This is a genomic window from Priestia sp. VA7, assembly GCF_055710015.1.
The window spans coordinates 115,343-346,028 of record NZ_JBVQPN010000004.1; the positions used below are offsets into that span (position 1 = coordinate 115,343).

Annotated in this window: 222 protein-coding genes, 4 pseudogenes and 1 riboswitch (1 of these 227 only partly in view); of the genes and pseudogenes, 162 read left to right on the plus strand and 64 right to left on the minus strand. The window is 36.9% G+C overall.

Features of this window, described 5'->3' with window-relative positions; all coding sequences use genetic code 11:
- Positions 1-163 precede the first annotated feature (163 nt).
- The 5 genes from AC0C45_RS18465 to AC0C45_RS18485 all read left to right on the plus strand — a co-directional run bounded on the left by AC0C45_RS18465 (position 164) and on the right by AC0C45_RS18485 (position 4,537).
- Positions 164-757 (plus strand): GNAT family N-acetyltransferase, encoded by a 594-nt coding sequence (locus AC0C45_RS18465; RefSeq protein WP_257064380.1) that lies wholly within the window; start codon positions 164-166, stop codon positions 755-757.
- A gap of 555 nt (positions 758-1,312) precedes the next feature.
- On the plus strand, positions 1,313-1,471 hold the full coding sequence (locus AC0C45_RS18470) for a hypothetical protein (RefSeq protein WP_237893865.1): 159 nt from the start codon (positions 1,313-1,315) through the stop codon (positions 1,469-1,471).
- A 164-nt stretch (positions 1,472-1,635) separates the two neighbouring features.
- Positions 1,636-2,196, plus strand: a complete 561-nt coding sequence (locus AC0C45_RS18475) for a DedA family protein (RefSeq protein ID WP_047933087.1) — start codon at positions 1,636-1,638, stop codon at positions 2,194-2,196.
- A gap of 624 nt (positions 2,197-2,820) precedes the next feature.
- Positions 2,821-3,855, plus strand: a complete 1,035-nt coding sequence (locus AC0C45_RS18480) for a DUF3231 family protein (RefSeq protein WP_047933088.1) — start codon at positions 2,821-2,823, stop codon at positions 3,853-3,855.
- A 208-nt stretch (positions 3,856-4,063) separates the two neighbouring features.
- Complete coding sequence (locus AC0C45_RS18485; RefSeq protein ID WP_237893866.1) at positions 4,064-4,537, plus strand: GNAT family N-acetyltransferase; 474 nt, start codon at positions 4,064-4,066, stop codon at positions 4,535-4,537.
- An 81-nt stretch (positions 4,538-4,618) separates the two neighbouring features.
- On the opposite strand, the gene AC0C45_RS18490 is transcribed toward AC0C45_RS18485, so the two are convergent.
- Entirely contained in the window at positions 4,619-5,530 is a 912-nt protein-coding gene (locus AC0C45_RS18490; protein ID WP_237893867.1) for a DMT family transporter, read from the minus strand.
- 560 nt (positions 5,531-6,090) lie between these two features.
- The gene (locus AC0C45_RS18495) at positions 6,091-7,065 is read right to left on the minus strand and encodes a LacI family DNA-binding transcriptional regulator (protein ID WP_257064377.1); all 975 of its coding nucleotides are present in this window, start codon (positions 7,063-7,065) and stop codon (positions 6,091-6,093) included.
- 556 nt (positions 7,066-7,621) lie between these two features.
- On the opposite strand from AC0C45_RS18495, the gene AC0C45_RS18500 reads away from it, so the two are divergent.
- The 7 genes from AC0C45_RS18500 to AC0C45_RS18530 all read left to right on the plus strand — a co-directional run bounded on the left by AC0C45_RS18500 (position 7,622) and on the right by AC0C45_RS18530 (position 15,319).
- A complete protein-coding gene (locus AC0C45_RS18500; RefSeq protein WP_257064375.1) occupies positions 7,622-8,923 on the plus strand; it encodes an ABC transporter substrate-binding protein in 1,302 nt (433 codons plus the stop codon).
- A gap of 21 nt (positions 8,924-8,944) precedes the next feature.
- Positions 8,945-9,889, plus strand: a complete 945-nt coding sequence (locus tag AC0C45_RS18505) for a carbohydrate ABC transporter permease (RefSeq protein ID WP_237893870.1) — start codon at positions 8,945-8,947, stop codon at positions 9,887-9,889.
- Positions 9,889-10,737, plus strand: coding sequence for a carbohydrate ABC transporter permease (locus AC0C45_RS18510; RefSeq protein WP_221782535.1), 849 nt, complete (start codon positions 9,889-9,891; stop codon positions 10,735-10,737). The genes AC0C45_RS18505 and AC0C45_RS18510 overlap by 1 nt, the downstream gene beginning before the upstream one ends.
- 178 nt (positions 10,738-10,915) lie before the next feature.
- Positions 10,916-12,157, plus strand: a complete 1,242-nt coding sequence (locus AC0C45_RS18515) for an MFS transporter (protein WP_237893871.1) — start codon at positions 10,916-10,918, stop codon at positions 12,155-12,157.
- A 21-nt stretch (positions 12,158-12,178) separates the two neighbouring features.
- The gene (locus AC0C45_RS18520) at positions 12,179-13,639 is read left to right on the plus strand and encodes a glycoside hydrolase family 32 protein (RefSeq protein WP_257064439.1); all 1,461 of its coding nucleotides are present in this window, start codon (positions 12,179-12,181) and stop codon (positions 13,637-13,639) included.
- 53 nt (positions 13,640-13,692) lie between these two features.
- Positions 13,693-14,682 (plus strand): carbohydrate kinase family protein, encoded by a 990-nt coding sequence (locus AC0C45_RS18525; protein ID WP_237894136.1) that lies wholly within the window; start codon positions 13,693-13,695, stop codon positions 14,680-14,682.
- A 76-nt stretch (positions 14,683-14,758) separates the two neighbouring features.
- Positions 14,759-15,319, plus strand: a complete 561-nt coding sequence (locus tag AC0C45_RS18530) for a maltose acetyltransferase domain-containing protein (RefSeq protein ID WP_237893872.1) — start codon at positions 14,759-14,761, stop codon at positions 15,317-15,319.
- 733 nt (positions 15,320-16,052) lie between these two features.
- Here AC0C45_RS18530 and AC0C45_RS18535 read toward each other — a convergent pair.
- The 3 genes from AC0C45_RS18535 to AC0C45_RS18545 all read right to left on the minus strand — a co-directional run bounded on the left by AC0C45_RS18535 (position 16,053) and on the right by AC0C45_RS18545 (position 17,772).
- Complete coding sequence (locus AC0C45_RS18535; RefSeq protein ID WP_047933094.1) at positions 16,053-16,565, minus strand: DUF3231 family protein; 513 nt, start codon at positions 16,563-16,565, stop codon at positions 16,053-16,055.
- 335 nt (positions 16,566-16,900) lie between these two features.
- Positions 16,901-17,110, minus strand: coding sequence for an alpha/beta-type small acid-soluble spore protein (locus tag AC0C45_RS18540; protein ID WP_047933096.1), 210 nt, complete (start codon positions 17,108-17,110; stop codon positions 16,901-16,903).
- A 434-nt stretch (positions 17,111-17,544) separates the two neighbouring features.
- Positions 17,545-17,772, minus strand: a complete 228-nt coding sequence (locus AC0C45_RS18545; protein WP_016766171.1) for an alpha/beta-type small acid-soluble spore protein — start codon at positions 17,770-17,772, stop codon at positions 17,545-17,547.
- 536 nt (positions 17,773-18,308) lie between these two features.
- Here AC0C45_RS18545 and AC0C45_RS18550 point away from each other — a divergent pair.
- A protein-coding gene (locus AC0C45_RS18550) for an IS3 family transposase (protein ID WP_472928485.1) occupies positions 18,309-19,465 on the plus strand; the annotation gives its coding sequence in 2 pieces (ribosomal slippage) (positions 18,309-18,579 and positions 18,579-19,465; 1,158 coding nt in all).
- Positions 19,466-20,076: 611 nt separating this feature from the next.
- On the opposite strand, the gene ltrA (AC0C45_RS18555) is transcribed toward AC0C45_RS18550, so the two are convergent.
- The 3 genes from ltrA (AC0C45_RS18555) to AC0C45_RS18565 form a co-directional block, all read right to left on the minus strand.
- Positions 20,077-21,726, minus strand: coding sequence for a group II intron reverse transcriptase/maturase (gene ltrA / locus AC0C45_RS18555; RefSeq protein WP_472928487.1), 1,650 nt, complete (start codon positions 21,724-21,726; stop codon positions 20,077-20,079).
- A gap of 635 nt (positions 21,727-22,361) precedes the next feature.
- Positions 22,362-22,631, minus strand: a complete 270-nt coding sequence (locus tag AC0C45_RS18560; RefSeq protein WP_095380514.1) for a CPCC family cysteine-rich protein — start codon at positions 22,629-22,631, stop codon at positions 22,362-22,364.
- A gap of 108 nt (positions 22,632-22,739) precedes the next feature.
- Complete coding sequence (locus AC0C45_RS18565) at positions 22,740-22,925, minus strand: hypothetical protein (protein ID WP_047933102.1); 186 nt, start codon at positions 22,923-22,925, stop codon at positions 22,740-22,742.
- Between the two features lie 312 nt (positions 22,926-23,237).
- On the opposite strand from AC0C45_RS18565, the gene AC0C45_RS18570 reads away from it, so the two are divergent.
- Complete coding sequence (locus AC0C45_RS18570; protein WP_237893875.1) at positions 23,238-24,242, plus strand: DUF3231 family protein; 1,005 nt, start codon at positions 23,238-23,240, stop codon at positions 24,240-24,242.
- Between the two features lie 906 nt (positions 24,243-25,148).
- On the opposite strand, the gene AC0C45_RS18575 is transcribed toward AC0C45_RS18570, so the two are convergent.
- Positions 25,149-26,111 (minus strand): cupin domain-containing protein, encoded by a 963-nt coding sequence (locus tag AC0C45_RS18575; protein WP_257063825.1) that lies wholly within the window; start codon positions 26,109-26,111, stop codon positions 25,149-25,151.
- A 119-nt stretch (positions 26,112-26,230) separates the two neighbouring features.
- Here AC0C45_RS18575 and AC0C45_RS18580 point away from each other — a divergent pair, with 119 nt between their 5' ends.
- From AC0C45_RS18580 to AC0C45_RS18590, 3 genes and pseudogenes are all read left to right on the plus strand, one after another.
- Entirely contained in the window at positions 26,231-27,100 is an 870-nt protein-coding gene (locus tag AC0C45_RS18580; RefSeq protein WP_034655221.1) for a LysR family transcriptional regulator, read from the plus strand.
- Positions 27,101-27,615: 515 nt separating this feature from the next.
- The gene (locus tag AC0C45_RS18585; RefSeq protein ID WP_016766194.1) at positions 27,616-27,789 is read left to right on the plus strand and encodes a hypothetical protein; all 174 of its coding nucleotides are present in this window, start codon (positions 27,616-27,618) and stop codon (positions 27,787-27,789) included.
- 334 nt (positions 27,790-28,123) lie between these two features.
- Positions 28,124-28,744 (plus strand): annotated as a pseudogene (locus tag AC0C45_RS18590) (PTS transporter subunit EIIC); the annotation flags it as partial.
- A gap of 459 nt (positions 28,745-29,203) precedes the next feature.
- On the opposite strand, the gene AC0C45_RS18595 reads toward AC0C45_RS18590, so the two are convergent.
- From AC0C45_RS18595 to AC0C45_RS18605, 3 genes are all read right to left on the minus strand, one after another.
- On the minus strand, positions 29,204-29,683 hold the full coding sequence (locus AC0C45_RS18595; protein WP_034652893.1) for a site-2 protease family protein: 480 nt from the start codon (positions 29,681-29,683) through the stop codon (positions 29,204-29,206).
- A gap of 378 nt (positions 29,684-30,061) precedes the next feature.
- Positions 30,062-30,187, minus strand: coding sequence for a hypothetical protein (locus AC0C45_RS18600; RefSeq protein WP_255323595.1), 126 nt, complete (start codon positions 30,185-30,187; stop codon positions 30,062-30,064).
- Between the two features lie 31 nt (positions 30,188-30,218).
- Positions 30,219-30,494, minus strand: a complete 276-nt coding sequence (locus tag AC0C45_RS18605; protein ID WP_034652892.1) for a GlsB/YeaQ/YmgE family stress response membrane protein — start codon at positions 30,492-30,494, stop codon at positions 30,219-30,221.
- Positions 30,495-30,770: 276 nt separating this feature from the next.
- Here AC0C45_RS18605 and AC0C45_RS18610 point away from each other — a divergent pair, with 276 nt between their 5' ends.
- Positions 30,771-31,211: a cell wall hydrolase gene (locus AC0C45_RS18610; RefSeq protein ID WP_013084397.1), complete on the plus strand. Its 441-nt coding sequence runs from the start codon at positions 30,771-30,773 to the stop codon at positions 31,209-31,211.
- 400 nt (positions 31,212-31,611) lie between these two features.
- Here AC0C45_RS18610 and AC0C45_RS18615 read toward each other — a convergent pair whose 3' ends face one another.
- The gene (locus AC0C45_RS18615) at positions 31,612-31,794 is read right to left on the minus strand and encodes a YolD-like family protein (RefSeq protein WP_029324141.1); all 183 of its coding nucleotides are present in this window, start codon (positions 31,792-31,794) and stop codon (positions 31,612-31,614) included.
- A 506-nt stretch (positions 31,795-32,300) separates the two neighbouring features.
- Here AC0C45_RS18615 and AC0C45_RS18620 point away from each other — a divergent pair.
- Positions 32,301-33,530 (plus strand): NAD(P)/FAD-dependent oxidoreductase, encoded by a 1,230-nt coding sequence (locus AC0C45_RS18620; RefSeq protein ID WP_237893877.1) that lies wholly within the window; start codon positions 32,301-32,303, stop codon positions 33,528-33,530.
- A 399-nt stretch (positions 33,531-33,929) separates the two neighbouring features.
- Here AC0C45_RS18620 and AC0C45_RS18625 read toward each other — a convergent pair whose 3' ends face one another.
- Positions 33,930-35,009, minus strand: coding sequence for a lysozyme inhibitor LprI family protein (locus tag AC0C45_RS18625; RefSeq protein WP_053215342.1), 1,080 nt, complete (start codon positions 35,007-35,009; stop codon positions 33,930-33,932).
- Positions 35,010-35,233: 224 nt separating this feature from the next.
- Positions 35,234-35,395 (minus strand): hypothetical protein, encoded by a 162-nt coding sequence (locus tag AC0C45_RS18630; RefSeq protein ID WP_016765086.1) that lies wholly within the window; start codon positions 35,393-35,395, stop codon positions 35,234-35,236.
- Positions 35,396-35,957: 562 nt separating this feature from the next.
- Between AC0C45_RS18630 and AC0C45_RS18635 the strand changes: the two are divergent.
- Positions 35,958-36,835 (plus strand): annotated as a pseudogene (locus AC0C45_RS18635) (Rpn family recombination-promoting nuclease/putative transposase).
- A 174-nt stretch (positions 36,836-37,009) separates the two neighbouring features.
- On the opposite strand, the gene AC0C45_RS18640 reads toward AC0C45_RS18635, so the two are convergent.
- On the minus strand, positions 37,010-37,834 hold the full coding sequence (locus AC0C45_RS18640; protein ID WP_171777379.1) for a MerR family transcriptional regulator: 825 nt from the start codon (positions 37,832-37,834) through the stop codon (positions 37,010-37,012).
- Positions 37,835-37,972: 138 nt separating this feature from the next.
- Here AC0C45_RS18640 and norA point away from each other — a divergent pair, with 138 nt between their 5' ends.
- Positions 37,973-39,172 carry a multidrug efflux MFS transporter NorA gene (gene norA, locus AC0C45_RS18645; protein ID WP_472928494.1) on the plus strand — a complete coding sequence of 400 codons (1,200 nt, stop codon included), beginning with the start codon at positions 37,973-37,975 and terminating at the stop codon, positions 39,170-39,172.
- Positions 39,173-39,925: 753 nt separating this feature from the next.
- Here the strand turns inward: norA and AC0C45_RS18650 are convergent.
- Positions 39,926-41,338 carry an ABC transporter permease gene (locus AC0C45_RS18650; protein WP_257063819.1) on the minus strand — a complete coding sequence of 471 codons (1,413 nt, stop codon included), beginning with the start codon at positions 41,336-41,338 and terminating at the stop codon, positions 39,926-39,928.
- 274 nt (positions 41,339-41,612) lie between these two features.
- On the opposite strand from AC0C45_RS18650, the gene AC0C45_RS18655 reads away from it, so the two are divergent.
- Complete coding sequence (locus tag AC0C45_RS18655) at positions 41,613-41,960, plus strand: DinB/UmuC family translesion DNA polymerase (protein ID WP_269138155.1); 348 nt, start codon at positions 41,613-41,615, stop codon at positions 41,958-41,960.
- Positions 41,961-42,304: 344 nt separating this feature from the next.
- Here the strand turns inward: AC0C45_RS18655 and AC0C45_RS18660 are convergent, their stop codons facing one another.
- Positions 42,305-42,745, minus strand: coding sequence for a DMT family transporter (locus AC0C45_RS18660; RefSeq protein ID WP_016766641.1), 441 nt, complete (start codon positions 42,743-42,745; stop codon positions 42,305-42,307).
- Positions 42,746-43,846: 1,101 nt separating this feature from the next.
- Here AC0C45_RS18660 and AC0C45_RS18665 point away from each other — a divergent pair.
- Positions 43,847-44,023: an aspartyl-phosphate phosphatase Spo0E family protein gene (locus AC0C45_RS18665; protein ID WP_016766643.1), complete on the plus strand. Its 177-nt coding sequence runs from the start codon at positions 43,847-43,849 to the stop codon at positions 44,021-44,023.
- Between the two features lie 508 nt (positions 44,024-44,531).
- On the opposite strand, the gene AC0C45_RS18670 is transcribed toward AC0C45_RS18665, so the two are convergent.
- Complete coding sequence (locus AC0C45_RS18670; protein ID WP_016766645.1) at positions 44,532-45,002, minus strand: DinB family protein; 471 nt, start codon at positions 45,000-45,002, stop codon at positions 44,532-44,534.
- Between the two features lie 460 nt (positions 45,003-45,462).
- On the opposite strand from AC0C45_RS18670, the gene AC0C45_RS18675 reads away from it, so the two are divergent.
- Positions 45,463-46,020: a hypothetical protein gene (locus AC0C45_RS18675; RefSeq protein WP_034655218.1), complete on the plus strand. Its 558-nt coding sequence runs from the start codon at positions 45,463-45,465 to the stop codon at positions 46,018-46,020.
- A gap of 129 nt (positions 46,021-46,149) precedes the next feature.
- Here the strand turns inward: AC0C45_RS18675 and brnQ are convergent, their stop codons facing one another.
- Together brnQ and AC0C45_RS18685 are read right to left on the minus strand one after the other, a co-directional pair.
- Positions 46,150-47,502: a branched-chain amino acid transport system II carrier protein gene (brnQ, locus tag AC0C45_RS18680; protein WP_047933817.1), complete on the minus strand. Its 1,353-nt coding sequence runs from the start codon at positions 47,500-47,502 to the stop codon at positions 46,150-46,152.
- A 484-nt stretch (positions 47,503-47,986) separates the two neighbouring features.
- Positions 47,987-48,289, minus strand: coding sequence for a hypothetical protein (locus AC0C45_RS18685; protein ID WP_257063813.1), 303 nt, complete (start codon positions 48,287-48,289; stop codon positions 47,987-47,989).
- A gap of 984 nt (positions 48,290-49,273) precedes the next feature.
- Between AC0C45_RS18685 and ltrA (AC0C45_RS18690) the strand changes: the two genes are divergently transcribed.
- The 10 genes from ltrA (AC0C45_RS18690) (at position 49,274) to AC0C45_RS18735 (ending at position 61,661) form a co-directional block, all read left to right on the plus strand.
- Positions 49,274-51,235, plus strand: coding sequence for a group II intron reverse transcriptase/maturase (ltrA, locus tag AC0C45_RS18690; protein ID WP_421536095.1), 1,962 nt, complete (start codon positions 49,274-49,276; stop codon positions 51,233-51,235).
- A 118-nt stretch (positions 51,236-51,353) separates the two neighbouring features.
- The gene (locus AC0C45_RS18695; protein WP_472928498.1) at positions 51,354-52,604 is read left to right on the plus strand and encodes a Y-family DNA polymerase; all 1,251 of its coding nucleotides are present in this window, start codon (positions 51,354-51,356) and stop codon (positions 52,602-52,604) included.
- 14 nt (positions 52,605-52,618) lie between these two features.
- Entirely contained in the window at positions 52,619-52,951 is a 333-nt protein-coding gene (locus AC0C45_RS18700; protein WP_016766650.1) for a YolD-like family protein, read from the plus strand.
- Positions 52,952-53,353: 402 nt separating this feature from the next.
- The gene (locus AC0C45_RS18705; RefSeq protein WP_237893882.1) at positions 53,354-53,515 is read left to right on the plus strand and encodes a hypothetical protein; all 162 of its coding nucleotides are present in this window, start codon (positions 53,354-53,356) and stop codon (positions 53,513-53,515) included.
- A gap of 220 nt (positions 53,516-53,735) precedes the next feature.
- Positions 53,736-54,119, plus strand: coding sequence for a hypothetical protein (locus AC0C45_RS18710; RefSeq protein WP_237893883.1), 384 nt, complete (start codon positions 53,736-53,738; stop codon positions 54,117-54,119).
- Between the two features lie 346 nt (positions 54,120-54,465).
- Positions 54,466-57,072, plus strand: a complete 2,607-nt coding sequence (gene ppsA, locus AC0C45_RS18715; RefSeq protein WP_257063809.1) for a phosphoenolpyruvate synthase — start codon at positions 54,466-54,468, stop codon at positions 57,070-57,072.
- A gap of 200 nt (positions 57,073-57,272) precedes the next feature.
- Positions 57,273-57,755 (plus strand): Cys-tRNA(Pro) deacylase, encoded by a 483-nt coding sequence (ybaK, locus tag AC0C45_RS18720; protein ID WP_047931968.1) that lies wholly within the window; start codon positions 57,273-57,275, stop codon positions 57,753-57,755.
- A gap of 178 nt (positions 57,756-57,933) precedes the next feature.
- The gene (locus tag AC0C45_RS18725) at positions 57,934-58,218 is read left to right on the plus strand and encodes a DUF5316 family protein (protein ID WP_034655212.1); all 285 of its coding nucleotides are present in this window, start codon (positions 57,934-57,936) and stop codon (positions 58,216-58,218) included.
- Positions 58,219-58,874: 656 nt separating this feature from the next.
- Positions 58,875-60,221 carry an MFS transporter gene (locus AC0C45_RS18730; RefSeq protein WP_237893884.1) on the plus strand — a complete coding sequence of 449 codons (1,347 nt, stop codon included), beginning with the start codon at positions 58,875-58,877 and terminating at the stop codon, positions 60,219-60,221.
- Between the two features lie 471 nt (positions 60,222-60,692).
- A complete protein-coding gene (locus AC0C45_RS18735; RefSeq protein WP_047931958.1) occupies positions 60,693-61,661 on the plus strand; it encodes an extracellular catalytic domain type 1 short-chain-length polyhydroxyalkanoate depolymerase in 969 nt (322 codons plus the stop codon).
- Between the two features lie 133 nt (positions 61,662-61,794).
- Here AC0C45_RS18735 and AC0C45_RS18740 read toward each other — a convergent pair whose 3' ends face one another.
- Positions 61,795-61,950 (minus strand): aspartyl-phosphate phosphatase Spo0E family protein, encoded by a 156-nt coding sequence (locus AC0C45_RS18740; protein ID WP_016763750.1) that lies wholly within the window; start codon positions 61,948-61,950, stop codon positions 61,795-61,797.
- A 326-nt stretch (positions 61,951-62,276) separates the two neighbouring features.
- Between AC0C45_RS18740 and AC0C45_RS18745 the strand changes: the two genes are divergently transcribed.
- Entirely contained in the window at positions 62,277-62,723 is a 447-nt protein-coding gene (locus AC0C45_RS18745; protein WP_047931957.1) for a hypothetical protein, read from the plus strand.
- 71 nt (positions 62,724-62,794) lie between these two features.
- On the opposite strand, the gene AC0C45_RS18750 is transcribed toward AC0C45_RS18745, so the two are convergent.
- Entirely contained in the window at positions 62,795-62,935 is a 141-nt protein-coding gene (locus tag AC0C45_RS18750) for a hypothetical protein (protein WP_162837680.1), read from the minus strand.
- A 512-nt stretch (positions 62,936-63,447) separates the two neighbouring features.
- Between AC0C45_RS18750 and AC0C45_RS18755 the strand changes: the two genes are divergently transcribed.
- Positions 63,448-64,899, plus strand: coding sequence for an NADP-dependent glyceraldehyde-3-phosphate dehydrogenase (locus tag AC0C45_RS18755; protein WP_472928502.1), 1,452 nt, complete (start codon positions 63,448-63,450; stop codon positions 64,897-64,899).
- Positions 64,900-65,005: 106 nt separating this feature from the next.
- On the opposite strand, the gene AC0C45_RS18760 is transcribed toward AC0C45_RS18755, so the two are convergent.
- Positions 65,006-65,302, minus strand: coding sequence for a hypothetical protein (locus tag AC0C45_RS18760; protein WP_013082749.1), 297 nt, complete (start codon positions 65,300-65,302; stop codon positions 65,006-65,008).
- Positions 65,303-65,793: 491 nt separating this feature from the next.
- Here AC0C45_RS18760 and AC0C45_RS18765 point away from each other — a divergent pair, with 491 nt between their 5' ends.
- Both AC0C45_RS18765 and fsa read left to right on the plus strand, forming a co-directional pair.
- Positions 65,794-66,303, plus strand: a complete 510-nt coding sequence (locus tag AC0C45_RS18765; protein ID WP_034652865.1) for a hypothetical protein — start codon at positions 65,794-65,796, stop codon at positions 66,301-66,303.
- A gap of 60 nt (positions 66,304-66,363) precedes the next feature.
- Positions 66,364-67,050: a fructose-6-phosphate aldolase gene (gene fsa / locus AC0C45_RS18770; protein ID WP_472928505.1), complete on the plus strand. Its 687-nt coding sequence runs from the start codon at positions 66,364-66,366 to the stop codon at positions 67,048-67,050.
- A 44-nt stretch (positions 67,051-67,094) separates the two neighbouring features.
- On the opposite strand, the gene AC0C45_RS18775 is transcribed toward fsa, so the two are convergent.
- Entirely contained in the window at positions 67,095-67,988 is an 894-nt protein-coding gene (locus tag AC0C45_RS18775; protein WP_472928507.1) for a sigma-70 family RNA polymerase sigma factor, read from the minus strand.
- A 314-nt stretch (positions 67,989-68,302) separates the two neighbouring features.
- On the opposite strand from AC0C45_RS18775, the gene AC0C45_RS18780 reads away from it, so the two are divergent.
- Entirely contained in the window at positions 68,303-68,827 is a 525-nt protein-coding gene (locus tag AC0C45_RS18780; protein WP_047931954.1) for a DinB family protein, read from the plus strand.
- A 189-nt stretch (positions 68,828-69,016) separates the two neighbouring features.
- Positions 69,017-70,072, plus strand: a complete 1,056-nt coding sequence (locus AC0C45_RS18785) for an aldose epimerase family protein (protein ID WP_472928509.1) — start codon at positions 69,017-69,019, stop codon at positions 70,070-70,072.
- A 62-nt stretch (positions 70,073-70,134) separates the two neighbouring features.
- Here AC0C45_RS18785 and AC0C45_RS18790 read toward each other — a convergent pair whose 3' ends face one another.
- Together AC0C45_RS18790 and AC0C45_RS18795 are read right to left on the minus strand one after the other, a co-directional pair.
- The gene (locus AC0C45_RS18790; RefSeq protein ID WP_013056562.1) at positions 70,135-70,260 is read right to left on the minus strand and encodes a hypothetical protein; all 126 of its coding nucleotides are present in this window, start codon (positions 70,258-70,260) and stop codon (positions 70,135-70,137) included.
- Positions 70,261-70,325: 65 nt separating this feature from the next.
- Positions 70,326-70,748: a CBS domain-containing protein gene (locus tag AC0C45_RS18795; protein WP_016763757.1), complete on the minus strand. Its 423-nt coding sequence runs from the start codon at positions 70,746-70,748 to the stop codon at positions 70,326-70,328.
- Positions 70,749-70,964: 216 nt separating this feature from the next.
- Here AC0C45_RS18795 and AC0C45_RS18800 point away from each other — a divergent pair, with 216 nt between their 5' ends.
- The gene (locus tag AC0C45_RS18800; protein ID WP_472928511.1) at positions 70,965-71,429 is read left to right on the plus strand and encodes a hypothetical protein; all 465 of its coding nucleotides are present in this window, start codon (positions 70,965-70,967) and stop codon (positions 71,427-71,429) included.
- Between the two features lie 178 nt (positions 71,430-71,607).
- Here the strand turns inward: AC0C45_RS18800 and AC0C45_RS18805 are convergent, their stop codons facing one another.
- Positions 71,608-72,840: a cytochrome P450 gene (locus AC0C45_RS18805; RefSeq protein WP_472928513.1), complete on the minus strand. Its 1,233-nt coding sequence runs from the start codon at positions 72,838-72,840 to the stop codon at positions 71,608-71,610.
- 267 nt (positions 72,841-73,107) lie between these two features.
- Here AC0C45_RS18805 and AC0C45_RS18810 point away from each other — a divergent pair, with 267 nt between their 5' ends.
- Positions 73,108-74,004 (plus strand): TetR/AcrR family transcriptional regulator, encoded by an 897-nt coding sequence (locus AC0C45_RS18810; RefSeq protein ID WP_171777366.1) that lies wholly within the window; start codon positions 73,108-73,110, stop codon positions 74,002-74,004.
- A 255-nt stretch (positions 74,005-74,259) separates the two neighbouring features.
- Here the strand turns inward: AC0C45_RS18810 and xylR are convergent, their stop codons facing one another.
- A complete protein-coding gene (gene xylR / locus AC0C45_RS18815) occupies positions 74,260-75,417 on the minus strand; it encodes a transcriptional repressor XylR (RefSeq protein ID WP_233335168.1) in 1,158 nt (385 codons plus the stop codon).
- Between the two features lie 234 nt (positions 75,418-75,651).
- On the opposite strand from xylR, the gene xylA reads away from it, so the two are divergent.
- The 14 genes and pseudogenes from xylA (at position 75,652) to AC0C45_RS18885 (ending at position 92,507) form a co-directional block, all read left to right on the plus strand.
- Positions 75,652-76,989: a xylose isomerase gene (gene xylA / locus AC0C45_RS18820; protein WP_047931949.1), complete on the plus strand. Its 1,338-nt coding sequence runs from the start codon at positions 75,652-75,654 to the stop codon at positions 76,987-76,989.
- A gap of 58 nt (positions 76,990-77,047) precedes the next feature.
- Positions 77,048-78,550, plus strand: a complete 1,503-nt coding sequence (gene xylB, locus AC0C45_RS18825) for a xylulokinase (protein WP_257063788.1) — start codon at positions 77,048-77,050, stop codon at positions 78,548-78,550.
- A 297-nt stretch (positions 78,551-78,847) separates the two neighbouring features.
- Positions 78,848-80,269: a D-xylose transporter XylE gene (gene xylE / locus AC0C45_RS18830; RefSeq protein WP_047931947.1), complete on the plus strand. Its 1,422-nt coding sequence runs from the start codon at positions 78,848-78,850 to the stop codon at positions 80,267-80,269.
- Positions 80,270-80,643: 374 nt separating this feature from the next.
- Positions 80,644-82,053, plus strand: coding sequence for a sigma-54 interaction domain-containing protein (locus AC0C45_RS18835; protein ID WP_237893890.1), 1,410 nt, complete (start codon positions 80,644-80,646; stop codon positions 82,051-82,053).
- Positions 82,054-82,419: 366 nt separating this feature from the next.
- Positions 82,420-83,663: pseudogene (locus AC0C45_RS18840) on the plus strand (CitMHS family transporter).
- A 10-nt stretch (positions 83,664-83,673) separates the two neighbouring features.
- Complete coding sequence (locus AC0C45_RS18845) at positions 83,674-85,008, plus strand: acyclic terpene utilization AtuA family protein (protein ID WP_216651838.1); 1,335 nt, start codon at positions 83,674-83,676, stop codon at positions 85,006-85,008.
- Positions 84,989-85,300 carry an AtuA-related protein gene (locus AC0C45_RS18850; protein ID WP_045289525.1) on the plus strand — a complete coding sequence of 104 codons (312 nt, stop codon included), beginning with the start codon at positions 84,989-84,991 and terminating at the stop codon, positions 85,298-85,300. The genes AC0C45_RS18845 and AC0C45_RS18850 overlap by 20 nt, the downstream gene beginning before the upstream one ends.
- Positions 85,301-85,328: 28 nt before the next feature.
- The gene (locus tag AC0C45_RS18855) at positions 85,329-86,435 is read left to right on the plus strand and encodes a chitobiase/beta-hexosaminidase C-terminal domain-containing protein (RefSeq protein WP_047931943.1); all 1,107 of its coding nucleotides are present in this window, start codon (positions 85,329-85,331) and stop codon (positions 86,433-86,435) included.
- 387 nt (positions 86,436-86,822) lie between these two features.
- Positions 86,823-87,761, plus strand: a complete 939-nt coding sequence (locus AC0C45_RS18860) for a cytochrome c oxidase subunit II (RefSeq protein WP_034668643.1) — start codon at positions 86,823-86,825, stop codon at positions 87,759-87,761.
- A gap of 1 nt (position 87,762) precedes the next feature.
- The gene (qoxB, locus tag AC0C45_RS18865) at positions 87,763-89,730 is read left to right on the plus strand and encodes a cytochrome aa3 quinol oxidase subunit I (protein ID WP_013082765.1); all 1,968 of its coding nucleotides are present in this window, start codon (positions 87,763-87,765) and stop codon (positions 89,728-89,730) included.
- Between the two features lies 1 nt (position 89,731).
- A complete protein-coding gene (gene cyoC, locus AC0C45_RS18870) occupies positions 89,732-90,331 on the plus strand; it encodes a cytochrome o ubiquinol oxidase subunit III (protein ID WP_047931941.1) in 600 nt (199 codons plus the stop codon).
- Entirely contained in the window at positions 90,332-90,628 is a 297-nt protein-coding gene (cyoD, locus tag AC0C45_RS18875) for a cytochrome o ubiquinol oxidase subunit IV (protein WP_013056574.1), read from the plus strand.
- A gap of 150 nt (positions 90,629-90,778) precedes the next feature.
- A complete protein-coding gene (locus tag AC0C45_RS18880) occupies positions 90,779-91,273 on the plus strand; it encodes a universal stress protein (RefSeq protein WP_026106550.1) in 495 nt (164 codons plus the stop codon).
- Between the two features lie 349 nt (positions 91,274-91,622).
- Positions 91,623-92,507, plus strand: coding sequence for an SDR family oxidoreductase (locus AC0C45_RS18885; protein ID WP_016763765.1), 885 nt, complete (start codon positions 91,623-91,625; stop codon positions 92,505-92,507).
- Between the two features lie 56 nt (positions 92,508-92,563).
- Here AC0C45_RS18885 and AC0C45_RS18890 read toward each other — a convergent pair whose 3' ends face one another.
- Positions 92,564-93,466: a COX15/CtaA family protein gene (locus AC0C45_RS18890; RefSeq protein ID WP_047931940.1), complete on the minus strand. Its 903-nt coding sequence runs from the start codon at positions 93,464-93,466 to the stop codon at positions 92,564-92,566.
- 390 nt (positions 93,467-93,856) lie between these two features.
- Here AC0C45_RS18890 and AC0C45_RS18895 point away from each other — a divergent pair, with 390 nt between their 5' ends.
- From AC0C45_RS18895 to AC0C45_RS18905, 3 genes are all read left to right on the plus strand, one after another.
- Entirely contained in the window at positions 93,857-95,293 is a 1,437-nt protein-coding gene (locus AC0C45_RS18895) for an NAD(P)-binding domain-containing protein (protein WP_047931939.1), read from the plus strand.
- 36 nt (positions 95,294-95,329) lie between these two features.
- The gene (locus AC0C45_RS18900) at positions 95,330-95,656 is read left to right on the plus strand and encodes a Na-translocating system protein MpsC family protein (RefSeq protein WP_047931938.1); all 327 of its coding nucleotides are present in this window, start codon (positions 95,330-95,332) and stop codon (positions 95,654-95,656) included.
- A gap of 255 nt (positions 95,657-95,911) precedes the next feature.
- Complete coding sequence (locus tag AC0C45_RS18905; RefSeq protein WP_472928520.1) at positions 95,912-97,288, plus strand: NCS2 family permease; 1,377 nt, start codon at positions 95,912-95,914, stop codon at positions 97,286-97,288.
- 79 nt (positions 97,289-97,367) lie between these two features.
- Here AC0C45_RS18905 and AC0C45_RS18910 read toward each other — a convergent pair whose 3' ends face one another.
- On the minus strand, positions 97,368-98,702 hold the full coding sequence (locus AC0C45_RS18910) for an ArsB/NhaD family transporter (RefSeq protein ID WP_013082773.1): 1,335 nt from the start codon (positions 98,700-98,702) through the stop codon (positions 97,368-97,370).
- Positions 98,703-99,175: 473 nt separating this feature from the next.
- On the opposite strand from AC0C45_RS18910, the gene AC0C45_RS18915 reads away from it, so the two are divergent.
- The 9 genes and pseudogenes from AC0C45_RS18915 to AC0C45_RS18955 all read left to right on the plus strand — a co-directional run bounded on the left by AC0C45_RS18915 (position 99,176) and on the right by AC0C45_RS18955 (position 109,593).
- Complete coding sequence (locus AC0C45_RS18915) at positions 99,176-100,168, plus strand: thiamine pyrophosphate-dependent dehydrogenase E1 component subunit alpha (RefSeq protein ID WP_372588399.1); 993 nt, start codon at positions 99,176-99,178, stop codon at positions 100,166-100,168.
- Positions 100,169-100,186: 18 nt separating this feature from the next.
- Entirely contained in the window at positions 100,187-101,221 is a 1,035-nt protein-coding gene (locus AC0C45_RS18920; protein ID WP_047931935.1) for an alpha-ketoacid dehydrogenase subunit beta, read from the plus strand.
- 25 nt (positions 101,222-101,246) lie between these two features.
- A complete protein-coding gene (locus AC0C45_RS18925; protein ID WP_047931934.1) occupies positions 101,247-102,473 on the plus strand; it encodes a dihydrolipoamide acetyltransferase family protein in 1,227 nt (408 codons plus the stop codon).
- A 16-nt stretch (positions 102,474-102,489) separates the two neighbouring features.
- The gene (gene lpdA / locus AC0C45_RS18930) at positions 102,490-103,869 is read left to right on the plus strand and encodes a dihydrolipoyl dehydrogenase (RefSeq protein WP_171777356.1); all 1,380 of its coding nucleotides are present in this window, start codon (positions 102,490-102,492) and stop codon (positions 103,867-103,869) included.
- A gap of 264 nt (positions 103,870-104,133) precedes the next feature.
- On the plus strand, positions 104,134-106,011 hold the full coding sequence (locus AC0C45_RS18935) for a sigma-54-dependent Fis family transcriptional regulator (protein ID WP_221786728.1): 1,878 nt from the start codon (positions 104,134-104,136) through the stop codon (positions 106,009-106,011).
- 54 nt (positions 106,012-106,065) lie between these two features.
- Positions 106,066-107,115 (plus strand): 2,3-butanediol dehydrogenase, encoded by a 1,050-nt coding sequence (locus AC0C45_RS18940; protein ID WP_016763773.1) that lies wholly within the window; start codon positions 106,066-106,068, stop codon positions 107,113-107,115.
- A gap of 127 nt (positions 107,116-107,242) precedes the next feature.
- Positions 107,243-107,439, plus strand: a pseudogene (locus tag AC0C45_RS18945) (hypothetical protein).
- Positions 107,440-107,567: 128 nt separating this feature from the next.
- Positions 107,568-108,782, plus strand: a complete 1,215-nt coding sequence (locus tag AC0C45_RS18950) for a cystathionine gamma-synthase family protein (RefSeq protein WP_128820468.1) — start codon at positions 107,568-107,570, stop codon at positions 108,780-108,782.
- Between the two features lie 232 nt (positions 108,783-109,014).
- Complete coding sequence (locus AC0C45_RS18955; RefSeq protein WP_047931930.1) at positions 109,015-109,593, plus strand: HTH-type transcriptional regulator Hpr; 579 nt, start codon at positions 109,015-109,017, stop codon at positions 109,591-109,593.
- Positions 109,594-110,321: 728 nt separating this feature from the next.
- On the opposite strand, the gene AC0C45_RS18960 is transcribed toward AC0C45_RS18955, so the two are convergent.
- Positions 110,322-111,461: a hypothetical protein gene (locus tag AC0C45_RS18960; RefSeq protein ID WP_034652815.1), complete on the minus strand. Its 1,140-nt coding sequence runs from the start codon at positions 111,459-111,461 to the stop codon at positions 110,322-110,324.
- 899 nt (positions 111,462-112,360) lie between these two features.
- Entirely contained in the window at positions 112,361-113,791 is a 1,431-nt protein-coding gene (locus AC0C45_RS18965; RefSeq protein WP_013082784.1) for a hypothetical protein, read from the minus strand.
- Between the two features lie 376 nt (positions 113,792-114,167).
- On the opposite strand from AC0C45_RS18965, the gene AC0C45_RS18970 reads away from it, so the two are divergent.
- A complete protein-coding gene (locus AC0C45_RS18970) occupies positions 114,168-114,518 on the plus strand; it encodes a VOC family protein (protein ID WP_047931929.1) in 351 nt (116 codons plus the stop codon).
- Between the two features lie 295 nt (positions 114,519-114,813).
- Here AC0C45_RS18970 and AC0C45_RS18975 read toward each other — a convergent pair whose 3' ends face one another.
- Entirely contained in the window at positions 114,814-115,905 is a 1,092-nt protein-coding gene (locus AC0C45_RS18975; protein WP_016763781.1) for an AI-2E family transporter, read from the minus strand.
- Between the two features lie 109 nt (positions 115,906-116,014).
- Positions 116,015-116,209, minus strand: coding sequence for a twin-arginine translocase TatA/TatE family subunit (locus AC0C45_RS18980; RefSeq protein WP_047931928.1), 195 nt, complete (start codon positions 116,207-116,209; stop codon positions 116,015-116,017).
- 1,048 nt (positions 116,210-117,257) lie between these two features.
- On the opposite strand from AC0C45_RS18980, the gene AC0C45_RS18985 reads away from it, so the two are divergent.
- The 11 genes from AC0C45_RS18985 (at position 117,258) to AC0C45_RS19035 (ending at position 129,524) form a co-directional block, all read left to right on the plus strand.
- Positions 117,258-119,213: a beta-galactosidase gene (locus tag AC0C45_RS18985; RefSeq protein ID WP_047931927.1), complete on the plus strand. Its 1,956-nt coding sequence runs from the start codon at positions 117,258-117,260 to the stop codon at positions 119,211-119,213.
- A gap of 84 nt (positions 119,214-119,297) precedes the next feature.
- A complete protein-coding gene (locus AC0C45_RS18990; RefSeq protein ID WP_237893898.1) occupies positions 119,298-120,662 on the plus strand; it encodes a glycoside-pentoside-hexuronide (GPH):cation symporter in 1,365 nt (454 codons plus the stop codon).
- Between the two features lie 117 nt (positions 120,663-120,779).
- Positions 120,780-121,025: a DUF2164 domain-containing protein gene (locus AC0C45_RS18995; protein ID WP_016763783.1), complete on the plus strand. Its 246-nt coding sequence runs from the start codon at positions 120,780-120,782 to the stop codon at positions 121,023-121,025.
- Positions 121,026-121,267: 242 nt separating this feature from the next.
- Entirely contained in the window at positions 121,268-122,764 is a 1,497-nt protein-coding gene (locus AC0C45_RS19000; protein ID WP_472928528.1) for a CoA transferase, read from the plus strand.
- Between the two features lie 311 nt (positions 122,765-123,075).
- Positions 123,076-123,273: an IDEAL domain-containing protein gene (locus tag AC0C45_RS19005; RefSeq protein WP_047931925.1), complete on the plus strand. Its 198-nt coding sequence runs from the start codon at positions 123,076-123,078 to the stop codon at positions 123,271-123,273.
- Between the two features lie 226 nt (positions 123,274-123,499).
- Positions 123,500-123,919 carry a universal stress protein gene (locus AC0C45_RS19010; RefSeq protein WP_047931924.1) on the plus strand — a complete coding sequence of 140 codons (420 nt, stop codon included), beginning with the start codon at positions 123,500-123,502 and terminating at the stop codon, positions 123,917-123,919.
- Between the two features lie 376 nt (positions 123,920-124,295).
- Positions 124,296-125,672, plus strand: a complete 1,377-nt coding sequence (locus AC0C45_RS19015; protein WP_047931923.1) for a sensor histidine kinase — start codon at positions 124,296-124,298, stop codon at positions 125,670-125,672.
- Position 125,673: 1 nt separating this feature from the next.
- The gene (locus AC0C45_RS19020) at positions 125,674-126,354 is read left to right on the plus strand and encodes a response regulator transcription factor (protein WP_237893900.1); all 681 of its coding nucleotides are present in this window, start codon (positions 125,674-125,676) and stop codon (positions 126,352-126,354) included.
- 113 nt (positions 126,355-126,467) lie between these two features.
- Complete coding sequence (locus AC0C45_RS19025) at positions 126,468-126,800, plus strand: metal-sensitive transcriptional regulator (protein WP_013056612.1); 333 nt, start codon at positions 126,468-126,470, stop codon at positions 126,798-126,800.
- A gap of 14 nt (positions 126,801-126,814) precedes the next feature.
- Positions 126,815-127,021, plus strand: a complete 207-nt coding sequence (gene copZ, locus AC0C45_RS19030) for a copper chaperone CopZ (RefSeq protein ID WP_013082796.1) — start codon at positions 126,815-126,817, stop codon at positions 127,019-127,021.
- A gap of 85 nt (positions 127,022-127,106) precedes the next feature.
- Entirely contained in the window at positions 127,107-129,524 is a 2,418-nt protein-coding gene (locus AC0C45_RS19035; protein WP_047931922.1) for a heavy metal translocating P-type ATPase, read from the plus strand.
- Between the two features lie 138 nt (positions 129,525-129,662).
- On the opposite strand, the gene AC0C45_RS19040 is transcribed toward AC0C45_RS19035, so the two are convergent.
- Positions 129,663-130,091 (minus strand): hypothetical protein, encoded by a 429-nt coding sequence (locus tag AC0C45_RS19040; RefSeq protein WP_047931921.1) that lies wholly within the window; start codon positions 130,089-130,091, stop codon positions 129,663-129,665.
- A gap of 228 nt (positions 130,092-130,319) precedes the next feature.
- Here AC0C45_RS19040 and AC0C45_RS19045 point away from each other — a divergent pair, with 228 nt between their 5' ends.
- From AC0C45_RS19045 to AC0C45_RS19060, 4 genes are all read left to right on the plus strand, one after another.
- Positions 130,320-130,877, plus strand: coding sequence for a YdhK family protein (locus AC0C45_RS19045; RefSeq protein WP_472928534.1), 558 nt, complete (start codon positions 130,320-130,322; stop codon positions 130,875-130,877).
- 329 nt (positions 130,878-131,206) lie between these two features.
- On the plus strand, positions 131,207-132,514 hold the full coding sequence (locus tag AC0C45_RS19050; protein ID WP_034652800.1) for an MFS transporter: 1,308 nt from the start codon (positions 131,207-131,209) through the stop codon (positions 132,512-132,514).
- A gap of 294 nt (positions 132,515-132,808) precedes the next feature.
- Complete coding sequence (locus AC0C45_RS19055) at positions 132,809-132,988, plus strand: hypothetical protein (protein WP_013082801.1); 180 nt, start codon at positions 132,809-132,811, stop codon at positions 132,986-132,988.
- A 74-nt stretch (positions 132,989-133,062) separates the two neighbouring features.
- A complete protein-coding gene (locus tag AC0C45_RS19060) occupies positions 133,063-133,383 on the plus strand; it encodes a 2Fe-2S iron-sulfur cluster-binding protein (protein WP_013082802.1) in 321 nt (106 codons plus the stop codon).
- A gap of 223 nt (positions 133,384-133,606) precedes the next feature.
- Here AC0C45_RS19060 and AC0C45_RS19065 read toward each other — a convergent pair whose 3' ends face one another.
- Entirely contained in the window at positions 133,607-134,173 is a 567-nt protein-coding gene (locus AC0C45_RS19065; RefSeq protein WP_171777351.1) for a peptidoglycan-binding domain-containing protein, read from the minus strand.
- Positions 134,174-134,723: 550 nt separating this feature from the next.
- Between AC0C45_RS19065 and AC0C45_RS19070 the strand changes: the two genes are divergently transcribed.
- From AC0C45_RS19070 to AC0C45_RS19095, 6 genes are all read left to right on the plus strand, one after another.
- On the plus strand, positions 134,724-135,716 hold the full coding sequence (locus AC0C45_RS19070; RefSeq protein ID WP_034652795.1) for a YibE/F family protein: 993 nt from the start codon (positions 134,724-134,726) through the stop codon (positions 135,714-135,716).
- Positions 135,713-136,489, plus strand: coding sequence for a YibE/F family protein (locus AC0C45_RS19075; RefSeq protein ID WP_034652793.1), 777 nt, complete (start codon positions 135,713-135,715; stop codon positions 136,487-136,489). Before AC0C45_RS19070 ends, AC0C45_RS19075 begins: the two co-directional genes overlap by 4 nt.
- Before the next feature lie 286 nt (positions 136,490-136,775).
- Positions 136,776-137,126, plus strand: a complete 351-nt coding sequence (locus AC0C45_RS19080) for an ArsR/SmtB family transcription factor (protein ID WP_013056623.1) — start codon at positions 136,776-136,778, stop codon at positions 137,124-137,126.
- A 15-nt stretch (positions 137,127-137,141) separates the two neighbouring features.
- Complete coding sequence (locus AC0C45_RS19085) at positions 137,142-138,440, plus strand: arsenical efflux pump membrane protein ArsB (RefSeq protein ID WP_047931916.1); 1,299 nt, start codon at positions 137,142-137,144, stop codon at positions 138,438-138,440.
- Positions 138,441-138,705: 265 nt separating this feature from the next.
- The gene (locus tag AC0C45_RS19090) at positions 138,706-140,859 is read left to right on the plus strand and encodes a DNA topoisomerase III (RefSeq protein WP_472928538.1); all 2,154 of its coding nucleotides are present in this window, start codon (positions 138,706-138,708) and stop codon (positions 140,857-140,859) included.
- Positions 140,860-140,972: 113 nt separating this feature from the next.
- Positions 140,973-141,371: a PaaI family thioesterase gene (locus AC0C45_RS19095; protein ID WP_016763798.1), complete on the plus strand. Its 399-nt coding sequence runs from the start codon at positions 140,973-140,975 to the stop codon at positions 141,369-141,371.
- Positions 141,372-141,375: 4 nt separating this feature from the next.
- Here AC0C45_RS19095 and AC0C45_RS19100 read toward each other — a convergent pair whose 3' ends face one another.
- Entirely contained in the window at positions 141,376-142,005 is a 630-nt protein-coding gene (locus AC0C45_RS19100; RefSeq protein ID WP_257063833.1) for an NUDIX hydrolase, read from the minus strand.
- A gap of 81 nt (positions 142,006-142,086) precedes the next feature.
- Here AC0C45_RS19100 and AC0C45_RS19105 point away from each other — a divergent pair, with 81 nt between their 5' ends.
- Positions 142,087-142,830, plus strand: coding sequence for a DUF421 domain-containing protein (locus AC0C45_RS19105; protein ID WP_053215308.1), 744 nt, complete (start codon positions 142,087-142,089; stop codon positions 142,828-142,830).
- Between the two features lie 213 nt (positions 142,831-143,043).
- Here AC0C45_RS19105 and AC0C45_RS19110 read toward each other — a convergent pair whose 3' ends face one another.
- The gene (locus AC0C45_RS19110; protein ID WP_047931914.1) at positions 143,044-144,561 is read right to left on the minus strand and encodes a tannase/feruloyl esterase family alpha/beta hydrolase; all 1,518 of its coding nucleotides are present in this window, start codon (positions 144,559-144,561) and stop codon (positions 143,044-143,046) included.
- Between the two features lie 292 nt (positions 144,562-144,853).
- On the opposite strand from AC0C45_RS19110, the gene AC0C45_RS19115 reads away from it, so the two are divergent.
- Positions 144,854-145,765, plus strand: a complete 912-nt coding sequence (locus AC0C45_RS19115) for an AEC family transporter (protein WP_016763802.1) — start codon at positions 144,854-144,856, stop codon at positions 145,763-145,765.
- 125 nt (positions 145,766-145,890) lie between these two features.
- Positions 145,891-147,390: a glucose-6-phosphate dehydrogenase gene (gene zwf, locus AC0C45_RS19120; RefSeq protein ID WP_472928542.1), complete on the plus strand. Its 1,500-nt coding sequence runs from the start codon at positions 145,891-145,893 to the stop codon at positions 147,388-147,390.
- 150 nt (positions 147,391-147,540) lie between these two features.
- Here zwf and AC0C45_RS19125 read toward each other — a convergent pair whose 3' ends face one another.
- Positions 147,541-148,209, minus strand: a complete 669-nt coding sequence (locus tag AC0C45_RS19125; protein WP_016763804.1) for a GntR family transcriptional regulator — start codon at positions 148,207-148,209, stop codon at positions 147,541-147,543.
- 209 nt (positions 148,210-148,418) lie between these two features.
- On the opposite strand from AC0C45_RS19125, the gene AC0C45_RS19130 reads away from it, so the two are divergent.
- Together AC0C45_RS19130 and AC0C45_RS19135 are read left to right on the plus strand one after the other, a co-directional pair.
- A complete protein-coding gene (locus AC0C45_RS19130) occupies positions 148,419-149,474 on the plus strand; it encodes a tartrate dehydrogenase (protein ID WP_016763805.1) in 1,056 nt (351 codons plus the stop codon).
- Positions 149,475-149,809: 335 nt separating this feature from the next.
- Positions 149,810-151,018, plus strand: a complete 1,209-nt coding sequence (locus tag AC0C45_RS19135; protein WP_257063748.1) for an MFS transporter — start codon at positions 149,810-149,812, stop codon at positions 151,016-151,018.
- Positions 151,019-151,146: 128 nt separating this feature from the next.
- Here AC0C45_RS19135 and AC0C45_RS19140 read toward each other — a convergent pair whose 3' ends face one another.
- Positions 151,147-151,470 carry a winged helix-turn-helix transcriptional regulator gene (locus AC0C45_RS19140; protein WP_014460492.1) on the minus strand — a complete coding sequence of 108 codons (324 nt, stop codon included), beginning with the start codon at positions 151,468-151,470 and terminating at the stop codon, positions 151,147-151,149.
- A gap of 355 nt (positions 151,471-151,825) precedes the next feature.
- On the opposite strand from AC0C45_RS19140, the gene AC0C45_RS19145 reads away from it, so the two are divergent.
- The 3 genes from AC0C45_RS19145 to AC0C45_RS19155 all read left to right on the plus strand — a co-directional run bounded on the left by AC0C45_RS19145 (position 151,826) and on the right by AC0C45_RS19155 (position 154,934).
- Entirely contained in the window at positions 151,826-152,575 is a 750-nt protein-coding gene (locus AC0C45_RS19145; RefSeq protein WP_170943785.1) for a GTP cyclohydrolase II, read from the plus strand.
- Positions 152,572-153,663 (plus strand): bifunctional diaminohydroxyphosphoribosylaminopyrimidine deaminase/5-amino-6-(5-phosphoribosylamino)uracil reductase RibD, encoded by a 1,092-nt coding sequence (gene ribD / locus AC0C45_RS19150; RefSeq protein ID WP_237893906.1) that lies wholly within the window; start codon positions 152,572-152,574, stop codon positions 153,661-153,663. Before AC0C45_RS19145 ends, ribD begins: the two co-directional genes overlap by 4 nt.
- Positions 153,664-154,058: 395 nt before the next feature.
- Positions 154,059-154,934, plus strand: coding sequence for a helix-turn-helix domain-containing protein (locus tag AC0C45_RS19155; RefSeq protein WP_014460489.1), 876 nt, complete (start codon positions 154,059-154,061; stop codon positions 154,932-154,934).
- Between the two features lie 305 nt (positions 154,935-155,239).
- Here AC0C45_RS19155 and AC0C45_RS19160 read toward each other — a convergent pair whose 3' ends face one another.
- Positions 155,240-155,386, minus strand: a complete 147-nt coding sequence (locus AC0C45_RS19160; protein WP_013056671.1) for a hypothetical protein — start codon at positions 155,384-155,386, stop codon at positions 155,240-155,242.
- Between the two features lie 12 nt (positions 155,387-155,398).
- Positions 155,399-155,623: a DUF3892 domain-containing protein gene (locus tag AC0C45_RS19165; RefSeq protein WP_016763809.1), complete on the minus strand. Its 225-nt coding sequence runs from the start codon at positions 155,621-155,623 to the stop codon at positions 155,399-155,401.
- A gap of 104 nt (positions 155,624-155,727) precedes the next feature.
- Here AC0C45_RS19165 and AC0C45_RS19170 point away from each other — a divergent pair, with 104 nt between their 5' ends.
- From AC0C45_RS19170 to AC0C45_RS19185, 4 genes are all read left to right on the plus strand, one after another.
- Complete coding sequence (locus AC0C45_RS19170) at positions 155,728-156,408, plus strand: class I SAM-dependent methyltransferase (RefSeq protein WP_257063745.1); 681 nt, start codon at positions 155,728-155,730, stop codon at positions 156,406-156,408.
- A 65-nt stretch (positions 156,409-156,473) separates the two neighbouring features.
- The gene (locus AC0C45_RS19175) at positions 156,474-156,602 is read left to right on the plus strand and encodes a YuzL family protein (RefSeq protein ID WP_013056674.1); all 129 of its coding nucleotides are present in this window, start codon (positions 156,474-156,476) and stop codon (positions 156,600-156,602) included.
- Positions 156,603-156,977: 375 nt separating this feature from the next.
- The gene (locus tag AC0C45_RS19180; protein ID WP_013082822.1) at positions 156,978-157,247 is read left to right on the plus strand and encodes a CD3324 family protein; all 270 of its coding nucleotides are present in this window, start codon (positions 156,978-156,980) and stop codon (positions 157,245-157,247) included.
- A 135-nt stretch (positions 157,248-157,382) separates the two neighbouring features.
- Complete coding sequence (locus tag AC0C45_RS19185; RefSeq protein ID WP_034652765.1) at positions 157,383-158,027, plus strand: FusB/FusC family EF-G-binding protein; 645 nt, start codon at positions 157,383-157,385, stop codon at positions 158,025-158,027.
- A gap of 76 nt (positions 158,028-158,103) precedes the next feature.
- Here the strand turns inward: AC0C45_RS19185 and AC0C45_RS19190 are convergent, their stop codons facing one another.
- On the minus strand, positions 158,104-158,946 hold the full coding sequence (locus AC0C45_RS19190) for a sulfurtransferase (RefSeq protein WP_026106555.1): 843 nt from the start codon (positions 158,944-158,946) through the stop codon (positions 158,104-158,106).
- Between the two features lie 245 nt (positions 158,947-159,191).
- On the opposite strand from AC0C45_RS19190, the gene AC0C45_RS19195 reads away from it, so the two are divergent.
- Positions 159,192-159,941: a Cof-type HAD-IIB family hydrolase gene (locus AC0C45_RS19195; protein ID WP_034652759.1), complete on the plus strand. Its 750-nt coding sequence runs from the start codon at positions 159,192-159,194 to the stop codon at positions 159,939-159,941.
- A 122-nt stretch (positions 159,942-160,063) separates the two neighbouring features.
- Positions 160,064-160,759 carry a peptidoglycan-binding protein gene (locus AC0C45_RS19200; protein ID WP_472928549.1) on the plus strand — a complete coding sequence of 232 codons (696 nt, stop codon included), beginning with the start codon at positions 160,064-160,066 and terminating at the stop codon, positions 160,757-160,759.
- A 122-nt stretch (positions 160,760-160,881) separates the two neighbouring features.
- Here the strand turns inward: AC0C45_RS19200 and AC0C45_RS19205 are convergent, their stop codons facing one another.
- On the minus strand, positions 160,882-161,049 hold the full coding sequence (locus tag AC0C45_RS19205; protein ID WP_162837687.1) for a hypothetical protein: 168 nt from the start codon (positions 161,047-161,049) through the stop codon (positions 160,882-160,884).
- A gap of 470 nt (positions 161,050-161,519) precedes the next feature.
- The gene (locus AC0C45_RS19210) at positions 161,520-162,251 is read right to left on the minus strand and encodes a polysaccharide deacetylase family protein (protein WP_034652756.1); all 732 of its coding nucleotides are present in this window, start codon (positions 162,249-162,251) and stop codon (positions 161,520-161,522) included.
- 160 nt (positions 162,252-162,411) lie between these two features.
- On the opposite strand from AC0C45_RS19210, the gene AC0C45_RS19215 reads away from it, so the two are divergent.
- From AC0C45_RS19215 to AC0C45_RS19235, 5 genes are all read left to right on the plus strand, one after another.
- Positions 162,412-162,822 carry a hypothetical protein gene (locus tag AC0C45_RS19215; protein ID WP_016763817.1) on the plus strand — a complete coding sequence of 137 codons (411 nt, stop codon included), beginning with the start codon at positions 162,412-162,414 and terminating at the stop codon, positions 162,820-162,822.
- 84 nt (positions 162,823-162,906) lie between these two features.
- Positions 162,907-163,095: a hypothetical protein gene (locus AC0C45_RS19220; RefSeq protein ID WP_014460480.1), complete on the plus strand. Its 189-nt coding sequence runs from the start codon at positions 162,907-162,909 to the stop codon at positions 163,093-163,095.
- 600 nt (positions 163,096-163,695) lie between these two features.
- Complete coding sequence (locus tag AC0C45_RS19225) at positions 163,696-163,938, plus strand: hypothetical protein (protein WP_016763819.1); 243 nt, start codon at positions 163,696-163,698, stop codon at positions 163,936-163,938.
- A 21-nt stretch (positions 163,939-163,959) separates the two neighbouring features.
- Positions 163,960-164,211 carry a hypothetical protein gene (locus tag AC0C45_RS19230; protein ID WP_034275938.1) on the plus strand — a complete coding sequence of 84 codons (252 nt, stop codon included), beginning with the start codon at positions 163,960-163,962 and terminating at the stop codon, positions 164,209-164,211.
- Between the two features lie 345 nt (positions 164,212-164,556).
- Positions 164,557-164,754 carry a hypothetical protein gene (locus tag AC0C45_RS19235; protein ID WP_034652753.1) on the plus strand — a complete coding sequence of 66 codons (198 nt, stop codon included), beginning with the start codon at positions 164,557-164,559 and terminating at the stop codon, positions 164,752-164,754.
- Between the two features lie 10 nt (positions 164,755-164,764).
- Here the strand turns inward: AC0C45_RS19235 and AC0C45_RS19240 are convergent, their stop codons facing one another.
- Positions 164,765-165,010 carry a hypothetical protein gene (locus tag AC0C45_RS19240; protein ID WP_034652750.1) on the minus strand — a complete coding sequence of 82 codons (246 nt, stop codon included), beginning with the start codon at positions 165,008-165,010 and terminating at the stop codon, positions 164,765-164,767.
- A gap of 173 nt (positions 165,011-165,183) precedes the next feature.
- Between AC0C45_RS19240 and AC0C45_RS19245 the strand changes: the two genes are divergently transcribed.
- Positions 165,184-165,831: a hypothetical protein gene (locus AC0C45_RS19245; RefSeq protein ID WP_472928554.1), complete on the plus strand. Its 648-nt coding sequence runs from the start codon at positions 165,184-165,186 to the stop codon at positions 165,829-165,831.
- Positions 165,832-166,045: 214 nt separating this feature from the next.
- Here the strand turns inward: AC0C45_RS19245 and metA are convergent, their stop codons facing one another.
- Positions 166,046-166,957, minus strand: coding sequence for a homoserine O-acetyltransferase MetA (gene metA, locus AC0C45_RS19250; protein ID WP_016763824.1), 912 nt, complete (start codon positions 166,955-166,957; stop codon positions 166,046-166,048).
- A 351-nt stretch (positions 166,958-167,308) separates the two neighbouring features.
- Here metA and AC0C45_RS19255 point away from each other — a divergent pair, with 351 nt between their 5' ends.
- From AC0C45_RS19255 to AC0C45_RS19280, 6 genes are all read left to right on the plus strand, one after another.
- Entirely contained in the window at positions 167,309-168,997 is a 1,689-nt protein-coding gene (locus tag AC0C45_RS19255; protein ID WP_034652745.1) for a formate--tetrahydrofolate ligase, read from the plus strand.
- A 273-nt stretch (positions 168,998-169,270) separates the two neighbouring features.
- On the plus strand, positions 169,271-169,789 hold the full coding sequence (locus AC0C45_RS19260; protein WP_047932801.1) for a hypothetical protein: 519 nt from the start codon (positions 169,271-169,273) through the stop codon (positions 169,787-169,789).
- A gap of 61 nt (positions 169,790-169,850) precedes the next feature.
- Positions 169,851-170,327 (plus strand): glutathione peroxidase, encoded by a 477-nt coding sequence (locus tag AC0C45_RS19265; protein WP_013082834.1) that lies wholly within the window; start codon positions 169,851-169,853, stop codon positions 170,325-170,327.
- 124 nt (positions 170,328-170,451) lie between these two features.
- A complete protein-coding gene (locus AC0C45_RS19270) occupies positions 170,452-171,105 on the plus strand; it encodes an HD domain-containing protein (protein WP_047932800.1) in 654 nt (217 codons plus the stop codon).
- On the plus strand, positions 171,086-172,984 hold the full coding sequence (locus AC0C45_RS19275) for an ABC-F family ATP-binding cassette domain-containing protein (RefSeq protein WP_016763828.1): 1,899 nt from the start codon (positions 171,086-171,088) through the stop codon (positions 172,982-172,984). The genes AC0C45_RS19270 and AC0C45_RS19275 overlap by 20 nt, the downstream gene beginning before the upstream one ends.
- Before the next feature lie 63 nt (positions 172,985-173,047).
- On the plus strand, positions 173,048-174,172 hold the full coding sequence (locus AC0C45_RS19280) for a conserved virulence factor C family protein (RefSeq protein WP_034652739.1): 1,125 nt from the start codon (positions 173,048-173,050) through the stop codon (positions 174,170-174,172).
- A 29-nt stretch (positions 174,173-174,201) separates the two neighbouring features.
- Here the strand turns inward: AC0C45_RS19280 and AC0C45_RS19285 are convergent, their stop codons facing one another.
- Complete coding sequence (locus AC0C45_RS19285) at positions 174,202-175,086, minus strand: polysaccharide deacetylase family protein (protein ID WP_047932799.1); 885 nt, start codon at positions 175,084-175,086, stop codon at positions 174,202-174,204.
- Positions 175,087-175,327: 241 nt separating this feature from the next.
- Between AC0C45_RS19285 and AC0C45_RS19290 the strand changes: the two genes are divergently transcribed.
- From AC0C45_RS19290 to rarD, 14 genes are all read left to right on the plus strand, one after another.
- Positions 175,328-175,765, plus strand: coding sequence for a BrxA/BrxB family bacilliredoxin (locus AC0C45_RS19290; RefSeq protein WP_014460467.1), 438 nt, complete (start codon positions 175,328-175,330; stop codon positions 175,763-175,765).
- A gap of 128 nt (positions 175,766-175,893) precedes the next feature.
- Positions 175,894-176,679 (plus strand): class I SAM-dependent methyltransferase, encoded by a 786-nt coding sequence (locus AC0C45_RS19295; RefSeq protein ID WP_472928558.1) that lies wholly within the window; start codon positions 175,894-175,896, stop codon positions 176,677-176,679.
- Positions 176,680-177,060: 381 nt separating this feature from the next.
- Positions 177,061-177,663, plus strand: a complete 603-nt coding sequence (locus AC0C45_RS19300; protein WP_025752035.1) for a YpjP family protein — start codon at positions 177,061-177,063, stop codon at positions 177,661-177,663.
- 188 nt (positions 177,664-177,851) lie between these two features.
- Complete coding sequence (locus AC0C45_RS19305; RefSeq protein WP_013056696.1) at positions 177,852-178,166, plus strand: thioredoxin family protein; 315 nt, start codon at positions 177,852-177,854, stop codon at positions 178,164-178,166.
- Between the two features lie 90 nt (positions 178,167-178,256).
- Positions 178,257-178,389, plus strand: a riboswitch (cobalamin riboswitch).
- Positions 178,390-178,647: 258 nt separating this feature from the next.
- Positions 178,648-179,607, plus strand: coding sequence for an ABC transporter substrate-binding protein (locus tag AC0C45_RS19310; RefSeq protein WP_257063704.1), 960 nt, complete (start codon positions 178,648-178,650; stop codon positions 179,605-179,607).
- Positions 179,608-179,695: 88 nt separating this feature from the next.
- The gene (locus AC0C45_RS19315; RefSeq protein WP_016763832.1) at positions 179,696-180,304 is read left to right on the plus strand and encodes an adenosylcobinamide amidohydrolase; all 609 of its coding nucleotides are present in this window, start codon (positions 179,696-179,698) and stop codon (positions 180,302-180,304) included.
- A gap of 4 nt (positions 180,305-180,308) precedes the next feature.
- Positions 180,309-181,295 (plus strand): adenosylcobinamide-phosphate synthase CbiB, encoded by a 987-nt coding sequence (gene cbiB, locus AC0C45_RS19320; protein WP_016763833.1) that lies wholly within the window; start codon positions 180,309-180,311, stop codon positions 181,293-181,295.
- The gene (gene cobD, locus AC0C45_RS19325) at positions 181,270-182,349 is read left to right on the plus strand and encodes a threonine-phosphate decarboxylase CobD (protein WP_237893910.1); all 1,080 of its coding nucleotides are present in this window, start codon (positions 181,270-181,272) and stop codon (positions 182,347-182,349) included. Before cbiB ends, cobD begins: the two co-directional genes overlap by 26 nt.
- Entirely contained in the window at positions 182,346-182,906 is a 561-nt protein-coding gene (locus tag AC0C45_RS19330; protein ID WP_047932795.1) for a bifunctional adenosylcobinamide kinase/adenosylcobinamide-phosphate guanylyltransferase, read from the plus strand. Before cobD ends, AC0C45_RS19330 begins: the two co-directional genes overlap by 4 nt.
- On the plus strand, positions 182,903-183,676 hold the full coding sequence (cobS, locus tag AC0C45_RS19335; RefSeq protein WP_016763836.1) for an adenosylcobinamide-GDP ribazoletransferase: 774 nt from the start codon (positions 182,903-182,905) through the stop codon (positions 183,674-183,676). The genes AC0C45_RS19330 and cobS overlap by 4 nt, the downstream gene beginning before the upstream one ends.
- The gene (locus AC0C45_RS19340) at positions 183,634-184,248 is read left to right on the plus strand and encodes a histidine phosphatase family protein (protein WP_047932793.1); all 615 of its coding nucleotides are present in this window, start codon (positions 183,634-183,636) and stop codon (positions 184,246-184,248) included. The genes cobS and AC0C45_RS19340 overlap by 43 nt, the downstream gene beginning before the upstream one ends.
- Positions 184,200-184,625: a bifunctional adenosylcobinamide kinase/adenosylcobinamide-phosphate guanylyltransferase gene (locus AC0C45_RS19345; RefSeq protein WP_034652720.1), complete on the plus strand. Its 426-nt coding sequence runs from the start codon at positions 184,200-184,202 to the stop codon at positions 184,623-184,625. Before AC0C45_RS19340 ends, AC0C45_RS19345 begins: the two co-directional genes overlap by 49 nt.
- Positions 184,622-185,191, plus strand: a complete 570-nt coding sequence (locus AC0C45_RS19350; protein WP_013056705.1) for a cob(I)yrinic acid a,c-diamide adenosyltransferase — start codon at positions 184,622-184,624, stop codon at positions 185,189-185,191. Before AC0C45_RS19345 ends, AC0C45_RS19350 begins: the two co-directional genes overlap by 4 nt.
- 134 nt (positions 185,192-185,325) lie before the next feature.
- Positions 185,326-186,252 (plus strand): EamA family transporter RarD, encoded by a 927-nt coding sequence (rarD, locus tag AC0C45_RS19355; protein ID WP_013056706.1) that lies wholly within the window; start codon positions 185,326-185,328, stop codon positions 186,250-186,252.
- A gap of 91 nt (positions 186,253-186,343) precedes the next feature.
- On the opposite strand, the gene AC0C45_RS19360 is transcribed toward rarD, so the two are convergent.
- Positions 186,344-186,670, minus strand: a complete 327-nt coding sequence (locus tag AC0C45_RS19360; protein ID WP_013082852.1) for a MerR family transcriptional regulator — start codon at positions 186,668-186,670, stop codon at positions 186,344-186,346.
- Positions 186,671-186,970: 300 nt separating this feature from the next.
- Here AC0C45_RS19360 and AC0C45_RS19365 point away from each other — a divergent pair, with 300 nt between their 5' ends.
- Entirely contained in the window at positions 186,971-187,129 is a 159-nt protein-coding gene (locus tag AC0C45_RS19365; protein WP_013056708.1) for a hypothetical protein, read from the plus strand.
- A gap of 32 nt (positions 187,130-187,161) precedes the next feature.
- On the opposite strand, the gene AC0C45_RS19370 is transcribed toward AC0C45_RS19365, so the two are convergent.
- Entirely contained in the window at positions 187,162-188,082 is a 921-nt protein-coding gene (locus AC0C45_RS19370; protein WP_016763839.1) for a CobW family GTP-binding protein, read from the minus strand.
- Between the two features lie 253 nt (positions 188,083-188,335).
- On the opposite strand from AC0C45_RS19370, the gene panE reads away from it, so the two are divergent.
- Both panE and AC0C45_RS19380 read left to right on the plus strand, forming a co-directional pair.
- The gene (panE, locus tag AC0C45_RS19375) at positions 188,336-189,265 is read left to right on the plus strand and encodes a 2-dehydropantoate 2-reductase (RefSeq protein ID WP_034652712.1); all 930 of its coding nucleotides are present in this window, start codon (positions 188,336-188,338) and stop codon (positions 189,263-189,265) included.
- A complete protein-coding gene (locus tag AC0C45_RS19380; RefSeq protein ID WP_016763841.1) occupies positions 189,265-190,065 on the plus strand; it encodes a GIY-YIG nuclease family protein in 801 nt (266 codons plus the stop codon). Before panE ends, AC0C45_RS19380 begins: the two co-directional genes overlap by 1 nt.
- Positions 190,066-190,115: 50 nt before the next feature.
- On the opposite strand, the gene AC0C45_RS19385 is transcribed toward AC0C45_RS19380, so the two are convergent.
- Positions 190,116-190,427 carry a hypothetical protein gene (locus AC0C45_RS19385; protein WP_016763842.1) on the minus strand — a complete coding sequence of 104 codons (312 nt, stop codon included), beginning with the start codon at positions 190,425-190,427 and terminating at the stop codon, positions 190,116-190,118.
- Positions 190,428-190,670: 243 nt separating this feature from the next.
- Here AC0C45_RS19385 and AC0C45_RS19390 point away from each other — a divergent pair, with 243 nt between their 5' ends.
- Genes AC0C45_RS19390 through proC form a run of 4 tightly spaced genes read left to right on the plus strand, consistent with a single transcriptional unit; the run spans position 190,671 to position 193,445 of the window.
- Positions 190,671-191,558, plus strand: a complete 888-nt coding sequence (locus AC0C45_RS19390; RefSeq protein WP_016763843.1) for a 5'-3' exonuclease — start codon at positions 190,671-190,673, stop codon at positions 191,556-191,558.
- Positions 191,559-191,604: 46 nt separating this feature from the next.
- Complete coding sequence (locus AC0C45_RS19395; protein ID WP_013056714.1) at positions 191,605-191,952, plus strand: YojF family protein; 348 nt, start codon at positions 191,605-191,607, stop codon at positions 191,950-191,952.
- 23 nt (positions 191,953-191,975) lie between these two features.
- The gene (bshB2, locus tag AC0C45_RS19400; RefSeq protein WP_013056715.1) at positions 191,976-192,638 is read left to right on the plus strand and encodes a bacillithiol biosynthesis deacetylase BshB2; all 663 of its coding nucleotides are present in this window, start codon (positions 191,976-191,978) and stop codon (positions 192,636-192,638) included.
- Positions 192,639-192,641: 3 nt separating this feature from the next.
- Positions 192,642-193,445, plus strand: coding sequence for a pyrroline-5-carboxylate reductase (gene proC, locus AC0C45_RS19405; protein WP_472928568.1), 804 nt, complete (start codon positions 192,642-192,644; stop codon positions 193,443-193,445).
- Between the two features lie 160 nt (positions 193,446-193,605).
- Here the strand turns inward: proC and AC0C45_RS19410 are convergent, their stop codons facing one another.
- Entirely contained in the window at positions 193,606-194,004 is a 399-nt protein-coding gene (locus tag AC0C45_RS19410) for a thiol-disulfide oxidoreductase DCC family protein (RefSeq protein WP_013056717.1), read from the minus strand.
- A 149-nt stretch (positions 194,005-194,153) separates the two neighbouring features.
- Between AC0C45_RS19410 and AC0C45_RS19415 the strand changes: the two genes are divergently transcribed.
- Together AC0C45_RS19415 and AC0C45_RS19420 are read left to right on the plus strand one after the other, a co-directional pair.
- Entirely contained in the window at positions 194,154-194,720 is a 567-nt protein-coding gene (locus tag AC0C45_RS19415) for an RNA polymerase sigma factor (RefSeq protein WP_016763845.1), read from the plus strand.
- Complete coding sequence (locus AC0C45_RS19420; RefSeq protein WP_016763846.1) at positions 194,717-195,478, plus strand: anti-sigma factor; 762 nt, start codon at positions 194,717-194,719, stop codon at positions 195,476-195,478. Before AC0C45_RS19415 ends, AC0C45_RS19420 begins: the two co-directional genes overlap by 4 nt.
- Positions 195,479-195,520: 42 nt before the next feature.
- Here the strand turns inward: AC0C45_RS19420 and AC0C45_RS19425 are convergent, their stop codons facing one another.
- Entirely contained in the window at positions 195,521-195,955 is a 435-nt protein-coding gene (locus AC0C45_RS19425) for an Hsp20/alpha crystallin family protein (RefSeq protein WP_013082862.1), read from the minus strand.
- A 229-nt stretch (positions 195,956-196,184) separates the two neighbouring features.
- Here AC0C45_RS19425 and AC0C45_RS19430 point away from each other — a divergent pair, with 229 nt between their 5' ends.
- Together AC0C45_RS19430 and AC0C45_RS19435 are read left to right on the plus strand one after the other, a co-directional pair.
- The gene (locus AC0C45_RS19430) at positions 196,185-196,565 is read left to right on the plus strand and encodes a helix-turn-helix transcriptional regulator (protein ID WP_013056721.1); all 381 of its coding nucleotides are present in this window, start codon (positions 196,185-196,187) and stop codon (positions 196,563-196,565) included.
- A gap of 374 nt (positions 196,566-196,939) precedes the next feature.
- Positions 196,940-197,218, plus strand: a complete 279-nt coding sequence (locus tag AC0C45_RS19435; RefSeq protein ID WP_025752053.1) for an AbrB/MazE/SpoVT family DNA-binding domain-containing protein — start codon at positions 196,940-196,942, stop codon at positions 197,216-197,218.
- Between the two features lie 86 nt (positions 197,219-197,304).
- Here AC0C45_RS19435 and AC0C45_RS19440 read toward each other — a convergent pair whose 3' ends face one another.
- Positions 197,305-198,678 carry an MATE family efflux transporter gene (locus tag AC0C45_RS19440; protein ID WP_034652701.1) on the minus strand — a complete coding sequence of 458 codons (1,374 nt, stop codon included), beginning with the start codon at positions 198,676-198,678 and terminating at the stop codon, positions 197,305-197,307.
- A 220-nt stretch (positions 198,679-198,898) separates the two neighbouring features.
- On the opposite strand from AC0C45_RS19440, the gene AC0C45_RS19445 reads away from it, so the two are divergent.
- A complete protein-coding gene (locus AC0C45_RS19445; RefSeq protein WP_047932786.1) occupies positions 198,899-199,651 on the plus strand; it encodes an SDR family NAD(P)-dependent oxidoreductase in 753 nt (250 codons plus the stop codon).
- 30 nt (positions 199,652-199,681) lie between these two features.
- Here AC0C45_RS19445 and AC0C45_RS19450 read toward each other — a convergent pair whose 3' ends face one another.
- On the minus strand, positions 199,682-201,193 hold the full coding sequence (locus tag AC0C45_RS19450; protein ID WP_047932784.1) for a phytoene desaturase family protein: 1,512 nt from the start codon (positions 201,191-201,193) through the stop codon (positions 199,682-199,684).
- Between the two features lie 136 nt (positions 201,194-201,329).
- On the opposite strand from AC0C45_RS19450, the gene AC0C45_RS19455 reads away from it, so the two are divergent.
- Together AC0C45_RS19455 and AC0C45_RS19460 are read left to right on the plus strand one after the other, a co-directional pair.
- Positions 201,330-202,433: a glycosyltransferase family 2 protein gene (locus AC0C45_RS19455; protein ID WP_472928573.1), complete on the plus strand. Its 1,104-nt coding sequence runs from the start codon at positions 201,330-201,332 to the stop codon at positions 202,431-202,433.
- Positions 202,376-202,888, plus strand: a complete 513-nt coding sequence (locus AC0C45_RS19460; RefSeq protein ID WP_233335142.1) for a glycosyl-4,4'-diaponeurosporenoate acyltransferase CrtO family protein — start codon at positions 202,376-202,378, stop codon at positions 202,886-202,888. The genes AC0C45_RS19455 and AC0C45_RS19460 overlap by 58 nt, the downstream gene beginning before the upstream one ends.
- A gap of 2 nt (positions 202,889-202,890) precedes the next feature.
- Here AC0C45_RS19460 and AC0C45_RS19465 read toward each other — a convergent pair whose 3' ends face one another.
- Complete coding sequence (locus tag AC0C45_RS19465) at positions 202,891-203,343, minus strand: hypothetical protein (RefSeq protein WP_013082868.1); 453 nt, start codon at positions 203,341-203,343, stop codon at positions 202,891-202,893.
- 670 nt (positions 203,344-204,013) lie between these two features.
- Here AC0C45_RS19465 and ltaS point away from each other — a divergent pair.
- From ltaS to AC0C45_RS19480, 3 genes are all read left to right on the plus strand, one after another.
- Positions 204,014-205,951, plus strand: coding sequence for a lipoteichoic acid synthase (ltaS, locus tag AC0C45_RS19470; RefSeq protein WP_047933186.1), 1,938 nt, complete (start codon positions 204,014-204,016; stop codon positions 205,949-205,951).
- Positions 205,952-206,117: 166 nt separating this feature from the next.
- Entirely contained in the window at positions 206,118-206,762 is a 645-nt protein-coding gene (locus AC0C45_RS19475) for a 5-bromo-4-chloroindolyl phosphate hydrolysis family protein (protein ID WP_013082869.1), read from the plus strand.
- 24 nt (positions 206,763-206,786) lie between these two features.
- Positions 206,787-207,932: a toxic anion resistance protein gene (locus tag AC0C45_RS19480; RefSeq protein ID WP_047933188.1), complete on the plus strand. Its 1,146-nt coding sequence runs from the start codon at positions 206,787-206,789 to the stop codon at positions 207,930-207,932.
- A gap of 46 nt (positions 207,933-207,978) precedes the next feature.
- Here the strand turns inward: AC0C45_RS19480 and AC0C45_RS19485 are convergent, their stop codons facing one another.
- Complete coding sequence (locus tag AC0C45_RS19485; protein WP_013082871.1) at positions 207,979-208,554, minus strand: hypothetical protein; 576 nt, start codon at positions 208,552-208,554, stop codon at positions 207,979-207,981.
- A 21-nt stretch (positions 208,555-208,575) separates the two neighbouring features.
- Positions 208,576-209,085, minus strand: coding sequence for a hypothetical protein (locus tag AC0C45_RS19490; protein WP_034652689.1), 510 nt, complete (start codon positions 209,083-209,085; stop codon positions 208,576-208,578).
- A gap of 139 nt (positions 209,086-209,224) precedes the next feature.
- Here AC0C45_RS19490 and AC0C45_RS19495 point away from each other — a divergent pair, with 139 nt between their 5' ends.
- Together AC0C45_RS19495 and AC0C45_RS19500 are read left to right on the plus strand one after the other, a co-directional pair.
- Positions 209,225-209,368, plus strand: coding sequence for a hypothetical protein (locus AC0C45_RS19495; RefSeq protein WP_013056734.1), 144 nt, complete (start codon positions 209,225-209,227; stop codon positions 209,366-209,368).
- Entirely contained in the window at positions 209,369-210,136 is a 768-nt protein-coding gene (locus AC0C45_RS19500; protein WP_013056735.1) for a polysaccharide deacetylase family protein, read from the plus strand.
- 39 nt (positions 210,137-210,175) lie between these two features.
- Here AC0C45_RS19500 and AC0C45_RS19505 read toward each other — a convergent pair whose 3' ends face one another.
- Positions 210,176-211,654 carry a potassium/proton antiporter gene (locus AC0C45_RS19505; protein WP_016763855.1) on the minus strand — a complete coding sequence of 493 codons (1,479 nt, stop codon included), beginning with the start codon at positions 211,652-211,654 and terminating at the stop codon, positions 210,176-210,178.
- Positions 211,655-211,818: 164 nt separating this feature from the next.
- The gene (locus AC0C45_RS19510) at positions 211,819-213,195 is read right to left on the minus strand and encodes a M28 family peptidase (protein WP_237893913.1); all 1,377 of its coding nucleotides are present in this window, start codon (positions 213,193-213,195) and stop codon (positions 211,819-211,821) included.
- Positions 213,196-213,520: 325 nt separating this feature from the next.
- On the opposite strand from AC0C45_RS19510, the gene AC0C45_RS19515 reads away from it, so the two are divergent.
- The 7 genes from AC0C45_RS19515 (at position 213,521) to AC0C45_RS19545 (ending at position 223,781) form a co-directional block, all read left to right on the plus strand.
- The gene (locus AC0C45_RS19515; protein ID WP_026106558.1) at positions 213,521-214,804 is read left to right on the plus strand and encodes an ATP-binding protein; all 1,284 of its coding nucleotides are present in this window, start codon (positions 213,521-213,523) and stop codon (positions 214,802-214,804) included.
- A gap of 104 nt (positions 214,805-214,908) precedes the next feature.
- A complete protein-coding gene (locus tag AC0C45_RS19520) occupies positions 214,909-215,277 on the plus strand; it encodes a hypothetical protein (RefSeq protein WP_013082877.1) in 369 nt (122 codons plus the stop codon).
- 253 nt (positions 215,278-215,530) lie between these two features.
- A complete protein-coding gene (locus AC0C45_RS19525) occupies positions 215,531-216,925 on the plus strand; it encodes an L-cystine transporter (protein ID WP_016763857.1) in 1,395 nt (464 codons plus the stop codon).
- A gap of 79 nt (positions 216,926-217,004) precedes the next feature.
- Positions 217,005-219,986, plus strand: coding sequence for a type I pullulanase (gene pulA, locus AC0C45_RS19530; RefSeq protein WP_472928579.1), 2,982 nt, complete (start codon positions 217,005-217,007; stop codon positions 219,984-219,986).
- Between the two features lie 128 nt (positions 219,987-220,114).
- On the plus strand, positions 220,115-221,608 hold the full coding sequence (locus tag AC0C45_RS19535; protein ID WP_013082880.1) for an aldehyde dehydrogenase family protein: 1,494 nt from the start codon (positions 220,115-220,117) through the stop codon (positions 221,606-221,608).
- 107 nt (positions 221,609-221,715) lie between these two features.
- The gene (locus AC0C45_RS19540) at positions 221,716-223,002 is read left to right on the plus strand and encodes a cytochrome P450 (RefSeq protein WP_080743223.1); all 1,287 of its coding nucleotides are present in this window, start codon (positions 221,716-221,718) and stop codon (positions 223,000-223,002) included.
- Positions 223,003-223,121: 119 nt separating this feature from the next.
- Positions 223,122-223,781 (plus strand): serine/threonine protein kinase, encoded by a 660-nt coding sequence (locus tag AC0C45_RS19545; protein WP_016763860.1) that lies wholly within the window; start codon positions 223,122-223,124, stop codon positions 223,779-223,781.
- A gap of 13 nt (positions 223,782-223,794) precedes the next feature.
- Here the strand turns inward: AC0C45_RS19545 and AC0C45_RS19550 are convergent, their stop codons facing one another.
- Entirely contained in the window at positions 223,795-224,073 is a 279-nt protein-coding gene (locus AC0C45_RS19550; protein ID WP_047933193.1) for a hypothetical protein, read from the minus strand.
- A gap of 140 nt (positions 224,074-224,213) precedes the next feature.
- Here AC0C45_RS19550 and AC0C45_RS19555 point away from each other — a divergent pair, with 140 nt between their 5' ends.
- The 3 genes from AC0C45_RS19555 (at position 224,214) to motB (ending at position 226,107) form a co-directional block, all read left to right on the plus strand.
- Complete coding sequence (locus AC0C45_RS19555; RefSeq protein ID WP_014460421.1) at positions 224,214-224,357, plus strand: hypothetical protein; 144 nt, start codon at positions 224,214-224,216, stop codon at positions 224,355-224,357.
- Between the two features lie 129 nt (positions 224,358-224,486).
- A complete protein-coding gene (motA, locus tag AC0C45_RS19560) occupies positions 224,487-225,281 on the plus strand; it encodes a flagellar motor stator protein MotA (RefSeq protein ID WP_013056745.1) in 795 nt (264 codons plus the stop codon).
- A complete protein-coding gene (gene motB, locus AC0C45_RS19565) occupies positions 225,274-226,107 on the plus strand; it encodes a flagellar motor protein MotB (RefSeq protein ID WP_047933194.1) in 834 nt (277 codons plus the stop codon). Before motA ends, motB begins: the two co-directional genes overlap by 8 nt.
- A 35-nt stretch (positions 226,108-226,142) precedes the next feature.
- Here motB and AC0C45_RS19570 read toward each other — a convergent pair whose 3' ends face one another.
- Positions 226,143-226,475, minus strand: coding sequence for a hypothetical protein (locus AC0C45_RS19570; RefSeq protein WP_013056747.1), 333 nt, complete (start codon positions 226,473-226,475; stop codon positions 226,143-226,145).
- Positions 226,476-226,674: 199 nt separating this feature from the next.
- Between AC0C45_RS19570 and AC0C45_RS19575 the strand changes: the two genes are divergently transcribed.
- Positions 226,675-227,628 (plus strand): NAD(P)/FAD-dependent oxidoreductase, encoded by a 954-nt coding sequence (locus AC0C45_RS19575; protein ID WP_034652674.1) that lies wholly within the window; start codon positions 226,675-226,677, stop codon positions 227,626-227,628.
- 19 nt (positions 227,629-227,647) lie between these two features.
- A complete protein-coding gene (locus AC0C45_RS19580) occupies positions 227,648-228,337 on the plus strand; it encodes a YqjF family protein (protein ID WP_047933196.1) in 690 nt (229 codons plus the stop codon).
- A gap of 3 nt (positions 228,338-228,340) precedes the next feature.
- On the opposite strand, the gene msrA is transcribed toward AC0C45_RS19580, so the two are convergent.
- The gene (msrA, locus tag AC0C45_RS19585; protein ID WP_016763866.1) at positions 228,341-229,258 is read right to left on the minus strand and encodes a peptide-methionine (S)-S-oxide reductase MsrA; all 918 of its coding nucleotides are present in this window, start codon (positions 229,256-229,258) and stop codon (positions 228,341-228,343) included.
- A 323-nt stretch (positions 229,259-229,581) separates the two neighbouring features.
- On the opposite strand from msrA, the gene nhaC reads away from it, so the two are divergent.
- Positions 229,582-230,686, plus strand: the 5' portion of a protein-coding gene (gene nhaC, locus AC0C45_RS19590) for a Na+/H+ antiporter NhaC (RefSeq protein WP_016763867.1). 302 nt of this gene lie beyond the right edge of the window; 1,105 of the gene's 1,407 nt are visible here — the first part of the coding sequence; the start codon lies at positions 229,582-229,584; its stop codon lies beyond the right edge, outside the window.

Here is a 230,686-nt window from a genome sequence, read left to right on the forward strand (position 1 = left end):
ATATACTTGGTGTAGTTAGGAATTCGGATGATACTCGATAAATCCAATCCATCCTTTCAAGCTGTGACCGATACACTTAATATACGAAAGATATAATAGAAAAAAGACCGATGGAGGAGCAAAACAAGCTCTATGAAAGGTGTAAAGAATAGAGAGGATAATCATGGAAATATACGAGAATCAGGTTTTTACAAAAACAAATCGTCTAGTTTTAAGAAGATTTAGGGTGAGTGATACAAAATACTTTCACTCATACCGTTCTAATCCAAAAGTTGCTATGTTTCAATCATGGGAGAATTATCAATATTCCGAAGCACAATCGTTTGTTAACGACCAAATAAGAAATATACCCAATCAACCAGGAACTTGGTTTCAATTTGCGATTGCTCTAGCTGAGAATAACCAGCTTATTGGAGACTGTGCGCTTCACACACCTTTACATGAACCTCGCATCGTAGAAATTGGATTTACTCTTTCTCCAGAATATCAGGGGAATGGATATGCAAGCGAAGCAGCCTCAGGTTTATTACATTATATATTTCATTCATTAGGAAAACACAAAGTAACTGCTTTCTCCGACGTTCGAAATCAAAAGTCTATTGCTGTCCTAGAGCGTGTAAACATGAGACAGGAAGGACATTTATTACAAAATTATATGTCAAAAGGACAATGGGTTGATGAGTATCAATATTCAATACTGGAGTCTGAATGGAAGTCCCAACAAATTGATCGAATAGATAAGAAAAGCAGAGGTTGATTTGCTCTTCTTCGTGAGAATTCTTACTAAGGTACAGTATTATAAGGATTTGTGCTCCATTATGTCGCCTAGATCTGTAGCAAACGAACTAGGCTTCTTTTTCACATCCAACATAAGTATACGTAATAGAATATTCTTAAACAGCTTAAAAAGTAAAAACCCAACCTCTGAATCCTAAAGGTTGGGTTTTCTGTTGCAAAAATTTCATGTGGAAAGCTAATGAGCTTCTTGAGTAGTATGCTCCTATTATTGTTTTTTATCTTCATTTTTTCCCATTAGTTTAATTCCATTTTAGGAAGTTCTTCCATTACATCTATACGAAGGGGTGAAATGAATTCTAGGATATTTCCATCAGGATTTTCAAAGTATATTGCAGTACGAGCCTGATGATTATTCGGTAAGATTAAGGGTTGACGATCTGGAGCAAATCCTCAAGCTTTTATATACCTCCTTCTACGACCTAAGACGTAGCTAAAATTGCTTCTTCAGCGGCTATTTGAATATTTAAAGTTTCTCTATACTTAAATACATATAAAAATGGTTGGAGTGAAAAGCATGACGGAAACAATATTGAGCCTTGTAGAAGAATATACCCCTATTTTTAAAAATCATGGGCTCTCTGTAAAAGTAAATATTCCTGATGATGCTGTCTTTATGTCCATAGATATTGAAAAAATGATTCGCGGTTTTGATAATTTACTTTCGAATGAATAAAAAACGGTCTAGCAAAGTGGCAGGGTCGGGAATTGGCCTTTCCATTGCCAAATGAATTGTCGAACTTCATCAAGGCGAAATATGGGCGGAAAGAGAGCAAAACAAGATAATGATGTATGTTGCGTTGCCTTTGCACCAAGATATAAAGGAGAAAGAGAGCATTTATGAAAATTTATGAACTAATTAGACTAGCATTAGAAATTATGTTTACGCCTATTTCTGATGATGTCCTAATGTTGACTCAAGTCGGTATCTGGGCTTCTAAGGATATCAACCCTTATATAGTGTGGATATCGTCTTGGATTACACTCTTTATAGCTTTTCTATGGTTCTTTCTAGTAGGAAGATTCTTTAGGCAGGTGCCTCTAATTGAAAATTGGATGGCGAAAAAATGGTTACAAAAAGCTGAGAAGCTACTTGACCATTTTGGGGCTTGGGCGATTATGCTAGCTTTTTTTGTACCTGGAGTTCGACATCCTATTCATTATATATCCGGAATGCTGAAGTTTCCGTTAAAAAAATACTTGCTAGCTAACTTTTTAGCATCTTCCCTATACTCAGGCGGTTGGACTTTTATGGTTTATAAGTTTAACCAAAAAATTAAGATTAAATTAGTGTTGACTTGGCTACATCAACACTTGTCTATTGTTGTACTACTGCTAGTCGCTATTCTTTTTTTATGCTTCATTTTCTACAAGGTGAAAAGAAATAAAAATGAGTCGTGACATTGTTTCTGCTTCATATTGCTCATGAAAAGACTTGTTTTATAAAAGGGCTAAGTGATACGGGAATTATTTAATTAAAGGAGCCATGTGATGTGAAATTGATACAACAAATTTTCTTTTCAATTTCTTTATTTTTATTAATATTCAGCATGGTATTAGCGATTTGGGAATTTATAAATTTATTATTACATATTAAAAGCAACTTACACTAACCATTAATTGGGCTTAAGTAGCTACTTGATCGTAAAAGGCCGCATACGACAAAAAGAGATTTTAATCAGAACTCTAATTTTGGAAGGGTTCTTTTTTACGCTAGAATTCACATTATGTTGACTAGATATGTATGTGGTATTCATGTTATTAAATAAGCTTATAAGGATTACAATGTTTGGGATACAAACGAACAGATCAGTTTGGATTTAAATAATATCGATACAATATTGAACTTACCCACTCTATAAAAATAAAATAGGAGCAGTTTAACATTACCAACCTAAACTGTTCCTGACAATCCATATATATATCTTCAAAAAGATCTGAAGGGACTTGTAATGTTTACAGAGTATGAAGAATAAAAACAATATAAAAGGCAAGCCTAAGAAAAATAAACTTAGGAGACTATAAATGGGAACAATTAAACCAATTAAGATAGGCTTAAAAAAATCAAATCCTGATAGAAAATTGACGGCTCCAGAAATGGGAAAACTCTGGGCAACCTATATGGGTAATAGCATGTGTAATTGTATTTTAAATTATTTTCTACAACATGTTGAAGATCAAGGCATAAAAAAGCTAGTAGAACATGCGAAAAGATTAACCGAAGAATTTCAAAGTAGCGTCAAAGAGATATTTATCAAAGAAAATATACCTATTCCACATGGCTTTACAGAGGAAGACGTTAATCTAGGTGCTCCAAGATTATTTGCAGATGAATTTTATGTATATTATTTAAAGTATGCAGCAAAAGCAGGACTTAGCATTTATAGTATCGCTATACCTTTAGTGTATAGAGAAGATGTACGCAATTTCTTAACTTACTGTATGAACTCGACCATGGAATTAATGGAAGAAATTAAAACCATTTTAATGGATAAAAGCCTTATTATTGCCCCACCCATTATTCCAGCTCCAGAACAAGTAAAAATTGCCAGTACTGATTATTTGAGTGGTTTTGTTGGAGATGTTCGTCCTCTACATGCGTTAGAAATTGCTCATTTATACGATAATATTGAAAATAACGTAACAAGCAAAGCTTTAATCATGGCTTTTAGTCAAGTTGCCAAAAGCCAAAAAGTTAGGGGCATATTTGTAAAAGGAAAAGACCTTACGCATAAAGCAGTTGAACATTACATAGAAAAACTTCATCGTGAGAACTTACCTGCTCCAGAATTTATTGACCATCTAGTCACAACTTCAACTTTCGCACCTTTTTCGGATAAACTAATGCTGTTTCATAAGGTCGATATGTTTTCCATGAAAATAAGAGCATTTGGGAATTCACTAGCTGTAAATGGAAGGCATGATTTAGCGTTACTTTATGGGAGATCTTTAATGAATATAGCAAATTTTGTTAAGGATGCATCAAATATTATGATGGAAAATGGATGGATGGAAATTCCACCAGAGGCTGTAGATAGAGAAAATTTAGCTTCAAAATAATATTAGTGAAAATAACAAAAACCCCTTATGGAAGGTTGTTTTGCATGTAATTTCCGATAAGCCGTTTTATGTTAACCACGATTGTCTATTCTTTGCACTTTTGTACTAGTGATTAATCTATTGGAGCGATAATTATCAACATAACACTTTTTTTCCTGTGATAGCATTAACTTGAGTAAATTTATAAATGAAATAGGGAGAGGTTAGAATGAAAATTCGTTCAGTAGAGGGAGCAGATTATTACGTAATATCTCCATTAATTAATGAGTGGTGGAAGGGTAGACAAATGTCTGATATGTTGCCAAAACTATTTTTTGATCATTTTCAAAATACAAGTTTTATTGCTGAAGAAGAAGGTAAAATTAGAGGGTTTCTAATTGGTTTCTTATCTCAATCCCATATGAATGAAGCATATATTCATTTTGTCGGAGTTCATCCAGAATATAGAGGAAAGAAGATTGGAAAACAGTTATATAGTCATTTTTTTGATATTATTAAACAAAATAGACGAAATACTATTCGATGTGTAACGTCTCCTGTTAATAAAACCTCAATTGCTTATCATACAAATATGGGATTTAAGATTGAACAAGGCGATAAGAATTTAGACAATGTATCTTTACATACTAACTATGATGGAGTTAATCAGGATCGGGTTCTATTTGTAAAACATTTAGTTTAATTTAAGGTTAATTAATAACTAAAATAACTACGAAGAATCTATATAAGATTCTTCGTAGTTATTAGTATGATTTTATATTTCTTATTTACTTACAGATTTATTTGTTTTTAGAGCTATTTTGGATAGATATGAACCTAAACCGAGAGCAATTCCAGCTCCCAGACAACTACAGATACATCCAATTAAAAGATAGACAGATGGATTAGATTCGCCAATAGCAACAGAAGCAACTCCTGCTATAGCTGGAAAAAGAGCGACCATATATCCACTTTTGGCCCCACCAATTCTTTCGACAAGCTTTAGATAAAATAGCCATGCACCAAAAGAGGCGATAATTGTTAAGTAAAGTAAACCTGACCAATAGGAAGTCGATGTTGGGAAACTAATTTCCTGACCTTGAAAGATTACAACTCCACCTAATAATAAGCCACCTACTGTAAAGCCTATCGCATTTGCATATAGTGGGTTTACTTTTTTCGTTGCGTTCCTTGCTGAGGCAGCATCCCCAAGGGCTGTAATAACAGTCCCTAAAAAGGCAATCATCATTCCTTTTAAATCAGCTAACCCATGAATGTCTCCCATACTTGGATAGAGCAAAATACAGACACCTGCAACGCCTAATAGTCCACCAAGTAAGATACGTGGATGAAAGCTTTCTTTTAGAAAGATACGTAGGGCAATAGGAGTTAGAATAACTTTTAAAGAAAAGATTAATGTAACCATGGCTGCTGAACTTAGAATGGTTGCATAGTAGAGGCATAGGTAACTTAACATAAAGTTACAAATACTAAATATGAGAATGAAGGGAACATCCTTCTTTTGAGGTATACCTTTAGGGCGTAAGAAAGCACCTAGAATAATAAATAGGACAGCTGTAATAAGAAGACGATAAGTTAAAGATAATTCCAGACTTACAGGGGTGCCTTGAATTTTTACAGCAATAAAATTCAACCCCCATGCAAACAGGCAAAATATGTACATGAAATTTGTCATGCTACAAGCTCCCTCTCAGTTGATTTTACTAACAAAATGAATCATCTAAATATTACCATATCAAACTTGGTGATTTTCATTTAGAGAGAAATTGATACACAAAATTCATATATTATAAATATTTAGAGTGCCCATAATATGATATTAGTTAAGTAAATAGTAAAGTATTTCGTTAGAATGATTAGTTTTACCATTTACTCTAATTGACGACAAATAAAGTATTTGCCCCCCACTAAACGTAAAAGGTAAAACTTTAATTTATAAAAAAGAAGATTGAGGAATTCCTTCTATAAATGAAGAGAGTTCAAAAAAGCATACGCCTTTAGTTGCCATAATGTCTCTTAAAGGAATCAGACAAAAGAATCTACACCGGAGGCCTCTAACAAGGATCCTTTTGCTTGTGTATGAAATTTTTCGCATCCTAATTTCTTAAACTTTCTGAGACAACCAAGCTCGAGATCTTTGGGAAAAGATAGCTATTTTAATCACTCTAAATTAAGAATAAATTGCTTCAGGTCTTTAAGAGAAAACTTTTTCCTTTGTAAATGTTATAAATTTATTTAAGTAGTTCCATCTTCTAAGAGCTTAACAGGAAGATAGGTTTCAAGTTCTATATTGGTAAATTCGCCTTCAATCTCTTTAGATAAAATGTCTATTGCTACTTTTGCAATAGACTGAATAGGCTGTTGTATGGTCGTTAGTTCTGGTAGTATAGCCTTTACTGTTTCTGTTCCGTCGTAACCAATCACTTTTAATTGAGTCGGTATATCTTTCCCTCTTTTTCTAGCTTCTGTTATGACAGCAGCCGCAATTAGATCATCACTTGCAAAAATACCGTCTACTTCTGGATGGTCATCAAAAAGCTTAGCAATTACCTCCTCACGACTCTTTTGAGGAGAGACTTCATATGTAATTGGTGATTTCCCGTATCCCTTCATAACATCCTCATACGCTTTTCTTCTTAAGTTTGCCGGCGTTTCCAGATCGAGTGGGCCATTAATATGAATGATATTTTCACACTGTTTCTTTATTAACAACTCTGTAGCTTTTTTTCCTCCATCATAATTATCGGATCCTACAACAGGAATCTTTTCAGATAAATAATGATCAATCGCTACGATGGGTAAATTTTGTTTATGATAATCTAGGACTCCTCGGTTGTATGTTACAACAATGACCCCATCTACCTGGTTTCGTATAAGCATTTCTAAGTATTTTTCCTCTTTATCCATACGGTTTAAACTGTTACAAAGCAATAATTTATAACCTAGCGATGTACAAACACTTTCAATATGAAAGGCAAGTTCACCGAAAAATGGGTTACTTGAATTGGGTATAATCAATCCTATTAAATTTGTTTTTTTATGAAATAAGGAACGCGCTAAATCGTTTGGAAAATAATTAATTTCCTCCATTGCTTTATAAACCTTATCTTTTGTTTTTTCACTTATGTACCCTCGATTATTTAAGACACGTGAAACGGTTGTGGATGAAACTCCTGCAACTTTTGCTACGTCATGGATATTAGGTTTCATTTTATTTCCTCCTACCCCACTAAATACCACTTTTTAATATTATATTAGGATTTTTTTCTTTGTTATTTAAATAAGCTTTTATATTTTTAATTACATAATAAATTTTTTATTTAGGTTAAGGAAATAGCTTATTAAACATTAGATAAATACTTTATAACGATTAACATTAATTCCTCCTTTGACAGCTTTATAATTTCCAGATTAATAAAACTCCTGTGTTTTGAAATAGTTTATTGTGAGGAATGTTTTTATTAATTAAAGTTTACTTGGTACGGACTTATTGTAGAAAATATCTCTAACATGTGCAAGAATTAGAGGTTAATTACTATTGGCTTATATCGAACGAACATTAACATTTATTATGAACGAGATATTGATAATGCATATATTCTAATATATTATACCTTCGTTTTAAGGATAGAAACGAAAAGTTTGATATTTCAAAAAAAAAAAATGTCAACCGATTGACATATGTAAACGGTTGACATAAAATACTCCTTGAAAGCGCTTTTATATATTTGTTGTGAATAAGGAGAAATAAGGGGGACTGGAACGTATGAAGAAATGGTTTTTAGTAGGTATATCTTTATTACTAATTCTTGCTATAGCAGGTTGTAGTAAGGGGAAAAGCGTAAACAGTGACGGCAAACAAATGATTACAATGTGGGTACACGTATCAGATGATAGTGAAGAAGGTAAGGTGTATAAAAAACGAGTTGATGCTTTTAACAAGAAGTATGCATCTAAAAATGTTAAAGCTAAAATCGAATTTATTCCACGTAGTGGGAACGGTGGAGGGTATGAAGATAAAGTAAACGCAGCGTTGACAACGGATACATTACCAGATGTTATTACATTGGATGGGCCAAATACGGCTGCTTACGCAAAATCTGGAATCATTGCTCCACTAGATGATTACGTGAAAGAACAAGATGATTTACTACCGAGTATCAAGCAACAAGGAACATACAAAGACAAATTGTATGCGATTGGTGCGAGTGAATCATCCGTGGGAATTTACTACAATAAAAAAATGCTACAAGACGCAGGCGTTGATTTAAATACGTTACCGACAGTTGATAATCCTTGGACATGGGATCAATTCATGGCTCTTTGTAAAACGTTGAAAGAAAAATATAATAAACCGGCTATCGATATGCAATTACAATCAAAAGATGAAATGTTAACGTATGCACTAACGCCATTTGTATGGTCTGCAGGCGGAGAAATTCTCTCAAAAGATGGTACCAAAGCAGAAGGTGTGTTTAATAAAAAGCCTAGTGTTGAAGCCATGACTTTTATTCAAACGATGCTAAAAGAAGGTTATACAACGCGTACTCCAGTCAAACAAGCTTTTGAAACAGAAAAGTATCCAATGAAGTTTAGTGGTGTATGGACAGTAACGGATATGGAAACAAACTTTCAAAAAGTTGACTATGGTGTGATGCCTTATCCTGTATCACCAAAAACAAAAAAACTAGTTTCACCTTCAGGAAGTTGGCAGTTTGCAATGACACAGAAATCTGAAAATAAAGAATGGTCTGCTAAACTAGTAGATTGGATGACAAATAAAGATTCGAATTTAGAATTAAGTCGTACAATTGCAGCACTACCAGTTCGTTACTCTTCTGAAAAAGTACTTACAAAAGAATTTTCGGATCAAATGAATGTGTTTATGAAGCAATTAAAGGAATCAGGACACGCTCGACCAGTAACACCAGCATATCCACAAGTAACACGTGCTTTCCAACAAACAATTGATGATATCAGTTTCTATGATCAAAACAAAAACATTAAAAAAGTCTTAGATACACGTGCTACAGAAATGCAAGCAGCTATCGATAAATCTAATCGATAAAAGCAGCTAGAAGGAGGTATTATGATTAAAAGTGGATTAAAAGGAAATAAGACTCTTTACACATTTCCAAGAACAGAAAAAAACATCAAAAATAAAATTAAATGGAAAGAAAATGTAGTAGCTTATACATTTTTAGGACCAGCATTATTGCTTTTATTGCTGTTTCTTATTATCCCAGCTGTTATGTCTGTCTACTATGCATTTACGGATTATTATCTTTTAACACCTGATATGCGCAAATTTGTAGGAATAGACAACTTTATCAATTTATTTCAAGATTCTATTTTTTTAAAAAGCTTGGCAAATACACTGGAATTTGTCGTTTGGGTAATTCCTTTACAAATAGGGGCAGCTCTTGGGCTGGCCCTCCTATTAAACAAACAACGGAAAGCTAACACATTTTTTAAAGTAGCTTACTTTAGTCCTGTGGTAATGTCGCTCGTTGTTATCTCAGTTCTTTGGCTGTATCTGTTAAATCCAAATGAAGGAATTATAAACAATGTACTCACTTATTTTGGTATATCAGCTCAACCGTTCTTAACGAGCCCTAAACAGGCTATGTTTACAATTGTTTTTGTGTCAGCATGGCAGGGGGCTGGCTTTCAAATGTTAATTTTCCTAGCAGGTTTGCAAAATATACCCGGAGACGTCTATGAAGCTGCACAGCTAGATGGAATGAATAAATGGCAACGCTTTATTTATATTACGTTACCATTATTAAAGCCAACTTCTATTTTTATATTTATTACGACATTAATTGGTGCGTTTAAATTATTAGTCCAACCAATGGTTATGACACAAGGTGGGCCAGTAAACTCCACGATGACAGTTGTGTATTACATTTATCAAACTGGCTTTACGGATCGAATGGTCGGATATGCTAGTTCAATTGCTCTTCTATTTGGAACAATTATTGGATTAGTTACGCTAGCGCAACGGAAATTAGTGAAGGAGGAAGATGAATAATGCGACGAAAATTCGGGCCTTTAACAATTCTAGAATACATTTGTTTAGTTTTGCTGGCAGTATTATTTATATTCCCATTGTTTTGGATGATTGCGTCCTCAATGAAACCTGAAGCAGAAGTTTATAATAATATGAACAGTATTAAGGCTTTCCTACCTTCCTTTCATCCGTCAGATTGGTTTATATCTTATAAGCAAGTTCTGTCACGTTTTCATTTACTTGGTTATATAATAAACAGCTTGTTTTATGGTTTATGTGTAGCTGCAGGTTCTGTCATTATCAATGGGATGGCAGGTTATGCGTTCGCTAAATTGAATTTTAATGGAAAAAGAGTGCTGTTTGGTCTTTTATTGGCGCTTTTAATCGTACCACTTGAAACAATCTTAATCTCACAATTTACTATAGTTCACAAGCTGGGATTAGTAGACACTCGTCTCGCCGTAATCCTTCCTGCCTTAGCAGGGGCATTCAATATCTATCTATTCCGGAACTTTTTTATGGCTATTCCAGCAGAGATTATTGAATCAGCCAAATTGGATGGGGCAAATACGTGGCAAATATTCTTGAGAATTATGCTCCCGATGTCTAAACCGGCTGTTGCTACAGTTGGAACTTTAGCCTTTATCGGAAGTTGGAATGATTATATTTGGCCTTTAATGGTTTTAACAGACAAGTCAAAATTTCCGATTCAAGTAGCAATAACAGCCATCAATAGTACGGAGCCAGTTTACACGAATCAAGTTATGGCTGTTTTAACAATATCCACCATTCCATTAATTCTTATTTATATAGTGGCTCAGCGTTATATTTTAGAAGGGATTGGTGGTTCAGGAACAGGTATTAAATAAGGAAAATTAGATTATTGCTTCGAAAACAATACCTATCTATGGGTAATTTTTAAAATAAATGTCAACCGGTTGACATAAAAGCATTGACTTATGAAACCGGTTGACCTAAAATCAATGTGAAAGTGCTTTCAGTTTTTGTTTCAAAGATTCTATATATCTAGTTAAAGGAGCAACAAACATGAAAAGTTCAAAAGTTCTCTATTGGAAGTTAAGTGCTTATTTTTTCTTCTTCTTTTTTACTTGGTCTTCTAGCGCCTCTTTATTTCCTATTTGGTTAAAACAAGAATTAAATTTAAGTGGATCAGCCACAGGTTTGATTTTCTCTGTAAACGCTATATTCGCATTGTGTATACAGCCTGTATATGGTTATATCTCTGACAAAATAGGCCTAAAGAAAAATATATTATCTTTTATTAGTTTACTGCTTGTATTTGTAGGACCATTTTATATTTATATATATGGACCACTATTAAAATATAATGTGATTTTAGGTGCAGCTGTGGGAGCTATTTATTTAGGCATTGGTATTTCTGCAGGTATTGGCGCTATTGAAACCTATGTTGAAAAAGTTAGCCGCAAATACGATTTTGAATACGGAAAGTCTAGAATGTGGGGTTCTTTAGGTTGGGCGTCAGCAACCTTCTTTGCAGGTCAGCTATTTAACATTAACCCAAATATCAACTTTTGGGTGGCATCTGTTTCAGCAATTATCTTAGTTGGAATTATTTTATCAGTGAAAATAGAAGTTACAAACTATGAATTAGAAAAAGCTGAATCCGTTAAATTAAAGGATGTTGGACAACTTTTTCTTTTAAAGAAATTTTGGTTTTTGATGATGTATGTGATTGGAGTAACGTGTGTATATAGTGTGTACGATCAACAATTTCCAATTTACTACACATCTTTATTCGCTACTGAAGCCACAGGGAACCAGGTGTTTGGATATTTAAGTTCTTTTCAAGTATTTTTAGAGGCTGGAATGATGTTTATTGCACCTTTCATTGTAAATAAAATTGGAGCCAAAAATGGACTATTATTAGCCGGTCTTCTAATGGCACTTCGTATTATTGGTTCGGGGCTTGTAGTAGGGCCAATTGGTATTTCTTCAATGAAATTAATACATGCATTAGAATTACCTATTATGTTGATTGCTATTTTTAAATATTTTGCAGCTAACTTCGATACAAGACTATCTTCTGTTTTATATTTAGTTGGATTTCAGGCTGCCTCTCAAATAGGTGCATCCCTGTTATCACCTTTTGCAGGTAAATTATACGACATGATAGGTTTCCGTCATACTTACCTTATTCTAGGCACAATGGTCCTATGTTTTACGATTATTTCAATGTTTACTTTATTAAGTTCTAATAAAAGCAAAGGTTTAGAAGGAGATATAAAGGACATAAAACAAGTTATATAAGGAGATGTTAGAATGTTCACAATAAACAAACTTCAGCAAGCGCAAGAAGCATTGGATACTGCAAGAGAAGGAGTAAATAACCGTTATCGGTTAGGTTATCATATTATGGCACCTGCCAACTGGATCAATGATCCAAATGGCTTGGTACAGTATAAAGGAGAATATCATGTATTTTATCAACATCATCCTTACGATGAAAACTGGGGTCCAATGCACTGGGGACATGTAAAGAGTAAAGATCTTGTACATTGGGAACACTTGCCTATCGCTTTAGCTCCTGGTGATGCTTGTGATACTAACGGGTGTTTCTCGGGAAGCGCTGTAGATAATGATGGTGAATTAACGTTGATCTATACAGGTCATCACTATGTGGACAAAGAAAAAGATTTATTTTATCAAAATCAAAATCTTGCTGTTAGTACCGATGGTTTAACATTTCATAAGATAGCAGAAAATCCAGTAATCCCTAAACCGCCTACGGATAGTAGTCATCATTTCCGAGATCCTAAAGTATGGAAGCACAAAGATAGTTGGTATATGGTAGTAGGAAATTCGACGAAGGAGAATGTGGGCAGAGTAATTTTATATCGTTCTCCAGATTTACGTAAGTGGTCATACATTGGTGTATTGGCACAAGGAAACGAAAAGCTCGGATTTATGTGGGAATGTCCAGATTTCTTCGAATTAGATGGAAAATATGTTCTCATGATTTCTCCACAAGGGATTAAAAAAGATGGGGACTTATACAACAATCTATTCCAAACGGGATATTTAATTGGAGATTACAATTACGAAACAAACGAGTTTATGCACGGATCATTTAATGAGTTAGACAATGGACATGATTTTTATGCAGTTCAAACGTTATTAGATGAAAAAGGACGTCGAATTGCTATTGGTTGGATGGATATGTGGGAATCAGATATGCCGACAAAAGAAGATGGATGGTGTGGGGCCCTTACATTGCCACGTGAAGTTACATTAGGAGAGAATGATAAAGTTCTAATGAATCCTGTGGAAGAATTAAACTTATTACGTGAGGTTGAACATAACACACTTACCAATGTGATTTCTAATAGCCATTTAATAGAAACAAACGATGATTTACTTGAAATAAAAGCTGTGTTTGACTTAACTAATTGTAACGCTCAGTCTGTTGGAATAAGAATTCGTGGAGTTAACCAGGAAGAGACTGTATTAACGTATCACTTGGACAAACAAACACTAAAACTCGATTGTTCTAAGTCTGGTAAAGCTGAAGATGGTGTGAGAAATACCATTCTTAGAGCAAATCAAGAGCTTTCCTTACGCATATTCATTGATCGATCTTCTATTGAAGTATTTGCAAATGAAGGACAAGCAACTATGACAAGTCGTATTTATCCATCTGAAGATAGATTAGGCATTGAAGTGTTTGCAGATGGCGAGGATGTAAGAGTTAAGGAGTTAACATATTGGAAGTTAAAGGATATCTGGAAATAAATTATGAATGAACAAGTGTTTGTACACTTGTTCATTGTTTTGGGGTGAGGATGTTGAAAAAAGTTTTTTGTATTGGTGAAACATTAATTGATTTTATTCCTGTTCAAAAAGAAAAGTCTTTAAAAGAAGTTACTAGTTTTGAACGCGTAGCTGGGGGAGCTCCTATGAACGTTGCAATTGCGATTGCAAAATACGGGGGGAATTCTGTAATGCTAACGAAAATAGCTAATGATAGCTTTGGTGATTATTTAGTAGATGTGCTTGAAGGAAATGGAGTAGATACTTCCTACATTATTCGATGTAATGAAGGAGAGACCGGTTTGGCATTCGTATCTGTAGATAAATTGGGTGATAGAGACTTCAGTTTTTATAGAAAGAATTCAGCTGACTTATTACTTTTACCAAACGAAGTGAAAGTAGAGTGGTTTGATAAGGGAGACCTTCTTCATTTTTGTTCTGTAGATTTAGTCGAAAGTCCAATGAAACAAACTCATGTAAAAGTAATAGATAGTTTTCAAAAAATAGGGGGAATTGTCAGTTTTGATCCCAATGTTCGTCTTCCCTTATGGCCTGATAAAGAAAGCTGTCGCCAAACAATTCTAGACTTTTTACCTTTAGCAGATATCGTGAAAGTATCGGATGAAGAACTATTTTTTATAACTAACATTAGAGAAGAAAGAGAAGCTATTAACTCCCTTTTTGTTGGCAATGTAAAAGTAGTAGTTTATACAAAAGGAAAAGATGGAGCCATTATTTATTTGAAAAATGGAGAACAATTTGAGGATAAAGGATTTAAAATAACTGTCTCAGATACAACCGGAGCAGGTGATGCATTTATAGGTGGTTTTTTATCTGAATTGCTTTCAATTGATATATCTAGTGACAATCTATGTCAAAAAGTGAGTGAACACCATCAACAATTGCTTACCTTTGCTAATGCAAGTGGGGCACTTACTGCCTCAGTAAAAGGAGCGATTCACGCAGCACCTGGAAAACAACATATAATGAATTTTATTGCTACTCAAAGAGGCAGATTAGTTTAAGAAAATATGTATCTATAATTGGGAATTAGTTTGGAATTCACAATATAAGTAGGGGTTAAAAGAAAGGGTTTAAATAATGAGGACTGAAAAAGAAAAGATGTTAGGTGGAGAAATGTATAATCCTGCAGACCCACAATTAAGAAAGGATCGAGAACATGCTAGAAGGCAGGTTAGAATATATAATGAAACTTTAGAGAGTGAAGGTAATAAGCGTATTAAATTATTAAAAGATTTATTCGGTTCTACTGGGGAAAACGTATACGTTGAACCAAATATTAGAGTTGACTATGGCTATAACATATTTGTTGGCGAAAACTTTTTTGCAAACTTTGATTGTGTCATCCTAGACATTTGTGAAGTGAGATTTGGAGATAATTGTTTACTTGGCCCGGGTGTACATATCTATACAGCAACTCATCCAATTGATCCAAATGAACGGAATTCAGGAAAGGAATACGCAAAACCAATTATTTTTGGAGACAATGTATGGGTTGGTGGAAGTTCAGTGATAAATCCAGGAGTGACGATAGGAAACAATGTTGTTATTGCATCTGGATCAGTAGTGACTAAAGATGTACCTAACAATGTAGTGGTGGGAGGAAATCCAGCGAAAATCATTAAAAGAATTGAGAATTAAGTTTATAAGGCTATTTCACTAAATTTTAGTAACAGTACGTTAAATGAGATCTGAATTTCTAACTTATTAGTTAATTGGTGATTAAATTGAATATATGGATGGGGAAAAAACCCTTCTATAAAAGTAAAAGGGTTTAAACATGCAGATATTGTTTTTTTAACTAGATTTTCTTAATTACTTTACATGAATTTCCTACAGCAGGCATTAGAGGGATGTCTTTTGTAACTACGCTTCCCAACTAAGCAATATTCTATATTTTATTACAGAATGCTGCTTATTTTGTGACTAATGTTTCATTAAGACTACACCATATGTCATTTTATATACATGAGTGTATCAAAGGTTATGAGCCATCATTCTCATGGTATACTATCGATTAACGACAAAACATTGTATATGCAGCATGTTTTGTTTATTTTCTGCTTTGGAGGGACAATTTCATTGCGTATTGTTCCTCCTTTTTATTTTATACAAAAAACATTGTGGAATACAATTAATAACATAGGTTTAATAACCAAATATATGAGCAAACTATTCAAGAAGCTTATTAGCTTTCTACCCAAAAGTTTCATAAAGGAAAAACCTACCTTTGTTGCGACAGGTAGGTTTTTCTATTTTTAAGCTGTATATCGTATACATATATAGTTACCATACTGGGATTTGTGGAAAATAAAAAAGATGTTTCTATTTGCTAAGAAACATCTTTTTATTGATGGAAATCTAGATCTAATAGTTAACAATCCGTTTGTTTAGACTTATGAAGTGGTGGAGGAACTAACCAGCCCTTTTCTTTGTTAAGTCGTAAAAACTTTCCACCAAGAGCTACTTTTTGCATGTGAATTTGTGCAAACATGGCAGCAATATCTTCACGAATGGATTGGCCGATCAATTGGCTACAAGCAACTAGACCAGCAGCTATATCCGTTGAGATAGCTGCAGCGACTTCTGGATCTTGAACACGTGCACCTACTGGAATATCATCTAAGCAGGCTTCTGGACGTTCAGGTGGAGTTGGAGGTAAAGCCACACCATTCTCTTTTAATAGAGTCTCTACACCTTTCATTTCTTGCTGGCATTGTTCAATTGTGTCCTGAACTAACTTATGTAGCTCCTTGTCTCCTACATGATTTAGAAATGTTTGATAACCAGCTACTAACCCTTTGGAAGCAGAGAGAAACGACCATGCTCCAAACACCTCACCATAATGCATGGGTTCATCTGTAGGATTTCCACTTAAAATACCCATTGTTATCCTCCTTAACGTATTCATAATAATGTGCAACCTTTCTCACTATGCACATGCTTAACTTCTCCATACCTTGTTTTATTATTCTTATATATACAAAAGGTAGTTTTATGAAGGAATACTATTCACTATTTTAGGTAAACTAATCAAGATGCATAGACGGGTATCGACCACAATACCCTTGTTATAAAGAGAGCTGCCTTCTTGGGCAGTTTTTTTATTTTGGTTTATATATGCTTTTTTATTCGGCCTTTTGCCTATGATAATAGAAAGTCTCCATAATAAAAGGAAGAAGGGATACCCATTCTTCCTTCAGCCATCATTATAAAGTTGTCTTAGAAACGTCCTCCGCCAAGTTGTTGCTCAGCCATTTGTACAAGACGCTTAGTGATCTCGCCACCTACTGATCCGTTTGCACGTGAAGTCGTATCAGCACCAAGGTTTACACCAAATTCGCTAGCGATTTCGTATTTTAATTGGTCAATTGCTTGTTGAGCACCGTTTACTAATAATTCGTTACGGCTACCACTGTTGTTGTTTGCCATGTTGTGTCACCTCCTTGTTTTTCTTAAGTTCCCTATTATACAAGGAGTACATACATGGTAATTAATGGATGAATAAATCCTCATCCATTGACTATACTAAAGGGTAGAAACAAATTACGCTGTAAAAAGTGGAATTACATGTTTCATTTCCTTGTTATAAAATCTATACACTTGCCATGTGTAGGAAAAAGAATGACACCTCGTTTGTCATTCTTTTTCCATGCTCTTATATATAATTAATTTCTTTTTTAACGTTAATCGGGGTGAGACCTACTTAACATTTTTTAAAATTGAGATAACGATAGCAAAAGAAGCTACTTCTGCGTAGGAGCTTCTTTTTTTGTAAAAAAATAAAATACATAAAAAAGCTACCTGCCTATGAAGCAGGTAGCTAAAGCCATAAAGGGTATTAAATTTAAATGTAAGCCTCAAAATTAGCGAGAAGTACCTGATTGTCCTGAAAATCCACCAGCTAATTGTTGTTGAGCTGTAGCTACAAGACGTTTTGTGATTTCGCCACCTACTGAACCATTTGCACGTGCAGTTGCTTCAGCACCAAGGTTTACACCAAATTCGTTAGCGATCTCATATTTCATTTGATCGATTGCTTGTTCAGATCCGCGTACTAATAATTGATTACGGCTTCCACTATTGTTTGACATATTATTTCACCTCCTCCATGTGTATACTTCTAGCATACGTTTTTGTCTCAATCGCATACAAGGGAAGTATTGGCTGAATAAAAGACACCTATTTCGTGATAATAAAGAACGTGATGGATTAAGTTCTCAATGCAAACTGGGAAGAATATTTCCTTTACTTCCTTGTGAAAATACTATTTGCCATGTGGAAGAAGGATTGCAATTGCTAGTGCAATCCTTTTTTGAAAAAGATATTTTATCAATGAAGAAATAAAAAGAAGAAGGACCCTTTCCTATTCAGAAAAGAGCCCTAGCTTCAAAGATAACATGTATGTGCCAGTTAATTACACTATAATATTCAGTAGGAATTTAAAGTATATTATATAATTTATAGAACAAACTATTCTAGAAGTGAAGTTCATTCACTAACTACCTTCTTAAGCAGAAAACCCTACTGATGAGGGGGACTGACCCCATAAAGTGAGACAAATAAAAAAACACCTTTAAGTAAAAAACGGGTATGTAGTACCTAACAATAACTTGGAGGTGTTTTTTCTATGGGAAAAAGAGTTAGCTATCCAGTAGAAGTGAAATTAAAAGCAATTGAAATGAGATTGGCAGGAATACCAATCAAAGAAGTTATGGAAACTTTACAGATCCGCAACTATACACAGCTCAAAACATGGATGAGGTGGCATAGAAATGGAGAATCCTATCGCCTGGCACAGCCCGTTGGGCAAACATACACTCCTCGAAAAGGAGCTCATTCTCAAGATACTCCATCAAAGTTAGAAGCTGAAAATCGATATTTAAAGCAACAGATTGAAGTCTTAAAAAAGTACAAAGAGTTGGAAAGGGAGTGGTACCAGAAGTTGTATTGAACTTAGTAGAAGAATTAAAAGAGAAACTGCCTATCTCTCAAATCTGTCAGTGTCTGGATATTCCTCGATCCACTTATTATCGTTGGCAGAAAAATGAGCAAGGAGAAGAAACAAAGGGAAAGAAATGGATAGAACGAAAAGTTGGTGAGCAGTGCCGTAAACATAAATTTCGATATGGCTATCGAAAAATTACAGCGTTACTCAATCAAACCATGCATATCAACCATAAAGTAGTGCAGCGTGTTATGCAGAAATACGGTTGGCAATGCCGAGTGAAAAGGAAAAAACGGAAACAAACAGGACAACCTTATCAGGTTGCAGAAAACATGTTAAACCGTAATTTCCGAGCAGAGCGCCCTCTTCAAAAGCTGGTTACCGATATTACTTACTTGCCTTTTGGACCTAAACAGTTGTATCTTTCAAGTATTCAAGATTTATTTAATGGTGAAATCATTGCGTATTCAGTGAGTGATTGTCAAAACGTAGAGTTTGTTTTAGATACATTACGTCAACTCCCTCCTTTACCTGAGGGATGTACGTTGCATAGCGACCAAGGTTCGGTTTACACATCATATGCGTATCAACGAAAAGTCAAAGAAAGAGGCATCATCATGAGTATGTCCCGCAAAGGGACACCTGCAGATAATGCCTCCATTGAATCGTTTCATTCCAGCCTAAAGTCTGAAACGTTTTACCTCGACGAGTTAACATGTACTACGACTGCCATCGTAGAGCAAACTGTCGAAAGCTACATTACTTATTATAACCATATCCGTATTCAAACGAAACTAAACAACCAGTCACCGGTACAATACCGACAACTGGCTGTTTAAAAGGTGTTTTGATCCCTGTCTCGAAATCAGGGGTCAGTCCCGAGGTCCAGTAGGGTTTTCGACGGCTAAATTTACAAGATAATCAAAATAAACTCATCTTTGAATGTTGAGGCTTTAGGGAGGAAGCTTTTTTTCAAAATTTAATTAAAAATGTATGAACATCTTATTTTTAAAGAAACTACTTTAATATACAGCTTCTTTTTCAAACAAAAAGCTCATCTTTTGTCATATAAGGTGAGCTTTTTGCTGTTTCTTTGTATAACCCTTTATTTCGTGAGCTTCCTAATCTACAGGTCAATATATGATTTCGAGAAAACTAATGATTAGGCAACAGTAGTTTTTCTATTTTCTATACATAAATTCTTACTAAATTGAACAAAGTAAACAAGACGCCGTGAGGCATCTACGAAAATCCTTTAGCAATAGAACAGAAAAAACCTATCTCTTTTAACTGGAAACAGATAGGTTTTTTCTGTTTTTTAGGATGACTATGATATACAACCTTAGTTAAGTCGGGTAGGCAGGCACTCTCACGAGCGCCCGCCCCCCTAAGAACCGTACGTGACAGATTTCCCGTCATACGGCTCAAGCCTTCTTTTTATCCGAACAACTTATTTAATACATGGTACATGTACTAATTTAGCAAATTGACCTGTAGAAACCTCTAGGTTTCGCACTGTAACTTTTTCTCCATTTTGTAGAGTCTGCTTACACAATGCACAACGATATCCTTGTTTTCTTGCAAGTTTCATCCTATCGAATGTATTTTCATTGTTAAAGACCTTACGGTCTCGTTTTTCCCAATACTCTTTTAGACTCGGATCATCTGGGCTGTTTTTGTAGGCTACCATGACATGTCGTTCTATCTTAATCCAGGACATCTTTAACAATTGAATGCTAGTAAGTGGACATGTGAGAATCCATTTATTATTTCCACCGTGGTGGGGCTTCTTAAAATAACGCTTGCTAATCCATTTTCTCGACTTCTTTGGATGCAGTTGTTTAAGATGTTTTCTCACTTTTAGGAAAATATAATTGTCCATATAGCTGTAAGTCTTTTTACATACGACATGTTTCCAATACTGGCCGTAGCCACGAATAATCGGGTTTAAAACACGTATTAGTTCTTTTACTGGTCTTCCTCTCATCACAGAGAACGTATCTTTTATCTTGTTTCTAGCCTTTTTAATGCTGTCTCTGCTAGGTTTGATAAATAACTTCTTTCCTTGTCCCGTATTGTATTGACGCAGCGAGAAGCCAAGAAAATCAAACCCGCCCTCAATATGTGTAACTCTAGTTTTATCCATGCTAAGTGTAATTCCTCGTTTTCGTAGGTAAGGGGTGAGTTTCCCATACATACTTTCAGCTTGTTCCTTCGTTTCCGTTACGATGACGAAATCATCTGCGTAGAGAACACGCCCTATCTTACATTTTGGATCAATTGCGTATCCTCCGTTTGGTTTGTAAGTCTTTTTATAAACAATACCAATCTCTTCTTCCATACCACATAAGGCGATATTAGCTAGAAGGGGAGACACAATTCCCCCTTGAGGGGTTCCTTCTGTTGTCATACGAAGCATATCCTGCTCTATGTATCCCATATTAAGCCACCTTTTAATGAGAGTGCTCCCCGGAAACATAGATGTTTGTTCCATTATCCAATTATGGTTAAGATGATCGAAACATCCTAAGAAATCTCCCTCAAACACCCACTTTTTCTTACTATTGGTGTTAAGCTTATTAAAAAGATTACTTATAGCATCGTGTGTACTTCGTTTAGGACGAAAACCATAGGAAGTGGGCTCAAACTTAAACTCCCATTGGGGTTCGAGTGCGTTTTTTACTACGTTTTGATAGACTCGATCTCGTATCGTAGGAATGCCCAAAGGTCGTAGCTTTCCGTTTTTCTTCGGAATAAATGTTCTTTTTGCTGGTTTTGGACGATGTCGAAAGACATTGCGTTGAACTAGTTGTTTGTACAGATTGATACGTTCATTTGGTTTTGAGGCCGTGTAGCCATCTACACCGGGTGTTCGCTTACCGTTATTTTGTTGTGTTACTCTGCGAATAGAAAGCAGTAAATTTGCTTTACTCCGAAGGAGTAAACGTTGAAGTTTCCTTACTTTTCTTTGTTGATTTTGTTGTTCGGCACGATAAATTCTTTGTCGTAACTTCGCTACATATTTTTGTATAATACTCCAATCAATAGAGTACCAATCTTTATGCGAGACGTGCGCCGACGCTCGTAGAGAGGTATTCATAACAGCACGCTCCTTTTCGTTAGAAGATAGCCACAAATTTATTTTCGTGTTGAAGACCAATGAGAAGTGGGCGCTCTTTCGAGCCTGTCCTTGTCTGTAAAGCCGACAGTATCCGTCCAGTTATACAATGATTCTGCTTTCCTGTTCCTTTTCAGGGTAACGGCCTTAGCTTTTTCTCATATCCCATACCCTCTGTCACATTGTTTGACTTTGCAGTCATCCTACTGCTTATGCAGATGACGTAGGGCTTACCAAGTTCCACTTCCTCCAGATTCGACGGGGGTAGGCAGGTTCTTTACTCCGGGCAAGATGCGGGACGCATTAGAGTAGCTTTATGATTCTACTTTTCCTCTTACCAAAACCTAAGCGAAACTTATGCATTATCTTAAGCTAACGCTGACGAAGCTTATAAACCTTCACTTTCGTTTACCATACCTATCTTCTCCTAGCAGTATTCCGGACCATGCATTTGTCCTCTGTTTCCACATTTCCTCATGCAACCGACAGACTCGTTACCAAGAATGCCGTTTCGGATGGAGATCATCTCTGCGTCTAGATGAGTAGCGTTAGCTACACTGTAAGAAAGCGACTTCTTGTCGCACCATAAAACACGTTCTAGGAATAAGTAAGTGAAATTATAAAGGTTTCCATTGCGAATCTTTTATATCAAATTTATTTGGGCTTCTTACAAATTTTAAACTTTCCTTATCACAGGCTCCGTACTTTACAAAGTTTTGTTGTGCTTGTCTTAATGATATAACATTTGCTCCACCCTCAAAGTCAGGATCTTGAAACTGCACACCATCATCTTCCCAAAAGCATATTTCACAAATATCAAAGGTATCTGGTGGTTCTTCATCTAGTGTTTTGTATCCGCAGCAAGGGCAAGTATAATTACCATTCATAAACTAACTAACCTCATTTCATAATCGTATAGACGTAAGTTACCATAAGGTCCATTATCGGTACAAAAAGTGCTTGGATAACAATTATCCAAGCACTTCTAAATTTAATTATGTATTACTTTTCTTTTTTATATTTTTACCTGTATAAATAGAATTAACTATCAATATTAGGGTTCCTAAAAGCCATCCTACAGTAGGAGAGTACTCAAATACATTCTTTAGGGCCATCCCTAAAGAAATAGATGCCATTCCTAACATTAGTAAAAGTACAGTAATACCTTGTTGTCTTTGCATATAAATCACCTCAATTGCTTTTTCTTCTAATCAATTATTTTTCACGTTGCTGCTCTCTTTGTCCTACAATCCAAGCCAAAGATAAAATTGAAATAGTTAAAACTACTGCAGTTAACATACCTATACACACCTCTTTTTCCTTATAATTACATTGTAACATACAATCAAAATAGAATTTAAGGGTGTATAACATATACAAAGTTAGTTAACATAATGCCAATTATCGGAAATTACATGCTGAAAACCTTTTTTTGTTAAGAAAAAATTCATATCTATTAATAAGTTAGTAAATATTATCCAAGAGGTGATAATGTGGATAAGAATAAGTTAAAACTCACATCTTCTGAAATAGGGACACTATGGGGAGAGTATGTAAACGGAACAATGACGGATGTAGTAAATCGATATATGTTCTCTATTATTGAGGATGAGTCAATAAAGACCATTTTTGAAGATGCTATCAAGACCTTCGCAAAACAAAAAAAACAAATTGTAGCTTTTATAGAAAACGAAGGGTTTCCAGTTCCAATTGGATTTACTGAGTCTGATCTTAATAACGGTACCAAGAGATTGTTCACGGACATATTCTGCTTAAATTATTTACATATCATGACGTTACATGGCTTGCTAGGACATACAACCTCATTAGGTGTTTCTGTCAGAGAAGACTTACGCCACTTCTACGATTCATGTGATAATGATGCTAAAAGGATGTATCATCAAACGATTGAATTATTACTTGAAAAAGGGGAGTTTCAGAGGGACCCTTATTTTTATCCTGCTACGAACCCTGAATATATTTCTAGCCAGGATTTTACGGATGGGTTTTTCGGGAAAGGCAGACGGTTAACGGCATTAGAAATCATAAGTATTTCTTTCAACCTTAAAAAAAGCATTATGGCTAAAACTCTTTCTATTGGATTTAGCCAGGTCTCTCAATCAAAAGAAGTAAGAAAATTTTTAGAGGATTCGGAGAAAACAGCTGATGATCAAATACAAGCCTTTTCAAAAATAATGCACGCAGATAATTTACCAGTTCCTAAATCGTGGGAGACAGAAGTAACAACTTCACCAGACTCTCCTTTTTCTGATAAATTAATGATGTATCATATTGGTTTCTTATTCCAAGCTGCACAAGCGTATCATGGAACAGGGTTAGCATCAGCCATGCGAACAGATCTTGTAGCTGCTTACGAAAGTGTTATTCTAAAGAATTTAATGGTAACAAAAAAATGGTTTGATATTATGGTGAAAAATAAATGGTTAGAACAGCCACCACTTGCTCCTAACAGAAAAGAAATAACAAAAGAAAAATAATAAAATCTAATATTTTGAGCAAACTACTCAAGACGCTCTGCAACGTCAACTGACTATTGACCATTCAAGAAACAGAAAAAACTACTGATCCCTGTTCAGTAGTTTTTTCGATTTTTAAGCTGTATACGATATGCATTGCTAGTTAACATAATGTCTCTTCCGGTACACATCAAAAAAGAGAACCCTTATGGGAGTAAGGGTTCGAACAGAGTCACTTTTATAGAATATGCATCTTTTTATACATCGTTGATACAACTGATATCTCCTTACAGGAAGTTGAAGAGATCATGCATAAAAAAGCACCTTTTATGCATATGTTAGACACATCAAAAATAGTATTTATATTGAAAAACATGTTATAATTCTGCTATCGTTCGTACTTGGATACGTATGAATGAACCCTTACATGAAGCAACCTCGCCTGCCAATGCTGAGGTTGCTTTTTATTTTGTTATTGTTAATTAAAATCTTTTATATACCACGTATCCATAGCAGAATGTTCAAAACCTGATAGTGGTTTAGGTAAAAGTGTAAATACAAATTTTTCATTGTGTTAACTAAGTTTGTATATGATATTCAGAGGAAAAGAGCAGGCTTAAGCCTGCTCTTATAACCTTTAAGGCTATTTTTAATTTAAACATTTTCTAGTATTTTTTTCACCAAAGTGTCTACGTCATTATCTTGAAGTGTGGTTAGTTGTACACGACAAAATGGGGTCACTCTACACTCTAGACATCGTCTGAAGCAATCCACAACACAAACCTCTATATCTTGCTGATAATTTTGTTGAAGAATATCTAAGACTATATTTGCTTTAGTTACTTTAATGTTCCTTTCACAAAATTTAGCTACCCTCATATTCAGTCTCCCATTCGCAAAAAGCACCCCAAAAGGTGCTTTTTTATTTTAAACATAGTGAGTGAATTGTATATCTAATGTACGAAGGTACGTTTGAAGGCCTGCGTCTTGAATTGGGATAATAAATGCAGGCTCTTCAGATTCGTTGTGGTGAGAATGCCACAATCCTGGAGGAGTAACAAATGCTTTTCCTGTTACCCAATCAATGCGAACGGGATCAATTATCTTTTTAGTAACGGGATCAATCTTATCTCCGACTAAAGTATAAGTACCGGGTGCAGCATAAGCAACAAAATCAAGGGCAACTGACTTATGACTATGAGCTGCTTGGTTAGATCCTACAGGAACAATTCCGAACATCGCCCATAATACGTGTGTAATGGTTAGAGTTTGTTTGAATTCTTGATTGTTTAATAAAATAGAAATACGATTTTTTAGGTGAGCATCAGGAGCGTTTGCTACTTCCTCCAATTTCGCAGTAGCTTGTTCAGCTGTAAAAAGTGTCGGTTTAAAACGAGTTTCTGTTGCTTTAACTCCTAAATAATTAAGAAGTGGAGTATCGAGAATATAATAGATGGTTGCATCTTCTGTTGCAGTGTGCCTGCTAGTCGAGCCGGATGGAAGAGTTAAAAAATCACCTTTTTTCCAAGTGATTATCTCACCATTTAATTCTGTGCGGCCTACACCAGAAATAATATAATATAATTCACTGGTTGCATTGGGTTGTGTAGTAATGCTGTCATTCGCATTAATTCGAATGAAGTGAGCAAGAAGTGATGGACTTGTTGCCGGATATTCAGTTTTGAGTTCATTTGAAAGGTCCAACGTAACAATACGAGTTTCTCCTGAGTTATATAATTCAGAGGAAAATTCTTTAGGGGGAATTGCACTTATGATACCACTTCCGATTGGATCAGCAGCAGTAGTATATTCATAAAAAAGGGCATCTTTAGTGCAGTCTTTATTCACTTTTCCATTAGATAAGTTTGCTTGTTTTTCATTTATAGTCATGTGTAAACCTCCTATTATCTTTATGGTCTTATCTTATCTTGATAAAAGACAATAGTGAAATATATAATATAAACTGCTGTAATATATTTTATATATAACTGATTAGGAGGTGATAAATGATGGAACTTCGACAATTACAATATTTTATCGCTGTAGCAGAAGAATTAAACTTTAGTCGTGCAGCAGAGCGTGTCAAGATTACGCAACCTCCTTTAAGTTTACAAATTCAGAATTTAGAAAAAGAATTAGATATTGTTCTTTTTTATCGAAATAAACGTCAAGTTAAATTAACAGATGCAGGAAAATTATTTTATACGGAAGTTTGTAAGATTTTTAATCATCTTGAACGTGCTGTTGAAGATGCGAAACGTACTCAACATGGAGAAATCGGGACAATTAGAGTTGGGTTCGTAGGATCGGCTACTTACGATATTCTTCCCTCAATCCTAAGAGAATTTCGAAATTTGTATTCAGAAGTTGAAGTTCATCTATTCGAAATGTCTACGCCTATGCAATTAGAAGCTTTACGTGAAGGGGAAATTGATATAGGAGTATTAAGACCACCTGTAAATGATGAGATAGTACATACCGAAATCGTTTCTACAGTCCCATGCGTACTGGCAGTTCCAAAACAGCATCCATTATTAAAAATAAAAAACGTCTCTCTTTCTGATCTTAAAACCTATCCTTTTGTAATGTTGTCTAGAAAAACATGGTCAAATCTCTATGATGAAATCTTAGGATTATGTAATCCAATCATCCAACAAGAGGCTTTAGAATTCCAAACTGTAATCGGTCTAGTTGCAGCTAAATTGGGTATTGCCGTAGTTCCACAATCCGCCGTGAATTTACATACCCAAGATGTTGTATATTTGGACCTTGACGATCAATTACCTGTAGCTTCTATGGGTATTGCTTGGCGACAAAAAGATCAATCACCTTTAGTGCAATCTTTTATCCAGTTAGCAAGAGAGACTTGTTTATTTTAATTAGATAAAGTACAAAATAGTATATGTCCATGGGAAACTATAATTAAAAGTAAAAAAGTTTTAATAGCTGATTTTATTGCGAAAGTAATAGGGTTTTAAAAGGTGTATCTTAAGATACACCTTTTATATTATGTAAGAAATATAAGAATAAATCTGAGTTTGGATATATAAGTAAATGTAATTTGATTTTATCTATTTTTGATGTCTCTAAATGTAAGAGGTAAACCTTAAATTACAAAAAGTAAACTTGTTCAATTACTTATAAGAATGAAGAATGTTCAAAAAAGTGTACCTTTACGGACATGATGTTTTAAAAATGAAACTACCAATTTTAACGTTCGTTTACATTTTAAATCAAATTACGAACGTTCACTTAATCGCATATACTTATACGAACTGTTTTACTCCACTAAAAAATTAAAAGTCTTTTCATGAGTAGTTGTATTAGTAATTTCCTCATACTACCTCTTATTTTATCTTCAAACTTTCAAATAATACGTCTAGGAGGTGTTTTTATGCCAGAATACGGTTCAACACAAAATAATAACCATAGCAATAGTTATGATACTAATGGTGGAAATATCCAACCAGTAGATGTACCAAAATCAAATAGTAAAAAGATTCCTGCTAATAATGATGGTCTAAGTGGAAAAGTAAATGCAAACCTCGGCTACCATCCAGAAAAATAGCACGAAAAAACCACCCTACAGAAGTAAGGTGGTTCTCCGATAAGTTTTATCTTACAAAACTAAAACCATGTAGAATTTTTTTATTTTGTAAATTATACCATTTAATGAGGAAGAGAGCAATCCTAAAGCTACTCTCTCTCCAACAAAAAAAACACAAAATTTGTGTGTGGTGATGCTTAGGGTACCATCTTTGTATATTTGTTGGAAGACCTTCTATCTATATCATGCCATCATATAGAAGGTTATTCACGTGAACTACCCTCGGAAGGTATAACAACATTCTTATCAAATAAATCGTATTATAAACCACTTACATAAATAACCTCTTATGATTTTTTTATCAATATTGATTATGATTACATTAGGTCTCTTCGCTATCGGACCAGTCTTTCATTCATTAGAAAACGTAATTCTAACAAGCACAAAAGCAATTTTAGATTTACCGTTTGGTTTAGCTGGTATTATTATTGGTGGCCTACAACAAGGTGTTGTAATTACTGGCGTTCATCATATATTTAATTTACTTGAAATTCAATTATTAGCTGATACGAAATTTAATCCATTCAATCCATTAATTACTAGCGCAATCGTAGCTCAAGGGGCTGCAACGCTAGCAGTTGGATTGAAATCTAAAAATAAAAAAGTGAAAGCATTAGCATTCCCATCAGCATTTTCAGCCTTTTTAGGAATTACAGAACCGGCTATATTTGGAGTGAACCTAAGGTTCTTTAAACCCTTTATAATGGGCCTTATAGGAGTAGCAGTAGGGGGATTCTTAGCCTCGATTTTTCATCTAAAAGCAACAGGAATGTCTGTTACAGCTATTCCAGGATTATTATTGTACTTGAATAATCATATTTTTATCTATATTTTTGTTAATTTGATTGCCCTTGCTGTATCATTTATTCTCACATGGCTATTTGGTTATAACGACAAGATGCTTAAGAATCGGTAATTATATATAAATTGGAATTAATAAACTACAATGAATGACATTAGAAAAAGCCTTATATCTAGATCCAGTATAAGGCCTTTTTAGCAAAGCTTAATCATTGATGTTGTAGGAAAAGAGAAGATTAAAGCCCTTCTCTTTTTTATATAATTTTATTTACTTATTTTTAAAATCTGAAATATACAATCCTTCACGCTACCACTATTGCTCATTATGTTCTACTTTAGACGGTATATGTTAACTTTCTCGCATGGTCTATAATTACATTTCCATCATACAAATGACCTTCTACCGGAAAGGAGTAAAAGGTTTTTTGTTATCACTTATCATCAACATCTATACTAATTGCTAAATTAACTACATTATTTAAAGTAGTTTTATTTTTACTGTCTAACTTATTGCGCAAACGAAATAATATGTAGCTTTGTTGATTTTTCAATCTCCATCATTATTTCAGCCTTATTAATCAGGGTTACATGTTATTTTTCCATACCTCAATGCATCGTAAATAGCACGTCCATCGCTTGAATTTGTTTCTGTATATTTGATCGGCAGTAGCGAGAAGACAATATAATAAACAGAAAAATAGACAAACTGGTAAGAAAAGAGACTTGCTGAAAGGATATCATCCATAACTAAACCATTTATAAGGAAAATAGAAGCTAAATTAGCAATGGCACCTCCAGCATAGACACAAGCATGGGTAAATCGGTTGTCGTATTTTAGTTTTTCATATACACAAAAAGAATCCAAAAAGTAAACAGATTTTATTTTAATTTTCTTCCATTTAAAAATCGTTTTTCCTTTTCCAATGGTAAAATCCACTCTCCCTCCGAAAAAGATCGCCATGATAGAATGACCTAATTGATGAACAAGAGACACAAGTGGTAGTACAAGTAAGAAAGAAAACAAGAACTTAGGCATATCACTGAATCCAAACACATTTCCATCTCCTTTACCATGAAATGATTTAATAAATCGTTGGCTTATTAAAATAGATAAAATCTATTTAATAATGGACAGACTTTTCTCAACAGAGGTTGTGCCTTTTTAATCATATGTACAATCATCCGTTTGGCACCATGAAAGGCCTTTAGTCGGAGGCTAGGACCAACCGTTTTTTAATAAAGCAGTAGGTAAAGTGATCAATAATCTTCAACAGGGCCTATTAAGAAGAATAGCTTCACTTTATTTTCAAACATTCTCCATAACAATAAACGACCCTATGTATCGTAAACAAAGTTACTAAGGTCGCTTATGTTATATTCTGATTTATTATTCTTTTCTCTTTTTCTTTATAATAAAATATTTGGTTTGTCATTAAGTTTCTAACAGAATTTCGTTATCATGATTAATTTGATCGAACAAATAAGTAAGATAAGATTCTAATTCAAATTGATCGTCTTCAACAAAATCATCTAACACAGGCTTACTTTCTTCTCCCATTTTTAATCACTCCAACTTAATTTTTTTCGATTTATTTTGCATGATGCCCGTGATTGTTTTTTTGTCCCATCTTTCTTAGAACAAAGCTTACAATTAACACCAGAATGATTGCTCCAATAATGGCTGGAATGATTGCAAAACCACCAATGACTGGTCCCCAACTTCCCAAGATCAGACCACCTAACCAAGAACCAATAAAACCAGCGATAATATTACCAATAATGCCTCCCGGAACGTCACGCCCTGTAATTAAACCGGCAAGCCAACCGATAATTCCACCTACAATTAGCATCCATAGAATACTCATACATCATTCTCTCCTTTTGAAATAGTTAGTTGACTTTACCCCAGGTTAAAACCTATTAATCCTGTTATTTTTTTCCACAACAAAGTTTTCTTCTTATGTACTAAGATCATATAGCTTTGCTTGCAATCTTTTTTTGTTCTTTTGGACACCTTCTAATGTCTCGTCCATTTTATGAAAAATATAAGTGACTAGACTAACCCCAGCGTATAAATTGCTATCTTATAAACAATGACATTAATATAGGTTTTTTTCATACTATATTTTTGGGGTGAGTAAATGGCAAGAGTAAGTTACCGAAGTGCAGACATTAACTTAATGGCAAGGATGATGCGAGCAGAAGCTGAAGGTGAAGGAAGACTAGGGATGTTATATGTCGGAAATGTAATTGTTAATCGTCTTGCAGCAAATTGTATAGACTTTAAAAATTTAAGAACCGTTTCACAAGTCATTTATCAAGTACAGGGGGGGAACTTTTCGTTTGAAGCTGTTCAAAAAGGCAATGTATTTTATCAAAGAGCGAGAGGTGTTGAAAAAAGATTAGCAAAGCAAAATTTGGATTATTGGAGACAACACCCAGCGAAATTTGCTCTTTGGTATTTTAATCCACATGCTCCGTGCCCTCCAACATGGTACGGTCAACCTGCATCTGGTCAATTTAAAAATCATTGTTATTACGAACCAAAACCTGATACATGTGCTAGTGTTTATAGAGGTTAGATTATCAAGGAGCTATGATTAATTCTGGAGTAGTATGGGGGAGCTGGGAATACAACATTTTAGTCGTAGGTGCTGATAGCTAGCCCTATTTATTCTATGCAACTCTTATAGATCATGTGACAATGGCCCGTTTAAAAAAACTTTGCCTCTCACTGTAGCCTATTTCTTTAATCTTTGTTTTGATGTATTTTTATCTAGCGAAATAAAAAGGGAACTTCCTGGTTAGTAGGTGTTCCTTTGTTTCGCATAAGCAGTTAATCAAATGGAACAAGAAATAGTACTAATAAGGTAAATAAATTATAAAAAAGAGGAAGAGAGTTCTCTTCCTCTTTTTTATAGCTTTATCATTAATATTCTCTGTAATAAACATATTAAATAATGTAACTACGCGATGATAGACTTAATGAATTTCAGTAATGCCCGATAGACGAATAGAGAATATATTGTGTTGTTCATCCTCTAGAGAAAGAGTTTGATCATGAAGATTAAGATCATTTACACGTCCCTTACATGTTTGTAATAAACCGTTTTGATAATAGTTAATCGTAATGACACCTTTCTTTCTCAATGCTTTCAATATCATGCTCCGTTCTCCTTTCTTCCTATATAACTAATGTAGAAATGTGTTATTCAAATAAGTAATTATCATGCATAATTTGTGAGAAAATCATACAAGTTAAAAGTTATATTATTTTATATTATTTAGTATACAACAAACTTATAGGAAACGCTTACATTTTATTGTGTAAACTTTGTGAACTTTCAACAGGAAGAAAGCTCAAAGAATAAAAGAGGAAAAGAAATATATGTCTAGAATCTATATCTGTGTTTCAACCCATCTATCGTACCTTCTTATAGATGGGCTTTTATTTAATGCTTAAATATCATTCTGATTTTTAGCGCAAACTCTTTTTAATTGTTTAATAGGTGGAAATTCTCTGTACTTAATTCGTTTTAAATTCCATACTTTATGTATGTAGCATACCCTTGTCAATTTACCTCATTGCTTTAACTCGTAAGAGCATTAGTTTTGGAATCCTTCTAATGGATACGCAAATTAATAATTGTACTTGGAAACGGAGCGATACGATGAATAAGACGTATGATGTCATCATTACCGGTGCTAGAGTTGCCGGCTCTACCCTTGCTATTTATCTTGGAAAGGCAGGTTTCCATGTGTTGTTAGTAGACCAAGCGACCTTTCCAAAGGATACATTATCAACCCATACTTTTTTCAATAATACTGTCGCTCTTCTTCGAGGAATCGGTGTCATGGACAAATTATTGAAAACAAACGCCCCACCGGTACAGGATATTAAATTTCAATTTGAGGATACCGCGATAGAAGGACGCATCCCTAAGGTTGACGGAGAAGAAAGTTGTTACTGCATTAGAAGAACTTATCTCGATCAGATCCTACTTGAACAAGCCAAATCACAAATGAATGTAACCGTTCTAGAAAGGTTTCGTGTGACGGATGTTATTCATGATGACGATACAGTAGTAGGGGTGGAAGGTCTAGATGGCAATAACGAGAAACAAGAATTTTTAGCTCGCATGGTAGTCGGGGCAGACGGCCGATCCTCAATTATTCGCAGGCTGGTAAAAAGTGAAATCAAAATAAGCATTTCGGCAAAAGTCGGCATCTATTTCGGGTACTTCTCTGAATTTCGCCATGACAATGTCCCTAAATTTGAAGTATACAAGATAAAAGATAACACAGCCATTCTCTTTCCAACGAATGATAATTTATATGTTATTGCCGGCATTTTCCCATTAGAAAATAAGGAATTGATAGGACGATTGAAATTAAATCCAGAAAGCTGTCTACGCAATTTTTTAACAGATAACTTTCCGAATACAACAATAGGGACGCGTTTAAAAAATGCAGAACTAGTAGAACCGGTTAAAGGCATTCTCGGATATGATAATTACTGGTATAAAGGGATGGGAAAAGGGTGGGCGTTAGTTGGAGATGCAGTTTGTTTTAAAGATCCTGGCATGGCACAAGGTATCCATGATGCTATATGTGGAGCACGTATATTATCCAATATTCTCTCAAAATATAAGGGGCAATCTGAACAATCAAATCAAATATCTGAAGAATATCAAAAGGCAATAGAAGACGAGTTTATGGTTCGGTTTCACATGGGATGTCAAATTTCGCAGAATGAACGCATCTCTGAACAACAGAATGCTGTCAATAAGCTAATCAGTTCTCATCCAGTGGCTATAGAGAAATTTTTAGGGATTTATAATTACTCAAACGAGCCCGATGCTTTAGAAAAAGAACTCACACGAATTATGCAGTCAATCTAGCAAAAATTTTGAAATTGACCTAAGAGTTTTCAAGAATTAGCAATGAGGGGAAGGTAAACCGAGAGCAGAAAGGGATATATTGAAAACAAAGATAATATTCTGTTACGATTAGTACATTTTATCTAAAACATACTCAATATAAAAAGCCACTTGTATGAAACAAGTGGCTCTTTGTTACGTTGAATACATTAAATTATTCCCATCACTATTAGAGAAGTTTATGAATCTGCAAAGGATGGTGTTAGCTAATAATAGTCAGATAGAAATGGAAGAGAAATAACGGCAAGAAATAGCAAGAGCAAATGTGTATGTGTGTGATTTATAGGATGGCATATATACACATAACAATAAAGATAGCCAATACATAAAGTTCCACCATGTAAATATAGCATTTTCTCATTATTTCATATAATAAGTAACTAGCTCGTAGCAACGTTCTCTAGTCATTTCGTGTAAAATACGGGCTTCTTCAGCATAAGCTAAAGTTCCGCCTCCAGCTTCTTTCAACTCTTTTTGAGAAGCAGCATCTCTATCTTTAATCCATTGACGTTGTTTGATTTTTAGATCATTCATCTCTGATGCAGATAATTGGTTTTTTAATTCGCCATAGATGTCGTTCAACACTTGGTCCCACATTTGATAATTTGCTCCAGAAGCTTGTCTTCTGTCACCATCGATTTGGTCATTAACTGGTTGTACTTCACTAGTTCTAGTCTGTTCTAATAAATCTAAATAATAAGCTTTTTTGCTATTAGTTATGGTTGTAGCTGGACTATTTGTTGATGGAGTGCTTGAAGTTGGACCAGTCTTTGATACAGTAGTAATCGGTCCATTCTTAGCTATATCAGTTAAGTATAATTGGTTATTGATAAGCACGGCTGTGTACATCCAATTATATTTATTTGTTTTTTGAGATCCATCTGGTTGTATAACAGATACAGTCTCTACAGTTTGTATGTTATAAAGAGGCCCATCAGAAGAGTTACCTGCTTTTGTAAAATTTACTACAGAATAATCTACCCAGTTCTCTTTAATACCCTTCTTATATAAGTTGCTTACTAATGATTGTTGGTCACTATATAACGAACCTTTTAAAACATGTGCAACGTTACTGAACTGGCCTGTATTAATTGCAGTTGTTAGTCCATTTATGTAATCAGCCATTACTAGAGCTGCTGTATCTTTAGTAACAAAAGCGTCATCGGAGACTGTATTTGAATTAGTTGGGTTTTGCTGATTACTATTTTTGTGAACAGCACTCCCATGATCGCTACCTTTTATAGTTGAAGGTTCCCCAGTATTATTGTCTGTAGCATTATTACTATCTTGATTCGCTTTATTAGCACTATTATCACTGGTCTCCTGGCTACTAACCTCTCCAGTTTCCCTTGATTTTGAATCGACTTTTTCTTCTTGTTGACAGCCAGAAACCAGTAAAGAAATTGCCGTAATTAATAAAAAAACACCTTTTTTATACATAGCTGTTCCCCCTCTAAAAGTTGTTAATTTCATGTGTATTTTACCAATATTAAAAGATAGTATAACAACGTTTTATTCCTTAGTAATGATATTATTTAGCAGTGAAATATTATAATTTTTTCAAAACAGTTTATTAATAATTAATTCGTAAAAAACAGTCTCAAAGTAAGAGACTGACATCTTATTCATTATGCTAGAGCAAGAATACTTTATTTAGCACATTATTATAACGACATCATCTGCCGCCCAATACTATCTCCTTGACCAACATCAATGTAATGAACTTTCATGGTTTTAGGCGTTGCAGCGTATGAGGAAGCTGGAGCTGCAACAATTCCTATTCCTATAGCGAGTGAAGAAACAATTTTGATAACACGACTTTTCATTGTTTTATCCCCTTTTGATAAATGTATTTTTATTTGCATTGTTCATTTATAGCAAAATTAATTTTACTACACGAAATCATAAGTTAATATAAAGTAAATTGAATATTTTTACTTATAAAGGTGTAAAAAGTCGTGTTATACATGAGAATTAGTAGTAAAATGGAGGTAAATAGTAATGAAATGTACTGTTTTAGGAATTTTAGTAGATTGACATTTTAAAATGACCTTATCTTTTCACCTCTAAGATACAGAAACATTAGTTTCAAACAGTCATTCTTAGCTTTTTTTATATTGAGACCGAAACTCAGAACAAAGAGTTGTTTGCCTTTCTCAAGATGATGTTGATCACCTTATTAAGTTCTTGCAGCACTTAAACAAAAAGAAAGTCCCTTTATTATTTATCTAATTATATTCAATTAATGGGTTATTAAAAATATCTTGTACCTAACAGGAGTAACAAGTTTTTCAATGTGAACGTATCGAATTAGAACGCGTGATATAGGAAGAAGAAATCTAGTCGTGATATATACTAATAACAAACATAAATATGATGGAGGGCATTATGACGAAACGATTAGATTTACGTGTCGACTTTGCGTTTAAATCGTTATTTGGCACCCATGGAAATGAATCCATTTTAGCTGCCTTTTTAAATGCGGCACTTCGCTTTCCAGATGAGAAGAAGATTCAAACGGTTCAGTTATTAGATCCGCATTTTAATAAAGAAAACCAAGAAGATAAACGTTCGATTTTAGATGTACACGCGCAATTAGAGGATGGAAGCCGCGTTAATATTGAAATTCAACTTAATAATAAGCTGATATGGAAAAGCGAACACTCTATTATTGGTCCAAAATGTATAGTAGCCAAATGAAGGAAGGCATGGATTACGGAGAGCTTTGTAAAACCATTACAATTAATATTGTTAACTTCCGTTATTTGTCCCATATTCATGATTATCACTCAACTTTCTAGCTGTATGAGCGTGAACAAAAATTACTCTTAACTGATATGCTGGAAATTCATTTTATGGAGCTACCTAAGTTATTAATTAAATGGCGTAATAGAGAGGTAGATCCTCGAGAAGATCAACTTGTGCGATGGTTATTATTACTTGAAGCATCTGAAGATGAAGAAATCACTCAAGTATTGGAGGAGATTGCGATGCAAGAAGATCAGGTATTAAAGAAAGCAATGGATGAATGGGAACGTGTGAGCCAAGATCCAGAAGTATTACTTGCTTATGAAGCAAGACGAAAAGCTCTTTTAGATGAAAAATCTGCTTTAAAAAGAGCAGAGAAACTGGGAGAAGAGCGAGGAGAAAAAAAGGGGATTCAGAAGGTTGCTTTAGGCATGATTCAAGAAGGTATAGACAGTAAAATGATAAGTAAATTGACAGGTCTTACAATAGAAGACCTAGAGAAACTTCGTTACCAATAAATATCAATAAAAAGAGCTGTATCTTACGATACAGCTCTTTTTATTATAGATTAGGTACTTATTTTTCGTTACTCAGATAAAATAACAAACCTCTTGTTCTAGAAGGAATTTTGTACTATTTCATAGAAAGTGGCCCCTTGGTGCAACTATAAGTACAAGATTAAAAAATAAATCTTACTGTTCCTTTAAATCTTTCTCCACCTGTATGCTAATTTTAGTAAGGTATTCTTCTTCGTTATTAGTTTTCATCGAATCGTACAAGTACTCTTCATACGCGTCACCTACAATAGAATAGCCTTCTGTCTTAATAAAATTAGTTACATGGAGGTAGGAAGACTCAATATTTTTATAAGGTCCTTCGTGATAATAAATGGCATAAAGACCTTCTGGCCTTGATTGTCCTGTGTCCAACTCACTATAAGAAAATAAATAATCAACCCTCTCAAACCTCTCTTGAATTAGGGTATCTTTTGTTAGTAAAGATCCAATAGGTACCGGAACTTGCAAACCTATCTGTTTTCCAAAATGATTATATTGCTCTGACCATTCTTCTACAGTATTCATGCCCTCATTTGAGATTTTATTGCTTAGAAGGATGTACTTTTTCTCCGTTTTTTGGACATAAACTTTTCCAAATTCGACACCTTTCAGTTCCTCTTCCGTTGAAATAATCTGCTTAAAGAAACGTTGAATTTGAAGCAATTTTTCAATTTCTTTTTCTACTATAACGGTTTGCTGATTTGCCATTTGAATAAATTTATGAGTGTTTTGGGAACTAAGATATTCTTTTAGCTCCTCGATTGATACACCTAATTTCCGAAGAGACTGGAGTGTAGAGAATGATTTAATTTGATCATAGGTATAATAGCGATAACCATTTAAAAGTTTCCCCGCAGGTTTGAAAAGATTAATTTTATCGTAATAAAATAATGTATCTTTCTTCACTCCCACGTAGCTAGCAAATTCTCCTGTAGTTAAAGTTTTAGTTTTTCTCTCCAAGTTGAAAACTCCTCTTGACTATAGACTAACTCCATACTTCATACTCTACCATAAGCAAACGCTATATCATATGACATGGAAGGTACATCAAGCTATATAAGCTTTTGCATAGCAATCTATACAGACGGAGGTTTCCATATGAGTAAGACAAAAAGAAGTACACTATACCTCTTACTTATAAACATATTTATTGTTTTTTTAGGAATTGGTTTAGTCATACCTGTATTACCGAGTATTATGAATGAATTGAACATTAGTGGTACAACTGTTGGTTATTTAACAGCAATATTTGCCCTAACACAATTAATTATTTCTCCATTTGCGGGGAAAGCAGCTGATAAATTTGGCCGTAAAATCATGATAGTAATAGGATTATTTATCTTCAGTCTATCAGAATTATTATTTGGAACAGGGGAAACAATCGAGTTATTGTTCGTATCACGTATTTTAGGCGGTGTTAGTGGTGCTTGTATTATGCCTGCTGTGACAGCTTTTATTGCAGATATAACAACATTAGAAACACGCCCAAAGATGCTAGGATATATGTCAGCAGCTATTACTACTGGATTAATTATAGGGCCAGGCGTAGGTGGCTTCTTAGCTGAGATTGGCACGCGAGTACCCTTTTACTCAGCTTCAGTTCTTGGATTTGTTGCTGCAATCTTATCCGTTACGCTGTTAAAAGAACCCGCGTCTCCTCAAGAAGAAGTAGAGGTCAAAGGACTAATAGAAAAAAAGATGGGCTTAAAGAAGATATTCATGCCTATGTTCTTTATTGCTTTTGTAATCATTTTTGTATCGACATTTGGGTTAACAGCATTTGAGTCATTCTTCAGTTTATACGTTGATCATAAATTCGCGTTTAGTCCATTGGATATTGCTATTTCAATCACAGGCGGTGCCATTATAGGTGCAATATTTCAGATTGTACTATTCGAACCGTTAGTAAAGTACATGGGTGAAATTAATATGATTCGTTGGTCATTGGTAGTATCTGCGATTTTAGTTTTTACAATGACATTAGTGAGCTCTTACTGGACGGTTATGACAGTCACATTTACCGTATTTATAGGTGCGGATCTCATTCGCCCAGCCGTAACAACGTACTTATCACGCATTGCTGGTAACGAACAAGGCTTTGTTGGAGGAATGAACTCTTTTTTCACTTCCCTGGCCAACGTATTTAGCCCCATCTTAGGTGGCATTTTATTTGATATTAATATTAATTACCCCTACTATTTCAGTACAGTTGTCATTATCATTGGTTTAGCCATCACTATACTATGGAAAAAACCTAAGACTGAAGAGTTAAACCTATCTAAAAAGAGTACCTTGTAAACTCTTATATGTAAATCTGATTTCTCATCTATTTCATGAAAAATGGGCTATTAAGACAACCGCCAGCATATAAAAACCCATTACTTCTTACATAATTAGCTCCCCCTTACTTACTGCGGTAAGAGTTCTTTTTATTTTTCGATTGGACAGGCAAGCTTACTGCAGTAGCTACATAGTATCTAAAGGCTATCTACTTCGTTAGCGTTACTGCGTTAATACAAGCTTTATGTATGTATTGGAGCTAATTTCGAAAGGAGGTTATTGTTAATTTGTTTTTGATAATAGTCTTGATAACAAATCATCAAAGATTTTACGATCAAAAAATGAGAAAATAAAACTTATTAAATACATTCGTTTTTGAGATTGGTAACACAGAAAAATGTCATTCTTCAACTTACTTAAGGTGGCTTTTTATTTCGAGAACCGAATATTTAAGAAACTCGCTTGATTATTGAATATCATTGCAAAGCCTTATTGAACAAAGGCTTCCTCCACCTTCTAATAATTAAGCGATTAAAAATTTTTAGCTTTTCTATACTAGGGGTCACGTCACCAAAAGTAAAAAGTTACACGTTTAGATACATTTTATGCGGTTACCTGTATGTTAAGGAACTAGATATTGTTATTTTATTATTCTTTTACCTTTACTTAGTAATTTAAAAATACTGCTATTATAGCAGTATTTTTGTTAATGTAAAAAATCTAGAAATACGTAAAAAATAATATTATTACTCTCATCTTCAAGCAATAATATTATTTTTTATTTTTGTCTAAGGACTTCAATGCGTTTCGATACTCATTATCATTCATTTCCTGTTTCTCTTTATTACTGCCTTTATCTAAATTAGACACTGCTTGACGAAACATTCCATCTTTTTCTCCTGTATGGCGACTTTTCCTTTGCTCGTGAGTAGGTGGTTCATGAGGAATTTCATTTCCTACTTCTACTTCAATTTTCTTTCCACTTTCATCAACAGCTGCTTCTTTATATTTTTTAGTAAGACTAATGAATACAATAAGAATTGCTAATGTCAAAACAAAATAGATGGAGAGTGCCAATAAGGCTGGTCCAAGTCCTGCCTCCAATCTTCCATCATAATAAAGTAATGCCCTTATTCCATCCACAATATATCTTGTAGGTAGAATATGACTGAACAGTCGATGGACGGTAGGTAATGTTGATAGAGGAAATGCTCCGCCACTAGAAAATATCCCCATAAAATTCACCGGGAACATTACTAACATTCCCCATCCACCTAAAAATACTGCTATCGTTTTAAATAACAAAAACATGGTTGTACAACTAAAGAAAGTAAACAGGAATATCGTCCAAATGTTTGAAGCATGTGCACTCCCAAAAATTCCAAATACCCCTAGTTGAATAAAAATTGAAACACAGAAAGTTAAAATGATACCAAAAATTATTTCTGATGTAAGGACTTCAGATTCACTTAATGCAGATCCTCTTTTCTTCAAAATACCATTACTTCGCAAAAGATATCCATGTATCATATTTGCACCCAACATTCCAGTAATAGAGGATATAAGGGCCATGACAAACGGTGTCATTCCTTTATTAAGATTAACCGGCAGCCTCAGTACATTTTTGGAAACAACCTGTACAGGATTTTCTAATAATGAAGCATTCTCTGGTGCTACTCTCATTCCTTTTTGCAGTAATTCATTTTTTAGTTGACTACTAATTCCTTTAGAAGCAGTTAAAGCGACTGTATGAAGGGTATTACTCGCAATCATGGATGCAGTTTGCCCAATCCCTTCGTTCAATAAAATTTCTAAATCAGCAGGTTTATCATTTGTAAGACCGGAAATAAGCGTATCATGGACTCGATCAAGACTTTTTGAATAGTCTGAAGGGATAATTAATGCGCCATATGCCTTGTTATTCCTTATATCAGTGAATGCTTGTTTCCTACTTTTATCAACTTCCCATTTAAAAGAGTTCCCATTTTGCTTTTCGATAAGATTTAATAATATGGCATCGCCAACTTTTCCCTTATCTTCATTTACAACAATTAGAGGAACATCAGACATGTTTTGTTTTGCACCTTTAAATATAGGCAGATATACAAATACCATGACTAACATTAATAATGATATTAACCAAATTGGAAACCATGAGGAGCTTAATTTAAACAATTGCTTCACGATTCAATTCCCCTAACAATGGATATTTTTTATTCATTTTATTATGTCCAGTTTGGTATCGATTATTAGGTTATAAAAAGACACCTTTCATAGTTACAGGAAGGTTTCTTTTGTTGGAGAAAATTAATATTTCTTCAGTCTTTTATTTTCAAAAAGACTTTCTGAGTTGTCGCATTTGAAACATCGTAGAAGAACAGAGGAGCATACCAACGAGTTGTCCATATATGTGTGTTTTCGTTTACGCATGCATCAAGTAGTAGCTTAAACGATTCATTTGTCGATTGGCTACAGCAAACAAACAGGTGGAGGCTTGTCCAGACAAAAGAAAATGGGGAGAGCCTCGAACTTAAGCCAAGATATCTTTCCATATTGTTTCACCATTTTACATACATTTGATAGTGGGATGCCGATTCGCTCCATTGGCATTTCCTTATCAAACACTAGCATTCAAGAAGAGGAGCAAATGAGCTTATTTGAGGATATCGATCAGCGTGAAGGAGCCTATGCTTTTGCTAAAACGATTGATGACATTCGGCTGCGTTATGGCAAGAATAGTGTACTACGTGAGTCTAGTCACCTTCCTCACTCGACAGCTCGTTATCGAAATAGTCTTACAGATTAATTTCACCTTAATTGAAGCCTTACGTACAAATAAATAAGTGTACCTTACATATTATAAAAAAGGGCAGTACATAACAGAGAGAAGGTTCATTCAGTTTGTCGATTCCCTTGGTAATTGATTTTTTTATTGATAACGTATTTGAGTTAAAGAATAAAATGAGATTAAGCGAATTCATTGATGCTCGTTTTATGTAAGGATAAAATAAAAACGTATTTAAAATAAGCACTAACTAAAATAGGAAATAGTCAGTGCTTATTTAGATAAAGTATTAGTTATTTTTTTCTACTGTATGGCGTTATGTTTATTATCGATTTCATAACTGTTTTCTTTTATATTATTACATTTTAAAATTTTTGAATGATAATAACTCCGACAATGATTAAAACTACTCCTATTACTCTAGGAATGCTTAAAGAGTGCACATGCACTCCTATTAATCCAAAATGGTCAATTAAAGTAGAAGCAACCATTTGACCTGCAAGAATGTAAGCAACTGTAGCAGTAGCTCCTAGACGAGGTATAAGTACAATAGAAGCAACTACATAAAAAGCTCCTAACAGGCCTCCGGTCCATACCCACCACGGTGCTGCGAACCATTCTTTATTTACACTCATACCTTTTCCAAATAAAGATATAATAAGCAAAATAATTGCACCAACTATAAAAGAAATAGTCGAAGCAATGATAGGGGAATGTACGACAGATCTCAATTGAGCATTGACACTAAATTGAGTAGGTAAAGCCATGCCAGCTAATATTGCAAATATAATTAAAAAAATTATCATTATATTCCTCCCACACCTCTTTTATATTCAACAGAGCTGATTGCTACTGAGAATTGTTACTATTTATCCTATGTTTAATCTGTAAATAAACGTAAATTATTAATGTCTATTTCAGTATTTAAGATATCTCTTCATTAAGAATTTTATTTACTTCTTCAATAATTTTAAAATATGACGGTTAGCTATACCTCATTACTTGTCTGGCAATGTTCATTTATTCAACAAATAAGGTATACGGTTACTATTTCAACAAACAAAAAGCGCATTCCTATGTTGATTTATAGAAATGCAGCTTTTTAAGTTGTTATTTTATGTTTTAAATATAAACACCCACCAGATTATCTATTAAGGTGTGAAACGTTTTGCTTCACTCTCTTCTGGATAATCTAATTCATTTGGTGTATAGCTAATGAGTTGGATTAACATTCCCCAAGGTGCACGATCATATACAAAATGTGCATTTTTCCCACTAAGGAATTTACAGTAATAAAAAGCCCAATTACTCAATTTATTGACTGAGAAACTGGGCTTTTTCGTTACTACATAAAAGTGTCCACTCGTTGAAGTTTATTACTAAAATCTTCTTGCAGATAAGCATGCCTAAGTGTAAATACAGCATTTTAAACGGTCATCTGTTTTTTTCAATTTTACTCAGAGATTGATCGAATAGGGTAATAATCAGAATAAAACAAATGATTAAACTAAATAGTGCTAGATGATGGATTCCTTTTGTATTTGCTTCAGATTTAAAAAACAATCCGTTTGTTGCAGAAGAAAGTATAGTTCCCATGTACATAAAGGTTCTTAATAAACCAGCTGAAGCACCAATGTGTTTGAGCGAAGCCTGAAAATAGACAGCATTTTGGTTAGCTAAATTCAATATCCCTTGGGGAATTCCAAATAGGATAGCAATGATAACAAGATAAACCAGACTGCAAAATGACTATCTATCCTCGTATTTCTAGATTTCGAGCTATTAAATAGGTCTTACAAAGGATACCCCTGACTTCTTTTAGGTTGGGTGCTGAAATAAAAGGAGAATACATTTATTGTTAAATAGGTGAACATATTAACATTTTTAGTAAATAGGTGGTAGAGAAATTGCAGGGGTATAAAGGTGTTTTACAACAAACTTTACTTATAGAGATAGAAAAAGAGAGGGAGAAGATGATTCAAGTAGCACGAGAAGAAGGTATAACAAGTGATCGCACACTTCAAGTGAGCCGATCCATTGATCAATTGTTGAATGAATTACAGAAGGTAAGCTTAACGAAGTAAGTATTCGTCTCTTTATAAATAAGAAACGATCGCTTTCTCTCAGCATTGGCCTAGCAAGAGAAAGCGATAGCTTTTTAGTAAGTGGTGATTAACTTACTAATCGACTTGTAAATTATAAATAATTTGGATAATAAAGTAAAGATGTTTTTATATTTTTATTTATATATTAAAAGCTATCTCAACATTAACAAACGAGATAGCTTTTTAGTAGGAATGCTAATTATAAAGTACCAAAATATAACCGCATGTACACAATAGCACATTTTTGCTATAAGGACTAATGGTTAGGTACACTGCCATATGTATAAAAGGTAGGTTTTTTATACATTATCCTCTCAACTGATAAACGGAAAAAATCAGTTATACCAAAGACGTATAAGAAACTGTATATCCAATAAAAAAAACTTCCAAGAACCCTTATCTATAAGGGTTCTTTCGCTTGCTTGGTTCCTTGAAGAGTGATTATGATAACTAAGATTGTATATGATATTTATAGCGTTTGCTTGTTTTAATCCCATATTCTAGGGCGATCAACCCCCATGATCCTTAGATATTGTAAGAGTTGTCCAGCATGTACGGATTCATGATAGCCTATCCGCATCAACATATCACCTAGGGAACGAACGTAGCCCACATCTGAACGGTCTATTTGAATAGTTGTTAAATCTTCTTCAGAAAAAGTACTAATCATTTCTAAAAATTGTTGGTGGTATGATTTTGCAAATTCTAATTCATCTTTTACAGAATTTAATGGTCTCTTTTCGAAAGGAGAATTAAATTCCCTTAGACTACCTGAATTTTTAATAGCTAAGTGGTAGTAATATTCTGATTCTAAAACATGACGGATCATTTCTAAACATGGCATAGCCCCTTTATCCGGATTCCAATCGAGTTTATCTTCAGGAATTGCTTCCCAAACCTTTATACTTCTTCTTCTAATCTCTTTTAAATTTATTAATATTATATCTGTTACATTCATCTGTGCTCCCCCTTTTATCAATATTTTGCATAATTTCTCTAAAATAAAAATGTGAATTTCTAGCTAAACTTATTTCGAGTACTTCTGGTTCTTATAAAATCAATTATGATAACTAGAACTATTCTATTAGGAATAATAAACGGTTATAAAAATTAATTAAATACTATTTGTTTCTTGATTAATTTACATTTAATGTTAAAAATGATCATTTTTAACTAAAATTAAATTTAGTGATTTTAGCATTTTATTACATTTTAAATATTTATTATATTTATGGTATAGGGGATTTAGAGTAACCAGCTATAACATTTGACAAAAAAACTGTTATTTCATCTGGATTTTACACATGGGTACTAACACCGGTTCGCTTGTTCAACCATATTACCAAAATGTAAATAATAAGGGAGTGAAGGACTTGCAAGTAAAACGTTGCCTTTCCGCATTGTGTTTTCTTTTTGTTATGATGGGATTTATAGCAGTGCCCACGAACGGGGCGTATGCAGAAAAAGAGTATACAATTAAAACATTTGATTATGTAACTGTCGATGGAAAAGATGTAGATTCTCAGGTCAAAATGAATAGCATTTCCAACAAAGATATACAAGTAACCATGGTTCTACCTAAACAGAATAAAGAAGGCGCTTGGTTGGCATATGGGTTTACGAGCCGGGAGGCTTTGAACGCATTTATTGAGAAAGATAAACAGAGACTTCAAAACAAAGTCACCATGATGGGCAGTGGTGCTTGTTGTACGGATTTCTACGAGTCTAAAAATAAAGGAGGCCAGTACATTTATTGGAGAGACGGTTTTAAAAACTTGCCTTCCAGTTGGAACGACAGAATTTCGTCTTTAAGCACGGCATCACCTTCTTCAAGCTATTCAACGACTCTCTGGGAGCATACTTCATCTCAAGGGTATGGCAAAGGAGTCTCTTTTAGACACTCTGATTGGTATGGTAAAACTGCCAATATGGCTTCAGATTGGGATAACAAAGCTTCGGCAATTGAAATAAAATAAACAAGAGATTATGAGCGAATAAGTAAAGATTTCTTAAAACCACTATTCTCTCACTTATTTAGAAAAAGCGAGGGAATAGTGGTTTTTTATGGACTTTGTCTCAATCTGAGCAAAGGTTTCTTTTAGAATTTATTTATTTAACCTTGTTGATTTAGAAGTAAATTTCTCTTTATTTTTAAACAAGTTAACTCCATAACCTGCAAGACCTCCAATAATTGCAGGGAATATCCAACCCAATCCAATATGGTAAAGAGGAAGATAGTAAGTAAATAATTGATCAATACCAGGGATGTGTAAGCCAAAATCATTTAATCCATCTACCAGGCTTACAACAAACGTTAAGAATAGGCTACCTTGGTATACCTCAGCACATCCTTTAAATAAAGAATGAAGGAATGTCAAAAAAATTAGCACAATTGCTAATGGATAGAGAACTGTTAAAACAGGTACTGAAAAAGAAATTAATTGATTTAATCCGACATTTGCAATTATTGCGCTAAATATGGATAGGCTAATCGCAATTTTCTTATAAGAAATAGATGGTAATAATTTATGGAAATAAGAAGAGCATGCAGTAATAAGTCCTACGCTAGTTGTCAGACAAGCTACTGTAATCATTAAGCCTAGCAGTACGCCTCCGTATTCTCCAAAATAATAATTAGATACTTTTGCTAAGACCGCACCTCCGTTATCTAAATGCCCAAGCTTTTCTACACTTGAAGCACCCATATATGAAAGGGCAGAATAGATAGTTGCAAGAATAATAGCAGCAATTCCCGTAGCTTTTAGGCAAACAGTTATAATTTGCTTCTTTGTTTTAGCGCCTTTTTCTTTAATTGCATTGATAATAATGATTCCGAAAACGAAAGATGCAAGAGTATCCATTGTTAGGTATCCTTCTTGGAACCCATTAAAAAAAGAGTTTGTTACATATTTTTCTGTAGGTGCTTGAAATTTTCCAATAGGATGAATAAAAGCTACTAGAACTAGAATTCCAATGAATGTTAATTTAATTGGCGTTAAGAATTTTCCGACAATATCGACAATTTTCGCCGGATTGAGAGAAAAAAAGCATGTAATACTGAAAAATATAATAGTAAATATGAGTAAAGCTATAGAACTAGAGCCTTCAGAAATGAAAGGTTTAAGTCCAATTTCAAAAGAGACATTACCTGTTCGTGGGATAGCAAATAAAGGTCCAATAGCTAGATAAAGAACAGTTGTAAATACTAAACCAAAGATAGGATGTACGCGACTTGCTAATGATTGTAAATCTTCCTTTCCGGAGAATCCAAAAGCTAGTACACCAAGTAAAGGCAAGCCTACTCCAGTAACTAAAAAACCCGCATTTGCTGACCAGATATTTGCTCCCGCTGACTGACCGAGCATGGCAGGGAATATTAAATTTCCAGCTCCAAAAAATAATGCAAATAACATTAAACCAATGATTACTATAAAAGAAAACGGTACTTTGTTTGACACGGTGAAACCCCCATTAATAATATTCTTCATAAAAAATTAAATTTTCAGACAACTTAAACTGCAAATAACTTATCTTTTTTGTATTATAAACAGTCAAATTACATATTTCAATATAAAAAATAAACTTTTTTGATAAAATTTAAAAAATTATCAATTTTCAGTTCATTATGCATTGTTAAAATAAAAATAATATTAAAAACCAAAATCTTTATTCAAATCGCGTACATTAAGTAGTTTAATATGGTTATTATCTTTTGAGAAGACATAAATAATATTCAAAACGCGTATATTATTCTGTTAACTAATGAGATTTAATTACATGCAAGAAAGTTTATAAATATAGTACTACGAAACTTATAAAGCTTTTGAAAATGGGCTAAACATCCAAAAGTAAAATCAATTATTTAATATCTATAAAATACATAATAAATTTTATAGATACTAAAAAGACCTTATTAACATATTAATTAAGGTCTTTTTATCATTATTTCTTATTCCGATTAAAGCCAACGATGTATATTACTTTCAAAGCACTTGATTTGACCTTATCTTTTTCTTTTGAATCCAAAACCACTATATAAGCTATTGCTAATGAGATAAAAGCAGCAATACTAAACTTTATGTAAGAAATCTCTAAAGCCCAAAGGCCGTATTTGTCTGCATTTAAACGATACATAGACCACCACTGTCCATTTTCACCTTTAAAAAATGAGAAGATAATCCATAAAAGAACTAAAAACAAAAACCATGAAAAAAAGATAATATAGTTAGTCATTTTCTTATTCATTTGCTATCTCCTTTATCTTCCAAATTTACTCGTGATATTCTTGTCTTCTATTATATTAACAATAATCGGGAAAACTTTAGAGTTTTTATTGAATAAAGAACGTTTGTTCGTATATAATGGAGAACAAACGTTCTTTATTTGAGGAGTTATTCCAATGGATTATGAATATCTACCAAACAGGGTCATTATTTGTATTGATATGAAAGCATTCTTTGGTGCGAGACGTTAATCTCAAAAGTTAGGCTAATAACCTAACGGGGAGGGATTGATCTCAATGGAATCTGAATTTAGATTACAAGAGATACAACTTTTTCAGTGACAGAAGGAATGATTGAGTAACGCCTTGAAACTTCTGCGGTAATACGCCCTAACCTCAAGTCGCAGCAACGGCTTGGGCGACCATAGCTGGGTAACGTATGCATGAAAGTAACCCGAAGTACCTCTCATGAGGTAACCGAAAGCCAAAGGGAGTAATAAACCCGGTGGAACTGGACGAGTAATGTATGCCGTGGATTATATACGGTGAGAATGTGATAAATCACTGACGAACTCGCGAATGTACGCTTCGATAGCTTTACGGCTTAGAAATGAGTCGGGTCTGAAAAGATGACTTGGTTTAAGGAAACAAAGGTAATCGAAGATGCCCTAATTCTTACACTGTTATAGGCGGTGGAGCAAACCACGGAGTAGAGTGAGCACCTAAGTATAATTAATGATAGCTGAAAAGGAACGTCGGAAGCTACCAACGTATAGTGTGAAATAAAACTAGGCAGGCATGTCGAGTTAGAGGGGAAAATTCCGTAAGGATATAACTCTCTTTAATGGTAGATGAAAGTAGTGGCACGACCGATGAAGGTTATGTAATAGAACTGGAGGAACAGCCACGAGGCAATAACTAAGGTTAAAACATGATTTCACTAAATCCTAGCATGGATTCTGGTAGGACTAAAAAGGTCACTGAATTTCAAAGGACGGTGACAAACCATGAATAAACACTCAGTAGGAAAAAGGCTTAAAGACAAAAGTATCCGAAACTCAGAATACTACAGTATGACAGAGACTTTCGATAACTTGTATCAGAGGGCTAAGAACAAAGAAAACTTTCGACAACTAATGAAAATAATCGTTTCTGAAAAGAATATCCTACTAGCCTATCGAAATATTAAGCGAAATAAAGGAAGTAGAACACCATCAGTCGATAAGATTACCATTAAAACTGTCGAAAAAATGTCCCAAGAAAGTTTTGTTAAGTCTGTTAAAATGCGATTTAAAAATTACACACCAGGTAAAGTTAGGCGTAAGGAAATTCCAAAACCAAACGGAAAAAACAGACCTCTTGGCATACCATCGTTTTGGGATAGACTTATCCAACAATGTATCTTGCAAGTTCTGGAACCGATATGTGAAGCACACTTTTGCCCTAGGAGCTATGGATTCAGACCTAATCGGTCTGCCGAACAAGCTATTGCAGATTCAGTTAGAAAGATTAATCGGCAGGATTTAACTTTCGTGGTAGATGTCGATATTAAAGGCTTTTTCGATGAAGTAAACCATGTAAAGCTAATGCGACAATTATGGACATTGGGAATACGAGATAAACAACTGTTAGTAATTATACGAAAGATACTCAAAGCCCCAATTATAATGACTGATGGTTCAACCATATATCCTACAAAAGGAACACCGCAAGGTGGAATATTAAGTCCACTGCTCGCCAACATCAATCTGAATGAATTTGATTGGTGGATAAGCCGACAATGGGAAACGTTTGTGGTAAAAGAGAGGACGCCCAAGCTAACAAAGCAAGGAGCGCAAAACCGTTCACACGAGAATGTCGAACTTAAAAAAACCAGACTAAAACCAATGTACATAGTGAGGTATGCAGATGACTTCAAAATATTTACGAATATAAGAAGCAACGCCGAAAAGATTTACAAAGCGTGTAAACGATGGCTCGAGGAAAGATTGAAACTTCCTATCTCTGAAGAAAAGTCCAAAGTGACGAACCTAAAAAGGGAAAGAAGCGAATTTCTTGGTTTTACCTTAAAGGCGACCAAGAAAGGTAAGCGTCTTTCCACGGGGAAAACCAAATACGTGGCAGAGACTCATGTATCACCAAAAGCTATCAAAATTCAAATAGCTAAATTAACAGACCAAATCAAAAAGTTACAAAAATCAGCAAGCCATCGAGAGATAATTAGGAATATTGGAAAGTACAACAGTATGGTGATTGGAGCGCACAACTACTATTGCATTGCCACCCATGTAAGTCGAGATTTTCATTGGCCCGGAAGAAACTTAACTAGGAAAATGTACAACCGGCTTCCAAGAGCTAGCAAAGCAGATACCTTCGGTTTCTCAAGGGTAGGTAAATATAGTGGCAAAGATAAAGGAATTATTCCCTATCTCGGATCAAAAACCATAAGATTCTACATGAAAAAACCAATTCTTCCTTTTGCGTATATTCTGCATAAGAATCCTATGAGCAAACGTATAGCTATTAATAAGTACACACCAGAAGGACGAAAACTAATCCATAAAGGACTGGAAAACGTGACCGAAGCAGAATTAAGGTGGCTAAGGGAACATCCAGTAATTAATGACAGAGCAACAATTGAGTTCAATGATAATCGAATCTCCCTATTCGTTGCACAAAACGGAAAATGTGGGGTTATGAATGAAAAGCTTGAACTGACAGACATGCATTGTCATCACAAACAATTATGGAGTGAAACGCAGGACGACAACTACGCAAATCTTATTCTCGTAAAATCAGAAATTCACAAGCTGATACATCTAACTAATGAACCTCTGGCCAAAAAGCTAGTGGACAAACTAAAAATGACAGATAAACAAATCGAGAAATTAAATAAACTGCGATTTCTTGTGAAAAACAATTTAATCTGTACTAACAAAACTTACTATGAACAACTAACTTTGTTCTAATGAACTAAACCAATGAAGTGTTTATGACTTAGTAGAAATCAAACTTAGGAATTGCTGGAGCGCCGTGTGAGGTGAAAGTCTCACGCACGGTGTGGAACGGGGGAAAGCCCAAAAGAGAATGGAATCATACCAGATTTTACACTTAGTAGGCTACCTATCGTTATCTTCGGTTTCATGCGTGATACGTAGGCTAGATCCATTAAAAACAAGGTTGGCAGTTGTAGGAGATACAAAGCGGTCGGGATCAGTTGTGTTAGCTGCCACACCCTTATTAAAGAAAGAAGGGATCAAAACAGGCAGCCGTCTTTTCGACATTCCTAGAAGGAAAGATATCCATGTCGTAAATCCATCCATGGAAAGGTATGTCAAGGCTTCGAACTATGTTTCTAGTTTGGTATTACAGTATGTGGCTCCTGAGGATTTTCATGCGTATAGCATTGATGAGTTGTTTATTGATGCCACAGCTTCTTTGCATTTATTCGCTCGCACACCAAAAGAATTAGCCCGTAAAATCATTAACGAGATTTATCGCAAAACACGGCTGACAGCTACTGCAGGCATAGGTCCGAATCTCTTACTGGCTAAGGTGAGCTTAGATCATGAGGCCAAGAATAGCACAACAGGGGTAGCTTATTGGCGATACGAAGATATTCCTTTCAAATTATGGTCAATTCACCCAATGAAGGATTTCTGGGGAATCTCGTCCGCTACAGAAAGACGCTTAAATCGTTTAGGTGTTCACTCCATAAAAGAACTCGCTCTTTCTTCTGTAGAGATGATACGTAAAGAATTTGGTGTCTTAGGAGAGGAAATCCACCAACATGCAAATGGAATTGATTTTAGTCGTATTTCTGACGTGTATATTCCGAGCTCTCGATCATTCGGGAAGAGTCAAATTCTGTTTCGAGACTATACAAATCGAAAAGAAGTAGAATTGCTGCTATTAGAACTATTAGACGGTGTGTGCTTTCGTTTACGTATGCATCAAGTCGTGGCACAAACTATTCATTTATCCATTGGCTACAGCAAACAAACAGGTGGCGGCTTCTCAAGACAAAAGAAGATGGGGCGGGCTTCGAATCTAAGTCAAGATATCTTTCCTTATTGTTTAACCATCCTACACACATTTGATAGCGGAATGCCCATTCGATCGATTGGAATTTCTTTATCGAACACTAGTATTCAAGAAGAAGAGCAAATGAGCTTATTTGAAGATATTGACCAGCGTGAAAGAGCCTATGCGCTTGCTAAAACAATTGATGAAATTCGTATGCGTTATGGGAAGAATAGCGTTCTGCGAGCTTCAAGCCATCTCGAGCATTCAACAGCTCGTTATCGAAACGGCCTTTTAGGAGGTCATAAAGCATAAAGGAGGAAGATGACATGCAAAACAGAGGAATGAAAAAATGGCGACCGTTTGCCACTATGCCCGAGCAATACAGAGGATTACAGGAAATGATAAAAAAACAAGCAGAGGTACCTCAACCTTTTTTAACAGAAGATCAAATGGAACAGATTAATTTCATCTTGATTGAAGCCTTACATACAAATAAACAAGTCTACCTTACATATTACAAGAGAGGTCAATGCATAACAGAGACAGGATTCATTCAGTTTATTGACTCCCAAGGGAAACTAATTGTCTTCATTGATGATGCATTTGAGTTAAAGAATAAAATGAGATTAAACGTACTTATCGATGTTCGGTTCGTATAGGTTAGATGCATGAAGGCAGTAAATTATAAACGATTATTAGAAGCCAGCTTTCTCTTTGACCGTACCCAACTATGCTGTTACTTTATTGAGAAGAAGTCAAATTCATAAGCGTTCTTTCTTAACAAACATAAGATTTACGTATTAGTGTTTTTATGAAAAATTAGGCCTAAACTTTTACTAATCATTAATTTATAACAAAGGGGAAAAACCGTTTTTTCTTTTATTGGAGCATACAGGAAATATAATGCATGCATAATTTAAAATTAGTTTTTTAGGGGAGAAACAACAATGAGTTCTACATACAATCACGAAAATGTTACCTCCTTCATCTGTTATAGCTCGCCTAATAAAGGGGATTAACTTGGTACTGATTTTGATAAAGAGGGTTATATTGATTTAGAATTGTTACAATCCGTTGTTCCTTCAAAAGACGCTGTCTTTTATTTCTACGGATCGATTCCGTTTATGGAAGCTATTCTTAAAGCATTACGTAGATGGAATATACCAAACGAACGTATTCATTACGAGGTATTTAGCCCTGTAGCCATTTTAGGAGAAAAATAAAGAAGTAATTGTCATCAGTAAACAGAAAATGGTTGATTAAAACACACGTCCTGTTTAAATAAATATGCTGTAAAAAAGCACTCCTGTGAGTGCTTTTTTAATTTGCCTTAAGGAGCAATTCTAGATACTTTCTATGTACAAAAAACCGGGAAAAATTATCTTTGATAATTTATAATAATAGAGAACTATGTCGAATCCTAAATATTGGAGAGATTATTATATGAGAAGAATACTCCCTTTTATCATTTTTACCGTTTACTGCATTCCATATGTTTATTTATCTATGCGAAAAGATTTTGAAGATGATTCAAAGGTAAACTATATCATCATGGCCATAGTTACACTAGCACTTTCTTATCTAAGCGGACTGATTAGAGCGGATTTATCACTTATTTTAGGAAATATCGTTTCTTTTAGTACCTCATACTTTTATAATGCGTTAAGACTTCCTGATTCTAAATGGGAGAAATATTTTTCGCCCTTTAATTCTGTCGAACAAGTAGTACTGATAAGCCTTGCGGCGCTTGTGCTGCAGGTGATTATTTATACACTTGCTAGGAAACGAGCGAAGAGATACATTCGTAATACTATGGTTTCGGAATAATTCAAAAAAAGAGAGTTAATCATCTAATGAGCTAGATTCTTCAGGTGACCAAATGAAAGAAGGGTTAAAATGAGGAGAGATGTTGAAATTGTATTCTCTAAAAAGAAAGTGTTAAATGAGGAAGAATAACAAATCCTTCAAACTTGTACTTACCTGCTTTAAAAAGGATACGAATCAATTAGATAAGTTAGTTATACAACTTTTAAATATGTAACCGCAAACAAAAAGGTATGTATTTCTCTTCCTACTTTAATTATACCACATAAAAAAACGCCGATATAGACTGTTTATTCTAATTTACTGCTGGTAAAATCAATAAAACATTACCGGTTAGGAGAGATGTTGAATGAACTCTTTAGTTCTTAGCTTTCAAGAAATAAAAGATACACAGCTTTCACTTGTTGGAGGAAAAGCCTTAAATTTAGGCGCATTATCAAAAATTCAAGGAATACAAGTACCGGAAGGATTTTGTGTGACAGCGGCCGGGTATCAAAAAGCCCTTGAACAAAATGAAACGTTTCAAGCATTACTGAATCAGCTGACGATGCTAAAAGCTGATGACCGAGATCAAATTGGTGAAATTAGCGAAAAAATTCGCCAAATCATTCTGGAAATAAAAATTCCTTCTGACGTTGTAAAAGCAGTTATTCATTCTCTCTCTCAGTTTGGGGAAGAGCATGCTTATGCAGTTCGTTCAAGTGCGACTGCTGAAGATTTACCACATGCTTCTTTTGCTGGTCAGCATGACACCTATTTAAACATTAGAGGCAAAGAAGCCATCCTTGAGCACATTAGCAAATGCTGGGCTTCCCTGTTTACAAATCGCGCGGTAACCTACCGTATTAAAAATGGATTTGAGCATAGTCAAGTGCACGTATCGGTCATTGTTCAACGAATGGTTTTCCCGCAGGCTTCAGGTATTTTATTTACCGCTGACCCAATTACTTCTAACCGAAAGCTGTTATCAATCGATGCAGGCTTTGGACTTGGAGAAGCGCTAGTGTCAGGTTTGGTCTCTGCCGATTGCTATAAAGTAAAAGAAGGAAAAATCGTCGATAAAAAAATAGCAGCTAAAAAGGTAGCTAGTTACGGATTAAAAGAAGGCGGGACAGAAACGAAGGAAGTTCATTTCGATCTACAAAAAACGCAAGCGCTCACTGACTTTCAAATTTTACAGCTAGAACGCGTTGGAAGACAGCTTGAAGCTTATTTTGATTGTCCTCAGGATATCGAGTGGTGCTTGGCTGATGATACATTTTATATTGTCCAAAGTCGTCCAATCACTACTTTATATCCAATTCCTGAAGCACATGATCAGGAAAATCGCGTTTATATATCTGTTGGACATCAACAAATGATGACCGATGCCATGAAACCACTCGGATTGTCTTTTTTTCTGTTAACAACTAATGCACCGATGCGTACAGCCGGTGGAAGGCTGTTTGTTGATGTCACCCCTATGCTGGCGTCACCTGACAGCAGAAAAATGATGTTAGGTGCGATGGGACAACATGATCCGCTCATGAAAGACGCACTTACAAGCATAATAGAGCGAGGAGACTTTATAAAACCTTTACCAAATGATCAAAGTTCCGGTAAAAGCAATAAAAGCGTGCCGCCTATGAAGCCTAAGGCACAAATCGAAAACGACTCGACGATCGTTTCTGACTTGATCAAGAAGAATCAAGCATCAATAGAAGAGCTAAAGCAAACCATCCAAACGAAATCTGGGTCGGAGTTAGTCGATTTTATTTCAAAAGATATCGGGACATTAAAGAAGATTTTATTTGATCCACAAAGTACAGCTGTGTTTATGGCCGCTATGGATGCTTCATCATGGATCAATGAAAAAATGGAGACGTGGCTAGGTGAAAAAAACGTAGCAGACGTGATTTCTCAATCTGTACCAAACAATATTACATCAGAAATGGGTCTGGCGCTATTGGATGTAGCAGATGTAATTCGTCCTTATCCAGAAGTCATCCATTATTTACAACACGTAAAAGATGATAACTTTTTGGAGAACCTGGTGGAGTTTGAAGGCGGAGAGAAAACTCGAGATGCTATCTATGATTATCTCAGCAAATACGGAATGCGATGTCCCGGCGAAATCGATATTACGAAAACTCGCTGGAGCGAAAAGCCGGCTGCACTTATTCCTGTAATTCTTGGTAATATTAAAAACTTTGAGGCTAACGCTAGCAAGCAAAAATTTGAAAAAGGCCTGCAGGAAGCCTTGGAAAAAGAGCAAGAGCTATTAAACCGCTTGAAGCAATTGCCGGATGGTGAACAAAAAGCAAAAGAAACAAAAGAAAAGATTAATCTCATCCGAAATTTTATCGGTTATCGTGAATATCCCAAATATGGCATGATTAATCGTTATTTTGTTTATAAGCAGGCTCTGCTGAAAGAAGCCGCTCAGCTTGTAAAAGCCGGTGTTATTTCTGAAACAGAAGATATATACTATCTGACGTTTGAAGAACTTCAAGAAGTCGTGCGCACACATAAAATGAATGATCAAATCATCATCAAACGAAAAGAAGAGTACAAATTATATGAAAAGCTAACGCCGCCGCGTGTAATCACGTCTCATGGCGAAATTGTTACAGGTGTTTACAAACGAGAAAATCTTCCGTCCCAAGCAATTGTAGGTTTACCGGTTTCTTCAGGAGTGATAGAAGGGCGAGCGCGCGTCATTTTAAACATGGAAAATGCTAATCTATCAGATGGAGATATATTAGTCACTTCCTTTACTGACCCTAGCTGGACCCCGTTATTCGTAGGGATAAAAGGGCTTGTTACGGAAGTTGGCGGACTGATGACTCATGGAGCAGTCATTGCACGTGAATACGGATTGCCAGCGGTTGTTGGAGTAGAGAATGCTACTCGGTTGATAAAAGACGGACAGCGAATTCGTGTACATGGAACAGAAGGGTATATTGAAATATTGTAAAAGCTAAAGATGCTTGCGCTGTTTTTCTTCTTTATTAATAGATGAAAATTTGTGTAGATTCCTATACGTATCTTCAGTCAATACAAAAAGGCAGGCCATTATAACGGCCTGCCTTTCTCAAAATAACCCTTACTAACCTACCTATCCTAATATATGGAGATATGAAAACAAAACGTGTTATGATAGTATCGGTGATAATTATGGGTAAAAAAGCAGATAAGACGAATGTCATGCGAATTTTAGATCAGAAAAAAATTGAGTACAACTATTATTCTTATGACACTAAAAAGCTGAGTGGGGTACAGGTAGCTACTTCGCTTGGAGAGGACCTTGCTAAAGTCTTTAAGACACTGGTGACCGTAGGGAAATCAAAAGAACATTATGTCTTCATGGTACCGGTTGAAAAGGAGCTTGATTTAAAGAAAGCGGCAAAAGCAGCTGGTGAAAAGTCTTTGGAAATGATTCCTCAAAGAGAGCTGTTGCCTCTTACAGGATATGTTCACGGCGGGTGTTCTCCTATCGGAATGAAAAAGCAGTTCACAACCTTCATTGACTCTACAGCAGAAGACTGCGAAACGATTTACTTTTCAGGCGGGCGTGTAGGTCACCAGATACAGTTAACATTAAGTGACTTATCAAAAGTAATTCGTATATGTCCGGCAGATATCACAAAAGAGAGTTAAAATGTATTTCCCTTGAGCGAAACGCTTTTAGACATAAGCGTTTCGCTTTTTTTAAATGGCTTTAATTGCTGTCTTTTTATCGGTTGGGATAACAGAAATAAAAGTAAAAATATAGAAAAAATGATATTATATAGTTAATGTGTGGAAACTTTATAAAAAGGCTAGGAGGAAAGCAAAAATGATTAAATCAATTATTGGAGGATTCATCTTATCTTTTATTCTTTTATTAGGATGTACAATAGCAAACGTAAATTCAGAAACAGTATTTTTTGCCGTTTTCATTCTATTAGTAGGGCTAGCCATCATTATATCTGGAGTAGCTGTAAGCGGTGATCGAATGAGAGCTAATCTGGCCACGGAATCAAAAACAGACAAGAAGTGGAGAATTACAAATTCTATAAACCTTATGTTAGCTGCTGCTCCAGTTCTCGGGGTATTTCTTCTCATTCATTATTTTATATAGTTTGGTTTCCAAACAACAAGCTTAGGTGAAAAATATCTCGGGATAGAACGCTTTTTATGTGAATTTAAAATCAAATGAGCCAAATTAAGGTCGCCAATGCAACAAAATTATAGAGCATCCATGGCTGTATATATAATAAGGGATAAGATTAAAATTCGATAATTATCTTAAATTTAGGTTAGAGCTTAGTACAAGTTATGTTTATTCTACATATTATGTAAATGTAAGCAGCTTACACTCACAAGTTGATAAGAATATTTTCTTAACCATGTTCTCACTTAAAGAACATGGCTTTTTTTCTGTTTGTCATATAAATTAGAAAGCCGAACTTTGTAAAATTTTTGTATAAATAATTAGAAAATATTATATTTTCTAATAAATCAATAGTACAATATATAAATGGAAGGGAGGATTAACACTACATATGTAATAGACAGCCGCCGCTTTTAAAACCGCTTATTTTATTATCTATAGATGATATTGAAATCAATTACCCAACCTTTTTTAAGCGCTCTCATTATATAAGTAATTGGTTGAACAGGTTTTATAAAAAGCAATACAGTCTAGCTGTTTAAAAAGATTTGCTGGTAAATTACTTGCTACTTCATGTTACAGGAGAATCAACATTAAACACTCAAAGAAAAGAGGGATCACTCATGGCTCATACCAGTGAAGCTGTAAACAACAGGCGTGTTACAAGTAATATTTTTAAAGGATCTGTTGGGAACTTAATTGAATGGTACGATTGGTACGTTTACTCTGCTTTTGCCGTCTATTTTTCATCGCAATTCTTCCCGGAAGGTGACCCAACAAGTCAGCTGCTTAACACAGCGGCAATCTTTGCTGTCGGTTTCTTAATGCGTCCAATCGGTAGTTTATTAATGGGGCGCTATGCGGATCGATATGGTCGCCGGGCTGCGCTTACCTTATCTATTACCATTATGGCGAGCGGTTCTTTTATTATCGCTTGTACTCCTAGCTATGGCACGATAGGGTTATTATCTCCTATTATTCTAGTACTAGCGCGTTTACTGCAAGGAATCTCCTTAGGAGGAGAATACGGAACTTCTGCAACTTACCTTTCTGAAATGGCAAGCAGCGGGCGAAGAGGATTTTATTCAAGCTTTCAGTATGTGACGCTTGTTGCTGGTCAGCTGGTGGCATTAGGTGTTCAAATTATTCTGCAAAACGTTCTTAGTGAAGCAGATATGATTTCATGGGGCTGGCGTATTCCTTTTGTTATTGGAGCAATCGGCGCGCTAAGCGTTTTATGGCTGCGCCGTACAATGGATGAGTCAGAACAATTTTCTAAAATGGACTCTGAAAGCCGTGAAAATGCAGGGACTATTAAAGCACTTATGAAGCATCCTAAAGCAGTGTTGACCGTTATTGGCTTAACATTAGGAGGAACGGTCGCTTTTTATACGTATACGACGTATTTGCAAAAATTTATGGTAAACAGTGTAGGGCTGGATAAAGGAGTTGTAAGCTGGATTAACTTCTGTGCACTGCTTGTATTTGTTGTCATCCAGCCAATAGCAGGTATGCTATCTGATAAAATTGGACGCAGACCGCTGTTAATGAGCTTTGGTATTTTGGGAACATTGCTGACTGTACCGCTGTTTCTTTTTATGAAACAAGCACATAACCCAGTCATGGCTTTTTTATTAATGACAGTTGGACTTATCATTGTAACAGGTTATACATCGATTAATGCTATTGTAAAAGCTGAGCTTTTCCCAACAGAAATTCGAGCTCTTGGTGTTGGGTTACCGTACGGACTTACAGTTGCCATATTTGGAGGTACTGCAGAATTTATTGCCCTATGGCTGAAAAGTATCGGCCATGAATCACTTTTCTTTTTCTATGTAGCAGGGTGTATTGCCATCAGCTTTCTTGTTTATTGGCGTATGGGAGAGTCCTCTAAAGATTCATACATAGAATCTGAGCTCAAGAAAGAGGACAAAGGAGACAATGTACCGCCAAATAATATCAGTTTTTAATTTTGGTTAAATAAATAATCGTTTGATAACATAAAAAAGGACGGGCTTTTATAGCCAGTCCTTTTCTAGTATTCCGCGCGTATATTCGTATTAAACGTACTAAGGACTGTTCTTACTATAGAATTCTTTTTTCTATAGTTTTATATTATGAATTTGTACACTATTTGGTGATAATAAGGCCTCGTATAATCTCATTCCAGTAATGTTTAAAACTAGGCTTTGCTTTCGTCATTATGAACACTCCTTTTTTAAATTTTTTGATTGGCTAGTTGTTATACTAAGTTTAATAAAATTACCTAAAGTTGTTATCCAACGCAGAGCGTAACTTAATATATGAATTTGTACGACTAAAGAATGAAGAACAAAATAATTAGAGGCATATAAAAAGATCAGCTACATAATAAAAGGATTATTTTGTGATATAACGAAATAAAGAGTATATACATCAGAAATAGAGAGAGGGTAAACTCCGTGAATACTTTATATTCCTTTTTTGCGAACCCAGTTTTAACTGCTTCTACGTTTTTAATAGAATTACAGAGCGTGTTCTTTCAACCTATTTGGAAAGAGTATAATTATGATGATTATTTTACTTACAAGGTGTATGTTCCAAGTACATATACTGGGTTAAGCAAAGTACCATTAATCGTTATGCTTCATGGATGTCAACAAGATGCAGATGATTTTGCCGCAGGTACGGAGATGAATAAACTAGCGGAAGAAAAAGGCTTTATTGTTCTCTATCCTCAAATGAACTACTTTGCTAATTCCAACGGGTGCTGGAATTGGTTTTATGAGTATAACCAGTTTCGCGGTAATGGAGAGCCAGACATAATAAAAGATATGATTGATCACATAACCGCTAAGTATGCGATTGATTCTACTAATATATACCTTGCTGGTATGTCAGCTGGAGGCTTTATGGCAAATGTGATGGCTATTGCTTATCCTGATGTATTCAAAGCAGTAGGCATTCATTCAGCAGGCAGTAATGCGTATGCTGTAGACCTCATCACAGCTGGAGAAGTCATGCTATACGGCTCTTTAAATCCTGAACTTGACGGTGATGAAGCTTATAAAAAAATGGGACCTTATGCACGGCCTGTTCCCATCATTACGTTTCATGGTCAATCAGATACAACAGTCACTCCAGTTAATGCGTCTACATTAATTCAGCAGTGGATTTATACATATAAGAATTTCGGTATAAACCTACATGAAAATGCTGCTTTTTATACGTCACAAGACAACGGAAATCATTATAGCTACATAATGTCTGACTACATAGATGCAGAAAATAAAATCTGGATGAAAAAAATTATGGTAGAGGATATGGGGCATGCATGGTCAGGAGGAAATAACAATGGATCAGACACTGATTCAAAAGGTCCTAATGCTTCAAAAATGATGTGGGACTTTTTTGAAGCACAGAATGATTAAATAGAGTATGAACGCGCGATCAAGATGTACTGCTAAATAACATCAGCCTTCATTTTTTTGAAACAAATAATTGTCTACCAACAGAAAAAGGATCTTATCGAAAGATCCTTTTTCTGTTATCAACGAACATTTTTTAACAAGTAGCTTCAAACCGATTTAACAATACATCGAGATCCTGACTGATTTTAATCGTATTACTACTTGTAAACCCTTCTTCTAGGGCAATCATCATCATCATTTTTCGTATAAATTCTATCTTTATCAGCAGTAGTCTACATTTGAAACACATTAAGTTTCCTCCACTTGCCACGTCATTTTAAAGGCTTAAATTGTTAAATTATTTATGTAAAAATGGTTCCAATCTAAAAATAGAACCTAAAAAATATAGTAACAAATAGATAGTGTCGAAGTCTGTCGTATTTTGAATTCAGATATTTTCATTTAAAAAGAATTAGCTCTTAAACGTTATGCTAGAAGCTATGCTATGTCTTAATTGTGATTGTTCCACCGGTTGTAAATAACTCACAGAGCAATAGAGCTTATCCGGTTTTTTGGATATAGGCATAATCCGATTACATTTAGGCATGTTAACATAAGAAAGGAGAATTTACTAATATGCCCAACGTCATCAGAATTCTTCAATTGTTTCTTCCGTGGATTTCCCTTGTTTTTATGCCAAAAAAATCAATGAGAACCTATTTTCCCGCTTCTCTATTTGCCTCATCTTTAGTAATTGGAATGTGCTCATTAGCTATTCCTTACAAGTGGTGGAGTGTAAAAGGAGGGTGGAAAGGAAAAGTTTTAAACGATAGCAGCTTTATTTTTGGCCCCTTTTTGATAGGGACACTGTGGATCTTTCATTTTACGTTTGGTAGCTTTAAGAGATTTTTTTTCGTTAATTTACTTATGGATTCACTATTTGCTTTTCCGCTAAGCTACTTGTATCAAAAATTGGACTTATTTAAGTTAGTTAACTTTAAGCCAAAACATATCTTTTTTTCGTTTATTAGTTTCTGCTTAACTATTTATGGCTATCAGGCACTGACAAATAAAGATAAATGATAGGTGAGGGCCGTTTCTAACCGCTATAGACTTTGTAAAAATCGCAACAAAAAAGCGTCTGTTAAGACGCTTTATATATAATACATATACTGCTCTTCTTTATTAACATTTGTTGTTTCATGGACTATTTCTTCCGGGATATTGGACGTCCGATTAGTAAAAAGCATAAACAAAGCAATAATTGATGCCGCAAAACCTAAAGTAACAATCACAATAAATCCCTCCCTTTAGAATATATATTCTACTTTTATCTTCATTTTCCTATATTTATTATATACCCTTATTTTATTTTCTCAACACATAGAATAAAAAGAGTAGGGCATCTCCTCAATATCTCCCTCAAAATAAATATAATCAAGGGAGCTTAAAACTCCCATTTTCCCTAAAAAAGTAGGAATCTATAAATTTTTTTCGTATGGGGACATAAATCATTAACATTATTAATCGTTGAGATAACTTTTTTGTATTGTACGAATGAAAGAAATTTATATATATTAAAAATACAAAATATTCATTAAATTATATGATGCTTTGGTTTTGAGTCTAAAAGAGAAAAGCTGCTGCTTTAAAGGCAACAAGTTTAAGGAAGTTACAAGCGATATAAAAAGTTATAGAAATAGATGCATCTAGAATTCTTTTTGCTCAAATATTCACAGAGTTTTCATTCGTGAAAAAAGACTGAAAATTTTGATAATAATTTCACTTTTATTAAGGGGGACTTTTTATGACAACAACGGTATTAAATGTATCAACTTATTCTTTTTATCTTAACGGTGAGTGGAAAGAAAGTAAATCAGGGCAGACAATTGACATTGTTTCTCCATACCGTCATGACGTGATTGGAAAAGTGCAGGCTATCACAAAAGAAGAGGTCGATGAAGCAGTACATGCCGCGCAAAAAGCTCAGAAAGGGTGGGCAGAAATTTCTCTGCAAGAACGTGCCAAGTATTTATACAACTGGGCGGATGAGCTGGTAAGAATGCAGAGTGAAATTGCCGAAATTATTATGAAGGAAGTTGGAAAAAGCTTAAAAGATGCAAGGAATGAAGTAGTGCGCACAGCAGATTTCATTCGCTATACAGTTGAAGAAGCCCTTCATATGAACGGAGAAAGCATGAAGGGAGATAGTTTTCCTGGCGGTTCTAAGTCTAAAGTTGCTATTGTTGAACGCGTGCCTTTAGGGGTTGTACTCGCAATTCCTCCTTTTAATTATCCGGTAAATTTAGCAGCTGCTAAACTGGCGCCTGCGCTTATTTCAGGAAATGCAGTTATCTTCAAACCCGCAACGCAAGGAGCGATCAGCGGTATTAAGATGATGGAAGCTCTTCATCAAGCAGGTATTCCACAAGGTCTTGTAAACGTCGTAACGGGCCGCGGATCTGTTATTGGGGATTATTTAGTTGAACATAAAGGCATTAACATGATTTCATTTACCGGGGGAACAAATACGGGTACTCAATTAGCTAAAAAGGCAGGCATGATTCCTCTTGTACTAGAACTTGGAGGAAAAGACCCGGGTATTGTATGTGAAGATGCAGATTTACAAGAAGCAGCAAAACATATTATAAGCGGAGCATTTTCTTATTCCGGTCAGCGCTGTACAGCTATTAAACGTGTACTTGTGCATGAAAAAGTGGCAAACGAGCTCGTAAATATTTTAAAAGAAGAAGTACATAAACTATCAGTCGGTTCTCCTGAAGATGGATGTACGATCGTTCCATTAATTGATAGCAAAGCAGCGGACTTTATTCAGATTTTAATTGCAGACGCGCTCGGAAAAGGTGCAGAAGTTGTGACTGGAAACAAGCGTGAAGGAAACCTTATCTATCCTACGCTTTTAGATGACGTGAATGATACTATGCGCGTGGCATGGGAAGAACCATTCGGTCCTGTGTTACCAATTATCCGCGTCTCTTCTGATCAAGAAGCCGTTGATATAGCAAACGAATCAGAATTTGGCTTACAAGCAAGTGTTTTTACAAAAGATATTAATAAAGCCTTCTCAATTGCAAATAAAATTGAAGTCGGATCCGTTCAAATCAACGGCCGCACGGAACGGGGTCCTGATCATTTTCCTTTTATCGGCGTAAAAGGATCTGGTATGGGCGCTCAAGGCATTCGTAAAAGTATTGAATCGATGACTCGTGAAAAAGTAACGGTATTAAATCTTCAATGATTGAATTCCAAGAGCTCTCCAAATCAAGCCAGTAGAGTGTAGAGAATCTCAAAGGAAAAAGCCTGTGCTCCAAAAAGCACAGGCTTTTAAACGTTTTATTTACCTATCACTCGATTCCATCTTTATAGTTCTTATGCCAGTTTTTATCACCTTTATGCTCGATATCCTCAACGGTTTTTTCAAGCTCTGACATAATGAGTGTTTTCACTTGATAAATGGTATCAAAAAAAGCTTTCTCTTCATCCGGATTCGGCTTTATTTTGGCTGCTGCCGAAATATCAACATATCTGCGATGTTCAGTTGTTAATTTATCAAGCGCATCAAAAATATGAGAGGTCAGAACAGCAACCTCCTTATGATTATCAGGCAGCTTTTCTTTTAATGTTTCAATTCTCTTATCCATGTTAAAGTCCCCCTATAACGTGTTGTATTTATGTAACTTTCCCACTAATAAAAATGAATAACCTTAAATAGTAAAAAATCATGGGAATTAGCACGTGAAACAAAAGTATACTATAGGATATCATGTTAAAGTGAAAAAACGGTGAAACGAATGAGTATATTTTTCCAGAAGGGGTATGTAATAAAAGTGGTTTTTTTGGAAAAGGTAATTCCCTTAAGAAACATTGAAGCACGCAATCAACGTAAAAGTTCATCTATTTTTAATGAATAATGACCTTTTTTGACTATTTTTTTACGTTTTTATGACTTTTTTTGAATGAATTTGATTGTTTTTGATGATTTTTCGAATAATCTGATATATAATGAAAGCGTAAACAGTAAAACATGTCGGTTGGTTAAGAAAAACATCCACAAAAATGGGATTCGTTATTACATAAAATCAGACCTCTGTTTTTATAAAAATAAATAGAATTTGAGAAAAGGAGAATGAGGATGGACATATTGGATGCAAAAGTAGTGAATACAAAGTACGGTTTAGAAACATATCTGGATGTGTCAGAAAGCGTAGAAATAAAAGAAATTCATATGCCTAGTTCAGAGAACCAATCTCATAAAATTAAATTTGGAATCAAGTATTTTCTTTTAAGAGAAGGAAAGTATTACGATAGCCAAAAAGGTTATTTTTGGCTTTGTATGAATCACGATTTTAGCAGCTTTATGCTGAGTGAAACGGAAACAGAGAGTTTGTTTGCAGTTAAAAGTGAAGAAGAAAGAGAAGCAACAAAAACGCTGTTAGCAGAATGGTTTATCCAAACGAATGCGTACAAAGAAGTCATCAACGAATGTATCCATCAGATTAAAACGGAGAATATTCGTACAGAAGAAGACATTGAAGACCGAGTGGACGCTATACAATTTTTAGAAAAATTAAAGGTATTAACTGCAAAAGAGATTGAAAACGCTTCTATAGAAAATCTATATGCCCTGCAGCAAATTGGCTAGGCTATAGTTCGCGCAAGTTGAAATGCAGATTGATGTATAACAATAAGGAGGAATAGTGAGATGAAATTTTTTATTGATACAGCAAACCTTGAGGATATTAAGAAAGCATACAAAGTAGGTGTTCTAGCTGGTGTGACAACCAATCCATCTTTAGTAGCAAAAGAAGGCGTAAGATTTGAAGACCGCATCGAAGAAATCCTTCAAATGGTACCGGAAGTTGAATCCGTTTCCGCTGAGGTAACGCCTGACGCACTTTCTGCTGAAGACATGATCGCTCAAGCAGAAGAACTGATTAAAATTAACGACGGAGATAAAAATATTACGATTAAGCTGCCTATGACATTGGCTGGCTTGGAAGCGACGCGCTATCTTGCAAAAAAAGGCGTAAAAACAAATGTAACCCTAATCTTTACAGTAAACCAAGCACTTTTAGCAGCTCGTGCTGGAGCGACGTATGTTTCTCCATTTTTAGGACGTCTTGATGATATTTCAGAAGACGGGGTACAGCTGGTATCTAAAATTGCTGAGTTATTCCGCGTTCAAAACATCGACTCTCAAATTATCGCCGCATCTGTAAGACATCCGGATCATGTAACGCGCGTAGCACTTGCAGGGGCTCATATTGCCACAATTCCATACGCTGTTATTGAGCAATTAGCAAAACACCCGTTAACTGACCAAGGAATGGAAAAATTTGCAGCAGATTGGGAAAAGCAGTTAAAGCTTAACAAAAAATCATATCAATAAAAACAGCTTGGAATAAGCTATGCTTACTCCAAGCTGTTTTTATTTTAACTAGCTAGTTTCTTTTTACGTAAACGCTCTAAGCGTCGCTGTACGCTATTTCTCGAACGCCCGAGCAGCTGCCCAATTTCTCGCTGATTACGCTTTTCCTGATAAAACATACGCCACAATCTGGCATCTTCTTCTGCTGTCCACTTTTTATGCTCATATTTAGGGCGCTTTACATAGTCTAGTTTTCTTTGTTCATTCACCCACGCTGGTTCTGGAATAAGCGTATTTTTAGGTATTTTAAAAAAGTTAAGGCACGATTTATTTTGTTCAGCCCACTTCCAAAAAGATTGAATGTCAATTCCCATGAATGTTCTTGTCTTGGCGATGATCATTTTATACGGTAGATTCTCTTTATGAATCCACTTGTAAATTGTATGAACATCTGCTTCAAGGCAGGCTGCTAGTTCACACGCTGTAATATGTCCTACGTGTGCTTTGGCTCCATACACCTCTAAACGACTTAACCTCGATTCTAGTGCTTGCACACTTCGCTGCAATTTCGCTGATATGCGCGAAAGGGATTTTACTCCGTAATACCTTAGCAAATATTCGTCTTCTTGTACTGTCCATCTTCGCATCGCAGTTTTTCGTGTTAGTCCCAAAACTTTTATGCGCGTAGCAATAGAAGAAGGACTTCTGCCTAAGGAGTGTGCCATTTCACGGTTATTCATGATATCAATGTTCTCCTGCAAAAAAGCATCTTGTTCAAGCGTCCATTTTTTACGTAAAGCTGTATCTGAAGCACGAAGATTTAATCGAGTAAGCCGTTTGTTAACTGATTCTTTGCTTCTATGTAAATGCTCACCCATTTTTTGAAGCGTCATCACGCCGTAATGTTCAATGAGAAATCTATCTTCTTCTTGTGTCCATTGCTTTTGATTTTTACTCACTGTTGTCTCACTCCAATTCACATGGAAAGCTCAAGATGAAAAAGCCTCTAGTAATCTATTTTACGGATGAGCAATATCTATTCAGACTGATACTCACTGCGTTTTAGCCTATATATATTTTATCATATTTCTAGAGAAAAACCAAACATGTGTTCTGATTTTGTTTTAGTAAATCTTAAAGTAAGTAGAAGATTAGCTTCTTCCTTTAATAGCAGTCAATTGTGGTAAAATTGACTATAATCGAAAGAATTTTCACATAACTGACAGCTCTTATTATTACGTTGAAAGTCATATTTGTCGAAAGGGGAATTTACATGAATTTTAATTTAAAAGAAGCGATTGAAATACTTGAGAATACGCCACAAACGCTTGAAAAACTTTTTTCTGGTCTATCTGCAGGGTGGCTGCAATGCAATGAAGGCGAAGGAACGTGGAATACCTCCGAAGTCATAGAACATTTAATAGAAGCAGAAAAAAACAATTGGATACCAAGGCTAGAATTCATCCTTCAAGAAGGAAAAGAGGGAGCTTTTCCTCCGTTTGACCGCTATGCCCATTTAAACAAGGAATCTGCTAATTCTATTGAAGAGAAGCTTCTTGAATTCAAAAAGGTAAGAATACAGAATTTACATCAACTAAAGCTGCTAGTTAAGCATGAAAAGCACCTTGAAGTGAGAGGAGAACACCCTGAGTTTGGGGAAGTAAAAGTCAGAGAGCTGCTCTCGACTTGGGTTGCTCATGATTTAACCCATATTGCGCAAATTGTTCGAGTAATGGCAGAACGATATAGAGAAGATGTAGGACCTTGGGAAGAATACTTAGGAATACTAAAGAAATAGCAATGACACACAGTGGCCAGCCTTTATCATTCAAGCTTGAATTAAGAAATGTACACGATTACAATAAAATGAGAATAATGAAGATTCAGGAAGGATTGCAGAGGGAACTATAACAACATATCCGATGTTTATAACATGTAGGGTCCGTTAAGCAATTTACGAATAAAAAGAGGATTGGACTGATTAAAAGTGAAAGTGAACTCAGAGAAATTTGGCGAACTAAACAATCAAGCTGTACATGCTTATACCTTATTAAATGATGAAGGGCTTAAAATCACCTGCCTTGACTATGGATGTGTAATATCAAATATTGAAATGCCGGATTCTGAAGGGAAGATTGAAAGTGTTGTATTGGGATTTGATTCAATAGAAGAATACCAAAAGTATTCTCCTTATTTCGGAGCTGTGGTCGGACGCGTAGCAGGGCGTATAGGTGGAGCATCGTTTAAGCTTAATAATGAAACCTATCGTCTAGAGAAAAATGAAGGAAACAATCATTTGCATGGTGGAAAAGAAGGATTCAGTCATAAAATATGGAATGCCAAAACTATTGAGACAACTGATCATGTAGGTGTTGAATTTACATATGTAAGTAAAGACGGAGAAGAAGGGTATCCCGGCAACCTTGAAGTGAAAGTTACGTATACATTAACGAATAAAAATGAGTTCCATATTTCTTATGAAGGAACAACAGATCAAGACACTCTTATCAATTTAACAAATCATACGTATTTCAATTTAAGCGGAAATCTAAAAGAAACGGTCTTAGATCATGTTTTGAAGATGAAAAGTAACGAATTCTTAGAGTTAAATGATGATCTTTTACCTACTGGAGAAGTGTTAAACGTCACAGATACCCCATTTGACTTTAGAGAAGGACATAGTTTCAAGGAAGGTGTGGACTCTGCACATCCGCAAAATATATTAGTGGGTAAAGGGTTCGACCATCCATTTCTTTTAGAAGCAGAAACTGAAAATCAGATGTCATTATTTGATCCTGCAAGCGGCCGCAAAATAGAAGTCAAAACGGATCAGCCTTCAGTCGTTCTCTATACGGGAAATCATCTAGACGAAGAGTTCGAAATTAGAGGGGTTCACTCAGAGAAATACCTCGGTGTTTGCTTAGAAACACAAGGTTTGCCAGACGCTATTCATCATAAGCATTTTCCTTCTTGTGTATTAAAGCCCGGTGAGAAGTATAAGGCATATACTCACTATACATTTATAACTGATGGCAGCCTGTAACAAAGCGGGATGATAAAAAGGATTACAAACGAGCCTCTGCCGATTGTAATCCTTTTTTATTGTTATTTTTTCTTTTGGCTTTTTGCACGATTAGCGTCAAGCTCAGCCGCATATTCCTCTTGAGACTTTCCTTGCTTTTGACTCTCAGACTGAATCTTTTTAAATTTGTTATCGTTTAAATTTGGCATATTAGCACCTCCTTGCAGACAAGGTTATTTTGTACAAGCATTAAGGATTTATATGCTAAAAAGTTTTAATGAACTTGATTAGAAATTTCGCTTAATGCTGCACCGGCTTCATCAACATATACGTTTACTGTCGCAAGGTCGCCGATTGCACAGATTCCAACCATATTATTATTCTCCACTACAATAATGCGGCGAATTTGATGGTCAGCCATCATACGTGCACACTCATGAATATCCGTATCCGGAGAACAAGTAATTACATCTTTAGTCATGCAATCATGGCAATGCACAGTGTTGCAATCTTTTCCATCCGCCACGCAATTTAACACGATATCACGGTCTGTGATCATTCCCATTACTCGATTTTCTTGACACACCGGCACAGAGCCACAATTAATATCACGCATTAATTTTGCAGCTGCTGTTATTGGGTCGTGCGGTGCACAAGCTTTCACATCTTTAGTCATAACTTCACGTACTGTAGTCATTTTTAATTCCTCCTTTTAAACATTCACCTCCGTATTTTCTCCATGCACATGCAGAATATGAGAATCAATAATTTCCTGAAAGCAAAAAATCTTGTAATAAAAGGTGAATAAAAGAACTAACGCAGTGTAATAAACACATAAAAAAGAGCCTATTACACAAACTAAAGAGAATATGATTTAGCTTAGATTTTCGTAACGGCAGGAGTTGGGTACATAATGAAAGGAAAGTTAACGCTTTTGGCAGTACTTTTATTGCCTTGGCTGTCTATAGTAAAAGTTGATAAATTTGGCTTTAAAAGATACCTACCTGTTTTGACATTTAGTTCATTAGTTATTGCTTTTATCAGTGAGTTATCTAAAAGCTTTACATGGTGGAAAGTGAAGAAACCTCTTTTCCCTAAACTTTCAAGCGACGTTTCTTTTATATTTGGACCGTTTTTTATAGCTAATTTTTGGGTATTCAAACTGACCTATGGGAATTTCAAAAAATATTTGTTAATTAACGTCCTCTTTGACTATCTATTTTCTTATCCTTTGACCAGTCTGGCAGAAAAACTGAAGGTATACAAAATGGTAAACATGACGCGCTTTCAACTTTTTCTCATCTCGATTACCACTGCTCTTATTAATTATTTGTATCACTATTTTATAGAAGATGTACTAAGGCAGAGAAGGCAATAGCTGATATTTCGTTAACCAGCTCATCGCCACTTATATTTCGGTACTGTCAGCTTTAAATCGTATTAAAGCCCTCCTAAACTTGGTACATAAGTAGTTAAACGAGATAATAAAATAAAAGAGAAACATGAGAGAAGATAAACCTCTTTCACGTTTCTCTGCTTTGTCATGCACATAAACTTTATCTGTACACCGTCATGGGCAAGTATGTTAAAGATTGACCCGTAGCTGAAGCTGTTAAATGCGGTTCTAATTCAAAGTCTTCAAATGGTTCAATATGAGAAAAGGCCTCTAAAAATGCTTCTAAAATAATTTTCATTTCAAGTCGGGCAAGAGGGGCGCCCAAACAAAAATGAGGTCCGTTTCCGAATGTTAAGTGCTTTTTATTAGTTGGACGATGAATGTCTACAGAAAAAGGGTTTTCAAACATAGTTTCATCCATATTACATGCACTCATCCACGCAATAACGACATCTCCTTTTTTTAGCTTAACGCCTAATAGCTCGTTATCTTGTTTAACCGTGCGATCTCGTCTGGAGATATGAAACCGATATCGAAGCATTTCTTCTATTGCTTTTGGAGCTAATTCTCTATTGTTTCTCAGCTCGCTGTATAACGACTTGTCGTCATATAAAAAAGAATAAAACATATTTGCAATGGCGTGACTTGTGGTTTCAACGCCTGCACCTAGAAGCAACATGGTAGCGTATACAATTTCTTCATCTGTGAATGTTTCACCATCAACTTCAGCTTGAATTAAGTCTGAGATAATATCATCAGAAAGGTTGGAGCGCTTTTCAATGACAATCGGGTAGAGGTATTGAAAATATTCAGCTCCTGCACGTTGCTTTTCTTGTTCAATCTCTTCTAATCTTTCTTGATCATAAGGCTGAAACAGAATGTCTACCCATTTTTTAAACTGATATCGGTCTTTTACCGGTACGCCGAATAGATCTGCTATAACTAGACTAGGAAAAGGAGAAGATAAATCGTCCACAATATTAATAGTTGAATTCTTTTGTATCGCTTCTACAAGTTCTACTGCAATTTGTTTGATTCGCGGTTCCCAGTTCCTTAAACTGCGAGGAGTAAAGGCTGCAGCAAGCAAAGATCGCGCTTTCCGGTGGTCAGGAGGATCTAAGTTTGTAAGGTTGGTGATTGGAGATGTGCTTTTTTTCTTACTATTATCTCCAACAAAAATAGTGGTTCTCTGTCCATCGCTTGAAAAAAAATCGTAGTTGCTCAAGACTTGTTTAACATGTTCGTATTGGAATACATTCCATGTGTTTGTTTCTTCATGAAAATAAACGGGGGAGTTGTTCAACATTTCTTTATACCATTGGATAGGGAAAAACTCTTCTGCACGTGATTGAAATTTTGGAATTTCTGTAACGGGAATGACTTCTTTGTTCATATGATCTTATTCCTCCTTCAGAATAGGTATAGATTTGGAATTTACTAGCTACATAGCGCTCAGTAGTTGTCACATGCTAGATAAATAGTTACTTTGTCGAATCAACCTATACTATTAGTACACTTTTGTACTAATAGTATAAAAATGTACTAATAGTATATAATTATTTTTACTTGGTTATCAAGGAAAAAGGATAAAATTCACGTAGGAAAAGGCAGATAAGCTATACTAAATAAAAAGTAAATTGTAAACAGAGGAGTAACAGCAATGAATCAAAAACAGCTAGATATTTTAGAGCATACGCACCAGCTTTTTATGGAAAAAGGATACGTAGACACTTCGGTACAAGATATATTAGAAAGAAGCGGGATTTCAAAAGGAACATTTTATAAATATTTCTCATCTAAAAGCGAACTGCTTATCTCATTACTTTCGTCTCTGCAAGAATCACTTATTCTACAAAGAGAAAAAGTAGTCATTGAATATAGAGGGGATAATCAGAAGGGATTTCAAGAACAGATGATCTTTATGATGAACTTTGCAGAGCAAAACAAAATTCCTGAAATGATTGAAAGTACACTCGTTTTAAATGAAGTTAAAACATTTCATTATATAGAGGAATTAAAAGCTGCAACATTCAACTGGATATATGAACGTTTTCAGCAGATTTTTCCGTCTAAGACTTCTCCTTATTTATTTGATGGAGCTGTGCTGCTAGAAGGAATGCTTAACAATATGTTTAAAATGAACAAAGCGCTGAACTATCCGTTACCTATTGAACAAATTGTCCGTTATTGCATGAAGCGTACAGAGGAAATCATAATCGAAGTAGCAGAACAAAAAGAACAGTTATTTAGCCCTTCCGTTTACTCTGCGGTATTTAATAAGAAAACAGAAAGTCATTTTTCGACAGATCTGACGCGTGTAACTGCGAAGTTAAAACGGGTGATTGAAAATAAACTAACAAATGAAGAAGAACGAAAGAGAAGTCTAGAATTTGTTACGTTTATATCGGGTGAATTGCTGCAAAATGATACGGAGCCTCGCACGTTCATTATTCAGAGCTCTCTTTTATCGCTAGAGAAAATCAATACTCTCGCACAGACCAAAGAGCTAGAGGAATATAAGGAAGTCGTAACTACTCTGACAAGACATTCTTCATAATTTAAAAAGCATATGAGCTAAACTAACAGTCAAGGCTCTGCGTCGTCTAAGAAAGAGAAGGTTGCCTATAAAACATATAAACAGCCAGTTGCCGTTATGATAGGTGACTGGCTGCATTAGATGAAAAAGGTGAGGGTGGAGATAGACATAATACTCTTATTAAAACTGTTTAAATTCCTTCCCTTTAATAGAAAATAGCTCCTTCATTCTTAAAATCAAACGTGATATAGTTTACTAACCTTTGTATTCACTTAACTAACTTATAGGGGTAACACTTAAGAAAGAATCAATAACGATGGAAACAGCTCCTAAAGCAGGGGCATTTTTTCCTAACGAAGAAGGCAATAGTTCACATTTATTGTCTAAATGAGAATGAACTCTAGAAGAAACTTCGTTTTTAATCGTATTTAAAACAATGGGATGAGATTCAATTATATGATTTCTCAAGATAACAGCTTCTACATCAAATGTATTAAGGATATTGGTTAATCCAATTCCGATATAAAAGCCAAAGTTTTGAAGTGCATTTAACATTTCTACATCATTTTTATTTGCGCGTTCCACAATCTCTTTTCGAGAAATATTCTTATCTTTTTGAGAGAGCGAAGCCAGTAACGCTTTTTCAGAAGCATATAATTCCCAACAGCCTCGATTTCCACAGCTACATTTGGGGCCATTAAAATCTATCGTCATATGACCCATTTCCCCAGAAAAACCCTGAACACCCTTATACAATTCGTTGTTAATAACAAGTCCAGTTCCAATTCCGACATTAATACTGATGTAAACGATGTTTTCGTAGTTTTTTGTCATACCAAATACTTTTTCACCGTATGCTCCTGCATTAGCTTCATTTTCAACAAAAACCGGAACATTAAACTCACTCTCAATTAAAAGCTGCAAATCTTTGATATTCCAATTTAAGTTAGGCATAAAAATAATTTGCTGATGACGATCTACAAGGCCTGGAACACAAATTCCTATTCCGACTAGACCATAAGGGGACTCAGGCATATGGGTTACAAAATCATGAATAAGTGCAAATAAAATCTCTTTTACTTCACTAGCGGAAGAACTAGAAAAGTCAGAAGTCTTCTCGAGAATAATATTTCCTTCTAAGTCGGTTAGAATTCCGTTAAGGTAGTCGACTCCTATATCGATACCGATCGAGTAGCCTGCATTCTTATTAAAAACAAGCATTACAGGTCTTCTGCCGCCCCTAGATTGTCCTGTCCCAATTTCAAAAATAAAATCTTTTTCAAGCAGTGTATTTACTTGAGAGGAGACAGTAGACTTGTTTAGTCCTGTAATCTCAGAGAGAGTTGCCCTGGAGATAGGGGAGTTCTTTAAAATTTCATCTAATATTAATTTTTGATTCATTTTTTTTACTAAAGCTTGATCTGCAATTTGAATAATAACCGCTCCTTTGTTTATCTATCGAACTAAGTTAGTGTTTTATGAAGCTTGAATTAGATATTTAAAAGTATCATACCTAATATTATAACTAAATTTTCTAAAAAAAACATTGAAATAGACATTTATTTTGTATATGATGAAATAAAGTTAGTTTATCGGATAAACAAACTAACTTTATTAAGGTAGTTGATGGATAAACTTGTTCACTTAAATCAAAGGGGGAAATGACAAATGGTCCAAACTAGTACTAATAAAATTAATTATTTTGAAAGCGTAAACAAAGTTTTATACGAAGGTAAAGATTCTAAAAATCCTTTAGCTTTTAAATACTATAACCCTGAAGAAGTAGTAGGCGGTAAAACGATGAAAGATCAGCTGCGTTTTTCTGTTGCTTACTGGCACACGTTTACAGCAGATGGTACGGATCCTTTTGGTGCAGCTACTATGCAAAGATCCTGGGATAGATATGATGGAATGGATCTAGCAAAAGCGAGAGTTGAGGCAGCTTTTCAACTTTTTGAAACATTAAATGTTCCATTCTTCGCATTTCATGATCGAGACATTGCTCCTGAGGGCAGTACGTTGCAAGAAACAAATAAAAACCTTGATGTTATCGTCACTATGATCAAAGAATACATGCAAACAAGTAACGTAAAGTTATTATGGAACACAGCGAATATGTTTACAAATCCCCGGTTCGTTCATGGTGCAGCTACTTCTTGTAATGCAGATGTATTTGCTTATGCAGCGGCTCAAGTAAAAAAGGGGCTTGAAACAGCAAAAGAACTAGGCGCAGAAAATTATGTATTCTGGGGCGGCCGTGAGGGATATGAAACACTGCTTAACACAAATTTGCAGTTAGAGTTAGATAACTTAGCCAGATTTATGCATATGGCTGTAGATTACGCAAACGAAATTGGATATAGGGGGCAGTTTTTAATTGAACCTAAACCAAAAGAGCCTACGACACATCAGTATGATACCGATGCAGCAACAACTATTTCATTTTTAAGACAATACGGATTAGATAAATACTTCAAACTTAATCTAGAAGCTAACCACGCAACGTTAGCTGGGCATACATTTGAACACGAATTACGAGTAGCTAGAGTACAAGGCTTCTTAGGATCCGTGGATGCAAACCAAGGTGACCCTCTTTTAGGCTGGGACACAGATGAATTCCCAACGGATTTATATTCTACAACACTAGCAATGTATGAAATCCTGCAAAATGGAGGGCTCGGCAGCGGCGGATTAAACTTTGATGCCAAAGTACGCAGAGGTTCTTTTGAACAGGACGATTTACTCTATGCTCATGTAGCAGGAATGGATGCATTTGCTCGAGGATTAAAAGTAGCACATAAATTAGTAGAAGATCGTGTTTTCGAAAATGTTATCAACGAGCGCTACAGCAGCTTTAAAGAGGGAATTGGCCTTGAGATTGTGGAAGGAAAAGCTAACTTCCATACACTGGAGCAGTACGCGTTTAAAAATCCGAAGATTGTGAATAAATCAGGAAGACAAGAACGATTAAAGGCTATTTTAAATCAATATATTTTGGAAGTTTAAAGGACAAACGAGAGTAGAAACAATTTCTACTCTCGTTTATAAACGCGGAGGTATCAAGATGAAATATGTAATTGGAATTGATCTAGGAACAAGCGCCGTAAAAACGGTTTTAGTTGATACAAAAGGCAAGATTTGCGCTGTGGTTTCTAAGAATTATCCTCTCCTTCATGAAAAAACAGGGTATAGCGAACAGAATCCAGAAGAATGGGTTCAGCAGACGGCTAGTGCTTTAAGTGAATTAATTGCTAACGCTAATATAAAACCCGAAGATATAGAAGGAATTAGTTATTCTGGACAAATGCATGGCCTTGTGATGCTGGATGAAAACTACAACCTATTACGTAACGCCATTTTGTGGAATGACACAAGAACAACAGAACAATGTCATCATCTCTATAAAGTCATTGGAGAAAAACGTCTTTTAAAGATAACAAAAAACCAGGCTTTAGAAGGATTTACTCTTCCTAAGTTATTGTGGGTAAAAGAGTATGAACCGGCTATATTTGAAAAAACAGCTGTATTTATGCTGCCTAAAGATTATTTACGCTTTAAAATGACCGGCTTTATTCATAGTGAATATTCAGATGCTGCCGGTACATTATTATTAAACATCAGCAAGAAAAAATGGGATGATGAGCTTTGCCAATTAGCAGGAATCAATATTAATCTTTGTCCGCCACTAGTTGAATCTAGTGAATGCATAGGCAATATTAGTGAAGCGTTCTCTCAAAAAACGGGATTAGCCACTTCAACGAAAGTATTTGCAGGTGGAGCTGATAATGCTTGCGGAGCAATTGGCGCCGGCATTTTATCATCAGGGGAAACACTATGTAGCATTGGGACATCGGGTGTTGTTCTTTCTTATGAGGAACGAAGCGATAGAGACTTTGATGGAAAAGTCCATTATTTTAATCATGGAAAGGAAAATGCCTTTTATACGATGGGCGTTACGCTATCTGCGGGGCACAGTTTAGGCTGGTTTAAGGACAATTTCGCAAAAAACGTCACGTTTGAAGAATTATTGGCTGACCTAAAAAATGTCCCAATCGGCTCAAACGGCCTTTTATTTACCCCTTACTTAGTCGGGGAACGTACACCGCATGCAGATGCTACGATTCGCGGAAGTTTTATAGGAATGGACGCCTCTCATAAAAAGAGAGACTTTACGCGAGCGGTTATTGAAGGTATTACGTTTTCTTTAAATGAGTCAATTGAAATCTTTCGAGAAAACGGAAAGGAAATTACGTCTATTGTATCCATTGGGGGCGGAGCAAAAAATGATCATTGGCTTCAAATTCAAGCAGACGTTTTTAATGCGAAAATCGTAAAGTTGTCTACTGAACAAGGCCCAGCGTTAGGAGCAGCCATGCTAGCAGCTTATGGCTGTGGCTGGTATAACTCATTGGAAGAGTGTGCAAACGTATTTATTACGTCTTCAAAAACATATTATCCTAACGCAGAACATGTACAAGTCTATAAACAGCTTTATGAATTATATAAAGAAGTATATCCTCAAACACACGGCTTAAGTAAAAAGCTAGGCGAATTTAAAAGGAAGTAATAGGTTGAAAAATATGCAACCTTGCTTTAAAAAGGAGCTTCATATAAAAGTAGCTTGTATTAATTGATTATGGTTGTATATCGATATACCTGACACAAAAGGAAGTATAGAAATTGCTGTAGTAAGAGTTGATTCAATAGAAAAATACGTACATTAGAGGGGAGGATAAGAGCAGTTAGTTGAATGGACGAAGAATATTTCTTTTGGGCTCCAAGAATTTGAAAACGCATTCAAATAAGTGCGAACTCAGTTAGAAATAGAACTTCTGCTGTTACCCTTAACTGCTTTTAACAACGCATGAAACAAAATCGAAACTCATTATATATTTTTTCTATTACCTTAGTTGCCGCTATCGGGGGGTTACTGTTTGGATATGATACAGCTGTAATATCTGGAGCTGAAGAATCATTAAAGGTGTATCTTATTGACAGCTTAGGATTAGGATCTTTAGCACACGGTGTTACTGTATCAAGTGCTTTGATAGGGTGTATTATTGGAGGATTGATATCTGGTTATTTTGCGACAAAACTAGGACGCAAACAATCACTTATACTAGCAGCTATTCTTTTTATAGTCTCAGCGTTAGGCGCTTCTTATCCCGAGTTTTTATTTTTTACAAAGGGGGAACCGACACTTTCTTTGTTACTAGCTTTTAACTTCTACCGCATTATAGGTGGAATTGGTGTTGGGTTAGCATCAGCCATCTGTCCGATCTATATAGGAGAAATTGCACCGGCAGATATTCGCGGCAGATTGGTATCATTCAATCAATTTATGATTATTTTTGGAATGTTAGTCGTTTACTTCGTGAATTGGGGTATTGCAAATGGGGAAACCTTAGAATGGATTAATGATGTAGGGTGGAGATATATGTTTGCTTCAGGAGCTATTCCAGCTTTACTCTTTGCAGCACTCTTGTTTTTAGTTCCTGAAACGCCTCGCTACTTAGTTATACAGAATCAAGATCAAAAAGCTTTAGCCATACTAACTAAAATTAATGGATCTTCAGAAGCGAAATCAATTTTAGACGATATTAAACAAACAATTTCTACCAATGTTTCGTCTGAAAAATTATTAGCATATGGAAAATTAGTTATCGTTGTAGGTATACTGCTTTCTGTATTTCAACAGTTTGTAGGAATCAATGTAGCTCTATATTATGCGCCGCGTATTTTTGAAAGCATGGGAGCAGCTAAAGGTTCTTCTATGCTGCAAACCATTATTATGGGATTAGTAAACGTTATTTTTACAGTAATTGCAATTTTGACGGTTGATCGTTTGGGAAGAAAACCTTTATTAATAACAGGGTCTATCGGAATGGCCATCGGAATGTTCGGTGTAGCAAGCATGGCTTTTTCAAACATCATTGGTATAGGAACGCTTGTATTTATCATTATTTATACAGCTTCCTTTATGATGTCATGGGGACCAATTTGTTGGGTGCTCATTTCAGAGATTTTTCCTAATAAAATTAGAGGTCGTGCTGTAGCCATTGCCGTAGCTGCTCAGTGGGCAGCTAACTATTTTATTTCCTCTACGTATCCTGTGATGATGGAATATAGCGGAGGATTAACATATGGTTTCTACGGTTTAATGAGTGTACTTTCTGCTTTATTCGTTTGGAAATTTATTCCTGAAACAAAAGGTAGAACTCTTGAACAAATGGAAAATATGTGGAGAAAAAAACAAGAGGCTTCAAAGAGTAAGAAGGTCATATAACCATTAAGCTTTTGCTTAGAGGAAAGATGAATATAAACTTTCAAAAACACCTAAACTATCTTTAGGTGTTTTTAATATGTAACCTTTATGAAGAAAGTGGATAGCTTTTTTAAAGGATATTGCTATAGTGATAAGTCTCTTTGAAAATAGAAATATAGTTTTCTTTATGAGGAGTGTTTCATCGTAAATATAAATAACGGTGCAATGAATTTACACATTAATAATGGAGGAAGCAAGCTTATATCCACTTATATAAATCAGATTATTCAAATTAGTTGAGCGGACTCTGTTTCAAAAAAGAGAAAATTAGTTGATAATTATAAATAAAGCAAGAATCTACTCTCAAGTTATTATAGAAAGGAGCTTATAATACTGTGAAGAATACATTTCAAGAGCACATAGAAGTCGACTGCTCCTCTAAAAAGTTTAACTGGTGGCATGCAGTTATAAATTCGATAAATGATGGTATTCTAGTTATCGACAAAAAAGGGATTGTTAGATTTATTAACCCAGAGTATACAAAGATTACAGGAGTAAAAAGTGATATTATCGGAAAACCGCTAATAGAATATCGCCCAGGTGCTCAGTTAACAAATACCCTAAAAGATCAACAATGCAGAGTAGGCGTATATCGAAAGGAAAAAAATCGGGAATATATGGTGGACATGGCTCCAATTATAATAGAAGGTAAAGTTGCAGGGGCTGTATCGGTTTGTAAAAGTCTCAATGAAGTTGATAAGTTATCAAAGGAATTAAGAAGACAAACCGAAAAGTTAAAGAATTTAGAAAACCGAATGGATTCTATCTATGAAGCAAAGTATACATTTGAACAAATAATTGGTGGGGACGGAGGGTTAAGGCACGTTGTTCATATAGCTGAAAAAGTAGCAGAATCTCAATTTCCTATTCTTGTGACGGGAGAAAGCGGCACGGGAAAAGAATTATTTTCACAGGCTATACATAATAAAAGTGAGCGCAAGCATGGTCCTTTTATACCTGTAAATTGTGCCGCTATTCCTTCGTCTCTGTTAGAAAGTGAACTTTTTGGATATGGAGACGGTGCTTTTACAAATGCTAAAAAAGGCGGGAAGGCTGGACTATTCGAAATAGCAGACAACGGAACTATATTTTTAGATGAAATTGGAGATATGTCCTATGATCTTCAGGCTAAGTTGTTAAGAGTTCTGCAAGAGAATAAGATTCGAAGGGTAGGAGAAGTAACTGAACGTGCAGTTGACGTAAGGATCATTGCTGCTACGCACCGCAACCTACAGCAGCTTGTGAATAAGAAACAATTCCGAGAAGATTTATTTTATAGACTTAATGTCATTCAATTAGAGATACCTCCTTTAAGAGAAAGGAGAGAAGATATACGTAAGCTTGTCTATTCTTTTATTGAGCACTCGATCACAAATACTTCCTACACAATTGACAAATATACACTAGGCTTTCTTCAATCCTATCATTGGCCTGGCAATGTAAGAGAATTAAAAAATGTAATTGACTACGCCACATGTATGACGGAAGGTACAGATATTTTATTCCATCACCTTCCAGAATTTATGATTAAAAATGAAAAAAGATTTTCAGACGTTGCAGGTAAAACAGAAAAAAGCAGTCAAACACTGCAAAAAGCTATACAAGATAAAGAGTGCGCATTTATTCAGGAAATATTAAGAAAATATCCAAATAATATTGAAGGGAAAAGGAAAGCAGCAGAGGTTTTAGATATTTCTTTAGCTACTTTATACAATAAAATGAAAAAATATCATATTCATTTCTAAGCCTTTAGAAAGATGTCTAGATTTTTAGAAATGCAGAAGACTATGTATTAAGAAGCGTAATTTTTTACTGGGCAGTGATTATTTCTAAAATAGTAGAATTTATATTACAAAAACAAAAAAAGAAAGCAGTTTGATTGTTAACGCTTTCTTTTTTTGTTGTACCTTAAATTTTTTTCAACATATGTTGAAAGGGTTTAATAAAGGTTTGTTTCCATTTTTATATATTCTTGGCATGAATCCTGCAAGAACAAAAAGCACCGGAGTTTTTTACATCTAAGATTGTTGAATCTATGAATTTAGGGCAGGAGGGATTACATGTTAGCACTTTTAGGGTTTTTAATTATTGGCGGATTTTTATTTTTAATTATGACCAATCATTTATCTGTATTGATTGCCTTAGTTCTCGTACCAACTGTTTTTGCGTTAATAGGCGGATTTGGGCTAGAAATGGGAGACATGATGTTAGAAGGCATTATAAAAGTAGCGCCTACAGGTATTATGATTGTTTTTGCAGTTTTGTACTTCGGCTTAATGATTGATACAGGCTTATTTAATCCTATGATTTCTAAAATGCTTCGTCTAGTTAAAGGAGATCCGTTAAAAGTAGTCGTAGGGACAGCTATCGTCACAATGCTTGTATCATTAGACGGAGACGGTGCATCTACTTTTATGATTACAATTACAGCGCTGCTACCTCTTTATAAAAGATTGAAGATGAATCCTCTTATTTTATCAGGAGTGGTTGCTTTAGGAGCAGGAGTTATGAACTTAGCTCCTTGGGGAGGACCTACTGCTAGAGCTATGACTACATTTAATGCAGATTCTTCTCAATTATTTAACCCTGTTATTCCCGCAATGATTGCTGGGATTGTATGGGTGTTAGCATCTGCGTTTTGGCTTGGGAAAAGGAGAGGCAGAGACTAGGAGTCATTGAACTGGAAGAACATGTACAAGGGTTTACAGAACATGCAGCTGCTCTAGAAGCAAAAGGACCACGGCTTTTTTGGTTTAATCTTGCTTTAACAATTTTGCTTCTTATCGCGTTAATTAAAGTATGGCTACCTTTACCGATTTTATTTATTGTCGCTTTTGCAATTGCTCTTTTAGTGAATTATCCCAATCCAGAAGAGCAGCAAAAACGTTTACTAAGCCATGCAAACAACGTGTTAATTGTTTCTACGATGATTTTTGCTGCAGGCATTTTCACGGGTATTCTGACAGGAACAAAGATGATAGATGGAATGGCCTCTGCAATGGTTAGTATTATCCCTGAATCACTAGCTTCTTACTTACCTGTACTAGTAGCGGTTACAAGTATGCCTCTTAGCTTAGTGTTTACACCGGATGCTTACTATTTCGGAGTATTACCAATTATTAGCCAGACGGCTTCTAACTTTGGCATCGATCCAATTGAAATTGGCAGAGCAGCTATTTTAGGACAGATGACGACTGGATTTCCATTAAGTCCTTTAACCGCCTCGACCTTTATCCTTGTAGGGTTAGCGGGAGTAAATTTAGGCGATCATCAGCGTTTTATCTTTAAGTGGGCATTTGGAACGACCATTGTTATGACGATTGTGGCATTAATAACGGGAGCAATTACTATTTGAGGTGATAAAAATGATAAGAATCGGATCAGGCGCAGGTTTTTCAGGAGATCGATTAGACCCAGCCGTTATATTGGCTGAAAAAGGAAATTTAGATTATTTAGTATTGGAATGTTTAGCCGAAAGAACAATCGCACTTGCCCAAAAAAGAAAAAGTCAAAACCCTTTAATGGGTTATGATTCCTTGTTAGAAAAAAGACTAGAGCTTCTTTTACCTATTATTAAGAAAAAGAAAGTGCGAATCATTACCAATATGGGAGCAGCAAATCCAATAGGTGCTGCTGAAAAAGTTGTTGAAATAGCTAACCGACTAAACATTAGGATAAAGGTAGCAGCCGTAACGGGAGATGATGTACTAAAGTTGATAGATAGAAATGGATTGACTCTAGAAACAAATGAACCGCTATCTCATTTTGGTAACGTTATATCTGCAAACGCTTACCTTGGTGTAGAAACAATGTTGCCAGCTCTAGAGACAGATGCTCAAGTTATTATTACTGGTAGAGTAGCAGATCCATCTTTATTTGTTGCTCCAATGGTACACCACTTCGGATGGTCCTTAGACGATGTAGATAAAATTGCTCAGGGAACAGTAATTGGACATTTATTGGAATGTGGAGGACAGGTAGCTGGTGGTTATTTTGCTGATCCTGGAAAAAAAGAAGTCCCAAAGCTTGCTGAATTAGGATTTCCATTTGCTGATGTTAAAGAAGATGGAACAGCCATTATTACTAAAGTAGAAGGGACAGGAGGAGTCATTAACTTAGCTACTATAAAAGAACAGATGCTTTACGAAGTAACTAACCCTCATCAATATATAACGCCGGATGTTATTGCTGACTTTACTTCGGTTCATTTACATGAAATTAAATTGAATCAAATTCAAGTATCTGGTGGAACAGGTATACCAAGGCCTGAAACGTTAAAAGTCAGCGTAGGTTATGAAGCAGGGGTTATTGGAGAAGGGGAAATTTCCTACGCTGGCTCCAATGCTCTAGCAAGAGCTAGGCTAGCTGGCGAAATTTTATATAGTCGTTTAAAAAATAAAGTAGTCGACTTAAGAATTGATTATATCGGTATTTCCTCCGTTCATAGAGTCTCTTTTCAAGACTCAGCTCCTTATGAAATCAGGCTGAGAGTAGCAGGGAAATGCCTTACTTCAAAGGAAGCATCCAAAATTGGAGAAGAAGTAGAAGCTCTTTATACGAACGGACCGGCAGGCGGAGGCGGAGCAAGAAAGTATGTTAATGAGGTAGTAGGAATTGTTTCGACGTTGATTTCACGAAACAAAATAAAAACGCATCTTGCATTAAAGGAGAGCTTAACAAATGAAAAAGAAATTATATGAACTTGCTCACAGTCGAGCTGGAGATAAAGGAAACACGCTTATGCTATCACTAATTCCATATGACGAAAAAGACTATTTCTTGCTACGTGAAAAAGTGACTGCTTTAGAAGTGAAAAAACACTTAAGAAATATTGTAGAAGGGGACATTGTTCGCTACGAAGTTCCTAATATATCAGCATTTCAATTTGTATGTCACCGCGCGTTACTTGGTGGGGTCACTACTTCTTTAGGAATGGATACGCACGGAAAGAGCTTAAGTTATGCCCTGCTGGAAATGGAAGTAGACATTTGAATAATAGTATAAAGGAGGTACTTTATCAGTGAACAATACGTCAATACAAAAAGTTCTAAGCTTTATTACTGTAGGAGTTCTTATTCTAGCTTTCCTTCCTTTAAATATTCTTGCAGCAAAAGAAGAAAATAATTATAGAAACGTAAAAAAACCAACCTCTTCAGTTTTATCAGGTACCTATTATTTGGAGCAGAAGGTTGAATTAAAGACAAACACACCAGGTGCGAAAACTTACTATACACTTGACGGGAGCACTCCGACTACTAAAAGCACTCAGTATACAAACCCGATTATTATTAATAACGATACGGTGCTTAAAGCAATTTCCATAAGAGGAAACGCGAAAAATAAAAATCAAAAGAATCATAGTGATCTAGCTATATTTACTTATTCATTTGAAAGTAGAGAATCTATAGCTACTCAATTTTTATCATTCACTTATAAAACAATGCCCTACCGACTTTATGTGCCTAAAGACTATGATTCTACAAAATCATATCCCTTGGTGCTATTCTTACATGGAGGTGGTGAACGAGGAAATGATAATACAAAACAGCTTCTTGGCAACGACGGGGCTATCGTTTGGGCTTCACCAGAAAATCAACGAAAGCATCCCGCTTTTATTTTAGCTCCTCAAGCTCGTAATGTACCAAGCGGAGGCTTCACCGTTACAAGAGACGATAACAACAAAGTCGACTTAGCAAAAGTATTCCAAACATCAGAAGATTTAAAAACGGCTTATGAAATTTTACAAAGTGTAAGAAAATCCTACAATATAGATCGTAATCGCCTTTATTCTACAGGATTATCTCAGGGAGGATTTGGCACATTTAACTTAAATATAGAACACCCTGATTTGTTTGCTGCTATGGTGCCGATAGCGGGAGGAGCCAATCCAGCTAAAGCGCACTTTCTTATCAACAAACCAATATGGGCATTTCATGCTGAAGACGATTCTATCATTCCTGTGGCCTATTCAAGGAATATAATAAGTGCTATAAAAAAATCTGGAGGGCATCCGCTATATACGGAATATCCTAAAGAGTTAGAGTATGATCATGCTTCGTGGGTTTCTGCGTATCAAAATCAGAAAATGATTGATTGGATGTTTCAGCAGGTGAAGCAAACAAATTAGTAAAAAATAAAGCTCGATACTTCATTATTCCTAAAAAGCTCTTCCAGTTAATAAGAACTGGAAGAGCTTTTTGCTTTTATAAGAATCTACCCGCTAGGAGCAAGGCATTTCACACCACATTTACCCAAATATGTGACGAAATTATGGTAAAGGTATTCAAAATAGATAAAAACCGCTTTAAGTGTGATAAATATCACACCCTTTAACAACGCAACATGATAATTTTTTAGAAGTAAGCAATATGTCATGACAAACTTCAATATGTTAGGAGGTTTTTAGCCTTTTGATCTGTTGAGATGCATCTTTAATATGAACGTTTATATACCATTATTATGTACAGAGATTTAGAGGAAGGGAGCCTGAGCTTAAGTGAGAAAGCAAAAATCCATGCATATTGGCAAGTTAATCATTCTCTCCGTATTCATTACAATTTTTTTAGCAGGCTGTGATAGTCGTTATTTGATTTTAAATCCGCAGGGGGCGGTGGCTCAAAAAGAATACCAGTTAATTATTTTTTCCATAATTTTATGCACAATTGTTGTGATTCCTGTTTTAGGTCTGCTTGTGTATATCGTTTTACGCTACCGTGATAAGCCTGGAAACAAAGCTCCGTATCGGCCAGACTGGGACGATAGCAAGCGTCTTGAATTTATTTGGTGGGGCATCCCCATTATTATTATCGGCATTTTAGGTTTTGCTACGGCCAAGACGACATATGACTTAGTAGATCCGCCGAAAAAAGATGTAAAGCCGCTAACAATTGAAGTAACATCTCTTGATTGGAAATGGTTATTTCAATATCCGGATCAAGATATTGCGACAGTCAACTATGTAGAAATTCCAAAAGGTGTGCCTGTTCAATTCGTGCTAACGTCAGATGCACCTATGAATTCTTTTTGGGTACCCCAGCTGGGAGGACAATTATATACCATGCCGGGAATGGCAATGGGGCTTTGGCTGCAAGCTGATCACAAGGGAGAATACTTTGGTTCGGGTGCTAATTTTACGGGTGAAGGGTTCGCTCATATGAACTTTAAAGTTAAATCTACATCGACAAAAGAATTTAATCAATGGGTAAAGCAAGTGAAAGAAACATCACCAGCTTTAACAAAAGCTGATTATAGCAACCTTGCCCAACAAGGTCTTTCTCTAGAAAAATCGTATTCTACCATTCCTAAAGGCTTATTCCAAGAAATTGTCATTAAAAACGGCGGTCAATATTATAGTCAGCATCATCATATGCAAAATGAAGACATGAAGACTATGAATGTGGCTTCTGAAGAACAAGTACATGCACAGCACGAGCACCAGGAAGGAGGAAACTAAATTGTTAGACAAATTAAAAGATTTTTCATCTCATTTTTTCGTGACAGGAGAACCGATGATTTACGGAGCAGATGTCGCCATTTTATTAACACTAGCCGGTATTATTTTTGTTCTTACTTATCTTAAAAAATGGAAGTGGCTATGGCGTGAGTGGCTCACAACGGTGGATCATAAGAAAATTGGAATCATGTATATGCTTTCTTCATTGTTAATGCTGTTTCGAGGCGGAGTAGATGCATTATTAATGCGTATGCAGCTAGCGTTTCCCCAGTGGCATTTTCTAGATTCTAATCATTACAACGAAATTTTCACTACGCACGGAACCATTATGATTCTATTTATGGCAATGCCGCTTATGTTTGCGTTCTTTAATATTGTTGTGCCGCTTCAAATTGGAGCAAGAGATGTCGCCTATCCTTTTTTAAACGCGGTAAGCTTTTGGCTATTTTTCTTTGGCGCCATGCTTTTCAATTTGTCGTTTGTAATCGGAGGCTCGCCAGATGCAGGGTGGCTAAGTTATCCGCCGCTTTCTGGCATGCAGTTCAGTCCTGGACCAGGTCAAGATTTTTATATTTGGGGCATTCAAATATCAGGTATTGGCAGCTTGGCTTCTGGAATTAATTTCATTATGACCATTTTAAAAATGCGTGCCCCCGGTATGAAACTTATGCATATGCCGCTATTTACGTGGTCCGTTCTAGCAAGCTGTATTATTATCATTTTTGCGTTTCCTGTATTAACCGTAACGCTTGCTTTATTGTTTATTGACCGCTTCTTTGACGGGCACTTATTTACCATGACCGGCGGAGGAAATCCAATGATGTACATTAACTTAATTTGGATGTGGGGACATCCTGAAGTGTATATCGTTGTACTTCCTGCATTCGGCATTTTTTCTGAAATCGTTGCAACGTTTTCTCAAAAGAAAATATTTGGCTATAAATCTATGGTTTTTTCAATGATGATTATTAGCGTTCTATCGTATTTTACATGGGTACATCATTTCTTTACGATGGGTGCAGGCGCTAATGTGAATGTGTTTTTTGCTATTACGACGATGGCTATCGGAATTCCAACGGGCGTTAAAGTGTTCAACTGGTTATTTACGATGTTCCGCGGCCGTATTCAAATGACGCAGCCAATGCTATGGACAATTGCTTTTATCCCGTGCTTTGTTGTGGGAGGAGCAACGGGTGTTATGCTTTCAGCAGCTCCCGCGGACTATCAGTATCATAATAGCTACTTTTTAGTTGCACACTTTCACCAAGTGTTAATTGGAGGCGTTGTATTCGGCTTTTTTGCAGGTTTGTACTATTGGTGGCCAAAAATGTTTGGCTTTAAACTCAATGACCGTCTTGGTAAATGGGCGTTTTGGACGTGGAATATTGGTTTTTACGTATGCTTCATGCCTCAATACGCATTAGGGTTTATGGGAATGACGCGCCGTATTTATACGTACGACTTTGACATGGGATGGGGACCGCTGAACGTTATCTCTACAGTGGGAGCCTTCTTTATGGGCATAGGGTTTATCTTTCAAGCATGGCAGATTCTTCATGGCATTAAGTACGGAGAACGAGATGTAACAGGGGATCCTTGGAATGGACGTACATTAGAATGGTCCATCCCTTCACCGCCGCCGCACTACAATTTTGCAGTGATTCCAACAGTAACGGGGCAAGATGCGTGGTGGACAATAAAAGAAGAAAGAAAAAAGAAAAAAGCGAAGGAAACAGCTACTTTCTCTCCGATTCATATGCCTAAGAATTCAGGTATTCCATTTATCATGTCGGTTTTCTGGTTCATTGCTGGTTTTGGCTTAACATTCCACTGGGTGTGGATGGCGATATTCGGTTTGACAGGAGTCGGAGCTTGTTTACTAGCTCGTTCTTTTCAATACAACTCGGACTATTATATTCCGGTGGATGAAATTCGACATACAGAAGATTCAGTAGGGAGGGTTGGCTGACATGGCATATGCGACAGCGCACCGCGAAGAACATCATCATGAACATGATGAAGGAATCAAAGTTATAGGTTTTTGGCTTTTCCTCGTAACGGACTGCATCTTATTTGGAGCATTATTTGCTACGTATGCCGTTCTTGTTAATCATACTGCGGGAGGCCTTACAGGAAAGGAATTTTTTGAAGTTCCAGGATTTGTTTCTGAAACGTTTATCTTATTAACGAGCAGCTTTACGAGCGGATTAGCTGTGCTGAGCATGCACAAGGGAAAAATAAAGCCTTTAATTGGCTGGCTAATCGTAACTCTGCTTTTAGGTATGTGCTTTGTTGGCCTTGAAATTCATGAATTTCAAACAATGGTTCATGAAGGAGCAACCATTTCCACCAGCGCATTTTTTACAGCTTTCTATACGCTGGTTAGTACGCACGGGCTGCACGTTTCTGTCGGCATCATTTGGATGATTTCAATTACAATCCAATTAAAACGATACGGAATTACCTCTGTAACAAAGCGAAAAGTGACGATTATCAGCTTATACTGGCATTTTCTTGATGCTGTCTGGATCTTCCTTTACACGGTTGTGTATTTAATGGGGGTGATGTAGATGGAGAACCATGGGTCGTTAAAAGCTTATACAATAGGATTTATTTTCTCGATTATTTTAACCGTTATTCCTCTGATGCTGGTACTAAACCATGTATTTGCTAAAAATATATTATTAGCCAGTATTCTAGGAATGGCCGTGCTTCAATTTTTCATTCAACTGTTTTTCTTCATGCATATTAAAGACGGAGAGAAGCCCCGTTATAATGTGATGGCTTTAATACTTGGAATCGTTTTTGTTATTACGATTGTAGCAGGATCTATTTGGATCATGACTTTTAACTCTCAAGTTCAATAAAAATAGAGCCGTGTACGATGTGCACGGCTCTATTTTTTATTAATTCCTCTACATTGTGATGAAAATCACATATTTTCGCTTGCGCAAGAAGTACAATAAAAGTGTAGCAAAGAAAGTCCTTTATAAACGAAAGACAAAGGAGAGATTATGATGAATATGGCTTATCGTAACATCCTCGTAGCAGTAGACGGTTCTGTAGAAGCGGAGTGGGCATTCAAAAAAGCAGTTAACAGTGCGAAAAAAAATAACGCTCATTTGATAATTTGTCACGTTATCGACATACAGGCGCTAAGTCCATCACCTTATGCATTCTATACGGATACACGCTTTCAAGACGCAGAGAAATTTGCTGAAGAACTTTTAACCAACTATAGTAACCTAGCCATTAAGGCTGGAGTAACGAAAGTCGAAACATTAATTGAACACGGTTCTCCTAAAACAAAAATATCTAAAAAAATTGCTCCTGATAAGCACGTTGATTTAATTGTATGCGGTGCAACGGGGTTAAACGCAGTAGAGCGCATTTTAATTGGAAGCGTATCTCAGCATATTTTACGCTATGCCAAATGTGATGTGTTAATCGTTCGCACTCCTAAAGAAGCCGAAGAAGAATCAAAGCCTTTACAAGTGGAACTAACAGAGTAGCGGGCACAGACGAGAAAGAAAGATCATTGTTCACAGCAAAATACAAAGCTCTCACCATTTATTTAAAGAGGGGGGATAAATGTATTTTAGTTGAAAGAAGATCCGAACGAGGAATCGAGATTCTTAATAGAGAATTCGACTCGTTCGGATTTTTTTATTGTGATGGTAAACGTAGGTTTCACGTATGCAGCTGTTTTTAGCTGTTGATTGAAGGGAAAAGGTAATGAAAGAAAGGTGAGGATAATAGAGCACATCAAGCATGTTTACTAAAGAAGAGGACGGGAAGAATAAGTATATAGAAAACTTTCCCTTAGTTGGTTAAGGATTCATTAATAAAGGAGTGACAAATATGTCAAAACTAAATAATCCATTAACTCAATATTTCCATGAAGACTATCCAAAACAGTATCAAGAACCGCCTGGTGTACAAAAAGAAATGAACGTCATCCCGGACTGCGGGGAAAACAGTTACATAGGTGCAGGTAAATTAAAAGGCAGAAAAGCTCTTGTGACAGGCGGAGATTCAGGTATTGGCCGAGCAGCAGCTATCGCTTACGCAAGAGAAGGAGCGGACGTTGCGCTTAATTACTTGCCACAAGAGCAAGCGGATGCAGAAGAAGTAAAAAAGCTTATTGAAGCAGAAGGAAGAAAAGCAGTACTCATACCTGGTGATGTAGGCGAAGAATCTTTTTGCAAGGAGCTAGTAGAAAAAGCTTATAAAGAATTAGATGGATTAGACGTTTTAGCACTCGTAGCAGGTAAACAGCAGGCAGTAGAAGATCTTGCTGATTTAGAAACGGACCAGCTGCGCAAAACCTTTGAAGTAAATGTATTCTCTTTATATTGGACCGTAAAAGCAGCGCTGCCTTATTTACCAGCAGGTGCTTCGATTATTACCACAAGTTCTGTACAAGGCTATAGCCCAAGTCCTAATCTATTAGATTATGCAGCTACAAAGTTTGCCATTAACGGGTTCACTCGCGGACTAGCCAAGCAACTAGCTCCAAAAGGTATTCGCGTCAACTCCGTTGCTCCAGGACCTATCTGGACGCCGCTGCAAATTTCTGGAGGGCAGCCAAGCGATGCTATTCCAGGCTTTGGACAAGATACACCTCTACAGCGTGCTGGTCAGCCGGTAGAGTTAGCAAATGTATACGTATTTTTAGCTTCAACGGATGCAAGCTATGTAACAGCTCAAGTTTACGGAATTACAGGCGGAATAGAACTAGCTTAACTCAAAAAAACACGTGCAGTTATGAACTGCACGTGTTTTTTTGAGTTATTTCTGTTTTAATGTCTTCTTCCTTTTAAAGTCTGTACACAAATGTAGCTAAGCGTAGCGAATAACGCTGTAATAAATGCCGAGTGAGACAGTGTAGCAAAGACATTTAAACGAGACATGACAACAAATATACCGCTAAATATTTGAGCAATGGTTAAAGCAACCGCAATGATGGACGCGTAGTAAATATCACGGCGAGTTTCTTTATACTGCTTGATGGCAGATACCATAATCCAAATAATAAGAACAAACAGCACAAGAGCAGCAAATCGGTGGGCAAAATGAATGCCCGTTGTTCCTGAAAGTTTTGGAATAAGAGTATTGCCATAACAAGCAGGAAAGCTTGTACAGGCTAAGCTTGCACCTTTGTGACGCACATATGCACCTAAATAAATATCGCAATAGGTAAATATAAGCGTAAACCATGCGAGCCATCTAAATTTGCCTGTAACCGCTCCTTTAATAAAATGATCCGAACGATCCTTTTGAATAACAAATATTGAAAGTAAAAATACACCGGTAAACGCAATAAGCGAAAGACCGAAATGCAGTGCTAGCGCCTCAGCTGACTGAGGCCAGATAACTGCAGAAGCCCCGAGCAATGACTCGATAACGATAAATGCAATACTCATAATCGCTAAAATTTTCACTTCACGGTTTCTGCGATAACGAATCCAAGCCCAAATAGAAAATGCTAACACGAGAAGACCTGCAAATGCGGTAATCAAACGATGCGTATATTCAATCATTGTTGCTACTGCGTATTCGGGTATTAACTGCCCGTTACACAATGGCCACTCGTTTCCGCACCCTAATCCAGATCCTGTGGTTGTGACCAGACTGCCGGCAATCATTAAAATAAACATAACAATCGTTGTAAATATAGCTGTTATTTTAAATAAATTTCTCATACGTTGACTCCCTTTGTTGAGTTACTAATTATGACTATAGATTTGATGAATAGGATAGTCAAGTAGTAGAGCGTAATTAACAAATAACTGTCACAAACTCGCACATGTTTCCCTTAAATTTGATGTCAGAAAAGCTTTCTTCACTAAGCTTTGTAATGGTTTTTTCTTTTTAAACAATGTAAATATGCTTTCATACATAAGATATAAAAAATTATATTAGTGATTTTATACAATTTGCAAAAAAAACTTTAGAGAGAATGGAGATACAATCATATTCCAAAAGTGATAATATAAATATAAATCAACAGATGTTATAAAACCTATCATTTTATGTTAGATATAAAATGAACTTTTTATCACGGAGAAACTTTATTGAAAGGAGAGATAACGATGAGCTTAGAAGCTTTAAATAAAAGAGTAGAAACCGATCTTTCTTACCTTTCCTTCAGGAAACTAACAGAAGTACAGCCAATTATCCCTAAAAGTGGACACGTATACGATGTAATCATTATTGGAGGAGGTCAAAGCGGTTTAGGAACGGCCTTTGGGTTACTGCGAGAACGCGTGTCAAACATTCTTGTTATTGATGAAAACCGTTCGGGTTTAGAAGGTCCGTGGGAAACGTATGCACGAATGATTACGCTGAGAACACCAAAAAACTTAACGTCTATTGATTTAGGTATACCTTCGCTTACGTTTCAAGCGTGGTGGGAAGCACAATTTGGCTCAGAGGGCTGGGAAGCTCTTGACAAAATTCCAAGAGGAGATTGGATGAATTATTTACGCTGGTACCGGAGCATTCTTAACCTTCCTGTGGCAAATGAAATAAAATTAACGTTAATTGAGCCGACGGAAACAGGTATTCATCGCTTGCATATTGAAGGGAATGGAGCTACATGTCCTACACTGATGGCACGTAAAGTTATACTAGCTACAGGAATTCAAGGAGGAGGAGAGTGGCATGTCCCGCCTATGATTTCTGAAAAATTGCCGCCTCATCTTTATTCTCACACTTCCCAAACCATTGATTTTACTACGTTGAAGAACAAAGAAGTAGCTGTTTTAGGAGGAGGAGCTTCTGCGTTTGACAATGCCAACTATGCGCTTTCTGAAGGGGTTGCTGAAGCTCATGTATTTGTTCGTCGAAAAGAACTTCCGCGTATTAACCCAATCAGACAAATGGAAGCTTCAGGAATGATTGAACGTTTCCACGCTTTGTCAGATGCTGAAAAATATGAAGTGATGGCTCATTTTTTCGAATACAACCAGCCGCCTACAAATGATACATTTGGACGCGCTTCCTCATGGCCAGGTTTTCATTTACACGTACATGCACCGTGGCTGGATGTCGAAGAAAAACAGGACAAAGCAGTTGTAACAACTCCTCAGGGAATCTTTACATTTGACTATTTAATTATTAGCACAGGGCTTCTAACTGATCCGGCTCTTCGTCCAGAATTACGCCTTGTTGAAAAACACATCGCCCGCTGGAGCGATCATTACAAAGCACCGCATGAAATTGCCAACCCAGTATTGGACGCCCATCCTTACCTTAGTAACGGCTTTGCTTTTTTAAGTCGTAATAGGGAAGGTCAAAAAATGGTATATGGCCTTTTTGCTTTTAATTATTCCGCTTTAATTAGCTGTGGAATTTCTGCATCCGCTCTTTCAGGGCTAAAATATGCGATACCAAAGCTCGTCTCAGAAGTCGCCAATCAGCTTTTTATTGATAATCGCCATGAGAATTTAACTAATTTCTTTGACTATGATGAGCCTGAATTTATCGGCAGCTGGTCAAAGGACAATAATCAAGTGAAAACAATATAGCAAAACACATTTTTAACAATGAAAAAGGTGAAGCATATGGAGCCGATCTCTAAAAAGAAGATAGCTACTTTGTATACTCAAATTAGCCAAGAGATTTTTAATGTAGGTGTGAATACTCAAAAAATAGATATTATTGATAATAAAATTCTTATTCTAGCTCAATCAAAAAGAATGCCGGCACTAGAAGCCCTTAGTGAAGAATATAAAGAATTGGTGATGTCTCTTGATGCCGCTTTGTCGACTAAATATAAAAAAATGCTAAAGCAAAAAGTGGAGCTTTTATTTGATATCGAGGTCACTTCTTTATTTAGAGATTATGATCCTGTTACAGAGAATTCTTGTACAGTTATTTGCTTTAAATAACTTCTCTATATAAATGGCAAAACGTTCGATGAAATCGTTTGTTTCGCAAAACACGTAAAAAACGGATGCTTATCTTCTGTTTACAGAAGCAAAGAGCCGTGAAGATAGAAGGGTTTCCTTCTGTTTTCACGGCTCTTTTTATAGATATTTTCATAAAAAAGGAGTGGAAAAATGGCTACATATACACTTGTTAATAAAGGGGCTGTAAAAACTAGTTAAAAAAATCCAATCGATCATTAAAGGAGTGAAAAGCAAGTGGCGATAAATGAAAAAGTTGAAACTCAGCATATGGAACTAATAAAAAAATCAGCACCTAACCCTTCATGGTTGGATAAGCTGTTTCATTTAACCGAACGCAAAACAGATGTAAAAACAGAAATTCTTGCTGGAATTACTACTTTTGTGACGATGAGCTATATTATCTTTGTTAATCCGACGATTTTAGCAGACGCAGGCATTCCAAAAGAAGCGGCAATTGCAGCGACGATTTTTGCCACTGTCTTTGCTACTCTTTTGTTTGCATTATGGGCGAATATGCCTATTGCAGTAGCACCAGGAATGGGGCTGAACGCTTTTTTTACGTATACAGTGGTATTGGGTGAAGGGCTAACGTGGCAAACAGGTTTAGGAGCCGTATTTATTTCAGGGGTTGTATTTTTTATTTTAACGATAACAGGCTTACGCAAGAAGATTATTGAAGGGATACCCGCTATTTTAAAAAGTGCTATTTCTGTTGGAATCGGTCTATTTATTGCTTTTATCGGTTTTAAGCAAGCAGGCATTATTGTAAGCAACAAAGAAAATTTAGTAGCTCTTGGTCAGCTTACAAAACCGGGCCCATTCCTTGCTTTATTAGGTTTTATCGCGGTAACTGTATTAACTGCTCGAAAAATTAAAGGAGCTGCCCTGATTAGCATTTTGCTAGTATCAATTGCGGGGATGGTGCTGGGCATAGTAGAAGCACCTAAAAGCATCAGCAGCGTTGTGTCATTTTCAATGCCGAGCATGTCAGAAACTTTTTTACAAATGGATATTAAATCTGCTCTCCATTACGGTCTTTTCTCTATTATTTTTTCATTTACGCTTGTGGAGCTATTCGATAATTTAGGATCGATGATTGGATTATCTAAAAAAGCTGGATTAATGGATGAAAAAGGAGAAATTAAGGGGTTAGATAAAGCGCTTGTGGCAGATTCTCTTGCGACTGTAGCCAGTGCTGCTATGGGATCTACTGCAATGAACGCATATGTAGAAAACGCTGCGGGAATTGTAGAAGGAGGCAAAACGGGCCTTAAAGCACTGGTCGTTGCCATATTGTTTTTAGTGAGTCTTTTATTTACGCCATTAATTAGTATTATTCCTTCTTTTGCTACAGCGCCTATTTTAATTATGGTTGGAGCTCTCATGTTGACAGAAATAAAAAATATTCCTTTAGACGAGATAACAGATGCTGTGCCTGCTTTTTGTACTATTAGTTTGATGCCGTTAACGTTTAGTATCGGCGAAGGCTTAGCGCTAGGGTTTTTATCTTATACATTCGTTAAATTGTTAGCCGGCAGGGCGAAGGAAATTCACTGGATTATGTATATTATTAGCGCCGCTTTTATTATCAACTTCGTTTGGGCTGCTTGAGCGCATATATCTAGAGCAAAAAAGACTTCTCAGCTGAGAAGTCTTTTTACTGTTCATGTAAATTTTAATTGCTCTTTTCTTACAGGAATAAAAGGTAGCGAAGAAAGATATATAACGTTGAAATCAAAAGAGATACAAGCATAATTGGAGCTCCAATTTTCAAAAAATCCATAAACGAAAATTTATGTCCTTTTTTTACAGCCATGCCAGCTACAATGACGTTGGCAGATGCTCCAATTAACGTACCGTTTCCTCCCAAACATGCTCCTAGAGCCAATGACCACCATAGTACATTGATTTGAGCAGAATCAGGGCTCATTCCCATTCCATGAGCCATATCTTGAATAAGTGGAATCATTGTAGCAACAAAAGGAATGTTATCAATAACAGCTGAAGCAATTCCGCTAATCCACAAAATCAGATAAGCTGACAGTGCGATATTGCCGTCTGTAACGTTTAACGCGCCAGCAGCCAGCTTTTTAATAATGCCTACATCAATTAAGCCTCCGACAAGAACAAACAAACCTGCAAAGAAAATAATCGTTGTCCATTCAACAGAATCAAATGCGCTTTCTACTTCATCATGAGTTCTTAATCCAATTACCAGTAGTACAGCAGCACCCGTAATGGCTACCATAGCTGCATCAATGTGCAAAACAGAATGCAGGGTAAAACCTAGAATCGTTAATACTAATACAGTTAACGATTTTTTCATTAAAACAGAATCTTGAATATAATCTTTTTCATTTAAACTCATTAGCTCTTGCTTTTTACTATCTTCTACTTTTAACTTTTTACGATAGATAAGAACAAGAATCCCCAGTGTAACAACACCGATAATCAGCACTGCAGGAGTTAAATTTAATAAAAAAGCATTAAAATCAAGGTGAGGGTTCGCTGCCCCAATCATGATATTAGGCGGGTCGCCTATTAAAGTTGCCGTTCCTCCAATATTTGAAAACAGCACTTCTGATATAAGAAACGGAAAAGGATTAATGTTTAAGATAGTAGTAATCGAAAATGTAACGGGAACAATTAATAACACGGTTGTCACATTGTCTAAAAAAGCTGAGCCGACGCCTGTTAAAATCGATAAAATAACTAGAATTCGAACCGGATCCCCTTTAGCAATTTTAGCAGACTTGATGGCTGCGTATTGAAACACGCCTGTTTTATTTGTAATGCCAACTAAAATCATCATACCCATAAGAAGGACAATTGTTTCCCACTGAATATGTTCAGTAATAGCATTATTAAAATCGACAATGCCTAACAAAATCATTAATATAGCACCTAAAAGAGCTGCTGAAGCGCGATTGATCTTTTCAGTCATAATCAGAAAATATGTAATGATAAATATAATAATGGCTGCGTATACATGGAAACTTGTAATGTGTTGAATTGCATTGTGCATAACTGTAACCTGGCGATATGTCATCTAGACGTCGCGAAGTGTAGATGACGCAAACTTTGGATGTTTTCCAGGTTTTCACCTCATCTTTCATCGTTTAATTTACATCCAACTTTACGGTGAAACTTCTATAAAATCCGCTTTCCTTTAACCAACCTCCTTTAAAAGCTTTGGTGTTCTTCAAAATGAAGACGATTCCTTCAGCATTATATCATATTTACATAAAAGCTTTCTTGCTAATTATTCATGTGATTTTCAACCCACACGCTTATTATGCACCTTAAATTCAGTTTACATAATTGATTCCTCTAAGATGGGACAAAGTTAGACAAAGTTGGAACAGTGTCCAATTTTGTCTAACTTTGTGAGAGCAAATAAAACAATGGATTGCTAAGATAAAGCGGTTTTCATGTTGGCACGGTACTTGCAAGAGTAATTAAGTGAAGTTTGATAATCAAATGAGGAGGCTTACCATAATGAAAACTGCTCAAAATAAAACAGAAAAGCTTACGAAAGAAAAAGCCAGCTGGATGTATCAGAAAATGGTAGAAATTCGAAAGTTTGAAGATGAAGTACATCAAATTTTTGCAAAAGGTGTACTGCCTGGTTTTGTTCATCTGTATGCAGGTGAAGAAGCGATAGCGGTTGGAATGTGCGCTCACCTTAATGACAATGACAGTATTACAAGCACTCATCGTGGACACGGTCATTGTATTGCTAAAGGCGGCGATTTGGATGGGATGATGGCTGAACTATTTGGGAAGGTAACCGGGTTAGGCAAAGGAAAAGGCGGATCTATGCATATCGCGGATTTAGATAAAGGAATTTTAGGAGCAAATGGAATTGTAGGAGGAGGATTTCCGCTTGCATGCGGTTCTGCTTTAACTGCTAAGTATAAAAAGACAAAAGATGTAAGCGTTTGCTTTTTTGGAGACGGAGCGGGCAATGAAGGGACGTTTCATGAAGGAATTAACTTAGCAGCCATTTGGAAACTGCCTGTTGTTTTTGTTGCTGAGAATAATGGCTACGGAGAGGCAACTCCATTTTCTTATGCTTCAAGCTGCAGCACGATTGCAGACCGTGCCGCAGCTTACAGCATTCCAGGCGTACGAGTGGATGGAAAAGACGTGATGGCTGTTTATGAAGCAGCTGCAGAAGCTATTCAACGAGCTCGCAGAGGGGAAGGCCCAACGTTAATTGAATGTGTAACGTATCGAAATTACGGGCATTTCGAAGGAGACGCACAAACGTATAAATCAGGCAGTGAAAAGAAAGAACATCTCCAAGAAAAAGATGCTATTGCTCTTTTTGAAAACTATTTGCTTTCAGAACAAGTAGTAACAGAAAAAGAGCTCAGAGATATTGAAGGTGATGTAGAAAAAGCAGTAAAACGCGCGGTTGAGCTAGCAGAAACAAGCGATTATCCTGATGCTTCCGAACTATTAACAGATGTTTATGTATCTTACTAATTAAAGGGGGAAAAGAAGATGACTAGAAAATTAAGCATGTCTGAAGCTATCAATGAAGCAATGAAACTAGCGATGCGAAAAGATGAGAATGTGATTCTGCTGGGAGAAGATGTAGCTGGCGGAGCGGAAATTGACCACCTGCAAGATGATGAGGCGTGGGGCGGGGTCCTTGGAGTGACAAAGGGGCTTGTGCAAGAATTTGGACGTGAACGAATTCTTGATACGCCTATTTCAGAAGCAGCTTATATAGGAGCTGCAATGGGAGCGGCAGCTACGGGGTTAAGACCGGTTGCAGAATTAATGTTTAATGATTTTATTGGATGCTGCTTAGATCAAGTGCTGAATCAAGGCGCAAAATTTAGATACATGTTCGGAGGAAAAGCAGAAGTGCCTGTTACAATTCGAACGACTCATGGAGCTGGATTTAGAGCTGCAGCTCAGCATTCTCAGAGCTTGTACGCTTTGTTCACTAGCATTCCTGGCATTAAAGTAGTGGTCCCTTCTAATCCTTACGATGCAAAAGGTTTATTATTAGCAGCAATTGAAGACAATGATCCGGTTATCTTTTTTGAAGACAAAACATTGTACAACGTGAAAGGTGAGGTTCCTGAAGGCTACTATACGATTCCATTAGGAAAAGCGGACGTGAAACGCGAAGGAACGGATTTAACTATTGTAGCGATTGGCAAACAAGTAAATACTGCACTTACAGCAGCAGATCAATTATCTCACAAAGGAATTGACGTAGAAGTAGTCGATCCGCGAAGTCTATCCCCTTTTGACGAAGAGACGATTCTTTCTTCTGTAGAAAAAACGAATCGATTAATTGTTATTGACGAAGCCAACCCAAGATGCAGCATAGCAACAGACATTGCTGCGCTAGTTGCTGATAAAGGATTTGACATGCTTGATGCACCTATTAAACGAATTACAGCGCCACATACACCTGTGCCATTTTCACCTCCATTAGAAGATATTTATCTGCCAACACCGCAAAAAGTAATTGAAGTTGTATCGGAGTTACTAGGAGATAAATCGCTTTTAAGCGTGTAAGTAAAGAGAAAGGAGGATGAATCAAATGGCTGCAGAGGTTGTAATGCCAAAACTAGGTATGGCAATGAAAGAAGGAACCGTTTCGACATGGAATAAAAAAGTTGGAGACTCCGTTTCAAAAGGAGATATGATTGCAAGCATTAATTCTGAAAAAATAGAAATGGAAATTGAAGCTCCGCAGGACGGTGTGATTCTTGATATTCTTGTGCAAGAAGATGTAGGGGTGCCTCCTGGAACGATTATCTGTTATGTTGGAAAGCCAAACGAGCAGCTTACTGAGCAAAACAGTTCAGCAAATGAGCTCCAGGCTCCCAAAAACGAAGTAGCTGCCACTATTTCTTTAGAAGAGCCGCCAGCAAACGCAGCTTCATCAAAGAAGAGCAAAGAAACGGTGCTTATTTCACCAATTGCACGGAAAATAGCAGAATCTGAAAACCTTAATGTTGAAACGATTAAAGGCACAGGACCAAAAGGAAGAATCACCAAAGCGGATGTAGAGAAAGTGCTGGCGGAAAGAGCTTCAGAAGCGAGTCGTCCACCAGCAGAAATAGATAAAGCTATAAAAAAAGAAACGCTTCCAGTAACGGGTATGAGAAAAGTCATTGCAAGTCGAATGCATAATAGTTTATTAAACAGTGCCCAATTAACGATTAATATGAAAGCTGACGTGACGGATTTGCTGTCTCTGCAACGGGAAATCAAAGATTTGATCCAACAACGCCATAAGGTGAAGATATCTCTAACTGATTTTATTGCTCGCGCTGTTGTTCTTTCACTTCAAGAACATAAACAAATGAACAGTGCTTATATAGATAACGAAATTCATCTCTATAACCATGTTCATCTTGGAATGGCCGTAGCCTTAGAGAATGGGTTAGTAGTCCCTGTTGTGCAACATGCTGAAAAGATGTCGTTAGTTGAATTAGCTGCAGAGATCAAAACACGAGCAGCAGATGCTCGGCAAGGTCAACTGAGCACTGATAGGATGCAAGGTTCAACATTCACTATTACTAATCTGGGTGCTTACGGAGTAGAGTATTTTACACCTGTATTAAATCCGCCTGAAACAGGAATCCTTGGTGTTGGAGCTACTGAAGATGTACCGATGTATAAAGGAGACAATTTACAAAGAAGAAACGTGCTGCCTTTAAGCCTGACGTTTGATCATCGCGTACTGGACGGGGCACCTGCAGCTAATTTCCTTGGAACTATTAAACAATACTTAGAGCAACCTATTTTACTACTCTTATAGAAAGGTGGTGCATTCCGTGAAACCTTTAGTTGTCATTGGCGGCGGTCCTGCAGGATATGTGGCGGCAATCACTGCCGCCCGGCAAGGAAAACAAGTTACGTTAATCGAACAAAAAGATTTAGGTGGAACCTGTTTAAATGAGGGCTGCATGCCAACAAAGTCATTATTAGCAAGCGCGGAAGCCTACGAGAAAATCAAGCAAGCTGAGCAATTCGGCATCAATCTTCCTTTAGAACAAGTGAAAATTAACTGGGATGGCGTTCAGCATCATAAAACAACCATTGTTAAAAACTTGGTCAAGGGAATCAGCTATTTGATGAAAAAGAACAGTATTAAAGTCATAAAAGGAGAAGCTTCTTTTTTGACAAATCATTGTCTAGCCGTGCGAAACGAAAATCACGTAGAAGAGATAGAGGCTGAACAGTTTATTATTGCTGCGGGTTCAGAACCTGTTAGCCTGCCATTTGCTCCTTTTGATGGAAAGTGGATCATTCACAGTAAACAAGCAATGTCGCTGCCTGCTATCCCTTCATCTCTTTTAATAGTAGGAGGGGGTGTAATTGGATGTGAATTTGCAAGCATTTACAGCCAAATGGGAACAAAAGTAACGATTGTGGAAGCGGCAGATCAGCTGCTTCCTGGTGAAGATGCCGACATCGCATTTACGTTACAGGAAGAATTAGAGAAAAAAGGCGTGGCAATTTATACATCCTCTTCGTTAACAGAAATGCAGCCAAAAGATAAAACAGCTCTATTTAAACACAAAGAAGAGCTGCATGAACTGCAGGCTGAGTATGCATTAATTTCAATTGGAAGAAAACCTAGAGTGCTAGGTTTGGGTTTAGAACAGGTTGGCGTACATTTTTCAAAACAAGGAATTGATGTTAATGAGCATATGCAAACGAATATACCTAATATCTATGCTTGTGGAGATGTAGTTGGCGGAATTCAGCTTGCTCATGTCGCCTTTCATGAAGGCACAGTTGCTGCTTTGCACGCATGCGGAAAAGATAAGAGCGTAAATTATCGAGCTGTACCCCGCTGCATTTATACTCACCCTGAGATTGCAAGTGTCGGTATGACAGAAAAGCAGGCTCGAAGCGAATACGGCGATATTCGCGTCGGAGAATTCTCGTTTACGGCAAATGGTAAAGCAATGATTGCAAATGAGTCCGTTGGAAAAGTGAAAGTAATCGTAGAACCGCAGTTTAATGAAATTATTGGGCTTTCCATTGTAGGTTCATATGCTACAGAATTAATTGGACAAGGAACCATTATGATGCACGGAGAGCTGACCACAGATATAATGGAAGACTTTATCGCTGCCCACCCTACATTATCTGAAGCCATTCACGAAGCTCTTTTGCAGTCGGCGGGTCAGGCCGTTCACTCCTGATTACGCAGGTGCCCAAGTTATTAAACTCTTTGAGGATGAAAAGTAAAAATGAATGATTCAAAAAGATAACTAGAGGATGAAGGAATCACGGAAGCGGTATAGTAGTTTTCCTGCATCCTCGTCTAGTTTCTTTATTAATTTTTACATAACGTGAGTTTAAAAATCTATCATTTGGTAATGATAACGTTTTCTTTGTGATTTATAATAATGGTAACAAGCCTTGATTTACTATATTCAATTAAGTTTATAGGGGAGAGGTCAGAAATGGAATCCACACTTTCTTTAAACACATGGAAACGTTTTGTAAACGAAGGAGCACTTGAATCTTCAAGATTAAACGACATTATTGTAAAGTCATGGCATCGTTGTAAAAGCGCAGATGTTAATCCTTACCTAGATAAAGGCAGATCGATTTTAAGAAATGAAGACTTTCATTCTCGAAAACAAATGAACTCTTTATTTCTTGAGACGGCTTTGCCACACTTAGAAAGAATCAGACAATCAGCGGCGGACTTAGGAATGGTTGCTTTATTAATTGACCCAGAAGGCTATATTTTATCTATTACAGGAAATAGACTTACACTGAATGAAGCAAGGAAAATTAATTTTGTGGAAGGTGCCTGTTGGACAGAAAAAGAAGTAGGCACAAATGCAATCGGTACGGCTCTGCAAACGGAAGAGCCTATTATGATAACGGGTACAGAACATTATTCGATTGCTTCGCATCAATGGAGCTGTTCGGCAGCGCCTGTTCGAAATGACGACGGAAATTTAATTGGGATTATTAATATTTCTTGTCCTGTAAACAGAGCTCACCCTTATACACTTGGGATGGTTACGTCCATTGCGTATACAATTGAGCGGGAGTTAAGCATTCGAATGCACAAAGACGAAATTGAGTTGGTTCACGCTTCTATGAATTTTGTTGATAGCAAACAGCTCTTGTTGCTTTGCAATTACAAAGAAGTGATTGTGGGAGCAAGCAAAACCGTGCGAGAATGTATACCAAAATGGTCAGGTCTGCAGTTAAATACGATTGTACAACAGGGATTTCGTATAGTGATGGAAGTGCCTGTAACCTCAAAAAGACACGGTCATTCTATTGGAAAGATTATTTATTTATCAGAAGAAGCGCACCACAACCAAACAACTACACAGATCCCTGCTCAATCATTTTCTTTTAAAGGAGAAGCAGGCATAAGCCGTTCCTTTCAGCAAACACTAGAAGAAATAAAGCATGCGGCTCCTACGGATACAACTGTCTATATTTTAGGGGAAACAGGTACCGGAAAAGAAGTAATAGCTCAAACAATTCATGAAAACAGCTCGCGTAAAAACGGGCCTTTTATTGCTCTTAATTGTGGTGCTATTCCGAAAGAACTTATGGAAAGTGAATTATTTGGCTATGTGGATGGAGCATTTACAGGAGCACGGCGTCAAGGATATCAAGGAAAGTTTGCGCTGGCTAATCACGGTACGATTTTTCTTGATGAAATAGGTGAACTTCCTCATTCTATGCAAGTTTCTTTGTTAAGAGTATTGCAAGAGCGCAAGGTAACGCCTGTTGGAAGTAATCAGGAAATTCCGGTAGACATCCGGATTATTACCGCTACTCATCGAGATCTTCGTCAACTTGTCAGTGAAGGGAAGTTTCGAGAAGATTTATATTACCGGCTCCACGTGTATCCCGTGCATGTTCCGCCTTTGAGAGAAAGGAAAGAAGATATTCCACATCTGATGCGCTACTTTTGTCAAAAGAATGCTTGGAATATGAATTTCCCCAAGGAATTAGTAGATAAATTAATAGATTATCAGTGGCCCGGCAATATTCGAGAATTATTTAATGTACTTGAACGCTTGAAGATCTCGCTTAAAACAGAAGCAGAAAAAGAGAAGATATTGAATTATTTGAGTTCTTTAAATCTTGGTGGCCAAAAGAACATCTCTAACTCTGATACTTCACAAGAAATAGAAGACAATGATTTTACGTCCCTCCCCGTACTCACATTTCGTGAAAAAGTTCAAAAAGACTTAATGATGGATGCTTTACGTAAAACACAGGGAAATGTGTCACTTGCCGCTAAGCTGTTAGATATACCAAGAAGTACATTTTATAACAGATTAAAAAAATTCAATTTGTAAGCTGAGAGTTCGTAGCTGTTTTAAATTTTTAAATAAGGATAGGAGCTGAGTAGAATGAAAGCATTAAGATGGCATGGCGTTAAAGATGTAAGGTTAGAACATATTGCAGAACCTACTGTCTCTCAAGGAAAAGTGAAAATTAAAGTAGAATGGTGTGGAATTTGCGGAAGTGATTTGCATGAGTACACGGCAGGACCCATTTTTATTCCTACAGAAGAACTCCATCCATTAAGCAAAGATAAAGCTCCGGTTGTACTGGGGCATGAATTTTCTGGACAAGTTGTAGAAATCGGAGAAGGTATTACGAATGTAAAAGTCGGAGACAGAGTAGTGGTAGAACCTATCTATGCATGCGGAGAGTGTGAAAACTGTAAACAAGGAAAGTATAATCTTTGTAATAAAATGGGGTTTTATGGTCTTGCCGGAGGTGGCGGAGGTTTTTCTGAGTATGCCTCCATACCGGTAGAAATGATTCATAAAATACCGGAAGTGGTGTCTTACGAGCAAGGAGCTCTCGTAGAGCCTTCAGCTGTGGCTCTTCATGCTGTGCGTCAAAGCAAACTAAAGGTAGGAGATAAAGCCGCCGTATTTGGGACGGGGCCAATCGGTTTGCTAGTTATTGAAGCGTTAAAAGCATCTGGTGCATCTGAAATTTATGCGATCGAACTATCGGAACAGCGCAGACAGAAAGCTGAAGAACTTGGGGCGATTGCCATTAACCCGCAAGAATACGACCCCGTAGCAGAAGTACATAAGCGCACAGGCGGAGGTGTAGACGTTTCCTATGAAGTGACAAGTGTTCCCTTAGTTTTAACTCAAGCCATTAATTCTACCAAAAGTGGCGGGGAGACAATGATTGTTAGCATATTTGAAAAAGAAGCGTCCATTCATCCCCAAACAATCGTTTTACAAGAGCGTACAGTAACAGGTATTATTGGCTACCGCGATGTATTTCCAGCGGTTATTAGTTTAATGGCAAAAGGCTATTTTTCGGCTGATAAACTGGTGACAAAACGTATCAAGCTAGAGAATGTAATTGAAGAAGGTTTTGAGACATTGTTAAAAGAAAAAGAACAGGTGAAAATTTTAGTGAAAGCCGAATAAAAAAAGAGGTTGGGCCAAAAGTATTTTAGACGAAGTAAAAAACAAACCATTTATCAAGATTTTTGATTAGTGGTTCGTTTTTTGTTAACATGAACATATGTTCGTTTTGTTTAGGTCTTTCTAGCAGTTGATTGGAGGGCAAGACAAGGACTCCTGCGGGAAAAGCGGAACAAATGAGACCCTACAGGAGCGTATGCGACGAGGTGGCTCAGCGCCTGCGTAAAGCGAAGTCTTGCACGGAAATCAACTGCCGTGTCATAAGCGGTTCAGCTCATCTATCCTATTTTTTCGTCTTTAGATTGGATTCATTTCGTTATGTCTTAACCTCTTTAAATTGAATAAGGTAAGTATGGTTATTTTATTATCAGATTATTCTGTACTATATACAGTATATTGTATACAATATATAATCTAATCATTATCTAATTAATAAAATCAGAGGTGATGAGTGAATGACAGACAAACAGTTTAAAAATGTACAAGACGGAACAAAAGCGGTATGGGCAGGAGAAAAAGAATCCCTTGCTTACAATGCCACTCAAGTTCCCGTCGTCTTCAGCGTAGCTTACAATTATGATGATGTAGACGAATGGCAAGAAGTTGCTTTAGGAAACAAACCAGGCTATACGTATAATCGCATGAGTAATCCTACAGTTAAAGCTTTTGAAGAAAAAGTAAGGATACTTGAAGAAGCAGAAGAAGCGGTCGCATTTTCCTCCGGCATGGCGGCTATTAGCAGCACATTATACACGTTTTTAAAACCTGGAGACCGCGTCGTATCGGTAAAAGATACATATGGAGGAACAAATAAAATCTTCACTGAGTTCCTTCCTAACATCGGAGTTGATGTAACCTTATGCAATACGGGAAATCATGAAGAAATTGAAGCGGAAGTAAATAAAGGGTGTAAAGTGCTATATTTAGAGTCACCTACAAATCCTACGATGAAAATTATTGATATTGAAAGAATAGCAAAAGCAGGAAAATCTGCAGGGGCAGTCGTCATTATTGATAATACGTTTGCAACACCCATTAATCAAAACCCTCTTCAATTAGGGGTAGATCTTGTCATTCACAGCGCAACAAAATTTTTAAGCGGACATGCGGATGCCTTAGGAGGAGCAGTATGCGGCTCTAAAGAATTAATGAAGCATGTGTATCACTACCGTGAGATCAATGGCGCGACCATGGATCCCATGTCAGCGTATCTTATTTTAAGAGGAATGAAAACGTTAAAATTACGTATACGTCAACAAGAGCAAAGCGCTTTGGAAATTGCTAAATTTCTTCAAAAGAAAGAAGCGGTTGAAGCCGTCTATTATCCTGGATTGGAAACACACCCTCATTATCATATTGCCAAAAAACAAATGAAAGGCTTTGGCGGAATATTAAGCTTTGTTTTAAAAGGAGAAATGGAAGCTATTAAAATTTTGCTGCCAAAGTTAACGTATGCAAATAAAGCCGGCAATTTAGGAGCGGTTGAAACAATTTATGGACCAGCAAGAACGACTAGCCACGTAGAATGTACGCTTGAAGAACGTAAAGCTCTTGGAATATCTGAAGGACTGGTTCGCATATCTGTAGGAATTGAAGATACGGAAGATTTAATTGCAGACTTAGAACAAGCATTTGCTCACTTGGAATCCGCATCATCTATTAGTAAGTAAAAAGACGCGTATTACTTTTTTTAATGAAAATAAAGTAAGTACCTCTTTTTAGTTGGTAGACACTTCTTCAGAATTGTAGAAATTTTGTGGAATAAAGCTGATAAATCAAACTGTACGTGTATTTTTTCGTCTGATTTTGTAGGTATACTGATAAATTAGATGAAATAAAAATGTTTTTACGCGTTTTAAAAATAAACTAACTTACAACAGCCTACAAATAAGGAATGATAGTATGTCGAAACAAGAACAAGAAAGTGAATACACAATAAAAGATGCATCATTGTTTGGATTCAAATTAATGCAGGTAAGTAAAGCCATCTGGAGAGCTGCGGAAGATGACTGGGAGCAATGGGTGAAACCTTATGGACTAAACGTAAATGAGCATCATATTTTATGTTTAGCTAGTAACACGGGAGAAATCTCTATGTCAGAGTTAGCTAATTTAGGAGCTATGCATATCTCTACAGCGTTTAATTTTTCGAAAAAATTAGAAAATCAAGGATATCTGCACTTGTCCAAAAGAGAAAATGATAAAAGAAACACCTACATCAAATTGACTGAAAGTGGCGAACAATTATTGCTTGATACGCTCAAAGGGTATGAACCACATAACAGTAAGATATGTAAAGGTGCACTTCCTTTAAAAACGTTATACGGCAAATTCCCCGCTTTTCCAGAGCTAGTAACCGTTGTTCGCCATGCTTGCGGCGGCGAGCTTGTGACCGTTGCTGATCAACCTTTTGTGAATATAAAAGAAGCGGAAATAGAAGAAACTGAAGATAAGAAAGAAGTCCAGCTAACTAGTAATTGAACGCGGTGAATAATGTGCAGACAATAGAGCTTCATGAAAATAAGTGAATAACAGGCGGAGCTGTTTTATACGTGAGAAATACGACGTATAAAACAGCTCTTTTTTATTTTCCGTGCTTTATTTGTAAAAGATGCAGCGGATATTATGATGGAAAACGGCTGGATGGAAACACCACCGGAAGCGGTAGATAGAAATCATTTAAACTCCAACTAATTAAATAATTTGCCTTTATATTTGATAGTCATTAAACTAACCCAACTTATGATTACAATTTGTATAGGAGCTTAATGTCTCCGTGTATAAAAAATATTATTTATTTGCTGCTCATTATTTTATAGAAATTACTAGACATTTATAAGACATTAAAAAGAAATTAAAGAAATTATAAACATTGCTAAAACTTATATGGATAAAAGCCTTCTGCTGACTGAGGTTAAAGGGAATAAAGCAATCAAAAAAACTGCAGTTTACTACAAGAATTTTCACGAAAAAATATAGGATTTTTTTATAACAGCCATATTTTCTACGCAATCGATCGGAAAATAACGTTTATTTATTGTATTTTTTGTTCATTTAGTTGATTTTTTTCATGGGAATGAAAATCATTATCATTTAAAGGGATTTATTATAGTTAATAGACAAATATATTTTAGTAAGTTAAAGAGAAAGAAAGAATAGGAGGGAAATAAAGTAGAGGTGAGTAAAAAAAGGCATAACAAAAAAGAGTATTATAGAGCGTTAATTTTTGCCTGATAATACCCGTTGGCAATTTTGCGGATATACGTAAAGAAGTTTGACTCCATTTCATGCACAAGAGGGCGAAATGCATCCATACTTTCTTCTATGTAAGTTTGTTGTAAGTAACGCTGAACGGACGTTAATGATTTTTCGATTATATCTAAACCGAACTCATGCACAATGGAATGAATATCTTCTTTTTTAATGGAATAATGGCCAAAAGATTTAAAGAAATTCTTAAACTGAGTAAATGCATGCTCTCCACGGATTTTTTCGATTTCTTTTTGTTTTTTACTATCATGAGCACCAGTTAAATTGAAGCTTAAAATAAAACCATCCTTGATTTTTTCAATAATTGATTTTCTTGGCTGCTTTTCTTCTAATAATGTTTTGACACAATCATCTTTTTCTAGCACATCGATACGGAAAATTTTATTCAATTTACTAGCCATTTCTTTAATAGCAGCTTTATAGCCAATGTATTTTGGAAGAATGTGTTTTACCTCGGTGTAAGATAAAAGGGCTTCTGAATCTTTCTTTACGTTTACATCAGATTCGTATACATACAAAGCACGTAAAGCCAGGCGCAGCATGTTAATATTTTTAATAGCCAGCAATTGATAAATCACTTCCATCGAAACAGAAGTATAACCGCCTTTTGAAGTATATGTATTGTTATCTTCATCAAGCATTTCAGGATTATATGATATGTTTTGAACATCAGCAGCTTCTTTTATATGTAAATCTAAAAAATCCTCTAAATAGTTGTTTAAAGAAACTTGAATATAGTCTCCCCATAAACGATCCCAGCGAATGATGTCATAGTCTTCTAAAAGCTTATTATTATTTTGAACGGTCCGAACGGAACATTGGATTGTATTAGCCAGTTCTTGCTCAGAAATAATTGAAATATGACCTTGGCTGTTACATTTGGCTACGTAAGCTAAAATTTGCTTCATCAGAGAACCCGTCCACTTTATATCTACAAAGTTTTTCGCAAGACCAAATGAATGTTTTTCATAGTAATAGCTGTTGTCTCGTTTCGTGTTTCTATTTAAGCCGCTCATGACAATCAGCAGTTTATTTGCTACAAGGGTGTGCCGTTTTAGTGACAGCTTTTGTATACTCATGTAGTGACCTCCTTTCCAAAACTATATACGTCGTCTTTTACAGTATAGACACAGTCATATAGGCTGTAAAATGACATATTTGCACGGGGAAATGGTGCATTTTTTTAAAAGACTAGTGATACCAAGGGACGAGACATCCATTTAAAAGGTGACATATTTGCACGGAGATGTGGAGCAAAAATAGTGTTATATTTCATAAACGTTGATAAAACAGCATTCTTAAGACAAATGTCGTATTATGACGGATGAAATACACGTAATGTGACAAATTCAAAAAAAAATTTGATGTAAAAATGACATATTTGCACGGAGAATAGGAGCAAAAATGATAAAAATAAAGATTCGGGCGACAAAGTGACACATTTGCACGGAAAATAGGGACATAAAACAAAAAAATGCCCTTTTTTAGACACATAAAGTTCACATTTTTACAAAGAATAAATGAACATTTGCAGAAAAAATCGCGCTTTTTTAAAAAAGTGGCATATTTGCACGGAAATCTGGAGCAAAAAACACTTTTGCACGGAGATGTGGAGCAAAAAATAGAAGGAAACGAAGAGGGAAAGTCGCTGTCACAAGAAAATTTATGTAAAAGTGGCATATTTGCACGGAAGATTGGAGCCAAACTTATAGTAAATGCAGTATAGAAAGAAAAACGGCACATTCGCACGGGGATCTGGAGCAAAAAACAATTATAAATACTTTTTTAGACATAAAAAGTTCACAAAATGACGAGGAAGGTGAAGTTTAATAGCTATATTAGCAGGGGAAATAATATGTTTACATGGAGAATTGGAGCAAAAAACACTTTCGCACGGAAATATGGAGCAAAAAATGCAGTGATTAATAGTACATAGATAAAAAGAATGCCCTTATAAAGATTATAAGGGCATTCTTTTTTAGCCTATAGAACTTGTTACGTTTTGATAAATAGAAAGGGGAGCATATTCGTAATCACCAGCTAGTAAGTCTTTTACTTCACTTTCTCCCACAGGAATAAAGGTGATCTGAAACACTTGGCCCACTCTTTTATAGGATTGGACAGCTAGTTTTTGTTCGACTAGCTCATCTAAGGCTGTTTCAATTTCGACAAGGTTTTCTTTTTTTCGTCTTTTTCGAAAGCGGACTCTTGTCGAAAAATATAAATAATCTCTTGTGACATTGTATGAAGATTTTGTTTCATAGCAAATGAGACGCTCTTTTTGCATAACGAATAGCAAATGATAAGCGGCGTCTAAACTTAATTTTTCTACTTTATTTTTATAAATACGCACCGTTTGGCGTTGAATATAGTCTCTATATATCACTTCATTGACGTGAATTTCAGCAATTCGCGTTCCGTTGGGCATGGTAGTAATATCCACAAAGTCAAAAATACCGTAGGCAATTTTCTTATTATGCTGTACTTTTGTCATGCTATAGTGCTTCATTTTTGTAATTCTTTCTTCTATCATCTGATAGTTGCGCTTACTGTCTGTTTTATAAAGTGCTTTCACAAGGTCACCAATTTTTACGTTAATAATTTTTTGTGTAGCGAACAATTCGTCGCGTTGGCTCATGATCTCTAAAAACACTTTATAATCAAACCGATCTAAATCACTAATTTTATTTCCATTTTCTTCAGCGTATTCTTTTTCTATTAACAATTCGTAATCTGTCCCGTCTTCAGAGTTATAAGTACTTAAGAAATATTCTTTTCCTTCTTTCTCTAATAGGGGTTGCTCGACGAGAAGCTTTGCTCTTGAGTTAGAGAAAAAAGGATTCTCTACAGTTGAAAAAGGGCTCTCAATAATACTATGATTTCCGTTTTGGAAGCTTGGGTCCAGTATAGTAAGCCCAATAATAATAGATATATCCGTATGGATTGCTTTTTCTCGCTGGGTCTTGGTTTTTTGATGAATATAAGGATAATCCGTTAAGAAGAAGCTATCTTCTTGACTCCATTCACGTAGGATACCAATTCGTTTATCAATGACTTCTTCCGGAGATGATACGTTTTCAAACTGTTTGCAAAAGAGTTCTTTTCCATTCGTTTTATAATAAGCTGTTAGCGCTTTGTATTCGCCAATCAGCTCTTTATTCTTCTTAGGCTTTTTTTGCTCATAGTCGCGTATAGCAGCATCTAACCATCTGCGTTTCGTACGATTGAGAAAGTCCTTTTTTAAAATCCTCAATGCTTCGTTTACATCTTTATTTTCAAAGTGCTGCTGATAAAGAGGGAGGATGGTGCTTTCTAAATCACCTTTTATACTTTCATTATAAACAGATAAGAGGCGTAATTTAGATACTCTATCAATGACTTCGCGTATGAGTAAAGATGAATAATCCATACACATCTAACCTCCTTAACCTTAAGTTAGTCATTTTAATCCTTAGCTGGATAGTGGCTTTAAATCTATTGTAATGCACGAAAGTTCGATGCTACAAACAAAAAAAGGCTACTATCTATAGTCTATTTTTCATTATACACGTGCAAAGCAGAGGAAGGGGGAGATTTTCTCATTTTCTTTTTTAGTAATCTAAATTTGGTCATGAAGCATATATATTTGCCGTGTAGCTTATGTATGGAGGATAAACGTGTCTGCAAGACCGCTAATTCTGCTACCGAGTTTAATGGACTGATAGAAAGTATCTCAAAATAAAAGGATATTAGCGATTAAAAGAGAATACGTTGTAAAACTACTAAACCTATACCGGAGGTCATAAATGAACCCTATATTAAATGAAGTCGGCACGGTTTTTATTCCTGTAAAGGACATAAAAAAAGCACGAGATTGGTATTGTGACATACTAGGTTTGATAGCAGATGAAGACATTTTATATGATCATTTATATGTGATACCTATGAATGGAACAGGAATTGTATTAGATAGCAAAACTTATTCAAAAAATACGCTTTTTAAAACGCCAGCTTTTCATTTGAATACAAACGATATCAAAGAAGCTTATGAATATATGAAGCAGAAAAAAGTAGAGCTAACGACAGGAATTCAACACAATCATTGGTTTACATTTAAAGATCCGGATGGAAATCACCTGATGGTGTGTCAGTGCTGAACCCATGGGAAGATAAAAGACATTAGGACATAACGAAATTACCCCAATCTAAAGACGAACAAATGAGATAAAGGAGCTGAACCGCTTGTGACACCGCTGTTGAGTTTCGTGTAAGACTTCCGCTTTTCACGCAGAAGTCTTCACCTTGCCCTCCAATCAACAGCTAGAAGCAGCTGCACGAACCCTATGTTCAATATGACAACAAAAAATCCGAACCATTAATCAGATTAATAGTTCGGATTTAACTTCAACTAAGATGCTTTTTTACCAGCTTCTATTGGATAGCCTCGGCATTTTACAATTTGACAGATTTGTTTCTGAATTGAATCATTCTTACAATATTTATCACAATTGTTTTTGTTACAGCATAAGCCGGAATCGCTAAGATCATTCCGAGTATTCCTGCAATATTACCCGCAACAAGCAATAAAATAATAATCGTTAAAGGATGAGTGTTTAATTTCTTTCCAATTACCAGCGGAGAAATAATGTTCCCATCTAGCTGTTGAACGATTACGACGACGATAATTACTAATATCGCTTTTGTAGGAGAGTATAATAAACCTACGATTAAAGCAGGTGCTACGCCAATGAAAGGGCCGACGTACGGGATAATATTAGTAAGGGCTCCTATTAGTGCGAGTATCAATGCATAGGGTAACCCTATGATGAGGTAACCAATGAATGTACTAATACCCACAAACAAACAAACGAGCATTTGGCCTTGAATATAAGTAGCTAGCGTATTTGTTGTTTCTTTCATTGTACGTAACGTTTCTTTTCGGTAAGAAGCAGGAACCATACGCAGCGTATTTTTACGAAGTTTATGGCTGTCTTTAAGCATATAAAAAAGAATGAAAGGAACGGTTACAACCGTAAGTGTAATATTCGTTACGACGCTTAAAACAGATGAAATACTGTTTGTGAGATTCGTAGGTAAAGTAGACGCGTAGTTTAAAAGTGACTCTTCAATATGATCGAGCGACACATATTTTTGTTCAACGAGCCAGTTAAACCATCTTGAGTTAGATAAATCATTTATGTACTCTCTCGTTTCTACAATGTAAGACGGAATATTTTTAGCCAAATCAGTTAATTGCTTAGATAAAGTAGGTCCCACACCGCCCACAATAGAAGCAATTACGCCGATAAAAACAACGTATAATAGTAAAATGGCCAGTGTTTTTGGCACTTTTTTTCTTGTGAGAAATGACACAATTGGTTCGAATAAAAAGAAAAGAAAACCAGCTACGAGAATAGGGAAAAACAAAGTGGAGATAAACACACCGATTGGTAGAAAAACAAACGAAATATGTTTACAAATGTAAATTAGTAAAGCAATCATTAATAGTTCTAATGTCCAAAAATGCAGTTTCGATTTAAACAAAAAGTTACCCTCTTTCTTTACTATTTTTTACTATCATACATCAAAAAAGAAACCCACTGCACGTGAAAAGTGGGCTTTTTAGTCTGTATAACTTTTATTTACATAAAAATTAGGATTTTCCCTCTTTATCTTCAGTGGTATCCTCTGGAGTTTTTTTGTCGTCATCCTGTATAATTCCTTCCGCTGCATTTTTAAATTCTCGCAGGGAATGTCCAAATGCTCGTCCTATGTCCGGCAATTTACTCGGTCCAAATACAATTAAGGCAGTAATCCCGATTACGACCATGCTTGTTGCTCCTGGCATGATATCCTCTCCTTTAAAAGCAATGAATATATGAAAATTAAAAAGAGATAGTAAATAAAGTGCATGTTTATACTATTCACTTTTCTCTTTAAAATTCCTTTATTTTAAATGATACGAAAATAAGGTGCAGCGGCTATGTATGATTTAAATGCTAACAGTGATATTTCGCATACGAAATTAATTATAGCATTAAAGACAGCCGTTCGCCTTATTACCCCTGCATAAGTTCTATGTAAAAAAGTCTTCATAAGAATTTGCAAAGCAACGGAGGCAAATACGGCTTATGGATTCGAGCCTATGAACGTTCTCCCGTCACAAACCTAACGATTCGTCATTCTAATTTCCAGCATGTTGCAACATCATTATTGATGGAAAATGTAAAGGATCCTGCGTTTGAAGAGCTTTGTATAAATGGAAGCTGCATGAACACAAACCGGTAAAAGGTGTGTTTATAATCAGCTGCAAGTAAAAGGCGGAACAAGAGTATCTTAGCCCCAGAAGTAGCCGCATAATTAATCGAGATTATTGATTAATTGTGCGGTCTTTTTTTGTTGTGATGGTGAAGGTAGATTTAATGTGTTAATAATGGTAAAAACCTGCTCTGTAATTTTTACTATTTTATAGATAAGTCAAATGACTCTAACTAATTGATAGATAACATGTATGAAAGAAATTACTTTTGCTGATTATTTTATAAGCAATTTATTACCTGAATGTGGATATGGTAAGTGTGAGGGAAGATATATAAAAGAATTATAAAAACATTTGTCTTTGTAAACGTTTTATTCTTTATTTTAATAAAGAGCAAAAAAAGGATGTTTTTCTCTAAATTTTTACCATTGAATATTTTGAATAAAGTTCATAAAATAAACTTGTAAGCGTTTTAAAAAATTAGAAAGTATGTATCTTGAAAGTTGAATAGAGATTTATTTATGAAGAAAATAAATGTGATTTTTTTGCTTTTGATCCCTGTTTCCGAGTAGACCTTAACAGTTAGCAGCAAATTGTTCATTTAATGAAATAAAGAAATAGATAGGAGTAGAGAAAAATGTACATCGGTGTCGATTATTACCCTGAACATTGGCCAGAAAATATGATAGAAGAAGATATCCAAGGCATTAAAGAGCTAGGATCAAACATGGTAAGAATAGGAGAGTTTGCTTGGCACCTAATGGAGCCTAAAGAAGGTGAATATGACTTCTCCTTTTTTGATAGCGTTATCAATAAGCTTAAAAAACAGAATATTGATGTTATGTTTGGTACGCCTACTGCCACTTTTCCGGCTTGGCTTGCGAAGCAGCATCCTTCTATTTTATCAAAAGATGAAAACGGGGCGGTCAGAGCCTTTGGAGGAAGACGTCAATATTGTTTTAATTCGCCCCTTTACCGAAAGTATAGCGCTCAGATTACAGAACAACTCGTAAAGCACTACTGCTCAGAAGAAGCAATTGTAGCATGGCAAGTTGACAATGAATTTGGCCATGAAGGCAGTGACATGTGTTACTGCGAACAATGTCATAAAGAGTTTCAGCAGTTTTTGGAAAGACAATATAAAGATATCAATGAGCTAAATGAAAAGTATGGCACTATTTTCTGGGGACAAACATATAACGAGTTTACTGAAGTGCCTATGCCCGTAAAAACAATTACGACACACAGCCCTTCGCTAAAGCTTGACTGGGCGCGCTTTCGTTCTTTTTCGTTAAACAGATACGCTCACGAACAAACAGCGATTGTGAAGAAATATAAAGGTGATCACCAGCTGTTGACAACGAACGTATCAGGGGGCTTTTTTGATAAATGGTTTGATCATGAAGAAAATCTAGAAGTAATGGACTTTGTATCTTATGACAATTATCCGGTATGGGGCGGTCAAACAGAGCCCATTACCCCGGCTCATATTGCACTAGGGCATGATTTTAATAGAGGTTTGCTACATAAAAACTTCTGGATTGTAGAGGAATTAATGGGCGCTCAAGGTCATGATATCATCGGTTATCTTCCGCGACCTAACCAGGCAAAAATGTGGTCTTATCAGGCGTTTGCTCATGGATGTACGAATATGCTGTATTTCCGTTGGCGCGGAATGACAAGAGGAGCCGAGCAATACTGCTATGGAGTTGTAGGTCACGATAATCATTATGGAAGACGCTACAAAGAAGTTCAGTCGTTATTTAGTGAAATCGTTCATTATGAACATGTACTTGAGTCTGGTATTAAATCCGATGTTGCCGTTTTGTATGACTATGAAAATATATGGTCATGGCGCTTTCAGCAGCAAAGTGAAGGATTTGACTTTACGCAGGAGCTTCTTAGAGGATATACACCGTTTTATAAGTTGAATATACCTATTGATGTTATTCCTGCTGCAAGAGATTTTTCAAGCTATAAAGTACTAGTTGTTCCGGCTTTGCAAATCATTGATGAAGAACTAGGTAAAAGATTTACTGAATTTACTGAAAACGGAGGCGTCATCGTTTTTACGTTTAGAACCGGCATTAAAGACAAACAAAATAATATTCACTTTAAACAGACGCTGCCCGGATATGTAAAAGAAATAACAGGGATTGAAATTCATGAAGTGGAAGCACTATCTTCTACTCAGAAAGCAGCTATTAAAGGGGTAGGACCGTATGAAGGAGAACAAGCAAGTGTGTCCGTGTGGAGAGACATTATCACACCTGTAACAGCTGAAGTGCTGTATGAGTATGACGATCCATTTTATAATCAAGCGGCTGTAACAAAAAATCAGTTTGGTCGCGGGACGGTTTATTATGTAGGCTGTGGAATTGAAGAGCAGACTTTTGAAAAAATTGCGCTTGATATTGTAAAACAGCAGCATATTGAGCATACGGAAAGTGAAGAGGGAATTGAAGTATATCCTCGCAAGCTTGGAGAGAAGAGTTATTCCTTTCTTATGAACCATACGCCCGAAGTAAAAGTGTTTAAAGATATTGTTCTGCAGCCTTACGAAAGTCGAGTTGTGGAAAATATACAGCCGTAATAGAAGACTAGAATCTCAAAAAGCAATGAGATTCTAGTCACCAATGAGATGAAAGCGTTTTATAGGAGAAGGGAGTTAAGTTATATGAGCATGGGGGTACAGTCAAAAGTTTCTCTAAAAACCGTATTATCATACGGAATGGGGAGTTTTGGAAACAATATTATTTATGCATTAACAAGTACATATTTAATGATTTTTTATACGGATAGCGTAGGACTAAATGCTGCAGCCGTAGGAACTTTATTTCTTATTGCGAGAATATGGGATGGAATTGCAGACATTATTATCGGAATGATTGTTGATAATACAGAAACGAGATTTGGTAAGTTTAGGCCGTATCTTTTAATAGGCGGATTTTTTGCAGCAGTTGCTACAGTCGCGTGTTTTATTAGTCCTGATCTTTCTCATACAGGAAAATTAATTTACGCTTATATCACCTATATCGCATGGGGAACAAGCTTTGCTATTATGGATATTCCCTATTGGTCGCTTTCAGCAACGATTACACAAGATGTAAAAGAACGAAATAAAGTAGTGGCGTTTCCTAGAACCATTGCAGCAGTAGGGTCTTTATTTGCTAGTTTATTAACTCTTCCACTAGCTCATTATTTTGGAAACTGGTTTATACTTAGTCTTATTTATGCGTGTATCTTAATGATTACAATGATTATTACATTTTCAGGAGTAAAAGAAAACTATACCGTAAAAAGACAGGAAAAGCAGACGCCAAAAGCAGTTTGGAACTTATTTATTCAAAATAAACCGTTGCGTTATCTAATTTTCTCGATGCTTTTAGTTGAAACGATTTTAACAATTCGAACTACGTTTTCTATTTACTATTTTAAATACAATTTAAATGCAGAGAATATCGCGTCTCTTTATTTAACCTTATTTTTTACAGCACAAATTGTAGGAGCGATCGCGTCTCCTTTCATTTCAAACAAATTTGGAAAGAAACGCGCAGCAATAGGGGGAATTGCCCTAAATGCTGTAGCCACTCTTACAATGTTTGTAACCGGTTTTCACGTTATGCCTGTAATGATTTTAAGCTTTTTAGCTTCTTTCGGCGGTGGAGTTAGCAACATTGCTCAAACATCTATGCTCGCTGACTGTGTAGAATACGGAGAGTGGAAAACGGGGAACCGAGCGGAAGGAATGGTATTTTCTACGAATATTTTCAAAACAAAGGTTGCTTCAGCAGTGGGGGGAGCAGTAGGCGGGTACATCCTTTCAGCAGTAGGATACGTGCCAAATCAAATTCAGTCACACAGCACGCTCATTTGGATCGCTTTAATCTTTACAATCATTCCGGGGATTCTTTGCTTGTTATCACTTGTCCCACTGGCAAAATATGAGTTGACGGAAAAGAGATATTTAGAAATTTTACAAGATATGAAAAAGCGCTCAGGCCGCATAAAAGAAAAAACGGCTATGAAGGTGCCTAGCTAATTCAAATCAGCACAAGCATTGTACACAAAAACAACAAGAAAAAAAGACTGCATTTTCTCAGCTCCTCTTGCTATGATGTCAGGTAGACAGATATCAATGTAAAGAGGAGTTTTGTTTATGTTTATTAATTTTTCAAAAGAAGATAAAGATAAAATGCTGAATGAAATTCAAACGTTTTTTTATAACGAACGAGATGAAGAAATCAGTGAATTTGCTGCGGAAAATGTATTAGAGTTTATTAAAGAAAATATCGGCCCTCACTTTTATAACCAAGCAATTAAAGATGCAGAAGATATTATGAACCAAGTGATGCTTTCTGCAGAAGAAAACTTGCATGCATTAAAAAAACCAATCGAAAAGTAGTTCAAAAAAGAAAATATGAAGTAGGACAAAAGCGTTTTATGTAAAAAAACATAAAGCGCTTTTGTTTGTCTATGAAACAAATTATTTGTTCGCCTAAGTGATGTATGATACATTCGTTTTAAGATAATATTAACGTTAACGTAAAGGTTATATTAAAGTGCTTTGATTTAACTCGACGAGGGCATAACTTCAGCAAGCAGGGACATAATGAGGTAATTATATGAGGAAAGAAGGGGTTATACGTGAGCAACATTACGAAAGATCAGCTAACAAAATCTATTGTGAAAGCAAATGAAAATCGTTTAACGGATAATAGTGATTTTGATATCTATCAAGAGCTTGAAAATGTGCTTCAAGGAGCAGGTTTATCAGCAAAAGACAGTGGAGGAAACATTACGTTTTACGGAGAAGATCCGGTTGTTCCTAGTATGCTGCGCCTTGCCTCAGCAGCAGCTATTGCACTAGTTGCTAAATCAGTAGCTGTCTCAAAAATTTGGAGAATACGAGGCGGAAAAGGTCAAGATATTCATATGGATTTACGAAAAGCTATCCGAAGATTATCACCTTTTTACGATAAAAAATGGGAAAAGCTTAATGGGTACGCACCAAGTAAAGCAAATGATCCATATAACCCATTAGGCTTTCGCTTTTATCAAACAAAAGATGACAAATGGGTGATGCCGCTGAATCCATATCCACGCTCCAAGCATGAAACGCTAAAGCTGTTAAATGGTATAGAAGACCCTGATGCAGTGGCAAAAGAAATTCGCGGATGGAATGCAGAAGAATTAGAAAAAGCTGCAGCGGAGCGAGGAGTTATCATGCCTGTTGTGCGGACAATTGAAGAGTTTATGAATGAGTCCGTGTATGAAGAAGTAGCGCAGCTTCCTTTAATTGAAATTGAAAAGATTGGAGAAAGTGAGCCGATTCCTTTTTCAAAGAATCCTAAAACGCCGCTAGACGGTATTCGAGCATTAGGTCTTGGTCATGTTATTGCAGGAGCAGGATTTGGTCGAGCTCTCGCCTTACACGGTGCCGACGTCTTAAATATTTGGAAGCCAACGGATTGGGAGCATGATACGATTTACGCTACGTCTAATGTCGGAATGCGCTCTTCAACGCTGGATATCGGTGAAAAAGAAGGAAAAGAAAAAATGGTTGAAATGCTACAAGGAGCCGATATCTTTTTTGCGAACCATCGATACGGATTTCTAGAGAGATACGGTTTAACAGCTGAAGAGTGTGCCGAACTAAAACCAGGAATCATCCACTGTACCGTTAACCTGCACGGAACGCAAGGAGAGTGGGCGAAAAGAAATGGATTTGACCAAACAGCGGGAAGTGTAACGGGAGTCATGGCATTAGAAGGGTCGCCAGAAAATCCTAAGCTGCCTCCTATTGTAGTTGTCAATGATTATGCGGTTTCTTGGCTGCTTGAAGTCGGTGCTTTAATGGCACTAGAAAGAAGAGCAAAAGAAGGAGGCAGCTACCGCGTGCGTGTATCATTAGATCGTGTATCTTTATGGATTTTATCAATGGGCATCTATGACAAAACATACGCTCATCAAACAGCTGGTTCGTCAGAGAAGCATGAGTACATTGCACCGGATCTCTTTACAGCTCAAACACCTTTAGGATTGTACCAAGGGCTTACAGAACAAATCGAAATGTCGGAAACTCCAGGGGAATATAAGACGGTTCTCGTTCCTCGAGGTTCTTCATGCCCAGAGTGGTTGTGATATCAAGAGGCTGAGACAAAAGTATTTTAGTGGAAAGAAAATCCGAACAATGAATCGAGATTCTTGATAAAGGATCCAACTCGTTCGGATTTTTTTGTTATTGTGATGAACGTAGGTTTCGTTTATGTGGGTCGGTGCTTCTAGCGGTTCAGCTCATGTATCCAATTTGTTTGTCTTTAGATTGAATTGATTTCGTTATGTCTTAATCTCGGTTTTTGGGGGTCAAATTTAAAATGAAAAATAAGAAAAAATATTTGAATAATTATATGATTTCTTATATAATAGCGAAAAGGATGAGGAGTTGACTTGTAATGGAAAACTATACGTCCCGCAAAATGACACGAGAAGAAATAAAAGTATCAGACGCGACAGCAGCTCAACTAGTGCTAAACAAATCTCTTCGTGACTTTAAAAAAGCACAGCTTTTACTGCAAATTGATCAGTCGTTAGAAAAAAGAGATAAAGAAACTTTTTTACGTTTAACTGAAGAGTTAAAAGAAGTTTGTTAAATAACCTACTAACATAAACAATCAGCCTTTGCTTCTAGTGAGCAAAGGCTTTTTATATGGAAAAAAACGGATAAATGTTTTGTTTTTTCTGAAAGCGGTAAAAGTATAGTATGGATGATAAAGCAAAAATCAAGAAGTCTCTTACTTTATTATTTTTTGCTTTATCATCTACAGCATCTAGATAGTAATACATCACGAAAGAACAAAAAGAGAGAGGGTTCTTTATATGTATAACAAAATTTTAGTCGCCTTTGATGGCTCCGCACCTTCTATTCGTGCTCTTCAACATGCAAGTAAACTAGCTAAAAGCGTAAATGCTAATAAGCTGACAATTGTACATATTAAGGAAAAAATTCACTTGCAGCAGCCTGTTTTTAGCGTTGACTTAGACGCACTGATAGAAGAAGAAAACCGCGATATTTTATCTGAAGCTCACAATCATTTAACTCAATCAGGTATTCCATATGAGGCATACGGTTTAGAAGGCACAGCTTCAAAGAAAATTATCGAATACGCAAGTGACAATCAACAAGACGTCATTGTAATAGGAAGCCAGGGAAAGGGCTTTGTTAAAGAGACCTTTTTAGGAAGTGTAAGTCACGAAGTTGCTCAATCCGCAGAATGTCCTGTTATCATTGTTAAATAAAAAGAGACTGGGACAAAAGTATTTTAGTTAAAGGAAATCCGAACGATGAAGTGAGATTCTTGATGGAGAATCCAACTCGTTCGGATTTTTTGTTGATTTTATTGATATGGTGAACGTAGGTTTCCTGTATATAGGTGCTTCTAGCTGTGGATTGGAGAGATTTCGTTATGTCTCCACTTTTTTTGCGTTTGGATTATGTAGTGCTGCGTGCTTAGTGAGCTCGAAATTTACGGTATGATAAACGTACTTTATACGCTAAGCTGTCAGATACCTGTGGTAAACTGTCAGAGAATAATAGTTATTCAATCATATATGCTTTATTCTGCACAGTTTCTTCAATTATTACTTCTATAATGAAAGCAAAGGATGTGAATAAATGAATAGACTTTCTATTAAGCTTGGACTCTTGTTTTTAATGTTCATTTTACTAATTGAAGCGGCTCTCTTTTTTTACTTATATAGCGGTCTTGCCAACACACGAATTTCGGAGGAATTAGAAAGTTTGCGTTTAAGAGGAAACAGTCACCGGGAAGTATTAGAGAAGCATCATGATTCGGCTACGCTTAACCATGTTGCACTGATGGAATCTGAAGCAGAAACTGATGTTGTCATAACAGATAAGACAGGAAAAATTATCAGTTCGTCTCGGCCTTTAATTCAAGGTGCAAGAAAAGCAGTAGAGAAATGGAAAGGAAAGTCTCTTACATACAAAGGTGAAATTATGCAAGGCGACTGGAAAAGCAAACCTTATATCGCCACAGCATCACCTATTAAAAAAGGCCGTCAGCAGTTCGGAACGGTTTATATGTTCAAAAACACAAATGATATTCACGAAATGATTGCGAGACTACAGCATCATTTTTACGTAGCGGGAGCTGTTTCCATTTTATTTTCAATTGTGACTATTTTTGCTCTGTCTAAATTTATAACCGCTCCTTTAATCAAGATGAAAAAAGCAACAGAGAAGCTGAGTCAAGGGGATTTGTCTGTAAAGCTTGGTGCTCATTCAAGAGATGAACTTGGACAATTAGGAATGTCCATTCAGTCGCTAGCAAATGAGCTGCAGCGGTTACGAAAAGAGAGAAATGAATTTTTAAGCAGCATTTCACATGAACTTCAAACTCCTTTGATGTATTTAAAGGGATACGCAGACGTTGCTAGAAGGCCTTCTAATACACCGCAAGAACATGATAAATATCTTGCTATTGTGGAAGAAGAAGCGGAAAGAATTTCACAGTTAGTCAAAGATTTGTTTCAGCTGGCGCAGCTGGATCAGCATACGTTTTTTATTCAAAAACAAAAAGTAGAACTGGCTACGTATTTGCACACCATATGCGCGCATTTTCATTTAGCTTTAAAAGAAAAAGAGATGGATCTGGACATAAGCTGCTCTCAAGGTCTTTACATTTTACTAGATCCTGAAAGATTTCAGCAAGTGATTATCAATTTACTTGATAACGCAATGAAATATTCAAAAGAAGGGACTAAAATTGATTTGATTGTAAAAAAATCAGCTGAATCATTGACAATAACTCTTAAAGATCAAGGAATAGGCATTCCAGAACAAGATCTGCCTTACGTATTTGACAAGCTATATCGAGTGGAAAAATCTCGCTCGAGAAAAAGCGGAGGATACGGATTAGGCTTATCAATTGTAAAGGAGATTGTAGAAGCTCATGGAGGAGAGATAACAATCATAAGCGAGAGGGGAAAAGGAACGACCGTAGAGATTGTATTAAGAGAGGATGGATAGGATGGCCACTATTTTATTAGTAGATGATGAAGCAAGGATGCTGGATTTACTAGAACTTTATCTGCTGCCAAACGGATTTACATGTATAAAATTTGAAAGGGGCACAGAAGCGCTGCGCTATCTTTATGAAGGTAACAAAGCAGATTTGATGTTATTAGATATTATGATGCCAAGCGAAGATGGGTGGGAGATTTGTCAAAAAGTAAGAAAAATGTCTGATCTACCGGTCATTATGCTCACAGCCCGCAGCCAAACGTTAGATGTAGTAAAAGGATTAAATATAGGGGCAGACGACTATATTACTAAACCGTTTAGCGAAGAAGAATTGGTTGCACGCATCAACGCGGTTCTTAGACGTTCCTTAAAAGAAAAGAATGAAATCACCTATAAAGGCTTAGTATGGAGCAAGGAAGACCACGTATTACAATATAAAAATCAGTACATTCAAGTGACCCCTAAAGAGTTTGAATTAGTGGGATTACTTCTTCAGCATTTAAATCGTGTGTTCAGCCGGGACGACTTGCTTGTGTTAGTGTGGGGATATGAGGCTGAGATTGGAGATCGTACTATTGACTCTCACGTGCGAAATGTTCGGGATAAGCTTAGAAAAGCGGGTTTTCCTGTAGACGAATACCTGCAAACCGTATGGGGAATAGGCTATAAGTGGGTTGATGTTAGTTGAAAATGATATGAGCATAGCTATCGAAATTGGTGAAAAGATAAAGTAAGCGACCTTTTCCCTTTACATAGGGTAGGGGGGTATAGTATGATGAAGTCATGAAGGGAGGATGTTAGATGGTCGAAGCGAATCACATGAACAGTGAAGAAAAATGTTGTACGATAAATAGTGAAAGAAAAAGTCACCATTCTCCAGAAGTGAAAAAAAATCTAACAAGCCGATTAAATCGAATTGAAGGACAAATTCGAGGAATTAAAGGATTAATCGAAAAAGATACGTATTGTGACGACGTGATTACTCAAATCGCAGCTGCGCAGTCTGCTTTAAATAGTGTAAGTAAAATTTTGCTTGAAGGTCACTTGAAGCATTGCATTGTAGAACGTGTGCAAGATGGTGATGAAGAAGTAGTGGATGAATTATTAACAACCATTAAACGATTAATGAAATAAAGGAGATGCTAAAAATGGAAAACGTAACATTATCGGTACAAGGAATGTCTTGCGGTCATTGCGTCAAAGCTGTTGAAGGCGGCGTAGGCGAACTTAATGGCGTTAAAAGCGTAGAAGTAAGCTTAGAAGATGCAAAAGTAACAGTTGCATTTGATCCAAGTCAAGTAACGGTCGAAGATATTAAAGAAGCTATCGATGACCAAGGTTATGACGTAGCATAAACAGCATCGCGTGCGAATACCTTCGCACGCTTGATTTAGGAAAAATATATACCCCTAATAGGTATATAACAGGAGGCGAAGCGTGATGAGTGACAAACAAAAAGAAGCCACCTTGCAAATTACGGGTATGACATGTGCAGCGTGTTCTAACCGAATTGAAAAAGGATTAAAAAAAATAGAAGGTGTAAAAGAAGCAAACGTAAATTTGGCTTTGGAAAGATCTACTATCATATTTGATCCGTCTAAAACAAGTCCACAGGCCTTTGAAGAAAAAATCGAAAAGCTTGGGTACGGAGTTGTAAGTGAAAAAGTCGAATTTGCTATTACGGGCATGACGTGCGCCGCTTGTTCGACTCGTATTGAAAAAGGGTTAAACAAATTAGAAGGCGTGACAAAGGCAAGTGTTAACCTTGCTTTAGAAACGGCTTCTGTTGAATACAGCCCTTCTCAAATAGCTCCGCAAGATATAACGCAGCGAGTTGAAAAGCTTGGATACGGAGCAAAGCTAAAGTCGGAAGAAAAAGAAGAAGAGCAAAGCTATAGAGAAAAAGAACTGAGTAAACAAAAAGGGAAATTTTGGTTTTCGTTTATTTTAAGCGTACCGTTATTATGGGCAATGGTTAGTCATTTTACGTTTACGTCGTTTATTCCTTTACCTCATATGCTGATGAATCCATGGGTTCAGCTCGCTTTAGCTACGCCTGTTCAATTCGTGGTAGGGAAGCAATTTTATGTAGGCGCATTTAAAGCTCTGCGTAACAAAAGTGCCAACATGGATGTTTTAGTAGCACTAGGCACAAGCGCAGCTTATTTTTACAGTCTATACTTTTCTCTTAAATCACTGGGGTCATCTGCTCATACGAATCAGCTTTACTATGAAACGAGCGCTATATTGATTACGCTGATTCTTTTAGGGAAATTATTTGAAGCAAACGCCAAAGGCCGTTCTTCAGAGGCAATTAAAAAGATGATGGGCTTACAGGCTAAAACGGCCGTTGTCATAAGAGACGGAGCGGAAGTTGAAATTCCAGTGGAAGAAGTCCAAAAAGGCGAAGTTATTTTTATTAAGCCTGGTGAAAAAGTGCCTGTAGACGGAGAGATTATTGAAGGGCAATCGGCCTTAGATGAGTCCATGCTGACAGGTGAAAGTGTACCGGTAGATAAAAACATTGGAGATAAAGTAATTGGAGCTACACTCAATAAAAATGGTTTTCTAAAAATAAAAGCTACAAACGTTGGCAGGGAGACGGCGCTTGCGCAAATTATTAAAGTAGTAGAAGAAGCGCAGGGTTCTAAAGCGCCTATTCAGCGATTAGCTGATTATATCTCAGGTATATTCGTGCCAATTGTAGTCGGAATTGCACTTCTTACTTTCTTTGTTTGGTATATTTGGATTGCGCCTGGCGAATTTGCACCGGCTTTAGAAAAGCTTATTGCCGTATTAGTGATTGCATGTCCATGCGCGTTAGGCTTAGCTACTCCAACTTCCATTATGGCGGGGTCGGGCCGCGCAGCAGAATTTGGTATTTTGTTTAAAGGCGGCGAGCATTTAGAAGCAACGCATAAAATCGATACGATTCTTTTAGATAAAACGGGAACTGTTACAAATGGAACTCCCGAGTTAACCGATGTACGTATTGCACAAGGCTACGAAGAAAATGAGCTATTGCAGTTAGTTGCATCGGCTGAGCGTTTGTCGGAGCATCCTCTCGCTCAAGCACTCGTAGCAGGTATAAAAAATAAAGGTATAGAGATTCAAGATCCGTTATCTTTTGAAGCTATTCCAGGGTATGGAGTGAAAGCAACTGTACAAGAGCGAAAGCTGTTAGTGGGAACAAGAAAGCTTATGAATCAACATAAAGTGAATATTGATACAGCCTTAGAAGAAATGACAAATTTAGAACGAGAAGGAAAAACGGCTATGCTCGTTGCTCTTGACGGAAAGTATGCCGGCATGCTTGCTGTCGCAGATACCATTAAAGCAACTTCTAAAGAAGCAGTTTCCAGGTTAAAAGAAATGGGCTTAGAAGTGATGATGATTACAGGTGATAATCGTCAAACAGCTCAGGCTATTGGGATGCAAGCGGGTATTGAGCACGTTATAGCAGAAGTGTTGCCAGAAGGCAAAGCAGAAGAAGTGAAAAAGCTTCAGCAGCAAGGTAAAAAAGTCGCAATGGTAGGAGACGGTATTAATGATGCTCCTGCACTTGCGCTAGCTGATATTGGAATGGCCATCGGAACAGGAACGGATGTAGCGATGGAAGCCGCTGATATTACGCTGATGCGAGGAGACTTGATGAGCATTGCAGATGCGATTGAAATGAGTAGAAAAACGATTTCTAATATTAAGCAAAATTTATTCTGGGCAATGGGCTACAACACGCTTGGTATTCCAATTGCAGCAGTTGGGCTGTTAGCCCCTTGGGTCGCTGGAGCCGCGATGGCCTTTAGTTCTGTATCGGTTGTATTAAATGCACTGCGATTGCAGAGAGTGAGGCTATAAGATATGAAAAAATGGATCGTCTCAGCTATTTTGTACGTGCTCGCAGTCATAGCAGTATATGCTATTTGGGCAATATAAACTAAAAAATATTAGAGTCATCGAGTCATTCTCGGTGAAAGTGATCTAAAAGCAAAGCTGCTAAAGAATATTCTTTAGCAGCTTTGTTAAGTGCAAGGAATTTTTTTGATTCAATTCATACCCTTTAAGATGAAGGTCTTCTGGGTGTTTTTGCTGAGCAATTAACACATCACGTCCATCATCCATAATCCAAATGAAATAATGACGGCTAGAACCATCTCCATAGGTAATGGTCATTTTGCAATCGATGCTTCCAGCAGATTCTTCATCTAAGAGAAGTTTCATATGCTGCGCTTTTTTTATACTGTTAGTGAATGCATTCATATCTTGTTCATCGATAAATGTTTTGAGCGTTTTCATTTTAATGGACGTTACTTCTATTTTTTGTACGCTAGATGAGAGAGTGGAGTGTGCGGAAGCAAAAGGGGCTCCCATCACCAAGCTAAACGCAAGTAACAGTGAGGACAGAGCAAAGCGTATTTTTAGCATGTTTCTTTCCTCCTTTTATTTTTATATTTTTTCCTTATGGTAAGTGATTCATACGAGGGCCTTTTTTAGGCACAGGAATTATTCGTGCCCAATTACCTTCATCTTCACAAAATCTGCACAAATTCTGGCTACAATAAAGAAAAGAAGAAGAGTAGGCAAAGGTAAGTTGTTTCTAATGATTAAATGATTTTTATTTTAAAGTTTATTATGTGGAAAAGAGGGACTGTTATGAAAAAACAGCTATTTATTCTTGGGGCATCTGTCATTATTGGACTAAGCGGATGCGGAAACGATTCTAGTCATGAAAAGCCTTCAGCTGACAAAAATGAATCCGTGCACGATCACTCAGAGATGAATCACTCTAGTTCAGGAGAGGTTCCAAAAGGATTAAAAAAAGCAGAGAATCCAACATATAAAGTTGGAGATAAAGCCGTTATAAAAGCAGATCATATGAAAGGCATGAACGGGGCTGAAGCAACGATTGTTGGTGCTTACGACACTACGGCCTATACCGTTTCGTATACGCCAAAGACTGGCGGAAAAAAAGTGAAAAATCATAAGTGGGTTATTCAAGAAGAAATAAAAGGTGCGGGTAACGAGCAGTTAAAGCCAGGTAGCGAAGTAACGCTTGAAGCAGATCATATGAAAGGTATGAAAGGTGCAAAAGCAACGATTGATTCAGCCGAAAAAACAACGGTATACATGGTAGACTACGCACCGACTACAGGCGGAGAGAAAGTAAAAAATCACAAGTGGGTAACCGAAAGTGAACTTTCAGCCAAATAGACTGTTAGTGAAAAAAGAGGCTAGTACAAAAGTGTTTTAGGTGAAGGAAGATCCGAACGATGAATCGAGATTCTTGATTGAGAATCTCGATTCATCGTTCGGATTTTTTCGTTGTTATGGTGAATGTAGGTGGTTGCTTCTAGCTGTAGTTTGGATTGATTTTTTTATGACTCAATCTCTTTTTGTTTACTTCTTGTTTTATGTTTTATCATGAGGGATTTCTTGCATGATGGATGAAGAAAACGCATGTTTCTTTCAAAAGAAGTTGTGGTATTAAGTAGAATGCTACGGTAATAAAACGAACAAACTACTGATGAAAGGAGCTAGCTATGAGTGAACATACAGTAAAGCGAACAGGACGCACACGATGGTTCATTTCATCTTTGTTAAGCAGTATGATTATTTTAAATTATTTTGATCGTGTAGCGGTGTCAGTGGCCGCTCCTGCAATACAAGATGCATTTCACTTAACGGGAACAGAGCTCGGAATTGTCTTTTCTATTTATACGTATTCTTATACGATCATGCAAATACCTGCCGGAAGCTTGCTTGATCGGTTCGGAGTAGCATGGGTAACAAGAGTGGGTATGGTGATTTGGAGTTTATTAACGATGTCCATGGCATTTTTGCAAGGAAAACTTCTTCTCTATATCGTTCGATTTTTAATAGGAATAATGAGTGCTTCAGCTTTTCCAGCAGCGTCGAAAGCTACGTCTCTATGGTTTCCTCCAAACGAAAGAAGCTTGCCAAATTCTTTGTTTGATTCAGCGGCAAAATTTTCAAATGTACTTGGCGCGCCTCTTGTGGCATTTCTCATCACTAAATTTGATTGGCGCACAGCATTTTTATCCATTGGAATGATAAACGTGCTGTTTACGCTGCTGTTTTGGTTTTATTACGAAAAACCAGAAAAGCATAGACGCATATCAGATGATGAGCTGAAGTATATTCAAGAAAATAATTTAAATGCGAACGATGAACAAACATCAAAATTTTTACATACCTTAAAAGTATTATTTACAAATCGAAAAGTTTGGGGGCTAATGATTGGGTTTACAGGCTATGGATATACGTTTAATTTACTGTTAACGTGGCTGCCAACTTTTTTAAAAGAGAAATACGGCATGGATATCATGTCATCGGGTCTGCTTACGGCAGTCCCTTGGCTAATTGCTACATTTGCTGGCATTTTAGTTGGCGGTTGGCTTGTTGATTACCTCATAAAAAAAGGATATAACAGTCAAAAAGTATATCGCACGATCATTGTTGTAGGATTATGCTTAGGGTTTGTTTTTTTAGGTTCTATTTTCACCAATAGTGTTGTAGTAGCGATGATTTGTATCTCGATTGGACTGGCAGGTATATCTGCAACGGCACCAATCGGCTGGTCAATTTCTGCTGAAATTGCGCCTGCAGGCTCCATTTCTCTTCTCAGTTCTATTGTTAATTTAGCTAATAATTTGTTTGGTGGAATTATAGCTACAGCTTTAACGGGATATCTTTTGGATAAAACCGGTTCTTTTAATCTAAGCTTTATTGTAGCGGGAATTGTATTGTTGCTAGGCTTAATTTTTTATATTTATGTGTTGGGAGATATTAAACAAATTAAAATTCCAAAAAAACAAAGTACGAAGTAAAACCTCATGACTCGCTATGGGGTTTTACTTTTGATTATAAATAACGACCTTGCTCATGCACTTAGTGATGTGAAAAAGTCTAGTCTTCTGATCTGATGCTATTAAAAGGAGAAACAAGATGAATTGGTTTGTTTGAAACGTATGATAGGGACTTGTTTTAAAACAGAATTGTTGGTATAGCATGTTCTTAAAAAGGTTAAGATGATTTTTATGAAGAAATTCTGTGTCTATTTTTGTGATTTCAGCAGAAGTAGATATGAACCGCACTATAAAAAAATAGAAAGGCAGAGGAACATGAATCATAAAGAAAGTGAAAACAATACTGAGTTAAATCAAAGTCATTTGTTAAAGGAGCCTCAACGTATAGAATTATCTAAGTATCAAATTTTAAAAGCACTGATACCTGTTATTATACTTGGGATTGTCGTTTTAGTTGCCGTATTACAAAATGATGGTCTTCTTAATTGGATTTAGGCATGCAATAAAAAGAAACTGCATATAGTGTAATTCAAATCGCTTGTACACAGTAGAGGGAAAGAGGGAGATACATGCCAAGAGTAACCGTTTTAGGATACGGAAGTTTTGAAGTGGCAAAAGGAAAAAAGCTTGTCTTGGCACTCGAAGACAACGGTATAAATATTCTTCATCGATGCGGCGGGAAAGCTAAATGCACGACTTGCAGGGTAGAAGTGCTTGAAGGTGAATATTGTGATTTAACACACGCAGAGAAAAATGCATACTCAGAAAGTTCAATTGAAGATCACTTGCGCTTATCATGTCAAATTCGTGTAAATGAAGATATCACCGTTCGGCCCATATTAACGGTAGAGAACTCAGGACGAGAAGCAGGACCTCGACCCGCAGAGTAGTCCTGTAATCGCAAAAAGCAGCGTGTAGAATGTTCAATATGCTGCTTTTTTCATTTTTGTTAAAAAATAACAAGAACAGCTACGGGGAGAAAAAGCTGTTCTTGTTCAAGTAAAATACCTACGGAATGATTCCTTTAAATTTCAGCATTCTGTAAGAGAAATAGTAAATCACTCAAAAGAGTGATTATGAAGGCTTTTTTCGAACCGTTATTTGTAAATAGGTTTAATTGGATGCTTCAATCACATCTCCATTCTTGTAAATATGATACCACCCTATGGTACCTGATCCGCCTTGATCCATCCAGTCTTTGTTTTTTGCTACGAATCTGTAGTAAGCTTTATCGTTGTTATCTTTCCGTAAGCGGTCGTCTGTACTGAAGACAATGTTGTCACCGAGTTCTTTTTTACCGAATGTAATAGCTGTGCTGACAGGAAATTGCTTTCTTTCTACCTTGTTCTCATCTAAAGATGCCCATGTTAAGGGGCCAACAATACCATCTGGAGACAAGCTGTGATCGGTTTGAAATTCTTTTACTACGTTTTGTGTCTGCGTACCGAAAATTCCATCAACTGATGTGTTATACTTCACATCTTTTAAGCTTTGCTGTAAGTCCTTTACGTAGCTAGAGTGAGAACCTTTACGAAGCGTAGGCCTTGTTTCTGCTTTAGTTTCAATTTTTTGTGAGTAGGTATCTTTAGCAGCTGCTTCAGTAGTTGGAGTGCTGAATGCTACGCATGTTGTTACAAGGGTGAGAGTAGAAAGCATGACAAGTGTTTTTTTCGTTAACATGAAATAACCTCCTTGTTTTTAGCAACTATTTGTCGCTTTTCATGAGTTTTATAACTAATCAGTAGCTATAAAGTCAATTTATTATAGCGCAGACAGTTTTCTATTTGTTTTTATATTCCTATGATTATATAAGATAGTCATAAAAAACTAGTGAAGTAGATAAATCGTTCTATGTTTTCACTATAATTTCATTTTTCTCTGGTACAGTACGGAAGGAAAAAACAGCAGGTTTGAGCGTCTTGTGTACCTAGAGTATGTCTTACTCTATAACGCTCATAATAAACGAATGAAAAGACTGCAAAGGGAATTTAGATCTCTTTGCAGTCTCTTCATGTTCAAGAGCTCTGCGTTCAAATAATAACCAGAAAGGAATTATGTGATGTCACCTCTGTATTCCCAGCATATAAGGAATCTTTTTTCGAAGCAAAAGTTTAATAAATTATCGCGTAAACAAATCTTTCTCTATATACTAGGAATTTGCTGTTTGTGTATAGCGCTAATAGTTACAAACCACAATTATTCGCTTTATAAAAAACCGATAGCGGAGGTAGTGAAGACGAATGTTGTAGAACAAAATAAATCTACTGATTTAAATCACAACAAAGATACCGTATATTCTCAAAAAATTGTTGCTAAAATCATGAACGGAAAATATAAAGGGAAGCTTATCCATTTAGAGAATACGTACTCATACTCAGGTGCTTATGATCAAAAGTACACTGTAGGAACAGATCTTTTTGTCTCCTTAGAAAAGAATTCACAGCATGCTTTAAGCGGCACGATTGAAGGAGTGAAGCGGGACACGCAGGTTACCGCTGTCGCGGGCTTATTTATACTGATTTTGCTGGCTATTGGAAGAAAGCAAGGTTTTTATTCGATCATTAGCTTATTTATTAATATTGTCCTTTTAATCGGGGCCCTTAATGTATATTTAGCACTAGGGAATGTGAGCTTGCTAGCTGTATGTATTGTAGCTGTCGTTCTTTTTACAGTTATTTCTTTGTTATTAGTAAGCGGTAATCAAGAAAAAACGCATGTAGCGATTATTTCAACTTTAATAGGTACATTTGTTTCTCTTTTAATCGCGTATGGTGTCATGCAACTGACAGATTCTAATGGCCTTCATTATGAAGGAATGGAGTTTGTGACGATTCCTCCTCAAAAAATATTTATGAGTGAGGTACTAATAGGATCTTTAGGAGCTGTTATGGATGTAGCGATTACGATTACTTCTTCTGTTTATGAACTATATGAAAAGAATAAAGAGATAGCGCACAAAGACTTACTGAAATCGGGCAAGGAAATTGGCGGAGACATTATGGGAGCCATGACGAATATTTTATTTTTTTCATATATAAGTGGAACAATTCCAATGGTTCTTCTTTATTTAAAAAACGGTTCTCCTTTAGGATACACGTTTTCAATGAATTTCTCGTTAGAGTTAATTCGTGCTCTTACTGGCAGCATTGGCATTGTTTTAACGATTCCAATTACACTCTATCTTTCGATTCTTTTTATTTTTAGGAAGGGGAACAGAAAGTGAACGTTTTACTGTTGCTTGCTCTTATTTTATTTATTCTGATGAGTATGGTGGGCGGAAAAAAAGGAATTAGATCTTTCCTTGCTTTGTTCTTGAATTTTGGCGTTATTTTTCTAACCATTCTCTTTATGCTGTCTATAAAAAATACGATTATTGTTACGTTGATCGCTTGTACAATCATTAGCTGCATTAATTTATTTTATATTAATAAATTCAATCATAAAACGCTTGCTGCGTTTGTTTCAACGATTATTACCTTAGCCGTTTTAGTGTTCTTTATTTTTATCATTGAACATCATGCCATGATTCAAGGGTTTGGAGAAGAACAAGAAGAAGAAATTAACGCTTTTTCACTTTACGTTGGAATTGACTTTGCTAAAATAGCCATTTGTACAATTATTATGGGAGCCATAGGAGCGATCATTGATATTTCGCTATCTATTTCATCTTCTATGAATGAATTATTTGTTCATGACCCATCCGTAACTAAAAAAAATCTCTTCAATTCAGGACTGAAAATCGGAAGAGATATTTTAGGCACTACAACCAATACACTGTATTTTGCATTTGTAGGGGGATATTTGACTTTGATTATATGGTTTAAGAGATTGTCGTATTCGTTTGGAGATATTATCAATTCAAAAACCTTTTGTGCAGAAGTCATTTCTATCTTAAGCGGAGGCATTGGTGTAGCCATTATTATTCCAATTACTTCGTGGATTAGTGCCTCTATTTTTTTACAAAAAAGAGAAAAAGCGAACCATATGTACAAATAAAAAAAGAAAAATTATAAGGAAATGTCCATCCAACTGGTAGTCAGTAATATTTGGATGGGCATTCACATTATTGGTGGAATGTTGAAAATATATTTGTAGTATTATGTGCTAGATTTGGTTTAGATTAGTAAGGGAAAATAACTTCTTTAAATCCTGAGACAACTACCAAATCACTTTTAGTTTACTAAAAAATTGTAAAATATTTAGAAATCAATTATAGTAATGAGCATTAATACATAAGCACATTATTATCTATCAACTGAAAGGGAGTAGGAGGTATTCATTAATGAGCACAAAATCTATAGATAGTATTGAAAAGGCAGCCCAAATCTTAAAATTATTGGGAGATAAAACAAGGCTTTCGATGGTTAAATTAATAGAGAACAATGAATGCTGTGTTTGTGAGTTCGTAGATATCTATCAAGCTAGCCAACCTTCAATTAGTCAGCATTTACGAAAATTAAGAGATGCTGAACTTGTGAAGGAAAGAAGAAAAGGGCAATGGGTTTTTTATTCTCTTAATAAAGAAAGCCAGTACTATGAGTTTGTTCTGGGCATACTTGAATCTGTACCAAGTCAGGACGAACGTTTAAAAGAGCTGGAAAAACAAGGACTGCGTATTAGTTGTTGTGAATAATTGGAGGTTTAAAAAGTGGCATCAGTTGTACTAGCATCATTGATTTTTTTAGTAACATTAATTTTTGTCATTTGGCAGCCGAAAAATTTATCAATCGGCTGGTCGGCTTGCGGGGGAGCTATGATTGCTTTACTGGCAGGCGTTGTTGATTTTCAAGACGTTCTTGAGGTAACCAGCATTGTGTGGAATGCGACTCTTACGTTTATTGCTATTATTATTATTTCTTTAATTTTAGATGAAATTGGTTTCTTTGAATGGGCAGCGCTTCATATGGCTAGAGCTGCAGGAGGGAACGGCGTGCGTATGTTTGTTTACGTGTCTCTTCTTGGAGCCGTTGTAGCAGCGCTATTTGCTAATGACGGAGCAGCGTTGATTTTAACACCCATTGTACTAGCCATGGTTCGGGCATTAAAGTTCGACGATAAAATGGTTTTTCCGTTTATTATCGCAAGTGGATTTATTGCAGATACAACGTCGCTGCCCCTTGTTGTTAGTAACTTAGTAAATATCGTATCAGCCGACTTCTTTGGTATTAGCTTTTCTGAATTTGCATCACGCATGATTGTTCCAGATTTGGTTTCTCTGTTTGCAAGTATTATGGTCTTATATCTGTATTTCCGCAAAAGAATTCCTAAGAAATACAATGTAGCAGATTTACAGAAGCCAGTGGATGCCATCAAAGATGAAAAGATGTTTCGGTTATCTGGAATTGTCTTAGTTTTGTTAGTACTAGGCTATTTGATTGGAGAATTCTTTAGCGTCCCTGTTTCGATTATTGCAGGTATGATTGCTATTCTGTTTTTGATGATGGCTAAAAAAAGCCGAGCGGTTCATACAAAAAAAGTGTTACAGGGAGCTCCATGGGCGATTGTCTTTTTCTCTATCGGCATGTATGTTGTTGTATACGGCTTGCGTAATGCTGGTTTAACAGAAATTCTGGCTGATGTAATCCAAGCAACGGCTAGCCATGGACTGTTTGCAGCAACAATTGGTATGGGATTCACTGCGGCTATTCTTTCATCGATTATGAACAATATGCCAACCGTTATGATTGATGCACTAGCAATCGATGCCACACACGCAGCTGGAACAATCAAGGAAGCGCTCGTTTATGCAAACGTTATTGGATCGGATTTAGGTCCGAAAATTACCCCGATTGGTTCTTTAGCGACGCTTTTATGGCTTCATGTTCTTTCAACAAAAGGCGTGAAAATTTCATGGGGAACGTATCTTAAAACGGGTATTATCTTAACGATTCCGACATTGTTTATTACGCTTGTTGGTTTGTATATTTGGTTATTGATTATTTCATAACACGTCCCAAAGGAGATCTGTTTTAGTCGATATGATAATGGCTGTTGCCAGAAAAATTCAGATATGCATCAAAGCTGTAGAAAATGATCTACAGCTTTTTTATTGAAAAGCTATAACGGACAGCGACACGTTTTTAAAATGAGATAGGTATCTCTCATCTAAACTACTTTTCTCCTCATTCATACTCCAACAGCTCTTTCTATGATAAAATAATAAAACTGACTAAGTTTCACATGGAAATTTGAAATGTAAGGTGATTAAATACATGAAGTTAATTATTGCAGAAAAGCCGGATCAAGGGTCAACGCTCGCTTCACAGTTTAAGCCGAAGCGTCACGACGGCTATTTAGAGATTCCACCGAATGAAGTGTTTACAGACGGAGCATATGTAACGTGGGCAGTGGGTCATTTATGCCAGCTTGTGAGTCCGGAAGATTATAAGCCGGAGTGGAAAAAGTGGTCAATTGACACGCTGCCGATGATTCCAGACCGTTTTCAATATGAAGTGACGCGCTCAAAAGCGAAGCAGTTTCAAGTGGTAAAAAAGCTGCTTAAAAAGCCAACGGTCACAGAAATTATACATGCGGGAGATGCGGGGCGCGAAGGAGAATTAATCGTTCGTAATATCATTCAGCTGTCAGGTGTGCATAAGCCGATGAAGCGATTGTGGATTTCTTCTTTAACGCCAAAAGCCATTTATGATGGGTTTCAGCAGTTAAAAGACGAAAGCGATACGCGTAACCTTTATTATGAAGCATATACAAGAGCATGTGCAGATTGGGTCGTTGGGATGAATGCTTCACGGGTGTATAGCATTTTGTTAAAAAAGCATGGTATGTCAGATGTTTTTTCGGCAGGGCGCGTGCAGACGCCAACTCTTGCTTTGATCGTGAAGCGTGAAAAAGAAATTGATAACTTTAAATCAGAGCCTTTTTGGGAAGTGCTTGCTAAGTTTGATATTGAAGGAAAGAAGTATGAAGGCAAATGGCATCAAGACGGAGAATCGCGTCTTAAAGAAAAAGAAATGGCCTATAAAATTGCTCAGTTTTGCGAAGGAAAAGACGCGGAAGTTCATGAACTCGTAACGGAGAGAAAAGAGTTCCAGCCGCCTTTATTATTTAACCTATCATCACTTCAAGCAACCGCCAATAAAGCGTTTAAGTTTTCTCCTAAAAAGACGCTTGATGTGCTGCAAGGGCTGTACCAGAAAGGAATTGTTTCTTATCCACGATCAGACTCAAACTATGTAACAGAAGGAGAAGCGGAAACGTTTCCTGAGATTTTAGAAAAACTGAGTGCTTTTTCTGAATACGAACATTTATTTCCGCTTCCGTACGCTTCAATTCTAGGAAATAAACGCTATGTAAATGCAAAAAAAGTGAGCGATCACTATGCGATTATTCCAACGGAACAAGTGAAAGACCCCAGCAAACTGTCAGGAGACGAACGGAAAATTTACGACCTAGTCGTAAGACGTCTAATTGCGGCACACTATGAAAAAGCGATTTTCGACTATACAACGATTACGACACTCGTGGAAAAGCGAGCAGCTTTTATTTCAAAAGGAAAGCAGCAAATTCAAGAAGGCTGGCGCAAAGTAATTTTTCAAAACGAGAAAGATGACGACGTTATTCTTCCGAATGTCCAAGAAGGGGAAGAAGGAAAAGTTGTTAAAGTAGACGTAAAAGAAGGTAAAACACAGCCCCCAAAACGCTACACGGAAGGTCAGTTGATTACGCTGATGAAGACAGCAGGCAAGCATTTGGATAATGATGAGCTGGAGAAAATTTTAGCAAAGTCAGAAGGGTTAGGGACTGAAGCTACGCGTGCGGGAATCATTACAATGCTTAAAGACCGTAAATATATTGATGTGAAAAAAAACCAAGTGTTTGCGACTGATAAAGGAAAGGTATTGATTGACGCGATTGGCGATAAAATTTTAGCTTCACCAGAAATGACGGCTAAGTGGGAGCAGCGTTTAGCTGAAATTGGAGAAGGAGCAGCATCGGCCGCTGCTTTTATGGAACAAACAAAAAAGCTGTCAGCTAAAATTATCGAAGACGCTGTCGAAGCAGAAAGTAAGTGGAACTTCAGCGGATACGACACTGAATCCATTCAGCGAAAAGGAAAAGGCAAAGGTAAAAGCTTCTCTTCTAAATCGTTTGGTTCGTGTAAGGTTTGCGACGGAAAAGTAGTCGATAAAGGTTCATTTTACGGATGCTCAAACTATGCAAAAACCAAATGCACGTTTACCGTATCGAAAAAGATTTTAGGTAAAACAGTCACCCAAGCTAATTTAAAAAAACTGTTAAACGAAGGACAGACAGATTTGATTGAAGGCTTTAAAAAAGGCGATAAAACCTTTAATGCCAAGTTAGAATGGAAAGAAAATAAAGTACAGTTTTTATTTGAAAAATAGAGGGATAAAAAGCGTTTGCTAAAGAGCAAGCGCTTTTTGCATGCGAAGAAACAGGATTTCTCCAGCTTTTCTAGAATTTCTTACATAGCTTATTTATGTAAAGGATGAGATTGATGAAACGAACGGGTAAAGGGATGATTCCGTTTTGGGATTATATTGGCATTGAAGAAACGCTGCTTGAAAAAGGATATGCGGAGTTAAAAATCACGATTCAGCCGCAGCTTCTGCAAGGAAGGGGAACGGTTCATGGAGGCGTTATTGCCACGCTTATCGATGCGGCGGTTGGTTCAGCTGTGCGGTCTTCTCTTTCTGAGGCTGAAAGTGCCAGTACAGTTGAATTAAAAGTAAATTACACAAGGCCGGGTATAGGTGAATATTTAGTTGCTAAATCCACACTGTCTCATCGCGGCAAAACGCTTGCTGTTGGAGAAGTGAAAATTGAAGACAGCAGCGGTAAGCTTGTTGCGCTTGGCAGTGCAACATATATGATTTTTTCAGCAGAAAAAGCTTAGGATTCTAAGCTTTTTCTGCTGAATGCAGCTGCTGGCTAATGAATGCAATGATCGTTTTATAGTAAGCTTTGGGATGAGGAGCAAATTCACTTTTATGGGCTGTACGGTGAATCGGCTCTTTTTTATTTGTTATCCCTTCAATGATCAGTTCTGTTTGATTTCCAAGCCACAGTTCGCAAAAGTGAGAAAACGGCGCTTTTACAAGACCTGATACTTCTTCTTGCTGCAACGTAAACGCATTAAGAGGGTGAGGGCTGTAGTATAAAAATACGTGTGCAAACTCTTTGTCAATATAGTGCGGCTCAGATACTTCATATTTAAATACATCTAAAGGAAGCAATTCATCAAACGAAATGTTTACGCCAAGCTCTTCGTGAATTTCTCTTACACCGTCCACAGCGGTTTCTGTATGAAGCAAATGTCCGGCAGCTGTGATATCAAGCGCACCGGGATAATCTTGTTTTTGTTCGCTGCGAATTTGAAAATAAATATAGTCTATATCATTTTCACGGCTGACAAACCAGCAGTGAAACGCTTCGTGCCAATAGCCTTTTTCGTGAACTTCTTTGCGAGACGCTGTTCCTATGCGCTCTTGTTGATCGTTAAATACGGTTAACACTTCATCGTTCATTATAAAACCCCCATTTGTTTCCTACTTCTTTCTACTCTAACCTGCCATGAAAGTTATGTAAATAATGGAAGGTGGAAATCTGCGTTGATCCATATAAATATGCACAAAATAAAAGATACATCAATTTTAGTAAAGAAGGTGCATGCGTTGAATCATTGGATGGAAGTGGTACTTCGTTCAGTGCTGATTTTACTTGGCTTGTTTTTTATCACAAAGCTGTTGGGGAAAAAACAGTTATCCAAACTTTCTTTTTTTGAATATATTGTGGGCATTACAATTGGAGATATTGCAGGAACAATTTCAATGGATGTAGATTTACAGGCAAGTCACGGGGTAGTCGCAATTTTAGTGTGGGCATCGTTTCTTATTTTTGTATCAAACGTATCGTTAAAAAGTATAAGCTTTCGAAAAGCGGTGGAAGGGACAACAACGACCCTCATTAAAGAAGGAAAAATTCTTGAGGGAAATGTAAAAAAAGAAAAATATACAGTAGATGAGCTCATGGAGCAGCTTCGGAAAAAAGACATCTTTTACGTAGAAGACGTAGCTTTTGCTATGCTCGAAACCAACGGGGAATTAAGCGTGCTGTTAAAAAAAGAAAAGCAAAACGTTACGAGAGAAGATTTATTAATAAAAGGAGAGGCGACACGATTACCTCAAACGATTATCATGGACGGAAATATAATGAAAGAAGCTGTTCATGAGCTGGGATATAGCGTAGCGTGGGTTAAAGAGCAGCTCAAAAAGAAAGGTGCTGCAGTCGATAAGGTATTTTTAGGTCAAGCAGACTCAGCAGGTCATCTGTATCTTGATTATTATGAAGACTAAGGATGGGACAAAAGCATTTTCCCCTAAGTGAAAAACGAACCATTAATCAACATGTTTGATTAGTGGTTCGTTTTTTGTGATGGTGAATATAGTTTTATTTGTTTCGTTCCTTCTAGCAGTTGCACGGAAATCAACTGCGGTGTAATAAGCAGTCCAGCTCATGTATCTCATTTGTTCGTCTTTAGGTTGGATTCATTTAGTTATGTTTCAACCTTAGCGTGGATCTACTTCTTGTCCGGATTTTATATCCATTACTTTAAGGTTATTTTGAGGTGCTTTAATATCTTTACTTGCAGGCGCTGCTTTTTTATTTTCCACCCAGTCTACTAACAAATCAAAAGATTGATGGGCATATGGAAGCAGGGGCTGAAGCTCTTGATTTGGATCCGTTTGTTTATTCCATACTAAGCTGTCAACGTGATTTCCGTTTTTAACGGTATAAAGGCGATGAAGATTTGCCTTGCCGGCTTTTTTAACGAGCTTTTCATAGCCTTCCGCGTGAATAGACGGGAAGATAAGTGAGTCGAGAGAGCCAGTCATACTAATAAGAGGCACATCAATGTCGCCCGTATTTTCTACTTTTGCTACATTTTCTTTTACACTTTTTGGACGAGTTTGATAGCGATAATTTTCAAAGATATAATCCCATGAGCGATCACGTAGACCTGCTGAAGTAAAGTTTAAATAGTTGTGCCAGTTTGTTCTTCCTGGAGCAGTTGGATCAAAGTGATCACGGTAAATGTTTAATGTGACCGCCCAGTACACTTGATCATGATAATTCCATAATTTTTCTGATCCTTTTGGAAGACCTGCTTTATACATTTGTTTAATGGCTTTTTGCTGTTCTTTTCCCGTTCCGTACAGCGCTTCTTCTGCGTTGTTGACAACAGGTGTTAGTGAGCTAATTAAATTGGGCGCTTTTGCACTCCATAATACGCCTTCCCAATCGACGCCTCCATCAAATAAACGAGGCTCTTTTGTTTGCTTTGGATCATCATGTTCAAGTGCGTATCTGACAACGTATCCACCGTTTGAAATGCCAATTGCATACGTCGGTACTTTATGATTGTTTCGAATCAAATCGCTTGCAGGATTTTTTCGATTGGACGGGTTGATTAGCTTGTCTGAATAATGAGTAGTCAAGTATTGCTGGGCAGCTTTTGTCAGTTGACGATAGCGCATATTCCATTCTGCTACGCTGTCGTCATCGTTAGCGAGTGCATTTTTTACTTTAGCAAAAGGATCGTTAGGGTCACTTTCTCCTTGCGTTCCTTTATCGGTGGCTGCAAATGCATAGCCTTTTTTAAGAACGTAATCGCTGAATAATAAATCGGTGGACGTTTCGTTGCGCGTGGCAGGAATGCCGGCTACTACAAGTTTTCCGTTCCAGTTATCAGGAACACGGATGACGAACTGAGCGTCTTCAAAAATGCCATTTACTTGGGTTCCTTTGACCGCAGCGGGCTGATTGATTCGATACCAGCCCGATCCATCTTCAGGTTTCCCCCAGTTATAAGGAGTAAGCCCAATATTGCCATAGAGCGTAGCCTGCTGATATTGAGCGGGGTTTTTAGTGGTGAGCCAATTCCCGTTCGCTCCGTCAAAATAGGTTTCTGCTGACTGATCAGCATTTGGGATTACATCTGTGTTGTTAGAAGCTTCAGCAAGAGATCCTGAAGCTGAAAAACAAAGAGCAGCAGAAAAAGTAAGCGCTATCATTTTTCGTTTCACGTTTCTTCCTCCTCATAAAAATACTACATACCTTTTAAATAAATTCCATAAAAAAGAAAAATGTCCTGTTTTAAAATCAGTTTGGAGGAAATTTTTTTCATTTGTTTCTAAGCTGTTTGTGTCTAACAAACAGGTAAACTGCATCCAATTCTCTAGTTTCTTTTTAAGCTGCTTATATTATAATGAAACAAGGATTAAAAAAGACAGGGTAAAACAATCGATTAAATAAGTATAAAAGATATGAAGAACGTTTCTATAAAACGTTTATCTTAGAGGGCAAGGGAGTAGGTCTATGAGCAGCTTTAACAGTCAGTTTTTGTATTCCGTTACAATCATTCTATTAGGATACATACTAAAACGAACAAACCTCCTTCAGCAAAAAGACGGGGAAGCTTTAGCCAGAATTATTTTTAATATTACAATGCCTTGCTTGATTATTGTCACATTCAGCAGTATTAAAATTGATGGATCGCTTATCTTACTATTAGTTATTGGGATTGTCTATGGCTTGCTGTTAGCTGCTGTAGGGGTTTTTGTTTTTCGAAAAGATGAGCGAAAAGTGAAAGGCATGCTGACGATGATGATTCCAGGATTTAATATTGGAATGTTTGCTTATCCACTAGTAGAAGGTATCTGGGGAAAAGAAGGGCTTAAATACTTTGGTATGTTTGATGTCGGAAATGCCTTTGTTATTTTTGTTTTATGCTATGTGATTGGCAGCTACTACTCAGGAGATAATATTGACATTGAATTTAAAAAGATTTTATATAAAGTATTAAAATCAATGCCGCTTCTTACCTATGTAATCATTTGTCTTCTTGCGATTATAGGCATTCATTTACCATCATACGTATTAGACGTTTCAGGCATTATCTCGAAAGCGAATATGCCGCTCTCTCTTTTGCTTTTAGGCGTATATTTAAATTTCTCGTTCCAAAAAAGCTACTTGAAAAAAATTATTATGTTTTTAAGTATCCGCTACGTAATCGGACTCGGCGTAGGAATTGCGCTGTTTTTCCTGCTTCCATTTGAAGATATGTTCCGGTATACAATCTTAGTTTGCTTCATTCTACCGGTAGCGGGTTCAGTTTTACCTTACGCAGTAGAATTCAAATACGATCAAAAATTTGTCGGCACCGTGTCAAATATGACGATTCTGCTGAGCTTTTTGCTGCTGTGGGGAATGACAAACATTTTAATGTAAATAGCAAAGGACGCTCACACTTGTGAGCGTCCTTTTTGATGAAAAAAGGATATTCCCAAATAAACAGAGGTAAGCTAGGAGAAGAGAAAATCCATCATACATACAACCTGACGGGAGGAAAAAAAGTGGAGTCCTTAACTTTTGTTTTATTTGGCGCAACGGGTGATTTAGCAAAAAGAAAAATCTTTCCCGCTCTTTATAATTTATTTACAGACAAAAAGCTCCCTGATGCTATTTCTATTATTGGATCGGGGTACGAGCAGATGTCTCATGAGGATTTTAAAGAGCGTGTAAAGCAATCTATAAACGATTTTTCGAGACGGAAAATGGAAAGTAACGAAGAAGATTTTTTGTCCCTGTTTCATTATCAAGCAGTAGACGCAAGCAAAACAGAAGATTACGAACAGCTGCTGAAACTTGTGAATGAGCAAGAAACAACTCATGGAAGTAAAGGAAATCGTTTGTTTTATTTGTCCGTAGCACCCGAATACTTCGATGTAATTGCTCTGCATATAAAAAAAAGCGGCTTGGATCAAACCAGCGGCTGGAAGCGTCTTATGATTGAAAAGCCGTTTGGACATGATCTTGTTTCAGCAAGGGAGCTTAATGAAAAGCTAACCAGTACTTTTAAAGAAGAAGAAATTTATCGAATTGATCATTATTTAGGTAAACCGATGGTGCAAAATTTAGAAGCACTTGAATTTACGAACCCCGTGCTGCAATCGCTGTGGAATAATAAACACATTGCAAATGTCCAAATTACAGCAAGTGAAACAGTCGGTGTTGAAAATCGTGCAGGGTATTATGATCATACGGGGGCCATACGCGACATGATTCAAAATCATATGCTACAGCTTCTCATGATGACAGCTATGCATCTTCCAAAACGAATTTGCTCAGAAAACATTTTAGAAGAAAAGCAAAAAGTAATGGAGTCACTGAGGAAAATTCAAGCGAAAGAAGTAGCTCGCGATGTTGTACGAGGGCAATACGGAAGCGGAGAAATCGATCACAAATCTGTTAGAGGATACAAAGAAGAGCCTGGCGTAGAAGCAGACTCTAACAATGATACGTTTGTGGCAGCACGTTTATGGATTGATAATCCATTTTGGAAAGGCGTTCCTTTTTATATTCGAACGGGCAAACGAATGAAAGAAAAATCAACTCGCATCGTCGTAGAATTTAAAGATTCTTTAAAAGGTCTGTACGAAACTCCTTATGACAAAGTAGCACCAAACTTATTTATTATTGAAATTAGTCCAAGCGAAAACGTCGCTTTGCAGCTTAACAGCAAAAATCCATTAAAAAATGGTGTTATTGAGCCGGTTCGTATTACGTTTTCAAGAGAAGAAGAAAGTGTACCGGAAGCATATGAACGAATTATTTACGACGCATTAATCGGCGACTCTACATTTTTTGCTCATTGGAAAGAAGTAGAGCTATCTTGGCAGTGGGTGCAGCCTGTATTAAATGCATTTGAAGCTGACATGCTGCCGCTTTATGAATATCCATCGGGTTCACAAGGTCCTGAAGAAGCCCAGGAATTAGTGGAACAAGAAGGCTTTAAGTGGTGGCTCGATGACGATGAACATGGGGAAGCACCTGGAGTGTTTTTACCTATTTAAAAAAAGAGGCTAGGACAAAATTTTTTTCGTTGAAGAAAGATCCGAACGATAAATCGAGATTCTTGATGGAGGCTCTCGATTCATCGTTCGGATTCTTTTATTTATGTATCTCATTTGTTCGTCTTTGGATTGAATGAGTTTAGTTATGTCTCAATCGCTTTTGGTGTTTAATCGTTTTTGTAAATGAACAAGGTCATGATGTAAATGTTTTTGCATATGTTCAACAGCTTTTAAACTGCGTTTTTTCATAAAGGTGAACACTTGCTGATGCTCATCTAAAATCTCAGCAGCGCGTCCTTTACCTTTAAAATTAAGCACCCGACAAAAATAAATCAATACATTTACGCTATCGAGCTGTTTTTTTAGATGTTTATTATGACTGGATTGAAGAATCAGCTGATGAAAATGTTCATTTAGCTCAATAAGTCGAGAATCCTCGGCTCCTTGCTTTATTTCCTCAGCGGTTCTATCTAACAGCTGCTCAATGAAAAGAAGCTCTTCATCAGAAGCGCGAGTAATACACAGCTCAATGGCTAAAGACTCTAAAGCTGTACGAATTTGATAAATTTCTTCTACGTCTTCAGGAGACAGGGAATAAACAATAAAGCCTGTTTTTTGATCTGCAACTAAAAGGCCGTCTTTTTCTAATAAACGCATTGCTTCTCTTATTGGAGAGCGGCTAACCCCAAATGCTTTAGCTAGCTGGGTTTCATTGATTCGCTGGCCCGGTTTATATTCACCGTTCACAATCATTTGCTTAATTTTTTCATAAAATTGAAGATAGTATGGTAACGGCTTATGTAAATCAAAATTGTTCATTGATATACCTCGTTTATTTATAATCATTTATTTCCTAATTATAATACGCTTGTTAATAAGAGTCATAATAATTTTGAATTTTTGAAAGGAATGAGTATATTCAGAATTTTCTTGATGAAAGCGTTCTTTTTACGTATAATCAAATAGATAATACCAGTCGACGGTCGACCGATAGGTTTTTTACATAAAAAGACGCAGGGGGATTTTTGATGAAAACGTTAAAAATAGCGAACATACCAGGAGATGGAGTAGGAAAAGAAGTTGTGCCGGAGGCGGTTAGGGTCCTTCATACGATTGCAGATCTTCACGGGGGGTTAAAATTTGAATTTACAGAATTTCCTTGGAGCTGTGATTATTATTTAAAGTACGGACAGATGATGCCGGAAGATGGGCTAAAGCAGCTTCAACACTTTGACGGAATTTTTTTAGGAGCCGTAGGAAATTTAAATCTTGTGCCAGATCACGTGTCGCTATGGGGTCTGCTCATTAAGATTCGTCGAGAATTTCAGCAGGTAATTAATATTCGTCCAGCCAAGAGGTTAAAAGGCATTGCATCTCCACTCATGAACCCAAACGATTTTGATTTAATTGTTGTTCGTGAAAATAGTGAAGGAGAATACAGTGAAGTAGGAGGCCGGATTTATCAAGGAGAAGATCAAATTTCTATTCAAAATGCGGTTTTTTCTCGAAAAGGAACAGAACGAGCGATGCGCTACGCATTTGAATTAGCTTCTAAAAGAAAAGCAAAAGTTACAAGCGCAACGAAGTCAAATGGAATTGTTCATTCCATGCCGTTTTGGGACGAAGTGTTTCAAGATGTTGCCAAGAGTTATCCTCATATTGAAACAGACTCACAGCACATCGATGCGCTGGCGGCTTTTTTCGTTACAAATCCAAGTCGTTTTGATGTCATTGTGGCAAGCAATTTATTTGGAGATATTTTAACAGATATTGGAGCTGCTATTATGGGAAGTATTGGCGTTGCTCCTGCTGCAAACATTAATGTGAACGGAAAATATCCTTCGATGTTTGAACCGGTACACGGGTCTGCTCCTGATATTGTCGGAAAAGGAATTGCAAACCCAATCGGACAGATTTGGACGGCTAAAATGATGTTGGATCATTTTGGTGAACAAGAAGTAGGCAGTCATTTATTAGAGGTTATCGAGCAAGTGACAGAATCGGGCATCATTACACCAGATGTTGGAGGCAGCGCAACTACTAGTGAAGTAACGGATCAAATTATTTCTCATTTAAAGAAGTGAAGGTTCTAAAAGAGGCTAGGACAAAAGAATATTAGACGAAGTGAAAAACGAACCATTGATCAAAGTGTTTGATTCATGGTTTGTTTTTTTTTGTGGTAAACGTAGGTCTCATGTGTGTAGGTCTTTCTAGCAGTTGGTTGGAGGGCAAGGCGAAGATTCCCGCGAAAAGCGAAGCCTTGGACGGAAATCAAAATCGATAAATACATGTTGACACTTACATATATGAACCCTATAATAGTTTGAGTTGAGATAATTCGTATACATATTATTTCTAGACTATGATTTAGTTTGTTTTAATAAATAGATACGAATAAACAAATAAAAGGAGGAAAATCATGCAGAAATCGAAATTATGGACAAAAGATTTTTTAGCGGTCTCATTGACCAGCTTTTTTGTTTTTGTCATTTTTTATATGTTAACTGTCACATTGCCGCTGTTTGCAACAGATGAACTTCATGCAAGTAAACAAAGCCTAGGGCTAATTGTGACAATCTTTTTAGTGTCCGGTATTGTGTTCAGACCGCTAGCCGGTAAGTGGATGACAACATTAGGACAAAAGAAAGTACTATTAATAGGTGTCTTTATCTTTTTAATTGGTTCTGTTTTATATATGAATATTCACTCATTATCTGCGCTGCTGCTGCTGCGTGTGCTTCATGGTATTGGTTTTGGAATGAGCACAACTGCTACAGGAGCAATCGTTGCAAATGTAATCCCAGAACAGAGAAAAGGAGAAGGGATGGGGTACTATGCGACGTTTATGAACTTAGCGATGGTAGTAGGTCCGTTTGTAGGCTTAACGTTAACAAATACTTTGAGTAATACAGCGGTCTTTACCGTTGCGGTTGTATCTTCTGTTTTAGCAGTATTATGCAGTCTAGTACTTCGTGTACCTGATGTCCAAGCTTCTTCTGCAACAAATGAAATACAGCCAGCCAAAGGTCTTGCGGCGTTTTTTGAATACCGTTCGCTGCCTATTTCTGTTGCTGGCCTTGTGGTAGCTTTTTCATATGCAAGTGTTATTTCGTTTGTGTCTATTTATGCAAAAGAAATGGGCTTTACGCAAGCTTCAAGCTTTTTCTTTGTTGTATACGCGGTGTGCTTATTAGCTTCTCGACCTTTTACTGGAAAATGGTTTGATCAATACGGAGAAAACAGCGTGGTATATCCGTCCATTTTATCTTTAGCTATCGGTATCTTTTTACTTAGCCAAGCGACAACAAGCTGGGTGTTTTTATTAGCTGGAGCATTGATTGGATTAGGCTTTGGAACGATTACATCAAGTTTTCAATCCATTGCTGTAAAAAAAGCTTCTCCTCATCGCCGAGGTGTCGCCACCGCTACGTTTTTTGTGTTTTTTGACTCTGGAATGGGTTTAGGGTCCTTTTTATTAGGCATTTTATCTACAGCAGCCGGGTATAAAGGAATGTATGTCTTCTGTTCCATTGTTGCTCTTTTAGCTATAGCAGTATACCTTGTATTGCACGGCCGAAAAAGCCAGAAACAGCGCATTATTTCTCAAAATGAATCATTAGGAAAATAACATAAATAAAAAAAGGCGTGCTCAAGGGGAGCATGCCTTTTTTATTTATGGAGCTCTAAAGAAAACGAAAACGGCTGTGAGTGAGTATATCGATATAGAAGCCCTCCTGATTTCTTTAGAGATTTCTTTTATTCCACTTCTTCTTTTGTAATCCACTCACTGGACCATGTCTGAATTTCCTGAATTACCGGCGCTAGTGCTAATCCTTTGTCGGATAATGAATACTCGATTCGAACAGGAGTTTCCGGAATAACTGTACGAATGACGATTCCTTCATGCTCTAATTCTTTTAAGCGCTCGGATAAGAGCCTTCCGCTTACTGGAAGTGCTTCTTGCATTTGAGAAAACCGCTGTGAGCCGGAAAGTAGCTGAAAAATGATCAAACTCGTCCAACGTTTCGTTAGTATAGTAACAGCCTTTTCAAAACGTGGGCAGAGTGCTAAACCGTCCATGTTATTACCTCCATTCTCTTCCTATATTATAAAACAAAGTCAGCATTTTATCTAGTGTTGTGTAATTTAATTACTTAAAGATTATAAATTACTTTACGTATTTATATTTTGATTATATAATTTATATAATTATAAAAGTTAATTACTAAAAGTAACAAAAAGAGCATAAAAGCTTTACAAGATAAATGTATCGTCATATAATACTTTAAGCAAGTAAAGTCACTTACTTTTAGTAAGCTGATACATCAATTAAAAAAGATAAATGTAGTGAATTGCTAAAAAAATGGTTGTTCATGTGAGAGATTGAGCACAATGTGAAAATAGTAGATAAGTGAAAGACACATAAGAGGAGGAAATGACTGTGATTAACCAAAAAGTTGTTTCAATTTTAAAAGATAAAATTAACGTAGTAAAAAATGAAGACCATTTTATTTATATAGTAGGGCCTATTACGCTTCCTGTGAATCTGGATGGCGAGACACAAGTATTTAGTTGGTATTCATGGTTGCGTTCTGATAATGTAAAAGAAGGATCTTTAAGTACGGAAGAGCTTATTGAAAAAATGCAAGGAGCTAATTTAGCTGATATGCAGCAATCTAGTGTTCTTGTGTACGGAGATTTTCAAGAATCGCATGAGGCACTCATTCGTATGCACAGTATCTGCCATACGGGAGATATATTCGGAAGCAAACGCTGCGACTGCGGTTTTCAATTAAAACAATCAATGAAAATGATCGTCGAAAATGGGAGCGGAGCGCTATTTTATTTAGCAAATCATGAGGGACGCGGCATTGGACTATTCAGCAAAGCAATGGCATACGTTCTTCAAGAAAACGGATTTGATACGGTAGAAGCGAATGAAGGGTTAGGATTTGAAGATGATACTCGCAGCTATAGTGATGCCATCAGCGTGTTAAAAGTGCTGCGCCAAAAACCGGTTACGCTGATTACCAATAATCCGAAAAAGCTAATCGCGCTTGAGAAAAACGGCGCACTTTTATCAGGGCGCGTTCCACTTTGGGGAGATGTATCGCAGTTTAATGAAAAGTATTTGGATACTAAAGTTAAACGTTCAGGACATTTAAAAGAGGAGGTTCTTCTTTGATCAATCACGAATTTTATATGAATATAGCTTTACAAAACGCAAAATCAACAAAAGGACAAACAGAGCCAAATCCGCTTGTAGGATCGGTCATTGTAAACGATAATCGAATCGTTGGAATTGGTACGCATTTAAAAGCTGGCGAACCGCACGCTGAAATTCACGCGCTGCGAATGGCTGGCGAACAAGCAAAAGGAGCGACTGCTTACGTAACGCTAGAGCCTTGTTCACACCACGGACGTACAGGTCCTTGTGCTGAAGCGCTAGTTGAAGCCGGTGTAAAAAAAGTGGTCATAGCAACTTTAGACCCCAATCCTTTAGTAGCAGGTAATGGGGTCGGAATTTTAGAAAACGCAGGCATTGAGGTTATAACAGGTGTATGTGAAGAAGAGTCACGTCAAATGAATGAGGTCTTCAATAAGTATATTGTAACGAAGAAGCCGTTTGTTTCATTAAAGTCAGCGATTACGTTAGACGGTAAAATAGCAACTGCTTCTTCTCACAGCAAGTGGATTACGTCTGAGGAAGCTCGTTTGGATGTACATCAGCTACGTCATGAAACAGCGGGTATCTTAGTAGGGGTGAATACGGTCATTAAGGACAACCCCGAGCTGACAACTCGCATTGAAGGCGGCCGCAGTCCAATTCGTATTGTGATGGATTCAAAGCTGCGCATGCCGCTTGAATCTAAGCTAGCAACGGATTCTTTAGCTCCAACGTGGATATTTACAAGTCAGGGCTATTCAAAAGAAAAAAAAGAACAACTCGAAAAGCAAGGCGTCGAAGTATTTGTTACAAGCGGTGAGGACAAAGTAAATCTTGAAGATATGCTTTCTATACTAGGTGAGAAATTTGTGTCGTCTCTTTTAATTGAAGGAGGGGGCGAAGTGAATGCCGCATTCTTGGAAAATCGTTTAATTGATAAATTGGTGCTGTATATGGCTCCAAAGCTTTCAGGAGGAAAAGAAGCTCCTACTTTCCTAGAAGGAAAAGGCGTAGAGAAAATGTGGGACGCAGTGGACGTGGAGCGTCTTTCTGTGACGTCAATCGGCAAAGACTTTAAATTTGTTGGATATCCTGTTTATAAATAAAAATGTGAATGAGAATGGAACAAAAATATGTTAGTTGAAGGAAGATCCGAACGATTTATCGTTCGGATTTTTTGCTGTTATGGTGAACATAGGTTTCATGTATGCAGGTGCTTTTAGCGGTGTAACAAGTGATCTATATTAGCTTATTCATCCTATTTGTTCATCTGTAGACTGGATTGATTTCGTTATGTCTCAATATTATTTTTTCAGAGGATTTTTTAGAGAAGAGAAATAATACACTATTTTACTCTTATAGATTAATTTGCTATTATAGGGAATGGTCAATTTCGAAACATTGTATAAATTTTTAACGTGTTTACTGTTGACTATCTAAATAAAATCACTATATGTTTATAGAGAGAATATATTATGTGAAAGTAAGGGTGAGAAAAGAGATGAGAGAGTATAGAATTGGGAGTGTTATGAGAGACCTTCGCAAAATGGCAGGGTTGACACAACAAGAATTATCAAGAGACATTTGTACACAAGCGCAAATCAGCAAAATTGAAAACGGTGAAGAATATCCATCAAGCATTACCCTCTATAAAATTTCTAAGCGCCTTGGCGTAGATGTTAACTACTTTTTTGATAGTGTAGAATCACCTCGACTTGATTACGTAGATGCGGTTCAATCGTTAATTCGTCAATATATTCGTCAGAGAGATTATGATGCTATTCATAATATCATTGTAAAAGAAAAAGAAAGTCCGCTGTTTCAAAATCCGCTGAACAAGCAATTTTTAATGTGGCACGAAGGTATTTGCGTGTATTACATTCATCATAATAAAGAAGATGCGCTGTCTAAAATGTACCAAGCGATCGAGCTTACTAAGCAATCGGCAACGTTTTATAAAGAAAGAGAAATTGAAATTTTAAATAGCATTGGAATTATTCTTTATGAAGAGAAAGAGTATGAACAGGCTCTAGATACATATCAAACAGCACTCAAAAGCTTAAATGAGCTGCCCCAAACAAAAGACGAAAATATAAAAATTAGAATTTTAAATGCACTTGCCAAAACGCTTGGAGATATGAGTAACTATGATGAATCATTAATATATAGCAACCGAGGAATCGATTTGTGCATTAGTAATGAATCAATGTATTTATTTGGAGAACTTCATTACCAAGCAGGAGAGAGCTTAATCAAATTAGGTAAAATTGAACAAGGTAAAGAATATATGGAAAAGTCTATGACCATTTTCACCCTGCAACGAAACGAGCGATTCGTCAAGCTAGTAGAAAAAGAACTTGAAGCTCTATTTGTTTAAAATATTCCTATCATTATAATTTTTGAGAAATTTCTATCAAAATGGAGAAAATCCATGGTTTTAAGGTGATAAATGCTGATAGAAAGGAATTCATCTACTTTTATCCTGTGATACACTAGAGTCAAATCAAAGAAAGAGGAGGAAATAATTATGAAAAAAGTATTAGTCGGTATGGCATTAGCGTTTACATTAGTAGCAGGTGTTGCTTCAGTTGGAACAAGCGTGGCAACAGGAGATTTTTCAACATTAGGTCTTCCTAGCCAACATTAATAAGAAAAAGCCGTGCTAAGAAGCACGGCTTTTTCTTATTGTGTTTTACTTGACTGATCTTTGTTGCGTTTGTTTCCCTTTGAATTATCCCCGCTTGAAATTTCTTCACCCATTTCTACAAGGTGGTGCTGTGTTTTTGGATTACTTTGATTAGCGCTTCCTTTGTTATTCTTTTTAGTCATCTTCATTCTCCTTTAAAACGATGGCAATGCATCGAGATTATTTGTTTTGTCATGGTCAGGAATGCTGCGAATATACGTACCGCCGTCTTTCCCTACAAAGGTACTCACATGCTCAACGTCCCCGGCTTCTACTTTCTTTAACGCTGCTTCATAGGCTAAAACGTCTCCTGAAGCCGTTTGGAATTCTAAGAGGTCACCGTCTGCATTTTTACGTACTGCAACGAAACGTTCTTTCATACAAATAAACACCTTCCTTTACATCTATATGGTTGCTGAAATAGTCGTTTTTATTCACTGTAAAAAGTGATAAGGTAAAGAAAAGAGTGCAAAGGGGATAAAAAATGACAACATTTAATTGGCATGATCAAGCTCAAGACGAGTGGAACCAAAAAGTATCATTTTGGAATAGCCGAAGTGAAGAAATGTGGAAAAACGGAAGCCGGAAAACAGTGATTCCATTCATTCAAAAACATCTTAAAAAAGGCGCTTTGCTAGCAGACGTCGGCTGCGGTGATGGGTTTGGGACGTCTCTTCTAGCCGCTTCTGGATATAAAGCAATCGGTCTTGATTTATCAGAAGAAATGATTCAAAAAGCATCTCAACTGCATAAAAGTGAAAATTTGTCGTTCGCTCAAGCTGATATTATGAAGCTCCCGCTGTCTTCTGAATCAGTAGAAGGGGTTATGGTAATCAACGCCCTGGAATGGACGGAGCACCCGCGATTAGCTCTGAAGGAATTGCACCGAGTTGTAAAAACAGGAGGATATGCATGTGTAGGTATTCTTGGACCAACTGCTCACCCTCGTACCAATAGTTTTCAAAGACTATATGGTGAAGACGTTATTTGCAATACGATGATGCCGTGGGAGTTTGAACAGCTTGCAAAAGAAAATGGATGGGAAGTAATCGATGGCGAAGGTGTATATAAGCGAAATGTTACAGATAAGCTGATTGGACAGCTCCCAAATGAATTAAAGCAAGCCTTAACGTTTCTATGGCTATTTATGCTCAAGAAACAATAAAAACAGCACACCTCTCCTTATATGTAGCTGTACAAAGGGTACACTACAAACTGGAGGTGAGTGACATGAGTAAAATTAAAAAAGACCGCTCAAAATCAGAGCTAGGTTCACCAAATGTAGAAGGACAAGGGACGACCACTTCTGAACAAGGTGTTCAAAGCAGTTCAGCTAACAAAAAGCAGAAGCGTTCATAACAAAAATAAAACGAATTTGCAGGGAGAACAACGAGCTCCCTGCAAGTTCGTTCTATTTATGGGGTCAGTTTTATAAATAAGAAGGTATTGTGTGCAAGATTATAGATAGCTTATAATAAAATCTGAGCCAATAATTGTAATTTTATACAAGATTGGTTTACAGCCGATGTAAAGTGGAGGTGTAATAAATGGTAAATAAAAGATGTTTACCGGATACTGCAGCGTCTCATGCAAAGCCTGATATTAGAAAGGCGATACTTTGCATGGGGTGGACGGTTTAGTAATAGACATCGCCTAACCGCGCATATCTCATTTCTAATATATACGGCTTTGCCCCTTATTGTATAAGCAAAACCACATAAGGAGCTGGCAGAAATGACGTATGTAAAAGCAACAAATATTTTACCTGAAGAGCTGATTAGTGAAATTCAAAAATACATTCAAGGAGAAACCATTTATATTCCAAAGCCGCAGAAGGAAAAAAGAAAATGGGGAACTTGCTCTGGTGGAAGAAAGTTGATTGACGAGCGAAACGAACGGATTAAGAATTTGTTTGAAAAAGGAACTTCAATTGAGGAACTAGCCCGTGAATACTTTTTATCAACCGAAACCATCAAAAAAATTGTATATAAAAAGCAACGGTAGAAATCAAGCGCTGGCAACTGAATGCCCGCGCTTTTTTAGGTATAGTTTATTTCTGATTTATTTTTTACATTTCATAAAAGGAATTCGTACGGTAAAGTAAAAATTAGCTAATTAAATGAAGAAGGAGTGAAGAACGTGGAAGCGTTTATAAGAAATGATCAATATAATTTTATCAAAAGCCAAACGCAAATTCTTATCAATGGGCATGGAACAGTAAACAATTCTGATGTGCTGCAGGCTTTAAAAGCTCTTGCAAAAGAAAAAGTATTAAATGTGTTTGAGGTTCTTAGCGAGGAACAGGAAGAATTACTGCTGTCAGTTGCTGAAGTTAGAAATAAGGAGCAAGCAGAGGTGTTTTTAGAAACGATAAAGCCTTACGTGATTCCATTTAAATCTTTTACAGAAGCTGGCGTGAAAAAGCTGTTTCCAAAAGTGAAAAAGTTAAAAGTTCCTTCTGCTGATAGCATTGATCTAACGAGCATTTCCTATGTCAGCTGGATCGATAAAGGCTCAAATAGAAAGTTTATCGTAGCGCAGGAGCCGTATACCCAGAAGTTAAAAGGCATTCAAGGAACGTTTAAACCTATCAACCAGAAAGGAATATGCACGCTTTGCCACAGCTACGAGGAAGTCGGTATGTTCACTGCTGAAATCAAAGGAACTGTTCAAGGGACATTTACACAACGAGGAAATTATATTTGTCAAGATAGCGAAGCATGTAATCAAAATCTGCTTACCTTAGAGCGGCTTCATGACTTTATATTAAGGCTCAGTAAATAACATGCGGCTAATAAGAAGAATACAAAAAGAGAAGGTTCAGCCTCTATACTTTTGGTGAGACTGAACCTTCTTTGTGCTATCTTGTTTTCTCAATGGGATTGTCACGATAGCTAATCCAATCGCTCCAGCTGCCGGCATATAATTTTACATTTGGAAAACCTGCTGATTTTAAAGCTAAAACGTTCGGGCAAGCAGATACACCCGATCCGCAGTATACAATGATTTCAGCATGAGAATCAATAGCTGAAAACATTTCCTTCCACTCTTTATCTGTTTTCCACAAACCTTCTGAAGTTAACACATCTTTCCAGAAAGAATGAATGGCGCCTGGGATATGTCCTGCCACAAAATCAATGGGTTCTTCTAAGCCGAGATATCTCCTTTTTTCACGAGAGTCGATCAGAATAACATTAGGGTTATGAAGATTCTCTTTTACGTATTCAACTCCTGCAAGTCCCCAATCTTGTTGAACGAAAGGTACAAACGTTTGAGGAGAAGCTTCTGGTACGTTCTTCGTTGTTTCATATCCCGATTGCTTCCAGTTATTAAAACCTCCATTTAAAATTTTTACGTCTTCAATTCCTATATATCGCAGTAGCCACCATGCTCTTGAAGCCATCATTCCGTTTTGTTCATCATAAACGACGACTTTTGAATCAGCATTAATTCCTAAGCTGCCGAGCTTTTGAGCTAGCTTTTGAACGTCAGGCAGCGGGTGTCTGCCTCCGAGAGAAGCAGCTGCAGAAGACAAATCTTTTTCTAAATCCAAATAATGAGCATCCGGGAGGTGCTCATTTTGATAAGCACTTGCACCTGCCTCAGAATTCCCAAGGGTAAATCGGCAGTCAAGCAACACAATGGAGTGTTGGGGTTGCTGTAATGCAGTATGTAAGTCAACTGGTGAAATAATAGTATTCATAACATTCACATCCTTTTACCAAAATTCTAGTTGAAATAACTAAAAATGAAAAGCGTTATATGTAAATTACGGCAAAGCTATTTTGTTTTCCTTCAATTATTCCCCGTAGAATAATTAACCATTTTAACGCTTATCTGGTGCAGAGCGAAATGCTCCTGTGCTACAGTTATAATAAGAGTTACATAGTGTAAGTCAAACGCTCAGCGTAATGTCATACCTACTATTGATGAGAAGGAGAGAGAAAGATGCAAACAAATGAAAAGAAAGAATTTAAACTGATCGCACTAGATATGGATGGAACGCTGCTGAACAATCAGCAAGAAATTTCTAAAGAAAATCGTGAGGCCATTGCTAAAGCCCAAGAACAAGGTGTTCATGTGGTGCTCAGCACGGGGCGCTCCCTTTTAACATGCCGTGAATATGCGCAGTCTCTTCAGCTATCTTCTTACCTGATTACAGTGAACGGAAGTGAAATTTGGGATGAATCTGGAGAGCTTGTAGAACGAAAGTTAATTGATGCTTCTTCCATCGAGAAGATGTGGAATTTAACGCAAGAGCATAAGCTTAACTTTTGGGCGGTGACTACGGATAAAGTATGGAGAGACGAATTTCCAGAAGATATTGCCTCACAGGAATGGCTGAAGTTTGGCTACGATATTCCAGATGATGCTTTACGAGAAGAAGTGCTGAAACAAATAGCAGGCATTTCAGATTTTGAAATTAGCAACTCTAGTTTAACGAATCTAGAAATTAATGCACTTGGTATTAATAAAGCAAAAGGGATCATGACTGTATGTGAACGTTTGGGCATTACAATGGATGAAGTCATTGCTATGGGAGACAGCTTAAATGATATGGCTATGATTGAAGCGGCAGGGTGTGGAATCGCTATGGGAAATGCTCAGGAAGCTGTAAAAGAAGCAGCGGACTGGGTGACAGATACAAATGTCAATAACGGAGTAGCGAAGGCTATCAGCCACTGGGTGCTGAAATAACAGCAGCTCTCCATGTTGCACAACTCAACTGCTTCCCGCATAAACTGATACTGGATGCTTCCCTTAGAGTTCGTCTTATACGTCTATATAAGGAGAAGCCATCTAGTTAAGGAGTGGGGAGTATGAGTGATTTATCATTAGACAAGCTGTTACAAAAAGCAGAAAATAAGTTGCAAGATGTACATGAAATAGTGCAAGAAAAAGCGTACGAGCTCATTGGGCAATCATATAAAGAAAGCATATTTGTTAGTATCACTGAAGGATTTAGATCGATAGAGCATCAGCACAAACTATATTCACAAGGCCGAACAACACCAGGAAGTATTGTGACTAATGCCAAAGGCGGGTATTCTTATCATAACTATGGACTAGCTTTTGACATTGCGCTGCTTGATAACGACGGAAAAGTTGACTGGACCATTGATCGAAGATGGAACAAAGCGGGAGAGATAGGAAAAAGGATTGGGTTGGAATGGGGAGGAGATTGGACAAGCTTAAAAGATTACCCTCATTTTCAATATACATTCGGTTTATCTTTGTCGGAGCTTCGAAGTGGAAAAGGACCTAAAAAACAGGCGCCAGAGGCTTCAAGCATGTTAATTAAATACGGAGATCGAGGAAATCACGTACAGTTAATTCAGCATATGCTTATTCACTTAGGTTATTCTCTTTTTGGAGGCGCAGACGGTATATTCGGGTCTTCTACTTTCAAAGCGGTAAAAGCTTTTCAACAAGCACTTTATCTGCAGGTAGATGGAATAGTTGGACCGAAGACACTCGAAAAACTCTACAATAATTTTAATAAAACTATGTTCTAAATAACCATAAAAACCGATAACGAGAAAAGGAAGAAAGGGGATGGATGGAAATCGTCTCCTTTCTTCCTTTTCTGTAGTTATAGTAGAAAAACTGAAATTTATAAAGAAATAAAAAGGATTTTCTAAGCGTAAGAAACGTTCACGTGATCTTCTAACTGGATAACATTGCTCAACAACACGATATCTTTATATATTTCACTTTTTACAGAGGCGTTTGAACAGTTTTGATAGTCTTTCAACAAGCGGCCAAGTTCTTTAATAAATAACAACGTCTCTTGTTCATTAATCATAGTCAAAACTCCTTGTTTAGAAATGAATCCAGGTCATTATATAGGAATTCTATCATATCTATACGCACCTGTTGACAAAAAAAGTTCGTCAATTTTTTTGTGAGAAGAAGAAATTTAGGGATATGTGGAATGCGTTCGACTCTCTCATTTTATCTATATGCAGCTTGTCTAAAAACATGAGAGTAGTTATAGTAATATTTACTCCTAATCATGCAACTTAAAACCTATTTTAGAGGTTATCCGTAAATTCCCTCTATTGTAGAGCGATGGAACAAAAAAAGAATGCCTCTTTTTGTATCTTTAGTACGATAACGTTTTGAAGAAATAATGCATATTTTTGAGTATTAAGATGGATTTGAATTAGATCTTTTGACATGCTCTTTTTGTAGGAGAGGCATATTTACTTTCTATCAAGGGAAAGGGAAATCGTAAAGCTCCAAAGCGTTTCTAAATCAGAAACGCTTTGGAGCTTAATTTTTTGGATAAGGGATGTGCAAAAGTTCTGGGACGGTCACAAAATGATATCCTTCTTGCTTAAGTCTAGGAATGATGGTATCGAGCGACTTTGCGGTGTTAGAAAGGTCCATGGTCCAATGGCCGCCGTCGTGCATCAAAACAATTGTTCCGGCGTGCATGTTCTTAAATACATTATTGGTGATTTCCGCTTCTGGAATTTGCTTCCAGTCTAATGAATCAGAAGACCAGTTAATCGCATAGACATTTTCATTTGGCAGCTCGTTGATCATTTCTTGCGTTAAATTTCCATATGGAGGACGAAACAGCTGTGTTTCAAAACCGGTAATGTTTTTAATAATAGCCTGAGTTTTGGCAATTTCCCAGTGAAACTTTTCAGTAGATTCCTTTAGTAAATTGGGGTGCCAATAGGTATGAATCCCAACAGCATGACCTTCAGCTACCATTCTTTTCACCAGCTCAGGGTGTTCGTGAGCTTTTGCCCCAATAAGAAAAAAGGTTGCTTTAATACCATGTTTTTTCAACTGATCCAATACATGTGGAGTGAAGCGTGGATCCGGTCCATCATCAAATGTTAGGGCGGTTTGCTTTAGTTGGTTATTACCTTGATAAAGCAAACGGTCACGCACAGCTACATTTTTTACTTGTTCCGCTTTACATAGTGCAGGAAGGGCTCCATTGAATAAAAAGCACAGTGTAAAAAGCAGTATGCTAATTCTTCGTATCATGTACATGCACGCTCCTTTCGAGGGCAAAGTATAACGTTATGATACCCGATTAAAAATTTTGTATGAAGCTGAATTTCCCTTTTGTGTCAAAGCGTATGATATGCATGAAACAGCGTACTATAATAAACAGTTACTATTAGGTGAAGGAAGGAAAAAGCAGATGAAAAAAATAATGATTGCCGTAGCATTGATTTTTTCGCTAAGTTTATCTCCCTTAGCTGAATATATTTCCTATCATGATGACTATAACGTAAGTGCAAGGTCGTACCGTTCGGGGAAGCGGTCCTTTAATAGACAGCCAAGCATTAGACAAAATGAGCCGAGGTCTAATTTTTCAAACCGTAGAAATGGAACTGTAAATCGAGGATTTACCCGTTCAAAACGAGGAGGATTCGCCCGTGGACTGCTTTATGGCGGCCTGGCAGGGATGTTATTTGGGGGTTTGCTTGGTCATATGGGTGCACTGGGCGGGATTTTTGGGTTGTTAATTAACATTTTAGCTATTGTGCTTATAATTAATTTAATTCTGCGTTTATTCCGCCCTTCTCGTCGCGACAATAATTGGAGGTAGACCGTAATTGCTGTCATAAACTAACAAGAAAGCTCCATATAAATAAGAAAACGCTTTCTATAGTTAATCGAAAGGATGAAACGTATGTCAGCAAACAGACAGCGCAGCAAATACCTGGCGTTTTGCACAGAATGCGGTCTCCCAAACAGGTTAACATTGTTTCTTCTAAGACAATACGTTGCGACAGACGAATATAGCGGATTTTATTGTGGGAATTGCGGAATTCGAAACGAATTTCCAGATTCGGTCATTGAATACATTAAAGAACTTTAAAAAAAGCTGGGACAAGAAAATCCGAACGCGTTTGATTCTCCATCAAGAATCAAACGCGTTCGGATTTTTTTATTGGTAGGGTGAACGTAGGTTGTATGTAGGTGCTTCTAGCTGTTGATTGGAGGGTAAGGTAAAGACTTCTGCGGGAAAAGAGGAAGAGGTGAGACCCTGAAGGAGCATAAGCGGCGAGGAGGCTCATCGCTCGCCCGCGGAAAGCGACGTCTTGCACCGAAATCAACAGGGGTGAAACAAGCGATCCATATTAGACCATTTATCTCGTTTGTTTATTTGTAGATCGATTTCGTTATGTCTTAATCTCTTTATTTATTTGATAAAACTATGTTCTAAATACAAAATAAAAAGAAAAACATAGCTGTGCACAAAGATGACTAAATAAGTTTCTTTGTTAAGGATAATCAATAAATTCCTCCCTTCAGGCTTGCTGATTAGGAGCAGTGCAAAACGATCTATAAGAAGAATAGATATAATGAATAACTGTAAGACCTAGCTAACATTTTTGATTGCAGAAAATCGGTTGAACCATACTTTAGAAGGAAGCATATACTACATTAAAATTTTAGAAAACGGAGGAATTGACTAATGCCTGTTTCCGTCATTTTCAACCAAATAAATGTGGTAAGTATGGTTTCCAATTCAGTAATTGCTTCGGGTCAAAATAGCCAGCCAGATTGGAATTCCCAAGGTAAATTTAACTTAGGAAACGGATTCTCTGTAAATTCAGCTATATTGGGCAGTACGAATATCATTAATGATCAAGATGTTTGCGACACTCCAATTACTCAGCCGGAAAATATTAATCCTCAGCCAGTTTCTCAATTCTAGGGAAAAAGAAGATGAAAGAAGTTGAAAAAGTTGATTATAAAATTTACTAATCTTAATGTTACGTATATTTCTACTAATTCTGGTATTTTCACGGGGGAAAATACTCAATCAGATTGGCAAGTAAATTGGAAAAGTAATACGGGGTTTGGTGAAATAATCGGCTATAATAACTTTGCCTCTCAAATTGTAAATATCATTAACGATAATGACGTCGTTGATTCCTATTTTTCTGAAAATATAGATGTCAACAACGCCCCTGTTACACAAAGTTAAACCAGGAAAACCAGGTTCCGCAGATACTCGTTTAATCACTCTATTAATTATTCTGTCAGATCGGCGAAAATATATTAGTAAGAGATTTAAACCATCTTTTATACAGATGGTTTTTTGCTAGCTTATTTTAGGGTGTAATCGTAGCTATTAACATAGGCTAAAAGGTAATGACAGGAATACTTTTATCGTAAACGGAGTAAGTATCATAGAAAAGACGTAAAAGCTCAAATGATTAAAGAGACGTTCAATTTGAGGCAAACAGATAAGAATGTAAACATAAGATAATGTATTTTCAGTTTTATATTGAATCAGACGAAGCAAACTTCTATCTGTGAGGGGTTGTCTATGACTAATATTCACTATCAATCGATTAAAGTAAATAAAATCCAAAACAGTTCAGGCCTATTTTACGGCGTTAATATTCAATATAAATGGAATCATAAAAGTCAAATTTCTGACGGTTTCGGAAAAATAGTTGGTGATTCTAATAAAATTTTAAATAATACCACCGTGACGAAAATTTCTAAAAAGAATGATGACTAAAAGCGTAGAGTCAAGCTTCCTTTTCAGCCTGCTCAAAAGAATCATTTACATCATCTTCACCAAGAACAAGGTGTGTGTTATAGGATAGTTGGTTATCATCTCCGGAAATTGTGCCGAAACCTGAATTACTGCTGATGATCGTAGTTTCCCAATTTTGTTGAACATTCTTCCCTATAAAAACTCCTGCGTTGTTTTTAACCGCATTTACGGTGAGATCATCAAAAACGATCTGAGGAGAACGAAGATGTATTTTCATAATTCCTCCCGATACATATGAGACATTAATAGAAGTCATCTAATACACTATTATATGTTGTAGATGGGCTAAAGGTGTTAAATCAAATAAGGGGTCAAACTCTATGGATGAAAAGGTGCTGAATATACTCCAAAACATTGAAAAAAGGCTTACAGATTTAGAAAAAAACATGAATGAACTTTCAAAAAAAAACGGTTCATTCTTTTCATTTAGATATAGAGAACGTTCAAACACTAAACTTGGACGAACTGTCTTATTATTTAGAGCATATTGATGTAAAGGAACTTAGTGGAACGTTGAATATTGGTAATACTTTTCCTTCGCAAACGAATCAATATCAAGTGCCGGGAAAGAAAGGTAAAAAAACAACAAATGAATCTGATGTCAATCGAAAATCGGGTAGTCAGAATAATAAAGAAAAGGGTCCTTCTGAAATATTAGTTAAAATTAATGAAAGAAGTGTCCCTTATACACTAACCCATACGGAAGAAATGAGGGAGTCTGATCAAGCTCTAGAGTCAAATTTTAGCATAGGTGACATCCACATTGGCACAATTGAAGATGCTTCAGCTGTGAATTTTGGCAATAACTTTCCGACAAACTTCAGAAGTCATAAAAAAGTGAGTCAAGGATTTGGCAATATTTTAGGCAATCAAAATGACATTCATGACATCTTATCCTCTTTGGAAGAAAAAGATATATCAGAAGTGTACAATGAAAATCAAGACGGTAAGCCGCCTGAGTGGCTGGACACAATGATAGAAGAACAAAAAAAGAAAATGGGTGAAACCGGCCTAAATGGAGATGAAAAGGGAGAGTGAATAGGAGGGTAAAAACTTTGGGTTCTAAGGTAAGTGTTGTTGATGCGAAACTTCTGAAAGAAAGCTTTAATTGCGGAATAAAGAAGAATTAGTAATAGAAAACCTGCTTCTCTAAACGAGCAGCAGGTTTTCTATTTTATTTCTCATTTGCTGCAGTTTTAACATAAAAAAGAGCATGCGTAATTTAATTGAACACTGGGACAGATCGGTTCTTTCATTCCCACAGATAAGGAGTCTCTTGGTAAACATAATAGTTCAACCAATTCATAAACAATAGGTTGGCATGAGAGCGCCAAGTTTTTAAAGGTTTTTTGTCGGGATCATTGTTTGGGAAATAGTGTTCCGGAAGCTTTGGCTCTAGTCCTTTTTCTGTATCTCGAAGAAATTCTTCTTGCAGTGTTTGAACGTCGTACTCTGGGTGCCCTGTAACGAAAACAAACTTTTCGTCTTTAGACATCGCCATATACACACCAGCTTCTTCAGAATAGGAAAGAAGCTCAAGGCCAGGATGATTTTGTACTTCATTCATGTCTACATCAGTGTGACGGGAATGAGGAGAATAAAAGACATCATCAAATCCTCGCAGCAGCTTAATTGGTTCTTCACTCGATACAACATGTGTAAATACACCCGTGCATTTATCAGAAAGAGGTCGCTTGTCAATGCCGAAGTGATGATAAAGTCCAGCTTGAGCTCCCCAACAGATATGAAGGGTAGAAGTCACATTTGTTTTACACCAATCCATAATTTCTTGAAGTTCTTTCCAGTAGTTTACTTCTTCAAATGGTATATGTTCTACAGGTGCTCCTGTAATAATCATTCCGTCATATTTTCGTTCTTTAATTTGTTCAAACGTTTTATAAAACTGATCTAGGTGATTTTTACTCGTTGTTTTTGCTTTATGGCTTGCCGTGTAAAGAAGTGTAATATGCACTTGCAGCGGTGAGTTCCCGAGTAAACGTAATAATTGCGTTTCAGCTTTTTCTTTTTCCGGCATTAAGTTTAGGATAACAATATTAAGCGGGCGAATTTCTTGGTTAACCGCGCGCACGTCGTCCATGATGAAAATTCTCTCTTTTTCTAAAATTTCTTTTGCCGGAAGATCACGTGGAATATTAATAGGCAATAAAATTCCTCCTATTCGATTTCGAAGTAATGACGCGTATAAATGTTCTTTCTCACGTGAAAATGAGGTTCAACATTTATGTACAATATACTATTATAGGAATATACAGAATATTAAGCAATTGAATTTTGAAAAAAAAGAGCATTAATATGCGTAATGGCTAAAATGAAATGGTACAATAAGGTTAAACTGGAGTGTTGCTATGCTTTTTTAGCGTGACTGAAACTCATTAAAATTTATAGCGCAGTCGTTCCTGTATTTAGTAAACTTCATATCTCCCCCAAAAAACGGATTTTATCCTTTTTTGATGAAGTGTTTAAAAAGAATTCTCAGCAGAAAAGGGGTTATTATATGACAACTAAGAAGCAAATAAAAAGTGATTTGCAAATTGCACAAGAGGCAACGATTAAACCGATTAAAGAGATTGCCGAGCAGCTAGATATTTTAGAGGGCGAGTTAGAGCCGTACGGACATTATAAAGCAAAGCTTTCTTTGTCCGTTATGGAACGTTTACACACAAAACAAGATGGAAAAGTGATTTTAGTTACAGCTATTAATCCAACTCCAGCAGGAGAAGGGAAGTCGACAGTGACGGTTGGCTTAGCTCAGGCATTACATAGATTAGGTAAAAAAGCGATTGTAGCCATGCGTGAACCATCTCTTGGTCCGGTAATGGGAATTAAAGGAGGTGCCGCTGGAGGCGGTTATGCTCAAGTGCTTCCCATGGAGGATATTAACTTGCACTTTACCGGAGACCTGCATGCCATCACAACAGCTAACAATGCGCTGGCAGCTATTTTAGATAACCATATACATCAAGGCAATGAATTGCGTATTGATACACGTAAAATCACGTGGAAACGAGTGGTGGATTTAAACGACCGCGCGCTGCGTCAGGTTGTCGTTGGATTAGGTGGTCCGATGCAAGGTGTTCCTCGAGAAGATGGATTTGATATTACGGTTGCATCAGAAATTATGGCTATTTTCTGCTTAGCGTCAGATTTACAAGACTTGAAGCGTCGCTTAGCGTCTATTGTGGTAGCTTATAACATAGACAATGAGCCTGTAACGGTTGCAGACTTAGGTGCACAAGGAGCGCTTACTCTTCTTTTAAAAGATGCGATTAAACCAAACCTTGTACAGACGTTGGAACATACTCCAGCCCTCATTCACGGAGGTCCTTTTGCTAATATTGCCCACGGCTGCAATAGCGTCATTGCAACAAAAATGGCTGCAAAACTAGGCGACTATGTAGTAACAGAAGCGGGATTTGGGGCAGATTTAGGTGCAGAAAAATTCCTAAATATTAAAGCTCGTATGGCAGATATTAAACCAGAAACGGTAGTAATCGTTGCGACAATTCGCGCTCTGAAAATGCATGGAGGCGTTCCTAAAGAGCGTTTAAATGAAGAAAACATTGAGGCTTTAGAAGCGGGAATTGAAAATCTTGAAAAACATATTGAAACGATTCAGGCATTCGGCGTTCCTTATGTTGTAGCCGTGAACCGCTTTGTAACAGATTCAAAAGATGAAGTAGAAGCGCTTATGAATTGGTGTGCTTCAAAGAATGTTCCCGTTGCTTTAACAGAAGTATGGGAAAAAGGTGGAGAAGGCGGCGTCATGCTTGCTGAAAAAATTCTTGAAGTCATGAACGAGATAGAAAGTCAGTTTTCGCCTCTTTACGATGTGTCAGCTTCGATTCAAGAAAAAGTAGAAGCTATTGCTAAAACCGTCTACGGAGCACAAGGCGTAGATTTTGCTCCAAAAGCGTTAAAGCAAATACAGCAATTTGAAGCAAACGGATGGGATCACCTGCCAATCTGTATGGCCAAAACACAGTATTCGTTAAGTGATGATCAGACGAAGCTTGGGCGACCAACTGATTTTAAGATTACGGTGAGGGAATTCCGTCCTTCGCTCGGAGCTGGCTTTCTCGTTGCGCTAACAGGTTCAATTATGACAATGCCTGGACTTCCAAAAAAACCTGCTGCGCTCAATATGGATATTGACGAGAATGGACATGCACTAGGGATTTTTTAAGAGAAGAGGCTAGGGTAAGAGTATTTTAGTTGAAGGAAAATCCGAACGATGAAGCAAGATTCTTGATGAAGAATCAAACTCGTTCGGATTTTTTCATAGTTATGGTAAAAATAAGTTTCATGGGTGTAGTGGCTTCTAGATGTAGATTGGGTGGACTTAGTTGTGTCTCAATCTCATTCTTGCAATATAAAATAACAGGTATTTTATGAATTAATTTGGCAAGAAAGAAGAAGAGCTGACTGTTCGCATTTTATAAAAAAGGAAGTAGTTGAAATGTTTGATCCAATTGTATTTGATAATTTAAAAGTGGTTGTAGAAGGAGAGATCTATGATCTTGACTTATCTGGGCAAGTATCTGTTACGAATCGCGAAGATTTTGTAGACTTAGCTCAATTTACTCGAACGTACCGCATTTCTTTTCAACCGCATTTTTGCTGTACCGCGTCCCTAACTTTATCAACCGACTTAGACAACATTCATGCAGAATTAACGCCTTCCCGTGTAGAAAAACCAGGGTGTACAGTTTATATTCATTTTCAGCTAAAAAAACAAAAACCGTTTGAAGAAGCTGAGTTTCGAAATATACAGGAAATGTGTGAGAGGATCTGGGGAACAACAAGAGTTGTGAAGCAGCGTATTACTCATGAAGTTGGAGGAAGCGAATATGAAAACAATATTGCGGTAACCTTTAACCGATTTATTTACGAAGATCAAGTAGGAGATTTAATCGAGATGATTGATTATATACTGCAAACGACTGATCAGCTAAAGGTTCTTTACGACAAATCATAAGAGCGTTTCAGTTGTACTTCAGAAATGAAGTGAATTACAATAGGAAAAAGGAGGCGTTTTGATGAGCGTGTATGAATACTCTGCAAAAACAATTAAAGACGAAGACGTATCGCTATCTAACTATCAAGGTGACGTACTGTTGATTGTGAATACAGCTAGCAAATGCGGCTTCACCCCTCAATATAAAGATTTGCAGGCGCTGTACGAAGAAGAAAAAGAAAATGGCCTAACGGTTCTAGGTTTTCCTTGCAATCAGTTCGGTGGTCAAGAGCCAGGAAGTTCAAACGATATTGAACAATTTTGTGAGTTAAACTATGGCGTTTCGTTTCCGATGTTTGCAAAAGTAGATGTAAAAGGGGAGCACGCACACCCGTTATTTACATACTTAGCAGAACAAGCACCGGGCCTGCTAGGTTCAAAAGGGATAAAATGGAATTTTACAAAGTTTTTAGTGAATCGTCAAGGTGAAGTCGTGAAGCGATACGCACCTCAAACTGCACCAAAAGATATTCAAAAAGATATAAAAGAATTGCTGTAAAAGCAGGTGGATTTCCATCTGTTTTTTATTTTTCAGCAAGGATTTTCAGAGGGTGCTTAGCTGTCAGTGAGACGAGCGCCTTACTTTGTGCTAAAATAATGGTGGATATAATTGAGGTGAGCAAATGAATAAAATAGCGGAAACGGAAAAGTGGGTTCAAGCAAAGCTTGCGCACGACACGACGGGTCATGACTGGCAGCATATCGATCGCGTGCGTCGAAATGCAGTGCTTTTATATAAAAAAGAAGGCGGCAATCGGGAAGTTATCGAACTAGCCGCACTTTTACACGATGTTGTAGATGATAAGCTAGTGGAAGATGTTGAAAAGGCGTACGAAGAAGTGTGGGAGTGGCTGAAGAGTCATCAGGTAGAAGAAGAGAACTGCAAGCATATCGTTCACATTTTACGAACGATGTCATTTAAAGGCGGAAACCGTCCGGCTATGGCTACGCTTGAAGGTCAAATTGTTCAAGATGCAGATCGTTTAGATGCGATCGGTGCAATTGGTATCGCACGTACGTTTATGTATGCAGGTGCTAAAGGCACGGCTTTGTATGATGAAAACATTGCTGTACGAAGTGAGATGACGGAAGAAGAATACAGACACGGGAAATCAACGGCTATTGCACATTTTTATGAAAAGTTATTAAAGCTCACTGCGTTAATGAATACTCAAACAGCACGGTCTCTAGCGCAAGAGCGACATACATATATGAAAGAATTTTTAGTTCAATTTAAGAAAGAGTGGAATTATCATTATGAAAATGCTGACTGTTGAAAACTTAACAAAAACATATGGAGAAAAAGAGCTGTTTCATCAGCTAACATTTACAATTACGGAAAATGAGCGAATCGGCTTAATCGGTGTAAACGGAACAGGAAAATCGACGCTTCTTAAAATTATCGCAGGTCTAGAGCTCGGAGACGAAGGAGATATTGTTCATGCTAAAGACTACAGCGTGACCTATTTACCTCAGCATCCTGATTTTGATGAAGACTTAACGGTTTTGGAGCAAGTTTTCAGCGGAGATACGCCTCTTCTTAACTTACTAAAAAACTATGAGCTAGCTCTGTATGCGTTAGAGCAAGATTCTGCAAACGAGAAAAACCAGCAAACATTGTACGATTTACAGCAGAAAATGGATGCGATGAACGCGTGGGAAGCCAATTCTAACGCACAGTCGATCTTAACGAAGCTGGGAATTTCAAATATGAGTGCAAAAATCGGTGAGCTTTCAGGTGGACAGAAAAAGCGCGTGTCAATTGCGCAAAGCCTAATTCAAACACCTGATTTATTAATTTTAGATGAGCCGACTAACCACTTGGATTATGAGACGGTTAAATGGCTCGAAGAATATTTATCCAAATATCAAGGAGCCGTATTGCTTGTTACTCATGATCGCTATTTCTTGGATGCTGTTACAAACCGAATTTTTGAGTTAGACGGTGGGAATTTATATAGCTATAAAGGAAACTATGCTGCTTTTCTAGAAGGAAAAGCGATTCGAGAAGAGCAGGAAAAGGCAACTCAAGCAAAATTAAGCAACTTATATCGCAATGAATTGGCTTGGATTCGCCGAGGAGCAAAAGCGCGTACGACTAAGCAAAAAGCGCGTATTCAACGATTTGATGAATTAGAGGGGAAGCTCGATTCTTCTGAAAAAGAATCACTGGATTTAAGTTTAGCAGGCAGCCGCCTTGGGAAAAAAGTGTTTGAATTAAAAGATGTGTCTAAGACGTATGAAAATAAAATCATTCTTTCAGACTTTACGCACATTGTGAAAAAACAAGACCGGATTGGAATTGTCGGAAAAAATGGAAGCGGAAAGTCTACACTTTTGAATATGATTGCAGGGCGAATTGAGCCGGATAGCGGTGAAATTGACAGAGGACAAACGGTTAAAGTTGCTTACTATACCCAAGAAAGCGACGATATGGACTTAAATCAACGCATGCTTGATTATATTAAAGAATCGGCAGAAGTTGTGCATACGACGGATGGGAAAATGATCTCTGCGTCGCAAATGCTCGAGAGATTTCTATTTCCTTCACATACGCACGGAACACCAATTCAAAAGTTGTCCGGAGGAGAGCGCCGTCGTTTATACTTATTGAAATTATTAATGACATCGCCAAATGTTTTGCTTCTAGATGAGCCGACTAATGATTTGGATACTCAAACGCTAACGGTGCTTGAAGACTACCTCGAAGAATTTCCAGGTGTCGTTATTACCGTATCACATGATCGCTATTTCTTGGATAAAGTAGCAGATTACTTACTAGTTTTTGAAGGAGAAGGAAACATTTCGATTTATTTTGGCGCTTATACGGATCAATTGGAAGAAGCGATGAAGAAGAAACAGGCAATGGTTCAGCAGGCTAAAGTGAAAGAAGAAAAGCCAAAACAGCCGGAGAAAACGAAAAAGCGTCGCTTAACGTATAAAGAACAAAAAGAATGGGAAGAAATCGAAGGTAATATTGCAGCAAAAGAAGAAGAAATTGAACGTTTAACAAGTGAAATTGAACAGGTGGGCAGTGATTATACAAAAGCGCATAACCTATCGTTAGAACAAGAAAAAGCAAATGAAGAATTAAGTACACTGCTTGATCGCTGGGCAGAGCTTTCAGAGCTGATTGAAGAAATTGAAAACGCGTAAACAAGTCGTTAGACTGAGTATAAGCCACATGCTACAATTTTAATGAGAGGAGTACGATACGACATGAACATTAAATCAATTGAGCCAACGCCAAGTCCGAATACAATGAAAATTAATTTAGACGAAGTGTTATCAGGCGGAAAAAGCAATAACTATACGGAAAAGAATGCTGAAGCGGCCCCGGAAGTTGTTCAAGATATTTTAAAAGTAGAAGGGGTAAAAGGAGTCTACCACGTAGCGGACTTCTTAGCAGTAGAACGAAATGCCAAATATGATTGGAAGCAAATTTTGCCGCAAGTTCGTGCAGCGTTTGGTGAAGATTTGCAAAGTAACAGTGAACAACACAAAATGAATGAGCATTTTGGCGAAGTCAATGTGTCCGTTCAAATGTTCAAAAACGTACCGATGCAAGTCAAATTAACGGACGGAAATGAAGAAAAGCGTTTTGGCCTGCCCGAACGATTCGCAAAAGCGGTAGCAGAGCTTCAAAGCTTTTCAGATAATGTAGTGTTAGAACGGAAATGGAAAGAACAAGGCGTTCGTTACGGAGAGTTAGCGGCTATCGGAGACGAAGTAGTCGAAGAATTAGCAGCAGCATATCCTCAAGAAAGATTAACTCGCCTTGTAGCCAATGCACAAGAAGAAAAAGAAGGCGGAAAAGTTGTACAGCCGCGTAAAACCTATAAAGTTACAGAAGAGATGCTAGAAGACAAAGATTGGTCAGTGCGCTATGCTCATTTAGAACAAATGGATCCGACAGAAGCTGATTTAGACGTTTTAAATAAAGCGCTTGATGATGAAAAAGCATCTATTCGCCGCTTAGCTACCGTCTATTTAGGAATGATTGAATCAAAAACGGTACTACCTTATTTATACAAAGCATTAAAAGATAAATCAGTCACTGTGCGCCGTACTGCTGGAGACTGCATGTCAGATTTAGGCTTTGAAGAAGGTATTCCGGCAATGTGTGAAGCTCTTAGTGATAAAAACAAGCTTGTGCGCTGGCGTGCAGCTATGTATTTATACGAAGTAGGGGACGAGACAGCTCTTCCTGCATTAAAAGCAGCAGAGAATGATAAAGAATTTGAGGTAGACTTACAAATCAAGCTAGCGATCGAACGTATCGAAGGCGGAGAAGAAGCAAAAGGTTCTGTTTGGAAACAAATGACAGAAAGCAGAAAAGCATAAAAAAGATCATTCACTTGAATGATCTTTTTTTATGACTGCTTTGCAGTAGCAGTTGGAAACTGCATAGGCTGCATGGTGTTATCAATTTTAATAGGCTGATAGCCGGACTGTTTTAAGTAAGTCAAAATAGTCGGCAGAGACTGTGCAGTAAAGGATTTGTCATGAAATAAAATGACGGGTGTTCTTCCATTGGAGTTAACCCCTTGAATATGAGGTTCAAGGCCCTGAATAATTCTAGGTGCAGAACGAAGTGCCCAGTCTTCACTGTCTACATTCCAGTCCCATAATTTAAAGTGGCTTAGCAACTCTGTACGGTGTGGCTCTTTTAAATAAGGAACGCTGCCGTAAGGAACGCGGATTAACTTACTGTCAACACCGGTTACTTTCTTAACTGTTGCTTGACACTCCTGCATTTCTTTTAGCGCAGCGCCGTCTTTACTATACATGACATGAATATCATGGGAGACGCCGTGACAGCCGATGGCATGACCTTCTTGTGCTACTTTTTTAGCAATTTCAGGGTGAGCGTCAATTTGATGCTTTAACATAAAGAAAGTTGCTTTTACGTTATATTGACGCAAAGCATCTAAAATATGAAGAGTATCAGGTGTTGGACCATCGTCAAACGTAAGATAAACAGGCTGTGTAAGAGCTTGATTTTGATCGTTCACCGTATTTCCTACATACATATTATGGTGAAGTGTATTAAGCAGCTTCTCAGGCTGTGCTGAAGATGCAGCTTCTTTCAGCGGCAATGCAGTAGATGCTAAGACTTGCTGAGATGAAGCAGATTCACTTCCTTTGGCTTCTGTAATAAAAAACAAAGAAGCGACAATCACTAACACTAAAGACAAAAGTGCATAAAATCGTTTGTTTGGCTTAAATCGTTGGTTCGGTTTAAATCGCTGGTTCAATTTAAAAATCCTTTCTACTAAACTACTATTTACTACTATAGTACAAAAAATGGAATATTAATAGTAAAAATCGACATTTTTATGGAAAAAACTTAGATGATATGACCCGGTTTTGATCTTTTTTTGTCAAATGAAAAAGGAGAACGGGACAACGATGAGGATTTGAAGAGTGAGTAGCTAGATTTTTCCTGGTTTTTATAGTATGCTTTTAGCGTGAATGATTGTTAGGAGGAATGTTAATATGTCAATGGCATATGAAGAATATATGCGTCAGTTAGTTAAACCAATGCGTCAAGAATTAACTCAAGCTGGTTATGAAGAATTAACAACAGAAGAAGCAGTAGTTGATTTTATGGAAAATGTTGAAGGAACAACTTTTGTTGTCGTTAATTCAGTTTGTGGGTGTGCTGCTGGTTTAGCACGTCCTGCAGCGACACAAGCGTATTTACAGTCTGAGCAAAAACCAAATCAAGTGGTAACAGTTTTTGCCGGTCAAGATAAGGAAGCAACAGCTAAAATGCGTGAATATTTTGGGGACATTGAGCCTTCATCACCGTCTATGGCGCTTTTAAAAGGAAAAGAAGTCGTTCATTTTATTCCTCGACACGAAATTGAAGGTCAGCCGTTAGAAGTTATTTTTGAAAACATTTTAAATGGTTTTAAGCAGCACTGTTCATAAAATGTCCTGCTTTTGTCACATCTAGTATATAGATTTTTAGAGAAAAATCGCATATACTTTATAAGAAAAAGGATGTCTATAGACATCCTTTTTCTTTATGTAAATAGCCAAACAGTGTAGGGGGAGTTATGAAAGTGATTGTTACGACTGCTGGTCGAACAAATGAACAGATGATTGTAAAAGCCAAACAAGTAGCCGCTGATTTAAGTATACCTTTTGTAACAAGAGAGAAGAAATCCGTTGCAGATCTTCAGAATCTTCAAGCTGCAGACGTGCTGGTTGTCGGTAAGAATAGAGTAGAATTGCATGTCCAAAATGAAGAGGAGCCTATTTTTTTTCATCCAAATTCCGCTATGTTTAGAGTGAAGAGATGGCTGCGAGGAGAACGTGATCCGTTTATTGAAGCTGCTAGTTTGGAAAAAGGAATGAGCGTGCTTGACTGTACACTTGGTCTTGCATCGGATAGTATGATGGCGAGCGCAGCGGTAGGGAAAAGCGGAAAAGTTGTCGGACTAGAAGGCAACCGCTATGTAGCTTATTTAGTCAAACAAGGACTCTTAAATTGGGAAAGTGACGTACAAGAGTTGAATGATGCAATGAAGCGTATAAACGTGGTTCATCAAAATTTTGAATCGTTTTTGGCGTGTTGTGAAGATAATTCTTTTGATGTTGTCTACTTTGATCCTATGTTTCAAGAGCAAATTGAGGAATCGAATGGAATTAACGGTATTAAAGCAATAGCACTGTATACCACGCTGACGCCCATGGCTATACAAGAAGCAAAAAGAGTAGCCAAACAAAAGGTCGTGCTAAAAGATCATTGGAAAAGCAGTCGTTTTGAAGAGCATGGATTTACCGTGCAAAAACGAAAAACATCAAAATTTCATTACGGGACAATTTATATACAAAAATAAACAAAAAAGTAAAAAGAATCACGCTTATTGAAAAGACTTCCAAAACCTTTTAGGAATTAAAAAGTTTTGGAAGTTTTTTTTTGTGAATTTCATCTAAAGTTCATAAAAGTATGATATATTTTTGAACATAAAAATACTTTTGTGTTTAAGCATCCAGCAAAAAAGGAATATCTTGTATAGGTTTCCGCTCGGTGTGACAACCTCAAACAGAAGAAGGAAGGTGCTAACTAAAAAGTCGTCGAATGCCCGTAGACAGCATAAATGAATAAGCAAATATAGGTAAAAAATTAATAAGTATGTTACAATACCTAGTGAGTTATGACAATGAATTTTACGATATGAAAAGACCATATGGGAAAAGATGAGAAAGGAAAGATACGAATGCCTAGATGGATAAAAAGAATGCTAGTTGTATTTATTACAGTATTTACATTTGGGCTTGTCACTCCACCAGAATATTTATACGTTGATGATGCAAAAGCGGACAAGCAACATAAAGCAGGGTATGTAAGAGAAACAACTCCTGTCACAGCTGTTATAGAAGATATTCATTTGCCATATGAAGAACCAAAATATGAAGACGTTTCATCATTTGTTACGTATGCAATGGAATCAGCTGAAAAACAGTCAGTGGAAAAATTCGGAACAAAAATTGGACCTGTCATTGAAGATGAATTTCGTCAAGCAGTGTTACCTAAAATTGAAGAAGTGCTGACCGACATTGGCACTGAACGTGAACAGTCAATTCAGAATCTCGAGATAAGCGAGCATCCTGCTGCTGGCTACGGTGAAAAGATTTTCCATGTATATGACCGGGAAACCGGTCAGGACTTAATACGATTTCATGTACGGCGTGAAAATCCTCCAAAAGATGGATACTGGTTTAATTTTCACTATCATGCGGCTGCAGATAATTTTCAGAAGCATTATGATTTAGGGAAAATTTATTGGAACCGAAACATGCCGCCTAAATGGTTTAGCTAATAATAGACACAACATTCTGCGATTTCGAAATGTTAGCTTTTTTAAGCTAGCATTTTTTTACGTCTAAAACCGTTAGGGTCTAAATAAGCTGAAACATTAGCACAACGATAAAAAAATCGTTTATAATGAAGTCAGACTTCTTACCATAGAATAGTGAGAAGGAACGAATAGATGCTGGAGGTAACACAATGAAACAATTTACGGAAGAAAAACAATTTCGCGAACAAATTAAGAACGAAACACTAAGCGTTGGGATTTTTACGACAACGTGGTGTCCTGATTGCAAACGTTTGGATATGTTCATTGATGAAATCGTTGATGAAAATACAGATAAAGCATGGTTTAAAATTGACAAGGATGAGTTTGAAGAACTTTCTGCTGAAAACAATGTAATGGGTATTCCTTCTCTTCTTGTATATAAAAACGGTGAAAAAATTGCACACTTGCACAGTGCAAATGCTAAAACACCTGAAGCGGTCCGTGAATTTTTAGCAACTCTTTAATTCCTTAAGCTGCGAGAGCATTCTTGCAGCTTTTTTTGTGAGAATGGCTATTTCCATTTTTCCATGAGTGGGGTATACTAGGACAAGTGAATAATCGTAAAGCAATAAGGTCTCAATTTAAAGATTGAGTGAAAAGGGAAGTCTGGTGAAAAACCAGCGCGGTCCCGCCACTGTAAGCGCTTTGTGCGTAAGTCAGGAGACCTGCCTTATTGTTAGCTGTGAAACCTTCGAGGAAGGGTGAAGCAGGGTAATGAACATACATATCAAGTATAGTGAACGGATTCTTTTCCTGCTTATCTTGACGTTACCTGCTTTGCTTTCAATTGAAAGTAAAGCTTTTTTATTTTGAAGCTGCCGGCGAGCAGTATACATAGTCAAAGCGGAAAAACGGGATAGCGCTGCTTTTTGCATGATCATTTGCTTTTTCTTTAACGTGGAGGTTTCGTATTCACAATGAACAATATATAGGGGGAGTATTTAGATGAAAAAATGGCTTTCGTATTCCATTATTGCACTGTTAGTCATCGTACTTGCTGCATGCGGTGCAGGCAGCCAAAGCAACAGTGATAAAAAAACGAAGCAAGATACGGCACAAACGTCACAAGCTGCATTTCCAGTGAAGGTAAAAGACGCGCGTGATAAAGAAATTACGTTGGAAAAACAGCCTAAGAAAATTGTTTCCTTAATGCCAAGTAATACGGAAATTGTATATGCCCTTGGCCTTGAAAAAGAATTAGTCGGTGTTACAAGCAACGATGATTATCCTAAAAGCGTAAAGAAAAAAGCGCAGGTAGGAGATATGAACGTTAATGCGGAAAAAGTTATTGCTTTAAATCCTGATTTAGTGCTAGCACATGCTTCAAGTATGGGCGTTTCGGATGAAGTATTTAAACAAATTGAAAGTGCGGGTATTCCGGTATTTGTTGTAAAAGATTCAACAACGTTTGACACGGTTTATGATTCTATTACGCAAATCGGTAAATTAACAGGTAAAACAAAAGAAGCTAATCAAACAATTAAAGACATGAAAGAAAAAGTAGCTTCAATTGAGAAAAAAGCAAAAACGATTTCAAAAGAAGATCGTAAAAAAGTATGGATAGAGGTCTCAGGAGCTCCTGAGATTTATACAACAGGAAAAGGTACGTTCATGAACGAAATGCTTACTATGATCGGTGCTGATAACGTAGCGGCTAGTGAAAAGGGTTGGGTTAAGTTTTCTGAAGAGCAAGTTGTTAAGTTAAACCCTGACGTTATTATCGCAACGTATGATGCAGATAAAAATGAGATTATGAAGCGTCCCGCTTGGAGCAGCATGACTGCTGTAAAAGAGGGTAACATCGAGAAGGTTGATCAAAACAAAATCAACCGCTTAGGACCTCGTATTGTAGATGGCTTAGAGGACTTAGCAAAAGCAGTATACCCTGGGGTGTACAATAAATAAGAAGAGGGACCATATTCCAGTTCGAATTGAAAAGGGGATTGGTCCCTTTTCACATCTTAAAATTGAAGAAAGGCCTGAGCTTTTAATCATGAAAACCGAGACTTCTTATAAAACATACAGCTCAGGGGTTTTAGGAACAGGCATTACGGAAACGGACACCTTTTACAATCGATTTGTTCACAAAGACTATTATTCAGATACTCCTTCTTTGGAGTATGAGCAATATTTGATGAAAGAAAATGTGCGCCATGAGCAAATCGTAGGGTTAATGACAGCCGTTTGGTTAAAAGAAAGAGCGATTTACTGTTATGAAGGCTACGGAGTAAGAGTAGCTTCCGTGATAACGGCTGGAGTAGGAAACGCAGTAGATATTACAGCTGACGAAGCTGTCCCGTTCTATTCTTCTCCCGGTACAATTAATATGTTTTTTTTCGTGGAAGGTACGCTTACGGATGCAGCGTTTTTACAGCTTTTTATTGCGGCCACAGAAGCTAAAACAAAAACGCTGTCACAGCTGGGTGTCATAGATCCGGCTACAAAGACGATTGCTACGGGGACATCTACGGACAGCATCTCAGTTGCAGCGTCTCAGCAAGGACCATTATATGAATATGCAGGCTCTATGACCGCTTTAGGGCAAGCGGTAGCCAAGCTGGTGAAAATAAGCTTAGAGCAGGGACTTAAGGGAAAGAGGTGAAGAAATGAGTATTACACAAGCGATAATTGCACACATGACGGCCATGACGATTGCTTTACTAATTGACCGAATTATAGGCGATCCCGAAAATTGGCCGCATCCCGTTCGCTGGTTTGGCAAATGGATTTATTGGATAGATTCTAGATTAAATAAAGGTGCAGGAAGACGATTTAAAGGATTGCTTCTTGTGATAAGTATGGCTGTGCTCGCAGGAGTTGTTCCCTTTTTGTTCCTCCATGCTTTGTACGGAGTTCATTTTATAGCAGGTGTTTTAGTAGAGGGCGTAATGATTGCGACTACTATATCCACTCGTTCTTTAAGCGAAGCTGCCTATAAGGTACAAAAGCCGCTTCAGCTAGGAGATATGGAGAAAGCTAGATATGAAGTAAGTATGATTGTGGGACGAGATACAGATCGTTTGTCAGAAGGAGAAATTGCCAGAGCGACGGTAGAGACCGTGGCTGAAAATACAAGTGATGGTATTACAGCTCCGCTTTTTTATGCATTTATAGGAGGAGGAGCCCTAGCCTTTTTTTACCGAGCTATTAACACATGTGATTCGATGGTTGGGTACAAAAATGACCGCTACTTTCTGTTCGGCTACTTTAGTGCAAAAACCGATGACGTATTAAACTATATTCCAAGTCGGTTAACTGCAGTGGTGATGACGGCTGTTAATGTAGCAAAAAGCCAGTATTCTCTTGGGCATGTAACGAGTTTGATTAAGCGTGATGCTAAGAAGCATCCCAGCCCAAATAGCGGATACGGGGAAAGCGCAGTGGCTGCTCTGTTAGGTATTCAACTCGGCGGGCTTAATACATATAAAGGCATAGAATCTAATCGTGCAAAAATGGGTGAACCGCTCATTCCTCTGCAAGCCGGTCATATTGAACAAGCTGTTTTCATTATGAAAAGGACGGTCTATGCTACGTGGTTATTATATCTTTTGTTAGGAGGAGTTATTAGTGCTATTACCTACACATGGAGCTAATCCTAATGTCTTTTTAAAAGCAATAGGGGCTGAGAATTTGTCGCATATAAAAGACTTTAGCGTGAATACAAATCCTTTAGGGGCTCCCCTTGTGCTTCACGAAAAGTGGAACGAATTCAAGGGTGCAGCGTTTAGTTATCCTGACCCTCAAGTAACGGAGCTGAAAAATAAACTTGCAGCTCATCATCATGTTTCAGCTGCTCAAGTGCTGCCTACAAATGGCGCCGCTGAAGCGTTTTTCCTTATTGCTTCGTTATTTTCAGGAGAGAAAGCAGGGATTGTACAGCCGACTTTCGTTGAATATGAACAGGCAAGTAAAGCTTATGGATGTGAAGTGACATACGTTCCTTTAGCTGAAGAAAATGGCTGGAGCTGGGATATAGAGTTGATTATGAGTATTCTTCCGGACATAAAAGTACTGTGGATTTGTCATCCAAATAATCCAACGGGCGTTATGTATAGTCATGAGGAATGGATGAAAGTAGTAAAAGCTGCTGCTCATCATGGTACATACTTAATGATTGATGAGGCATTTATTGATTTTGTCGAACATCAGCCTTCATTTGATTCTCTTATTCTGGATTATGAGCATATCATTGTTGTGCGTTCCATGACAAAGATGTTTAATATTGCCGGGGTTCGTCTTGGCTATATTTTGGCAAATGAAAAAATCATTAGCAAGATGGCTAAAAAGCAGCCTCCTTGGAGTGTAAATGGATTGTCGCAGCAAATAGGCATGATATGTGTGAATGAAAAAGATTTTGTAAAAGAAACCGTACATTATATTAAACAAGAACGGGAACGGACCTTGAGTGAACTAAAGGAATGGGGGCTTTTGGTTTCTCCTTCTCAAACAAACTATTATCTTTGCAGCGTTCCGTCTTCTATTAAAACGCGCGAATGGCTTGTCTATTTAGCAAGCCATGGCGTGGTAGCTCGTCATACTGAAAACTTTCCATTTTTAAATGGACGCTATATCCGTTTGGCTGTGAAAACGAAAGAAGAAAATGACTATTTACTTAACGTAATCAAACAAGGACTTGATGAAATATGATCATCTTTATTAGCGGAGGCGTTCGAAGCGGAAAATCAAGTGCAGCGGAGAACATGGTTCAAACTTTTTGTACAAAGCGCGCTGTTTATATTGCCACAAGCAGGCAAACAGATAAGGAAATGCAAAAACGCATCCAGCTTCATCAAAAAGAACGCCAAGCAGCGAACACGCCTTGGGTAACGATCGAGCAGTCTGTAGATTTACAACAAATTCTGCCAAATCTTCAAAGTGATGATGCTATACTTTTGGATTGTGTCACGAACTGGCTTGCCAATGAGCTTTTTTTAACAGAAAAAAGGTGGCAAACAAAAGAAGGGAAACAAGCGGTTTTTCGTCATATGACAGAAACGCTCGATAAGCTGTTTGCGCAGTCTCAGACGGTTGTGCTAGTATCTAATGAACTGTTTGAAGCGGGCGTATTAGAAGAGCCCACATATAGCTATATGAAGATATTAGGGAAATTACATCAGTATATTGTAGAAAAAGCAGATGTGGCTATTTGTGTAGAAGCGGGAATCTATCGTTTTAAAAAAGGAAAGGAATGTGTAGATATATGAAAGAATGGATAGCCATACTACGGATTTCTCTCCAGTTTTTTACGATCTTACCACTAGCTAAAACTGTTCAATGGACTGAAAAAAGAACGGCACGCTCACTTTTTGTACTGCCTTGGATTGGTATGTTACTAGGCTTGATGTTTTATAGCTTTTTACAGCTGCTTCAATCTTCACCTATCACTACGATTGTTGATAGTATTTTAGTTTTGCTTTTACCGCTTGTTTTAACGGGTGGCCTTCATTTAGACGGCTGGATGGACGTAAGCGATGCGTATTTTTCTCATCAGTCAAAGGAAAAAAAACTGCAGATTTTAAGTGATCCGCACGTTGGGTCTTTTGCTATTCTTTCTCTTATGGTTCTGCTGCTGCTGCGTTTTAGTGCGATCTATGAATTAGTGTCTCTTTCTTCTTTATCAATTTGGGCATGCTTAATTGTCTTTACCCTTCCAAGAATTGGAGCAGCCTTTTCGTTGATGAGAGATAAGCCCGCTAAAGATACGGGTCTGGCTGCTTATTTTCAACAAGGAGTCACCAAACGGTCTATTTACGGATTTATCATCATGAGCCTATTCTTAGTTGCTATTTTCGTTATTTTTATGGACAATAAATTCATTATTCTTTTCTTTGCCGGTTTTTTATGGCTCTGGATACGATTTTATCGTTCGCAGTTTGGTGGCGTAACAGGAGATGTTATAGGGGCAACCATTGAAGGAGGAGAAACATTTTTATGGATAATTCTTTGGTTATCACATGTATTCGTCACGGCATGACGCTTGAAAATCAACAGAAAAAATATATAGGGTGGAGTGATCCGCCTTTAAGTATAGAAGGGAAAAATGAATTGAAAGAGCTTTTTCTAGAACCTCAGCTCGTTATTTCCAGTGACTTAAAAAGGTCGCTAGAAACAAGTGCAGTTGTTTTTCCAAAATCTCAGGTGGTTAAAAATAAAAATTGGCGTGAGCTGCATTTTGGAGATTGGGAAGAGAAGACGTATGAAGATTTAAAAAACATACGGGCGTATAGAAATTGGATTGATCACTGGACAGAACATACGCCTCCGAATGGTGAAAGCTTCTCAAACTTTTCAAACCGAGTTTGGGCAGCGTGGGAAGAAGCGGTCGATTTGGCGGCCAGTCAGCAATTGCGTCACATTGCTATTGTGTCGCATGGCGGCCCACTGCGTTTACTTGCATCCCATTTTAAACAGACAGCGTCGCTTTGGGATGTTTCTTTTTCTTATGGAGAAGGTTTTTCAGTAGCGTGTACATACAAACAGGCAAAGGAGAGAAGAGCATGCATTTCGTATTCGGCGGTGCATTTACCGGCAAAAGAAAATGGGTGAAGCAGCATTATGCCAGTGAGTCGGTAAAATGGCATTATTTGTATGAAGACCCTGTTTTACCAGTGCTTGAGTTCGAAGAAAGTTACATAGTGCTAGAAGGATTTGAGCACTATGTTAAGGAATTAATACATAGCGAGTTGGAGTCTCCGCACCTTGTTGTTAAAAAGTTAATACAGAAGTGGAGAGACAGCGGTGTATGGGAAAAGTTAATAGTGATTGGAACTGAAGTCGGCAAAGGGATTGTTCCTTTAGATCCAACAGAGCGGCAGTGGAGAGATGAATGCGGGTATGCGTATCAGCATTTAGCGGCACATGCCCGGAAAGTAGATCACATTTGGTACGGAATTGCTAATCGATTGAAGGAGGAAATACAATGAACATTTACACAAAAACAGGGGACAAAGGGCAGACAAGCTTAATTGGAGGACGAGTAAATAAAGATGATATTCGAGTGGAAGCATATGGTACGATTGATGAGCTAAATGGCTTTGTAGGTCAAGCGATTTATCAGCTGGATGAAACAACATTAAAAGATGTAAAAGAAGAGCTAATTACGATTCAACATGAGCTATTTGACTGTGGAAGTGATTTAGCATTTGCAAAAGATGATCATCCGTACAAAGTAACAAACGACATGATATCAGTACTTGAAAAGCGCATTGATGTCTATATGTCAGAAGCGCCGGCCATTGAGCGTTTTATTTTACCTGGAGGCACACCTGCAGCGACAACGCTTCACATTTGCCGGACGATTACACGCCGCGCAGAACGGCTTGTTGTTGGCGTGCAGCGTGAGTATAAAATTAATGCGGCGGTGCTTCAGTATTTAAATCGTTTATCCGATTACTTCTTTGCTGCGGCTCGAATCGCTAACGCGCGAGAAAATGTACAAGATGTAGAGTATATTCGCAGTGCCAAAGTATTCAAACAGCCTAAAAAATAAGGTATAAAAAACGGTCGAGCTAAAAGCGATCGTTTTTTTATGAGCTATTTCGATAGGCAAAATAAAACTATAAAAAAGAGGTAAATGCATCTATAATGATAAGAGACAGAGAGATAAAGAAAAGAGGTTGAGAAATGAATCAAGATTCTAAGCGGGCAGGTATTGTTTATACAGCCAGCGCTTACGTTATGTGGGGGCTTTTTCCGCTTTACTGGAAGCTTCTTGGCGAGGTGAATGCGAATGAAATACTCGCTCACCGTGTCATATGGTCATTTGTTTTTATGCTTTTACTTTTGCTTGTGACAAAGCAAATGAGTGCTTTAAAGAAGACGCTTGGTTTATTATTTCGTAATACGAAACAAGCGGTCATTTTATTTGTGGCTTCAGTGCTGATCAGCATCAACTGGTTCGTTTACATTTGGGCGGTTAATCATAATCATATTATTGAAACAAGTTTAGGTTACTACATCAACCCGCTCGTTAGTATTTTACTTGGTATAGTCGTTTTAAAAGAGAAGCTTAATTTTTGGCAGGGTGCTTCTGTTGGATTAGCTGCTATAGGTGTTATCGTTATGACAGTTACATACGGGCATATCCCATGGGTATCATTAAGCTTAGCGTTTAGCTTTGGTTTGTACGGACTTGTAAAAAAGACTATTCAATTAGAAGCAAAAGTAGGATTAACGATTGAAACGATGATGGTTGCACCTATTGCGGTTATTTATTTTATTTTTCTTTTAGTGAAAGGATCTTCAAGTTTTTCTCTTCAGTCGCTTGATCTGAGTGCTCTTTTAATTGGAGGTGGTGTTGCTACAGCTATGCCACTACTATATTTCGCTAAGGGGGCCCCTCTTATTCCGCTATCGATGGTCGGTTTTTTACAGTACATTGCTCCTACCATGACGCTTTTATTAGGGGTATTCGTGTATCATGAACCGTTTTCTAGCGTAGAGATGATTGCCTTTTTGTTCATTTGGGGCGGATCGGTTATGTTCATTTTATCTAAAACGAAGTTCATGAGTTCTCATCAGCCGAAATTCTTTAAAGGGCGCTCAGCTTAACGGACAAAAAAGCGGATATCTTTAGATATGCGCTTTTTTGTTTGCCGTAAAGAAATAAAAACGGAGACGGGAAAGTCACCGTATGTATACTTTATAGCTTCCGCTTGAAATGAGCGTTCAACTGACCTTGAAGCATTTGGTTTTTTACTTCTTTCATTTTTCTCGCTTCATCTTTTTTGGCCAATTCTGTGCGTATTTCACTCGTTTGAACTCCTTCTTCTATGCGATCGGCAATATCCATTAATCGTTCGACGTCTGAAAACGAATATTTCCGGATACCCGTATTGGTTCGGTCCGGAAAGAGCAGGCTTCTTTTCTCGTAGTAGCGAATTTGTCTTTCTGATAAACCGGTTAATTCTTTTACAATCCCAATAGACATGACTTTTTTATCTCGATATGACGCTTCATTCGTAGACAATCTCCCTCACCCCTGAGTACGTAGTAGTATGTTATTATTATTATAAAGGAAAAAAATACAAAAAATTATAACATGTAATATATTCTAACATATATATGTTATATTATTGAATTACTATGTGAGAAAAAGTGACATAAATAATGAAATAGGGAAAAGAGTCCTATAAACTAATGATTAACTCGATCCCAAGTGGTTAACCATACAGGATAAAGCCTTGTGGTTAATCACTTGCTTTCAAAATGATGAATAGAAAATAAATGTGAGAATATACATAAATTCTAAAAGGAAAGGGCGTTTTAAATGGCTGTGCAACAATTGAAAAAAGAAGAGATTATTGAGCTGGCAAAAGAAATTATTGAACTTGATTTGAAAAGAGATGAAAAATTTGAAGAGTTGACAGAGTTAGCCGGAAATCGTGCATATGAAATTTTGCGCAGAGTACAAAATGCCTGTTTATAAGTAATAAAAAAATCCCGCTCTAGGCGGGATTTTTAATTGGACTGCTGTTCAAGATTAAATAATTCTTGTTTCATCTTAGTGTGGTCGAGGTTTTCCCCTATAAAGACAAGAGTGGTGGGCAGCTTCATCATTTCTTTCATATATAGAGGCATGCCGTATGAATATTGAAACGAATACGTATCATCCGAATGAGTAAAGCGCATATAGCCTTTAATACGATAGATGGTATCTGGCATTTGGCGTAGCCAATTTTCAAATAATTCAAGATCCACGTTTTTTGTAAACTCATATACAAATGTTTTCAAATGAAGATGATCTTCAACATGAGCCTTATGGTGCGGCTGTTTTTGAGACAGCTGAGCTCTTTGAATCAGGTCAAGCTTCACGCGGGAAAATGTCGTTAATAATGTTATTGCACGAGCGTTAATTGATTGAACCTCAAAAAGCAGGGAAGACTTTTCTGCCTCAGACAGCATGTCCGTTTTATTTAATAAAATTACATCCCCATGTTTTACTTGTTCTTGAAGAAGTTTTTGAAGTTGAATGCTTAAGGACCCACGTTCTTTCCACCTTGTTGCATCGAGTGTGGTGATAATACTTTTAATCGTGACTTGATGCGCAAAAAGAGGAGACATACAGGCATCCAACACTTCAATGGGATGTGCAACTCCGGTTGTCTCTATATAGATAGCATCCAATGTGTTCTCCTGTAGAAGTGAATGAAGCTGAGTTTCAAATTGACCTTGAATAGTACAGCACACGCAGCCGTTTAGCAATTCTTTTAACGGCGTGTCTTTTTCTACTTCATTTGAGTCAATCGAAACTTGGCCAAGCTCATTCATCACAACAGCAATGTTGCGATTACGATCTTTTTCTTGCTGAAGCAGCTGTTTAAGCAACGTTGTTTTTCCGCTGCCTAAAAATCCAGATAAAATGTAGATTTCTGTTTTCATTTCAGTCTCTCCTATGTAAATAACATTGTTTAAATCGAAACTTTTCCGATTGCGGATTGATAAATAGTATATCCAAGAGGGGATAAATGTTTAAGCGTAAATTTTTATGCTTTTTTTGTATTCATTATAACAACTTTAAAAGCACTATGGCTATCTTTTGTAAAAAACTCAAAATACAATGAAATAAGAATATTATAAAATTTCAAACCAGCTGTGCTACAATAAAAGAAAAAGAAAAAGGGGAGCAAAAGTTATGCGAATATTAGTTTTAGGCGCAGGCGGCGTTGGAGGTTACTTTGGAGGCAGGCTCGTGGAAAAAGGAGAGGATGTGACTTTTCTTGTCAGAGATCGCAGAAAAAAAGAGCTGGAACAAAATGGACTTGTTATCAAGAGCATACACGGTGACTTCACTTCACCTGTACAAGCTATTACAAAATCTGAGGTGAAAGAGCCTTATGATGTTATTTTGTTCACAACTAAGGCTTATCATCTTAAACAAGCAATTGAGGATGTGCGTCCTTTTGTAGGGAATCAGACAGTTGTCGTACCTTTGTTAAATGGTATGGCTCACGTGGGTCCTTTACAAGAAGCATTTGGGGAAGAAAAAGTCATTGGAGGACTGTGCTTTATTGAAACAACTTTAAACAAAGATGGAGAGGTCGTCCAGACGAGTCCTGCTCACAGACTTGTATTCGGTGAATTTAAGCAGAAGGAAACAGAAAGATTACAACTGATTGAGCAAGCGTTCAGTGGTACAAAAGCTTCGTTTGTAAAAAGTTCATATATTGAACAGGATATGTGGCATAAGTATTTATTTATTACGGTTATGTCAGGCATGACCACTCTTATGCGCGCACCTGTTGGCCCAGTGCTAGCGGCAAAAGGAGGGCGTCAATTCGTACAAGAGCTTTTTAAAGAAGTTGAAAATATTATGATGGCATACGATGCACCATTAGCTGAAGGGATTATTGAACAGCATATGAATACGATGGACAAAATGACGTATGACATGAAGTCATCGATGCAGCGTGATATGGAAAAAAGTTTTCAAATTGAAGGAGACCACCTTCAAGGATATTTGCTGACATTAGCTGAAAAATCGTCTATACACGTACCGCTTCTTCAAACTGTGTATACGCATCTAAAAGTGTATGAAGAAATGTTAAAAGGTTATCAAAAATAATGACAGCGAAAATTGATTTAGCAGTCATGCAGGTACTGCAGAAGCTGCTAAGTACAGCAGAAATAGGACAAATTCCTTCCGCTCCCGGCATTTATTTTTTCTTTGATAAACCGGGCAGGCTTTTGTATATCGGAGCAACGACGGGCTCTCTATTAGAAAGAGTAAGAGCTCACGTTGCAGGAAAAGGCGTTAGCAACACAAAAAAATTCCACAAAGAAATTTGTGCTGTTGGATATATTGAAGTGCATGGATTAAAAAAAGAATTAGATATGCTGAGAACGATGCTTGTAAATGGTTATTTTCCAAAATACAATAAACAAGATGTAAAAAGAGAAAATGAATACGACATTTACACCGTTCACGGCAGGGTCCTCGGAGATACAGGAGTTGATAAGAAAAAAGTCTCCAAGCGAAAAACGGTGCTAAAGCCAACGTTGAAAGAGATAGAGATTCGTCAAGAAAACAGTGATATTACATATGCACGAGTCGCAAATATGAATGCTGAAGATCGAGTGAAAAAGTTGTGGTCTTGTCAAGAAGCAGGAGCGCAGCTACATCTTCCCGAGTCGAAAGTGTTAGCAATAAGTGACCGGCTCTTAAAAGAGCAGTATACATTTCAGCGGGATATGAAAAAGAATATGATGTTTACGATGCGGGATTTAGTTGTTATTCAAGTGTTGTTAAATTTAAATCCGACCCATGATTTGAAAAAACGAGAAATAAAGGAAGCCATCAGTTTAGTGCGTAAATTTGGCATAGAAGAAGCTCTTCGCATCTCTGAAAAATTACTCAAAACGTAATAAAATCCATGATCATTGTGATCATGGATTTTATCATTTATCATTCACACTTAAGCTAATTCGTCAATAACTTTTGGTAGAGCCATAATGGAAATAACGCAAAGTGAACTGACAACTTGATGCATTTCAAAAATGGCAATGATGAATAACATCAGTGATATATATAATTGAAGGCCTTTTAATCCCCACGGCTTGCGATCGAAAAAAAAGTCGCTAAGTACAAATACAAAGAAAATGAGCGAACTGAACAAAATAATCATGGATGTAGACATGGAACGATCATAAGCAATGATAAATAACAAAGCGAGAAGCGACACAACAGATATAACTTTTAATGTTTTAATCATCGTGTTTTTATTCACTTTTTTCACCTTCATTTGTAGGATTGATCTTTCATCCTCATTTTATAGGATAGTCAAAAGTTCTAAAAGCCAAACGAATAAATCATAACAACAATTTAACATCTTTATACTACATTTACATTGAGAGAAAAAAATGGGCGTGTTTTGAGCTTTGTGCGCTTCATTGACGCGTGCAAAGAACAAGTGCTATAGTATGTTTGCTCTAAAAGCTAAAGGAGCAAAGTTTTCAAAGGACGTGACTATGTGAACGAAACACTATTAGTAATTGACGGATTTAATTTATTAAGCCGCTGTTATTTTGCTACTTCTTATGGCAGAGATGAAGCAGCGTTGACAAGAAATAGTAAGGGCCAATTTACGAATGCCCTCAGAGTAACGATTCAAAAAATGCATGCATTGATTCACCAATATGAGCCAAGCCATATTTTCGTCGCTTGGGATGTTAAGCGTGAGGATACAAAACGTAAAGATACATACGCCCTATATAAGCAAACAAGAGCAGAGCTGCCTGAGCCGCTGATTCAGCAGTATGAAACGTTAAAACAATTTTTTGACACAGTAGGCATTTATCAAATGTCATTGTCTTCTTATGAAGCAGATGATTTAATTGGAGCACTTGTAAGCAAGTGGAGTAAGGAAAAGCAAAGTCCAGGGTACATCTATAGCAATGACCGAGACTTGCTTCAGCTCCTAGATCAACATATTTCGCAAATTATTGCCAAAAAGCAGGTTGGCGATCTTGTTTATGGCTTCAAGCACTTTCAAGAAGAATATAATATTCATCCTCGTCAATGGGTGGACGTAAAAGCATTGCTTGGTGACAAATCGGACAATATTCCGGGTGTTCCTGGTGTAGGAGAAAAAGCCGCACTGCCTCTTATTCAACAATATGGCTCTATCCATGAAATTTATGCACAAATTGAACAATTAGATCCAGCTTTTAATCGTTACAAAAAAAAGCTGACCGAAGGAAAAGAACTAGGTATGCTTAGTCGTGAACTTGCTGAGATTATTATAGACATTCAAGAAATCAGTATGTTAAATTGGGAAGAATTAACATTTATGTATGATTATGAACGATGGAATAAAGAAATTCAAAGTCTAGAACTAAACATTAGGATTCGCTCATGATTTTTAGTACAATACAATTTATGAACATGAGAAAGGAGTAACAAGCGTGCAACCAATTCATAAAGAAACAGTCCAAAAAAAAATACAAACATTTTTAAATAAAGACGTATATGTACACCTTGAAACGACAAACGGTGCATATGCTTCACACGTAAATGAAAAAGTAATGACAGTTGGGGCTTTTATTCGCAATGGTAAAGTCACTATTTCAAACGGAAAGATAACTGGAGAAGGTCCTTATCGTGTAGGTCTTCAAATTGATTTAGGATGGATTTATGCAGAGGGATTAACAGATTGGGAAATTGATGAAGAAGGCCGACTTCTTCTAGCTGGGCATGACTTTGAAGGTCGTTTAGCAGTTGCCCTTCAATTAAGTGAACATCCGTTTTCATAAGAGAAAAGAGAGGAGAATAGAATATGGAAGAAAGATTATTAATTGTATTTCCGCATCCTGACGATGAAGCATATGGAGCAGCAGGAATGATCACGCAAGCTAGACAAAAAGGAACGCCCGTTACATATGCCTGTGTTACGCTAGGTGAAATGGGACGAAATATGGGTAGGCCGCTGTTTGCTAACCGTGAAACTTTACCTCAAATCCGAAAAAAAGAACTTTTAGATTTAGCGAACGTTTTAGATATTCAAGATTTGCGTATGCTAGGGCTTCGTGATAAAACGCTGGAATTTCTTGATATTGATGTTTTTGCAGATAAAATTGAAGAAATCATTAACGATGTAAAGCCGACTCACATTTTAACACATTACCCTGGCTTTGCGGTACACCCTGATCATAATGCTACGGGTGCAGCTACGATTCAAGCGGTAAAACGTATGCCGAAAGAAAAGCGTCCGGTTGTTTGGTGTCATGCATTTTCAAAAGATCGTATTGAACATATTGGAGAACCAGATGTTATTTTTGATGTAACAGCGATGAAAGATAAAAAAATTGAAGCGTTAAAAGCCCATCGTTCTCAAACAGAAGGAATGATGAACGCAATTGACTTCGACCGCTTATCTGACTATCCGCAAATGGAACGTTTATTAACTAGAGAAGAATTCTGGACATATAACTGGGAGTAACAGATGAAAAAACAGCGAATTTTATTTATTGGAGCAGGACGAATGGCTGAAGCTGTAGCGGCTGGTTTGGTTACGAGCAGCGCTGACAGTATTGAGGCAGTGGTGATGTCAAACAACGGAGATATTGAGCGGTTACAGCGTGTTGAAAAAACGTACGCCGTACAAACGACGCAAAATTGGCGTCAAGAAGTTGACAATTCGGATGTTATTATTTTAGCGATGCCTCCCGAGGCCCATCCTTCCGTGCTCAAGGAACTTTCGACTCATTTAAACCAACAATTTGTCGTAACGTTAGCGGCAGGAGTTGGTCCGAGTTACTTAGAAAATCACCTTCCGCAGGATACGCCTGTCGCTTGGATTATGCCAAATACAGCTGCTATGATTAGACACTCGATGTCACTGTATACACTTGGAACTTTTGCCACAAAAGAGCATAAAGAAGTGCTTCAAATGATTTTAAAAGGAATTGGTGAAGCGCATGAATGTTCAGAGAAAGAAGTACATGAGCTAACGGCTGTAACCGGCAGTGCACCTGCGTTTTTATATTATTTTGCAGAATCGTTAATTGATGCAACTACTGCTTACGGTGTGGATGAAAAAACAGCCAAAGATTTAGTTATTCAAATGATGTATGGCTCTGTACAAATGCTGCATGAAACCAAAGATCCTGCGTCTTTAAGAGAGCAAGTAACAACTCCAGGCGGCGCTACTGCCGAAGGGTTAAAAGTGATGAAAGAACAAGACTTCTCCCTAATAATAAAGCAGGCAATTGAAGCAACGAATAAAAAAGCAATGGGTGGAAGTTAAAAAAACTCGTACAACCATATGTTAGCTGAAAAATCCGAACTATAGTTCAGCATTCTTTCATTGGAATGTTGAATCAGTTCGGATTTTTTAATGAATAGACTTCCTTAACACACATATATTCCTCTTTGAAACTGTTTTTTTCTCTATGTCCCAAACTTTTTTAGTCATCAACAAACCGCTTTTTCGTATCAGAAGTTGGGAGCATGCAGTGCTGCTGTTTGCCAAACCACTTATATCGATTGCGAGCGATCCAGTTGTATACTATATCTCGAATAGGCGCAGGAATGATAATGAAAGCATATAAAAATTTAACGGGTCCATCTAAGCGCTTGGCGATTTTTAAAGCAGCCGTTGATTTTACATATCTTTGGTTTCCATGAATATATACAATGCTGTCTAATTGCTCAGGAAGCAAGCCGTGAGAGGCTAGCTGCTGCTTTCCGAAATCTGATTGAAGAGAAGCGAAAGAAAACAAAGCTTGTTCATCATGTTTAATAATATATTGAACACTGCTATTACATAAATTACATATACCATCAAAAAGAATTAAATGTTTCATCGGACGATTTCGCTCCTATTCCATACAAAAAGTATAATTACTTGTCATTTTTGAAAAATAAAGGTACGTTTAAAAGATGTGAAAGTGATCCAAATTCAAAGGTAATTCGATTATATAATAAGGACTCATAAGAGTTAAAGGAGAAGGGTATGAAAGAGCAAAACGACGTTGTCTTATACAATAGAATAAAAGAACGAGACAAAAAAGCCCTTGAACTGCTGTATGACAAGTATGAGCGAATTCTTTATTCGTTTATATACCGGTTAACAAATAGCTCTGATATTGCTGAAGAAGCTGTTCAAGAAGTGTTTATTAAGCTGTGGAGAGGAAAGGGAGTTTACAGCGATGAAAAAGGGAAGTTTTCATCATGGCTGTTTACGATTACAAGAAACACCGCGATTGATATTGTAAGAAAAAGAAAAAACGATCCTATTTTCTCAGAAGAAATTTTTGATTTTATTGAAGATGATTATCCTCAGATTGACGAGCAGCTTCAGTGGAAAGAAGAACAGCAGAGAGTACGGCACGCTGTATCAAAATTGTCTGAAGACCAAAAAAAGATTATTCAATCCGTTTATTTTAAGGGATTAACGCAGCAAAAAGTAGCAGAAGAGCAGCAAATCCCATTAGGAACAGTAAAGGGTAGGGTGCGATTAGCGTTGCGGAAATTAAAAACATATTTAGGTACTGATGCAGAAGGGAGAGCTGATTCATGAGTATGTGCAATAAACTAATTGATTACTATAATGATCAGTTGACTTCCCATGAGAAAAAAGAGTTTGAAATGCACTTGAAAAACTGTCAAAGCTGTCAAGAAGAACTAAGAGAGCTAGAGGAAGTTCTTGGAGATCTAACGTATTTGACACCAGAACAATCTCCTCCGCCAGAAATGAAACAGCGAATACTTGCGAATGTATTCGAAGAAGAACAAGGCGAGACAAAGAGGGAACCAATCGCTTTAAAAAATGAAAAACAACATGCTGCGTCTAAGAAATCAAATAAAAAGTCCATCATTATTGGATTAGCTGCGGCACTTCTTTTATCTCTTGCAGGAAACAGCTACTTTCTGTTGAAAGATGGAGACAAAGGCAAACAAGAGCCAAATGTTTCGGTTGCTCCTCAAAACGAACCTCTTACATCTGAAAAAACAATGAAGCTGCAGGCAGAGCCGAACGTTTCTGGCGAAGCAACAGCATCTCTTACGAAAAAGGGTGGAAATCTAAATGTGGTTATTCAAGCGAATAACTTGAAAAACGTAAAGGGGAATGAAGTCTATCAGGTGTGGCTCATAAAAGGTGATAAGCCTCATCCGGCAGGTGCTTTTGTAACAGATAAAAATGGAAACGGGACAGTGGTCTATACGATGAGCCAAAAAGAACAGACTGAAAAGTGGGATGTTATGGCAATTACTTTAGAACCGAACGCGAATAATAAGACGCCAAAAGGAAACATTGTGTTAAGTTCAGCGCTCTAACAAAAACCCTTCTGCTAACAGAAGGGTTTTTGTTACGTGCAGTTAATCATCTTCAAATTGTATAGCAATGGTTTGATCATTTTCTATCTTATTCAGTCGAATTTCCAATAATCCATTTTTGTACTTAGCGCGAACTGGTTCGTCTGTGTAGTGAAAAGGAAGTTTGACCGTGCGAGAAAATACGCCTGTATGGCGCTCGTTGAGCTTTAACTTTTGTTTAGATGCTTCATAAGCATAAGGAACGTTTCCTTCAACTGTTAATATATTTGCGTCCAACTTGATTTGAATGTCGTTAGTTGAATGCAGTCCAGGAACCTCAACGACAATAATGCCTTCTTTATCAGTTTCATATAAGTCGACGTTTGGAAATCGCTTGGGCAAGATGTGATTTAAATCGCTCCAAAAGTGATTTCCAAGCATATCTTCTACCTTATGCTGAATCGAACCCCAATCAATCTCTTCATATTTTTTACTCAAAGGAAACCCTCCTTATATTCACGTAAATTCCTTCTATATATATGAAAAAAAGAAAATTCAATGCCTGCTTACAAAAAATGAGAAAAACACGTAAATAAGTGAAAAAATGTGAGAAAAAAAAGAGATTTTGAGTGAAAAAGAAGGATTATGTAGAATAAAAAAAGTATAATTACGTATAGAGCTTTCTATTATCCTGAATGAAAGCAAGTATGTGAAGGAGGAAGTTGAGATGAGAGAAAAGCGTACATCCAGTGGTTTTCTATTAAAACAACGTGCTTTCTTAAAATTATATATGATTACAATGACGGAGCAAGAGCGTCTGTATGGCCTTCGGTTATTAGATGTGTTGAGAGATGAATTTCGCCCTTTTGGGTTCAAACCTAATCATTCTGAGGTATACAAAGCTCTTCATGACTTGATTGAAGACGGTGTCCTCAAACAGGTGAAGCGTAAAAAAGAAGGAATGAAGCTTCAAGAAGTGGTTTATTATACATTTACAAATGAGGGAGAAGAGAAAGCTAAATTATATAAAAAACAATTAAAAGTAGAGCTGGAGCGGTGTGAAGCTATGATTCAAAAAGCTATTCGTGACAACTTCGGGTCCAAATGAACGTGTCTTTAGTTAGAAAAGACACGTTTTTTCTATAGCTGATTTTGTCGTCTTATGTCGGAATAAAAGTTATAAAATGGGTACAAAGTAGTGTAAAAGATGGATATATAGTTATATTATGGATAAAATACACACTTTTAACATATATGGATGAATTCGATTTTAAAGATTATGCACTATTCATAAATAGTGTACGAATTGATATGATACAAAGTGTATATAAATCTATTTAATACGTTATTTGCCATATTTTAAGAACTTATAAACCGTTATCAGACCATCATTCAAGCATTTTGGTTTTAGCAACTCTGACGAATTTGACTAGATTTGTATCGAGAAGATATTATTTGTTTACTATGAAAGGAATGGATTTTATGAAGTCTACAGGAATTGTAAGAAAAGTAGATGAATTGGGTCGCGTAGTAATTCCTATTGAATTGCGCCGCATTTTAAATATCAACACAGGTGATCCAGTAGAAATATATGTTGATGAAGATATTATTATTTTACAAAAGTATAGCCCGTATGGTGCTTGCTTAGTAACTGGGGAAATTACGCGTGAAAACTTAACCTTTGGGAATGGAAACGTTGTGTTAAGTAAAAAAGGTGCGGAACAGCTTTTACAAGAGTTAGAGCGTACCTTAAATAAATAAGAAGTTTTAGGCCTTAGTATAAGGAAGAGTATCAATCCATTTTTAAACTAAAAAAGAACGTTCTTTTGAGAACGTTCTTTTTTTGATTAAGCCGTTCGAGAAGATTTATTCTCCTCTAGCAGCTGCTTTTTTTGTATTTTTATCAAACGATACGCAAGTCCTGTTGCTCCTGCAGCAAGCCCCGCAATTAGTCCAATCCAATAGCCAAACGCCTGCAAATCGGTGTATTTTGCTAAAACAATGCCTAAAGGTAGACCAATTACCCAATAAGATACCAAGGACATTAAAAAGGTAACATTTACATCCTTATATCCTCGTAGAGCGCCTTGAATAGGAGCTTGAAGAGCATCAGAAAGCTGAAAGAAAATTGCATAAATCAAAAAATGAGAAGTTAATGCGAGTACCTCTGCATCTTTTGTATACAAAGAAGCTACTGATTCTCGCAGAGTAAATAAAAGACCTGCGCAAACAAAAGCCATGCCAACAGCGATAGTTACACCGATCCTGCTATAGCTTCGTGCATCTTGATGACGCTTAGCACCTGCTTCAAATCCCACAACAATCGTTAAAGCCATAGAAATACTCAGCGGAATCATATAGAGAAATGAGGCAAAATTAATAGCTGCTTGGTGAGAAGCGATCGTAATGGTATTATATGAGCTCATAAACAGCGTGACGGCTGAAAAAATACTTGTTTCGAAAAAGACCGAAAAACCGATAGGTAAACCAATTTTTAATATTTCTTTCCAAGTAGGAAAAGAGATACGATGAAATCTTTTAAATAAATCGAAGTTAGAAAAAGGTTCTTTTTTATGAATAATTACAATGGATACAATGAGTATGCACCAATACGTAACGGCAGTTGCATAACCAGAGCCTACTCCACCCAAGTGGGGGAAGCCCAGCTTACCGAAGATTAATACATAGTTTAAAGCTACATTAACCGGAAGCCCTAAAATGGTGATAAGCATAGACGTACGAGTTTGCCCTAAAGCATCAATAAAGTTTCGTAAAACCGTATAAATAAAAAGCGGAATAATACCAAAAGATAAAGCAATTAAATACTGTTTGGCAATGCGCATTACGTTTGCTTCTAAATTCATCCCTTTTAAAATAGGATCAACAACAAAAAAGCCGATTAAAATAATAACAACGGCCATTAAAATGGAGACATAAAGCCCTTGAATGACGGAGAACGGAACTTTTTTCTTTTGATTAGCTCCGACAAGCTGTGCAACAATTGGCGTAATAGACATTAAAATTCCGCTTAGCCCTGTAAAAACAGGTACCCATAAGCTTGAACCAATTGCTACCCCTGCCAAGTCATCTGCACTTACCCTTCCTGACATCATCGTATCAAAAAAAGTCATTGAAAACATTCCAAACTGGGTGACCAATATCGGAAATAAAATAAAAACGAACTGCTTAACTTTTTGAGACGTTGAAAACGTTTGTTGCATTAAAAAACCCCCAATTTGAAAACATTTACACCAAAAAGCATTATATCACGCCGTGGCTTGTTTTTGCTAAGGCTTCTGACAATAAATTCAAAGAATGTATCCATAAAACGCGGTGATTTAAAAGGAGTAAAAAGGTAAAACAGTATATGATTTTAATTTTGACATGCAGTGAGCTATGATAGAAAGTATAGTAATTATCATTTAACGTGGAGGGATACGTGTGGATTTACAGTTGCAAAATAAAAATGTACTTATTACCGGTGGGTCAAAAGGAATTGGGAAGGCTATTGCTGCCTCGTTTATTCAAGAAGGAGCAAACGTTGGAATTGCGGCAAGAGGAGAGGAAGCGTTACAGGATGCACAGTCAGAATTAGAAAACGTACGTACATATACAGCAGACCTAACAAACGAATTAGACAGAGTGGCATTAATCGAGAAATTCATTAAAGACTTCGGAAGTATTGATATTTTAATTAATAACGCTGGAGGAAGTAATGGAAGCAAGGCCATGGAAACAGATTTATCCCTTTTCAAAGAAGCGATGGAGCTTAACTATTTTTCAGCTGTCCACTTGAGCAAGCTAGCAGCAGCTCGTATGACAAAAGATGGGGCAATCATTAATGTGACGTCTATTTTCGGAAGAGAAAGTGGAGGGAAAGTCACTTACAATAACGCAAAAGCAGCGCTTATCAGCTTTACAAAGTCGTTTGCAGATGAAATGATTTCTAAAGGAATTCGTGTAAATGGAGTAGCGCCGGGAAGCATTTTGCATGAAACGGGTAATTGGAAAAAAAGAATGGATGAAAATCCGGAGAAGATTAAGCAGTTTGTTGAAAATGAAATACCAGCAGGGCGCTTTGGAGAGCCGGAAGAAGTGGCAAACGCCGTTGTTTTTTTGGCATCTTCTCAAGCTTCATGGATAGTGGGGGCGACGTTAAACGTAGACGGTGGACAGTCAAAAATGAACTTTTAAAAAAGTGCAGGAATTTCCTGCACTTTTTCATTATCCAATATCTTTTTGCATACGAGGAACCTGAAAATCTTCATTAATTGCGTCCGCTGTAAGCTGACCTGATAATGTCACCATTGGCACGCCGCCTCCAGGGTGTGTAGAGCCGCCCACAAAATAAAGGTTAGAAAGAAGCTGACTTCTTGCCGGAATTTTAAAACCTCCATTTTTCTTACGGTCAGTTGCTACGCCATAAATGGACCCGCCGTTAGCACCGTAAAGCTCTTGGATATCATTAGGAGTAAACGTATATTCAAACTCAATGCTTGAACGTAAGTCTTCTAATCCCATTGCCTCAAGCTTTTTCAATACGACATCACGGTAGCGGTCTTTTAATGCAGCCCAGTCGTCGCCTTCCTTTAAGGGAGGTACATGAGTAAGAACGAACAGGTTTTCTTTTCCTTCAGGAGCTTGCGTAGGGTCTGATTTAGACGATACGCCAATGTAAATTGTCGGATCCATGGCTACTTGACCTTTGTTAAAGATTGTATCAAACTCTTCTTTCTGATCCTTTGAAAAGAAGAAATTATGATGTTGAAGCTGCTTGTACTGTTTGTTAACCCCTAATAAAAGAACAAGGCCAGAAACGGTAGGCTCGAATTTAGCAAGCTGCTGAGTTTGCTTAGCTGCTTGCGTATGATTTTTTAATAAATAGCGGTAAGTTGGAATTGCTTCTAGATTAGATACCACAATATCTGCTGATAGATTCTCGCCATTTTTTAGTGAAATTCCAGTTGCCTTTGCTCCGCTTGTTGTGATTTCTTTTACTGACGTATTTAGATGCACAGTGACGCCAAGTTCTTGAAGGAGCTTATCCATCGCTTCAGCGATTTTGTACATTCCGCCTTTTACGTAATAAATACCTAATCCTAGCTGAACGTGAGCGAGCTGTGTTAATACAGCTGGTGCATGGTAAGGAGAAGAACCGATATACATAATTAAAAAATTAAACAATTGACGCAAATGTTTGTTTGAAAAATATTTGCGTGTAGTAGAATCCATAGATCTCATTGGATCCATTTGAAGCAGTTCTTTTACCGTATGCATCGTTCGTAAATCGTGCAGTCCAGATAAACTTTTTTTATAAAAACTTTTTAAGTTCGATTCATACATTTTATTTGCATAAGATAAATAGTCAAAAAAACCTTCAATGTCTTCTGGAGCAAGTTCTTGAAGCTGCTGAAGCATGCGAGGAAGGTCACTGGTCAAATCAATTTGTGTTCCATCTTGGAAAAAAGTTCTCCACTGAGGCTCAATTCGTTCTATTGTTAAGTAGTCGTGGATATTGCGGCCTGCACTTTCAAACAGCTGCTCTAGCACCCACGGCATTGTTAAAATAGAAGGTCCCGTATCGAAAGAAAATCCTTTGCCGCTGCGAATATTTAACTTACCGCCAATTCGCTCGCTTTTTTCAACGACTGTTACATCATATCCATCAGCTGACAGACGAATAGCAGCTGACAGACCACCTAAACCTGCGCCTACAACAATTACTTTCTTTTTCATCTTTTTCCTCCTTATAAAACAAAAGCCAGTTGTCAACAATGTGTATAAAATGACTTCACGCAAAATAAAAATTGGTCTACAACTTTTTATTTTGTCCAGTTCGCTAATTTTCATACGTGAAGGAAAGGAGAAAAGGATGTCTTTTTTACTGGTTGCTCTTGTCTTGACAGGTACGCTTGTCATCACTATCCCTACATTTAAACGTGTAAAAATAGTAAGAAACGATATGTCATGTTTGTCCATTATTATTCCAGCTAGAAATGAAGAAAGAAACCTTACCTTTTTATTGCAGTCACTCCAGTTACGGAACGCTGACTTTGAAGTGATTGTTGTAGATGACAACTCAACAGATAATACTGAGAGGGTAGCCAAAGCATTTGGCGTAAAAATAGTGCAACCGGGCGCACTTCCAGCTGGGTGGCTAGGAAAGTCATGGGCATGCTGGAATGGAGCACGAGAAGCAAAAGGCTCGGTGCTTTTGTTTTTAGATGCTGATATTACAGTAGAGAACGACGGAATTGAAAAAGTGTTTTTCTATTATCAACAGCAAGGGGGTGTGCTATCGGTTCATCCTTATCACCTTGTTAAGAGGCCTTATGAAATGTTTTCTGCTTTATTTCACTATGTTACGTTTGCATCGATTGGCGCGTTTCATCCCTTTAAAAATTGGAAAAGTCCTTCTGTCGGTTTCGGGCAGTGCTTGCTTTGCAGCGCAGCCTCCTACTTTCAAAGCGGAGGCCACGAAGGGATAAAAAAAGAAGTGGTTGAAAATATGGCGCTAGTTGAGAAAATGAACAAACAAGGTGAATTTATTACGTGTATGAGCGGACAGGGAGCTCTTTCCATGCGCATGTATCCAAATGGTATGAAAGGCCTTATAAGAGGGTGGAGTAAAAGTTTTGCTTCAGGTGCGGGGAAAACGGAAGCCATTTATTTATTTCTAGTAAGCTTGTGGCTTACTAGCATGATTAATTATATCCTTTTTTTACCTACTCTATGGAATCAACATGCAGGCTTGGCAATTAGCAGCTATGTTTGCTATGTAAGCCTCTTATTTAATAGCTTAAGAAAAATAGGTTCGTTTACTTTTTTTTCTTTGTGCTTATTTCCTATTCATGTACTGTTTTTTCTGGGCCTATTCGTATGGTCTTTCGTCCAAACGGCGGTGAGAAAGCAAGTTAAATGGAAAGAACGCAGCATATCTATAGAAGAAGAAAAAAAGAAGAAAGTGATAAAATGACAGGTGCTCAGCTCTTAATTAATATCATGGCATGGTTTGTGATTCACATGTTGATCGCCTACAAATGCACAAAAATTTCTGCCTTTTATTTAAAGAAGGACCTTGCGCTGTTTAAGGTTCAAAGCTGGGAAACAGTTGGGATATATAAAAAATTCGGGGTGCACCGATGGAAAACGTGGCTTCCTGATGCAGGAAAGCTATTTAAACGAGGATTTTATAAAAAGAAATGGAAGAGTAGAACGAAGGAATATGCACAGCTTTTTTTAATTGAAACAAATCGAGCAGAGTTAACTCACTGGATCAGCATACTTCCTTCTATTCTTTTTTTTATATGGAACTCTCCTTCTATAGGTGTTTGGATGGTTATTTATGCGATTGTCGCAAACGTACCGTTTATTTTGGTTCAACGATATAATCGAATAAGAATTCATCAAGTCGTTTTGAAACTCAAATGAAATTAATTCACGTGCCTTTGGCTACGAGTAGGGGCCTCGGTTTTTATTTTTTTCTCCTTATTCGAAGACAACAACCTCTTGGATAAAAGAAAAAAAGAAGCAAAGGCGATATAAATACTAAAAAAGACTAAAAATCCCCATAAACCTGCTATGGCATCATCAAATTCCATATTGCCCCGGGTGGTAATTCCTTGCTGAATTTCAATGGCAAAAACTAAGACAAGCATAACGGTAAGGGTATAGATAAAAGAAATAGCTGTAATACTAAATTTCCACTTTGACAATAATTTAAAGATCATATAAACGCTTAAAAACGTGAGCAGTCCAATAATACCAATAATCCAGAAGTGAAGTTCTTTATCTGAAAGAGAAAATCCTAGTAAATAAAAAATATAAATTAATCCGTCGTGCAATACATTAATAATATTTGTAATGAAAACAATACACTCTTTCATTTTTTCTCCTTTATAAAAATGTAAGACGTTTAAACTTCTAGGTATACAAGCATGCATAGCCCATACTCATTCCAATTTTATATAAAAAATGCACTTTCTAGATCAGACGTTAAAGAGATCTGAAATTTCAAAAAATATTTATAATTTATATTATAAACAAAAAGGTAAAAAAATAAAAATTTTCGATGCAAACTGACACATTTTTTTCAAATTTAAAGAAAGAAATAACTCAAAATATGTGGTTTACTGTAGAAAGAAAAGAAAATAAGAGGTATTGGTATAACAAATATTCACAAGTGCTTTTATGCATTCTCTTGTAAAGGAGAAGGAAAACTAAGGCAAGTGTTAAATTTATATGTATAGTGGACAAAATAAAAAATAAATATAAAATAGTGAAACTTAAAGAGAAGCTGTCCGTATTAAATAGTGAGAAGAAAAAAAGCATAGGAAACATTTGTGTTTGAAAGCCTATATAGCTGGGAATAAGAAAGTAGTTATTTTCTCACGTTTGGTGAAAATTATACGTAGCGGTGTTGACAATTTTTTTTAAAGAGTTAAAATGTGAAAGAACAGATTAGCTCTCTTACATTTTTTGTAAGGGAGATTTCTTTTTACATTTACTATAAAAATAAAAGTGAGCTTAAATTTCAATAGAGACAGAGGTGGGAATATGAAACAGCTCATGACAAACGGTAAAAATATTTTTTCGAAACAGCTGCCGTTATTTCTAATTGCAGTTTTGTTGTTTTGGATTAAAACGTATACCGTTTATCGTATCGAATTTAACTTAGGGCTAGATAATTTTATGCAAAAGTTTTTACTTTTCATAAACCCAATTGGTTCGGCAATTTTCTTTTTTGCCATTGCACTACTATTTAAAGGGCGCGGAAAAGTACGAGCACTGCTTGGAATGAATTTTTTACTTTCATTCATCCTGTACGCAAATGTAGTATACTATCGCTTCTTTAATGATTTTATTACTGTTCCTGTATTGACTCAGTCAAACAACTTTGGTCAATTAGGTGGCAGTGCCATGGCTTTAATTAGCCCAACTGATATTTTATACTTCACAGATTTCTTTATTCTTTTAGTTTTAGTAATATGGAAAAAAGTTGACTTACCAGCAACAATTAGTCGACGTACTGTGACAGGTGTATTTTTATCAGGGATTTTATTCTTAAGTGCCAACATCGCACTAGCGGAAATGGATCGTCCTCAACTATTAACAAGAACATTTGACCGCAACTATTTAGTAAAATATTTAGGAACGTATAACTATACGATCTATGACATCATCCAGAGCTCGAAATCTTCAGCACAGCGCGCGCTAGCAGATAGCAGTGATGTGGCTGAGGTAGAGAACTATGCAAAAGCAACATATGCTGAGCCGAACAAAGAATATTTCGGTCAAGCAAAAGGCAAAAACGTCATCTATATTTCATTAGAGTCACTTCAGTCATTTATGATTGGTTATAAGTTAAATGGTGAAGAAGTAACACCATTCTTAAATTCACTATTAAAAGATCAGAACACAATGTATTTCGATAACTTCTTCCATCAAACAGGGCAAGGTAAAACGTCAGATGCTGAATTCATGATGGAGAACTCATTATTCGGCTTACCTCAAGGTTCTGTATTTACAACAAAAGCAAATAACACCTATCAGTCGCTATCTGGTATTCTAGATCAGCAAGGCTATACAACATCTGTGTTCCACGGAAATGGAAAATCGTTCTGGAACCGTGATGAAATGTATAAATCAATGGGTGTAGAAAAATTCTTTGATTCAGCTTATTACAATATGTCAGACGAAGATACGCTAAACTATGGTTTAAAAGATAAACCATTCTTTAAAGAATCAATGCCGTACCTAAAAGGCTTAAAGCAGCCATTTAGCGCGAAGTTCATTACGTTATCAAACCACTTCCCTTATCCGCTAGATAAGGAAGACCAAACGATTGGACCTCACAATACGGGAGATAAGTCAGTTGACCAATACTTCCAAACGGCTCGTTATTTAGATGAATCAATTAAGCAATTCTTTGAGGATTTACAGGCCTCTGGTTTAGCAGACAATACGATGGTTGTGATGTACGGTGACCACTACGGTATTTCTGAAAACCATAAGCGTGCAATGGGCAAAGTAATGGGTAAAAACATCAATGATTTTGAACAAGCTCAGCTGCAGCGCGTACCATTATTTATTACTTCACCAGGCCTTAAAGGCGGCGTAAATCATACGTATGGAGGAGACGTAGATGTTCGTCCAACAGTGATGCATTTATTAGGTCTTGATACAAAAGACTATATTGACTTTGGTACAGACTTATTATCAAAAGAACATCAGCAAGTTGTACCTTTCCGTAACGGTGACTTTGTTACACCTAAGGTAACAAAAGTTGATCAGAAAGTGTATGACAACGCAACGGGCAAGCAGCTTTCAGATAAGGAAGCGAAACAGTATGATAAGTATGATGAACTAGTTAAGAAAAAGCTAGAACTATCAGATAAACTTGTTTACGGAGATTTACTCCGCTTTCATACACCAGAAGGGTTCAAACCAATTGAACGCTCGAAGTATGATTACAACAAGCGCGAAGATCAATAAAAAACAGGCAGCTTTTAATAGCTGCCTGTTTTTTTGGTTTATGAAACCTTTAAAGGTTTTATCCGTATATAAATTATAATAGTAATCGTTTTAAGACACCGGAAGACAATGGTATAATATGTATACGTTTAAAAGTTCGGTCACATTTGAGATAGGAGTGAAAGCGATGAAAGTCGTTCGAATCATAAAAAAGATTCTTGCCATTTGGGCAACAGGAGCAGTAGCCGTTCCGGTCAGCTATTTTGGATTTAGTACCACGATGATTCAATCCCTTGGCATTAGTATAGGAGTAATGGTCGTGATGAGCCTGTTTTTTATTATGAGCAGTGCTCGACGTCATTATCAAAATCCGTATAGAGAAGAAATTGCATACGTTCGTCATCAAGTAAAAGAGGCAAAAAAGCAATTAAGAACCATTGGAAGCTATCGTTTTAAAATTCGGTCTGTTCATATGTGGACAGAACTTTCTAAACTATACAAAGTAGGTAAAAGCATCATTGAAATGGTAGAAAAAGAGCCCGCACGATATAAAGATGTTCAGCCCTTTTTTACGAACTACTTACAATCAACGGTTACCGTCATTGAAAGGTATATGTTTTTATTATCAAAACCAACGAAAAGCATAGAAGTAAAAGAAAGTCTTCATGAAGCGGAAGACATGCTGCGCGGGTTATCAGGGAAGTATGAGCATTTATTAACAAATGCCCTTTCACAAGATAAGCTGACATTAGATGTAGAGCTTAAAGTGCTAAAACAAGCATTTGAAGAAGAGCAGCCGTATATACCGACAGCTACTAATCGCACAAAGTAACGTAAATGCAAAGGATGGGATTTTATGATGAAAGAATATAATCAAAATCAATCGTTAGATGCGCTGCTTGATGATCCTTTTGCGTCGCCTACCCCGCAGATACAATCGGACTCTCGCGCTGCAAAAAGAAACACATACGATGATTTGACGCCGGAATATCAGGAAAAAGCACAGAAAATCGCAAATCAAATTGATTATAAAAATCAGCAGGCTATCTTACAGTACGGGGTAGCAGCTCAGTCAGAACTATCTCAGTTTTCTCAATCTGTACTACAGCATGTACAAACGAAAGATACGGGACCAGTAGGAGACGTTATAGGAGATTTAATGAGTAAGATTCGCCAAGTGAATCCCGATGATTTTTCTGCAAAGAAAAAAGGAGTCATCGGTCGATTATTTTCAGGAGTCTCTAGGCCTATTCAAAATTTATTAACAAAATATCAAAGCATTAATGTTGAAATTGATAAAATTGCAGATAAGTTAGAGCGCTCAAAACAAATGCTGTATCGAGACATTACGATGCTAGATAGCTTATATGATAAAAATAAACAGTTTTACGAGGCGCTTAACGTCTACATTGCAGCGGCCGAATACAAGTTAGTGGCGCTGCAGAATGAAACGCTGCCCCAGCTTCAGCAAACAGCATCTCAAAAAAATGACTACTTGATGGCTCAGGAGGTCAATGATTTAAATCAATTTATCAATAGGCTAGAAAAACGAGTGCATGATTTAAAACTGAGCCGTCAAATTGCCATTCAAAGTGCACCGCAGATTCGATTAATTCAAGAAGTCAATCAGACCCTTGTGGAAAAAATTCAAAGCTCTATTTTAACAGCTATTCCACTTTGGAAAAATCAAGTAGTAATCGCAACCACTTTATTACGCCAAAAGAAAGCAATGGAAGCCCAAAAGCAAGTATCTAAGACAACAAACGACTTGCTTACTAAAAATTCAGAGCTGCTCAAGCAGAACACGATTGAAGTAGCTCGTGAAAACGAGGCGGGGATTGTCGATATCGAAACATTGAAAAAAACGCAGTCCGATTTGATTACCACGTTAGAAGAAGTGCTAAAGATACAAGAAGAAGGACGTACGAAGCGTACCGAGGCAGAATCAGAGCTGTATCAAATGGAAAAAGATTTAAAAACTAAACTATTAGATATGAAATAAAGAAAAAGTCGGTTTACACACTTTGTAAACCGACTTTTTCTCTGTTTTATGCATTTTGAAGCGTTCTCGCCATTTCTAAAAATGGAGTTAAATCTCTTTCAGATTTAGGAGCAAAGATCGTTAACCGGAAAGTAGGGTGTTGATTTTGCTTTCGAACGAGAAAACCGTATGCGTTACTTTTATCATCTGATGCTTTGTACGCAGCTGCTATCTCTAAGTTATGATGAATGAGGTGTGTATCAAGAGAAGCCACTTCTGAAAAGCCAGCTCTTAAAATTTCTTTTGTTTCTTTATTGAGCTCCTTTACACTTTTATTTGGTGGAAACACTTCAATCCGCATCCACAAAGCATCATTTTTTTTGTTGTAAATGACATCTCTTCGTGGCTCTTCTTCTGTAAACTCGTATCCTTCTAGTACGTAAAGCGTATAGTTTTGATTGGTGCTTCTTTTAAGATAACCCGCATCTGTTCTGCTGCTTCCTTTGTAAGGATAGGTGAACTTTTGCTGTGGCAGGCGTTCTTTTGGAATTTCTTCTTGTGTGTTAATAAGCTCTTCACGAAAAGCAGTTGAGCAGCCACTCATCAAACATATAAAGCAAACAAGAAATATCTTTTTTTTCATAGCTGGCTTCCTTATCTATTTTCATTCATGCATTTTTACTGAGTTAACAATTGAAATTAACTTTTTTTCATCATCAGAATTTTTAGCTGTAACCATCGTGATTTTTAAAGCAGGGTGCCCCTTTGTTTCTCTCAGTACATACAGCTTTGCCGTTTCTTTTTTACTCCCTGATGTAGATGCAAACACAACAGGTTGAATAAATAGGGATGTAGAAGAAATTTTTAACGATTTTCCAAACTGGTCATCAAACAATTCTTTTGAACGATCTAGATATGATTTGCTTGTACTTTCTTTCCCGGAAAGGACTTCAATTCGCATCCACGTATAGGGAGTCTTGGTTGAAAAAAGAATATCTTTTCCATCCTCTTCTTTTTGAAGCGTATATTCACCGGGCAATGAAAGAGAATATCCTTGTTCGCTTACGGTGAGTTGCTGATGTTTCTCGTTGCTTTCACTGACTGCTTTAACAGAAGGCAGTATAACCATGGTTGTGCTTATCATTAACAGAAAAGCTAAATAAAATTTTCGCATGTATATATCTCCTATTCAAAACGCTAGACAGCGTGTAGTTACTATAAAAAAATGTTTTCGCCATGTTAGAACCCGTAGGTTTATTTTTGACTTTTTGGTAAAGCTAAAAACACAATCAATTAGTAATGGAGAGAAGACTATGAAAAACCGTAAATCAACTTCTGCAGCTAATCGCCGTCAACAGCGCGTGTGTTTGGGTGATGAACGATTATTTGCAGTTGGTATCAAAGCGTTTATTGACAATACGCATGAATCACACCTAGACAAAAAAGGAGGTCATTGAGTGAAATGGTGCTTGTCAATTATTATTATTGTTTCCATTAATTTCTATGGTATTCAGGCGGATGCTGCAAAGAAGAGCAGATTTTATTATGAAAAAAAAGGAGATATCGTGTGGGAAGTTCCCATGAAAGACGAAAAGTTGATTGCGCTTACATTTGATGATGGACCAGATCCTAAATATACGCCGACCATTTTGAATTTATTGCAAAAGTACGGTGCCAAAGCAACTTTTTTTGTAGTGGGCGATCGAATAACGTCTTTTCCCAAGCTTGCTCAAAGAGAAGTTCGTGAAGGTCATGAACTTGCTAATCATACATATAGCCATTTGAAAGTAAGGGGCCAGGAAGTAGAGAGAATTGAACAAGAAATTGAAAAAGCGGATGAACGTATACAAGCTATTACAGGAATAAAACCTTACCTGTTTCGCCCACCTACTGGCTATTATGACGATCGGGTAGTAAAAGCTGCTAAAAATCAGCAGTATACCATTATTCTTTGGTCTTGGCATCAAGATACATTTGATTGGAGAAATCCAGGCGTAGGTAAAATTGTAAGTCAAGTGCTTAACCATGCCAGGTCAGGAGATATTGTATTGTTTCATGATACGGGAGGAGATCGAACCCAAACCATTGAAGCATTAAAACAAATTTTACCGAAGTTAAAGGAAGAGGGGTATAAATTTGTAACGGTCTCAGAACTTTTAAAACATCACCCCAATTATAAATCTCTTTATTTGATGCAGCAGCAAAAACAGCACTCCGTTCAATAATCGGGTGCTGTTTTTCTCGTAAAGACTTTAACCAATTTTTTAACTGGTTTTTCCTTCTCTTTCGTCCCCATCAGACGTATTTTTTTGGAAAAATGCTTTTACTTCATCTCGTTTTTTCTTCGAAATAAGAATATATAATGTATCACCTGCAAAAATTTGTGTATTTCCTCTAGGTGTAAGTAATTTATCATCTCGAATAACAGCAGTCACTAAAATGTCTTCAGGGAGGTGAAGTTCTTCAAGCGATTTTCCTGATATATCTGCATGTTCCACGAGCTTCAACTCAATCATTTCATTTTTGGTTTTGCCCATCGAAACAAGCTCGAGACTGTGAGGAACCGTCTCTTTTTCACCTTGAGAAAAGTTTAGAAATTTGGCTAAAGGAGCGATTGTTGCTCCTTGAAGAAGAGCGGAAGTTAAGACAACAAAGAAAACGACGTTAAAAATCAGCGTGCTGTTCTCCAAACCTGCCATCATAGGATAAGTAGCCAATACAATTGGAACAGCTCCTTTTAAACCGGCCCAAGAAATAAACAGTTTTTCTTTGGATGAGTATTTAGCAAACATCATCGAAAGAAATACGCCGAGTGGACGAGCGACAAACATAAGTAAAAGAGATAACAGTATACCCTGCCAAATGATATCTAGCAGTTGATTAGGAAAGACAAGAAGGCCGAGTAAAATAAACATTAAAATTTGCATCATCCATGCAAAACCTTCGTTAAAGCGGACAATTGTGTGACGATAAGTTAGATCTGCATTTCCTACTACCACTGCCATTACGTATACAGCAAGTAGACCGCTTGCTTCTACAAATGTGGAAATTCCATAGGTTAAGGCGGCCAATGACAATGTAAGCACAGGGTAAAGACCTGAAGAATCTAAATTAATTCGATTAATAATCCAAACGGATGCTTTTCCGAGTACTAAACCAAGTACCAGCCCGATTCCCATTTGCCAAAAGAAATTAAGGATTAATGAGAGGATAGGAGAGTCCGGATGTTGAATTAATTCAATAATAGAAACGGTTAAGAAGATGGCCATCGGATCATTGGAACCAGATTCTGCTTCTAGCGTGGAGTTTAGTTTTTGGCGGATATTCTGTGTCCCTAGTACAGAGAACACGGCTGCAGCATCTGTAGAGCCAACGATTGCCCCAAATAAAAAGCCTTCAAGCCAAGTAACGCCCAAAATATATTTGGCAAGTACACCCGTTAAAACTGTCGTAATGAGGACTCCGAAAGTAGCTAATGAAACGGAAGGGCGAACAACGCGTTTGACATCTTTCCATTTGGTCTGCACGCCTCCATCAAAAAGAATAATGATAAGCGCTAATATTCCGAATCCTTGTGTTAAAAGAGCATTGTCAAAGTAGATGTAGTGGCTAACAACCATTCCTACAATAATAAAGAGTACAAGCGAAGGGACGCCAAGGCGAGTAGAGAACTTGGCAGTGAGTACCCCTATGACAAGGAGAATAGATAATAAAAAAATTGAATGGTCTACCGTAAAATCCAAAAAATACACCTCATTTGGTCAAAATTTTTATGTAAGCAATAAGTGAGGTTCCTTTATAATAATTGTAGCATAATGAATTTAAAACCTTGAGAAATCTGCTTATCAAAAAAAGAGATGCATAAACATCTCTTTTTTGGTCATGTATGAATAACAGGGATAGATTCTTATTTGACATCTTGCTCGTGATAAAGATGAGGAGCTTTAAATGTTGCTTTCTTTTTAACGGAAGAACCTTGTTGATCGGGACGGGAACGATCGTAAATAGCTGTTCCAACAATCTCAGCCACATCTTGAAGTTTTTCTTTGCTGATTTTATCGAGGGTATCTTCAGGCGTATGATACCAAGGTTCAGACGGACTGTGAATAAATAGAGCAGCCGGTATTCCTGCCTCTGCAAAAGGAACGTGATCACTGCGGCCGCCAGCTTGGAATGGCGTAGGTGCTCCATTTAATCTTGTACTTGAAGCTTGAGCTAATTCTGTGACAAGATTTGGTGTTCCATCAGCTGTATTCATTACCAAATCTCCCGCATCTCGACTTCCCACCATGTCTAAATTAAACATTCCAACAATACGATTTTTCTCATCTTCAGATAGCTCACTAACATAATGCTCGGATCCTAGTAAGCCTACTTCTTCGGCTCCGAATGTAACAAATCGCAGTTCTGTATCAGTAGGAAGAGTTTTAAATACGCGAGCTAATTCAAGCACCATTGCAGTTCCAGAAGCATCGTCATTTGCCCCAGGCGCTCCGGCCACAGAATCATGATGAGCACCTACTACAATAATATCATTTGTTCCTTTTTTCTTAAAAGTAGAAGGTTTAGTAGCGGTTACATTATAAGATGTTCGCTCACTTACGACAGCTCCTTCAATTTTTACTGTACCTGAAGGCTTTTCGCCTTTTTGAATAGAAGTAAGAATCTTTTCACCTTCTTCTTTGGTAACAGCAAGAGACGGAATGTAGTTATCATTAGCGCCGCCAAGCGTTCCGTTTAGCTCACCATCTGTATTATTAAAAATAATGACGGCTGCAGCCCCTTTTTCAGCAGCATTTAATACTTTTTCACCAAAAGTAATAGTGCCTCGCTGAACTAATACAATTTTACCTGTCACATCTTTGTTTGCTAAATTATCTTTTGTACCCAGCCCTCCATCTACAATTTCAGCTGTGACATTTCCATTGGTGCTATAAGTAAAAGTTGTGGGAGAGTAGCTGGTACCGTTTACGCTTAGTGAAAAACTAGCTGCTGGTGTGTAACCGGTAAAGGCAAAAGGCTCTACTGCGCTCTCATAGCCTAGTTTAGACAAACGCTTTTGAACAAATGTAGCAGCTTCGCGTTCAGCTTCAGTTCCTGCCACACGAGGTTTTTTTGAGAGATACGCAATGTCTTGATAAATTTTCTCAGTATTGACTTTTTTTAATACTTTTTGTTCAGAACTTTGATGGTGAGAAGCATTTGCAGAAGTAGAAGCTTGTACACTTGTAAAAGATAAAGTCAAACTTGTTGCTACAGCCAAAGAAATCACGGTTTTTTTCATTAAAATCCCCCTAAATTTATCGATGTAGTTGGTACTATTCGAATTTACAATATTAAGAAAATACAAAAAAGAGCATTAATACCTAAATGTTCCAGAGTATTCCGTATCTAAATTCCTATTTTGATAGAGAAAATAATTCAAATAAATGAAAATGCGGAAAAAAATAAAGGGGGATAAAAGAAACTGTGTCAAAAGTAATGAAAAAAGGTATTAGATAAGAATAAAAAAATAAGGTAAACTAGTTTAAAAGTAAGAAGAATGTTCAGAACTTAATTGATGAGACATAGAGAGTGTTAACGTAAAAAACAAAGGCTGGTGGGAAATATTGATAAAAAATAGGGAGGGTATACGAAAAGCAGCGGCGGTAGCGGGTCTTCTGCTTGTAGGGGTGTACATCGTCTTTCAAACAATGGCATTTTTTAAAGGAGCATATGCTCTTAGCAGTTTGATAAAAGATAGTTTACTAGTGGGCGTAACGGCTGGCACGTTTTATTTACTTTATAAGCGTTCGGTTCATACCCAGGTGTCTGATGAACAATATCAGCTTGCTACATTAATAAATTCAATGCCAGATTTTATTTGTTTTAAAGATGGGGCTGGCAAATGGGTGGCGGTGAATGATTTTGGAAGAGAACTTTATCATTTAAAGGGTATTGATTACAGGGGTAAAACCGATGCAGAACTCGGGGAACTTGTGCCTTTCTTTCAAGCCGCTTTCTTACACTGTATTTCATCGGATGAAGAAGCTTGGAGAAAAAAGGAAAAGGTACGCACGGAAGAAGCATTTGAAATACCAAACGGCGAGGTCAAAACATTTGATGTTATTAAAGTACCTGTGTTTTTTGATGATGGCTCAAGAAAAGCTCTTATCACGATTGGACGAGATATCACTCAGCAAAAGCTTGCAGAAGCGCTTCTCATAAAAAAGGAAAAGCTTTCTGTAGTAGGCGAATTAGCTGCCGGAATTGCCCATGAAATTAGAAATCCGCTTACGAGTATTAAAGGGTTTGTTCAGCTCATGAAAGAAACAGACCGATCCGCAATAGGGTATGCTAACATCATGCTTGATGAGCTGGAACGAATTAATGGTATTGTCAGTGAAATGCTTCTTTTGTCAAAACCTGAAAGTGAACATTTTCGCGTGTTTTCTCTTACCGAAGCGGTTAAGTATGTAATGAGTTTAACTTCCCATGAAGCTTTATTGAAAAACATTGACTTCTTATACGATGAACAAACAAATAACGCTAGTGTGTATGGAAATAAAAATCACCTTATTCAAGTATTACTTAATGTTTTTAAAAACGCAATTGAAGCCATGGATAGGCCTGGAAATATTTATATTACAATCAAAACAGCGCAGGATAACCATATTTTTATAGAAGTTAGAGATGAAGGAGTAGGAATTTCTAAAGACCGTCTAGAACATATAGGAGAACCGTTTTTTACTTTAAAAGAAAAAGGAATGGGGCTTGGATTAACAATCAGCTCCAAAATTATTCATGATCATCACGGTACCATGCAGATTGAGAGTGAGCAGAACAAAGGGACGATTGTTAAAATCCGACTGCCTCTGTATGTCAAAGATACGGCGGTTTTTGCAAGCAAATGAAATGTTGTAAACGAAAAGTAATGAAAACGTCATCCATTTCTTATTGCTAAACGCAGCCGTACATGATGTAATAAAAGAAACGAACATGTCAGGAAGGTAGCAAAATGAGACGTGCAGATCAAAAAATTATATTACCGTATACACCGGAAAATTTAAGAATGCTATTGCTTCAAGTATGTGACGGAGAAAATCCGTTTTCCCATCAGGATCTTACGTATTGGTGTGATAAATATACTCTCCATTATTATGAGTATGAAGCGGATGAAACGCAGTGGATGAATGATATGCAGCAGACAGATAATAGACAAGATCTAGCTAAATCCTATGCCATTGCTAAAGATATTGGCTGGCAGTGGTACTTTTATATGGCTAGAGGGACGACGCTGTCTGATATTCAATATGTCGAGCTTCACGAACTAGAATTACCCAGACATTTGTTTGTAAAATGGCTAAATGAATTATATGAAATGTAATCTTATATATGAATTGTAGTACATCCGGTGTGATGAAAGAAAGACTATCTCTGGTAACGGAGCAAAAGACCACTGAAGTACATACAAGCGTAAAATAGAAAGCTAAGGAAAATCCTTAGCTTTTTTGTTTTGTCAAAATTATTCAAAAAAACTGTCTTCAGGAAAAAACATAAAACCTAGTTGACTTATTGGTATTGTTATATTATAAGTAATAGAGACATAATTTATGGGAAAAATTACAGGGGGAACATCTATGAATAACTTATTAGTCATCATAAACATCCTCATTATGCTCGCATTGCTTGCGGGGCTGTTTATGATGCAGAAAAAACATGTATCATTTTCAAAGCGTGTGTTTACAGCGCTTGGACTGGGGATTATTTTTGGCTTTGCTCTTCAGTGGGTGTATGGTCCGACTCATGAAGTAACGATGATGACCGCCGATTGGTTTAGCATTGTAGGAAGCGGATATGTTAAGTTTCTTCAAATGATTGTTATGCCGCTTGTATTTGTATCGATTGTAGCGGCATTCACTCGCTTAAAATTGACGAGCAATATTGGAAAGATTAGTAGTTTAATTATTGGGATTTTGCTTGTCACAACAGCGGTAGCAGCTGCAATTGGTATTTTCACAACAACGAGCTTTAATTTAGAATCTGTTCAAATCACAAAAGGGGAAGCAGAACTTCAGCGCGGGGAGGACTTAGAAAACAATTTATCTAGTTTAGAAGCAAAAACAATCCCGCAGCAAGTAGTAGAATTATTACCTGCTAACCCGTTTCTTGATTTAACAGGCGCACGTTCAACTTCCACGATTGGCGTTGTCATCTTTGCGGCATTTGTTGGAATTGCGTATTTAGGTGTGAAGCGTAAAAAGGCTGAGGAAGCGGCGTTATTTTCAAAAATTATTGATACGCTTTATGCAATTGTAATGCGTGTAGTGACGCTCATTCTTCGTTTAACTCCTTATGGGGTACTTGCAATTATGACCAAAACAGTAGCAACGAGTGATATTGATGCAATTGTTAAACTGGGAAAGTTTGTTGTAGCATCATATGTCGCATTGGCAGCTATGTTTATTGTTCACTTAGTTATTCTAACAATTATCGGTGTAAATCCGATCACATATGTTAAGAAAGTATTTCCTGTATTGGCTTTTGCCTTTACTTCCCGTACAAGTGCTGGAGCATTACCTTTGAATGTTAATACACAAACAAGACAGTTAGGGGTTCCAGAAGGAATTGCGAATTTCGCAGGTTCATTTGGTCTTACAATTGGTCAAAACGGATGCGCTGGAATATATCCAGCTATGTTAGCCGTTATGATTGCACCAACGGTAGGTATTGATCCTTTAACGCCTTCATTTATTTTCACGTTGATTGCCATTGTAGCAATTAGTTCGTTTGGCGTAGCAGGTGTTGGCGGAGGAGCTACATTTGCGGCTTTACTTGTATTATCTTCTATGAATTTGCCCGTAGCGCTAGCAGGATTATTAATCTCAGTAGAACCATTGATTGATATGGGGCGTACGGCACTTAATGTAAGTGGAAGCATGACAGCCGGAGTCGTAACTAGTAAACTAACAAAAGAACTAGATACAAACGTATACAACGATCAAACCATCTCACCTGAAACAGCAGAAGTGTAAAAGAGATACTTCATCCATAGTTAACATTGTTAACTATGGATTTTTTTTCTTTATCCACATAAAATAGGAAAAAATACTTATGATAACGCTTTCAAAAAAGGTTATAGTGAAAAATGTGTACGTATTTTATTTTATAGGAGGGTTTTCATTGAAATGTAGTTGGACTAAATATGCAATGGTACTGACGGCTTTACTCTTACTAGTAAGCTCTTTTTTTAGCCCATTTATGCAATCGTTTGCATCTGCAGCAGACTCAACAAAAATCACGATTCACTATCAGCCTGCTCCAAATGATACAAAGGAATGGGGGTTATGGATTTTTCCTGAAGGAGGAGAAGGGAAGCCTTACACATTTACAGGGGAAGATCAATTTGGAAAAGTAGCGGAAGTTGAATTACCCGGTACTTATGACAAAGTAGGTTTTATTGTTCGAACAGAGTCGTGGGAAAAAGATGGAGGAGACCGCTTCGTTTCAGTGGAGAACGGTGAAGGAGAAGTATGGGTGAAAAGTGGAGATGAACATACATATATGTCTCCTCCTGACGGTGAATACCGAGATTTACCAAAGTTTGATAAAGTAAACGTTACCTTAAATTATCATCGGTACGACGGAGATTACAGCGGGTGGAACATTTGGACATGGCCAGGTGATGAAAAAGAAGGCAAGCAAATCGAATTTACAGAAGACACGAATTTTGGGAAGAGAGCGACTTACACGATTAACAGTGGAAGCGGTAATTTATTTGACAAAATTGGTTTTATTGTACGCCATTCTACTAGTGACAGCGATTGGGAAAATAAAGACGGAGGAGACCGCTTTATTACCAAGGTTGGTAAAGATGGGAATGTAGAAGTATGGATTGTTCAAGGACAAAATCGGATTTACTATGATAGAGCTGGAGTAGATATCACTCGGAAAATCACGAAAGCGACGATGGATACATTTAATCAAATCACCTTAGAAACAAACGTGCCGTTTGACTCTTTTAAGAGCTTAGGAGACATTGAAATTGACGGAGCTCAAATTGAGAAAGTGATACCTTATAAAGAGGGAGAAGACGCTGCTACTACTAAAGTTAAGATCATAACAAAACAGCCTTTGGACGTTACAAAAACGTATAAAGTTAAGCAAAAAGGCTACGGCTCAGCTGATGTAGTTAATGGAAATGTCGTTCGCACGAAAGAATTTGACGAAAAGTATGCATATAGCGGAAACGATTTAGGAAACACGTATTCTAAGAAACAAACAAATTTTCGCGTATGGGCTCCAACCGCAAGCGAAGCAAAGCTAGTGACTTATTCGTCATGGAACTCCAAAGCTGTAAAAGAAATTTCTATGACTAAAAGTGAAAAAGGAACCTGGAAAGCGGAGTTAAAAGGAAATCAAGATGAACTAATTTATACGTACAAAGTAAAAATTGGGAACAGCTGGAGCGAAGCGGTTGATCCATATGTACGAGCAACAACGGTGAATGGAGATCGCGGAGTTGTCGTAGATTTGGCTAAGACAAATCCGAGAAAGTGGAGTGCAAATAAGCCGAAATTTAAAAATCCAGAAGATGCGATTATCTATGAACTTCACGTACGAGATTTATCGTCTCAAAAAGAGAGCGGTATCAAAAATAAAGGAAAATATTTAGGCGTAGCGGAGTGGAATACGAAAGGACCAAATGGAGTAAAAACAGGACTCAGTCATATTAAAGATTTAGGTGTGACGCACGTTCAGTTCCTGCCTATTTACGATTATCGTACGGTGGATGAAACAAAATTAAACGAGCCGCAGTTTAACTGGGGATATGATCCAAAAAATTACAACGTCCCAGAAGGTTCCTATTCAACAAACCCATATAATCCTAAGACGAGAATTATTGAGCTTAAACAAATGATTCAAACGCTTCATGACAAGCAGCTTCGTATGGTAATGGACGTTGTCTATAATCATGTGTATGCAGTGAGTGAGCATAGCTTTGATAAACTAGTTCCAGGCTACTACTTCCGTTATAAAGAAGATGGAACTTTATCAAACGGAACAGGTGTTGGAAACGACACGGCGTCTGAACGGGAGATGGTTCGGAAGTTTATTGTAGATTCTGTTGCTTATTGGGCAAAAGAGTACCACATTGATGGGTTTCGATTTGATTTAATGGGGATTCACGATACAAAGACAATGAATGAAGTGAGAAAGAAGTTAGATGAAATTGACCCTTCCATTATCGTCTTAGGAGAGGGCTGGGATCTAGGAACCGAGCTTGATGCTAAGCTAAAAGCTAATCAGAAAAACGCTCAGGATATGAAGCGCATCGCTCACTTCAACGATGGTATGCGAGATGGTCTTAAAGGCAGCGTGTTTTTTGATCGTGAAAACGGATTTGTTAATGGAAAACAGGGTCAAGAAAAGCTCATACAGCAAAGTATAGCAGCGGGAATTGATTATGATCGTTCAACTGCCACGTATGAAGACCCGGATCAAGTTGTGACGTATGTAGAAGCACACGATAACCATACGTTATGGGATAAGCTTCAGCTGACGAACCCTGCTGACACCGAGCAAACGAGAAAGCAGATGCATAAGCTTGCTTCTTCTATTATTTTAACATCTCAAGGAATGAACTTTATACATGCAGGTCAAGAGTTTATGAGAACAAAAGGCGGAGATCATAATAGCTATCAGTCACCCGATTCTGTCAATCAGTTAGATTGGAAGCGTCGAGCAGCTTTCAGCCAAGAAGTAGGTTACATGAAGGGACTTATTGCGCTTCGAAAGCAATATTCCTCATTTAGAATGACGAGTGCACAGGCTATTCATCAAAATTTACGCTTTGTTGATGCACCAGCAAACGTAGTAGGCTATACGTTAAATGCTAAAGCCAATAAAGATAAAGCAAACGAAATAATGGTGATTCATAATGCAAATAAACAAGCTCAAACGGTTCATCTACCTTCTAACAGAACGTGGAGATTACTTGTTGACGGCGAACAGGCAGGAACAAAAATGCTCCGTACGGTGAAAGGAAATACAGTAAACGTTTCGCCTCTTTCCACATTTGTGCTAGTAAGATAAATTTTAGATAACTAGAATATGTATAGAAAAATTCAGAATATTGTGTGCGAAATTGTTGATTTTACTGAATAACATGGTAAAATATTCATTGTTAGCGTTTTCAAAATTCGTGGGGAGGTATGTATTTGATGCAAAATCTTGGAGCGAAAAAAGTTGAAATGAGTCCGAAAGTAGTGGAGTTTTTAAAAGGAGTTAAACAGCTATACATTAACGGCGAATGGGTAGACTCTGTTTCAGGAAAAACGTTTGAAACAGTAAATCCAGCAACGGGTGAAAAGTTGGCAGATGTAGCTGAAGCAAATCCAGAGGATATTGATCGTGCCGTCAGAGCGGCTAGAGAAGCCTTTGATCATGGACCTTGGACAAAGATGTCAGCAGCTGAAAGAAGTCGACTTATTTATAAATTAGCTGATTTAATGGAAACACATCAATTGGAGCTTGCGCAGCTTGAAACGCTTGATAACGGAAAACCAATTCGTGAAACATCAAATGCAGACATTCCATTAGCAATTGAACATTTCCGCTACTTTGCTGGGTGGTCAACTAAAATGGTTGGACAAACTATTCCTGTGCAAGGAGCGTATTTTAACTATACAAGATATGAACCAGTAGGAGTTGTTGGCCAAATTATTCCGTGGAACTTCCCGCTTTTAATGGCCGCTTGGAAGCTCGGAGCTGCTTTGGCAACTGGATGTACAATTGTGCTTAAACCAGCAGAGCAAACGCCGCTTTCTGCACTTTACTTGGCTCGACTAGCCGATGAAGCAGGGTTCCCAAAAGGCGTGCTAAACATTGTGCCAGGCTACGGGAAAACAGCAGGTGAACCGCTCGTTCATCATGATCTTGTCGATAAAATTGCTTTTACAGGGTCTACTGCTGTCGGAAAAGCAATTATGAAGCAAGCTAGCGACTCCTTAAAACGTGTGACGTTAGAGCTTGGAGGTAAATCACCAAACATTATCCTCCCGGATGCAGACTTAACAAAAGCAGTTCCTGGTGCGCTTTCAGGTATTATGTTTAATCAAGGACAAGTATGTTGTGCTGGGAGTCGTCTGTATGTCCAAAAAAGCTTATATGATAATGTCGTAGCTGATTTAGTTTCTCAAACGAAATCTATTAAACAAGGAAATGGATTAGCAGATGAGACGACAATGGGTCCGCTTGTATCTGCGCAGCAGCAAAAACGAGTGAAAACCTATATTGATAAAGGAATTGAAGAAGGAGCAGAAGTACTCGCAGGAGGAAACATTCCATTTGATCAAGGCTATTTCGTAGAACCGACTATCTTTGCAGATGTCGATCATTCAATGACGATTGCTCGTGAAGAAATCTTCGGTCCGGTTGTAGCTGCTATGCCGTTTGACGATCTCGATGATTTAATTGCCAAAGCAAATGATACAGCATATGGTCTAGCAGCGGGCGTCTGGACACAGGATTTAAAGAAAGCACACTATATTGCTCATGGTATTAAAGCAGGTACAGTTTGGGTGAACTGCTACAACGTATTTGATGCAGCAAGCCCGTTTGGAGGCTATAAACAGTCGGGAATTGGTCGTGAAATGGGAAGTTATGCGCTCGATAACTACACTGAAGTGAAAAGCGTATGGATCAATATGGAATAATAAGTAAGAATTTTTGTGAAAATCAATAGCATATCTTTGTGTGAAAAAGAGTAGTCTTTAGTGGACTACTCTTTTATTTGTTTAAGTCCCGCATTTTTAGAAAAGGAGTGATAACATTGCCGGTTATACAGGGCCCCTCGTCGTATAAGCTTACCGGTCACCTGCAAAAGTTTAGAGAGAACCCCCTGGGTTTTTTGGAAAACTTGACTCAGTATGGAGAAATTGCAACATTTAGAGTTGCGCACAAACGCTTTTATGTAACGAGAGACCCTCAACTTATTAAAGATGTAGTCATTACAAACAGCAAGGCGTTTCAAAAAATTAAACTAACGCATATGTTTAAAACGCTGCTAGGCGAAGAAATGTTATGGACAGATGAAGCATTATATATGAGCCCCATTCAACCCTCACAACTAAAACAACATCTAACTTTTAATAAGGAAGCAATCGCAAAAATAATTGAAAAGCATACGGAAACGTGGGAAGAAGGGCAGCTTCGAACAATAGTAAAAGACATAAGACAGATAGTCATAGCTGTACTCCTTCAACTTGTATTTGGCATTTCGATTGAGGAGAAAGATAAAATTCACTATGTTCAAGCGCTTATGAGAAAAAAAGAAAAGTTAGGCAAAATTTATATTCGTCTACCTTTGCACCAGCCTGACTCAGATGAGCAGCTAGAACAACTCCTTTTTGAACGCGTTCAAATGCGTGTTCAAAACAAAACCGCAGGAAATGATTTACTGCAGTATATATTGAATTCTTACGGAGAAGACAGCGATGAAAGAGAAATATACGAACAGCTAAATTCTATATTCCTTTCGATGTATGAAATGATTACGCACGTATGCAGCTGGTCTATTCATTTACTATCTCAAAATACTAGGGAGCACCTTCAGCTGCATAAAGAAATTCAAGCCTATGCTAGCGGCGAATCACTTTCAACCAAAAATCTGACCTATATGCGCAAAATAATTGCTGAAAGCATGAGGTTGTATCCGCCTCTTTGGCTATTTGGACGTCAAGCACGTGAAGATATACAAATAGATGGCTACAGTATTAAAAAAGGGGAGATTATGTTAATTAGCCCTTATATGATGCATCGCCATGAAGATTATTTTTTAGAGCCAAGTGAATTTTTACCTGACCGTTTTGAAAAAGGAGGGTCCATTGATGTCCCAAGCTATATGTATATGCCACTTGGGATTGAGCATCAAGCGGAAAGGGGCATGGACTATATCACTGAAATAGTCACCATTTTTCTGTCAGAAATGACAAAGCGCTTTTTATTTCAGCTGACTAAGCCCGAATCTATTGCTCCGATGGCGGGCGTAATGCTGAATATGAAAGAAGAACTGAAGGTGAATGTTCACAAAGTTCACGCGCAGTCTTGAATGAACGGGAATACTTTTCCTCTTTATATCAGGCTGTCAATTTATTGACACATCCTGCATTGAGATTTATCATAGGGTAATATTTGATAGAGATTACTGAAGGATTTTTAGAGGGGACTATGGATAAAACAATTAAACAGTTGGTGTCGCTAGTTGAAACATCATTACTAACGCAAGTTACGATTCAAAGTGAAAGTGACTATGATCCAGTTGAAGTTACGAACAAAACAAAAGAGTGGGTACTTATTGGTAAAGGAAACTATGCCGGTGTGTTTATGCACGAAAATTATCCTGAATTTGTCGTGAAAGTATACGGAAGAGAAATTTATGGTGTAAAGAAAGAAGCGCAAGTGTATAGAAAGCTGGGCGTTCACCCAGCTTATTCTCAACTTTTTCATGAGGGAAAGACGTACTTGATTTTAAAAAGACTTACAGGCGTTACCTTGTATGATGCCGTCCAGCGGGGAATAAAGATTCCAGAACAAGTCATAAAAGATGTGAACGCAGCTTTGGACTATGCAACAAGCCAGGGTTTAAACCCGTATGATGTGCATGGTAAAAATGTCATGATGAAAGACGGAAGAGGGTATGTGGTGGATATCTCTGACTTTTATAAAGAAGGTTTTGATAAAAAATGGACAGACCTTGTAAAAGCTTATTACACCTTTTATCCGTTTATTGATAAGTACCATATCCGCTTGCCGTACCCGCTGTTAAACGTTATCAGAAAAGCATATCGTCTATATCGTAGAATCAAATCAAAAAGGAGTTTCCGCTAAAGGGAACTCCTTTTTAAGATGAAATACAGCGCAATACATGCTGCTGCTCAAAAGTTGGTTTTAATTTGAATAGAATGGTTTGTAGTATTTCAGATTGATAGACAAATTTTAGCGTATGTTTAAGGGAAAGAGGATGTAAGAAAGAACGTATTCTTCTTTCAGCATAACGTATCACCTGTTCTTCATAAAATAAAGTACGTGCGGAGATTTTAGCGTGAATGTCTTTTGTTAGTTCGATTGTAAACTGGATAATCAATAAATCAGTGTCTTTACAGTATTTTTCTAGTAGCATGATATCACCTCCATTTTGTCAACTCATTTACACAATCTTAATATAAAATTTACAAATGTCAATAAGACACGGAAAAATAAATGGTAAGACTGTTCTTTTTATATGTTGAATAAACAAGAACGTGACAGAGGTGAATAAAGTTGAACATTAACGTCGGATTTGCCATTTTAGCTGATATTGATAATAAGATGACGGCTGCTATTTATGTGGAAAATCAAATTGTAGCGATTATAGCTGGACCTTCAGATATTCTGTATGAAAAGTTGAAAAAAGTGTTTTTATAATAGAGAAAAGCTGTAATTGTAAATATGATTCATAAAAGGCTTAAAAATTCTATGAAATAGTCGAAATAAAAGATGAGGATAAAATACACAAAAAGAAAGAACAGGAAGTTAAGGATAGGAGAATTACATATGGATAAAACATCTTTTATTGGACTGATTTTAGGAATAGCCTCTCTTATTGTAGGTATGTTTTTCAAAGGGGTTAATCCATCTGTGTTAGGAAATCCGGCTGCTATTTTAATTATTATTGTCGGAACCGTCGGAGCAGTAGTGATTGCATTTCCTTCAAATGAAATCAAAAGAGTCCCAAAATTGTTTGGTGTCCTGTTTAAAGAACAAAAAATGCTGCAGCCCGTTGATTTAGTATCCATGTTTTCTGAATGGGGACAAGTTGTTCGAAAAGAAGGGTTACTATCACTTGAAGCCCAAATTATTGATGTAGATGACCCTTTCTTAAAAAATGGTTTGAATTTAGCTATTGATGGTCAAAGTGCGGATTATATACGAGACGTGTTGTCTGAAGAAATTGATGCTATGGAAGAAAGACATCAAACGGGTGCAAGTATTTTCGCTTTAGCAGGTACATATGCTCCAACTCTGGGTGTACTTGGAGCTGTTATAGGGTTAATTGCTGCGCTTGGGAACATGGAAGATACAGATACGCTAGGACATGCGATCAGCGCGGCGTTTGTTGCTACGCTTCTTGGTATTTTTACTGGGTATGTACTATGGCATCCGTTTGCAAATAAACTAAAGCGTAAATCGAAACATGAAGTAAAGGTAAAGTATATGATGATCGAAGGAGTGCTTTCACTCCTAGAAGGAGAAACACCAAAAGTAATTGAGCAAAAGCTGGCTTCTTATTTGCCAACAGCGGAACGTAAAAAGCTTCTTCAAGAAAGTGAAGTGGGCATAAATGAGTAGACGCAGAAAACGAAAGCATGAAGAGGACCATGTTGACGAAAGCTGGCTGCTTCCTTACTCAGATTTGCTTACACTTTTACTTGCTTTATTCATTGTATTGTTTGCAATGAGCTCAGTGGATGCGCAGAAATTTAAGAACCTTTCTCGCGCATTTAATGAAGCGTTCGTTGGAGGAACGGGCGTGATGGAATTTCAATCTCTGCAGGAATCTGAAGAAGCGGTTCAGCCTTCAAATACCCCTGCAGCTAAAAGTACGGAAAAAACAAATGAAGTGGAGACAGCCCCTAATCAGTCTCCTGCTTCTTCACAATCGTTAACGAGCGAACAAAAGGAGCAAACCATTCGAGAAGCTGATCAAGAAGAGCTTCAGCAAATTCAATCTAAAATTAATGCGTATATTCAAAAGAAAAACTTAACAAATCAATTACAGACTTCGTTAACCGAGGAAGGTCTCTTAATTTCCATTCGAGACAATGTATTGTTTGATTCAGGAAGAGCACAAGTTCGGAGTGAAGATACAAAAATCGCAAATGATATTTCAGAGCTTTTGGTGATTGATCCTCCTCGTAATATTATTATTAGCGGTCACACGGATAACGTACCTATTCGCAACGCTGGTTTTGAATCCAACTGGGAGTTAAGCGTGATGAGAGCAGTTAACTTTATGAAAGTTATCTTAAAAAACGATAAGCTTAATCCAAGCATGTTCAGTGCAAAAGGATTTGGAGAGTTCAAACCGGTAACATCTAACAGTACAGCAGAGGGACAAGCGAAAAATAGGAGGGTTGAAATATTGATTACTCCTCGTACAATTAAACAGCCGTAAAAGCAGGACTGCTTTTACGGCTGTTTTTCTATGTGTTATAAAGCTAAGAGTCTTCTCTTTTCAAAGTTTCCTCGTACTAACTTGAGATCCATTCCATCTAAAATCAAGTCAATGAGAGCGCCTTTAAAGACATCCGCTGTTTTTTTCTTATCATTGGACTGCAAATATTGCACGCGATACCACTTGTCTTCCACTTGAAAGTACATAAAACGTCCGTGCGTAAAATCAATCCAAAACTTTGTAGGTTGTCCATTGAGATTTTTATAAACATATCCCCAGCTTCGTCCTTGGTGAGCGTCCTTCATTTTAGGGCGAGCTGTATTAAATACTTCGTAATATACTTTATGCTTAATATCATAGAGCATCATGTGACAGTCCTCCTATCTGTAGACGTGCTAGCAGGTAAAGATATATTTGTATACAACAAGTATACTCAGCTGAATGGAATCGTAGACTATTTTTTTGAGACAAGCAGAAAAGCAGTTAAATGAAAAAGACAGTTTAAATTAGCTCAATCATTCCGCTTTTTTTATACTGTAAGTAAATGCGTTAAATAAGGAGGAAAAAATGAGACGAGTAGGAATAGTAGGTGCTGGAATGACGGGCCTTACAGCAGCGGCTGAATTACAAAAAGAAGGAATAGAGGTCTTTCTTCTTGATAAGGGTAAAAGTGTAGGGGGACGAATGGCTACCCGAAGAGTAGGAGAGGGAAAAGCAGATCACGGAGCTCAATTTTTTACAGTGAGATCCGATGAATTTCAACAAGACGTAAATAAATGGATAGCTGATAGAAAGGTTAAGAAGTGGTTTGGTGACCATCACCCTCGGTATCAAAGTATGAATGGGATGAATGCGCTAGCTAAATATTTAGCTGAAGATCTACGCGTATACGTGAATCGAAAAGTTCAAGCCATTGATTTTCAAAACGGAAGGTATCAGCTGTATACAGAAGAAAATGAGATTTTTGAAGCGACTGATATCATTCTTACAGCTCCGTCTCCCCAGGTTGTTGAGGTACTTAATAATAGTAAGCTGCAAGCGGACCAATCAATTCTTAATACACTGAAATTTAGTCCTTGCTTGGTTGCTATCGTGGAGCTTCACACAGAGATGATGTATGGTGATCATGGTCAAATCACGAATCCTTCTAGCACAATCCAAAGAATCGTTAATCATGAGCAAAAAGGAATATCAAAGACGCCCGTTCTTAGCATATATATGAATAAAGACTGGTCAGAAAAACATTTTGATGAACATGAACATGAGCTGCTGCGGGCGATAAAAAATGAAATAAAAGAATGGATAGGTGCAAATCATATTAAAAGCATTCAGTTAAAGAAATGGCGCTATGCAGAGGTTAAACAAGTTCTTCATCAGCCCTTTGCTAAAATTATGCCGTCGCTACTGGTGGCAGGAGATGCTTTTTTAAGAAGGGAAGACGAAACAAATCACTCACGGTTAGAGAGCGCATATTTGTCAGGGAAATCGGCAGCCGCTGAATTAATGGGAAAGAACATCTAGAAAAAGGAGGGACCAAGAAGTGAAAAATAATTGGATAATGAAACAAACGTGGAAAGATTTACTGTTTATTCATTGGCCTGTAGATCCGGCATTTTTGGCTTCTTTATTGCCTAGTCAGTTAGAGCCTGACACCTATGATGGTCAAGGATGGATTGCACTTGTGCCTTTTACGATGACAGACATTCGATTTAAAGGAACGCCCGCAGTTCCTATCTTTTCACAGCTATATGAGCTGAATGTGCGTACATATGTTACGTATAAAGGGGAAAAAGGCGTTTATTTTTTTAGTTTAGACGCAAGCAATCCACTAGGGGTATGGATTGCTCGTCAGTTTTTTCATTTGCCTTATTACCACGCTGCTATGACATTCAACAAAACTCAGAGCCATATTTCTTTTCAGTCAGTTCGAACGCACAGAGACTCACAAAAAGAGCGAGTAAAGCTTACATATAGAGGTATTTCTCCGTCCTATCGCAGTAGAGAATTAGCTCATTGGCTTACAGAGCGCTACTGCTTATTTACCACTCATCAAGGAAATGTCTACAGAGGAGACCTTTATCATGATCCTTGGGAGCTGCAAAAAGGGGAGTGTGAAATAAGAGATGATTCTATTACTCAGCCTTTTTTGCGTCCCGCGGACAATCGCGATTTAATTGTGCACTATGCCAATCAAGTCACGGCTTATTTTTATCCTTTTAAAAAAGTATAAGTATCAAAACAAAATTAAAAAGTCTTCATACCCTTCTTCTTTAAGCTTCTCTTTTGGAATGAAGCGCAAAGCCGCGGAATTTACTTGATAGTATTCGCTGTTTTCTTCTGTTAAAAGTAGACCCAGATAGTTATTTCCTTCTTTGCTTTTTAGCGCTGTTGAATGCTGCGCCGGCACTCTTTTTATGTTTCCGTATAAGATAGGGCGCTTAAAAATGGGCCAGCCTGTATGAGAAGGAAGCTGATCTGATGTTTTGAACAGTGCTTCTCCCGTTAGAAGGTCAACGTAAATTCCTTGTTTTTTGTTATTCCAATATAAATTCGTAAAAGGAGGTTCGGTTCCGTTTTCCTGCGTAACAAAATATTGCATGGGCGTTAGGACCTTTTTTAGATAGGAGCGGTCCTTTGGCCAATGCTGTGTCAAAAAATCAGTTCGACCCGAGCCTTCTTTGTATAATTTATAGTGAAATGCGTTTTTTCGATAATAATCCTGCTGCTGCTCTTCTGCTTCGTAAAAAGAAGAAAAAGGTAAAATAGATGTGACGATAGGGTTCTTAAAACGTCCACTTTGGACGAGCTTTCTTTTAGAATCGAGAGCCGCTTCTTTTTGCTTTTCGTTATGATAAAAAATAATGGCTCGATACGACGGTCCGCGGTCTGAAAACTGTCCGGCGGAATCCGTAGGGTCAATTTGCTGCCAATACAGGTTAAGCAGCTCTTCAAACGTAATGTGAGAAGAATCCCATACAATTTGCACGGCCTCTACGTACTCGTTTTCTTTTTTTACAAGAGCAGAAGCTTCAGAACTGATTTGTTCATCTCTAGCGTAGCCCGAGCGGATACTGAGGATTCCTGTAAGATGATCAAAAGGAGCGACCATGCACCAAAAGCACCCTCCCGCAAACGTTGCATATTCTTTCATGTTACTTTCCTCTTTTCGTTGAATAAAATAAATGAAAATATATTTATATATTAAAATGTATAAACAAACAGAAAGCGCTTTATAACGAGTCTTGTAAGAAAGCACACTCTTATGGTATTATGACCACTGGATAAAAGAAAAATGGCTTATTGTTTATGCGAGTATCCTTATTTTATGTTCTTAAAAAGATGCAGTTTATTGTTTAAGCACTCATAGAAATACATACGTTGGAGCAGTAAGAGGAACAATTAAAAAATAAGGACGTTTTGCTCTTAAACGATACCACATTCCAGAATCTACATACCAGTTTAGGAGGAGCTAGTTTGAACACAACCCGTTTACCATCTATGTGGGAAATAATGATTGTGCTTGCTTTATTTTTAGCTGTTGTTATTTCATTTGCAACTGTTTTTGATTTACCTATTCAGCTCGCTTTATTTATTTCATGGTTTATTGTTATGGCGCTAGGAGTACGACTTGGGTATACGTATAATCACCTGCAAGGGGCCATTACAAGAGGAATATCAAACGGCTTAGAAGCTATTTTAATTTTATTAGCCGTCGGTACGTTAATTGGAACATGGATTGCCGGAGGAGTTGTTCCTTCTCTTATTTATTTTGGATTAGAGTTTATTAATCCAACATTCTTTTTACTTGCTACACTTATCATTTGCTCTATTACCTCGATTTCAACAGGAACATCTTGGGGAACGGTTGGTACGGCCGGAATCGCGATGATGGGAATCGGACAAGGCCTAGGTATGCCGCTTCCTTTAGTAGCTGGAGCCGTGATCTCAGGAGCTTATTTTGGAGACAAGCTTTCTCCTCTTTCTGACAGTACCATTTTATCTGCGTCAATGGCTCGAGTGAATGTTATTGATCACGTAAAAGCAATGTTAGTGTTGGATATTCCTGCTTACCTCATTACGGCAGTATTATTTACGGTAACAGGATTTATGTATGGGGGAAAAGATTTTGATGCTGGACGGGTAGAAGAATTAAAATCTTCGCTGTTGGATACATTCCATATCAGCGGGTGGATGCTGATTCCGGCTTTGGCTGTCATTGTCCTTTTAGCATTAAAGAAACCTTCTCTTCCAGCAATTGCAATTGGTTCATTATTAGGAATTATATGGGCAGTTGTCTTTCAACATATGGATGTGGCTAGCGCATTTAATACGGCTTATGAAGGGTTTAAAATTAATACCGACAACACATTTTTAAGTGAGCTTTTAAATCGTGGCGGAATTTTAAGCATGGTCGGTTCTATTATTGTCATTATTTTTGGACTAGGATTTGGCGGGTTATTAGATGAGCTCGGCGTCTTAGAAGTCCTGCTATCTAAATTTGAAAAAATTCTTGTCAATTCAGGAAACGTTACGGCTTCTACTATTTTCGTTGGGTTATTAGGGAATATATTTGGTTGTG

Excerpts from the sequence above, each read along its gene's own strand:
- AC0C45_RS18465 (WP_257064380.1), top strand. The coding sequence starts at position 164 with ATGGAAATATACGAGAATCAGGTTTTTACAAAAACAAATCGTCTAGTT.
- AC0C45_RS18470 (WP_237893865.1), top strand. The coding sequence starts at position 1,313 with ATGACGGAAACAATATTGAGCCTTGTAGAAGAATATACCCCTATTTTT.
- AC0C45_RS18475 (WP_047933087.1), top strand. The coding sequence starts at position 1,636 with ATGAAAATTTATGAACTAATTAGACTAGCATTAGAAATTATGTTTACG.
- AC0C45_RS18480 (WP_047933088.1), top strand. The coding sequence starts at position 2,821 with ATGGGAACAATTAAACCAATTAAGATAGGCTTAAAAAAATCAAATCCT.
- AC0C45_RS18485 (WP_237893866.1), top strand. The coding sequence starts at position 4,064 with ATGAAAATTCGTTCAGTAGAGGGAGCAGATTATTACGTAATATCTCCA.
- AC0C45_RS18490 (WP_237893867.1), bottom strand. The coding sequence starts at position 5,530 with ATGACAAATTTCATGTACATATTTTGCCTGTTTGCATGGGGGTTGAAT.
- AC0C45_RS18495 (WP_257064377.1), bottom strand. The coding sequence starts at position 7,065 with ATGAAACCTAATATCCATGACGTAGCAAAAGTTGCAGGAGTTTCATCC.
- AC0C45_RS18500 (WP_257064375.1), top strand. The coding sequence starts at position 7,622 with ATGAAGAAATGGTTTTTAGTAGGTATATCTTTATTACTAATTCTTGCT.
- AC0C45_RS18505 (WP_237893870.1), top strand. The coding sequence starts at position 8,945 with ATGATTAAAAGTGGATTAAAAGGAAATAAGACTCTTTACACATTTCCA.
- AC0C45_RS18510 (WP_221782535.1), top strand. The coding sequence starts at position 9,889 with ATGCGACGAAAATTCGGGCCTTTAACAATTCTAGAATACATTTGTTTA.
- AC0C45_RS18515 (WP_237893871.1), top strand. The coding sequence starts at position 10,916 with ATGAAAAGTTCAAAAGTTCTCTATTGGAAGTTAAGTGCTTATTTTTTC.
- AC0C45_RS18530 (WP_237893872.1), top strand. The coding sequence starts at position 14,759 with ATGAGGACTGAAAAAGAAAAGATGTTAGGTGGAGAAATGTATAATCCT.
- AC0C45_RS18535 (WP_047933094.1), bottom strand. The coding sequence starts at position 16,565 with ATGGGTATTTTAAGTGGAAATCCTACAGATGAACCCATGCATTATGGT.
- AC0C45_RS18540 (WP_047933096.1), bottom strand. The coding sequence starts at position 17,110 with ATGGCAAACAACAACAGTGGTAGCCGTAACGAATTATTAGTAAACGGT.
- AC0C45_RS18545 (WP_016766171.1), bottom strand. The coding sequence starts at position 17,772 with ATGTCAAACAATAGTGGAAGCCGTAATCAATTATTAGTACGCGGATCT.
- ltrA (WP_472928487.1), bottom strand. The coding sequence starts at position 21,726 with ATGAATACCTCTCTACGAGCGTCGGCGCACGTCTCGCATAAAGATTGG.
- AC0C45_RS18560 (WP_095380514.1), bottom strand. The coding sequence starts at position 22,631 with ATGAATGGTAATTATACTTGCCCTTGCTGCGGATACAAAACACTAGAT.
- AC0C45_RS18565 (WP_047933102.1), bottom strand. The coding sequence starts at position 22,925 with ATGCAAAGACAACAAGGTATTACTGTACTTTTACTAATGTTAGGAATG.
- AC0C45_RS18575 (WP_257063825.1), bottom strand. The coding sequence starts at position 26,111 with ATGACTATAAATGAAAAACAAGCAAACTTATCTAATGGAAAAGTGAAT.
- AC0C45_RS18580 (WP_034655221.1), top strand. The coding sequence starts at position 26,231 with ATGGAACTTCGACAATTACAATATTTTATCGCTGTAGCAGAAGAATTA.
- AC0C45_RS18585 (WP_016766194.1), top strand. The coding sequence starts at position 27,616 with ATGCCAGAATACGGTTCAACACAAAATAATAACCATAGCAATAGTTAT.
- AC0C45_RS18600 (WP_255323595.1), bottom strand. The coding sequence starts at position 30,187 with ATGGGAGAAGAAAGTAAGCCTGTGTTAGATGATTTTGTTGAAGACGAT.
- AC0C45_RS18605 (WP_034652892.1), bottom strand. The coding sequence starts at position 30,494 with ATGAGTATTCTATGGATGCTAATTGTAGGTGGAATTATCGGTTGGCTT.
- AC0C45_RS18610 (WP_013084397.1), top strand. The coding sequence starts at position 30,771 with ATGGCAAGAGTAAGTTACCGAAGTGCAGACATTAACTTAATGGCAAGG.
- AC0C45_RS18615 (WP_029324141.1), bottom strand. The coding sequence starts at position 31,794 with ATGATATTGAAAGCATTGAGAAAGAAAGGTGTCATTACGATTAACTAT.
- AC0C45_RS18620 (WP_237893877.1), top strand. The coding sequence starts at position 32,301 with ATGAATAAGACGTATGATGTCATCATTACCGGTGCTAGAGTTGCCGGC.
- AC0C45_RS18625 (WP_053215342.1), bottom strand. The coding sequence starts at position 35,009 with ATGTATAAAAAAGGTGTTTTTTTATTAATTACGGCAATTTCTTTACTG.
- AC0C45_RS18630 (WP_016765086.1), bottom strand. The coding sequence starts at position 35,395 with ATGAAAAGTCGTGTTATCAAAATTGTTTCTTCACTCGCTATAGGAATA.
- norA (WP_472928494.1), top strand. The coding sequence starts at position 37,973 with ATGAGTAAGACAAAAAGAAGTACACTATACCTCTTACTTATAAACATA.
- AC0C45_RS18660 (WP_016766641.1), bottom strand. The coding sequence starts at position 42,745 with ATGATAATTTTTTTAATTATATTTGCAATATTAGCTGGCATGGCTTTA.
- AC0C45_RS18670 (WP_016766645.1), bottom strand. The coding sequence starts at position 45,002 with ATGAATGTAACAGATATAATATTAATAAATTTAAAAGAGATTAGAAGA.
- AC0C45_RS18675 (WP_034655218.1), top strand. The coding sequence starts at position 45,463 with ATGATGGGATTTATAGCAGTGCCCACGAACGGGGCGTATGCAGAAAAA.
- AC0C45_RS18685 (WP_257063813.1), bottom strand. The coding sequence starts at position 48,289 with ATGAATAAGAAAATGACTAACTATATTATCTTTTTTTCATGGTTTTTG.
- ltrA (WP_421536095.1), top strand. The coding sequence starts at position 49,274 with ATGAATAAACACTCAGTAGGAAAAAGGCTTAAAGACAAAAGTATCCGA.
- AC0C45_RS18695 (WP_472928498.1), top strand. The coding sequence starts at position 51,354 with ATGGAATCATACCAGATTTTACACTTAGTAGGCTACCTATCGTTATCT.
- AC0C45_RS18700 (WP_016766650.1), top strand. The coding sequence starts at position 52,619 with ATGCAAAACAGAGGAATGAAAAAATGGCGACCGTTTGCCACTATGCCC.
- AC0C45_RS18710 (WP_237893883.1), top strand. The coding sequence starts at position 53,736 with ATGAGAAGAATACTCCCTTTTATCATTTTTACCGTTTACTGCATTCCA.
- ppsA (WP_257063809.1), top strand. The coding sequence starts at position 54,466 with ATGAACTCTTTAGTTCTTAGCTTTCAAGAAATAAAAGATACACAGCTT.
- ybaK (WP_047931968.1), top strand. The coding sequence starts at position 57,273 with ATGGGTAAAAAAGCAGATAAGACGAATGTCATGCGAATTTTAGATCAG.
- AC0C45_RS18725 (WP_034655212.1), top strand. The coding sequence starts at position 57,934 with ATGATTAAATCAATTATTGGAGGATTCATCTTATCTTTTATTCTTTTA.
- AC0C45_RS18730 (WP_237893884.1), top strand. The coding sequence starts at position 58,875 with ATGGCTCATACCAGTGAAGCTGTAAACAACAGGCGTGTTACAAGTAAT.
- AC0C45_RS18740 (WP_016763750.1), bottom strand. The coding sequence starts at position 61,950 with ATGTGTTTCAAATGTAGACTACTGCTGATAAAGATAGAATTTATACGA.
- AC0C45_RS18745 (WP_047931957.1), top strand. The coding sequence starts at position 62,277 with ATGCCCAACGTCATCAGAATTCTTCAATTGTTTCTTCCGTGGATTTCC.
- AC0C45_RS18755 (WP_472928502.1), top strand. The coding sequence starts at position 63,448 with ATGACAACAACGGTATTAAATGTATCAACTTATTCTTTTTATCTTAAC.
- AC0C45_RS18760 (WP_013082749.1), bottom strand. The coding sequence starts at position 65,302 with ATGGATAAGAGAATTGAAACATTAAAAGAAAAGCTGCCTGATAATCAT.
- AC0C45_RS18765 (WP_034652865.1), top strand. The coding sequence starts at position 65,794 with ATGGACATATTGGATGCAAAAGTAGTGAATACAAAGTACGGTTTAGAA.
- fsa (WP_472928505.1), top strand. The coding sequence starts at position 66,364 with ATGAAATTTTTTATTGATACAGCAAACCTTGAGGATATTAAGAAAGCA.
- AC0C45_RS18780 (WP_047931954.1), top strand. The coding sequence starts at position 68,303 with ATGAATTTTAATTTAAAAGAAGCGATTGAAATACTTGAGAATACGCCA.
- AC0C45_RS18790 (WP_013056562.1), bottom strand. The coding sequence starts at position 70,260 with ATGCCAAATTTAAACGATAACAAATTTAAAAAGATTCAGTCTGAGAGT.
- AC0C45_RS18795 (WP_016763757.1), bottom strand. The coding sequence starts at position 70,748 with ATGACTACAGTACGTGAAGTTATGACTAAAGATGTGAAAGCTTGTGCA.
- AC0C45_RS18800 (WP_472928511.1), top strand. The coding sequence starts at position 70,965 with ATGAAAGGAAAGTTAACGCTTTTGGCAGTACTTTTATTGCCTTGGCTG.
- AC0C45_RS18805 (WP_472928513.1), bottom strand. The coding sequence starts at position 72,840 with ATGAACAAAGAAGTCATTCCCGTTACAGAAATTCCAAAATTTCAATCA.
- AC0C45_RS18810 (WP_171777366.1), top strand. The coding sequence starts at position 73,108 with ATGAATCAAAAACAGCTAGATATTTTAGAGCATACGCACCAGCTTTTT.
- xylA (WP_047931949.1), top strand. The coding sequence starts at position 75,652 with ATGGTCCAAACTAGTACTAATAAAATTAATTATTTTGAAAGCGTAAAC.
- xylB (WP_257063788.1), top strand. The coding sequence starts at position 77,048 with ATGAAATATGTAATTGGAATTGATCTAGGAACAAGCGCCGTAAAAACG.
- xylE (WP_047931947.1), top strand. The coding sequence starts at position 78,848 with ATGAAACAAAATCGAAACTCATTATATATTTTTTCTATTACCTTAGTT.
- AC0C45_RS18845 (WP_216651838.1), top strand. The coding sequence starts at position 83,674 with ATGATAAGAATCGGATCAGGCGCAGGTTTTTCAGGAGATCGATTAGAC.
- AC0C45_RS18850 (WP_045289525.1), top strand. The coding sequence starts at position 84,989 with ATGAAAAAGAAATTATATGAACTTGCTCACAGTCGAGCTGGAGATAAA.
- AC0C45_RS18860 (WP_034668643.1), top strand. The coding sequence starts at position 86,823 with ATGCATATTGGCAAGTTAATCATTCTCTCCGTATTCATTACAATTTTT.
- cyoC (WP_047931941.1), top strand. The coding sequence starts at position 89,732 with ATGGCATATGCGACAGCGCACCGCGAAGAACATCATCATGAACATGAT.
- cyoD (WP_013056574.1), top strand. The coding sequence starts at position 90,332 with ATGGAGAACCATGGGTCGTTAAAAGCTTATACAATAGGATTTATTTTC.
- AC0C45_RS18880 (WP_026106550.1), top strand. The coding sequence starts at position 90,779 with ATGAATATGGCTTATCGTAACATCCTCGTAGCAGTAGACGGTTCTGTA.
- AC0C45_RS18885 (WP_016763765.1), top strand. The coding sequence starts at position 91,623 with ATGTCAAAACTAAATAATCCATTAACTCAATATTTCCATGAAGACTAT.
- AC0C45_RS18890 (WP_047931940.1), bottom strand. The coding sequence starts at position 93,466 with ATGAGAAATTTATTTAAAATAACAGCTATATTTACAACGATTGTTATG.
- AC0C45_RS18895 (WP_047931939.1), top strand. The coding sequence starts at position 93,857 with ATGAGCTTAGAAGCTTTAAATAAAAGAGTAGAAACCGATCTTTCTTAC.
- AC0C45_RS18900 (WP_047931938.1), top strand. The coding sequence starts at position 95,330 with ATGGAGCCGATCTCTAAAAAGAAGATAGCTACTTTGTATACTCAAATT.
- AC0C45_RS18910 (WP_013082773.1), bottom strand. The coding sequence starts at position 98,702 with ATGCACAATGCAATTCAACACATTACAAGTTTCCATGTATACGCAGCC.
- AC0C45_RS18915 (WP_372588399.1), top strand. The coding sequence starts at position 99,176 with ATGAAAACTGCTCAAAATAAAACAGAAAAGCTTACGAAAGAAAAAGCC.
- AC0C45_RS18920 (WP_047931935.1), top strand. The coding sequence starts at position 100,187 with ATGACTAGAAAATTAAGCATGTCTGAAGCTATCAATGAAGCAATGAAA.
- AC0C45_RS18925 (WP_047931934.1), top strand. The coding sequence starts at position 101,247 with ATGGCTGCAGAGGTTGTAATGCCAAAACTAGGTATGGCAATGAAAGAA.
- AC0C45_RS18935 (WP_221786728.1), top strand. The coding sequence starts at position 104,134 with ATGGAATCCACACTTTCTTTAAACACATGGAAACGTTTTGTAAACGAA.
- AC0C45_RS18940 (WP_016763773.1), top strand. The coding sequence starts at position 106,066 with ATGAAAGCATTAAGATGGCATGGCGTTAAAGATGTAAGGTTAGAACAT.
- AC0C45_RS18950 (WP_128820468.1), top strand. The coding sequence starts at position 107,568 with ATGACAGACAAACAGTTTAAAAATGTACAAGACGGAACAAAAGCGGTA.
- AC0C45_RS18955 (WP_047931930.1), top strand. The coding sequence starts at position 109,015 with ATGTCGAAACAAGAACAAGAAAGTGAATACACAATAAAAGATGCATCA.
- AC0C45_RS18960 (WP_034652815.1), bottom strand. The coding sequence starts at position 111,461 with ATGAGTATACAAAAGCTGTCACTAAAACGGCACACCCTTGTAGCAAAT.
- AC0C45_RS18965 (WP_013082784.1), bottom strand. The coding sequence starts at position 113,791 with ATGGATTATTCATCTTTACTCATACGCGAAGTCATTGATAGAGTATCT.
- AC0C45_RS18970 (WP_047931929.1), top strand. The coding sequence starts at position 114,168 with ATGAACCCTATATTAAATGAAGTCGGCACGGTTTTTATTCCTGTAAAG.
- AC0C45_RS18980 (WP_047931928.1), bottom strand. The coding sequence starts at position 116,209 with ATGCCAGGAGCAACAAGCATGGTCGTAATCGGGATTACTGCCTTAATT.
- AC0C45_RS18985 (WP_047931927.1), top strand. The coding sequence starts at position 117,258 with ATGTACATCGGTGTCGATTATTACCCTGAACATTGGCCAGAAAATATG.
- AC0C45_RS18990 (WP_237893898.1), top strand. The coding sequence starts at position 119,298 with ATGAGCATGGGGGTACAGTCAAAAGTTTCTCTAAAAACCGTATTATCA.
- AC0C45_RS18995 (WP_016763783.1), top strand. The coding sequence starts at position 120,780 with ATGTTTATTAATTTTTCAAAAGAAGATAAAGATAAAATGCTGAATGAA.
- AC0C45_RS19005 (WP_047931925.1), top strand. The coding sequence starts at position 123,076 with ATGGAAAACTATACGTCCCGCAAAATGACACGAGAAGAAATAAAAGTA.
- AC0C45_RS19010 (WP_047931924.1), top strand. The coding sequence starts at position 123,500 with ATGTATAACAAAATTTTAGTCGCCTTTGATGGCTCCGCACCTTCTATT.
- AC0C45_RS19015 (WP_047931923.1), top strand. The coding sequence starts at position 124,296 with ATGAATAGACTTTCTATTAAGCTTGGACTCTTGTTTTTAATGTTCATT.
- AC0C45_RS19020 (WP_237893900.1), top strand. The coding sequence starts at position 125,674 with ATGGCCACTATTTTATTAGTAGATGATGAAGCAAGGATGCTGGATTTA.
- AC0C45_RS19025 (WP_013056612.1), top strand. The coding sequence starts at position 126,468 with ATGGTCGAAGCGAATCACATGAACAGTGAAGAAAAATGTTGTACGATA.
- copZ (WP_013082796.1), top strand. The coding sequence starts at position 126,815 with ATGGAAAACGTAACATTATCGGTACAAGGAATGTCTTGCGGTCATTGC.
- AC0C45_RS19035 (WP_047931922.1), top strand. The coding sequence starts at position 127,107 with ATGAGTGACAAACAAAAAGAAGCCACCTTGCAAATTACGGGTATGACA.
- AC0C45_RS19040 (WP_047931921.1), bottom strand. The coding sequence starts at position 130,091 with ATGCTAAAAATACGCTTTGCTCTGTCCTCACTGTTACTTGCGTTTAGC.
- AC0C45_RS19045 (WP_472928534.1), top strand. The coding sequence starts at position 130,320 with ATGAAAAAACAGCTATTTATTCTTGGGGCATCTGTCATTATTGGACTA.
- AC0C45_RS19050 (WP_034652800.1), top strand. The coding sequence starts at position 131,207 with ATGAGTGAACATACAGTAAAGCGAACAGGACGCACACGATGGTTCATT.
- AC0C45_RS19055 (WP_013082801.1), top strand. The coding sequence starts at position 132,809 with ATGAATCATAAAGAAAGTGAAAACAATACTGAGTTAAATCAAAGTCAT.
- AC0C45_RS19060 (WP_013082802.1), top strand. The coding sequence starts at position 133,063 with ATGCCAAGAGTAACCGTTTTAGGATACGGAAGTTTTGAAGTGGCAAAA.
- AC0C45_RS19065 (WP_171777351.1), bottom strand. The coding sequence starts at position 134,173 with ATGTTAACGAAAAAAACACTTGTCATGCTTTCTACTCTCACCCTTGTA.
- AC0C45_RS19080 (WP_013056623.1), top strand. The coding sequence starts at position 136,776 with ATGAGCACAAAATCTATAGATAGTATTGAAAAGGCAGCCCAAATCTTA.
- AC0C45_RS19090 (WP_472928538.1), top strand. The coding sequence starts at position 138,706 with ATGAAGTTAATTATTGCAGAAAAGCCGGATCAAGGGTCAACGCTCGCT.
- AC0C45_RS19095 (WP_016763798.1), top strand. The coding sequence starts at position 140,973 with ATGAAACGAACGGGTAAAGGGATGATTCCGTTTTGGGATTATATTGGC.
- AC0C45_RS19115 (WP_016763802.1), top strand. The coding sequence starts at position 144,854 with ATGAGCAGCTTTAACAGTCAGTTTTTGTATTCCGTTACAATCATTCTA.
- AC0C45_RS19125 (WP_016763804.1), bottom strand. The coding sequence starts at position 148,209 with ATGAACAATTTTGATTTACATAAGCCGTTACCATACTATCTTCAATTT.
- AC0C45_RS19130 (WP_016763805.1), top strand. The coding sequence starts at position 148,419 with ATGAAAACGTTAAAAATAGCGAACATACCAGGAGATGGAGTAGGAAAA.
- AC0C45_RS19135 (WP_257063748.1), top strand. The coding sequence starts at position 149,810 with ATGCAGAAATCGAAATTATGGACAAAAGATTTTTTAGCGGTCTCATTG.
- AC0C45_RS19140 (WP_014460492.1), bottom strand. The coding sequence starts at position 151,470 with ATGGACGGTTTAGCACTCTGCCCACGTTTTGAAAAGGCTGTTACTATA.
- AC0C45_RS19145 (WP_170943785.1), top strand. The coding sequence starts at position 151,826 with ATGACTGTGATTAACCAAAAAGTTGTTTCAATTTTAAAAGATAAAATT.
- AC0C45_RS19155 (WP_014460489.1), top strand. The coding sequence starts at position 154,059 with ATGAGAGAGTATAGAATTGGGAGTGTTATGAGAGACCTTCGCAAAATG.
- AC0C45_RS19160 (WP_013056671.1), bottom strand. The coding sequence starts at position 155,386 with ATGACTAAAAAGAATAACAAAGGAAGCGCTAATCAAAGTAATCCAAAA.
- AC0C45_RS19165 (WP_016763809.1), bottom strand. The coding sequence starts at position 155,623 with ATGAAAGAACGTTTCGTTGCAGTACGTAAAAATGCAGACGGTGACCTC.
- AC0C45_RS19170 (WP_257063745.1), top strand. The coding sequence starts at position 155,728 with ATGACAACATTTAATTGGCATGATCAAGCTCAAGACGAGTGGAACCAA.
- AC0C45_RS19175 (WP_013056674.1), top strand. The coding sequence starts at position 156,474 with ATGAGTAAAATTAAAAAAGACCGCTCAAAATCAGAGCTAGGTTCACCA.
- AC0C45_RS19180 (WP_013082822.1), top strand. The coding sequence starts at position 156,978 with ATGACGTATGTAAAAGCAACAAATATTTTACCTGAAGAGCTGATTAGT.
- AC0C45_RS19190 (WP_026106555.1), bottom strand. The coding sequence starts at position 158,946 with ATGAATACTATTATTTCACCAGTTGACTTACATACTGCATTACAGCAA.
- AC0C45_RS19195 (WP_034652759.1), top strand. The coding sequence starts at position 159,192 with ATGCAAACAAATGAAAAGAAAGAATTTAAACTGATCGCACTAGATATG.
- AC0C45_RS19200 (WP_472928549.1), top strand. The coding sequence starts at position 160,064 with ATGAGTGATTTATCATTAGACAAGCTGTTACAAAAAGCAGAAAATAAG.
- AC0C45_RS19205 (WP_162837687.1), bottom strand. The coding sequence starts at position 161,049 with ATGATTAATGAACAAGAGACGTTGTTATTTATTAAAGAACTTGGCCGC.
- AC0C45_RS19210 (WP_034652756.1), bottom strand. The coding sequence starts at position 162,251 with ATGATACGAAGAATTAGCATACTGCTTTTTACACTGTGCTTTTTATTC.
- AC0C45_RS19215 (WP_016763817.1), top strand. The coding sequence starts at position 162,412 with ATGAAAAAAATAATGATTGCCGTAGCATTGATTTTTTCGCTAAGTTTA.
- AC0C45_RS19220 (WP_014460480.1), top strand. The coding sequence starts at position 162,907 with ATGTCAGCAAACAGACAGCGCAGCAAATACCTGGCGTTTTGCACAGAA.
- AC0C45_RS19225 (WP_016763819.1), top strand. The coding sequence starts at position 163,696 with ATGCCTGTTTCCGTCATTTTCAACCAAATAAATGTGGTAAGTATGGTT.
- AC0C45_RS19235 (WP_034652753.1), top strand. The coding sequence starts at position 164,557 with ATGACTAATATTCACTATCAATCGATTAAAGTAAATAAAATCCAAAAC.
- AC0C45_RS19240 (WP_034652750.1), bottom strand. The coding sequence starts at position 165,010 with ATGAAAATACATCTTCGTTCTCCTCAGATCGTTTTTGATGATCTCACC.
- AC0C45_RS19245 (WP_472928554.1), top strand. The coding sequence starts at position 165,184 with ATGAACTTTCAAAAAAAAACGGTTCATTCTTTTCATTTAGATATAGAG.
- AC0C45_RS19255 (WP_034652745.1), top strand. The coding sequence starts at position 167,309 with ATGACAACTAAGAAGCAAATAAAAAGTGATTTGCAAATTGCACAAGAG.
- AC0C45_RS19260 (WP_047932801.1), top strand. The coding sequence starts at position 169,271 with ATGTTTGATCCAATTGTATTTGATAATTTAAAAGTGGTTGTAGAAGGA.
- AC0C45_RS19265 (WP_013082834.1), top strand. The coding sequence starts at position 169,851 with ATGAGCGTGTATGAATACTCTGCAAAAACAATTAAAGACGAAGACGTA.
- AC0C45_RS19270 (WP_047932800.1), top strand. The coding sequence starts at position 170,452 with ATGAATAAAATAGCGGAAACGGAAAAGTGGGTTCAAGCAAAGCTTGCG.
- AC0C45_RS19275 (WP_016763828.1), top strand. The coding sequence starts at position 171,086 with ATGAAAATGCTGACTGTTGAAAACTTAACAAAAACATATGGAGAAAAA.
- AC0C45_RS19280 (WP_034652739.1), top strand. The coding sequence starts at position 173,048 with ATGAACATTAAATCAATTGAGCCAACGCCAAGTCCGAATACAATGAAA.
- AC0C45_RS19290 (WP_014460467.1), top strand. The coding sequence starts at position 175,328 with ATGTCAATGGCATATGAAGAATATATGCGTCAGTTAGTTAAACCAATG.
- AC0C45_RS19295 (WP_472928558.1), top strand. The coding sequence starts at position 175,894 with ATGAAAGTGATTGTTACGACTGCTGGTCGAACAAATGAACAGATGATT.
- AC0C45_RS19300 (WP_025752035.1), top strand. The coding sequence starts at position 177,061 with ATGCCTAGATGGATAAAAAGAATGCTAGTTGTATTTATTACAGTATTT.
- AC0C45_RS19305 (WP_013056696.1), top strand. The coding sequence starts at position 177,852 with ATGAAACAATTTACGGAAGAAAAACAATTTCGCGAACAAATTAAGAAC.
- AC0C45_RS19310 (WP_257063704.1), top strand. The coding sequence starts at position 178,648 with ATGAAAAAATGGCTTTCGTATTCCATTATTGCACTGTTAGTCATCGTA.
- AC0C45_RS19315 (WP_016763832.1), top strand. The coding sequence starts at position 179,696 with ATGAAAACCGAGACTTCTTATAAAACATACAGCTCAGGGGTTTTAGGA.
- cbiB (WP_016763833.1), top strand. The coding sequence starts at position 180,309 with ATGAGTATTACACAAGCGATAATTGCACACATGACGGCCATGACGATT.
- AC0C45_RS19330 (WP_047932795.1), top strand. The coding sequence starts at position 182,346 with ATGATCATCTTTATTAGCGGAGGCGTTCGAAGCGGAAAATCAAGTGCA.
- cobS (WP_016763836.1), top strand. The coding sequence starts at position 182,903 with ATGAAAGAATGGATAGCCATACTACGGATTTCTCTCCAGTTTTTTACG.
- AC0C45_RS19340 (WP_047932793.1), top strand. The coding sequence starts at position 183,634 with ATGGATAATTCTTTGGTTATCACATGTATTCGTCACGGCATGACGCTT.
- AC0C45_RS19345 (WP_034652720.1), top strand. The coding sequence starts at position 184,200 with ATGCATTTCGTATTCGGCGGTGCATTTACCGGCAAAAGAAAATGGGTG.
- AC0C45_RS19350 (WP_013056705.1), top strand. The coding sequence starts at position 184,622 with ATGAACATTTACACAAAAACAGGGGACAAAGGGCAGACAAGCTTAATT.
- rarD (WP_013056706.1), top strand. The coding sequence starts at position 185,326 with ATGAATCAAGATTCTAAGCGGGCAGGTATTGTTTATACAGCCAGCGCT.
- AC0C45_RS19365 (WP_013056708.1), top strand. The coding sequence starts at position 186,971 with ATGGCTGTGCAACAATTGAAAAAAGAAGAGATTATTGAGCTGGCAAAA.
- AC0C45_RS19370 (WP_016763839.1), bottom strand. The coding sequence starts at position 188,082 with ATGAAAACAGAAATCTACATTTTATCTGGATTTTTAGGCAGCGGAAAA.
- panE (WP_034652712.1), top strand. The coding sequence starts at position 188,336 with ATGCGAATATTAGTTTTAGGCGCAGGCGGCGTTGGAGGTTACTTTGGA.
- AC0C45_RS19380 (WP_016763841.1), top strand. The coding sequence starts at position 189,265 with ATGACAGCGAAAATTGATTTAGCAGTCATGCAGGTACTGCAGAAGCTG.
- bshB2 (WP_013056715.1), top strand. The coding sequence starts at position 191,976 with ATGGAAGAAAGATTATTAATTGTATTTCCGCATCCTGACGATGAAGCA.
- proC (WP_472928568.1), top strand. The coding sequence starts at position 192,642 with ATGAAAAAACAGCGAATTTTATTTATTGGAGCAGGACGAATGGCTGAA.
- AC0C45_RS19410 (WP_013056717.1), bottom strand. The coding sequence starts at position 194,004 with ATGAAACATTTAATTCTTTTTGATGGTATATGTAATTTATGTAATAGC.
- AC0C45_RS19415 (WP_016763845.1), top strand. The coding sequence starts at position 194,154 with ATGAAAGAGCAAAACGACGTTGTCTTATACAATAGAATAAAAGAACGA.
- AC0C45_RS19420 (WP_016763846.1), top strand. The coding sequence starts at position 194,717 with ATGAGTATGTGCAATAAACTAATTGATTACTATAATGATCAGTTGACT.
- AC0C45_RS19430 (WP_013056721.1), top strand. The coding sequence starts at position 196,185 with ATGAGAGAAAAGCGTACATCCAGTGGTTTTCTATTAAAACAACGTGCT.
- AC0C45_RS19435 (WP_025752053.1), top strand. The coding sequence starts at position 196,940 with ATGAAGTCTACAGGAATTGTAAGAAAAGTAGATGAATTGGGTCGCGTA.
- AC0C45_RS19440 (WP_034652701.1), bottom strand. The coding sequence starts at position 198,678 with ATGCAACAAACGTTTTCAACGTCTCAAAAAGTTAAGCAGTTCGTTTTT.
- AC0C45_RS19450 (WP_047932784.1), bottom strand. The coding sequence starts at position 201,193 with ATGAAAAAGAAAGTAATTGTTGTAGGCGCAGGTTTAGGTGGTCTGTCA.
- AC0C45_RS19455 (WP_472928573.1), top strand. The coding sequence starts at position 201,330 with ATGTCTTTTTTACTGGTTGCTCTTGTCTTGACAGGTACGCTTGTCATC.
- AC0C45_RS19460 (WP_233335142.1), top strand. The coding sequence starts at position 202,376 with ATGGAAAGAACGCAGCATATCTATAGAAGAAGAAAAAAAGAAGAAAGT.
- AC0C45_RS19465 (WP_013082868.1), bottom strand. The coding sequence starts at position 203,343 with ATGAAAGAGTGTATTGTTTTCATTACAAATATTATTAATGTATTGCAC.
- ltaS (WP_047933186.1), top strand. The coding sequence starts at position 204,014 with ATGAAACAGCTCATGACAAACGGTAAAAATATTTTTTCGAAACAGCTG.
- AC0C45_RS19475 (WP_013082869.1), top strand. The coding sequence starts at position 206,118 with ATGAAAGTCGTTCGAATCATAAAAAAGATTCTTGCCATTTGGGCAACA.
- AC0C45_RS19480 (WP_047933188.1), top strand. The coding sequence starts at position 206,787 with ATGATGAAAGAATATAATCAAAATCAATCGTTAGATGCGCTGCTTGAT.
- AC0C45_RS19485 (WP_013082871.1), bottom strand. The coding sequence starts at position 208,554 with ATGAAAAAAAAGATATTTCTTGTTTGCTTTATATGTTTGATGAGTGGC.
- AC0C45_RS19490 (WP_034652689.1), bottom strand. The coding sequence starts at position 209,085 with ATGCGAAAATTTTATTTAGCTTTTCTGTTAATGATAAGCACAACCATG.
- AC0C45_RS19495 (WP_013056734.1), top strand. The coding sequence starts at position 209,225 with ATGAAAAACCGTAAATCAACTTCTGCAGCTAATCGCCGTCAACAGCGC.
- AC0C45_RS19510 (WP_237893913.1), bottom strand. The coding sequence starts at position 213,195 with ATGAAAAAAACCGTGATTTCTTTGGCTGTAGCAACAAGTTTGACTTTA.
- AC0C45_RS19520 (WP_013082877.1), top strand. The coding sequence starts at position 214,909 with ATGAGACGTGCAGATCAAAAAATTATATTACCGTATACACCGGAAAAT.
- AC0C45_RS19525 (WP_016763857.1), top strand. The coding sequence starts at position 215,531 with ATGAATAACTTATTAGTCATCATAAACATCCTCATTATGCTCGCATTG.
- pulA (WP_472928579.1), top strand. The coding sequence starts at position 217,005 with ATGATAACGCTTTCAAAAAAGGTTATAGTGAAAAATGTGTACGTATTT.
- AC0C45_RS19535 (WP_013082880.1), top strand. The coding sequence starts at position 220,115 with ATGCAAAATCTTGGAGCGAAAAAAGTTGAAATGAGTCCGAAAGTAGTG.
- AC0C45_RS19545 (WP_016763860.1), top strand. The coding sequence starts at position 223,122 with ATGGATAAAACAATTAAACAGTTGGTGTCGCTAGTTGAAACATCATTA.
- AC0C45_RS19550 (WP_047933193.1), bottom strand. The coding sequence starts at position 224,073 with ATGCTACTAGAAAAATACTGTAAAGACACTGATTTATTGATTATCCAG.
- motA (WP_013056745.1), top strand. The coding sequence starts at position 224,487 with ATGGATAAAACATCTTTTATTGGACTGATTTTAGGAATAGCCTCTCTT.
- motB (WP_047933194.1), top strand. The coding sequence starts at position 225,274 with ATGAGTAGACGCAGAAAACGAAAGCATGAAGAGGACCATGTTGACGAA.
- AC0C45_RS19570 (WP_013056747.1), bottom strand. The coding sequence starts at position 226,475 with ATGATGCTCTATGATATTAAGCATAAAGTATATTACGAAGTATTTAAT.
- AC0C45_RS19575 (WP_034652674.1), top strand. The coding sequence starts at position 226,675 with ATGAGACGAGTAGGAATAGTAGGTGCTGGAATGACGGGCCTTACAGCA.
- msrA (WP_016763866.1), bottom strand. The coding sequence starts at position 229,258 with ATGAAAGAATATGCAACGTTTGCGGGAGGGTGCTTTTGGTGCATGGTC.